The organism is Roseovarius sp. CAU 1744, from assembly GCF_039839345.1.
GTDB lineage: Bacteria > Pseudomonadota > Alphaproteobacteria > Rhodobacterales > Rhodobacteraceae > Roseovarius.
Genome location: NZ_JBDOQV010000001.1, coordinates 617,259 through 807,800, shown reverse-complemented (window position 1 = coordinate 807,800; position 190,542 = coordinate 617,259). Strand labels below are relative to the sequence as shown.

Genomic DNA, 190,542 nt, shown 5'->3' with positions numbered 1-190,542 from the left:
GCCTTGAAATCACCGAAATACTTCGTGATCGCCGCCGTCAGCGTCGTCTTCCCGTGATCCACGTGACCAATGGTCCCGATGTTCACATGCGGTTTCGAACGATCAAACTTTTCCTTTGCCATGATGGCCTCCTTGGTTTTTCCGAGGGCGCCGGACAAACCGGCGCCTGATTTCGCCTAGGCGTATTTCGCCTGAATCTCTTCGCTGATGTTCGACGGCACCGGTTCGTAATGCGAGAACTGCATGGTGAACTGGGCGCGGCCCGAGGACATCGAGCGCAGCGTGTTGATGTAGCCGAACATGTTGGCCAGCGGCACGTTTGCGTCGATCGCGATCGCGTTGCCGCGCGGCTCCTGCCCCGAGACCTGGCCGCGGCGGCTGGTGAGGTCACCGATGATGCCACCGGTGTATTCTTCCGGCGTGATCACCTCGACCTTCATGATCGGCTCCAGCAGTTTCGCACCGGCTTTCTTCAGGCCTTCGCGCATCCCCATGCGGGCGGCGATCTCGAACGCCATGACACTCGAGTCAACGTCGTGGAACTTACCGTCGATCAGGGCGACCTTGAAGTCGATCACCGGGAAGCCGGCCAGCGGGCCGCTGTCCATGACGCTTTCGATGCCTTTTTCGACACCCGGGATGTATTCCTTGGGAACGGCACCGCCAACGATGCGGCTCTCGAAGGAATAGCCTTCGCCCGGCTCGGTCGGCGTGATGATCATCTTCACCTCGGCGAACTGGCCCGACCCACCCGACTGTTTCTTGTGAGTGTAGGTGTGCTCGACCTCGTGGCTGATGGTCTCACGGTAAGCCACCTGCGGCGCGCCGATATTGGCCTCGACCTTGAATTCGCGCTTCAGGCGGTCCACCAGGATGTCCAGGTGCAGTTCGCCCATGCCCTTCATGATGGTCTGACCCGATTCCAGGTCGGTTTCCACGCGGAAGGACGGGTCTTCGGCGGCCAGACGGGCCAGACCCTGGGACATCTTTTCCTGGTCGTTCTTGGTTTTCGGCTCGACCGCGATCTCGATCACCGGATCGGGGAAGGTCATGGTTTCCAGAACCACCGGATCGTTGACCGCGCACAGCGTGTCACCGGTCGTGGTGTCCTTCAGACCCGCCAGCGCGATGATGTCGCCGGCAAACGCCTCGGTGATTTCCTCGCGGTTGTTCGAGTGCATCATCATCATCCGGCCAACGCGCTCTTTCTTGCCCTTGGTCGAATTCAGCAGCGTGTCGCCCTTGTTCAGGACGCCCGAGTAGATGCGGGTAAAGGTCAGCGAGCCGACAAACGGGTCGTTCATGATCTTGAACGCCAGCGCCGAGAAGGCCATGTCATCATCCGCGCGGCGGGCGATGTTCCGCTCCTCGGTCTCGTCACCGGGTTTGAAGCCCATGTAATCGACCACGTCCAGCGGGCTGGGCAGATAGTCGATCACGGCGTTCAGCAGCGGCTGTACACCCTTGTTCTTGAACGCGGACCCACCCAGAACCGGCACGAAATGCAGCGCCAGCGTGCCCTTGCGCAGCAGTTTGCGCAGGGTCGGCACATCGGGTTCGTTGCCTTCGAGGTATTCCATCATGGCGTCGTCGTCTTCTTCGACGGCCGCTTCGATCATCTTGCCGCGCCATTCCTCGGCCATGTCCTTGAGGCTATCGCGGATCGGTGCCTTGACCCAGGACGCGCCCAGATCTTCACCCTGCCACAGCCATTCTTCCATGGTCACCAGGTCGATCAGGCCTTCCAGCTCGGTTTCCGCGCCAATCGGGATACCGACGGGAACGGCACGCGCGCCGGTGCGGCTTTCGATCATGTTGACGCAGTTGAAGAAATCCGCGCCGATCTTGTCCATCTTGTTGACGAAGACCATCCGCGGCACCTTGTAGCGGTCGGCTTGACGCCACACGGTTTCGGTCTGCGGCTCGACACCGGCATTGGCGTCCAGAACGCAGACGGCACCGTCGAGAACGGCCAGCGAACGCTCGACCTCGATGGTGAAATCCACGTGGCCGGGGGTGTCGATGATGTTCAGGCGGTGCTTGGGGGTGTCAGCGGTCTGGCCGTCTTCGGTGCGCTCCCAGAAGGTGGTGGTCGCCGCCGAGGTGATGGTGATGCCGCGTTCCTGCTCCTGCTCCATCCAGTCCATGGTGGCCGCACCATCGTGCACCTCACCGATGTTGTGGGATTTGCCGGTGTAATACAGGATCCGTTCGCTGCAGGTGGTCTTGCCTGCATCGATATGGGCCATGATGCCGAAGTTGCGGTAACGGTCGAGCGGATAGTCGCGTGCCATGGTTTCTTGCCTCTAGGGTTTACCAGCGGTAATGGCTGAAGGCTTTGTTCGCCTCGGCCATCTTGTGGGTATCTTCACGTTTCTTGACGGCGGCACCGCGCGATTGAACCGCGTCCAGCAGTTCGCCGGCCAGGCGTTCTTCCATCGTGTTCTCGTTGCGACCGCGGCTGGCGGTGATCAGCCAGCGGATCGCCAGGGCCTGACGGCGCTCGGGGCGCACTTCGACCGGCACCTGGTAGGTGGCACCACCCACCCGGCGCGAGCGGACCTCGACGCTGGGCTGGATATTGTCGAGCGCCTCGTGGAACACTTCCAGCGGGGCGCGCTTGATCTTGTCTTCGACGCGGTCGAGCGCGTTGTAGACGATTTTCTCTGCGACCGATTTCTTGCCATCGATCATCAGGTTGTTCATGAACTTGGTCAGGACCAGATCGCCGAACTTGGCGTCGGGCAGAACTTCACGTTTTTCAGCGGCGTGACGACGGGACATCTGATATTCCTCTTACTTCGGACGCTTGGCGCCGTATTTCGAGCGGCGTTGTTTACGGTCTTTGACGCCCTGGGTATCCAGAACACCGCGCAGGATGTGGTAGCGCACACCGGGAAGGTCTTTCACGCGGCCGCCACGGATCAGAACCACCGAGTGTTCCTGCAGGTTGTGGCTTTCACCGGGGATGTAGCTGATGACCTCGAAGCCATTGGTCAGGCGCACCTTGGCAACCTTCCGCATGGCCGAGTTCGGCTTCTTCGGTGTGGTGGTGTAAACGCGCGTGCAAACACCACGTTTCTGCGGGCACCCTTGCAGGTGCTGCGATTTTTGCGTTCTTACTTTCGGCTGCCGCGGTTTGCGGATCAGCTGCTGGATCGTTGGCATTCCGGTTTCTTCCCGTCTCTCAACACATGTGTCTGCATGGGTATCCATGCGGTTTCATTCATTCCTGCCCTTCACGCGTCCGCAAAGCGCAAACGCCGCAATCGTTACCATTCCGAGGTGAACGACGCGGTTGGCTATTCAGAGGATCGGGGCACAACAAACGGCCCGGATCTTGACCACTTCAATTTTGAATTCGACTGCCGGGGCGACCCCCTTGGCCGGATGAGGGCGCGTATAGGGGGAGTCGGATAGCTTGTCAACAGCGGCCACGCGGCTGGCGGCGTGGTTGCAGCCCCGCCACAAGGTCTCTCGGTGAAGGCCCCTGCCTCCGGAAACCATCGCACACCTTGCCCGGGTCGAAAACCGCCGTCAGATCACCGGGTCACGGCAAACCGAAGTCGCAAGGGAATCACCGTTCGGTCATGCTAGATCCGTCAGCGGCGGGTTAACGATATTTCCGAATTTGCAGGTTTACCTTGCTTGATCTTACGTAAACGCAAAAGTGACGTAGCGTATCAGTTACGTCAACACTACTTCCTGTTGTATCGAATCCCCAAGATGCTCAGATCATCCCCATCCAGAGTGACCAGACAGGCTATTCGATGACCGACGATTTGATGACGATCCGCAAGATGTGCGACAAGTTCGAGGTGACCCCCCGGACCCTGCGCTTCTACGAGTCCAAGGAACTGCTGTTTCCGATCCGCGAGGGCCAGAAGCGACTGTTTACCAAGCGCGACCGCGCGCGGCTCAAGCTGATCCTGCGCGGCAAGCGCTTTGGCTTCAGCCTCGAGGAAATCCGCCAGCTTCTGGATCTCTACGACGAGGGAGATCAGCAATTCACCCAACTGTCGCGCGCCTATGAGATCGCCAAGGAGCGGTTGGCGGACATGGAACGCCAGCGCGACGAACTGACCGTCGCGATCGAAGACCTGCGAGACCAGATGAAATGGGGCGACCAGATGCTCGCCTCGCTACGCCATTCGAAAAAAGCCGCGGAATAAACCCCGCGCCTCAATACCCTAGGGAGAGACCGATGCCGAGCTACACAGCCCCGATCAAAGACATGCAATTCGTTCTGCACGACCTGCTGAACGTATCCGAAGACGGCACACCCGGCTATGCCGAACTTGACCGCGAATTCACCAACGCCGTTCTCGAAGAATGCGGCAAGCTGAATTCCGAAGTGCTGGCGCCGCTGAACGTGGTGGGCGACACCGAGGGATGCGTGCTGGAAAACGGTGTCGTGCGCACGCCGACCGGGTTCAAGACTGCTTTTGACCAGGTGAAGGAAGGGGGCTGGACCGGGCTCGACATGCCCGAGGAATACGGCGGCCAGAACATGCCCTACCTGCTGGGCATCGCAACGCTGGAAATGTTCGGCGCCTCCAACCAGGCCTTCGCCATGTACCAGGGACTGACCCATGCGGCGGCATCGGCCATTCTGGTCCACGGCTCGGAAGAGCAAAAGACAACCTACCTGCCCAACATGGTGTCGTGCGAATGGACCGGCACGATGAACCTGACTGAACCGCATTGCGGCACAGATCTGGGCCTGATGCGCACCAAGGCCGAGCCGCAGGACGACGGTAGCTTCAAGATCACCGGCCAGAAGATCTTCATCTCGGCCGGCGAACATGACATGGCCGACAACATCATCCATCTCGTGCTGGCCAAGATCCCGGGCGGCCCCGAAGGGATCAAGGGTGTGAGCCTCTTCATCGTGCCCAAGTTCATGGTCAAGGAAGATGGCAGCCTGGGTGAGCGCAACGGCGTCTCCTGCGGCAAGATCGAGGAGAAAATGGGCATTCACGGCAACTCGACCTGCGTGATGAACTATGATGGCGCCACCGGGTTCCTGCTGGGCGAAGAGCACAAGGGGATGCGCGCGATGTTCACGATGATGAACGAAGCCCGCCTCGGCGTCGGCATGCAGGGCCTGGCCCAGGCCGATGTCGCCTACCAGAACGCGCTGGAATACGCCAAGGACCGGCTTCAGGGCCGTGACGTGACCGGCGCGAAAAATCCCGATGGCCCTGCCGATCCGCTGATCGTGCACCCGGATATCCGCCGCTCGCTGATGGATCAGAAAAGCTTTACCGAGGGCGCGCGCGCTTTCCTTCTCTGGGGTGCCAAGCTGATTGACCAGTCGCACCGTGGCGGGGACGAGGCGGCAGAAGGCCTGGTCTCGCTGCTGACCCCGGTTCTGAAAGGTTTCCTGACGGATGAAGGGTACGACATGACCGTCCAGGCGCAGCAGATCTACGGCGGCCACGGCTATATCGAGGAATGGGGCATGTCGCAGTTCACGCGCGACGCGCGGATCGCGATGATCTACGAAGGCGCGAACGGTGTGCAGGCGCTGGACCTTGTGGGCCGCAAGCTGCCGCAGAACGGCGGCAAGCCGATCATGGCATTCTTCGATCTGGTCAAGAACTTCATCAAGGAAAACGAAGACAATCTCGAGCTCAAGGCCGACTTCCTGGAACCGCTCAAGGAAGCCTCCAAGCACCTGCAGGCCTCGGGTATGTTCTTCATGCAAAACGGCATGAAGAATCCAAACGCCGCGCTGTCCGGCTCTTATGATTTCATGCACCTCTTCGGGCATGTCTGCCTGGGCCTGATGTGGGCGCAGATGGCCAAGGCCGCGCATGAGGCGCTCGAGGCCGGCGCCTCCGACACCGCGTTCTACGAGACCAAGCTGGCGACGGGCCGCTATTACATGAAACGCCGCCTGCCGGCGACGGCGATGCACCTGGCACGCATCGAATCGGGCGCGGATCCGGTAATGGCGTTGGAGGCCGACCAGTTTTGAGCGATGGTGGGGGCAACCCCACCACCAGAAAGAGTACCGACATGCCCAAGCGCTTTCGTCTGACCCGCCGTTTCAATGCCGCGATGACCGAGGATGGCTATCGCCGTTTGCGGAAATTCGCCCAGGAGGCGGGGCTGGACGAGGGCGAGGCGCTGTCCTTCCTCTTCGAGAACTTCGACAGCGTGATCAACGAGGACACGTTCTCGCACCGGCTCAGGATTTTCAATTCCGAACTCGACGCGCGCAAGAAATGACGGGAGAACCCCGATGACATCCACATGGATGACCGACGAACACCGGATGCTGTCCGACATGACGGCAAAATTCATCACCGATGAATGGGCACCGCGGTTCGAACGCTGGCGCAAGCAGGGCGAAATGGATCGCGAGACCTGGAACCAGGCGGGTGAGCTGGGCCTCTTATGCCCCTCGATCCCCGTGGAATACGGCGGCGCGGGCGGTGATTTCGGACACGAGGCGGTGATCTGCATAGAGCAATCCCGCGCCAATCTTGCCAGCTGGGGCAACCCGATCCATTCCGGCATCTTGGCGCACTATATCCTTGCCTATGGCAGCGAGGCGCAGAAAAAGCGCTGGTTGCCCCAAATGGTCTCGGGCGAGATGGTGGGCGCGCTGGCGATGACCGAACCGGGCGCGGGCTCCGACCTGCAGGGCATGAAGACCCGTGCCCTGCGCGACGGCAATGCCTACCGCCTGTCGGGCCAGAAGACCTTTATCACCAACGGGCAACACGCCGACCTCATTGTGGTTGCCGCCAAGACCGACCCCAAGGAAGGCGCACGCGGCATCTCTCTGGTCGTGGTCGAGACCGAGCAGGCCGAGGGGTTCTCGCGTGGCCGCAACCTGGAGAAAGTTGGCCTGCACGCAGCGGACACATCCGAGCTATTCTTCGATAATGTCGAAATTCCACCCGAGAACATCCTGGGCGGTGAAGAGGGCCGCGGTTTTTTCCAGATGATGGAGCAGTTGCCACAGGAACGCCTGATCATCGCCTGCGGCGCGCAAGGGGCAATGGAAGGCGCGGTGGAACGCACGATCGCCTACGCGCAGGAGCGCGAAGCCTTTGGCGGGCCGCTGACACGGTTCCAGAACACAAGGTTCAAGCTGGCCGAATGCCTGACCAAGACCAAGGTGGCCCGCGCCTTCCTCGATGAATGCATCGCGGAACACATGCGCGGGGCGCTCACCGTCGAAAAGGCGGCGATGGCCAAATACTGGATGACCGACACCCAGTGCGAGGTGCTGGATGAATGCGTACAGCTGCATGGCGGTTATGGTTTCATGCAGGAATACGCGGTCGCGGAAATGTGGGCTGACGCGCGGGTTCAGCGCATCTACGGTGGCACCAACGAGATCATGAAAGAGCTGATCTCGCGCAGTTTCAGCGAAGGGAAGTCCGCATGACGTCACGCCAGGCTTCACCCGCGGAACGCCTCCGGCGGGAGTATTTAGGGCAAGATGAAAGGGACAGGTCCACCCTGCCCGACGCACGGGCCGACTGGCATCAGGCGCCGAAGCAGGGCTTCACCTTGCGCGGTCATCGGCTCTCCAGCCTGTACCGCGAAACCGATCACATCGCATTAACGTTAATGGACAATGAACGCGTCCCGTCTTCATCTTGCTCAAAATACTCACATCCAACAGCTGTCACAGGCACAGCATCAGGAGGACACGCGTGACCATTAAATTCTATTGCATGGGAGAATCCGGCAATGCCTACAAGGCGGCGCTGGCGCTGGAACTCAGCGGCCTTGACTGGGAACCGGTCTTTGTCGATTTCTTCGGCGGCGAAACCCGGACAGAGGAATTCCGCAAGATCAACGTCATGGGCGAGGTGCCGGTGCTGGTCGACGGAGATACCACGCTGACCCAATCCGGCGTCATGCAGATGTATATCACCGAGAAGACCGGCAAATTCGGCGGCGCCACACCGGAGCATCAGCGAGAGGTGATGCGGTGGATGTTCTGGGACAACCACAAGCTCTCCAGCCAGGCCGGCATGACCCGATTCCTGATGAACTTCCTGCCCGAAGACAAGCGCCCGGCCGAGGTGATCAGCTTCACGCAGGGGCGGCTCAGGGCTGCCTATACAGCGCTCAACGCCCATCTCGAGGGTCGCGACTGGATCGTGGGCGACGGCCTGACCAACGCCGACCTTTCCTGCTGCGGCTATCTTTTCTACCCCGAGCCATTCGGTTTCGACCGCGAGGACTGGCCGAATATCGACCGGTGGCTTTCGAACATCCGGAATACCCCCGGCTGGAAACATCCCTATGACCTGATGCCCGGATCCACCGCGGACCGCGCCTGAAAAGGAGAAACGACATGACCGATGCCTATATCTACGACGCCGTGCGCACCCCGCGCGGCAAGGGCCGCAAGGACGGCTCTTTGCACGAGGTGACCGCCGTCCGCCTCTCGACCCAGGTGCTGAACGCGCTCAAGGAGCGCAACGGTCTGGATGGCCACGCGGTCGAGGACGTGATCTGGGGCAATGTCACCCAGGTGAAGGAACAGGGCGGCTGCCTGGCGCGGACCGTCGTGCTGGCCTCGGATCTGGATGAAACCATTCCCGGCCTGGCGATCAACCGGTTCTGCGCCAGCGGCATGGAAGCGGTCAACCTGGCCGCAAACCAGGTCAAGGGCGGCGCCGGTGAGGCGTATATCGCCGGCGGGGTCGAGATGATGGGCCGCGTTCCGATGGGCAGCGACGGCGCAGCGATTGCCGTGGATCCCTCGATCGCGATGGAAACCTATTTCGTGCCGCAGGGGATTTCCGCGGACATCATCGCTACCGAATACGGCTTTAGCCGTGACCAGGCCGATGCGCTGGCGGTCGAGAGCCAGAAACGCGCCAAGGCGGCCTGGGACGACAAGCGATTCAAGAACTCGATCGTCGAGGTCAAGGACCAGAACGGCCTGACCATCCTTGACCATGACGAATACATGCGCCCCGGGACCGACATGCAAAGCCTGGGCGCGCTCAATGCCAGTTTCCAGCAGATGGGCGAGGTGATGCCGGGCTTCGACGCCGTGGCCAAGCTGAAATACCCGCATCTGGAGAAGATCAACCACATCCACCATGCGGGCAATTCCAGCGGAATCGTCGATGGCTCGGCGGGCGTGTTGATCGGCAACGCGGAATTCGGCAAGAAATACGGGCTGAAGCCGCGCGCGCGCATCCGCCAGACCTGCAAGATCGGCACCGATCCCACGATCATGCTGACCGGCCCGGTTCCCGCGACCGAGAAGATCCTTGCCGACAGCGGCATGAAGATCGGCGATATCGACCTGTTTGAAGTCAACGAGGCCTTTGCTTCGGTTGTCCTGCGCTTCCAGCAGGCTTTCGATGTCGATCCGGCGAAGGTCAATGTCAACGGCGGTTCCATCGCCATGGGTCACCCCCTGGGGGCCACGGGCGCGATCATCATCGGCACATTGCTGGATGAGATGGAACGGGCGGACAAGGAAACCGGGCTTGCCACGCTCTGCATCGCGTCGGGCATGGGGGCTGCCACGATCATCGAGCGGGTCTGACCCATGCCGGTCATTGACCAGTCGAAACTCGAACCGCGCACGGGCTCGATCTATCCCGAGCCCTATGCCAGCGAGATGGCCGGGCGCTCGTCGCTGCGGCTTGGCGATGCGGGCGGGCTGACCCAGTTCGGCGCGAACCTGGTCATACTGGAGCCGGGTGCGAAATCCTCGCTCCGGCACTGGCATCAGAACCAGGACGAGTTCGTGATGGTGACCGAAGGCGTCTGCACGCTGATCGACGACGCGGGCGAAACCCGGATGTATCCGGGCGATTGCGCTGCCTTCCCGGCAGGCGATCCGAACGGGCACCAGCTGGTCAACCAGACAGACACCTCCGCAAGGTTCCTTGTTATCGGCACGCGCAGTGATGAAGAGGTTGGAACCTATTCCGATATCGACCTGATGGTCCGGATCAAAGACGGGCATGCCAGTTTTACCCTCAAAGATGGCAGCCCTTTCAAAGCACCCGAAACGGGAGAGAGTAAATGACAGATTTCACAATGAAAACAGACGCCGACGGCGTGGCCGTCATCACCTGGGACACGGTCGGCAAGTCGATGAACGTGATGAACCAGCAGGGGTTCATCGACCTTGATGCGCTGATCGATGAGGCGCTGGCCGATGACGCGGTCAAGGGCATCATCATCACCTCGGGCAAGGAAGGCAGCTTTGCCGGCGGGATGGACCTGAACATCATCGCCAAGATGAAGGAAAGCGCCGGCGACAACCCGGCCAAGGGGTTAATGGATGGTCTGATGCAGACCCATGCCATCCTGCGCAAGATCGAGCGCGGCGGCATGGACGACAAGAACAAGGGCGGCAAGCCCATCGCCTGCTGCCTGCCCGGCACCGCGCTTGGCATCGGCCTGGAAATTCCGCTGGCCTGCCACCGGATCTTTGCGGCCGACAACCCCAAGGCCAAGATCGGCCTGCCCGAGATCATGGTCGGCATCTTCCCCGGCATGGGCGGCACAACGCGGCTCACGCGCAAGATGGGCGCGATGGCGGCCGCGCCCTTCCTGCTGGAGGGCAAGCTGAGCGATCCGAAAAAGGCCAAGGCCGGCGGATTGATCGACGAGGTCGTGCCCGCAGACGAGTTGATCGCCAAGGCGAAGGAATGGGTGCTTTCCGAGCCGAAATTCGTCAAGCCCTGGGACGAGAAGGGTTACAAGATGCCCGGCGGCGAGCCCTATCATCCCGCCGGTTTCATGACATTCGTCGGCGCCTCGGCCATGGTCAACGGCAAGACGCAGGGCGCGTTCCCGGCGGCCAAGGCGCTGCTGAGCGCGGTCTATGAAGGCGCGCAGGTGCCGTTCGACACCGCGATCAAGATCGAGGCGCGCTGGTTCACCAATGTGCTGCTGAATCCCAGCTCGGCGGCGATGATCCGTTCGCTCTTCATCAACAAGGAGGCGCTGGAAAAAGGCGCCAATCGCCCCGAGGCGCCGGATCAGTCGGTGAAAAAAGTTGGTGTCATGGGTGCGGGCATGATGGGTGCCGGCATTGCGCTGGTGTCGGCCATGGCCGGGATCGAGGTTGTGCTGATCGACCAGAAACAGGAGGCAGCCGATAAGGGCAAGGCCTATACCGCCGACTACATGGACAAGGGCATCAAGCGCGGCAAGGCAAACGAGGAAAAGAAAGAAAAGACGCTTGGGCTGATCACCGCCACCACCGACTACGATGCGCTCAAGGGCTGTGACCTTATCATCGAGGCGGTGTTCGAGGACCCTGCCATCAAGGCCGAGGTCACCAAGGCGGTCGAGGCCGTCGTGGGCGAGGACTGCATCTTTGCCACCAACACCTCGACCCTGCCGATTTCCGATCTGGCCAAGGCCAGCGTGCGGCCCGAAAAATTCATCGGCATCCACTTCTTCTCACCGGTGGAAAAGATGTTGCTGGTCGAGATCATCAAGGGGCGCGAAACCGGCGACGTGGCCGTGGCCAAGGCGCTTGATTACGTGCGCCAGATCCGCAAGACGCCGATCGTGGTCAACGATGCGCGGTTCTTCTATGCCAACCGCTGCATCATCCCCTACATCAACGAAGGCATCCGCATGGTGGCCGAGGGCGTGGCACCATCGCTGATCGACAATGCTGCACGCCAGCTGGGCTTCCCGGTCGGGCCTCTGCAACTGGTCGATGAAACCTCGATCGATCTGGGGGCCAAGATCGCCCGCGCCACCCGCGCGGCGATGGGTGATGATTACCCGGACGGTGCGGTGGACGAGGTGATCTTCTGGATGGAAGAGCAAGGTCGTCTGGGCCGCAAATCCAGTGCCGGGTTCTTCGACTATGATGAAAAAGGCAAGCGGCAGGGGTACTGGGACGGTCTGGCGGCGCAATATCCCCGCGCCGCCGAGCAGCCCGACCTGATCACCGTTCAGCATCGTCTGATGTTCGCACAGGTACTCGAGGCCGTGCGCGCATTGGAAGAAGATGTGCTGGAGGATATCCGAGAAGGCGATGTCGGCGCGATCCTGGCCTGGGGCTTCGCCCCTTGGTCCGGTGGCCCGTTCAGCTGGCTCGACATCATCGGCACGCCCTACGCGGCCGAACGTTGTGACCAACTGACCAAAGAGTTCGGGCCACGGTTCACAACCCCCGACCTGCTGCGCGACATGGCCCAGAAGAACCAGAACTTCTACGGCCGTTTCGCCTCACAAGCCAGCGCCGCCTGAGCACCAGTTCCGCAAGGTGGCATATGACGGACAAACTCAGGGTCGCCGAATGGCGGCCCTGAGCCCGTTTTTAGCGCTGCGCGTCACCGATAGCCGGAACCGTTTTCTTCAAAGAAAACGGGAAGGAAAATTGAAATTTTCCGATACGGAATTTTCGAAAATTCCGTTTCCGTCCATGGAAACTTGGTCCCGCCTGCGCACATTGGGTCCGACCAAAGAAAAACCGCGCGGCCCCCATGCATTGGCCGCGCGGTTTCTTTTTGCCGCCTCTTTCTGCCCGTCAGGCGGCGACCATGCTTTCGCATGGGGACACATCGCAGATCGCGGCTTTCGCGCCCTGTAGTTCTCTGGCCAGAACGCGAGCTTCGCGCAAGGGCCGAACCGTGTAGGACGTTTGTTCCACCGGCTCGAACGCGTGTGCCAGAAGATCCCGGGCCGCGGGGCAGAAAAATAGCGCCCCGCTGTTGCCAAAGACCACCTGGTCAGTTTCGAATTGCAGCGTGAACACTTCGAAATCATCCACGGGTTCGATACGGCGGATGCCGTTCACCCCTTCCAGCGCCACGGCCGGTATCAGGGTGAAGGGATCGCCGTAAACTTCTTCTGCGGCGTCACTTTCGATCATCACGCTCTGGTGCGGCAGCAGCAACATGACGTCGCGATTGCCCAACGCACCGGCCGCGACCTCCAGCGGCCAGAAACGTTGCGGGCACGGGCCCTCACCTTGCCAGAGATTCTGGCGCGTGATCTTGCTTATTGCCTGCATGCCGGCGTCAAAGGTCAAGACCTTGTCGCCCTCCGTCAACGCCTCAACCTTCCTCAATCCCATGGATGAAACGACCTTGGTCGCCACCGAAAGGCCCGTCATCACACCCGTGGCACCGCCATCAAAGGCGCCCGACGCTTCTGACATACGGCGGGTATTCCCGTTCTTCTGTGATGTCCATCCAAGCATTCCCTGCATCCCTACAAGAGTTCCGGAGCGCGCCGGAGTGTGGCGTTAACCAGGTCACATTGCGGGCAGGATTTGCCGGCTACGGGGCTGAAACGCGGCAGAATTAAGGCAATGTCGCCTTATTGTGAACAATCAAACGCCCAGCTTCGCGATTGTTCGCGGTTCTGCCCGCGGAATTCTTGAATTTAGGAACGCTGTTAGGAATTCATTAATCGAATCGGTAATCGAATCGACCGATATCCGGCGCCGCGACGTTTGCGATCAGATCCCGATCCTCGGCGGTGTAGAAATCCTGATAGTCACCGGCCCAAACTGATTGATTGGCCACCGGCAGGGTCAGTTCGAACCCCAGATGTTCCCACAAGGGGGCTGCGTCCGCCTCAAAATGCTCCAGGCGCAGGTAGGCATGGCACCGCTCTTGGCCGTCAGCGGCAGTCACGTAATGCGCATAGGGCTGGGCGTGCAGGGCCGCAATGGTTTCAGGCGCATTGAGAAACCCGCTGAAATCACGCTCCCGTGCCAGGGCCACCGCCGGATGATCAAAGGTCTGGTTCCGTAGCCAGTGGTAATAGCTGACCAGCCGGTCCCAGGGATTGCGCACCAGCGTGAAAACGAAGACACGGCGGAGCTGTTCGGCAGAGATCGCACCGTCGATATCCGCCAGCGTGCTGTGTTTCCAAAGCCGGCCTGCCGTCCGCAGCCCCTTTAACCGGCCCCGTCGCCGGATCGCCTTGGGTGTATCGCCGATCAGGATGTCATCCTTCATCGCCCGCCCCTCCAGCGCCAGGGCCATCGACGTGCCGCCGGTCTTGGGAATATGGACGAAGATATAGTTGCGCCCGCGCGAGATGATCATGGCGGCAGGCTAGAGCCTGGGCGGGTCAATATCAATTGTCTGACATTTAAAAATTGATCGGCGGGACTTTTTCAATATTCTCGATTGGACTGCAAAGCCGAGGCAGAATCAGGGAGGGATTCGATGGGCTGGATGAAAGACGAAACCGGGCTGGACAAGAACGCGGCGAATTTCGTGCCACTGACCCCGCTGTCGCATCTGCGCCGTGCGGCGCATCTCTATCCTGGTTACGATGCGGTCGTGTACGGCAACACGCGCCGAAGCTATGCCGAATATCATGAACGCTGCACGCGCCTGGCCTCGGGGCTGGTCAAGCTGGGCGTCGCACCCGGCAATGTGGTTGCCACGGTCATGCCCAACATCCCTGCCCAGGCCGAGGCGCATTTCGGCGTCCCCGCCTGCAGCGCGGTGCTGAACACGATCAATACCCGGCTTGAGGCCAACACCGTTGGCTATATCTTCGATCACGGCGAGGCCAAGGTTGTGCTGGCGGATACGCAATTTCTGCCCCTGGTGAAGGATGCAATCGACCAGATGGATGGCCCCGCACCGATCGTCATCGAGGTGCCTGACGGACAGGCCGGCCTGCCCGCCAGCGGCGATTACCAGACCTATGAGGAACTGCTCGCCACGGGCGATCCCGATTTTGCCTGGATCATGCCCGAGGATGAATGGGAGAGCATTGCGCTCAACTATACTTCGGGCACGACCGGACGGCCCAAGGGCGTGGTCTGCCACCATCGCGGCGCCTACCTGATGACGATGGGCACGGCGATCAGTTGGGAAATGACGCGGCATCCGCGCTACATGACCATCGTGCCGCTGTTTCATTGCAACGGCTGGAACCACACCTGGATGATGCCCTTGCTGGGCGGCACCGTGTTCTGCCTGCGCGACATCACCGCCAAGGGAATTTACGACCTGATCGCAGATGAGGGTATCACCCATTTCGGCGGTGCGCCTATCGTTCTGAACACGATCGTGAACGCCGACGAGGACGACCGGCGCAAGTTCGACCATACCGTGAAGGTCTTCACCGCCGGTGCCCCGCCCCCCGCCGCGACCCTGCGCAAGATCGAACCGCTGGGTTTTGACGTCACCCAGGTCTACGGCCTGACCGAAACCTACGGCCACGTGACCGAATGCCTGTGGCACAGCGACTGGGACGGCAAGCCCGAGGAGGAGCGCTATGCGATCAAGGCCAGGACCGGGGTGTTGATGCCGATGGCGGAACACATCACCTCGATGGACGCCGGAAACATGTCCCAGATACCGATGGACAGCGAAGCGCAGGGTGAGATCATGATCCGGGGCAATACGGTCATGAAGGGGTATCTGAAGAACCCCGAGGCGACGGCGGAATGTTTCGCGGGCGGGTATTTCCATTCCGGCGATATCGCGCTGCAACATCCCGACGGCTACCTGAAGATCGCCGACCGGGCCAAGGACATCATCATCTCGGGCGGCGAAAACATCTCGTCGGTAGAGGTCGAAGGCGTGCTGATGGCCCACCCGGATGTCAATCTGTGCGCGGTGGTCGCCAAGCCGGACGAAAAATGGGGAGAAGTGCCCTGCGCCTTTGTCGAGTTGAAGAAGGGCGCGGCCGAGGACGAGGCCGGACTGATCGGCTATTGCCGTCAGAACCTTGCCGGTTTCAAGACACCCAAGCGGGTCGTCTTCCAGGAGCTTCCGAAGACCTCGACCGGCAAGATCCAGAAGTTCGAACTGCGCAAGGTGGCGAAAGAGCTCTGAGCCCACTGGAGACACGCCGCTGAACGACCTGTCGCGCGTCTGAAAACGCAACCGGCCGACGCAAGAGTTAAAGGCACTCGTTCCAAACGCTCAGCAGCGCCCGATCGGCGGCGTTTCTCGGGGATGGTTTTTCCCGGATGTCGCGCACGTCGGGCCACAGTCGCTGAAAGCGCTCGGTATAAAGCCCGACCCGGTCCGGCAGGTAAGCATCCAGCTTGTTCTCGATACAGCCGCAGCGGCGCCAGTCGTCCCGCTTGCCAAGGAAATCATCTGCCGCCAGGCAGGCGGTTTTCAGGCGTTCGGCCGTTCCCGGTTCAAAAAGATCCATTGTCACGCGATCGCCCTCGGCAAATGTAAGCGTGGTGTGGGTCTCGGGGTTGAGCTCTGCCAGGTGCAGATACAGCATCTCCTCGAACTGGACATGAAACGCATTGCCGCAATCACCAAGTGCCATGATTTTCTTGATGTCTTCGATCGATTCCTCGATCTCTTGCCGGTCCCGCGCGATATCGCCCGCCAGCCCGCCCAGGCCCCCCGGGCGCATGAGATCAAGCGAAAACTCCAGCGTTTCGCCCGCCGTCGGCCCCGGCGCATTGAAACGCGTTTCCAGATGCGGCATGAACCGCGCCGGTACGATCAGATCCCAGATCACATTTTCGCTTTTGCTGGAATTGCCCCAGCCGTCGACCGAAACGGTGATTTCCTTCAGCTGCCACGCGACAGGCTTTTCGATCAGATGCCGGCATTGCCTGGCGTTCTGGTCCAGATAGTGCATCAGAAGCGTCGAGAAACCGGGATCGCCGACCGCAAGGTAATCGGCATGCGCCTCGAAAATGCGCTGTACGTCGCTTGACGAGAACCGCGCCCAGAACCCATCGTTCAGAAAGATGAGCCCCTGTTCAATCGTGGCCTCGCGCACTGCCCTGCGCTGATACAGCCGCTTTGGTGACGGTCCCTCGGGCAGATATCCATCGCTGGGCACCTCGGCCAGTTCCGCCACTGCCGCAACAGCCACGCCCTCCGGTCCCGGTGCCGAAGGCCCAAATCTGATCTCGATGCGTTCACGATCAATCAGCAGCTCTTCGGGTGCCGCCTCATAGCCGAGATACATGAACGGAATCGGTGTCACGCGCATCCGTTCCCCATCCCAGTAACGCCCGTAATTCATCCGATGGAAAGCGGTCTCGACAACGCCGTCGCCGCTGAGGATCGCCTCACGGTCCTCGGGTGCGTAATAGCCCGAAAGATAGTGCTGGATCTCGTTACCCTGCCAATAGGGTGGCCCGGCCTCGGCCATTGCACGGTCAAGCATGGCGAAATACTCCGCGCCGGGAACGACGGTTATGTTGTTGCGCTCCATCTGCTGCAGGGCGGTGGGAAAGAACGGCTGGCCCGGCGTGTCGGCGAATACCATGACCAGTTCGGCCCGGTCATTTTCGCGCGAGGCGAACGCGGCGTAGAGGCGAAAGGCGTCTTCCGCATAGAGCAGCTCTGATCGCGCCCAACCGCGATAGGCAAGCGGGTGGTCATCGACAACCGGCGCGGCCATGATTTCGGCAAGCCGCGCCGCCCCTGCCGCGGCTTCTGCGGCGGTTTCAGCCTCTGGCCGGCGCAGCGCGTCAAGTTGCCAGAAATCGCTTCCCAGAACCGTAATTTCCGAAACATGCTCGGTCCCGTACAGCCTGAGGTCGAGGACATTCGTCAATCCGCAATCGGCGCGGCGTAGTTCGGCCAGCGCGCGAACGATACGCTGAAGCCCGGCAGGATCGTCATGAAGACCCGGATAGGGATGGCGCAGTTCTCCCTTGGCTGCCCGCCCGCAATCGTGAAAATCTTCCTCGATGGTAAGGCTCGCACCTTCGAACTCGTAACGAAATTCTTCCGCGACCACGGCATTCGCTGTGAATGCCGCAACCAGGAACGCAGCAAAGACCCGACTCATGAAACTTCCCCAACTGGCAACTCGTCTGGCCAAACTTAGGCCAAGCCCCTTGCCGATGGCAACATGCCAGAGGCCGCGGTCTCTCGGGTTTAACGCCTTGCGCCGTCGCATTATGTGCAACCGCAATTGCCCCATTGCCCGGCTGCGTGCTACTCTTGCCCCAACGAGGCAGAGCAGGCCCGCAAGGACATGACGGCACTCCACAAATACCAGCGGCTTGAGGCGTCCGGTCTGTGGCGCCCAACGCCCGATGCCCAACGCACCGAAGTCGTTGTGTCGATTGGCGATGCCACGCTGGTTATCTCCGATATGCGCGACCAGCCCCTTGCCCATTGGTCGATCCCCGCTGTCGAACGGGCCAATCCGGGCCGCAGGCCGGCAATCTACCATCCCGATGGCGATCCCGGAGAAACGCTGGAGTTCTCGGAAAACGAACGGGAAATGGTTGCCGCCATCGAAAAACTGCGCACCGCGGTAGATCGCCGGCGCCCGCATCCCGGCCGGCTGCGCCTGGTTACCTTCCTGGTATCGATGGCGGCGGTCGTCACGCTGCTGCTGTTCTGGCTGCCGGGGGCGATGCGCGCGCATGCGGTCTCAGTTGTGCCCGATGTCAAACGCGCCGAGATCGGCCAGGCCCTGCTGGACATCATGCAGCGGATCACCGGCCCCGCCTGCAATGACACGAACGGCGTGGCGGCGCTGGCGCAACTGGCAGCCCGGCTGCCGGCCTCCGAAGGTCCCGGCCGGATCATGGTTGTGCGTGGCGGCGTTGACGAGGCGACCCATCTGCCGGGGGGCACGATCCTTATCAATCGCGCGCTGGTCGAGGACCACGAAGAACCCGATGTGGCCGCGGGGTATATTGTCGTTGAGCGTTTACGCGCTGCGCGCCGCGATCCATTGGATACGCTGTTGGCGCATAATGGCTTCTGGGCCAGCTTTCAGCTGCTGACAACCGGCGCGCTTGATCCTGACATCCTGCAATCCTATGCCCAGCGCCTGCTGACCGGCGCCAACCAGCCGCTGCCCGATGACGTGGTGCTTGACGGCTTCAGGGCGTGGTCGGTCCGGTCAACACCCTATGCGTTTGCCGTCGATATCTCCGGTGAGACCACCCTGGGCCTGATCGAGGCGGACCCGTTTGCCAACGGCACACCCGAACCGGTGCTGAACGATGCCAACTGGGTGCGCCTGCAGGGTATCTGCGGCGGTTAGGTCACTTACGGGGTTCCGCCCGCAACAGCATTGTCGCTCCTCTCGAACGTGCCTAACCGTTCGAACCCATGTGCCGCAGCGCAAATCAAAAGCCGCCGAAGGCCTGCCGCGGTCTATCTGTCGTTGGCCCGCCGCGTGGTTTTTGCCGATGCTGACCGTGTTGACAGGGTCATCGTCGAACCACCAGCGCGCACCGGGACATATTCGCCGGACTTGCGAGAGGTAGCAACGCGACCGGCATCATACGGGATCAGTTTGCGCGGCACGGTTTCGGTCCAGATCTGATCCATCTGCGCCTTGCCCGCCATCGTCTGGTGCGCACGGCGGGTGTTCAGCCGGTCATCATCCCAGGCCGGTTTGTAGCCCTCGGGGATGCTGATGCCCGGGACGCTGGTAACCTGGTCTTCGTAGACATGTCGCGGCACGACGCGCACCGGTTCTGCCGGCGCCTGCTGGCGGGCGGTCACCGCCGCGCCCCGGTCATCGCTACGGCGGTGCAGATTGGTTGCAAACGTTCCCTGCTGCGGGCCGCAGCGCACATTGTCACCGACCCGTCCGACATAGGGCTGCGATACCGCGTTGCCGCCCCGGCACGCCGCCTGCCGGCCCCGGTTGCCCGGAATGTTCGGCTGCGGCGCAGTTCTGACCGGTTGCGCTTTTGGCTTGGCGGCGCGTTTGGGCACTGGTTTCGCCACCGGGACCGGTTTGGGTGCAGTCACCGTCTCAGGTTCGGGCACCGCTGCCTTGCGTGCAAATGTCGGCTTGAATCCGCAGATGACCTTGCGGCTGCGGGTGACGCGCGGGACCCAGGTGACATTGCCGTCGATACCCGCCCGGATGAACACGCATCCCTGGCTATCGACATATTGCCGGCCCTGATAGGAGGCGGGTGGAAATTCTGCAGGAACCAGACCGTTTTTCTGGGATTGTGCCTGCGCGTTGCCTAGGCCAATGGATGCGGCAATGACAGCTGCCGCGAACACTCTCGATAAGGTCATTTCGCCCCCGGAACAGTTCGGAGCAGAGTGCCTTATTTTTGACGCCTAGTAAACAGTAATTGGCTTATTTAGTGCCAAACATCCGATCACCCGCATCACCTAGTCCCGGCAGGATATATCCCACCTCGTTCAGCTTCTCGTCCAGAGAGGCGGTGACGATGGGCACATCCGGGTGCGCTTCGTGCATCCGCGCAACCCCTTCAGGGGCGGCCAGAAGGCACAGGAAACGGATATCCCGGGCGCCGGATTGCTTGAGCAGATCAACCGCCGCTGCCGAGGAATTTCCCGTGGCCAGCATCGGGTCGACCACGATCACCAGGCGCTCATCCAGGTGGTCGGGCACCTTGAAGTAATACTGCACCGGCTTCAGGGTTTCTTCGTCCCGGTAAAGCCCGACAAAGCCAACCCGCGCCGAGGGGATCAGCTCCAGCATCCCGTCCAGCAGCCCGTTGCCCGCCCGCAGGATCGAGATCAGCGCCAGCTTGCGCCCGTCCAGCGCGGGGGCGTCCATCTCCTGCAGCGGGGTTTCGATGCGGCGCGTCGTCATCGGCAGCTGGTCGGTCACCTCATAGGCCAGCAATTGGCTGATCTCACGCAATAGCTGGCGGAACACCGCGGTCGACGTTTCCTTTTCGCGCATCAATGTCAGCTTGTGCTGGATCAGCGGGTGGTTCACGACGGTCAGATGCTGGGTCATGGGTTTTCCTGTCTGTTGGTACGCGGCGCCACAAGTCTCTACCCAGAAAGCGCCGGCAAGAGCAATGCCCAACAGGCAGATAGCACGCCGCGAAGGCCCACGATAATTCGCGATTGCGTCAAGGCCCCGCAAATTGCAAGCTGGGCTTGCAACGGGCGCAAAGCCTGATTATTCAAGGCGGTTGAAAGTAGTTTAATATTAAACTAAATAGGGAGGGCGTGATATGAACGATGCTCAGAAGGACAATTTACGTCAGGCGGCGCTGCAGTATCACGAGTTCCCCAAGCCCGGAAAGCTCGAGATCAGGGCCACCAAGCCCCTGGCCAATGGTCGCGACCTGTCGCGCGCCTATTCGCCCGGCGTGGCCGAGGCCTGCCTGGAAATCAAGGCCGACCCTGCCGAGGCCAGCCGCTATACCGCCCGCGGCAATCTGGTGGCCGTGGTCAGTAACGGCACCGCGGTCCTGGGGCTGGGCAATATCGGGGCGCTGGCCAGCAAACCGGTGATGGAGGGCAAGGCCGTCCTGTTCAAGAAATTCGCGGATATCGACTGTTTCGACATCGAGGTGGACGAAACCGACCCCGAGAAACTGGCCGATATAGTCTGCGCACTGGGCCCCACTTTCGGCGCGATCAACCTCGAGGATATCAAGGCGCCGGACTGCTTCATCGTCGAAAAGCTCTGCCGCGAGCGCATGAATATCCCGGTTTTCCACGATGACCAGCACGGTACCGCAATCGTCGTCGGGGCGGCCGCCTATAACGCGCTGCACGTGGCGGGCAAGAAATTCGCCGATATCAAGATCGCCTCGACCGGGGGTGGCGCGGCCGGGATCGCCTGCCTGAACATGCTGGTGAAACTGGGCGTAAAGCGCGAAAACATCTTTCTCTGCGACATCCACGGGCTGGTTTACAAAGGCCGGACCGAGGACATGAACCCGCAGAAAGAAGCCTTTGCGCAAGACACCGACATGCGGACGCTTGACGAGGCGATCGTGGGGGCGGACCTGTTCCTGGGGCTTTCGGGCCCCAATGTCCTCAAGCCTGAAATGGTCGCCAGGATGGCCGAACGCCCGATCATCTTTGCCCTGGCAAATCCCACGCCCGAGATCATGCCCGACGAGGCCCGCAAAGTGGCCCCGAATGCAATCATCGCCACGGGACGCAGCGATTTTCCCAACCAGGTCAATAACGTGCTGTGCTTCCCTTTCATCTTTCGCGGTGCGCTGGACGTGGGCGCGACGCAGATCAACGACGCGATGCAGTTGGCCTGTGTCGAGGGGATCGCCGCCCTCGCCCGCGCCACGACCAGCGCCGAGGCCGCCGCCGCCTATCAGGGTGAGCAACTGACATTTGGCCCCGAATACCTGATCCCCAAACCTTTCGATCCGCGCCTATCCGGCATCGTCTCGACCGCCGTGGCCAAGGCGGCCATGGAAACCGGCGTGGCCACCCGCCCGGTTGACGACCTGGAGGCCTACAAGGAAAAGCTGGACGCCTCGGTCTACAAATCCGCCCTCCTGATGCGACCCGTTTTCGAGGCCGCCGCAAATGTTTCGCGGCGCATCGTCTTTGCCGAAGGCGAGGACGAGCGCGTCATGCGCGCAGCCCAAGCCATCCTGGAGGAAACCAGCGAGCTGCCGATCCTGATTGGCCGGCCCAGCGTGATCGAACAGCGCTGCGAACGCCTGGGGCTGGATATCCGGCCCGGGCGCGACATCAACATCGTCAACCCCGAGGACGACCCCCGCTATCGCGATTACTGGGGCAGCTATCACGAGATCATGAAGCGCCGGGGGGTGACGCCCGACCTGGCCCGCGCGGTGATGCGCACGAACTCGACCGCGATTGGCGCGGTGATGGTGCATCGTGGTGAGGCCGACAGCTTGATCTGCGGCACATTTGGCGAATATCGCTGGCATCTGAACTACGTGACACAAGTGCTGGGTGACGCGACGCATCACCCGCAGGGCGCGCTGTCGATGATGATCCTCGAGGACGGGCCATTGTTTATCGCCGATACCCATGTGCGCACGTTCCCCGATCCGGAATACCTGACCGAGGTGGCGGTCGGCGCCGCCCGCCATGTCCGGCGTTTCGGCATCGAGCCGAAGATCGCCTTTTGCTCGCAGTCGCAGTTCGGCAATCAGGGCGAGGATTCGGGCAAGCGGTTGCGCGCAACACTGAGGATTCTTGACAGCCAACCCCGCGACTTCTGCTACGAGGGCGAAATGAACGTCGATGCGGCGCTGGATCCCGATCTGCGCGCGCGGCTGCTGCCGGACAACCGGATGGAAGGCGCGGCGAATGTCCTGATCTTCTCGAATGCTGATGCGGCGTCGGGCGTGCGCAACATCCTCAAGATGAAAGGCGGCGGGTTGGAGGTTGGACCGATCCTGATGGGCATGGGCAACCGGGCGCATATCGTGACGCCTTCGATCACCGCCCGCGGGCTGCTGAACATGGCGGCAATCGCCGGCACACCCGTCGATCATTACGGATAACAAAAACGCCGCCGGAGAATCCTCCGGCGGCGCGAACACGGTACTGAAATTACTTCTTGGTGGTTTTTGCGCCGGGCCGTGCCGGCTTTTGCTTCTTGTCGCCCATGGCAACAATACCTTCTACAAATCGGGCTGGCACCGTGCCGCGCCCTGAGAATATCCTAGCATATACGCGGGTCCGAGCATGGCGGATTTCGACACGGCACGAGTCGTAATTTGCCCGGCGGCAGAACTGAGCGAAACACGTCTTGGGCGGAATCATTTTGTTTGCAGGCGGATATTTGCAATTTTGCAAATCGCCACCACCGCCTAAAGAAACCTGCTGTTTCAAGGGAGATTTGCAAAAATATGCAAGGGAGAGTCCTGAGACACTGCAAATTTCTGTGCCAAACGGTCGCTGCTACCGGTAACTTTCTTGTCGCAAGCGCCAGTGATCCCGTAACAGTAATCACAAGAATCGCCGGAGGAGGAAAGCATGGCTTACAGCGACGTCTACGAGGGGTGGCGGAAAGACCCGGAAGGCTTCTGGATGCAGGCGGCGGATGCCATCGACTGGACCCGGAAACCGTCCAAGGCGCTGTTTGATGAAAACGCACCGCTCTACGAGTGGTACAGCGATGGGCTGGTCAATACCTGCTACAATGCCGTGGACCGTCATGTTGAGGCCGGCCGGGGCGCGCAGACGGCGATCATCTATGACAGCCCGATCACCGGCACGAAAGACAAGATTTCCTACGCCGAACTGCAAACCCGCGTCGCCTCGCTTGCCGGGGCGCTGCGCGACAAGGGGATCGAAAAGGGCGATCGCGTCGTCATCTACATGCCGATGGTCCCGCAGGCGCTTGAGGCGATGCTGGCCTGCGCCCGGCTGGGGGCGATCCATTCGGTGGTTTTCGGCGGGTTTGCCTCGAACGAGCTGGCCGTTCGGATCGACGATGCGCAGCCCAAGGCGATCATAGCCGCCTCTTGCGGGCTGGAGCCGGGCCGCGTGGTCGATTACAAACCGCTGCTGGACGGCGCCATCGAACTGGCCGGGCACAAACCGGATTTCTGCATCATCCTGCAGCGCGAGGAGAAACCCGCCGAACTGACGCCCGGTCGCGATCATGACTGGTACGAGGTGCAAAACGGGGTGGCGCCCGCCGAATGCGTACCGGTTGAAGGCAACCATCCGGTCTATATCCTTTACACGTCCGGTACGACGGGCGCCCCCAAGGGCGTCGTGCGCCCCACCGGCGGGCATCTGGTGGCGCTGAACTGGACGATGAAGAATATCTACAATGTCGATCCGGGTGATGTGTTCTGGGCGGCCTCGGACGTGGGCTGGGTCGTGGGACACAGCTATATCTGCTACGCGCCGCTGGTTCACGGCAACACCACCATCGTGTTCGAGGGCAAGCCCGTGGGCACGCCCGACGCCGGCACTTTTTGGCGCGTCATCAGCGAACATAACGTGCGCTGTTTCTTCACCGCGCCGACGGCCCTGCGCGCGATCAAACGAGACGACCCCAAGGGCGCGTTGATCAAGGATTACGATATCTCGTGCCTGCGGGCGCTCTACCTGGCGGGCGAGCGTGCGGACCCCGACACGATCGAATGGGCGCAGGCCACCATGAAGGTACCGGTCTATGACCATTGGTGGCAGACCGAGACCGGCTATACCATCGTCGGCAACCCGGCGGGCATCGAGGCGCTGCCGGTCAAGATCGGCTCGCCCACCGTACCGATGCCCGGCTACGATGTGCAGATCCTCGATGAAGGCGGCCACCCGATGGGCCCGAACCAGCTGGGGGCGATTGCGGTCAGGCTGCCCCTGCCCCCGGGCACCCTTCCGACGCTCTGGAACGCCGAGGACCGTTTCCGGAAATCCTATCTGACGACCTTCCCCGGTTTCTACGAGACCGGCGATGCGGGCATGATCGACGAGGATGGGTACCTCTACATCATGGCGCGCACCGATGACGTCATCAACGTGGCCGGTCACCGCCTGTCCACCGGCGGGATGGAAGAGGTACTGGCCGGCCATCCGGAGGTTGCCGAATGCGCCGTGATCGGCGTCAGCGATCAGCTGAAAGGCCAGTTGCCTGTCGGGTTCCTGTGCCTCAACAAGGGCTCCGCCAGCAGCAACGAAGATGTCGCGAACGAATGCGTCAAGCTGGTGCGCGAGAAGATCGGCCCGGTCGCGGCCTTCAAGCTGGCGGTCGTCGTCGACCGGCTGCCCAAGACTCGCTCCGGCAAGATCCTGCGCGCGACCATGGTCAGCATTGCCGACGGCCAGGACTACAAGATGCCCGCCACCATCGATGATCCCGCCATCCTGGATGAGATCCGGACAGCCCTGCAAACCATCGGCTACGCGCGGGGCTGAATCAAAAAACCCCCGCGCCATAAGACGCGGGGGTATCTGCCCGATCTACTAGAAAACGCGACTACGGCGTGAAAAGGTCGTGCACCCCATGCAGGATACTCTGAGACAAGCTTGCAGCCGTACGCTGTAGGAACTCGAACACGAAAACATGGCTGCCAGTTGCATCAGACGGGACGACCGAACTGATTACAATCAGCACTGATAAAATCACGGCCTTTACGTTGTTATTCCGGTGCATTTCCCCACCCAGTTTTGTTCTAGATTCGTAGTCATTTATTCAACACGTATCGGACAGCAGCAAATTGCGTGTGAAGCGGCGGGACAGGCAATAACAAGACATTGTTATCGGATAACAGCAATCTACCTGCTTGTTCTTGGGCGCCTTTTACAAGGTCGATCGTTTTTCGTGTTCAGACGAACTGTTCGCGGATCAGACGCTCTTCCAGACCGTGACCCGGGTCGAACAGGATACGGTGGGCGATGCTGGGCTCTGACTTGATCTCAACCCACAGCACGTTCTCGGCCCAACGGCCGTCGGCATCCGCCATGACCGGCCGTTTCTTGGGATTGATGACATCGAAACGCACCGTCGCGGTCTTGGGCAACAACGCCCCCCGCCAACGCCGCGGGCGGAACGCGGCAACCGCGGTCAGCGCCAGGACATCGGCACCAATCGGAAGGATCGGGCCATGCGCGCTGTAGTTATAGGCCGTCGATCCCGCGGGCGTGGCAAGCAGGGCACCGTCGCAGACCAGCTCATCCAGCCGCAGATGCCCGTCAATGGTGATCTTCAGCTTGGCTGCCTGCGGGCCACGGCGCAACAATGACACTTCGTTGATCGCCAGCGCCTGGTGCATCGCGCCATCGACGCTCTTTGCTGTCATGGCAAGCGGGTTGATGACCTCTTCAACCGCATCATGCAGTCGCTGGGGCAAATCATCCTTGTCATAGGTGTTCATCAGAAACCCGACGGTGCCGCGATTCATCCCGTAGACCGGCACGTCCAGCCCCTGGGTACGGTGCAATGTCTGCAACATCAGGCCATCGCCGCCCAACGCCACGATCACATCGGCCTCTTCCTCGGCGACATTGCCATAGCGTTTCGCCAGGACATCATGCGCTTTGCGCGCCGAGGCGACATCGCTTGCGACAAAGGCAATCCTGATGGTCATTGCGGGTGGTCCTGTTTCCAAAGCGCATCCAATGGTTCCGATCGAAGCACAAGTTGCGCCGCTGTGCCAGTGGTGACGGTCCTGCGGGCGGAATTGTCGCTTTACAGGCTTACACCCGGCTGGTGTTTCCGATAGGAAATCCCGCAACGCAACCCATTTCGGAGCATCAACCCATGTCTGATTCTGGTTTCTTCACTGAATCCCTCGCGTCGCGCGATCCCGAGCTCTATGGCTCGATCACGGCCGAACTTGGCCGCCAGCGCGATGAAATCGAGCTGATTGCCAGCGAAAACATCGTCTCGGCCGCCGTGATGGAGGCCCAGGGCAGCGTGATGACCAACAAATACGCCGAAGGTTATCCGGGGCGCCGCTACTATGGCGGGTGCCAATATGTGGACGTTGCCGAAAACCTGGCGATTGACCGCGCCAAGGAACTGTTCGGGTGCGAGTTCGCCAACGTGCAGCCGAATTCGGGATCACAGGCCAACCAGGGCGTCATGCAGGCGCTGATCCAGCCGGGCGATACCATCCTTGGCATGAACCTGGCCTCGGGCGGCCACCTGACCCACGGCGCGGCACCCAACCAGTCGGGCAAATGGTTCAATGCCGTGCAATACGGTGTGCGCAAGCAGGACAACCTGATCGACTATGACCAGGTCGAGGAAATGGCCAAGGAGCACAATCCCAAGATCATCATCGCCGGGGGTTCGGCCATCCCGCGGGTGATCGACTTTGCCCGGATGCGCGAGATTGCGGATATGGTCGGTGCCTACCTGCATGTCGACATGGCCCACTTTGCCGGTCTGGTCGCGGCGGGCGAACACCCCTCGCCCTTCCCGCACGCGCATGTGGCCACCACCACCACCCACAAGACGCTACGCGGCCCGCGCGGCGGCATGATCCTGACCAATGACGAGGAGATCGCGAAAAAGGTCAACTCGGCCATCTTCCCCGGCATTCAGGGCGGCCCGCTGATGCACGTGATCGCCGCCAAGGCCGTGGCGTTCGGCGAGGCGCTGCGCCCCGAGTTCAAGACCTACATCAAACAGGTCCGCGCCAATGCCGATGCGCTGGCCGATCAACTGATCAAGGGCGGGCTGGACATCGTGACCGGCGGCACCGACACCCATGTGATGCTGGTTGACCTGCGCCCAAAGAAGGTGACCGGCAACATCACCGATGCCGCCCTGGGCCGCGCCCATATCACCACCAACAAGAACGGCATCCCGTTCGACCCGGAAAAACCGACCGTCACCTCTGGCATCCGTTTGGGGACACCCGCCGGCACGACCCGCGGGTTCAAAGAGGACGAGTTCCGCCAGATCGCCGACTGGATCGTCGAGGTTGTCGACGGATTGGCCGCCAACGGTCCGGACGATAACGGCGCTGTCGAAGAGAAGGTGAAAGGCGAAGTGGCCGAACTCTGCGCGCGCTTCCCGCTTTACTCCAACCTCTGAGGTAACACGCGATCCGATTTTGCCCCGCGCAGCACCGCTGCGCGGGGTTTTTCGCGCCTGCTTGCCCCCACCCAATGCCAGCCCGGTGCCAACACCGTCAGCCGGTGAAGACCTGCCAATAGAGAAACCCGGTCAAGGCCGCTGCCAGCAATATCAGGTTGAACACCGCGCTGCCCAGGATGCCCAGCACCACGCCCTTGCGACGGTCCGCCGGGTCGATCGTCCGCAGATGCGCGGAAATGTCCCGGAACGCCGCATCAATCGCCTTTTCATCCCGCAGCCGGGCCAGTTTCGGATGCGCGGCCGCAGCCTGGGCATCGGCAATGACGTGCCCTGAACGCCGGACACGCCTTGGCAGGCGGCGGCCCGCGCGCGCCAACTGTTTCTGCAGATCACTGCCACGCACACCCAGTTTTTCCTGCAATTGGCTCTCCAGCGCCTTGACGCGGACCTGGAATTGCTCTGGCTCAATCACCGGCGCCCCCCTTCGGATACAATCTACCTTCTCGGGCTGGCCCTTGGGCGCCACGGCAGGTATCAATCGGCTATGTTGAACATGATCTCACATGGCGAGCCGACGGACCAGCCCGGTCTGCTGATTGCCCACGGCCTTTATGGTTCGGGCCGCAACTGGGGGGTCATCGCCAAGCGCCTTTCGGATACGCGGCAGGTGGTGGCCGTGGACATGCGCAACCACGGTCAGAGCGATTGGACAGGCACCCATGCCTATCCGGACCTTGCCGATGATCTGGCCGAGGTGCTGGCGCATCTGGACCGCCCGTTTGACGTGATGGGCCATTCGATGGGCGGCAAGGCGGCGATGGTGCTGGCACTGAAGCGGCCCGATCTCGTGAACAAGCTGATCGTGGCGGACATATCGCCGGTCAGCTATTCGCACAGTCAGCTGCCCTATATCACGGCGATGAGATCGGTTGATCTGAGCGGGATCGAAAAACGGTCGGACGCCGCCGCGCGCCTGGAACAGCTGGTGGATGATCCCCAATTGGTATCTTTCTTTCTGCAGTCCCTCGATATCAAGAACAGACGCTGGACCCTGAACCTGGATACGCTGGAACGTGAAATGCCCAAGATCATGGCGTTCCCCGAGATGTCGGACAGATATGACGGCCCGGCGCTGTTTCTGTCAGGCGCCTTGTCGGAATATGTGCAGCCCGATCACCGGCCCGAGATCAAACGCCTGTTCCCCCGCGCCCAGTTCGCCAAGATCCCCGGTGCCGAACACTGGCTGCACGCGCAAAAACCCCGCGAGTTCGAGGCCGCGATCCGCGCCTGGCTTGGCTAACACCGTTTTCCGTCAGCCGTTCTATCTGCGCAACATCACCCTTGCCAAAGCCGGCGTGCAATCTGCCAACTGACGGGAAACCCCGCCAGAAACCCCAATGCGGCGACCGACAACAGGGCGACCCAGCTGTCGTGACCGATCACCAGTGCGGCGATTACGCCCATACCGGCCAGGGTGGACCCGATGAAGAGATGCAGTACCAGGGCAAGTCGGAACATGGTGAACCTCATGGGATTATCGCGGACATGAATGTCAGGTTGTTACTGCCCGACACGCCGCCGAATCGCCTTGATGTGGATCAGGTACAGGTTAAATTGTGCCCTTGCCGCCACAATCAGTAGACGGGTCGCGCTGATGTTGCGGAGTTTTTACACTGCGCCGCGACATATAGTTGATCTGCACCCCAACTGCATGTAAGCCTCGGATCACAGGTGCATAGACGCGGTCGCATCAACTGACGGCGGGGTCCGGTTTGCCAGTGGCAGGCGGACCCCGTTTTCGTTGAGTGCTCTCTGGTTACAGGGCGATCCGGGTAACGCTTTGCCGGAATCGGATAAGGCGCCAGGTGCTCAGACGCGGTCTTCGCATTGTGGCCGAAGCCACACCCTGACGCCTACCCGAACAAACCAGCCCCGAAAGGCGGTTGCCCGTGCTGCGATGAACCCGAAGGCCCACCACTGCCTCACCCTGTTCGAAAACAAAGATCGGCGGTGCCTCCCCACGCCCCAAGGCATGGTTCCGCAATGCCGCACCGTGCCCGGAGGCGCGGATTGGCCGCGCTGCGCTTTGCCCGAAGACAGGAACAGCGTGCTAAGACCCAGGCCAACCAGGTGCATCCCCAATCCCCGAAGGGTTCGAAAACCCGCCCGATCGCCCTTGAACCCCGGCAACAGGGCGATAACCCGAAGGCCCGCATCCCGCCGCCAAGGCCCCGAGGGGCCGTCGCGTATCGCGCTGATTTGTGAAAACCGTTGCGATGAACCAAGGTTCACTCCAAGGCGGCTGCCGCGCAAGGAAAATTTGATCCACCGATGAAATTTCTTGGGGATAAGTTATTGGATTAGCTTGGGAAATTCCTGTGGATAAGTGATTTTTCCAAAATGTTTCGGCACTGTTACGTGAGTGGTGGATTTTGGCCGAAACCAGAGGTCGAAAAGCAGGCTTTGCGCGCGCTGTTCACCAGATCAGGGGCCTTTGTGCCGGCCCGAAGCCAACGCAGACCTTGAACCCTGCGTCAAAACACCTGACGATTCGCAGCGTTTTTCAGCCGACGGTCAACTGATAGACGATCCGCTCGCGGCAAGGCGTGATGTTCACGTCTTCAGGGTGTGGCGCCATTTTGGCCAAGGCCAATCCGGGTAAGGCCTGTTGGCGGTGTTTGAGGTTTTCGAGTGCCTCCAGCCGGCGCTTCTGCGCGACTGATACATAATCAACATTCATACTCTTTACGTTTCCCATACCAGTAAGTTTACAGCCAAGGTAGTTTGTGACCAAAATGCGGCAAAATGAACTGATTTTTTAGAAACTGTTTGTTTCCGCCAGGGAAATTCCATCACTCCGCTCGCTTATTAATTCCTCACACTATCAAATACTTAAAACTGATAACGCGCAAAACTCCCGTCAAATTCTTTCCGCGGTGCGGGGCGGTTTCGCGGCAGGTGCCGCGAAATGTGGCACAATTGTGGCCATCAGGGGCGCCGCAAACCAAGGTCGAGGGCTGCCCCCGAAAACACCCTGAACCATGCCAAATCCTGCTTCGGCTGGCGCGTGGAATGTGCTAAGGAAAGGCACCCGGCGCCCCGACAGGCTGAGACGACGGGTCATGACAAGCGCCCGGGACACAGGATCATTCACCGGGTGACGGAAACAAAAGAACGAGGAGAGCTGCCTTGAATACGAAATTCTGGGTCATTCTGGGTTTGATTGCGGGCACCACCGCCCTGACGGGCTGCGCCCCGGTGGTCATCGCCGGTGCGGGCGCCGCAGCGGTCGTTGTCGCCGATGAAGTGGCCGAAAAAGACGGTGACGAAGGCCTGTTCTAAGGCCGTTGCCCCATCCTGATCGGCGGAACGGGTCGGGCCCGGACCCCGCAAAGACAACTGTGTTGAGGAGAGCTGAGATGACACCGAAATACTGGATCGCGCTGGCGCTGCTGACCGGCAGCCTTGCCATCACGGGCTGCGCGCCCGCTGTCGTGGGCGCCGCCGCCGTTGGGGCGGCGGGCGTGGTCATGACCGACAAGGCGATCGAGGAAGAAAAGGGCGGCGACGGGGTATTCTGACCGTCCGCCGCGGGGTATTACAGACCAAGCATTTCCTTGGCCTTGGCCAATGTCTCGACCGAGGCCGCGTGATCGCCGCTTTCGTGCAGGCTTTCACCCTCGGCGCGCAGGGCATTGACCTCGGCCAGGTCGGCCTCGGACAGGGACGTGCCCGCCGCCAGCGCGGCGTCGATCTCGGCCATGTCGGCGGGGCATTGCCCGGCCATCCCCGGACCTGCGGCAAGGCAGAAGGAAAGGGTCAGGAAAAGTCGTTTCATGGATGTATCCTCCCGTTATGTTACGCGCCATGATAGCACAGCGGCGTGATCCGCATAGCGCTACGCGGCCAGCATGGCCGAAGCGGGCGGGTGTTTGCCGAACCCGCGGGATTTCAGCCCGCCCGCCAGACCGTCCGCCGGCGCCGCCCATGCAAAAAGCGACAAAATCTGCTATAGGTTGAGCATTCTTGCCCCCTTTTCAGGAGATTGATTATGCAAATGTCACATCTGCTTTCAACGGGCGTTGCCGCGCTGACACTGACCCTGCTGGCCGGGTGCGAACCGAAAGATACCGCCGAACGGGTCGATCTGGTGCCCGCGCGGGCCGCCGGGTCGCAGGGGCCCGGCGGGTTCTGCATCCGCGACAGCCAGGGGCTTTCGGTGCGGGTGCGCAACCAGTCGAATATCGACGCGCTTCAGGTCACGCAGACGCGGGTCAGGTTCGAGACAGGCGCGGTCGTCACCCTGCCCACCGCCCCGATGCCCGGCGGCAGCTTTGCCGTCACCGGCCCCTTCCCGATCCCCGCTGGCTGCTTCAACCCCGATTGCGGGTTCGAGATCACCGTGAACGTCACCGGCACCCTGCCGAACGAGGTGAGCGGCAACAACACCGAAAGCGGGATTTGCATCGGGTGAGCGCCGGTTCTGGCACAGCCCCGGGCGTGATTTCACGCACCAATGCGGAGGTATCGAGGAATGGTGCGTGCGAGCACGTACCCTACGCTTGTTAATTTTCCATATCTAACGTGTATTCTTTACCATCCCGTACCCGAGACAACAATTCTACACAGGACTTAGAGTACATTTGCGCTCTAGATTTCTTACTTATTCTCACCGTTCCATGGTAGCGATTATCTGTCGCTTTCAAGTCGACGCCAGTTTCCTCTTTCACTTTGGCCAGCAGCGCGTTGGCTTTATGCCATCCATCAAAACCAAGCTTCTTACCAACTTCAGTTAGATTGTATGGGTACTCAGCAGAAAATCGTGTCACAGGTTGTAAGGTGCCTATCCCGAACACTTTGGCAAAATCTTCCTTAGTCTCAACTTTTCCAGAGATCAGCTCGAAATCAACTTCAAATTTTTGCCTTGGTATGTCGGAGCGAACCAGCTGATAAGACCTCGCCAGTAATGAACGCAGAATTTGAGGATTCACGTTGGATAGTGGTGCATTGTGTCCAAAAGCTTTAAATACCCACTCAAAATCGGTCGCTTCGATAGAGTTAACACGCACTCCCTTATCTGATGAAACCTGCAACACTCGCTCCACACCAGGCTGGCCACCGCTTGGGCGCGTTAGGAAGAAAATATTTGGTATCACTCCACCTTTAATGTCGACGGCCTCGTCTAAGTCTTCAAGAATTCTTCGAATGTTTGAATCCTCGACGCTATAGCCAACAAACACAATGGGATGCTCAGCAAAAAACGTCAGAAGTTTTGCGGTTAGGTACTTTCGCTTTGAGCCAAAGTTCGAATAATCTTTGCTCGTTAAAACCAACGAACTCGGTTTTTCGACCGTACCGTGAATTTTGTAAATTTCACCGATGTTCGCAAAAGGAGCGGAAATCAGGCCGGTGCCGAGAATAGGTTGATACCCGGGTAAACTCGCTTCTAGCAGGCCATCATAGTTAGTGGTGACTACCGCGTGAGGCCGTATCGCCGAAAAAGCTTCTGCTTCACCAACATAGTTGTCGGCAACGTCTGTGCCATATCCCTTAATATGCTGAGCAATCGCGTATTTCAGGTAAATCTCGGAGGGAACCTTAGCTTCAAAAAGAATTTGTGGAAATTGGCTTTTCCCTTCACCCCAAGCCCACTTCTGATAGTCTTGAGATATTCTTTGAGCTACCTCAGGGAGGCCGTCTTCCTGTTGCACAAAAAACTGGATAGGTTTGTCTATTTCAGGGCAATTATTCACTGCCCACTCTAGTAGCTCGTACCAACTGGGTGAATTAATCCAGCGTCGGCTTAAACCTGAGCCTGCAAATATGATTGGCTGAAGCGGAAACTTCTCTCTAGTCGAAATTATTCGCGCCGTCTGATCGTCAATATATTTTTGATCATCCATGACTAACCCCTCCATCTTTAACCGCAACCCAAATCAACTTAACCGGGTGCGGCCGCAATTGACTTTGCCAATCGCTTTCCCGCACGCACCCTAAAAATGGCCAGCTTAGCTGTCCATCTTCAGTGCCGAAATGAACGCCTCCTGAGGAATATCCACCTTCCCGAACTGGCGCATCTTCTTCTTGCCGGCCTTCTGCTTTTCCAGCAGTTTCTTCTTCCGCGTGGCGTCGCCGCCGTAGCACTTGGCGGTCACGTCCTTGCGCATGGCCGAGAGCGTCTCGCGGGCGATGACCTTGCCGCCGATGGCCGCCTGGATCGGGATCTTGAACATGTGGCGCGGGATCAGGTCCTTGAGCTTTTCGACCATCGCGCGGCCGCGCATCTCGGCCCGGTCGCGGTGCACCATCATCGACAGCGCATCGACCGGCTCCTCGTTCACCAGCACCGACATCTTGACCAGGTTGTCCTGGCGATAGCCGGTCAATTGATAGTCGAACGACGCGTAGCCCTTGGTGACCGATTTCAGCCGGTCGTAGAAATCGAACACCACCTCGTTGAGCGGCAGGTCATAGACCACCATCGCGCGCGAGCCCGCATAGGTCAGGTCCTCCTGGATGCCGCGCCGGTCCTGGCAGAGTTTCAGGACGTCACCCAGGTAGTCATCGGGCACCAGGATCGTGGCCTTGATCCGCGGCTCCTCCAGGTGGTCGACATGGGTGAGGTCGGGCATGTCGGCGGGGTTGTGCAGCTCGGTCATGGTGCCGTCGCGCATGTAGACGTGGTAGACGACGCTGGGCGCGGTGGTGATGAGCTCGATATCATATTCCCGCTCGATCCGGTCGCGGATCACCTCAAGGTGCAAGAGCCCGAGGAAGCCGCAGCGGAAGCCGAAACCGAGCGCGGCCGAGGTCTCCATTTCATAGGAGAAGCTGGCGTCGTTGAGGGCAAGCTTGTCGATCGCGTCGCGCAGATCCTCGAACTCGGCTGAATCGACCGGGAAGAGGCCGCAGAACACCACCGGCTGCGAGGGTTTGAAGCCCGGCAGCGCCTTGTCCGCGCCGCGTTTCTCATGGGTGATCGTGTCGCCCACGCGGGTATCGCGGACCTGCTTGATGCTGGCGGTCAGGAACCCGATCTCGCCGGGGCCAAGCTCGGCCACGTCGGTGCGGGCCGGTTTGAAGACGCCGATCCGGTCGACGTGATGCACCGAGCCGTTCGACATCATCTTGACCCGGTCGCCCTTTTTCAGCACGCCGTCCATGATCCGCACCAGCACGATCACGCCCAGATAGGCATCGTACCAGCTGTCGACCAGCATTGCCTTGAGCGGCGCGTCACGGTCGCCCTTGGGCGCGGGCAGCTGCCGGACGATGGCCTCGAGCGTTTCGTGGATGCCGATACCCGTCTTGGCGCTGACCTGGATGGCGCCGGTGGCGTCGATGCCGATCACGTCCTCGATCTGTTCGGCCACGCGGTCGCAATCGCTGGCGGGCAGGTCGATCTTGTTCAGGACCGGCACGATCTCGTGGTCGGCGTCGATCGCCTGGTAGACATTGGCCAGCGTCTGCGCCTCGACCCCCTGGGTGCTGTCCACGACCAGCAGCGAGCCCTCGACCGCGCGCATGGAGCGGCTGACCTCGTAGGCGAAATCGACATGGCCCGGCGTGTCGATCAGGTTGAGCACGTATTTCTCGCCATCATCGGCCAGATAGTCGATGCGCACGGTGTTGGCCTTGATGGTGATGCCGCGTTCGCGCTCGATATCCATCGCGTCAAGCAGCTGTTCCTTCATGTCCCGCTCGGCCACCGTGTTGGTGGATTGGATGAGCCGGTCGGCCAGCGTTGATTTCCCGTGGTCGATATGGGCCACGATCGAGAAATTGCGGATATGAGCGAGGTCTGTCATGGATGGGGATATGTCTGGGAAACGGGGGCTGGTCAAGATGGCTTGGACCAGTCGCCACGGTTGGGGTCGGGACATATTTCGCAGCTACGCGGGTTGGTCGCGCGTGTCAGAGGCGCCTGGGTGCGGGCATGCCGCCGGGGCGCGATCGCGCAGGTCGCTGTGGCCGAGGTCCGGGCCCAGGGATTCCGGGATGGGCGGAAATTAATCGTTTTCTGCCGTCATGCGATTCAGTTTTCTCTTGATCGGTGCGGTATTTGACGACCTGCCCTGCTGTTGGTGCACTATCCTGACGCAAACGGTAACCGAGGAAGTCGCATGGATGCGTTTCACCAAAGGCTGACGGAATTGCGCCGGGCATTTCACCGCGACCCTGAGCTGGGCTTCGATGAAATGCGCACCAAGGCGAAAGTGGCCGAGCATCTTCACGGGCTCGGGTTGGAGGTGCATGAGGGCGCGGGCGTGGTGGGGGTGTTGCGCGCCGGCGGCGGCAACCGGGCGATCGGGCTCAGGGCCGACATGGATGCGCTGCCCATCCATGAGACCAGCACGCATGATTACGTGTCTGAAAACCCCGGGGTGATGCACGCCTGTGGCCATGACGGGCATACGACGATGTTACTGGGCGCGGCAGAGTTGCTGAGCAGGGAACCTGGCTTCGACGGTACGGTGGTGTTCCTGTTCCAGCCCAATGAAGAACATGGGCTGGGCGCGCGGGCGATGATCGACGAAGGCGTGCTGGAGCGGTTCCCGATCGACGAGGTCTACGGCATTCACAACCTGCCCGCTGCGCAGGTGGGGCAGGTTTCAACCCGCGTGGGGCAGATTTGCGCCAGCGAGAGCCTTTTCGAGATCGAGATTACCGGCCGGGGCGGCCATGCCTCGATGCCGCAAGTGGGCGTGGATGCGATCACCGTCGGGGCCGAACTGGTGGGCGCCTTGCAAACCATCGTTTCGCGCAAGATGGCGCCGGGCTGCGGCGTGGTTGTTTCGGTCACCGAATTCGTGACCGACGGGGCGCGCAACGTCCTGCCCGGCCGGGCGGTGCTGAGAGGCGACGTGCGCGCTCGCGTGCCCGAAGATCGCGACGCCGTCGCCCGGTTCATGCGCCAGATCGTCGATGGCGTGGCCGCGGCCCACGGCGTGCGCATGAGCCTGACATTCAATACCGAGTTCATCGAGGCGATCAACGCCGACGGCCCCACCGAGGCCGTGATACGTGTTGCCCGTGCCCTGGGCCATGACACGATCCCAGACCGGCCACCGATGAGCTTTTCCGAGGATTTCGCCCATTTCAGCGCCGCGGTCCCGGGCTGTTTCCTGTTGCTGGGCAATGGTACGGATGGTCCCCACGGCCAGCCCCTGCACGCTTCGGACTATGATTTCAACGATGCGCTCCTGCCCATTGGCGCCGCCTTCTGGGCGGCCCTCGTGCGGGACCGCCTTCCCCAAAAGACTGGATAGACCATGACAGATCTTCTGCCCCCTGCCCGCCTGCAGCATGTCGCCGCCAACCGCAAGACCGGCGATGCCGCGCTGCGGGTTCTGAGCGCGGATGACTTCGCCACCGCCCGCGCCGAGATCACCGCGTGGGAGGGTTACGCCCCGACGCCCCTCATTTCGCTTTCCCATCTGGCCGCCCGGATCGGCGTGGCCGAAATTGACTACAAACACGAGGGGCCGCGCTTTGGCCTGGGCAGCTTCAAGGCGCTTGGGGGGTCCTATGCGGCGCAGCGCGTGCTGCAGCGTGAGGTGGCCCGCCGAACCGGTCAACAGGTCAGCCTGGCCGATATCCGCAACCGCACCTATGCGAAGGAGGTGGCGCAGATCACGCTGGTTTCAGCCACCGATGGCAATCACGGCCGGTCGCTGGCCTGGGGCTGTCAGCGTTTCGGCGCGCCCTGCCGGATCTACATCCATGCCGAGGTCAGCGAGGGCCGCGCGGCGGCCATGCAAGAGCTGGGCGCCGAGGTGATCCGGATCGACGGCGATTACGACGATTCCGTCCGGCTGGCCAAGGACGAGGCACAGTCGAACGGCAGGTTCGTGGTCTCCGACACCTCGTGGCCCGGCTATGCGCAGCCACCGCGCGACGTGATGGCGGGGTATGGCGTGATGGTGCAGGAAATATGCGAGGCTCTGCCGCAGGCGCCGACCCATGTATTCCTGCAGGGCGGCGTGGGCGGACTGGCCGCAGGTGTGGCTGCGGCGCTGCGGCAGTTCTGGGGCGATGCCGCGCCCCGGGCGGTGATCGTCGAACCGGAACTGGCGGCCTGCCTGTTCGAAAGCGCCCGGACCGGCAAGGCAACGACAGTCTCCATCGACGCCGAAACCATCATGGCCGGGCTGTCCTGCGGGGAGCCGTCGGAACTGGCCTGGGAAATCCTGGTGGAAGAGGCCGGCGATTTCGTGACCATCCCCGACAGCCTGGTGGGGCCAAGCGTGCGCCTTCTGGCGCGCCCGCTGGATGGCGATCCGGCGGTCGACGCCGGGGAAAGCGCCGTTGCCGGGCTGGCCGCGCTGATTGCCGCGCGCAAGGATGCGGCGCTGTCTGACAAGCTGGGCCTGGATGCAGGGTCGCGCGTGCTGCTGATCGGGTCCGAGGGCGTCACCGACCCGGAGATCTTTGCCCGGATCATGCAGGAGGCGGAAGCGGCCTGAGACGCCGAAAAACGTTGCAAATCGCGGCCCGTGCGATTTTTATCGGATCATGGATGACAAAGACCTTCAGATCCTGCAACTGGTTCAATCAAACGCGCGGCTGACCGCGGACGCCCTGAGCGCCGAGGTCGGCCTGTCGCCGCCCGCCGTGCAGAAACGCCTGAAGAAGCTGCGCGATACGGGCGTGATCGAACGGGAAATTGCCGTTCTGTCGCCGGGCGAGCTGGGCCGTGACATGACCGTGATCGTGCAGGTCGTGCTGGAGCGCGAGAACCGAATGTATCTGGACGCATTCAAGCGCACGATGCGCGATGCACCCGCGGTGCAGCAATGCTACTACACCACCGGCGAGGCGGATTTCATCCTTGTCGTCGTGGTCCGGAACATCGCCGAATACGAGGAATTCACCCAGCAGTATTTCTTCGATCAGTCGAATGTCAGCCGCTTCACCTCCTCGGTGGTCATGGACCGTGTGAAGGTGTCACTGGACATCATCTAGGGCCTCAAAACAGCCGCAGGATCAGCACGACGAAGATGACCGGCACAAGCAGCGCGTGCGTGACATGGTCGAACCAGTTGCTGCTGCCCCAGCCCATGACCCACAGCGCCTGCCCCGACACCGCGAGGAAGGGGATAAACAGGTTTCCGCTGAGCGCGCCATAGGCGCAGAGCGCCAGCACCATCACCGCCACGGGTAGCGGCGCATAGCCATGGCGGTATAGGTCGACCGGCAGCACCCCGATCGAAGCGGCGATGAACCCCATGTAAAGCAGCACAAAGACCAGCAGCTCGGCGGTGCCGAAGGGTGCCACCGCCACCCCGGCCCCGGCGGCTGCGTGACGCAGCGCAAGCAGCGGCAGAACAATCCCGATGGGACCCAGAAGGGCGACAAATCCGCGGATTGCGATCGTGTCGCGGAACACCAGAACACTCAGCAGGCCGGCCACGCCACCGGCAATCAGCGCCACCGGAACGGTCGTGAACAGGCCCGCCAGGGCATAGACCACCCATCCCAGCAGAATTGCCACCGAGGCATACGTGAGCGCGCCGATCATTGTGCCGTGATCCAGGCGTCATTCATGACATGGGCGCGGATGCCGCGCTTGGTGCCGTGCGAATAGGCCAGCAGGATCTCGCCCGACGGAAGCCGCCGCAGCATCGGGTAGCGAGCATCGCCCGCATCGTCCTGCAAACGGTGGATCATCCGCCAGCTGGTGCCGCCATCCTCGGACAGTGACAGGCGCAGTTCGTGCCGGCGTTCGGCATCGTCGTTCATCACCGCCAATATCCGATCCCCGCCCAGGGACAGGGCAGCAACCGGCGCACTGGAATTGGGAATGTCGGTGGCGGTGACCTCGGACCACGTTTTGCCACCGTCGCTGGTGCGGCTGATCCAGAGCTTCCAGCTGGGATCGAAATCGCGCAGGAAGGCAACCGCGCGGGCCTGGTCCAGCGGCACGATCATCGGCTGGATCGCCTTGACGCCTCTTGCCGGCATCCGGCGCTGGTCGACGACGCGGCCCTTGTCATCCAGCCGCGCCAGCACGGCATAGGCGCTGCCCATCTCGAAATAGGCGGGCAGCGCGTGGCTGCCATCGGCATAGGCGACCATCGGCGATTTCACCAGGTGCGAACGATTGAGCAGCGGCGAGAGGTTCAGTTTGCGCGCCGAAACAGGCCCATCCGCGCCCATGCGCACATCCGCGACCGAGGCCATCGCCCACCCCCCGACCGAAACAACGGTGGCATAAAGCGCGTTTTCCGCCGCCTCGTTCTGGATCGTGTTGCCCAGGGTCACGACCAGTTGCCGCGGCTCGAACGCCGCGCCCAATGCGGTGCGCGTTGCATAGGGCGCGGGGGCGGACGCCTGCCATGCACCGTCGGCGCGTGAGAAATGCGCCGCATGGATATCGACATCCGCCTGCGCCTCTTCGGACCCTTCGAACCAGACGATCGAGACCTGTTCGCCGTTCAGAACGATGCCCGGCGCATGTGCCTGCCCGGCGGGGGCGGTGTAGTCGAATATGGTCTCGAAAATCGGGGCGGCGTCGGAGGCCACGGTCTCGGGCACCGCGAAACGCCAGTCCAGCGGCTGATGGCGCGCAATCGCCACGGCGCTGAGGCCGATGCTGACAAGCACAAGGACGAGGATGGCGAATTGCATCTGGTCACGCGACCTTCAGAACGATCTTGCCGATATGGCCGCTGCTTTCCATGCGGGCATGGGCCTGTGCCGCATCGGCCAAAGCAAATTCGCTGTCCATCACCGGGGCAACCCTGCCGGCCTCGAGCAACGGCCAGACATGGGCCCGCAACGCCTCGGCGATCTGTGCCTTGGCCAGGTCGCTCTGCGGGCGCAGGGTGCTGCCGGTGATCGTCAGGCGGCGCATCATCACCTGGGCAAAGTTCAACTCGATCTTCGGCCCCTGCAGAAACGCGATCTGGACCAGCCGCCCCTCGTCGGCCAGGCATTTCACGTTGCGCGGCAGATACTCGCCGCCCACCATGTCAAGGATCAGGTTGGCACCGCCCTCGGCGCGCAGCACCTCGGCGAAATCGCCTTCGCGATAGTTGATTGCCTGTTCGGCGCCAAGATCGCGGCAGACCGCGCATTTTTCCTCGGATCCGGCGGTGGTAAAAACCCGCGCGCCAAAGGCATGGGCCAACTGGATCGCGGTGGTGCCGATGCCGCTCGACCCGCCGTGGACCAGGAACCGCTCACCGGCACGCAACCCGCCGCGCATGAAGACATTGGACCAGACGGTAAAGAAGGTCTCGGGCAGGCAGGCGGCCTTGTCCAGCGACAGTCCCGCGGGCACCGGCAGACAATGCGCGGCGGGGGTCGAGACATATTCAGCATAACCGCCACCGGGCAGAAGCGCGCAGACCTGATCGCCAAGTTTCCAGTCGCCTGCGCCGTCGCCGACCGCCACGATTTCCCCGGCGCCCTCAAGCCCTGGCAAATCGCTGGCGGTGGGGGGCGGCGCGTAGAGGCCTGCTCGTTGCAGGGCATCGGGGCGGTTCACACCGGCATAGGCCAGCTTGATCACTACCTCGCCCACGCCCGGCGTTGGCACCGGGCGGTCGGTCAGCTTCAACACTTCCGGCCCGCCGGGTTGGGTGATTTCCACAGCGTTCATTGTCTGGCTCATGGCCCTGCTCCTTGTTATTGCGGCCCGTTCCAGCGGCCCGGCATTCCTGTGTGTTGTCCGCCCTGCGGTGCCCTGATCCGGCCAAGGAATGCAAGCGGGCCTGCCATCACGCTGTTCATCAGCTTGTTCTCACGCATCTGCGCCTTGAATTTCTCAAACTGCATGACGTCCTCGATACGCCGGTCCAGAAACTCTGTCGTGGCCTGATGGCCGGGGCTGTCATCGCCCAGCCAGTAAAGCACCGTGGCGCTGTAGACACCCGAAAGCGTCATCCGCTTGGTGTACCAGTTGATGTCATTCGAGGTGTCCCCCAGGGCCACCCAGATCCGGTCACAGGTTTTCCAGACCGCATGTGCCCCGTCGGCGGCATAGAGCGGCAGCGCAAACAGTGCCATGCCCCGGCGCACCAGTTCCTTGTCCTCGACCGCGTCCAGCCGTGCGCGTACGGCAAAGGCGATCCGATCGCGGAATTTCATCTCGGTCAGATCGGCGGCCTCGATCGCCGCCAGCATGTCGATGTCACCGGCCTCGTGATAGGCCAGCGCCAGACCGACGCCACCGCGCGGAAACACCGCACGGGCCAGCCCTGGTTCGACGCCCGTATCTTCGATGGCGGCGCGAAACGTCGCCTCACCCCAGCCATCGAAGGGCACGTGATTCTTGGCCGCCTGCAGCAGTTTCGCCTTTATTTCAGGGTCGGACATCATGTTCTCCTGCGGTTTGCGCCACCCTAGACAAAACAAAAGCGCTTTGCTATACGGCCACTTCCTGCAATCTCTTGCAACTTTAACTTAGGAAGGTGGTGACACCACATGCAGGTTAGTGTTCGCGACAACAATGTCGATCAGGCGCTTCGTGCCCTGAAGAAAAAGCTGCAACGCGAAGGCGTTTTCCGCGAAATGAAGCTCAAGCAACATTTCGAGAAACCGTCCGAGAAAAAAGCGCGCGAAAAAGCTGAAGCGATCCGCCGTGCCCGTAAACTGGCACGGAAGAAAGCCCAGCGTGAAGGGTTGCTCTAAGCACCCGGCGCAGCTTGATCAGCACTGAAAATTTGATGACCCCCGAGGCCCGGCCACGGGGGTTTGTCTTTTCCTGGTTCAGTCAGTGTGAAGGAACGGCGGGCGCCCGGCCCGGATTACGACCCGGGCGGCTGCAAACGCCGGTACTCTTCGACCGGCAGTCCACCGATGCCCCAGCTTTCCATCTCGACCTCCTCGATTACCACAAAGGTCGTCGCCGGCGTCTTGTTCAGCACATCGACCAGCAGATCGGTGGCCCCCTTGATCAGGCGGGCCTTCTGGTCGGGCGTGACGCCTTCACGGGTGATCTGGATATTCACATACGGCATTACCGGGCCTCCTTTCGTTCTGTCATCGCGAAAACCTTGGACATGATCCGCCACTGACCGTCCTCGCGGATCAAGGTCAGGAAATCGGTGAAATCATGGGCGTTGATGCGACACCGCACCCGTGCCATGGCGGTGTTGTCCCCGGCCAGGTCGATACTGTCGATCACATCCCGGCGCGCTTCGTTGCGGGACATCGGCGAGATCCGTTTTTCGACAACCGGGAAATATTCCTCCATCGAACGGATCAGCGGTGGCGTTTCATCCGCGGTGGCATAGACCGCCCGTGGATGGAAAACCTGTGCCAGGAGGGTAACGTCGCAAGTGTAAAGCGCGTCGAAATAGGTCTGCAGCACGGGGCGGATTTCAGCAAATCGGTCGGTCATGCGGCCAAACCTTCCTGTTTCAGCGTCTTCTGCACGGCGGGTCGCGCACCGATCCGCGCCATGTAGGCCTCCAGCCGGGGCCAGGATGCCAGCGATATGCCGGTGAAATTGGCCCAGTTGAGGATGACAAAGGCATATGCATCCGCAACGGTGAAACGGTCCCCCAAAACAAACGGTGTTTCCTGGGGCAGCATGGCCCCGAACTGGGCGATCTTGCGTTTTACCTTGTCGGTCGCCGCTTGCTTTTGACCCTCGGACATATCCTTGCCCGAGAAGAACGGACCGAAGGCGTTGTGCAGCTCTGCAGACAAGAAACTGAGCGTTTCCTGAAGGCGCACGCGATCGATCGTACCGGCAGCCGGCACCAGCAAATGTTCACCGAATTGGTCGCCCAGATACTGTAATACCGCCGCGTTTTCGGTAATGACTTCTCCGCCTTCAAGACGCAAGGCAGGGACATAGCCGCGCGGATTCACCTCCGCGTAGGTAAGGCCGGTTTCTGTTACGCCCTTCTCGGTGTCGACTTTTTCAACGGTGTGGGCGACGTCAACCTCGTTCAGGATGATGTGCGCAGCCATCGAACAGGCGCCGGGTTTGTAAAACAGGTGCATTTGGTGTCTCCTTTCAATCAGTGCCTCTTACCTGCGCCTGTGTGTTTCCGTTGACAATATGGTTTCTGTTAGATACTAACTTTTCAGATTTCCCGCTGGAAACAAGGTATCCCGCCATGCCGCTGAAAATGCGCAAGAACCAAAGCCCCAGCCCGCCGGAGCCGTGCATGCTGACGGAATGCATGTCGATCATCGCCGGCGCCTGGGCCCCGAATGTCATCTGGTGTCTCCGCGCGGGGCCGCGCCGCTACAGCGAGCTCAAGGCCGATATTCCGCCGGTCACCTCAAAGGTACTGTCCACCCGGCTGCGCGAACTGGAACAGCGCGGCGTCATCCTGCGGAACGTGATGCCGACAACGCCGCCATCGGTCGAATATCAGTTGACCCCGCTGGGTGCCGAACTGATCCCCGCGCTGGAAGCCGTGGTGGAGGTTGGGCACAAACTGAAAACCCTGCGCGGTTTCTAGCATCCACCCTCTCCGGTCAGGGCAATTTCCAAAGCTGCATCGAAACCCGCCCGGGATCGCCGGGCGGCGTCAGGCGTTTTCGCCGGCCCGCAGATCGTGTGCCGATTGCTGGACGATTTCCGCCACCCGCTGCAAATGATCGGCCAGCGGGCTGGTTCTGCGCCAGATCATGCCGACGGTGCGGGAAGGCTGCGGATCCCGAAAATGGCCGACACAGACAGCCGCCGAACGTGTTTCCACGGGAACCGCCATTTCCGGGATCAGCGTCACGCCGATCCCGGCGCCGACCATCTGCACCAGAGTCGAGAGCGAACTTCCATCCAGCCCGTCCTGCGGCAGGGCGGCGGGAATGTTGCAGTATGAAAGCGCCTGGTCACGGAAACAATGGCCCTCCTCCAACAGCAGCAGGCGCATTTCGCGCAGCGCGTCCTTGTCGGGCACCGGTTTCCCGGCATCTTGGTCTGACCGGACCAGCACCATCTTCTCGGTAAAGAGTGTCACCTCGGTGAAGGCGGGATCGGAAATCGGCAGCGCCACGATGGCGGCGTCCAGCCGCCCCTCGGTCAGTTCCTGCACCAGTCGCGTCGTCAGGGTTTCGCGCACATGCACGTCCAGCCCCTCGTTGCTGCGCGACAGGTTGGCAATGACGCGCGGCAGGAGGTACGGCGCAATCGTCGGGATCACCCCCAGGCGCAACCGCCCGACCATCTTCTCATGCGATGCGCGGGCCATGTCGCCCAGTTCGTCCACGCGCCGCAGGATATCCTGCACCCGCAGGGCAAACTCCTCGCCAAACCCAGTAAGGCGCACCTGCCGCGCGCCCCGCTCGAACAGTTGCGTGCCCAGCGATTGCTCAAGCTCCTTGATCTGCACCGAGAGCGCGGGCTGCGTCACGGCGCAGGCATCCGCCGCATGGCCAAAGTGACCATGCCTGGCCAACGCCTCGAAATATCTGAGCTGCCGGATCGTGAGATTTGTCATTAGAAAAAATTATGGTCTGGATCAGAAAATGCAACTTAAAACTATTCTAAACTATTGGTAAACAGATCGGTGACGGCAGGGAGGCCGACAGGAAAATTCGATATACCGCGCGCACATGCCGCGCCTGTCGATCTGCGCTCCTTCCCCGGATACGCCGTGGTCCGAAACCTTCGGGCCGCCAGTTAGCATAACCAGCATCGGAGAGACATCATGGACGGAAATGATCTAGGCAATGCGGGCAAGTGCCCGGTCATGCACACAAATTTGGGCGTGCGCTCCAACCGCGACTGGTGGCCCAACCAGCTGAACCTCAAAATCCTGCACCAGAACCAGCCCGCCGAAAATCCGTTGGGCAAGGATTTCAACTATGCCGAGGCGTTCAAATCGCTCGACCTGAAGGCGCTGAAGGACGACCTCTATGCGCTGATGACCGATTCGCAGGACTGGTGGCCGGCGGATTACGGCCATTACGGCCCGTTCTTCATCCGCATGGCGTGGCACGCCGCAGGCACCTACCGCACCGCCGACGGGCGCGGCGGCGGCTCGACCGGCAACCAGCGCTTTGCGCCGCTGAACAGCTGGCCGGACAATGGCAACCTCGACAAGGCGCGCCGGCTGCTGTGGCCGATCAAGCAGAAATACGGCAACAAGATCTCCTGGGCGGACCTGTTCATCCTGACCGGCAACTGCGCCATCGAATCCATGGGTGGCAAGACCTTCGGGTTTGCCGGCGGTCGCGAGGACATCTGGGCCCCCGAGGAAGATATCTACTGGGGTGCCGAAGACGAGTGGCTGGCAACCAGCGACAAGCCCAAGAGCCGGTATTCCGGTGATCGCGAGCTGGCAAATCCCCTGGCCGCGGTCCAGATGGGCCTGATCTACGTCAACCCCGAAGGCCCGGATGGCAACCCCGATCCGCTCGCGTCGGGTCGCGACATCCGCGAGACCTTCGCCCGCATGGCGATGAACGACGAGGAAACCGTTGCGCTGACCGCCGGTGGCCACACGTTCGGCAAGGCGCATGGCGCCGGCGACGCCGATCTGGTGGGGGCCGAACCCGAAGCCGAAGGCATTGCCGCACAGGGCTTTGGCTGGCTCAGCAAACACGGCAGCGGCAAGGGCCGGGACACGATCACGTCCGGCATCGAAGGCGCATGGACGCCGACCCCGACCACGTGGGACATGAGCTATTTCGACGTGCTTTTCGGCTACGAGTGGGAACTGACCAAAAGTCCTGCGGGCGCCAACCAATGGCAGCCGGTGAACGTGGCCGAAAAGGACATGGCCCCGGATGCCGAGGACGCGTCGAAAAAGGTCCAGATCATGATGACCACTGCCGACATGGCGATGCGCATGGACCCGGAATACGAAAAAATCTCGCGCCGCTTCCATGCCAACCCGGACGAGTTCGCCGATGCCTTTGCCCGCGCCTGGTTCAAGCTGACCCACCGCGACATGGGGCCGACATCGCTGTACCTGGGACCGGAAGTGCCCAGCGAGGAACTGATCTGGCAGGATCCGATCCCGGCCGTGGATCATGACCTGGTCAGTGACAGCGACATTGCCGACCTCAAGGCGAAAATCCTGTCATCGGGCCTGACGGTTTCCGAACTGGTCTCGACAGCCTGGGCCTCGGCCTCGACCTATCGCGGGTCGGACAAGCGCGGCGGCGCCAATGGCGCGCGCATCCGCCTGGCCCCGCAAAAGGACTGGGAAGCCAACGATCCCAAGCAGTTGTCGAAGGTGCTGGAGGTGCTCGAAGGCATCCAGGCCGAATTCCAGTCGGGCGGCAAGAATGTTTCGCTGGCCGATCTGATCGTGCTGGGCGGTTCGGCGGCTGTCGAGAAGGCGGCGGCGGATGCGGGCCACGACATCGCGGTTCCCTTCAGCCCCGGACGCATGGACGCCTCGGCCGAACAGACCGATGCCGAAAGCTTCGAGCCGCTGGAGCCCAAGGCAGATGGCTTCCGCAACTACCAGCAACAGAAATTCAGCGTTTCGCCTGAGGAATTGCTGGTGGACCGGGCGCAGCTTCTGACCCTGACCGCACCGGAAATGACGGTGCTGGTGGGGGGGCTGCGGGTGCTGGGGGCAAATACCGGTGGGTCGTCGCAAGGCGTCTTTACCGATCGTCCCGGCCAGCTGAGCAACGATTTCTTCGTCAACCTGCTGGACATGGCGACCGAGTGGAAGGCGACCTCGGACGATGAAGACACGTTCGAGGGGCGCGACCGCAAGACCGGCGACGTCAAGTGGACCGGCACGCGTGTTGACCTGGTCTTTGGCTCGAACTCGCAACTGCGCGCCCTGGCCGAGGCCTATGCGCAATCCGATCGCGGCGAGGCGTTCGTGGCCGATTTCGTGGCCGCCTGGACCAAGGTGATGAACGCCGACCGGTTCGACCAGGCCTGATCGGGCACCAAGACTATCGGGGGCGCGGCTGGACTGGCCGCGCCTTTTTCGTTGCGTGCCTGATGTCTAATCCAGCGTGAACGCGTGGGGCAGCAGCTCCGAGATCGTGAGAACCATGTGGTCGCCCCGCTGGTTGGTGCAGATCACCGGCACGTCGCGGTTGAACTCGTAAATCACCTGCCGGCAAATGCCGCAGGGCGTGATCTTGGTTTCCGAGGCATTGGTCACGCACACCGCTTTCAGCCCGCGATGCCCCTGGCTGAGCGCGCTGCTGATCGCAGACCTTTCGGCGCAGATCGTCGCGCCGAAACTTGCGTTCTCAACATTCGCCCCGCGATGGATCGTGCCATCATCCATCAGGATCGCACAGCCCACCGTGAACTTCGAATAGGGCGCATGTGCCTGCGCCATGGCCTGCTGCGCCTCGGCGATCAGGGTGGCGATTTCGCTGTCTGTCAGCTGCATCTTTGACCTTTGTGTTTTCCGCTCCTTAGAGTGTAGTGGATTTTCATGCAACGGCGAGGCGCGGGATGGAACGGCACGAAGCAGAGGCAAGGCTGGAATTTCTGGAGGCGGCGGGCGCGCTGAAAGATGTCATGCGGTCGGGCTTTACCATCGCCGGGCGTCCCGAAGATACCGCCGCGCATACCTGGCGGCTGTGCCTTTGGGTTCTGGTGTTCGAGGATCAGCTTGACGGTGCCGACATCCTGCGCCTGCTGAAGATCTGCCTGCTGCATGACCTGGGCGAGGCGATCTCGGGCGATATCCCCGCACCCCTGCAACAGGGGGACAAATCCGCCGACGAGCGCGCTGACCTGATGCGGTTGCTGGGCCCGCTGCCGCCCGATTTGCGGGCGCGGTTCGCCAGCCTTTGGGAGGAGTATACCGCCGCCGCATCGACCGAGGCGCAGATCGCGAAAGGTCTCGACAAGCTCGAGACGATTCTGCAGCACACCCAGGGCCGAAATCCACCCGGTTTCGACCATGCGTTCAACCTGGATTACGGGCGCGGCCGCACCGACGCGCATCCGCTGCTATCTGCGCTGCGCGAGATCGTCGACCGCAAGACCATGTCGTGTATTGACGCGGCGGGGCGCTGAGCGGAGCGCGCCATTGCGGGTCGCAAACCCGGGACGGGCTGGTTAGTCTGGCCCAACGCAACCAAACTGACGGCGCAATGATTCTCAATTTCGGCTCTATCAACCTTGACCTTGTCTACCGGGTGCCGCACCTGCCCGCCCCCGGTGAGACTCTGGCCAGCGACTCCTTCGCCAAATTCCTGGGCGGCAAGGGCATCAATCAATCCATCGCCGCCGCCCGCGCGGGGGCGCCGGTCAGGCATGTGGGCTGCCTTGGCCCCGACAGTGACTGGCTGCGCGGGCAGATTGCCGGGCTCGGTCTGTCGCTTGACGATATTACCGCCGTCGACACCCCGACGGGCCACGCGGTGATCTATGTCGACGACAATGCGGAAAACCAGATCGTGATCTTCGGTGGCGCCAACCGCGCCTTCACGACGGCACAGATCGACGCCGCCCTGAACAGCGCCTCGGACGGGGACTGGGTGTTGCTGCAGAACGAAACCAACCTGGTCGGATACATTGCGGAACAATCCCGGGCGCGCGGGCTGAACGTCGCCTATTCGGCCGCCCCGTTCGACCCGGATGCCGTGCAGGAAGTGTTGGAAAACATCACCCTGCTGGCGCTGAACGCGGGCGAGGCCGCGGCGCTGTCGCAAAAGACCGGGCAGGCACCGGCCGGTATGGGCGTTGACCATGTGCTTGTCACCAAGGGCGCGGAGGGGGCCGAACTGCATATGAATGGTCAGGTGTTGCAACAAGCCAGCTTTGCCGTCGAGGCCGTGGATACCACTGGCGCAGGTGACACGTTTCTGGGCGCGTTCATGGCCCGGTTCGTGACGGGTGACGCGGCCCATGCGCTGGCTTTTGCCGCGGCAGCGTCCGCGATTCAGGTCACGCGGCAGGGCGCGGCGGCGGCGATACCCCGGGCGGAGGAAATCGACCGATTCCTGCACGCCACCTGACCTGCTGATTAGCACCGGAGGGGTTTTCAAGGCATTGCTTGCGGAAACGCCGGCATCCTGTTGGTGCAGATTGCCCGCAGAACCCCGCGCCGATCTGCAGTCACCGCCTTTGCCCGCGCGGTGTAATTAGCGCTTGAACAGTGTTGGCCAGTGGTTATCCTGATCGCTGACTGCACCGGACGGATGCAACATTTCATTGCCCCGCCAGGTGCCTGTCTGGCGTGGTGATTCGGGAACCCGTAACTGTGGTCACGGAATGTTTTCTGGCGGTTATCGTCACAAATTTGTAAACGGACGCCCGAAAGAGAGGACACCGAAAATGGCAGAATTTGAAGTGCTCGCGGTCAGCCCGAAGGACCCGGATGCGGCGGAACGATTTGCGAAGTCGCTGCGCGAAACGGGGTTTGCCGTGATCAAGGATCATGACATCGACATGTCGGAAATCCAGGCGATGTATGACACCTGGTCTGTATATTTTTCCGGCGAGGGCAAGCACGATGATGCCACGCCCGCGGGCGACCCGGCGGGATATTTCGGGTATAAATCCGAAAACGCCAAGGGCCGCGCGCAAAAAGACCTCAAGGAATTCTACCACGTCTACCAGTCGCGCCATGTGCCCGCCGAATGCGAGGCGGTGACACGCAAATTTCATGCCAGCCTGATTGGGTTGGGGGAAACGCTGCTGGGCTGGCTCGATCAGGTCTCCCCGCCCGAGGTGACCGACAAGCTGTCCATGCCATTCACCGAAATGGTCAACGGCTCGGACGACAACTTGCTGCGCGTGCTGCATTACCCGCCCCTGCCCGAGGACGTGCAGCCCGGCGAGGTACGCGCGGCGGCCCATGGTGACATCAACCTGATCACGCTGCTGGTGACCGGGTCCGAACCGGGCCTTCAGGCACAGGATGTGAACGGCGACTGGCACGATATTCCCTGCGGCACCGGCTATATCAACGTGAATGCGGGCGACATGCTGGAGCAGGCCAGCCGCAAGCACTATCCCTCGACCGTGCACCGGGTCGTCAACCCGCCCAAGCAAAAGAACCAGTCACGCTATTCGCTGCCCCTGTTCATGCACCCGCGCCCCGAGGTTCAACTGGCCCACCAGACGGCGGGTGAATTCTTGCAGGAAAGACTGAAGGAAATCGGCCAGGCGGGCTGATCAATCACAAATGAGGGCCGGATCACGGCCACCTGTTCAACAAGGAGTTCCAAGATGAAGAAGATACTGACCACCGTTCTGGCGGCGTCATTTGCCACCATGTCCGGCATTGCGCTGGCCGCCGATTTCAAACCTGCCGTGATCTACGACATGGGCGGCAAGTTCGACGAATCCTTCAACGAGGGCGTCTATAACGGCATCAAGCGCTTTACCGATGAAACCGGTGTCGAGGTCATGGAATTCGAAGTCACCAACGAGGCACAGCGCCAGCAGGCGATGGAACGGATGGTGCAGCGCGGCGCGACCGTCGTGCTGGGTGTCGGATTTGCCCAGGCCGACGCGATCAACGCCGTGGCCGAGGCGAACCCGGATGTCAATTTCTCGATCATCGACGTGAACTGGCTGGATCAGCCGAACCTGCGCCAATACGCATTCAAGGAACAGGAAGGATCCTATCTGGTCGGCATCGCGGCGGCGATGGCTTCGGAAACCGGCACGGTGGGGTTCGTCGGCGGCATGGATATCCCGCTGATCCGCGCCTTTGCCTGCGGCTATCAGCAAGGCGCGAAATCGGCCAATGCCGATGTCAAGGTGCTTGAGAACATGACCGGCACCACGCCTGCCGCCTGGAATGACCCGGCCAAGGGCGCCGAGCTGACCCAGAGCCAGATCGACCGGGGCGCCGACGTTGTCTATCAGGCGGCGGGCGGCACCGGGGTGGGTGTCATTCAGGCCGCTGCCGACGCGGGCAAGCTGGCCATCGGGGTCGATTCCAATCAGAACCACATGGCGCCGGGCAACGTGCTGACATCGATGCTGAAACGGGTCGATGTGGCCGCCTACGAAACCATGAAGGACGCGATGTCCGGCGAGTTTGACACCGGCGTGCGCAACCTGGGCATCGCCGAGGATGGCGTCGGCTGGGCGCTGGATGAACACAATGCCGACCTGATCACAGATGACATGAAGGCTGCCATCGACGCGGCCGCCGTCAAGATCAGGTCAGGTGAGATCGTGGTGCACGATTATCGCTCGGACAGCAGCTGCCCGGCAGGCTGACCCCACATGGCCAAAGACACAACAGACGGGAGCGGCGGTGCCGCTCCCTATGCGTTGGAGCTGAAAGGCGTCAGCAAATCTTTTGGTTTGATCCGCGCCAACCGCGATATCAGCCTTGGCGTCCGGCGCGGCAGCATCCACGGCATCATCGGTGAGAATGGCGCCGGCAAATCCACGCTGATGAATATCGTCTACGGGATGCACAGCCGCGACGAGGGCGAAATCCTGGTGAATGGCGCGCCGGTGGACATGCGTTCCTCGGCGGATGCGATCGGCCATGGCATCGGCATGGTACACCAGCATTTCATGCTCGTGCCCACCTTTACCGTGCTGGAAAACGTGATGCTGGGGTCCGAGGGCGGCGCGTTGCTGAACGAAGGGCGGCAGGCCGCGCGTGACCGGATCGTCGAACTGTCCGAACGGTACAACCTGCGGATCGACCCGGACGCGACGGTTGCCGACCTGAATGTCGGGCAGCGCCAGCGCGTCGAGATCATCAAGGCCCTCAAGGGCGGCGCGAACATCCTGATCCTTGATGAGCCCACGGGCGTGCTGACCCCACAGGAGGCCGAACAGTTGTTCGAGATCCTCAAGGTGCTGCGCGACCGCGGCGTGTCGGTCCTGCTCATCACTCACAAGCTGGCCGAGATCATGGAGATTACCGACGCCGTGGATATCATGCGCCAGGGGCAGATCGTCGGGCACCGCAAGACCGCCGAGACCTCACCCGCCGAACTGGCCGAGCTCATGGTCGGCCGCAAGGTCCTGCTGGAGGTTGAACGGACCGAGGCCGCCCCGGGCGATGTACAGTTTTCCGCATCCGGTCTTGGCTATACCAGCAGCCAGGGCGTGATCGAGCTGGAAGACATCACGTTCGAGGTCCGCGCGGGTGAGATCCTGGGCGTGGCCGGTGTGTCCGGCAACGGGCAGACCCAGCTGATGGAAGTGCTGGCCGGAATGCGCCACCTGACGGCGGGCACCATCAACGTCCTGGGCACCGAAGTGACCCCCGCGACCGAGACAAACCCGCGCATCATCCGCGATCTGGGCGTGCGCCACATCCCCGAGGACCGCCATGAACACGGGCTGATCCTGGGCTTCGAGGCGCGCGAAAACATGATCCTGGGCATCCAGGACAGTGACCTGGCCGGCAACGGTTTCCTGATCGACCCGGCGGCGGTCGAGGCGAATTGTCGTGAAAAGATGCGCGATTACGATGTCCGCCCCGACGCGCCACGCCATTTCGCCAAGAATTTCTCAGGCGGGAACCAGCAGAAGATCGTGATCGCCCGCGAGTTCTCGGCCAATCCGCGGGTTCTGCTGGTGGGTCAGCCCACGCGCGGCGTCGATGTGGGCGCCATCGAATTTATCCACAAACAGCTGCTGGCGCTTAGGGATGCCGGTTGCGCGATCCTGCTTGTCAGCGTGGAGCTTGACGAGATCATGTCGCTCTCGGACCGGATCATGGTGCTCTGTGACGGGCACAATATCGGCATCGTAAACCGGGCCGAGGCCGACCGGCAGACATTGGGCCTGATGATGGCAGGCGAAAGACGCGAAGGACAAGCCGCATGAGCGGGCCAACACCTCCCCTGCCCCGCTGGGCCGATCTGTTCCTGCTGCCGCTCATCAATCTGATGGCGGCATTGCTGGTCTGCGGGCTGATCGTGCTGGCGATCGGCGAAAACCCAATTCAGGCACTGGGCGTGATGCTGAAAGGTGCCTTCGTCTATTCCGGCGGCCTGGGCTATACGCTTTATTACACGACGAATTTCGTCTTTACCGGCCTGGCCGTCGCGATGGCGTTTCATGCGATGCTGTTCAATATCGGCGGCGAGGGGCAGGCCTATATGGGCGGATTGGGCGCGGCGTTGGCGGCCTTTGCCGTCGGCGCGGCGCCGGGCATCATTGCCCTTCCGGTGGCGGTTGCGGGCGCGGCGCTGGCCGGGGCCTGCTGGGGCGTGATCCCGGGCTATCTGCAGGCCAGACGCGGCAGCCACATCGTCATCACCACGATCATGTTCAATTTCATCGCGGCCTCGATCATGGTCTGGCTGCTGGCCGGGCCGATGCTGGAACCGGGGCAGCAGTCACCGCAATCCGTCCCCCTGCCCGAGGGCAGCTACCTGCCCAAGATGCACGACTTGCTGCGCATGCTGGGGGTCGAGACATCGGCCACGCCGCTCAATGCCTCGTTCCTGCTGGCGCTGATCTCGCTTGCGGTCTTCTGGCTGCTGATCTGGCGCACGCGGCTGGGCTACAACATCCGCGCGGTGGGCCAGAACCCCTCGGCGGCGCATTACGCGGGCATCAACGTACCGCGCACCATCATCATCGCCATGGCCATCGCCGGCGGCTTTGCCGGCCTGCTGGCCACCAACGAGATCCTTGGTATCAGCCACAGGGTCATCCTCAACTACACCGCAGGCTACGGGTTCACCGGCATTGCCGTGGCGCTGATGGGGCGCAATCACCCGATTGGCATTTTCCTGGCGGCGCTGCTCTTCGGGGCGCTATACCAGGGCGGGGCCGAGCTTGATTTCGAGTTCCAGTCGATCACCCGCGAAATGGTGCTGATGATCCAGGGCATGATCATCCTCTTTTCCGGCGCGCTGGCCTATATGTTCAACCCGCCACTGGCACGGCTGATCGCCCGGATTTCGGCCCCCAAGCGGGAGGTGGCGCATGGCTGATTTCCTCTACCAGTTGCTGCTGACATTCGACGCCACCCTCAGGATCGCCGCACCGCTGATCCTGTGCGCGATGGCCGGCATCTTTGCCGAACGCTCTGGCGTCATCGACATCTCTCTCGAAGGCAAGCTGCTGACCGGCGCCTTCGTCGCCGCCGCGGTGGCCGCGCTGACCGGGTCGCCCTGGCTGGGACTGATCTGCGCGATCGTCGCCAGCGTCTTCATGTCGCTTGTCCACGGCTTTGCCTGCATCACCCACAAGGGCAACCAGGTGATCTCAGGCGTGGCGATCAATATCCTGGCATCGGGGCTGACCGTGGTGATCGGCATCGCGCTGTTCCGCCGGGGCGGACAGACACCCACGCTGGGACGCGATGAACGCTTCAAGCCGCTCGACTGGATCGGAACCGAGGCGATGGATGCCGTACCCATTGTCGGAACCATCTACCGGCAACTGATTTCGGGCCATAACATCCTGGTCTACCTGGCACTTCTGGCGGTGCCGCTGACCGCCTTCGTCATCTACCGCACCCGCTTCGGCCTGCGGATGCGCGCCGTGGGCGAGGTTCCCGAGGCGGTTGACAGCGCCGGCGTATCGGTCACCTGGCTGCGCTATCGCGCGCTCCTGATCGGCGGAATGCTGTGCGGCATTGCCGGGGCCTACCTGTCGGTGGCCCAGGGCGGCAATTTCGTTCGTGAGATGTCGGCGGGCAAGGGCTACATCGCACTGGCCGCGGTGATCTTCGGCAACTGGCGGCCGCTCAGGGCCTTCATGGCCTGCCTGATGTTCGGCTTTCTCGAGGCCGCAACATCGCGCCTTCAGGGGGTCGACCTGCCGCTGATCGGCGAGGTGCCGACACAGCTGATGCTGGCGCTTCCCTATGTGCTGACCGTGCTGCTGCTTGCGGGCTTCATCGGCCGCCCCAGCCCGCCCGCGGCGATCGGCCAGCCCTACCTGAAGTGACCGCGCCGACCTAAAGGCGCGGTTATCTGACGGGTGAAAAACAGGCAGCAGGTTTCCACTGCGACAACAGCGCATCGCTCATAAAGATGGGTGGCGGTGCTGTCAGACGAATGCGAACTCGTCTCTGCAAGGGCAGTGTCATTAACTGCGTAACCCGTCGAAAAGATGCGAGAAGAAATTCTTCGGTCGGATTAGGCAACGAAAGGGTTGGCCTCATCCGCAAGCGATTGCCTTGCCGGTCGCAAAAAGGAGACCGAAATGATTACTCGTCAAGTTTTCTTCATCTGAACTGCCGCTACCGCATCAAGCCCATTGGCTGTGCAAGCCGCAGGGAAGTAAGATGCCCAGTCACCCCGCGCACTTACAAAAAAGCACTGCGCCAACCCACTGAGGAAACTACAAGTTTTAGCAGTCAGTCCGCTCAGTATACGGTTCTTAAATATAGACCCATCCGCTGGGTTGAACTACAATTAAATAATGGCATGCGAATCAAACAGTCTTTCACGTTGGCAACAGGATCGCCGTGCATTCATTGAGCACAGAGTCTTTTGGCGTGGACGCGTTGGCCTTGCAGATCTGATGGACGTTATGGGCCTCAGCCGGGCTCAAGCTTCGAAAGATCTCAACAGCTACATCAATGATCATCCCGAACACATCATCTACGATAAAACAGCCAAGACCTACGTTCTGGGCCCAAAGTTCGTAGAACACTACGCCGCGCTTGATCCGTCAGAGTATCTTGATGATCTCCTGTCTATCTCACAGGGCGGTTCGGTCCCCGCTGCAGATTGGATTGTCTACCAACCGGACATTCTGGCAACCACTGTGCCTGGGCGCGGACTAAGCGCGTTCACACTGCGCAACGTCTTGTTAGCCTGTGAACAGCGCAAAGCTCTGCGAATAAGCTATCAGTCGATGTCGTCGCCCGATCCAGAAGATCGCGTTATTATTCCTCATGCGCTCGCACATGACGGATTTCGTTGGCATGCGAGAGCGCTTTGCTCAAAAGACCAGATTTTCAAAGACTTCGTTCTCGGACGCATTCTGAAGAGCGCATTGGGGGAACAATCAGATGTTGACGCCGGTACAGATGAAGACTGGCACCAAACAATTACACTCAAAATCGCGCCGCACCCTGACTTCTCAAAAATCCAGGCCCGCTTCAGCAACCGCATGCCGCTGAACTCGGCCGATATCGCCGAAGTGATCCAGCGCCGCCTCCTCGCCAAGACATCGGAAGGGCAAGTAACGCTTGGCAACCTTCATGACCGCGAAGAAAACAACCTCAAGACCCTGTTCGATTTTGCTGACGGCTCAATGAAGCTCAAAAACTACCGGGATCGCGACCACTTCATCTCAAGCTATCCTTTCCCCCCCTATCAGTATGGCGGTGCTGCGAGACCAATGCGAACCAGTCTCTACTAAAATGGCGGCAAGCGAGAGCACCCGGGGAACTTCGAGTGATTTCTTAACCTTCTGAATTTTTTCGGTTTTGATCGAGCGAAGCGACTTCGAACTGAACGTCTCTCTACTCAGGAATGCCGCGCAACTGGCGCGAAACACCGCTTACTCGATTTGATCAGCCCCTGCCTCGGAAGTTCCGAGAAGGTCGTCTAAGACCTCGAGCAACTGAAGAACGTTCTCGCGAGTTTCGTGAAGTCCCGCCCCGATCTTCAACTCACCGCGCCCGGCCAGCGAGAGCACAGCGGCCGTCACCTCGTTCGAATTCCGCATGAGCTCGATCAGGTGCTCTCCGGCCGGACCGTGGGAGCCTGCAAGCCAGTTCTTGGCCGTTCGCTCCGTGACACCCGTCCAGCGCATCACGATCTTGATCGCCCGATGAGATCCGCCGAGCTCCCGCTTCAGCGCGGCTGCAATTGCCATTTGGTATTTTAGTCGATCGATCTTCCCTTCGTCGTCATCTGGAAAAGTCTTGCCCATCTTAGGAAACATTTTTCCGAACCTCCGCGTCTATGCTTCGGCCCCATGGAATCACAGGCATTCCCACCAATTCGGCGAAGGCAAAAGATGAAGGGCTCGGCACTTGAGCTGGAGGGACGGACATGACCAGAGCGCAACGGCTCCAAAAGGAGCGCCGCCTCAACGCGCCGCCCAATACGTCCGCATGTCGACCGAGCACCAACGCTATTCGACCGAGAACCAGACGGACGCGATCGCGCACTACGCCGAGCAGCGCGGGATCGAGATCGTCCGCACCTATTCTGACGAGGGGAAGAGCGGTCTAAGGATCCAGGGCCGCGATGGGCTCAAGCAGCTCATCGACGATATTCAATCCGGCATAGCCGATTTCGACGCGGTGCTCGTCTACGATATCAGCCGATGGGGCCGGTTTCAGGATGCGGACGAAAGCGCCTATTACGAGTACATCTGCAAACGCGCCGGCATCTCTGTCATCTACTGTGCTGAGCAATTCGAGAATGATGGCAGCCCCGTCTCGACGATCGTAAAGGGCGTCAAGCGCGCAATGGCGGGTGAGTACAGCCGGGAGCTCTCGCAGAAAGTCTTCACGGGCCAATGCCGACTGATCGAACTCGGCTATCGCCAGGGAGGTCCGCCCGGCTTCGGCTTGCGGCGCATGCTGATCGACGAGCATGGGGTCGCGAAAGGCATCCTGGACCGCGGTGAACACAAGAGCATTCAGACGGATCGCGTCACCCTCGTCCCAGGCCCCGCCGAGGAGATCGCCGTCGTCCGAGAAATCTTCCTCGCCTTCGTTGAAGGTCAAAAGTCCGAAACCGAAATTGCCGAGGCTCTAAATGCCCGCGGTATTCTAACGGACCTCGATCGCGCCTGGACCCGCGGAACCGTGCATCAAATCCTGATCAACGAGAAATACATCGGCAACAACGTCTGGAACCGGAGTTCTTTCAAATTGAAGAAGCGGCGTGTGCAGAACGATCCCGAGATCTGGGTTCGCGCCGAGGGCGCTTTTGAAGGGATCGTTGATCCGGATCTGTTTGCGGCCGCCAACGCGATCATCAACGCGCGATCGAGCAAACTCACCGACGACGAAATGCTCGAGGGCCTGAAGGAGGTATTCGAGGCTCAGGGCTTTCTCTCCGGCCTCGTCATAGATGAAGCCGACGCGTTGCCATCGAGCAGCGCGTACCGATCACGGTTTGGCAGCTTGCTGCGCGCATACCGGCTGGTCGGTTTCAAGCCTGATCGGGACTACAGATACATCGAGATCAATCGACGCTTGCGCGAGCTGCATCCCGATATTGTTGCTGAGACGATTGACGGCATCGAAGCCTCGGGCGGCAGCGTCGAACGACATCCCAAAACAGACCTGCTCACCATCAACGGCGAATTCACCGCGTCTCTCGTCATCGTCCGTTGCAGCGAAACCAATGCAGGCACGTTGCGGTGGAATATCCGCTTCGACATGAGCCTCAAGCCCGACATCACGATTGCCGTGCGCATGGACCGACCCAACCAACGGCCGCTCGACTACTACCTCCTCCCAAGCCTCGACATGACTCTCCCCCGCATCCGCCTGGCTGAACACAACGGCTTGTCGCTCGATGCGTATCGCTTCGAAACGCTGGAGCCATTGTTCGATATGGCGGTTCACGTCCCAGTTCCGGAGGTGGCCTGATGGCAGACCCGCAATCCCAAACCGCTGAATTGATCCCGATGGATCGCATCACGGTGGTGAATCCCCGCGTGAGGAACCGAAAGGCTTTCAGAGAGATCGTCGACAACATCGCCGAGCTCGGGTTGAAACGGCCGATCACCGTTGCCGCGCGACAGAGCGAGGATGGCTTGCGATACGATCTGATCTGTGGACAGGGGCGCCTGGAGGCTTTCCAGGAGCTCGGACAAACAGAAATCCCGGCGATCGTCATCGACGCCAGCAGCGAAGATTGTCTGGTGATGAGCCTGGTGGAGAACCTGGCACGCCGTCAGCATCGCGCCCTCGATCTTCTGCGCGATATCAAGGGCTTGAAAGAGCGTGGCTACTCTGGCCCAGAGATCGCGCGCAAAACGCAGCTCTCACTCAAGTATGTCCGCGGCGTCCTTCGGCTTCTCGAGAGCGGTGAGCACAGACTCCTCAGAGCCGTTGAAAGCGGAAAGCTTCCGGTCAGCGTTGCCGTCGATATCGCTGAAGCAAAAGATACAGAAGTTCAGGACGTTCTGCGTCAGGCCTATGAAAACAACCAGCTGCGTGGCGGCCGCCTGATGGCTGCGAAACGTCTGGTCGAGGCACGTCAGCAATACGGGAAAGGACAACCCAGTGCAGACCGGACGAAGAGACGAACACTGTCGGTCGAAAGCTTGATCCGGACCTATCAAAACGACGTCGAGAAGAAACAAGTCCTTCTGCGCAAGGCAACCGCGACACGTGGCGAGCTGATGTTCATTACAGAGGCCCTGCGCAAACTCCTGAATGACGAAAACTTCGTCACCCTTCTCAGGGCCGAAGGATTGGCGACGATTCCGAAGAACCTCTCTGACCGCCTGGCCGCTCGAACGGGGGACCTCTGATGGCACGATCCGGACGCTCCAAATCAATTAACATGGCGTTTGAGAAAGACCTCATTCAGCTGCCGCTAGAGCAGATCTGCCCGCTCTACGCAGTTCGAAAGGAAACCAAGGATACGGTTAAATATCGCCAGGTCGTTGCCTCCATCAAAGAAGTTGGGCTCGTTGAGCCCCTCGTCGTCGTCCGCGACCAATCCGATCCCGAGAAATACATGCTGCTCGACGGCCACGTGCGCCTCGCGATCCTGGCGGATCTCGGCGAGCAGGATGCGCCGTGTCAGGTTTCAACAGACGACGAAGCCTTCACCTACAACAAGCGCATCAGCCGCCTCGCCACCATTCAGGAGCACAAGATGATCCTGAAGGCACTTGAGCGCGGCGTTCCCGAAGAACGCCTGGCCCGGGCGCTCAATGTGAACGTCAAATCCTTGCAGGACAAAAAGCGCTTGCTGGATGGCATCTGCCCAGAGGCAACTGAGCTTCTCAAGGACAAGCAGGTCGCGCTGACCGGGTTCCAGATCCTCATGAAGATGAAGCCAATGCGTCAGATCGAGGCTGCGGAGCTGATGGTGACGATGAACAAATACACCGTCAATTACGCCCGCTCGCTTTTGGCTGCGACGCCAGCCAGCCAGCTAAAGGATCCCGAGAAGCCGAAAGCCGTAAAAGGGATCTCCCGGCAGCAACTGGAGCTGATGGAGCGCGAGTCCGCAAACTTGGAGCGAGAATTGCGCCTGGTCGAGGATACCTACGGAAGCGATCACCTCGATTTGGTTCTCGCGCGTGGCTACGTCTCGAAGCTCATCACCAATGCACGCGTTACGCGGTACCTCGAGATGTATCATCCCGAGTTTCTGCCTGAGTTCGAAAAGATCACGGAGACGGAGGCCTTGGCCTCCTGATCGGAGCAGTTCGGTCAATTTCGGCTGAGCTGCATTTGGGGACCCGGACCCATAGAAGCGCGGGGACCGCAGGAGACGCCGCACGGTGGGGCGGATCAAGCGCGGCGGTGGGGATGGCGGCGATCCCGCACGGGGCCCACCAAGCCGAGATTATTCACTCGGCCAGATTTGCGAGAATTACCTCGCATGGGAGCTGGAGCGCCTGACCCGACGGAAAGACGCTCCGGTTCACCAATCATTCGCACCTCTAATGAATTGTTCCGAATTCAATGGGTTGGAGGAATCATTTGAACCGCTAGACTGCTTGCGAGGTGACCGGAATGGCGCGCGAGCGAGCAGACAGTTTCATATCAAGGTTTTTGTTTCGTGCTTCCAAGGAACGCGAGCAAGAGGCTGTGGACGTCGATGTTGAGCCAACGCCCTCGGCCGAAAGCGCCACCGACCACGAACTGGTCTGGGCGACAAATGGGGAACGATCCGTCCGCGAGCTCGTTGAGCGCACTCTGAATGGATCAAACGCTCTCGTCGTGACCGGATATCAGGACTTTTTGTCCGCGATGTCGATTATACTTCGCGTTCGGCCCAGCATTATATCCGACCCCTCTGAATCGATCCGGATCCTATTCGGGACGAATACCGACAACCAAAGCCGCCTAGACGGAAGCGGACGCGGACTCTCGGAAGAGGCCCGAGACTATTTCCTTGAAACGCGCGGGCTTTCGCTGCGCTCCCTCGACGAATTACGGGCTGTCTTAGCTTACGATGCGATCGCATCGGGGGCGATCTCCCTCCGTATCTTTGATACTGATTTGGCCCGGGAGCGGTACGGTCGTACCCACGCGATGCTTCACGCGAAGCTCTTCCTCAGTGACGCAGGCGCGCTCGCCTGCAGCGCCAACTTCTCGGTTGGCGGCCTTAGACGCAACCTCGAGTACGTCGACGATCTGAAGGTGTTCCCGGACCTTGCCGCAACGCGACTACAGGCCGCTGAAGACTTCTGGGCGCTTGGAGCCGACTGGACCGAGCAGGCTCTTGAGTTCCTGCGTGCACTTCTGAGGCCGGTAAGCGCCGAAGAAGCCCTCGCCCGAACGGTTCACGAAATGACATCCTTTTCGCCCTGGCGTGTCGGCGGTGACGGCACTGCCGGGCGTCCGCCGCTGCCGTTCCAAACCGATCTAGTCTACGAGGCCGCAGGGACAGCCTACGAACACGGGTTTGCATTTGTCGAAGCACCGACAGGTGCAGGCAAGACGGACATCGGCAAGCACTTAGCGACTGTCTTGCCGACGATGCACTCGAGCGTCGTTCTTAGACATGGAAATGAACGTCCGGATCAAACGCGCAATGGCGCGCTCGGCATCATTCCGGCAAGCGTCTTTCGCAATTGGGACAAGAGCAAGCCAGCAAACCTCAATCTCATCAAGCACAGCCTTCTTTCACGCAGCAAAGGCGAAGAGGCAGAAGAACTTGAGGAGATCAACCGAGGCGTCCGATCTTCCGCCTCCATGATCGTGGACGAGAGCCATCGATTGAACTCCCGCTATCTCGCCCCATCAAGACGTTCTCTGGTCTTTGAACAAAGCCCTGCGATCTGGACGTCGTGCTTGTCAGCGACCCTGATGGGCAACCAGGGCCTAGATGGATTGCTCGCCTTCCATGAACGACGTGCGTCGATCTACGTACCCCCCGAAATCACAGCGAGGATCAACGACAATCTCAAGCGGGGACGCGAGAGAGCGTCGGAGTTGAACGCACTCCGCGCTCTTCGGCAAAACTTCGAGGATCGTCAGCGGTCTGGCATGGAAGACATGTTCCTGTCCGAAGCAGATCTCGCGCAACCAATTGAGGAAGCCGAAGAACGTCTTGCCGGCAAGCGGCTCGATCCGCGCGAAATCCAAGCCGACATGTCGGATGCACTGGCGCCCTATGTCGTTCGGCGTCAGCGCCATTGCGTTGGAGAATCCAAGAAACGCGGCCCCGGTATCTACGCGTACCCTGCGATTGAGAGCATCAGGATCGACGCCGATCTCACGCCCAAGCAATCGGCCATCCTGGATGAAATCAGAAAACTGGCTGAGAGCATCTCTACGGGCACCACTCTTGTATCTGCCGACCCAAAACGAGCAGGCCATACAGAAGTCCGCTTTCATGACAAGGCGCGGATCCACATTCGGAACTTTCTGGCGATCTTGAGGTCGTCAATCACCTTCGCGCGGGAAGATTGGGAACGCAGGCGGGCCGCAGATGCAGATGCGCGCGGCCGCACGTCGATTGGTGAGAGCCTTAGGCGCTCAGAACGTGAAAGCCGCGGTGGGAAGACCGCAATAATCACCATCACACCGAAGAGCGGCGAGTTCCCTCTCGACAAACGAACGACGACGCCGATTTGCGACCGCATCGGCGAGTTGCTGCAGAGCCCGGAACTTGATGCAATCGATGAGCAGCGTGCCGAACATATGGCAGAGATGCTCAATCAGCATCGACAGGTGATCTTCCTGTCTGAGCGGATTGGCGTTCTGGAGGTCTATGCGCGCCTTCTGTCTTCCCGGAAGGGCCCAAAACCCGACGTGATCCTTGTGGCTGCGAACCACAAATTGGGCTCTGGTACTGGCATTACGGTCGCCCGAAATGGTGCAGAAGCCCAAGAATTCCTGGCTCTCGACGGCAGGAAGGCCTCCGATGACAAACGTCGAGCCATGTTCATGACCTTTCAAATGGCAGAAGGCATCAACCTCCAGCGGGCACGTGCCTTAGGCATCGTCGGCGTGACCTCCGACATCAAGAGCATGCTTCAGGGCTTGGGGCGGATCGACCGCATCGACAGCCCACATTCCAAGATCACCTACACCACTTTCGATCTTCCCGGGCTTGTGCTGTCGTCCGACAAGAAAGGCCGTGATCGCATCGAGTCTATCGCTCTGCTTTCAGGGGTCGGTGCTTCAGATCTTGCTGATGAGTATTTGGAATTCTCTGCCGGCGATCTGACAGACCTGATCCTGGAGCAGCACAAGAAACCGCGGCCGCTTCGCCGAAACAACCTCTACGACCTGGTTGAAGACATGCGGCGCAAGCTGCCAGAGGATCTCCTGAGGTCCATTGAGCGCATCAAGCCTCAGAGTCTTTGGGGCGCTGAGCTGTGTCTTCTCGCTGGCAAGTCACCGATGACCATCATTGCCCTTGGTGGGCAGTCACCATCGCTGGTCGAGGCATCCTATTTGCCACCCCGGCTGCTGGCCGTCCGCGAGACAGGCGATCGACAAGAAATCATCCGGGATCAGCCAGAGGTGACACGGATGCTGCTCGAGGCCTATGGCGAGACCGTTTTGGCCGGAAAACACCAGGACCGACCGACAGAAGCCGAGCTCAGTTCTGTGATCGAGGGCCTCCAGCCGACTTTGGAAGGTCTGGCACAGTGGGATATTCGTCCCGAGCGCACGGTGTCACTTCTAGAGTCTTTGGACAGGTTTCTCTCGTCCGGCCCTTCCAAGAACCAAGGCTACAATAGGTTCGGGCATCTGACGCTCCCATCGCCTGAGAAGCTTGCGGAGGCTTGGGCCCAGGAGCTCGATCCCTATTGGATTGAAGCCAAGAAGGACGTCAGCCAACGCAGCGAAAAAGAAAGAGAGATCCCGGATTATCTGGGAATTGATGCGATTTATGGTTTCCTTGAGCAACAACCCTCGAAGACGCTCTCAGAGGTTCGCGCCAGAACGGAAGAGTTGCTCGATGCGGCGGAACAAGCTTCACGCAACGCAAATACACAGATCTTGGATAGGATCGCGGTGATTTTCAGGTGACGATATGACAGTAGGATCGCAGTTTGTTTCGGAAGACCACAAAACAGCTACGGACTCGCTTCAGCCGCCTTGATAACAAGAAGTATTTCAAGTCTTTATAGCACGCAGGGACAATGCAAGGTTTAAGCCGAGCATCAGCAAACCATCGATAGGACGTACGTGACGTGCGCACCGAAAAGAAGCTGCTAATCAGCCAAGTGAAGATCATACGGCCATTTGAAGAGGCCGCCGTACCGACGAAAATCCGGTACTCGGGGAAGCAGTATTTTGTGGGCTATGACGCTGAGGCAGCCCGAGACGACTCCAGCGGTTCTTACGAGAATTTCAAAGTGTCACTTGGCCAGCTCACTCGCCAGCAGGCGCAAACTTCGCTTCAAAACGTCTCGAGCCGGCATAGGCGCTCCGTGGTGGGGATGACCAAGGACTTTCTCACCGGTGTACTCGAGAAAACAAGAAACGAAATTGAGGCAGGAGGTGATCAATTTCCAAAGAAGGTCTTGGTCGCCGAACCACTTTCCATTGAGGAAGAAGGAAAGGTTAGTGGCCAGTGGCTCTCGAACTATCGTACAAACATGCGCACTGCGCTTGATGGCTGGTTTGAAGACGTAGATTTTCTCCCCGAGCCTTTCGCCGTGTTCCAGTACTACCGTTACGGACTTCGCCACCCACTTCTCGCAGAGGGCCAAAAGCACGTCGCTCTTGTTCTGGACTTTGGCGGAGGCACACTCGATGTCTCGGTGATCGAGACAACTGCAGAAGGCGATATTAGTCACGGAGGGAAGAATTCACGGCCATTGTCGGCCAAATCGATTCCCGCTGCTGGCTTCTATATCAACCAAAGACTGGCGGAAGATGTCTTGTTTTCCGTATTGAGTTCGAAGGAAGCAAAGACATCGGCTAGGAAAATCATTGCAAAGGTAAACTCGTTTCAAGGTCTTGGAGACGAAGAAAAATCACTGCTAGGGGACAAAGAACTTATCTTCGTCGAAAATTTCGTAGACCTTCTTTCTCAGGTCGAGAAGGCGAAGATTCGAATTTGCAATTCGATATCTGATTGGAGCCTCGGCGCCAACTTGCACGGCGCTTTATCCCACTTGGTGCGCGTGGCCGAGAACCCGTTCGCTCGAGATAGTAGAATGATCGAAGTACCCCTAAGAGCCGAAAGGGTCCGTGAGGTCTTCGAGAACCGTGTCTGGAACGAGAAGCTAAGAGAAGCCATTCGTAGCGCTATAACTCGATCTCAGAAGGAATTGAATGGAAAGCCTATTTCCGTCGTATTGCTATCTGGTGGGTCGACAAATATCAGGTGGCTGAAGGGACTGATTGAGAGAGACCTTCGAATTCAGCTAAGAGATGCGGAGATTCTTGAAATTTCCGAAAACTACCAAGAGGTGGTCGCAAAGGGACTTGCTATAGAATGCGCTCGCCAATTCTACACTGAGGGCGACGGCGACTTTGGTGCGGTCACTTACAACCGACTTAATCTTGCTCTCCGTCCAGACAGAAAAGATATCGAATGGCGGAAATTCCGGCCACTGATCCAGTCTATGCCTGAATGCGAAGACGAGGGCACTTTGCTGCCATCTTCTACGTCTTTGCGAGCCTTCTTGGACAAGCCAATGAGATGGAAGGCAAGACTGTCCAGCGCTCCGCGAACTGAGCTTGAGTACCATTATCTCAAATCCTCGTTCGACCCAAATGACCTTAACAGCTTGCATAACATCGTCGACAATTCAGTAAGGACACCATCCGGCACGACTTTTGGCTCTTCGATTGAAGTCGAACTGACTGTACGGAACGATGGTACGGCTACCCCTGCCTTCATATATGGGAAAGGCAAACAGGAGACGCGCGTAGAAGGTCGTTCGTTCTTCTTAGACATGACATTTGCTGACAAAGAGGGCGCGCGCAGCGCTTACCTTGGTTTGGATTTCGGCACAGCTACATCGGCGCTATCAGTTGTCAGCCAAGATCAAATTACAGCTTATGTTCAGAGATCCCGCGACAAAACTTGGTTGGATCTCGGCGAACTGGTTCAAGAGTTGCCCTACCCGGTTGCACACCCTCTAGGAATGTACATCACCCAAACCGATCCCCTTCAGCTTGAGAAATACGGTCTGGCTACATTAGAGGCAGCACTGACCTTTATTGGTTATTGCTCTCTTTGCGATTTGATCAGCACTAATGAAGGTGTTGATTTTCATAGCTTCTTCGGTAACTTTCGCCGCTCCGCTGGTCCTCTAAAGCATCTTCTGGTGCAACTAGAAAAATTGGCCAACGCCAGCTCTGAAGTTTCAAAAGAGCTTCTGTCGATAGTTGAAGATGAGGTCTTTCCAACGATTGACAGTGCAGTAACAAATGCAGCCAAGACAAAGCACTTCAAGAGAGCTGACATTGACTATAACCACATACTCAGTGTGCTTGGGAACCACATTAAAAGAGCCATGAACGGACGAGTGGTTGGAGTATTCGAAGGAATAGAAAAGAAAGGTTTTGGAGGCGGATATAGCGGGATATTTCGTTGCATTGATGGCCCAAACTCACCATTTGTAAAACTATATCACTATGAAGGATCTACCGACTTTTCCTCGGCCGAGGTTTTTCTAGCCGATGTAAAAAGCGGCGTGGTGGTGCCTCTAGCACCATTCTACATTTGGGGCCTTGGAGCCCGGTTGGGCCATCGCAATGGTTACGACCTATATTTTGCAGACATCCTTGGGCCATCAGCCAGTCGCTACGTCTTTGCATCCACACAACTAGGTGACGAAATAGATCTTTCAGAGCATTCGGAACTAAATGACATTGAAAGCTATCTTGCTGAATTGTTTGAGAATAATGTGTCTCTAAGCAATCATTCCGGAATGACGTTTGTCCGCCGTGTAGCCTAGCCCAAACCCACGCCCAATTGCTCGGTGTGCATGCTGCATCGCAGGGTTATCGCGCGGCTGCATAGCGTGCAGGCGAACCATGTGCTGTCTTGGCGGATGATGGCGCATCAAGGCCAGGGGTCACATGCACCGCGTCAACAGGCCGGACAAATGACCGCAACCTGCATCGCGGCACGGCGATTGATGCTCATCGTCGTCATGATGCTGTTCGTGATCATCGTGGGGATGACCATGATGATCGGGACGATGGTCAGCGGAAAAGGGCTTCGAGGTCTTCGCCCTGTGCGGCATGCTTTTCCGGATTCTCCGCTTTGAGCTTGTTCAGGTTGATCAGCTTCCACCTAACGGCGGGAAGATCAGCGGCACGGGCGCGATCAATCACCCCGAAATCCGGTTCCCCATCATGCAGTGTCCGGAGAAAGATCTTCGTGTTGTCGTCAAAGCGCGCACGGATGTCTCCGACCAGCCGCGTGCGGGTTTCCAAGAGTTCCTCAAGCGTGACCCGTGCCTTTGTCATGCCCTCGAATTCTCGTGCGTAGGGCTGGTCTAGATCGATCAGGTTCGGGTTCAAAAGCTCATGCGCGGGGCGCGAAGAGCTTGCGACATATATCAGGAAGGTGCGGAAGAGATCGTCCGTCAGGCCTTCGTTTTCGTAGAGCAGTTTGACGTCATAGAGATCGCGCGGATGCTGCCGGTCGACAGCCGCGTGCACCTTGCCGCCGAACAAGTCTTCGAACGAGACAATTTGCATCTCCGCGTACCCGAATTCTTCTTCGACAGCGTCTGAAACCGAACGGGTTTCAGGGTCATGGACGACTCCGCGTGTGACCGGTGAGGTCTCGATCTTGATCTCGACGCCATCCAGCCGTGCCGCCAGTCGGGTGGCACCGCCACCACCACCTTTGATGCGTTGTGTCTTCGCGCCTCGAATTCCGCGCTCGATGGCGGCGGCGATACGGTCCATCGCTTCGTTGATCTCGGCGAGGCTTTCGTCACGGTCCTTGATCGGAAGATAGGTAAGATCGATATCGACCGAGAGGCGCGGCAAATCACGGTAGAAGAGGTTGATGGCCGTTCCGCCCTTGAGCGCAAATACTTTCTCCTCTGCGACATACGGGAGTATGCGCACGAGCAGGGCGACCTGTGCTTCGTAGGCTTCACGCGCCATCGCTGGTCTCCACCTTCACAAACTCTTCCGGCACCATGATGCGGTAGCGCGGATGGATTTTGCCGCCCTTGACCAAAGCGCGATCACCGCTCCCCAAGCTGAATTCTTGCGGGTCGAGGTGCTTGCGCCAGGGATGATCATGGCGGTCGGCAAAGACGAAGAACAGGCGCTTCACCTTTATCTTCTTGCAACTGTGGAGCAGTGCTGAGAGGACCTTCGGTCTGAGCGTCGTCAGGCTCTCGAACACCATGTCGAGATTGTGGAAGCTCTCGTGGTCGGGCAATTCGTCCATGACTTCCATCACAGCCCGTTCCGGCACTGACATCCGAAGTTTCCAGTCCCATGGCAGTGCGCCTTCGGCGTCGGCATCATCTTTCGTGAGGCCGAGTGACGGGTCGGAAAACAGCGCTGTGTTGTGTGTCTGCAGCCGCGCGTTCAGCGGTAGCTTCGAGAGCCAGTTCGGTACGTCGGCACCATAGACCCAGACCGGCGCGTTGCTGCCCAAGCGGAGATAGTGGTCGTAGCCTTGCTGGGCGAGCGCGGTCGTACCGCCGACATGGACGTCGTAGTGCATGAGGCGCTGCATCGAGAGGAGGCAGGTTTTCCAGTCAACCGTGCTTGTCGCTGAAGTGTTTGGCGCAGGGCGGCGGAAGACACCGCGATTGAGCCGCTCCAACCAGCCGCGTTGTACGTAGGCGTATGACGAGCGTCGGCCTATCCCGTGGCGCTCAAGCCATGGAGAGTCTATGAGGAAGCCTGCGGGTACAGCCTCAAGAAGGTTCTTTATTTTTTCGTGTTCTTGTCCACTCATAAGGGACATATTGCCATATTTTTAAAGAGAACGCCACTTGTTTCTGTGAAAGCATGTGGAGAGGTCCATCAAAAATGGACAAAATACATAATTCTCAAAGAGGATGGGTGTTATGAGCTCCGAAGCTCACCAGCAAAGCAGGGCGGGGCTGCGTGCCCAGCCTCGTCCTCGCCGCCGCCACCCCCGCTCGGGGTGAGGGGTGACGGACGGCTCCGGCGAAGCAGGGCAAAGAATAATCGTAAACTGTACAGCAACTTACTGTATTCATGAGAAAAATCTTTCATTCAATCCAGTGATGTGGCACTACTTGAAGCGTTCGAATAAGAAGAACCGGGACGCAGGCGTCACTATTGTCCGCAAGTGCGCGAAACCCGGAGGGAGCAGTTCAAAAGTGAAAGAGAAAGAAATTTCAGTAATCAGCATTTCATCACGCGAAGCGGTGCTCAAACGCAAACTACGTCGACACTTGCGCAGCATCGGTTTTTCTAAGTCGAGAAACGGCGAACTCAAGATTGAGGGCGAAGGAAAAGAAATTGTGCGTGCGCTTCATCGCGTTCAGCGCGAGGATCGCATCAAGGACAACAAGGATTTTTTGGCGACAAGAGCGCCCAGACTGCTTCACCACTTCGCAAACGGCGACGATATCGAGCCATCGAAGATTTCTCCAGTCATCGAACGTATCTCGTCAGGTACACAGCATGGCGACCTTTTCCGGTTTGCCTCCCTAACGTGGTCCGTCCCCGTGTCGAACGGCTTTGGAAGGCGACTGCGGTATCTTGTATGGGACGAGAACAACGGGAAGCTGATGGGCTTGATCGCAATAGGTGATCCCGTCTTCAATCTCGCCGTACGCGACCGTTTGATTGGTTGGACGTCAAAGGATCGCAGCGCGCGTCTCGTCAACATCATGGACGCCTATGTGCTCGGTGCCATACCTCCATACAATCAATTGCTCGGCGGTAAACTGGTCGCGTGTCTCCTGCGAAGCCGTGAACTATATGACGATTTCGCATCTGCGTATGGCGATACGACCGGCATCATATCTGGAAAAGGTAAGAAAGCACGTCTGCTGGCAGTCACGACATCATCCTCAATGGGGCGCTCATCAGTTTACAACCGCCTGAAACTGGACGGTGTCCAATATATGGAACCGATTGGCTTCACTGGAGGGTGGGGGCATTTTCACATCCCGGACCGTCTCTTTGTTGAATTGAGAGATTACCTAAGAGACATAGATCACAGCTATGCTGACCAGCACCGGTTTGGCCAAGGCCCGAATTGGCGTCTGCGGACAACTAGAGCAGCTCTTGCCGCACTGGGATTCAAAGAAGATATGCTTCGGCACGGTATTAAGCGCGAAGTTTTCATCAGTCGACTTGCGGCAAATGCAGACTCGATCCTGAAGTCCGGAAAAGGAAAACCTCAAATCGAATCCCTTTTGTCGACCAAAGAGATCGCAGGTCTTGCGACCGAACGATGGATGCAGCCGCGTGCAGAAAGGCGACCTGACTATCGCGACTGGACCGTTGAAGACTTGATAGGGCTTTTCGGAAGCCAAAGCCGCCAGATGCAATCCCGCCTTGCGCAGCAAGGTTCGCACGAGAATTCCTCCGCGGCGATGTGATCTGATATGAGCGTTCCTCTTGATACATGGCAGGAACGAATGGAGGTCCATTTTGCGGACCTAAAGGCGCGTCGTGATCGGTCCGGACTTCCGATCTTCGCAATGGAACATGGTCTCGCGGAAGAGAGCGTCGAAGAGATCGCGGCCCAGTTGCGTCAGCGTCTAATACGTGGAGAAAGGCTCGAGACGCATTGGCTACTTTGGACAATCTACGCCGCAGAACGGGGCTATACGTATGAAGGCGGAGAATACTGGCAATCCTTTGAGGAATCGACGCCAGGTTGGGATTCCCGTGATCGCTACAGAATCTCCAAATGGTTTCGCAAGTTCCAGGAGTCGTACAATGGCGTTGTGCCGTCCGGACCTTGGGCGGGGCACTTCAGCATCATTGCGTGGCCAATAACACATGCCGTTCTGCCGCGCTTTCTCCAATGGCAGTTTGCTCGCACACTCTATGATTTGCGCTACCGGCTGGCACGACTGGACGACGTAGACCCCGCCACAATCGGCCGCCTTATCGCGTCCAATGCCTATTATGCCTCAACACGGTTGGAGCAATTCCTCCAACAGGAAGAACTGGTCGGTCGCCTCGTCCTTGCGCTTCTGCATCAAGATCAGATTGAAGGCGAAGAACCCCTTCTCCCTGCAACGCTAGACCGCATCGTCAGCGACCTGGAACAGGTTCGTGACGCAAGAGCTTGGATCAAAGAGGCCAGCCGTGTCGTCTCGGACCGCTTTAAAGGCCTCGGCCGCGATACGGGCTCTGGGCAGCCCGCTGCGGCACGTGGAACTAAGGGTCTTTCCTCATTTGAAGGGCGTCCCGATATTCGCCCCGATCTGCGGCTACATTATAAGGGCGAAGGAAACTGGGATATTCAGGTCGATATTCCAAGTTTCAAGGATGTCGGGGCGCTCAACCCGGAGGTGCGCCAGTTTCTCAAACAGACGCGTTGCGCCGTTAACGGGAGCACAGGGAAGAAGCCGCCTGCATGGCTTCTTTCCGGTCGTCGCCAGGCCGTTCTTCGCAACTGGCCTGACCCGGATCAGCCGATGGTCGCCTTCGAGGCTAAGAACGGCACTGTCGATCATCTTCTAAGCAGCGAATGCCGTATGAGCCCGGGACCGGTCTGGCTCTTTCGGATTGGCAAAGATGGCCTAGCCCGGGAGATCGCCGGTCGCACCGTGCGGCCCGGCCAGACTTACGTTATCGTTTCCAAAGAGCCACTCAACGATCCGATCAATCTTCATCAGCCTTGCACGGTCAACTGCGCCGACATCCATGCCATTCACTTGAACATTCCGGAGGCGATTCCGGAGTTGCTGGCTCAGCAACTCAAGGCATGGAAACTTGAGATTGCGCGAACCATACGCGTTTGGCCTGCTGGCCTTCCCGGTCGAAGCTGGGATGGAGAAGGTCGTGGTGAGTGGCTAACGACGGAGAGGCCGTGTCTCGGTATCTCTCCTGATCATAAAGTCAAAGCGTTCCAGGTCAGCATCGACGGAAGTGAGGCGCAAGCAGTGCCTGCCGGAGAGCCAGGTGAGCCGACATTCATTCAACTTCCGGAACTGACCGCTGGCAGACACCTGCTAAGGATAAGCGCCAAGACTCAGAATAAGGAGGGAGCAGGTCTCGCTTCACACGAGGGGTATCTCGAACTTCGAGTCCGTGAACCTGAGCCCTGGATTTCCGGCACCTCTCTTCACGCTGGCCTGATCGTTACGCGCAACCCACACGACGCAACGCTGGACACGTTTTGGCAGAACGAATTTGATCTCTCGGTTGCCGGTCCGGACGGCCGTCAAGTGACGCCTTCTGTAGCACTCCACAACGCTGCTGAAGACGAGATATTCACGCGAAAGGTGTGCAGCTCTCTAAATTTGCCCGTTTCGCCGGAAGTCTGGAAGAAACGCTTCAATGACTTCCTCCAGCGCGAAAAATGTGAATGGCGCTATTTGGAAGCGGCATCCGGGCTTCTCACGCTCGATGGCGGTGAGCTTGGCCGCTACGAGCTACGTTTTGAACATGAGGTAAAGCCCGTTCGTTGGGTTCTACGTCATCAGAGCGACGGGATCTACATCCGGCTCGTTGATGAAACGAGTCAGGAAGGGACGGGGCCTGTTTGCCGGTTCTATGGCATGGAGCGTCCGCGGGATATGCAGTCAATCGATCCCGAAAAAGTACTACAAGGCTATAGAATCGAGCCGCCCGGCGGGTTGTTCACAGCGAAGATCGGAAGATCACGCGATTATATTGCCGTCAGTACCGGCTTATCGGATTCACACTTGGCGGGCCTCGGCGTCCGCCCCAACCATGGGTATATCTCGGGCGATCCGAAGGCCATCATCAACTTGTTACTAATCCTAAGATACTGGAACAGCGCTCGTGTTGCAGGCGATCTCGGGAGCTTTCACCGGTGGCAAGTGATCAATACATTGATGCACGGGATCGTCGGAATAATGGCTGGTTGGGATTGGGCGCGCGCCGAGTCCCAGTACATCGGGGCCGGCGATCCTGGCAATGCACTTTCGCGACTTCAATCTCTGGTCAATCACAAGAGCGGCTTTGCTAGCGTCATCGTGCGCGACGCCGGCACCATTGCGGGCGGGCGGAAACAACTGATCGCTTGGTTTAGCGATCTCGCAAAGCGCTATCGCATCGCGTCCGATGATGACCTCTGTCAGTTCGTGCTGGAGTTAGCTAGTCGGCCTTATGCACTGCCAACACTTTATCTGGAGGGGCTTGAAAACCGCATCCGGCGTGCCAAGGCTAGCCAAACTCTCGTTCGGGCGGCTAGGCTCGCGATCCTTTGCACGCTCGGTGCGAGTGGAAAAGCGGCGAGACTTCTTCCGGAGGCGGATTCATGATCTCAGTCCTCGCCCCCGAAGATGTTGTGCAATACTGCCGATCGATCCTGAACTTGCAGGGAGAGGGTCATGGTATCGACGATACTTTCCTGTCTTCCATGCTCAGGCGAACTGCCGGGGCGCTTTGCCCGTGTTCGCGCGCCGTTTTACGCGCAGCACTTGTTGAGAGCTTGAGCCATTTGGATCAAGAGCCAGCCTCCTTGCCTGCACGCCTTGAAAGCCTGATGGATGATCTGCTCGTCGTGGGCGACCTGCTGGAACTGTCCGACGTGACGACCGGAGATACAGAAGCGAAGGGAACTTGGGTCTTTGCGGCGCCACCTTCGTTTGTGGTGCGCAAAAGCGGCAGCATTTTCTTGACCGGGATCGTTCCCGACCAAGATGGTTGGCTGCCTGAAAATATCCGCAGCCGTATCGTCTCCTCCAATAGCACGCGATCCATCAAACCGCATGACGGAGAAGACCTAGCTGCACAGCTTGTTGGCGAAGGTCTCAGCAAATTACCCGAAACAACGTGGCTCAAGGCGCCCAAGACTGTCGCGCCAAGTGAAGCCCTTTCCAAAGCGGCTCAGTTTCTCGCCGATGAACAGCCGTGCGCACCAGTGCAAGGACTTGAGATCATCGATCCTGACACCAAGCCGACCTACTACAAAGGGCGCTGGACTTCTCCGAAGGATCACTCCGGACTTTTCATCGCACGGCGTCCGCAGGAATTTGGGGCAGCTTTGTGGTGTTTGGCAGAAATTCATTCTGGGTCGATCAAGCGTATTATTGACCTGCCATTCCGGGGTTATCGCTGGCGAGGGTGCGATGCGGCATGGCACCTGCAAATGGCAATGGACCATGAGCGCAAAGCACCGCAACGATACAGCCTCGATACCGCCGAAGATGGCATGTGCCGATTAAGTTTCTATTCTCCGATTCCGTTGTGGGCGGAACGCCGGCTCATGATTCTTGGCAGAAAGCGTCAAGGAATGAAGAGTCTTTTTACTTATGAAATTCCGAGCGATGAGGTCGCACAAGAAGAGGACTTCTTGCAGGAGAACCTCTGGCTTTCGCCTATTGAAATCAAATCTGAGACGAGGAGTGCGTAATGCAAACAATAAAACAGACCATCGAGAACCTGCACGCCTCGCTCAAGGATTACATCGAGGCAACGTATCATATCAGCGCGCCCTCGCTTATCGCGCAGCGGCAGACTCTTCTCGACAAGGACGGCGTAATCCACCGCGACCCGTTTCTTGAGTCGACCCCTAAATATCAATCGGGAGAAACCTTCGGCTCGATGTCGGGCCTGCCAAGTGCTGCACTGGAAGTGCTTAGCCGTATGAGCACGCGGGAGGGAGACCTACCGCGGCTTGTTTATGACCCGCCTTACATGCACCAGGGCGAGTCCCTAAGAAACTGCCTGATCGACGGCAAGAACCTCGTCATCATGACTGGAACGGGTTCCGGTAAGACGGAGTCATTTCTTCTGCCAATCCTCGGCAAGTTTGCAAAAGAAGCCCAAGCGCACCCTCAGGCATTCGCGGAGCAGCCGGCTATGCGAGCCCTAATAATGTATCCAATGAACGCTCTCGTGAACGACCAACTCGGTCGCTTGCGGGCGATGCTGAGCGATCCCAGGCTAGCTCAAAATTTCAAGGAATGGTGCGGCAGACCGCCACGCTTTGCGCGGTATACAAGTCGGACGCCTTATGCAGGTGTTCGTACGGCGAAAAAGGATGGTCAAAGGCTCAAGTCGTTCGGCGACTTCTATGTCGATGTACTGCAAAACGCTGCCAGTTCTGACCCCGAGAAGAGCAAAGAGGCGGGCGCACTTCTCTCAGCCCTCAGAGAAAGAGGAAAATGGCCTGCAAAGCCCGACCTTGAGACTTGGTTTGGCCCAAAGGGTAGCAGATGGGAAAGCAAGGGTGAGTTTGTCAGGGCCGTCACACTGCCGGACGACTCCGAACTTCTGACGCGTCACGAAGTGCAGGCCGCCCCGCCTGACTTGCTGGTCACAAACTACTCGATGCTGGAATATATGCTGATGCGGCCGATAGAGCGGCCGATCTTCGATAAGACAAGGGAGTGGCTACATAGCAACCCCGAGGAGACGTTCCTCGTTGTGCTCGATGAAGCGCACCTTTATCGCGGCGCCGCGGGCGCAGAAGTAGGACTCTTGCTGCGAAGGTTGCGAGACCGGCTCGGAATATCAGAGGACCGGCTCCAGGTTATTTGCGCGACAGCAAGCTTTGACGACCCGACCTACGCCCTCGACTTTGGTGCTCAACTCTCTGGCGTTCCCGCAAGCACCTTTGTCGCTGTTAAAGGCGCGCTCGATCTAAAGTCGGTTCAGAACGCCGGAACATCCGCCGATGCCGCAGTTCTATCGGCCATAGACCTCAGGGCTTTTTACGAAGCCGAGAGTGATAAGGCGCGCCTCAAAACAGTTGCACCGTTTCTGACCTATCGCGAGACCGAAGCTAGCGGACCGACAGAAGTGGCCCTCTACCAAGCTCTTCATGACTTCGGTCCAATGGGACGACTCATCAATGCAACCATGAAAGAGGCCATACCGATCGCCGAACTCGGCGCGCTAGTCTTTCCAGAAGGCGTTTCAGCAGACGTGGCCGATCAGGCCGTCACCGCACTCATGGCGCTTGGCAGTGTCGCAAGGCCGTCGCCAGGTCTTCCTGGGCTATTGCCATGCAGGGTTCATAATTTCTTCCGTGGACTGCCGGGTCTCTGGGTCTGCATGGACCCTGAATGCAGCGAACTGGCAGAGGAAGAGCGCGGGGGAATATGCGGGAAGATGTACTCGCAGCCCATGGATGCGTGCGGCTGTGGAGCGCGCGTACTCGAACTATTCACATGCCGGAATTGTGGTACAGCCTACGGGCGGGCCTACACCGACGATATCGACGAGCCACACGATCTCTGGGCAGAGCCGGGCGAGCAACTTCGCATGGCAAGCGGAGAAAGCGCGCCACTTGAGCCCATCGACCTACTTCTTGAGGAGCCCGCCCACGACGACGTCGCGGAGCCAACTGACTACGATCTTGAGACAGGACAGCTTAACCCGAACACGGTAGGGCCGCGCACTAGAACAGTCTATATTCGGCAGGCGCGGCTAGCCGACACAACCGATGATGATGACGAAGGTGGAAGCACCCCGGAAGCACGGGGAAAGTTTGTACCGTGCGCCGTGTGTGGGAAGACGGCCCGCTTCGGGCGCAGCTACGTTCAGGATCACCAGACTAAGGGCGATCAGCCATTTCAGGCGCTACTTACGCGTCAAATTCAGATTCAGCCGCCCGGTCCGCAAGAGCCAACCCGTTTCGCGCCGTTGCGAGGACGCAAGGTGCTCGCATTTAGCGACTCCCGACAAGTTGCGGCCCGACTAGCGCCAAACATTCAAATGTACTCAGAGCGGGACTCGCTCAGGCCATTGATCATCAGCGGGTTCAAATGGCTTCAGGAACAGGACGCATTGCGACCGCACCTTGGTCTTGACGACCTGTATCTCGGAGTGTTGCTCGCGTCGCAAAGGCTCAATGTTCGCCTTCGTCCAGAGTTGCACGCCCATGAAAGCTTTGAGGCCGAAGACATCATCGAGACGGCGCTGAAGGATGGTGACCTTGATGATCCGACAGCGCTTTTAGCGCTTCTTCTAGACTTGCGGGCCCATCGTCCACCCGAAGCGCTGCTCGGCAGTATGCTAACAACGCTTTCAGATCGTTTCTATGGGATGGAAGCACTCGCGCTAGCGACGCTTTGCGAGAAGGATCGCCATCGCAAGAAAGTCATTGGTCTGCCGGCTATTCCCGGACTCACGGAAACGGACGAGGCTAAGCTTGCTCTGGCGCGGTTTTGGCTTCGTAGCTGGAACGGTTTCTGGCTCGCACAAATGCCGGGAATCTGGGTCGACCGGCCTGCATCAGACGGCTATCGCGTCAGATCGCGTAAGGCACAGACTAAAATTGACGCTATCAATGCCGTGATCACCGACAAGGCCGCACGGAAGCTGTTCTGGGATGAATGGCATCCCATACTGGTTTCAACCTTCACGAAATCCAAGGAAGGCGGGAACAGGTATCTCAACGGAAGCGAGCTATCGCTGCAGTTTGAGGGCAACTGGGTACATTGCACAAGTTGCAAGTCAGTCCATAGACCAATTCCCGGACATGATCGCTGCCTTGACTGTGGCAGTCTTTCCGTCAGCGCGCTCGACCCAGATAGCGATCCCGTTTTCCTCGCCCGGAAAGGGTTTTACCGCAAACCCGTCACTGATGTTCTGCAACATCCAGACGACCCGGAACGACGCCCTATGGCCCTAATTGCGGCGGAGCATACAGCGCAACTTAATGCTCCGCAAAACGAGGATGTTTTCTCCAAAGCCGAGGAGCATGAACTGCTGTTCCAAGATATCGCCCTTGTCGGCAGCAACCTCAGGTCTCGCGCTACAGCGATCGACATCCTTTCCAGTACCACGACTATGGAGGTCGGCATCGACCTTGGTGCTCTGACAGGTGTCGCGCTAAGGAATATGCCCCCCGGTCGCGCAAATTATCAGCAGCGCGCAGGTCGGGCCGGTCGTCGCGGCAACGCTGTTGCCACTGTCTTGGCTTTCGGAAGCGCGGACAGTCATGACGAGCACTATTTCTCACGGCCGGATGAAATGATCCGCGGCAAGGTCATCGACCCGAAGCTCACGCTGGATAACCCTGAGATCGCACGGCGGCATATCCGCGCCTATCTGCTTCAAGGCTATCATCAGGACCGGCTGCCTACGATTGATGCTAGTCAGCCGCACGACCTTTTCTCGGTTCTCGGTAGCGTCTCAGCTTTCCGCAAGCCGGAGTCTGTACTGAACCGGGATGATTTCGCTTCGTGGCTCAATGAGAAGGAAGAGGCGCTCCGTATGCGGATTGCCTCCTGGCTCCCGATTGAACTCACGGATGCGGACCGTAGCGAACTTCTCGGAGGCTTCGTGATGGACTGCCTCAAAGCCGTTGATGATGCAATATCCTCGGATGCCACTAGTGATGACCAGGAAGAAGGCGAGGATGATAGCGGGGATGAGGAAGCACCGGAGGAGGGAGAGGAACGTCCGCAGCAGGCTTCTCAGCCCAATAAGCTCCTCGACCGCCTGCTTTATTGCGGGAAACTGCCCCGATATGCGTTCCCAACGGACGTAGCGACCTTCCATGTTTTTGACCGTGACCGGTCCACACCGTTCCGACACATCATGAAGTTTGCTCCTTCGCAGGGTCTGCCGATTGCGCTTTCGCAGTACGCGCCAGGAAAGCAGGTTTGGATTGCGGGGAAGTGCTACACCTCTGGCGCAATTTACTCGGTAATGAGGGATGATCTCTTTGAGGCCTGGCAAGCACGCAAACTGTACATGCAATGCACTGAATGCGGGTACGCCAAGACATACGAGCAGGGAGAAGTAGTTCGCAGTGATACGACAGACTGCGAAGCCTGCGGTGAGCCCGGCAGCTTTGGACCAGCACGGTATTGGCTTCGCCCACCCGGTTTCGCACATCCCGTCTTTGAGGAGGAGGTCACGTCTCCGGACGAGATACCGGAAACAAGCTACGCTACGCGCGCCAAACTCACTATGGGTACACCAGGCGACACTGCCGGTTGGGTTCATGCCAATGACCGCGTCCGCGGCCTTAGTACGCGAGAACACTTGTTGGTATCGAATACCGGCCCGCAAGATGAAGGCTACACTTACTGCGTCAAGTGCGGGCGGATCGAAGCAAGCTCGACACCGCACCCGAGCCTTGCCGGCCCGCACCGCAAACCCTTCCCGGAGAAAGACGACAATCTCATGTGCGACGGGATCGGTCCGACGCGACACTTGGTTCTGGGCACAGATTTCATCACCGACATCGGCCTTTTCTCCATGCGTGTGGAGAAACCCATTAAACTCCGGCCTGCCCATTACTCCACACTCGTCGCACTCAGGACAGTCAGTGAGGCTTTAGCCAAGGCCGCCTGTCAATTGCTTGAAGTCGAGTCGGGCGAGTTGATGGCAGAGTTTCGTCCTGCCCTGACGCCGGGCGGGAAGTCGGGAAAAGAAGTTGAGATTTTCCTATACGACACGTTGCCAGGGGGCGCAGGTTTTGCCAGCCAGATTGCTGTTCGTGGCCTCGAACTTTTCCAGCGGGCGCTTTCCACTCTCAAGAACTGTCCTGAAGACTGCGACGGCTCTTGCTACCGTTGCCTCAGGAGTTTCAAGAACAAGCTCGAACATAGACTTCTCGACCGTCATGTCGGGGTCGAGCTTCTTGAATATCTACTGTCCGGCCAGCACTCAGGGTTTAACGAACAGCGTTTGAAAGATTCCACTGCGCTCTTGTTGAACGACCTAAAGAGGCGCTGCGATGACAGTATATCTTTTGAGGCGGATGCCAGCATCACTTATGGCGCAGCAATGACCATAAAGGTTCCGATCCTTGCACAATTCGGCGGAAAGACATTCGTCATAGCTTTGTCAGGACCATTGACCAGCGGCCACCCGGCAGACCCTAGAGTCGCAGACCTTCGCGAAAACAGTACCAGTCACCGTGTTATCGTCGAAAACGAGCTAGAAGTGCGTGGAAATCTTCCTTCGGTAAGCCGCAAAGTTCTTCAACAGATTAGAGCGTGAGGGTGAAGTGATCGCAATTTCGTCCTCGTTCGTCCTTTCTATGGGATGCTTGTCAAAGCATCGTGGCCTTGGTGTGTGCGCATGATTGAGATTGTTGGTGCGAATGAAGGCCAAGAATTCGAGGCGGCAGTTCATCTCCGTAAACTCATTCTCGCCGTTTGGCCCGACCTCAGCCAGCATCCGGATGACCATGTTAAGTTATTCGTGAGTCTAAAGCTCTATGGTCAGAAGTACGAGGACATCGATGTTTTTGTGGTTGGCCACTTCGCTGAACCACGAGAATTCGACGTCGAACTGAAATTCTATCCACGAGATAGCGAACCTATCCTCCCAAAACGAGCCTATATCCGTAGCTTCGCCTTGGCTGTCGAGGTCAAGTCGCATGACGCAACTGGCGTTCGCTTCGATGACAAACTCGTCTCAGTAAAATACCCGCGTGGTTGGGAGTGTGTGACCGAAAAGGCCTTCAAGCAGGTATTCGAACTGAAAAGTTATCTAGTGCGGGCGGGGCTCCCGAACCCTTATGTGCAAGACCTTATCTTCATGTCCGGTTTGCGCGAAACCGATCTCCCTGTGCGCCCACACAACTGCTTCGGGATAGATGCCAGTTTCGAGAAAATTCTCAATATCGTCGGTCAAGTATCCCAGCCGGCTGTGAAGAACCGATTCGTTACGATTAGTTTCGGCAGTGACGAGAACTTTCGTGCAATATTATCGCCACAGGCAACGGTTCTAAAGACTTTGGAGCCAACGGCGCTTGATCGCAAGCGGATGGATCGGATTGTGAAATCCGCTCTGCCAGACGAGTGGCTTGACGACCTTAACAAGAAGCAAATCGTCATACGCGGACGCGGCGGCGTGGGAAAGACCGTTATCCTGCTCCAGATGGCGTACCGCGCTTTCGACAATGCCGGAATGCGATCACTAGTGCTCACCTACAACAAGGCACTTGTCGCTGACATGCGGCGCACCATGGCGCTTCTTGGTGTCCCTCGCCATCTCTCGAAAGGCGGTATCGGAATTGAGACTGTCCACGCATTCCTAGGGCGCCTCATGCGGGAACTCGGGATTATCGGGAGCGAGGACGACTTCCTCGCCAACTACGAGAAGCATAAGCAGGGGTTGCTCGATTATCTCCGTAGCGGCGCGGTATCGAAGGTCGATCTCAAGAACCTCATCGAAGAGAACGCCGACGAGTTCGCATGGGACGTTATCTTTGTTGATGAGGGCCAGGACTGGCCTTCAAACGAAATCGAGATACTGCGCACTGTTTTCCGACCCGAGCAGATCGTTGTCGCGGATGGTGTAGACCAATATGTTCGCGACTCTGTCGCCGATTGGGACGCTGGTCTTTCGCGTGACCTTCTTCGGCCGCGCCGGCTAAGACGATGCCTGCGGATGAAGGCCAACTTGGCGCACTTCGTTGCCGATTGCGCTGGCGCGTTGGGGCTTGAGAACTGGGACTTGGAGCCAAATCCCGATGCCAATGGCGGTCGCGTAATAATTGTTGAGGGAGAGATGGCGGGCAACACCGTGATCTACGAACGCCTCAAGGAAGAGGCCGCCGAACTCGGCAACTATCCAGTCGATCTTCTTGCCTGTGTTCCGCCAACGCTCGTTGTTCATGAGGAAGATCAAACCTATGCGATCCCAGGGCGAGCGATCCAGAAGGCTGGGGGACTTGTGTGGGACGCCTCTTCAACAGATGTCAGAGAGAACTACCCGACAGAGCGAGATGCTTTGCGCATCGTTCAGTATGATTCTTGCCGTGGCCTAGAGGGCTGGACTGTCATCAACTATGCATTTGACGATTTTTACGACTACAAGCTGAAACAGTGGCTGTCATCGCCGCCGGACCTTGGCGGTTTGTTTGACACCAAAGAAGACCTGGCCGCCGAATTTGCTGCGCAATGGGTCATGATACCCATCACACGCGCTATGGATACGCTTGTCATCAACTTATCCAAGCGGTCATCTCGCTTGAAGGATGCCCTTCGGCAAGTTCACGAGCGCCGTAGTGACTTCGTCGAATGGTTAGAGCTTTGAGACGATCTTGTGGAGGCTGTGATTGTTGCCACTATGCTTCCTGTAGTTCTCGACAGCAAATATAGTCCAGTTCGAGCCCCCGATTTGAACCTACCGCCCAGACCTATTCGCCTGGGAACACAAAGTGAACACTTCAGATTCTGTATAAGCCATTCATAAGTTTGGAATTTTTTCCTTGCGTTTGATCGATCACAACCCCATCTCTTTTTTCACCCGCTGTTCAGAGCCAGATTTGGCATCTAAACGACGGGTCGAACGGCAGCGACAGCACCGTTCGCAGATCAGGTCACCCTGATCCTACGTGAGCGACCCAGAGGGTCCTGCTTACGCATCAACGGAGAAACCGCGGTGTCTAGCACCGCACGAAAGTTTCGAAGGAGCCTTCCGGCTGTCCGGCGGGCGTGGTGCATGAGGAGGACCTATTGTGCCGAATGCGAAGACCGGGGCCCAGAGCCCGACCTTGCCGGACGCGCTCCGGCTGAAGATCACCTACCGCAAGGTGGCGGATCTCAAACCCTATGCCGGGAATGCCCGGACCCATTCCGACAAACAGATCGACCAGATCGCGACTTCGATCCGGCAGTTCAACTTCGTGAACCCGGTTCTGATCGATGGCGCCGGCGGCATCGTCGCCGGCCACGGCCGCGTCGCCGCGGCCCGCAAGCTCGGATACGACGAAGTGCCCGTCATCGAACTGGCACATCTGAGCGACGCTGAACGGCGGGCCTACATCATCGCCGACAATCGCCTGGCCGAGCTGGCGGGCTGGGATCGCGAGATCCTCGCAATCGAGCTGCAGGCGCTATCCGAGATGGACCTCGACTTCGATCTGGAGATCACCGGCTTCGAGACGGCCGAGATCGACCTGCTGCTGGATGACGACGATGCTGGCGATCGCGACCCCGCGGACGTCGTCCCGGAGGTCGTCGCGGGTCCTGCAATCACCCGGCCCGGGGATATCTGGCAGCTTGGGCGCCACAAGCTGATCTGCGGCGATGCGCTGGATCCAGACACCTATCGGCGCCTCATGGGCGACGATCGCGCCCGCGCGGTCTTCACCGATCCGCCCTACAACGTGAAGATCGACGGCCATGTCTGCGGCTCCGGCAAGGTGAAGCATCGCGAGTTTGCCATGGCCACGGGCGAGATGGGCAAGCCCGGCTTCACCAGCTTCCTGCGCGACGCGCTTGCCGCCATGGCCGAGGTCAGCTGCGATGGCGCGATCCACTTCGTCTGCATGGACTGGCGCCACATGGATGAACTCAGCGCGGCGGGGTCCGAAGTCTATTCCGAGCTCAAGAACCTGGTCGTCTGGGCCAAGACCAATGGCGGCATGGGCACCTTCTACCGCTCCCGCCACGAACTGGTCTTCGTCTACAAGGTCGGCACCGCAAAGCACCTGAACACCTTCGGCCTCGGCGAGACCGGCCGCTATCGGACGAATGTCTGGGACTATCCCGGCGTCAACAGCTTCGGCGGCAACCAGGAGGACCTGGCGCTGCATCCGACCGTGAAGCCTGTCGCGCTGGTGGCGGATGCCATCCGCGACGTGACCCGGCGCAGCGACATCGTGCTCGACGGCTTCGGCGGATCAGGCACCACGCTGATCGCGGCCGACCGCACGGGCCGTGTGGCCCGCCTCATTGAACTCGACCCCCTCTACTGCGATGTGATCTGCCGGCGCTACGAGGCTCAGACGGGGCAGCCGGCACGGCTTGCGGACACGGACCAGACCTTCGCCGATGTGGCCCTCGGCCGCGCAGCCGAGGCTGACACCACGATTGTGGAGGCCGCCGAATGACAAACGACGAACCCCCCGGTGTCGGCTACATGAACCCGCCCCAGCATACCCGGTTCACGAAGGGCAAGTCCGGCAATCCTCGTGGCCGCCCGCGCAAACAGGAAGACCTGAACACTTTTCTGCATCGGGTCCTCAACCGCAAGGTCCGGACCAAGGACGACGACCAGACGATGCCGATCCGCGATGCGCTGATGTGGAAGCTCCGCGATCTGGCGCTGCAAGGCGACAAACAAGCCATCGCTCTGCAGCAGCGCATCATCGATGAAGCCGGTATCGCCGATCCCGATGCCTATTCGCCGGAAGATAAGACACGGCAGATTCTCCGCAACATCAGGCGGATGGAGAAAAAAGCGGCTCGGAAGGACCCTCCCCATGAGTGAAGACGACAAGATCGGCTACGCCAATCCACCAAGATCGACACGCTGGCAGAAAGGTCAGTCCGGCAATCCCAAGGGGCGACCCAGGTCCCAGTCCGAGATCGTTAGGGATGCCGCAAAGATCCTCATCCAGCCTGTGGAAGCCCGCGGGCCGGATGGACGTACGATCCGGCTGGAGGCCATCGAAGCCGCCTATCTCGCGCTCTGTCGGAAAGGTCTCAAGGGGCACAAACCGTCACTGCTGGAAGCGATCCGCATCATGATGGATGTCGGCCCGGCTGTGGCGGCAATAGAAGACGAGCAGAAGAACAAACGGCGTGAAATCGTCGAAAGGCTGGAGCGCATGGGCGTGCCAATTTCAAAAGACCCGGAGTTGCGCAAATAGCGCCCTTCTGGACTGGACTTCGCGCGCGATCGGAGCGTCACTGTTCCCAAGCCCGGTCGGACCCCGGGCGCATCTCGGTACCAGGGCCAGCAACCCGCCGGCCCGGAGAACCGAGGAACAACCATGTCCAAATCCACATTGACACCCCCGCGCGAGACCAAGACCGCGATCCTGCGCAAACTGTTGAGCCGCAAGGCCGGCGCCGATCTCGCCGCCCTGCAATCCGCCACCGGCTGGCAGCCCCATTCCGTCCGGGCGGCGCTCAGCGGCCTCCGGAAGGCCGGATACAGGATCGACCGCGTGGACCCTGCCAAGCCCGACAGCGGCGCGGTCTACCGCATCACCAGCGGCCCGGAGAGCGCGACATGAAGCTCTCCCTTACCGAGATCGAAACCATGGACCGGGCGGCGCTGAGCGCCGCCTGGGACGCGGTCTTCGGCAGCCCCGTCCCGAAGCGCCTCAGCAGCCCCTTCCTGCGCCGGTACCTGTCCTTCGAGATACAGGCCCGGGAACTTGGCGGACTGCCGAGGGGCTTTGTCGGCAAGATGCAGAGGGCGGTCCGCGACAACCCTGGCACCAGTAGCCCTGCGCTTAAGCCCGGCGGCCGCCTGATCCGCGAGTGGAACGGCGTGACCCATGTGGTCGATGTGGTCGAGGGTGGCTTCGTCTGGAAGGGTCAGCGTTATGCGTCGCTTTCGCCGATCGCCCGGGCCATTACCGGGGCGAGGTGGTCCGGGCCGCGCTTCTTCGGCCTGAAGGGCGCGCATTGACCATGATCAAACCCCGTATCCAATGCGCCATCTACACCCGCAAATCCTCTGACGAGGGGCTCGACCAGGACTTCAACTCGCTCGACGCGCAAGCCGAGGCCTGTGCCGCCTACATCGCCAGCCAGCGGCACCAGGGCTGGGTTGCTAGCAAGACCCGTTACGATGACGGCGGCATATCCGGCGGGACGCTCGAGAGGCCTGGCTTGCAGCGTCTTCTCGCCGACATCGACGCAGGTCTCGTGCAGATGGTCGTGGTCTACAAGATCGACCGCCTGACCCGCTCTTTGGCCGACTTCGCCAAGCTGGTCGAGCGATTCGATGCCTCCGGCTGTTCCTTCGTCTCGGTCACCCAGGCCTTCAACACGGCCTCGTCCATGGGACGGCTGACCCTCAATGTGCTCCTGTCCTTCGCCCAGTTCGAGCGCGAGGTTACGGCCGAACGGATCCGGGACAAGATCGCGGCCTCCAAGAAGAAGGGGTTCTGGATGGGCGGCGTGCCGCCCTTGGGCTACGATCCGCATCCGGACCCGAAGACCCGCGGTCTCGTCGTCAACGCCGACGAAGCGGAAACAGTGCGGACGATCTTTGCCCTCTACGACGACCTCGGCTGCCTGAACGCCGTGATGCGCCGGGCCAACGCTCTGGGCCTGCGCTCCAAGCTGCACCGCTTCCGCTCCGGGCGCGTTCAGGGCGGCAATCCGTTCTCGCGCGGCCAGATCTACGCACTGCTGCGCAACCCCATCTACATCGGCAAGATCCGCCACAAGACCCGGGTCTGGGATGGGCAGCACGCGTCAATCGTGGTCGAGGCCCTGTGGGACCAGGTCCAGTCCAAGCTCCAGGCCGCCAGCGCGCGCCCGCGTGGCCGTAAGGGTCCTGCGGACCGTCCCAGCGCGACCCGCGTCGCTCCGCTGAAGGGAAAGCTGCGCGATGACACCGGCGACCGGCTGACCCCGACCTACACCCGGCGGCACGGACGGCAGATTCGGTACTACATCTCGAACCGGCTCATCTCCGGCGGCACGGATCCCGGCGGATGGCGGCTGCCGGCTCCGGCGCTGGAGCAGACCGTGGCGGACGTCATCAGTCGGCACCTCGTCGCGCTCGCCCGCGACCACCGGATCTGCGTGGAGGCGGATCTGCAGCAGGGCGACGCCGTCAAGGACAGAGTGCGCCGCATCGCCGATCGGCTCACAGACGGCACGCCCCATCTGCTCGCCGGTCTTCTGTTTGAGGGGTGCATTGGCAAGCACCGCATCGTCCTCTCGCTCCAGGCCAAAACGCTCGCCGAAATACTCGATCTCTATCCGGACGCGATCGATCCGTCAGCCCTCTCGATCGAGGCCCCCTTCGCCCTGCGCCGTCGGGGCGTGGAAGGCAAGATCATCGTCGGCGACCGCGCGCCGCATCCCGATCGCACGCTGCTGCGCGCCCTCTCCCAGGCCCATGCCTGGGTGGCCGATCTGCGCGGAGGCAAACCCCTCGGCGAGATCGCCGCCGCAACACGGCATTCGGAATCCTACATCCGCACCCGGGCGCAACTGGCCTACCTCGCGCCCGCGATCCAGTCCGCCTTCCTCGAGGGGCGACAGCCGGCCGACCTGACCCTCGAACGGATCATCCGCAAACCGGTGCCGCTGGACTGGGACGCGCAGGCCAGGTTGTACGGTTTCGAGCCCAACGCAGGGTATCCCTGATCTGCGCGCGGCGTTCCCTGTTCCCGCGTTAAACTTCCCTGATACTCGCGAAAAGATCCCTGTTATTTCGCGTAGGGAATTTGCCTGTAAGTCACTGATAATGTTCGCGGATTCAGGGTCTGAATCGGGGTTAAACGCCGAATTCCGGAGAAATTCCCTGCAAATTCCCTGTTAGCAGGGAAATCCGGGCCCAACCGAAGCGCGTGATGGTGCCTTCGGAGACGACGCCGGGAAATCGGACTGATACAGGGATGGGTGGTCGTCTCTCTCGCGGATGGCCCCCGCCAACCCCACGGAAAAACGGGAGGAAACAGGGAAGAAACGACTGCGCTGACAGAGACAGGGGTGGGTGGCGGAGACGATGGGATTCGAACCCACGAGACCCTTTCGGGCCTACTCCCTTAGCAGGGGAGCGCCTTCGACCACTCGGCCACGTCTCCGCCGACCCGTTTAATTGGACGGGCGGGCGTGAACAAGACCTCATTTCAGATTTTTTCCGACCGGTCCGGCCGGGCTGCGGGGCGCCGTCCCCGCGCGCCCTGACGAGGGCGGGCCTGCCCGTCCGAGGCAGGGCGCACCCCTTGATCAGGTGTTGAACAGGAAATGCAGCACGTCGCCGTCCCTGACGATATATGCCTTTCCCTCGGCACGCATCTTGCCGGCTTCCTTCGCCGCCTGCTCGCCGCCAAGATCCACGAAATCGTCATAGGCAATCGTCTCGGCCCGGATGAACCCCTTTTCAAAATCGCCGTGGATCACCCCGGCGGCTTTGGGTGCCGATGTTCCCACGCGGATCGTCCAGGCCCGGGCCTCCTTCGGGCCCACGGTGAAATAGGTTTCCAAGTGCAACAGCTCATAGCCCGCGCGGATCAACCGGTCGAGCCCGGCCTCGCTCAGGCCCATCTCTTCCAGGAACATCGCGGCCTCGTCCGGCTCAAGCTGGCTGATCTCTTCCTCGATCTGGGCCGAAATCACAACGCTGGCCGCGACCTGCTGGGCGGCCATCGCGGCCACGCGGCCGGAGAATTCATTGCCCTCCGCGGCACTCGCCTCATCCACGTTGCAGACATAGAGAATGGGTTTCGTCGTCAGCAGTTGCAGCCCCTTCCAGGCTTTCGCGTCCTCGGCATCTACGTCGACGCTGCGCGCGGGCTTCCCGGCCTCTAGCGCGGCCATCGCGGCCTTGAGCAGGCGCTCCTGCTGCACCGCTTCCTTGTCGCCGCCGCGAACCTTGCGGACGATGTTCTGCAGACGCTTTTCGATACTCTCCATGTCGGCCAGCATCAGCTCGGTCTCGATCGTCTCGGCATCCGCCACCGGATCGACGCGACCCTCGACATGGGTCACGTCACCATCCTCGAAACAGCGCAGCACGTGGGCGATGGCGTCGACCTCGCGGATATTGGCCAGGAACTGGTTGCCCAGCCCCTCGCCCTTGCTTGCCCCTTTGACCAGGCCGGCAATATCGACGAAGGTCATGCGCGCCGGAATGACCTGTTTCGACCTGGCGATCGACGCCAGCCTGTCCAGCCGCGCATCGGGCACGGCGACGTCACCCACATTGGGCTCGATCGTACAGAACGGAAAATTCGCCGCCTGTGCCGCCGCGGTCCGGGTCAGCGCGTTGAACAACGTCGATTTGCCGACATTCGGCAGGCCCACGATTCCCATTTTGAAGCCCATCACCGGCCCTCCTGCAAAGAATTGCGCGCATCTACGGTGCTGGACCCAGCAAGGTCAAGCAGGCCATTGATTTCCGCCCGCGTTTCCGCCAAACCCAGGGCGTTAATCCAAGGATACCCGCATGACCCGCATCGACGCCAAATTCGCAGAACTGAAAGCCGCCGGAAAGAAGGCTTTTGTCTCCTATGTCATGGCCGGTGACCCGGATTACGACACCGCGCTTGAGATCGTCAAAGGCCTGCCCGGCGCCGGTGTGGACGTGATCGAACTGGGCCTGCCCTTCACCGATCCGATGGCCGATGGTCCAACGATCCAGCTGGCAGGGCAACGCGCGCTCGAAGCGGGGATGACGCTGGAACGGACGCTGGAGATGGCGCGCGAATTCCGCAAGGAGGACGACACGACGCCGATCGTGCTGATGGGCTATTACAACCCGATCTACAATCGCGGGGTCGACAGTTTCCTGGCCGATGCCACGGCGGCGGGCATCGACGGGCTGATCGTCGTCGACCTGCCCCCCGAGGAAGATGACGAGCTGTGCATTCCCGCCAACAAGGCCGGGTTGAACTTCGTCCGGCTGGCGACCCCCACCACCGATGACAAGCGCCTGCCCAAGGTACTGCAGAACACCAGCGGCTTCGTCTATTATGTCTCGATCACCGGGATCACCGGCGCCGCCGAGGCCGAGGCAGGCGACGTGGGCCCCGAGGTGGCCCGGATCAAGGCGGCTACCGACCTGCCGGTGATCGTGGGGTTCGGCATCAACACGCCGGAAAAATCCCGCGCCATCGCCAGCGTCGCCGACGGCGCCGTGGTCGGCAGCGCCATCGTCAGCCAGATCGCGGATGGCAAATCAGCAAGCGATGTGCTGGCCTTCGTGAAATCCCTGGCGGACGGCGCGCATTCTGCCTAGCGCCGTTATCGCCGCCGCAGAATATGAGTTATGAGATAGCTCATCACCACCGTGTCATCCTGATTGAGAACCTCGTATCCGATGACCGCCCTGCCCCGGTCGGGGCGCGACCCGGACGGCGTAACCGATTGTACCTTACCGCGCGCCCTCAGCGTGTCGCCGGGGCGAACAGGCGCGCGCCAGCGCAATTCGTCCATGCCCGGGGACCCCATGGACGCCTCGTTCCAGATGTCAGCCTCAAGCGTCAGGACGAAGGCGGTCAGCATGGTGTGGAACCCGCTGGCAATGAGCCCGCCATAGGGCGACGCCCTTGCAGCTTCGTCATCCAGGTGAAATGGTTGTGGATCCCAGTTGCGGGCAAAGCCGATGATGGCGTCCCGGTCCAAGGTTCGCGATCCCGTCTCGAATTCATAACCGACCGTTAAATCGTCCAGAAACATGCGGCTTCCTCTTGCGACAGTTTGCATCACTTTAGCTGCCGGATTTTTGATTGCACAGCTTCGATAGAATTGGTAAACAAATATAACCAATTTAAGCAATAGGCACGCTATGCCCGTCATCACCTGCATCGACGACCTGAAACGCATCTACGCGCGCCGCACGCCGCGGATGTTCTATGACTATTGCGAATCCGGCAGTTGGACCGAGCAGACCTTTCGCGAGAATACCAGCGATTTCAGCGAGATCCTGCTACGCCAGCGCGTCGCCATCGACATGTCGAACCGCAGCACCGCCACACAGATGATCGGGCAGGATGTGGCGATGCCCGTGGCGCTGGCCCCGGTCGGGCTGACGGGGATGCAATGCGCCGATGGCGAAATCAAGGCGGCGCGGGCAGCGGAAAAATTCGGCGTGCCCTACACGCTTTCGACCATGTCGATCTGTTCGATCGAGGATGTGGCCGCGCACACCACCAAACCCTTCTGGATGCAGGTCTATACGCTCAAGGATGACGATTTCATGCAGCGGCTGTTTGACCGGGCCAAGGCAGCCAACTGCTCGGCGGCGGTGATCACCGTGGATCTGCAGGTGCTGGGGCAGCGGCACAAGGATCTGAAGAACGGCCTTTCCGCCCCGCCCAAGCTGACCGCGAAATCCGTCGCCAACATGATGACCAAGGTACATTGGGGCCTTGGGATGCTGGGCACCAAGCGGCGGTTTTTCGGCAATATCGTGGGTCATGCCAAGGGGGTCAGCGACCCTTCGTCGCTCAGCACCTGGACGGCCGAGGCCTTTGACGAGGCGCTGGATTGGGACCGTATCCGCGAATTCCGCAGGATGTGGGACGGGCCGCTTATCATCAAGGGCATTATTGATCCGCGCGACGCGCGCGAGGCGCTGAACGTCGGCGCCGACGCGATCATCGTGTCGAACCACGGCGGGCGGCAGCTCGACGGTGCGCTGTCGGCGATCCGCGCCCTGCCCCAGATCATGGACGCGGTGGGAGACAAGATCGAAGTGCATCTTGATAGCGGCATACGCTCGGGGCAGGATGTGCTCAAGGCCGTGGCGATGGGCGCCAAGGGCACGTATATCGGCCGCGCCTTCGTCTATGGCCTGGGGGCGATGGGCGAGGCCGGTGTGACCAAGGCGCTGGAAATCATCCACAGGGAATTGGATGTCTCGATGGCCTTTTGCGGGCACCGCGACATCGCCAAAGTGGATCGCGATATCCTGATGGTCCCGAATGATTTTTCGAGCAGGTGGATGTGATCCCGCCAAGCTTGCTGCAACCGCGTTGACACGGCCAACGCGACGCCCCTATTTTCAACCTCAGGCACGGCCCGCGCCTCCCCCCTCCTGATGGGAAAGCAACCGACATGCGGGGCTTAGCAAGTTTTGGACCCACTGACAGGGCTTCCGCATAAGGAGGGATTGCGACACCGCCCCATTGGAGGTTCCAAGAATGCGTTTTTCCGCACCCATCTACCGCTTGAAACGCCAGGCCAAAGCCATTTCCCGCAAGAAAAATGTACCGCTCAACGTCGCGCTGGACAGTATCGCACGCAGCGAAGGATACAGGAGTTGGAGTCAGCTTGCCGCACAGGAGAAGTTGCGCAGCCCAGCCGAAGAAGTTCTGTCGGCCCTGGCGCCGGGCGAGATGCTGCTTCTGGCCGCGCGCCCCGGCCACGGCAAGACAGCGCTAGCCATCGAGATCGCGGCCGCCGCCGCTGAACAAAGAAACGCATATATCTATTCGCTCGATTACAACCGCTCAGACATCGACCAGCAGATCAAATCCTTTGCCAGACCTGGAGAACCAAACCGGGATCGCCTGGTAATTGATACATCCGACGGAATCTGCGCTGACTATATCATCGAAGACCTCAAGGATGCGCCAGCGGGCTCGATTGTTGTGATCGACTACCTGCAGATTCTCGACCAGCAGCGCAATCACCCGACGCTCCAGGAACAATTGAGTACCCTCGCGGGCTTCGCCAGTGGCAACAAACTCATCGTCATCCTGATCTCGCAGATCGACCGCCAGTTCGACCTGTCAGGACGGAACCTGCCGGAACTCGCGGATGTAAGATTGCCGAACCCGGTCAGGTTGTCGCTTTTCGACAAGTACTGCTTCTTGCACGAAGGACAAATGCAACTGCATCAGGCCGCCGCCCCATAAGATATCGAAAGGGCAAGAATCCTCTTTCCAAAGCTACTGATCCGGTCTATAGCGCAGCCTTCACGCGGGGGCTACAGCCTTGGAGGAGCCCCGCCCTAACTTATGGAGAATTATCATGGCTGGAGAAATTCCTGATCTTCACGCCCAGGAACGCACGGGGACGGGCAAGGGCGCCGCTCGTGCTGCACGCCGCGAAGGCATGGTTCCGGGAATCGTTTTTGGCGGTGACGTTGATCCGCTGCCGATCAATGTACCCTTCAACAAGCTGCTCAAATCGCTCAAGGCCGGGCGGTTCAAGTCGACGCTCTTCAACCTCAAGGTTGACGGTCATGACGACGTGCGCGTGATCTGCCGCGACGTGCAGCGCGACGTGGTCAAGGATCTGCCGACGCACCTGGACCTGATGCGCCTGCGCCGCACCACCAAGATCAACCTCTTTATCCCGGTTGAATTCATCAACGAAGAAGACTGCCCTGCCCTGCGCAAAGGCGGTGTTCTGACGGTGATCCGCAACGAGGTCGAGCTGATCGTGACCGCCGGCGACATCCCCGAGAAGCTGACGGTTGACCTGACCAAGCTCGGAGATATCGGCGACACCATCACCATCTCGGATGTCGAGATCCCCGAAGGCGCCAAGCTGACGATTACCGACCGCGACTTCGTGATCTGTAACGCGGCGGCGCCGTCGGCTCTGAAATCCGACGCGGATGACGAAGAAGAGACCGATGCAGATGAAGTGCCAACCGTTGGTGACGAGGACGCCGAAGGCGCCGAAGCCGAGGGCGCGGCCGAGGGCGGCGAAGAGTAACCTGCTCGCCTCACTGCCTGAGATGACAGAACGCGGCCCTCACCGGGGTCGCGTTTTTCGTGGCAACGGCCCCCATGGACATTGATCTCGGAACACGGCCCGCGTAGACCACGACAAGAAACAAACAGGGCAAACCCGATGCAACTGATTGTCGGCCTGGGCAATCCCGGCGCAAAGTATCTGAAAAACCGCCACAATATCGGCTTCATGGCGGTGGACAGGATTGCCGAAGATCATGGTTTCGGCCCCTGGAAATCCAAGTTCCAGGGCCAGATCGCCGAAGGGATGCTGGGCCGTGAAAAAGTGCTGCTGCTCAAGCCCGAGACCTTCATGAACCTCAGCGGGCAATCGGTGGGTGCGGCGATGCGGTTCTACAAACTGACACCCGGGGATGTCACCGTCATCCATGACGAAATTGATCTTGCGCCGGGCAAGCTCCGCGTCAAGCAGGGCGGGGGACATGCGGGCCATAACGGGCTGCGCTCGCTTCATCAGCATATTGGCGACGGTTATCAGCGCGTCCGGCTGGGTGTCGGCCATCCCGGCCGCAAGGAACTGGTGCCGCACTATGTGCTTCAGGATTTCGCCAAGGCCGATGCGGATTGGCTGGACGATCTGCTGCGCGGCATCAGCGACGGCGCGGCCCACCGGGCCGAAGGGGCAAATGACAGTTTTCAGAAGGGGGGGGCGCACCGCGTTGCGCCGGCACGGTCGTCAACGACACAAGCCAGTCCGCAAGCGGCCGATACGGCACCTGCGAAATCCGCCGCCGGGCCCAGGCCGGAACCCGAAGACACCCGCAGCCCGATGCAGCGCCTGATCGACAAGTTCCGCTAGGGCCGCGCCGGGATGGCGACGGCCGTTCGGTTTGGCCCGCGCCCGGATCGTTGGGCTTGCGGCGCCGCCTGAGCAATGGTCTTGTGAGCCCTGTAGCAGAGGGCAGTGTTCATGCGACATGTATGGAAACGGCTGGGACGGGTGGGCCTGGCGCTTGTGCTGGCGGTCATCGCCGTAGGACTGTGGAAGCGCGAGGAGATCACCCGGTTGCTCGCGGTACGGTCGCTCTTTGCCGAAGAGCGGATCATCGGAAATTTCTCGAACATGGACCGCGCCTTTCTGACCCGTGCGATTTCGCGTGGCGACGGACCGGTATCCCCCCTGCCAACCGGCGATCCCGTCACGCTGCCCGAAACCACGGATCGCTGGATGAGGGAACGTGCCGTTACCTCGCTGCTGGTGCTCGATGGCGGCGCAATCGTACATGAAAGCTATCACCTGGGCACCAGCCGCAATGATCGCCGCATCGGCTGGTCCATTGCCAAGAGTTTCCTGTCGGCGCTGTTCGGGATCGTGATGGCCGATGGGGCAATCGCCTCGCTCGATGATCCCGTCACGAAATATGCACCGGAACTGACAGGCAGCGCCTATGACGGGGCCACGATCCGCAACGTGCTGCAGATGGCCAGCGGGGTGACCTTCGACGAGGATTATCTGGATTACAACTCCGACATCAACAAGATGGGCCGGATTCTGGCGCTTGGCGGGTCCATGGACGGGTTCGCCGCCGGGCTGCGCGATCGATCTGCCCCACCGGGTGAGACTTGGAAATACGTCTCGATCGACACCCATGTGATTGCCATGGTGATCCGCGGTGCGACCGGGCGCGACCTGCCCGATTTGCTGGCCGAGAAGATCATCGCGCCCCTCGGGCTGGAATCGCAGTCCTTTTACCTGACCGACGGGCGCGGCGTTGCCTTTGCCCTGGGCGGGATCAACATGACCACACGAGATTATGGGCGTTTCGGCCAGATGATCGCGCAGGGTGGCCATTGGCAGGGTCGGCAGATCGTCCCCGGTGACTGGATCGCCGCATCGACCATTGCCAGCGCCCCCACAGAACCGGGGCAGCTGGGCTATGGCTACCAGTGGTGGATCCCCAAGGGCGCCGGCGATGGCGTGTTCATGGCCCGCGGGATTTACGGGCAATACATCTATATCGACCAGCCGCGCGATGTGGTGATCGTGGTCACCGCCGCCGATCGGCAGTTTCGCGAACCGGGCGTGAATGATCAGAATGTCGCGATGTTCCATGCAATTGCCCAGGCGGTGCAGGCGGACTAGACTGACGTTCAGGGAGGCGCGCCATGATCACCAAGGATCCTGCAATCAATGTTCTGGGCCACGTGCTTGAACCCTGCTCGGATAATCCGGTCACCGGCTTCTTTCGTGACGGACATTGCAACACGTGCGCCGAGGACCGCGGCAGTCACACGGTCTGCGCCCTGATGACGGCCGAGTTCCTGGCCTATTCCAAATATGTCGGAAACGATCTCAGCACCCCGCATCCAGAATTCGGCTTTCCGGGATTGAAGCCCGGTGACCAATGGTGCCTGTGCGCCGCCCGCTTTCTTCAGGCGCATGACGAAGGCTGTGCGCCGCAGGTCCGGCTGGAGGCGACCCATGAACGCGCGCTTGAGATCGTTCCGCTGCACATCCTGCAACTGCACGCCCCTGCGTGATGCCGCCCCGACCCCTGGCGGTTGATTCTTCGACAGCATGAAACGCTGCCGAAGCGCGCTTTTTTCCGACCGGAATGGCTGCAGAATCCCGGCGGAACACCGCGAAGAAGGCGAAGAACAGATATTTTCCAGAACGAGAACGATCGCACATAATGCCCGCATGACCGGGCAGTTATCCCAAATTCAGGACATTTTCAGGCAGGGTCGGAAACACGGCAGGGGTTTTTCAGTGCGTTTCGCACCACTTTCCCGGGATTGTTGCAAAACCATAGACACTCCGGAAGTCCGGTTTTAAGCCGCTTCGCGACTCATCCCGAAAAAGGGACTGGTAATGTTTAAATTTAGTCGCAATGTTGGGTTATCGAAGTAAAGCGACAGAAAGCAAATGCGAAAAGTTGTTTCCGGAAGGGTAACGAGTGAGCGTGAAAGTATCGGTATGAAAGTTTTGTTCACGCATTTGTTTTCTGTTCGCGACTTCTGCGAAACGGTCCTGGGCTTTTGTTTCAGCCCTGTGCCTTGTGTGGTTGCCGAAAGGCAATGTGTAGGTGGTGAACCCTGGTTGGAGTATGGAACCAGGAAAATCTAAGCGCAGTCCGTAACGGTAAGCGGTTCGGGACATCGTTCGTTAGGAGATGGTGGGAAATCCTGACAGGAGTTTTGTTTGATGAGTGAAGGTATTGTTGGACCGCGATTGGCTGCGGCGTCGCCGTTCGGGTGGCGTGAAATCGAAGGCCGGCCCCGGCCCGGAATCGAAGAGACTGTGGATCAGGAGATCTACAAAGTAATGGTCGCGCAACGCCGTGAGACCAACCGGCGGAATCTGCCCGACCTGGAAGAGTAACGAGTGACCTTGTTAATATGCAGCGAATGCCCGGCCCGGAAGCATCCCCCGGGCCGGGCGTTCATATTTTGCCTTGGGCCGTGTCGTGCTGCTGCGCACGGGCCCCGGGCGACATCCCTTTCGGAATAATCGCCCGGAACCTCAGTCGCGCAGCCGCACGATGTCGGTCATCAGGCCCTCGGTCCCGTTGTGGACCGTCAGCCGCTCGACCTTGCCGGCGATGCTTTCCAGCGCCTCCAGCTCTTTCAGCCGCAGCATGACGGGATTTTCCGCCATGACCTTTGCCGTGTTCAGAAGCGAACGGGTTGCGTTCGTCTCTTCGCGCCGGCGGATGACATTGGCCTCGGCCTCTTTCTCGGCCGCGACCACCGAGGTCAGGATCTCCCGCATCTCGCCGGGCAGGATCACGTCTTTCAGCGCGATCTCACCCACTTCGATGCCGATCCCGGCCATCTCGGCCCGGACCGCCGCTGCCGCCTCGGCGTCAACGCTGGTTTTCTCCGCCAGCAGGCGGTCCAGCGTCAGCGCGCCCAGGGTTTTCCGGAACGCCAGTTGCAGCGCCCGGTGCAGCGCCTCGTCAAAGTCGCGCACCGAGGTGACGGCCTTGACCGGATCGGTCACGCGGTAACCCGCGCTCAGGTTGACCCGGATGGTCACCCGGTCCTTGGTCAGGATCTCCTGACCGGTGACCTCATGGGTGCGCAGCCGCAGGTCGACCTGCTTGACCGCCACGTGACGCCCCAGTTTCCAGAACCCGTGGGTTCCGGGCGTCAGGGTTTCACGCAGAACGCCGTCGATGCTGAGCAGGCCCACATGCCCCTCAGCCACCTCGGCAACCGAAAAGCCTGTGGTCAGACCCGCCCGCACCAGCCGGTTGGCCAGTTCGGGCGCGACGGCCAGGGTCTCGCCAATCGCGTGGCGTTCGACCTCCCAGGGGCCCGCGTCGGTCCAGAGGACAACACGCGCCTCGGGCAGAACCACCTCGGCAGGCACCCCGTCGCGCAGGGCAATCAGCACCTCATCGGCACCGGCCCGCAGCTCGGTCAGATGCGCCGCGGCCAAATCGGGCCGTTCCCGGAACAGCGCCCGGTCATAGGGCGAGGTGAAACGGAGACGTCCCAGATCGTGCGCCTCGCGCAGGAGGTTGCGGCTCTTCAGCCGGTGCTCCCCCGCGCCAAGGATGGCCTCGAACCGGCCATTGCGCAGCACCAGAACGCGCTCGCGTTCCGTCACGGTGATCCGCTCATAGCCCATCAGCCGCTCGATCAATGTGATCAGTATCATGTCTCGTCTCCTTTTCATCTCGTCCTATCGTCGTCGCAATGCGATCTCCTTGAGGTTTTTCAGTTGGTTGGGCCGGAATGGCCGCAGGTGTGACGCCCGCACGATGCGGGGCTTTGGAAAGGCGCCGGGGCCGCCCCGCGCCATGATCCCGCGCGGGAGTTGGGCGAGAGGGCCGCCGGGGCCGCCGCGCGCCTTGCAGGGTCGAAACCCCGCGCGGCGGGCAATGGCACGGGCAAACCGTCATCCCCGCTCCGGCACGAAACCAGAGCAGCGGCGGGCTTTTGTCCCTTGGCCGCAAGCAGCCGCGAAACGCCAGGCCGCCCCTGCTGGGGCAACCCCGGAACCCGTTTTGGTACCGCAATCCGCGGCGCGAGGGGAGTCGAACCCCAGATGCTTGCACATCTTTACCGTTCTCAAATGGCAGGGATCGAACCTGCTACACGTCGATTAAGTGTCGATTGCTCTATCCAATTGAGCTACATTTGCATTGGCGTGGAAGGCCAAGCCCTGTCCGTCATGTCACGGCCCTGGCATACGGGGCTGGCAGCGCCGCCCGCACCGGGAGAGTGATCACCTCTGCCCGCTAGGGTCCGATCCGTCCGGTCGGGAGGTGAGTGATAGCGGTAACAAAATGAGTCGCTCAACGACGCGAATGCCTGTCAAAAACACTCGTGATCTATGCGCAACAAAATTGCCCGTTTGCGCAACAAATGAAAAAAGCGCGCCCCTCCGGACGCGCTCTTCAGGCAAATCTGCCCGACTTTCAGCAACAAATTTCCCCGGCTTTGCGCCCACGGGGCTGGCGCGCCGGGGTGGGCGGGCGGGCGGCGTGCCAGCCCCGTGGCCCTGCCCGCCGCTCAGTCGGCCTCTTCCATCTCGAAGCCCAGGTGTTTTGCAACGGTGAAAATGTCCTTGTCACCGCGCCCGCACATGTTCATGCAGATCAGGTGGTCGGCGGGCAGCTTGGGCGCGATCTTCATCACATGGGCCAGCGCGTGGCTCGGCTCCAGCGCCGGGATGATCCCCTCCTGCAGACAGCACAGCTGGAATGCTTCCAGCGCCTCCTTGTCGGTGATCGAGACATATTTGGCGCGGCCGATTTCATGCAGCCAGGAATGTTCCGGGCCGATGCCCGGATAATCCAGCCCGGCAGAGATCGAATACCCTTCGAGGATCTGCCCGTCGTCATCCTGCAGCAGATAGGTCCGGTTGCCGTGCAGCACCCCGGGCCGTCCACCGGTCAAGGACGCGCAATGCTCCATCTTGGCATTCACCCCCTTGCCGCCGGCCTCGACGCCGATGATCTCGACCTCCTTGTCGTCCAGGAAAGGAAAGAACAGCCCCATGGCGTTTGATCCGCCGCCGATGGCAGCGATAATCGTGTCGGGCAGACGGCCCTCGGCGGCCATCATCTGCTCCTTGGCCTCCTTGCCGATGATCGCCTGGAAATCGCGCACCATCGCCGGGTAGGGATGCGGGCCGGCCACGGTGCCGATGCAGTAGAACGTGTCGCGCACATTGGTCACCCAGTCGCGCAGCGCGTCGTTCATCGCGTCCTTGAGCGTCCCGCGGCCCGATGTGACCGGGATCACCTCGGCCCCCAGAAGGCGCATCCGGAACACGTTGGGTTTCTGCCGCTCGACATCATGCGCGCCCATATAGACCACGCATTTCAACCCGAACTTGGCGCAGACCGTCGCCGTCGCCACCCCGTGCTGACCCGCGCCAGTTTCCGCGATGATCCGGGTCTTGCCCATCCGCCGCGCCAAGATGATCTGGCCCAGCACGTTGTTGATCTTGTGCGCGCCGGTATGGTTCAGCTCGTCGCGCTTCAGGTAAATCTTGGCACCGCCCAGATGGTCGGTCAGCCGGTCGGCGAAATAGAGCGGTGACGGACGCCCCACATAATGGGTCCACAGATACTGCATCTCGGCCCAGAAACTGTCATCGGTCTTGGCGTTCTCATATTGCGCTTCCAGTTCCAGGATAAGCGGCATCAGCGTTTCCGACACGAACCGCCCGCCGAAATCGCCGAAACGGCCCTTTTCGTCGGGGCCGGTCATGAAACTGTTGAATAGGTCGTTCATCGCGTGCGCCTTTCGGATGATATTTCCGGGATTGCCCCGTCAATATGGCGCGCGGGCGGGATTTTCCAGTGAAAAGGGAGGCGAGGCCGGATTTCGGCACCCGTCAGGCCAGGTCTGAACCCAAGACATGTGGGCAGCCAGAGGCCGGTCAGCGCATCCGCACCACATAGGCCCGCGTCCACAGGTCCGGCTCGCCCAGCAGGAAGGGCAGGAAAGGCTCGGTCCGCTGCACGATCTCCCACGCGCCCGAGGATTCCAGCCCCGCCATCACCGGTGGAAAGCCCTGGTCAGCGAAGGTCGCCTCGATCAGGTTGAACACACCATAACCGCCGGACCGGGTGACGTGTGCCAGGTGCACCAGGCTGATCGGCGGCGCATGGCCGGGTCCGAAGGAACCGACGCAAATGAATCCCGCGAAATGGTCCGCAGCAAATGGCAGCGGCTTGCCAAGGTCGGCCTCGTGCAACTCGGCATAAGCGCCGGTTCTTTGCGCCGCGCTCAGCATGTCGGGCGACAGGTCACAGCCGATCAGGCGCTCATACCCCAGGATCTTCAGCGCCTCGCCCGCCAGCCCGGTGCCGCAGCCCGCGTCCAGCACCGGACCATCGGCCGGGCCCAGATGGCGCGCCAGCAGCCCCGCCCCGACCGGCGGCAAGCGAAATCCGCGCGATAGATTGTCGGCATCGTAACTTTCGGACCACCGGTTATAGATCCGGCGGGTTTCATCAGGCGATTTCGCGCCGTAGACGTCATCCAGTTCCTCGGTCTTTGTCGCCATCTCTGCCCTCTCTTCCGCGGGCTCAGCATCCGCGGCGAGACCCGCGCTGTCAATCAGCCCAGTTCAAGCTTGAACCCGGTATGACTGGCGACAAAGCCGAGGCGTTCATAGAAACGAAGCGTATCCGTGCGGCTGGCATTCATCGTCAGCTGCATCAGGGAACACCCCGCGGCGCGGGCGCGGGCCTGAGCGTCGGCAAACATCGCCTCGCCCACCCCCTGCCCGCGCAGATGGCTGGCCACCCGCACGCTTTCGATCTGGGCGCGGCGCGCGGCGCGCAGCGATAACCCGCTGATCAAGGTGATCTGGTAGGTGGCCACAATGGCGCCATCGCCATCCTCACCGACGATCAGGCGATTGCCGCCTTCCTTCTGCATCCCGTCGAAGGCCGTCAGGTAGATTGACATATCGTCGGCCTCGCGCGACCGGCCCAGCATGTCATCGCGCAGCAGTGCAACCACCTGGGTAACATCGGCGCGGTCGGCCTCGCGAAACCGGATCATGATCGCGCCGCGCGGATGAAATCTGCGATCAACCGCGCATCCTTTTGCCCCGGTGCGCTTTCCACGCCCGAAGCGACATCCACCTGTTTTGCCCCCGTCAGCGCAATCGCCTCGGCCACGTTCGCGGGTGTCAATCCGCCCGCCAGCATCCAGGGCACGGGCCATCGGCGCCCGGCGATCAGGTTCCAGTCAAAGGCAATCGCGTTGCCACCGGGACGGTCCGCACCGGGCGGCGGCTTGGCATCCACCAGCAGCTGATCGGCCACCCGGCCGTGAAGATCAAGCTGCGGCAGATCCTCGGCCGTGGCCACACCGACGACTTTCATTACCGGCAATCCATAGCGCGACTTGACGGCAAGCACACGTTCAGGCGGCTCGTTCCCGTGAAGCTGCAGCATATCCAGCGGAACCGAACGGACCAGCGCGTCCAGCAGATCGTCATCGGCATCGACGACCAGGGCCACCTTGGCCACGCCGTCGGGCACCTCGACAGCCAGAACCGCGGCATCCGGAATGTCGATATAGCGCGGGGATTTCGGGAAGAAGTTGAAGCCCAGATAGGCCGCGCCCGCGTCCACCGCAGCCGCAACATCCGCGGGCCGTGTCAGCCCGCATATCTTGACGCGCACATCCTCTGGCATGGTTCGCCTCAGCCGGCTTCTTCCAGCAGCGCCAGAACCTCATCCTTGCCCTGGTGTTTCTCACCCTTGAGGCGTCGGATTTCGGCCCGCATCTGCTGCATCTCGCGCGCCTGGCGCGCCGCTTCCATCCGCTCCTTGGCTTCGCGGATCCACTCCCAGATGAAGCCCACGATCAGCCCGGCAAGTATCCCGCCGAACATGACGATGAACAGCGGCATGTCATAGCTTGGGTTTACCGCCGCCAGCGCCGCCAGTTCGTTGGGCAGCACCTTGACCGTCACCGTGCCGCGATTGGCCAATGCGATCAGGATAAGCGCCACCGCGAAGATGGCAATCGAGGCATAGCGGATATAGCGCATGGGCTTACTTCCCGTTCAGACGATCCCGAAGCAGTTTTCCCGTCTTGAAGAACGGCACATGTTTCTCTTCGACCTGAACCGACTCGCCGGTTCTCGGGTTGCGGCCGATACGCGCATCCCGCTTCTTCACGGAAAACGCGCCAAAGCCCCGAAGTTCGACCCGGTTCCCCCGGGCCATCGCATCTGTAATTTCATTGAAAATGGTGTTGACGATACGTTCCACGTCACGCTGATAGAGATGCGGATTCTCATCGGCAATTTTCTGAATCAACTCCGACCGGATCATTAGCACCCTCCCCCGAGCGTTTATTGTTTTTTGATCGAATGGCAACGCGGTAACTATAGATAACATCGCGAAAAACAGAAACACAAAGCGGCGTAAGAACGGCGCGAATTTGCCCAAAAATTCGCTTTTGGGTCAAAAAACTTCGGCCAGATGCCAGGCGATCCGCCCGCATCCTCGCCGTTCAGAGTTTTTCTGCGGCGCGGAATAGCCATTGATTCGCAACAAGAAAACAGCCTCCGGAGGGCGGAACACCGCGCAGCCAAGGCGTGCACGCCCGCAGGCGGAGAACATCGCGGGTTGCCCGCGTCTTGCCGGGCTGACGACCCAGCAGGCGGCGCGCAAGACGCCTTCGGCGAAAGAGCCGTCAGGCGTCCATGCGTGACCTTCCTGGCCGGACTCCAGGGGCTGAACCGACCCCGGCGGACCAGACATCAGACCCGGATTTTTCACAGGCTCCGAAACTTTTCCCGCAGTCGGATCGTGTCTTCCAGAGCCGCGAGCTGTTCTTGCGGCGCAACTGACTGGGAGGATATGAACAAATGCCAACTTTAAGAACACTATCCCTGACGACCGCACTCTGTACCGGCCTGGGCACCATCGCCCCGGCCGCAACCATCGACTACCGCGCGATACTGAGTGATCTCAACGGCTTTGGCGCAAGCGGCAAGGTCAACCTCAGGCTTGACGACGTGGCCAACACGCTGTCCGTCCGGGTGCGCGCGTCGGGGCTCGATCCCGATGTCCCGCATGTACAGCATATTCACGGCGTCAAGAATGCCGATGGTTCCAACGGAAATTCCGTGACACCGACGGCGGCGCAGGATAGCGATGGCGACGGTTTTATTGAATTGCTGGAAGGCGCTGCAACCTATGGGCCGATCATCCTGTCGCTGACGGATGACACGGTACCCGGACTTGGGGGCTTTCCGACAGCGCCAAATGGCAGGATCGACTCTTCGTATACCTATGATCTGCTGACGACGCCTGCCTATAGCGGGTCGTTCGACATCAACGATCTGCTGGATCTGGCAGACCGTGAAATCGTGATTCATGGCGCCTTCACCAATTTCCAACTTGAAGACAATATCGGAAACGGCCTTGGCGGCGGTATCGTCGATGACGGCAACGGCAATCCCATCGCGGCCCCCCGCAACTATAATGCCGGGCTTCCGGTGCTTGCGGGCGAGATCAGCGTCGTGCCCCTGCCCGCGGCGGGCTGGCTGCTGATTGCCGGTCTGGGCGGATTGGGCGCGCTGCGGCGGTTCCGCAAAGCCTGAACCCTCCGCTTTCACGAAGACAAAAAAATGGCCCCGCCGGACAGGCGGGGCCAAACGGTTTTCCTACCGGGCTGCGGGTTTAGTCGTCGCCCTTCAGCGCGGCGCCCAGGATATCGCCCAGCGATGCACCGGAATCCGAACTGCCGTATTGTTCCACGGCTTCCTTCTCCTCGGCGATCTCGCGCGCCTTGATCGACAGGCCCAGACGGCGGGTCTTGCTGTCGACATTGGTCACACGCACGTCGACCTTGTCGCCGACGCTGAACCGGTCAGGGCGCTGTTCCGCACGATCGCGGCTCAGGTCCGAACGGCGGATGAAGCTCTTCATGCCTTCGTATTCGACCTCGATGCCGCCATCCTCGATCGAGGTGACCTCGACCGTGATGACCGAACCGCGCTTCACGCCGCCAACGGCCTCGGCGAACTTGTCACCGCCCAGGGCCTTGATGCTGAGCGAGATGCGCTCTTTTTCCGTGTCGACCTCGGACACGACCGCCTGAACCACATCGCCCTTGCGGTAGTTCTGGATCGCATCCTCGCCACGCTCGTCCCACGAGATGTCGGAGAGGTGGACCATGCCGTCGATTTCGCCTTCCAGGCCGATGAACAGACCGAATTCGGTGATGTTCTTGACCTCGCCTTCCACTTCGGTGCCCTCGGGGAATTGCTCGGCAAAGACTTCCCAGGGGTTGCGCATGGTCTGCTTCAGGCCCAGGGAAACGCGGCGCTTGGCACCGTCGATTTCCAGAACCATGACTTCGACCTCTTGCGAGGTGGATACGATCTTGCCGGGATGCACGTTCTTCTTGGTCCACGACATTTCGCTGACATGCACAAGACCTTCGACACCCGGCTCCAGCTCAACAAAGGCACCGTAGTCGGTGATGTTGGTGACACGTCCGGTGTGCACCGATTCCAGTGGATACTTGGCGGCCACCAGATCCCACGGATCTTCCTGCAGCTGCTTCATGCCCAGCGAAATGCGGTGGGTTTCCTTGTTGATCTTGATGACCTGCACCTGGACGGTTTCACCGATCGACAGAATTTCCGACGGGTGATTCACGCGGCGCCAGGCCATGTCGGTGACGTGCAGCAGCCCGTCAACACCGCCCAGGTCGACAAACGCACCGTATTCGGTGATGTTCTTGACCACGCCCTCGACATTCTGACCCTCGGTCAGGTTGCCGATGACCTCGGCACGCTGCTCGGCGCGGCTTTCTTCCAGGATCGCGCGGCGCGAGACAACGATGTTGCCGCGGCGGCGGTCCATTTTCAGAACCTGGAACGGCTGCTTGAGGCCCATCAGCGGGCCGGCGTCGCGCACCGGGCGCACATCAACCTGCGAACCGGGCAGGAAGGCCACGGCACCGCCCAGATCGACGGTGAAACCACCCTTGACCCGGCCAAAGATCGCGCCTTCGACACGTTCATCATCGGCATAGGCTTTTTCCAGACGATCCCAGGCTTCCTCGCGGCGCGCCATCTCGCGCGAGATGACAGCCTCGCCGCGGGCGTTTTCCGCCGCGCGCAGGAACACCTCGACCTCGTCGCCGACGGCGATTTCGGGGGCTTCACCGGGGTTTGCGAATTCCTTGAGCTCGACGCGGCCTTCCATCTTGTAGCCTACGTCGATGATGGCTTGGCCTGCTTCAATCGCGATGACCTTGCCTTTGACAACCGACCCCTCTTCGGGCGTGTCCATTTCGAAGCTTTCGTTCAGGAGGGCTTCGAATTCCTCCATCGATGCGTTTTGAGCCATGTGGCGTTTCAATCCTAACGTTTCGTGTTTCGGGCCGCGCGGTTGTCTCCGCCGGTCTTGGGGTTTCGTTGGTCAGGCAGAGCCCGTCTGGTTCCGCAAAACAAAGAGGGCCGGATTGGTCCCGACCCTGCTCATCTCAATGTTCCGCGGCGGTTTCCGCCTTATCGACAGGCGCGCGTATAAGCCAGTTACGGGGCGGGATCAAGCCCCGACACTGCTGGCGGGCCTGAACATATGCGGTCTTGCGCCGTTCGCGGCGGCCCCAAGGGCCGCGCGGGATGGCAGGCGCGAGGATATCCGGCAGGCCGCGGTGCTGAAGATTATCGCAGAATAACACCGTTCATTCATGGTTTCGAACGATCTGCGTGTTTTCGTGAATTTTCCGGCATTCAAGTTTCACCACGGCGACATAATTTCCGTTCTGTCGCGTCAGCAAAGACCGACCCGGAAACCTGAAAGGACAAAAAATGAAGAACCTGTTGATCACCACCATTGTCGCCACCCTGCCGCTGATCGCGGCGCCTGCCTTTGCAGCGGATGAAATCAATGTCAGCAATGGCATTTCCGCCGCTGGCGCCCCGCTGGCCGTGCATGGCGCCGATCCGGTCGCCCTGTTGAACGACAGCAAGGTCGTCGACGGCTCGGCCCAGCATGCGCTGACCCATGATGGGGCTTCGTACTATTTCGCCAGCGCCGAGAACCTGGAAGCGTTCAAGGCCAACCCGGCGAAATACACCCCTCAGCATGGCGGTTTCTGCTCCTACGGCGTATCGGTCGGCAAGAAATTCGACGGCGACCCGGACAAGTTCGTCGTGCATGAAGGCAAACTGTTCCTGTTCCTGAACGAAAAGACCCGTGAGCTTTTCCTCGAAGATGTCGCTGGCGTCAAAGCCACCGCCGACGAAAACTGGACCCAGATCGAACATAAATCGGTCGAAGAACTGGCAAACGGCTAACGCCGTCCCGGGCAGGGCCAAGCCTCCCCCCACCCTCGTGGCCCTGCCCGTTTTACCGCACTGCTCACCAAGACGTTTAGTGCATGTGATCCCCCAAACACGCATCTTCCGGTCAGACCCGTCACCGGAGGATGCACCTTGCCCCTGACCCGCCGCCATTTCATCGTCAGCGCCGCCGCATCTGGCGCATTGCCTGCGCCGCTTGCGGCACAGGAAAACCAGGCCGAGTTTGACCTTTTGCGCCAGACGATCGCGGGGTCGCCCGACCGCGCCATCGACGCGCTGAATGCCATCCGCAACCGGAACCGGCCTGATCTTGCGGCCGGGCTGATCATGGCGATGCGGTTCTCGCAACTTCCGCCGACCTACTTTTCCGAAACCCTGACCGCCATCACCGGCGCCAAGGCGGGCGACAGTTGGTTCGACTGGATGCTCTGGCAAGAGGCCAACCCCCAGATCGTGCCGCATCAACCCTCGCTCATCGCGCTCAAACGCGAGATCTATCTGCAGATCGATCCGAATTTCGACGTCTTCCTCAAGCCGCGCCACCTGCAGCGCGACCGGATGAAGATCCGCCTGGAAGAGATCACCTGGGGCGGGGTGCGCAAGGATGGTATCCCGTCGCTGGACAATCCCCGCCTGATTACCGCCGCCCAGGCCAGCTATATGCGCGACAGCGATCTGGTATTCGGCGTGGCGATCAATGGCGACATCCGCGCCTATCCGCTCAGGATCATGGGCTGGCACGAGATGTTCAACGAGGTGATCGGCGGTGTACCGGTCGCCCTGGCCTATTGCACGCTTTGCGGCTCGGGTATCCTGTTCGAGACCAAGGTGCGGGGACGGTCAAGGCCGTTGATCTTCGGATCGTCCGGATTCCTTTACCGGTCCAACAAGCTGATGTTCGACCGCGCCACCCATTCGCTGTGGAACCAGTTCACCGGCAAACCGGTCTCGGGGCGGCTGGTCAATAGCGGCATCGAGCTGCAACAGCGCCCGGTCGTCATCACCACCTGGGCCGAATGGCGGCGCGACAATCCGGACACGCGCATCCTGTCGCTGCAGACCGGCCATCGCCGCGACTACGGCTCGGGTGTGGTCTATCGTGAATATTTCGCCTCCGACAACCTGATGTTTCCGACAAATGTCGATCAGCGCCAGCACCGGCAAAAGGATTACGTCTTTGGGATCCGGGAGTTCGGCGGGGCCAAGGCGTGGCCGCTGAAGGCGTTTCGCAAACGCCGGGTCATCAATGATGCAATGCAGGGCAAGCCGCTGGTGCTGATCGGCGACGCCAGGAGCCGCTCGGTCCGCGCCTATGAACGCGGCGGCCTGACCTTCGAGAAGACCAAGGATGGGCTGCAATCGTCGGATGGGGTCCACTGGCAGATCGACGAAGAGGTGTTGCGGGCCTCCGATGGGCGCACCCTGCCCCGCGTCGCCGGCCATATCGCCTATTGGTTTGCCTGGAACGGGTATCTGGGCAGCGAAAGCGAACTCTACAAAGGCTGAGGCGTTCTGAACCTGCTCAGCCGTCACCCGGCGCCAGCCGCCGCTCGATAATCCCGATCGCGGCCTGGGTCGCTGCCTCGATGGACATTTCCGAGGTATCGAGCATGACGGCATCCTCAGCCGGCTTCAGGGGGGCGGTGGCGCGGGCGCTGTCGCGGGCGTCGCGGGCACGCAGATCCTCCAGGACATCCTCGACCGTCAGCACCATACCCTTGCCGGTCAGTTCGGCATGGCGACGGCGGGCGCGGACATCATCATTGGCGGTCACGAACAGCTTTACCTGCGCGTCCGGACAGATCACCGTGCCGATGTCACGCCCGTCCAGAACCGCACCGCCGTTGCGGGTCGCGAACGCGCGCTGAAAATCCAGCAACGTCTGACGCACCTCGGGGATCGCGGCCACGCGGCTGGCGGCCTGCGCCACCTCGGGTGTGCGAAGGTCATCGGCGTCAAGATCGGCGGGTGTCAGCGCCCGCGCGGCCGCGACCGGATCGGTGCCGTTCAGGGTGCGCCGCCCCGTCGCGCGATAAAGCAGCCCGGTATCCAGATGGGCAAACCCGAACCGCGCGGCGACGGCACGCGAAATCGTGCCCTTGCCCGCCGCCGCAGGCCCGTCAATTGCCACGGTAAAGCTCATCAAACGCTCCAGATCCTGTGCACATCTCAGGCTTATCCAAAGCCCGTGCGGAAAGGAACCCCATGCGGGTTCCCCGGCTTTCTCGCATAGCGCCATCCGCAGCCGCGATACGCCGGGCATCCGGGGCCGGCCCTTCGCACGGCTTGCGGATCAGCGGTTATCGCGACTAATCCGGGCGCCCAGCCCCGCCATCAGCGGCTCGAAGATCGGGAAAGACGTGGCAATCGGGCTGCCGTCATCGACACTGACCGGGTTTTGCGTGGCCATGCCCATCACCATGAAAGACATGGCGATGCGGTGATCCAGGTGGCTGGCGCAGGTGGCCCCGCCCGACACATTGCCGTGGCCCATGCCAGTGACGGTCCACCAGTCGGGGCCATCCTCGACCGTTACGCCGTTTGCCCGCAGCCCGGTGGCCATCGCGTCGATCCGGTCGCTTTCCTTGACCCGCAATTCCTTGACCCCGCGCATGACGGTGTCGCCTTCGGCAAAGGCGGCCACCACCGACAATACGGGGTATTCGTCGATCATGCTGGCGGCGCGCTCGGGCGGTACTTCGATACCCTTCAAGTCGGGCGAGAAGCGCGCACGCAGGTCGGCGACCGGTTCGCCGCCCTCGCTGCGCTCGTTTTCATAGCTCAGATCGGCCCCCATCTCGCGCAGCGTCGTGAACAGCCCGGCGCGGGTGGGGTTAAGGCCGATGCCCGGCACCAACACGTCCGAGCCCGGCGTGATGATTGCCGCACAGACCGGAAACGCGGCCGAACTGGGATCGCGCGGCACGGCGATGGTCTGGGGCGTCAGCTCGGGCCGGCCGGTCAGGGTGATGACGCGGCCCTCTTCGGTTTCCTCCACGGTGATGTCGGCCCCAAACCCGGCCAGCATCCGTTCGGTATGGTCGCGCGTCGCTTCCTTCTCGATCACCACGGTCTGGCCGGGCGCGTTCAGCCCCGCCAGCAGAACCGCAGATTTCACCTGCGCCGAGGGTACTGGCACAGTATAGCGCACGGGCACAGGGTCGGCAGCGCCGGTGATCGTCATCGGCAGGCGGCCGCCGCCGCGGCCCACGGATTGCGCGCCGAACAATGCCAGCGGATCGGTCACGCGCGCCATCGGGCGGCTGTTGAGCGACGCGTCACCGGTAAAGGTAACGGTAATCGGCGAGGTCGCCATCGCCCCCATGATCAGCCGCACCCCGGTGCCCGAATTGCCGCAATCGACCACCTGGTCAGGCTCGGCGAAACCGCCGGTGCCGACGCCGTGGACCGAGTATTCGCCGCCGCCGTGGTCCGTGACCTCGGCGCCAAAGGCACGCATGGCCTTGGCGGTGTCCAGCACATCCTCACCCTCAAGCAGGCCTGTGATACGGGTTTCGCCCACCGCCATCGCCCCCAGGATCAGCGAGCGGTGCGAAATGGATTTATCCCCCGGCACATCTGCCGTGCCGGTCAATGGGCCGCATTTGGCAGAAGTCATCGGGATCGGAGTGCCGTGGCCGGACATGAACGCGCCTTTCTGAGTGGGTTACTGCCCGCCTGATAGCGCAACCAACCGGCAGCGTCCATCCGTCGTGGCGGGCAATTCCTGACCGGATTTCCAGGCCAATCGCGGATCAGCGCCCACGGTCATGAACGCGCGGTTGCGCGGCAGCGATGACCAGGATCTCGACCCTGAGTTCAGGCAGCGCAAGCTTGGCCTCTCCGCAGGCACGGGCCGGCGCATGGCCCTCGGGCACCCAGGCATCCCAGACTTCATTCATCTCGGCAAAATCGGCCATGTCGGCCAGCCAGATGGTGGTCTGCAAAATGCGGTACTTGTTGGAATTTGCCTTGGCCAGCAGCTTCTCAACCCGCTCAAGACAGGTGCGCGTCTGGTCTGCGACGCTGTCTCCGGCATTGCCAACCTGCCCGGCCAGATAAACGACGTCGCCATGGTGCACGACCTGGCTCATGCGCTGATTGGTTTCGTAACGGGTGATATCGGTCATGGGGCGCCCCTGGTTGCGTACGTTGGAAGGTCAACCTCAGTCCTGCACCAAAAGAACGTCAAGGCCAAGCCCCGCGAAACACCGGCCCGGGGCTTTCGCGCCGTGGTCCGGCAGCGCGGCTTCCCTGCCCTGCCGCCTGTACGACCGACAAACGCGCTGGCAAAGAAGGGCGCCACGGGCACCGGGCGCATGGCGGGTGCCTTCAGAGCTCGACCAACCGTTCGGGTATGGGCGTCGATTGCACGATCGAAGAATTGGTGGCGCCGAACGGCACGAGCCGGTCAATGACGGCCTCCATATCCGCCACGTCGCGGACATGTGCCCGCGCCACAAAGCAATCATCGCCCGAGACCCTGTCGCAGGTCACGATCTGGGGCGTGCCCCGGATGGCTTCGATCATGTTCTTCATCTCGCCGGGCAGAGGGCGCGCGCGGATCAGCACCGTCAGACCATAACCCAGACGCGCTGGGTCGATCCGCGCGCCGTAGCCGGTGATCACGCCGGCATCTTCCAGGCGCCTGACGCGATCCGCAACACTGGGCGCTGACAGGCCGACGCGACGGGCGAGCTCTGCCCGGGGAAGGCGCGAATCGCAAGTCAGCTCGCGAATGATCGCGGCATCTATGTTGTCCAGAGCCGCTTTTCCAGATCGAAGGAAATTTGAGGAACTCTCCTTCGTATTGGCTGGATTTTTCATATCTTGCATGATTGTTGACCATATTTTCCAGGTTCTTTGCCTTCTATTATCACATGATGACGAAACAAGCCAAATCCGCCCCGCCGGCGCCGCCACCCGGTGCCCTGTCTCATCTGTCCGCGCGTGTGCCGCCGCACGCCTGGTTCGGGCTGTCGGCAATTTTCCACTATCTCGGTCCGGCCTTTGCCGTCCTGCTCTTTCCGGTGATCGGCGTGCTGGGCGTGGCCTGGTTTCGGATCGCCGCCGCCGCGCTGGTTTTCGCACCGATCACGAAACCCTGGCGCACCTTCCGCAATGCCGCACCGCACGAGCGTTTGCTGCTGTTGGCCCTTGGCGGGTGTCTGGCGGTGATGAACAGCGCCTTTTATCTTGCGCTTGACCGGCTGCCGATCGCGCTTGTGGCCGCCATCGAGTTCACCGGCACAATCATGGTCGCGCTGTGGGGGTTGCGCACCGGCCGCAATTACCTCGCCCTTGCCCTGACCGTGATTGGCGTGACGTTGCTGATCGACACCCCTTCATTGCTTTCGGCGGGCGGTGCCAAGCTGACATCTGACCTGCTGGGGCTGTTCTGGGCGGTGCTGAACGGCGGCCTCTTCGTCCTTTATCCTTTACATCATCCTCGGGCACAGGATTTCCGAAACTGGTGCATCGGGTGGGGTGGAGCGTCTGGGCGCGGCAATGTCGGTGGCCTTCCTGTTCGTCATGCCAATCGGCTTCCTTCAGGCGCTTGACGCATTCGGCGCGCCGGTTCTGATCCTGGCAGGCGCCGGTGCGGGCATCTGTTCTTCGGTCATACCCTACATCTGCGACCAACTCGCCATGTCACGGCTGCCACGCGCCAGCTTCGCCTTTCTTCTGGCGCTCTTGCCCGCCACGGCAACGATCATCGGCGTAATCGTTCTGCGCCAGATCCCGAACGCCGTGGAGGTCATCGGGGTGCTGTTCGTCATGGTCGGGGTTGCCGTTCACAAGCCGCCACGACCTTGAAGTGCCCGCGCCCGCCCCGGCAATGGACAGGAACGGATTCCGAGGGGTTTACTGCGCCACAACCCAAGCGGGGTGGTCCGGCTATCAGGTAGTTTCTTCTTCCAGGTGCAGTTTCATGTCGATCAGGACCTGCTGCAGCATCGTGGTTTCCTTCAGAAGCCGCTTGGCCTCGTTCACGGTGATAACCCCGTCGTCGATGGATTGCTGGTACTCGGCCATCAGCATCGCGAAGCGCTGGCTCAGCGCGATGACGTCGGAATTCACGCCGCCCTTGTCAGCGGTGTTCTTGCGCCGTTCGTCATAGGACAGGCTGATGCCCTTCAACTCGGCCAGCGCGCTGGTGACATGCGGATAAGACGCCGCTTCCTCCAGCGCGGCCACGGCATCAATCGGCATGAAACGGTCAGCGTGTTCGTCATGGTCGGAATAGTACCGCCCCAGCGTCGCCTTGGACTTGCCCGTCAGCTCGCAGGCGGGCTCGATCCCCACATCCTTGACCAGCGCCTCGGTATGTTTCTTCAGATAGCTTCCGACTTTTGACATTACTCATCCCCAAGGTGGTGCGGTCGTCACGACAAGGGAAAGCCCCTGATGTTTTCCCATTAAAGGCTTTATCCCGAAATGTCATTTGTAAGCAATCCCAAGGTTTTCCGGGACGAAAGGGTGCTCGTCGTCCCCAAGTGCGGGCACGAGGGTGAGGCCGGGGGTTTCGGGGATGTCCTTTCTTCGTGATCCCGTTTGCGGGCATATTGGCGCCATCGCATTCCATCCCAGGAAGTTCGCTTCCAAAGAGGGTGGTGTCAGCCTGTCAAAGACGGCCTCACCCGTTGCCCGCAAAACAGCGGGTCAACCCGCGCGCTCGACCAATACCGATCCCACTGAATAGCCCGCCCCGAAGGAACAGATAAGACCGGTGTCACCCGGCGCCATGTCATCGGAATATTTCGAGAAGGCGATGATCGAACCGGCCGAGGAAGTATTGGCGTAATCCTGCAAGATGTTGGGTTGCTCGTGGGCCTCGGGCACCCGGCCCATCACCTTGCGCCCGATGAAATCGTTCATTGCCTTGTTGGCCTGATGCAGCCAGAGCCGTTTCAGCTCTGCCGCCTCGATACCCTCGTCGGCCATATGCTCGGCAATGTGCCTTGATACCAGCGGCAAAACCTCCTTGAACACCTTGCGGCCCTCCTGCACGAACAGCATATCGCGCCGGTCCGCCATGTGGCCCTCGCGGGTGCGGCGCAAAAAGCCGTTATTGTTGCGGATATTGTTCGAAAACTGCGTGGCACAGCGGGTCGAGCGGATTACGAAATGCGCGCCCTTCGCCTCGTCTGCGCGTTCCAGCACCGCGGCGGTGCAGACATCGCCGAAGATGAAATGGCAGTCGCGGTCGCGCCATTCCAGGTGGCCGGAACAGATTTCGGGATTCACGACCAGCGCACGGCGGACCGACCCGGTGCGGATCATGTCCGCTGCCGCCTGCATCCCGAACGTGGCCGACGAACAGGCGACATTCATGTCAAAGGCAAACCCGCCCGCGCCCAGCAATTGCTGGATCTCGACAGCAATCGCCGGATAGGGGCGCTCGTGATTGCTGGCGGCACAGATTACCAGGTCCACTTCCTCTGCCCGCCGCCCGGCCCGCTCCAGCGCCTTGGCGCAGGCGTCCAGCGCCATTTCCGCCATCAAAGACGGCTCATCATTGCCGCGCTCTGGCAGGTGCGGGTGCATCACTTCGGGATCCAGAACGCCGGTCTTGTCCAGCACGTACCGCTGATGGATACCCGATGCGCTGACGATGAATTCCGTCGACGAAGGCTGCTTGGCCTCGATCTCGCCAGCGGCAATCGCATCGGCGTGCCGGGCATTGAACTTCTCGGCATGGGCGTTGAAGGCCGCAACCAACTCGTCATTGGTTACGATCTGGTCAGGCGTGTAGACGCCGGTGCCCGTGATGGCGGGTGTGTACATGGTTCTTGCCCCCGAAGCAGATCACCCAAGATCGTCCACAGGGTCGGCAACGTCAAGCGGGCAATGCACGGAGCAACGGGCCCTGGTCGCCCCCCGTGCCGGGCGACGGGTGGGCGGGTGGGTCGCGCGGCACGGGGGGCGCTTGCCGCCTGGCACCTCAGTTCACCAGGTTGGGGGGTGTCTCGTCATTCAGATAGGCCCGCAGGTTTTCGACCGCCATCAGCCCCATCGCCTCGCGCACCTCCAGCGCCGCCGTGCCCAGATGCGGCAACAGCACCACGTTCTCCAGCGCGGTCAGCTCTGCCGGCACCTCGGGCTCATGTTCATAGGCATCAAGCCCCGCGCCGCCGATCGCACCGGCCTGCAGGGCCGCGATCAATGCCGTCTCATCGACGACATCGCCGCGCGAAACATTGATCAGATGGGCATGCGGGGCCATCCAAGTCAGTTGCTCGGCATCTATCATGTGATAGGTTTCCGGCGAGGCCGGAACACATAGCACGACAAAATCCGAGCGCGCCAGCAATTCCTCCTGCCTTACCCGCTCGGTCGGAAAGCCAAGGTCAACATCCCCGCTGCGCCGGGTATAGACCACCTTCATGCCGAACCCGTGGTGACAGCGCCGCGCCACCGCCTGCCCGATCCGGCCCATGCCGATGATGCCCACGATCTTGCCGGTTATGTGCAGTCCCAGCATCTGTGTCGGGTTCCATCCCGTCCACGCGCCTGCGCGCACCAGCCTTTCGCCCTCGCCGGCGCGCCGCGCCGACATCAGCATCAGCGTCAGCGCGATATCGGCGGTGGCATCCGTGACCGCGCCGGGCGTGTTGGTCACCGACACGCCGACCGCACGCGCCGCGTCAGTGTCGATATGGTTATATCCCACGCCGAAATTCGCCAGGATCTTGCAGCGCGGGTTCTGAAACCCGTCAAACACCTCGGCACCGAACATGTCGCCCAGGGTCGGCATCACCCCATCGTAAAGCGCCAGCGCCGCGCGCATCTGGCCCACTTTCAGCGGTGCGGCATCGTCGCGGATTTCAACGTCAAAATGTGCGCGCGCGGCCGCGACCACGCGCTCCGGCATCGACCGGGTCAGCAATATTCGTTTCAATGCATTCGCTCTCCGACGGGCACGTCCTTGTCGGGGCCTAGCAGAACGATATCCCCCTGGCTATCCGATAAGCCAAGTACCAGAATTTCCGACATGAATCTGCCGATCTGGCGGGGCGGGAAATTGACGACCGCAACCACCTGCCGCCCGATCAGCGTCTCGGGCGTGTAATGGGCGGTGACCTGGGCCGAGGTCTTTTTCTCGCCCAGTTCAGGGCCGAAATCGACCCACATCTTAATCGCCGGCTTGCGCGCCTCGGGATAAGGTTCGGCGCGGGTCACGCGGCCCACACGGATATCGACCTTCAGGAAGTCGTCAAATGTAATCTCGTCAGCCATCGGCCAGCTCCTTCGACCGGTCGGTGGCGGCCTTGACCGTGGCCGCGATCAGCGGCGGCAGGCCGGACGCCTCGTCCATCAGCACCTCAAGCCCCGCCTGCGTGGTGCCGTTGGGACTGGTCACATTGACGCGCAGCTGTGCTGGTGTTTCCTCTGCCGCCTCGGCCAGCGCCCCGGCCCCGGCAACCGTCGCCTGCGCCAGTTTCATCGCCAGGTCGGGGGCCAGACCCTGCGCCTCGCCCGCGGCGGCCAAGCACTCGATCATGTGGAACACATAGGCCGGACCCGAGCCGGAAACACCGGTGACCGCATCCATCTGCGCTTCGGCCTGCAGCCGCACGACCTGTCCGACAGCGCCCAGCAGGGCCTCGGCCAGGTCCATCTGCGCTTCGCTGGCATGGGCGTTGCCGATGATGGCGGTGATGCCCCGGCCCACGGCGGCGGGCGTGTTCGGCATGGCGCGGATGATCGGGCTGCTGCGCCCAAGCGCCTCCTCGAACGCGGCGATCGGCGTGCCTGCGGCCACCGATACGAACAGGGTCGTCCCATTGCCCATCGCCGCGATCTTTGGCAGCGCATCGCCCATCATCTGCGGTTTCACCGCGATCAGCACGATGGCGGGGCTTGCGGGCAGGTCGGCGTTGATGGTCACACCGGTCGATTTCAGCCAGTCCGACGGCTTCGGATCGATCACCCAAACCGAGGCGGCGGGCAGCCCATCCGTCAGCCAGCCCTGCAGCATGGCCGAACCCATCTTGCCGCATCCCAGCAAAACCAGGCCCTTTTCGGCCACAAGTGACATATCCATGATCTACCCCGCGTTGATGTCTTGCGTCGCGGGGTCAGGTTTACGCCCGGCCGTAAGCCTCTGCAATGGCGACTTGCAGCGCGTCCTGCGGATCGCGATCACCCCAGACAACCAGCTGGAAGGCCGGATAATAGCGCTCGGCACTCATCACCGCTGCGGTGATCAGCGTGTCGATCTGCTCCGGGCTTGGCCCGAGACCGCCCGCCATGACCAGACCATAGCGATAGACCATCAGCTTGGTCTCTTTCCAATAGGTGAAAGCCCCCGCCCAGCACTGATCGTTCACGTCATTCAACATGTGATAGAGGGCCGGCATTTTTTCTTCCGGCGGATCCATCTCGAAACTGCAGACCAGCCGCAGGGTTTCATCATAGCCCGACCAGGCAAGGGTAATCGAATAGGTGCGCCACTGTCCTTCGACGGCCATCGCGATCTGGTCATCGGCGATACGGTCAAAATCCCAATCGTGATGCTCTGCGATATGCTCGACAATATCTATCGGATGAAGGTCTTCTTGCAAAAACTGCTCGGACAAGGCCATTGCGCCACCTCTTTTGTTGTAGCGTTCGGGGCCTGGCAGCGCCCCAAGCGCTAGGTGCCTGCTCTACGAACGGGGGCTATTCCCCACGTTCATACCAGATATGGTGCGGCTTATCGGGCGACCTGTAAAGCTATTTATTGTGGATAACCGCAATAAGTTGTGGATGAGCACATCAATATACCCATTTATAGCGATGGTGCCGCAACCACGCCGCAGCATCATCCCGTTCAGCCCGTTCCTGGCGCTCCGCGCGGGCGGTTCCGGGACGAGGTGATGCAAGCGCGCGGGTCTTGAGGGCTTCCTAGCGGGTGCGCAGGCTGGTCAGCGCCTTTTGCAGCGCCACGAACATCGCGTCGCGGCGGGCGGCCATGTCATCGACGCTGGCGCCCTTCGTCGCCTCGTCCAGCCCCGCCGCCAGCATGGTGGCGGTCTGATCGTTCAGCCGGGGTGTGCCCAGGTCATCCCACCAGCCGTTGAAGGTATCGGCAAAATGGTCGCAGAACGCCGCCAGCCCGCCAGGCCCGGCCCCCAGGCCAAACAGCGTCGTCGGCCCCATCGCGGCCCATCGCAGACCCGGTCCGGCGGACATCGCCTTGTCCACATCGCCCACGCTGGCCACGCCGGACTGCACCAGGTGGATGGCCTCACGCCAGACCGCGGCCTGCAGGCGATTGGCGACATGGCCGGGCACCTCCTTCTGTACCCGGATCGTGACCTTGCCGATATCGGCGTAAAACGCCTCGGCCCGTTCGACGACATCGGGCGCGGTCCGCTCGTTGCCCATGACCTCGACCAGCGGGATCAGATGCGGCGGGTTGAACGGGTGGCCCAGCACGAACCGCGCGGGATCGGCCCAACCTTCCTGCATCTGGCCCAGCGTGAGGCCCGAGGCCGAACTGGCAACGATGGCATCCGGCGCAAGCGCCGGCTCGATCCGGGCAAAGGTTGCGTGTTTGATCGGCAACCGTTCGGGCACATTTTCCTGCACGAAGCCCGCGCCATCCACAGCTTCGGCGGCGGAGGTGTGGAAACTGATCCTGTCGGGTGTGCCGCGCCCGGTCAGGCCCAGTTCGGTCATCGCCGGCCAGGCCCTGTCGATATAGGCGCGCACGTTTTCCGCGGCATCCTCAGCCGGGTCAAAAACGGCGACCGACCGGCCCGACGCCAGAAACAGCGCGGCCCAGCTGGCGCCGATGACGCCCGCACCCAGAATGGCGGTATGAGAGGTATCCGGCATCAGAACAGCCCTGTGTTGATTGGCGACGCGGCGGTCATTCCGCCATCTACGGTGAACATCTGCCCGGTGGCGAAACCGGCCTCGTCCGAGGCCAGCCAGACGGCAATGGCGGCAATATCAGCAGGCTTGCCAAAGCGCCGCATCGCATGACGCCTGAGCGCATCCTGCCGCGCCGCTCCGGGATCGTCGGACATATCAAACCCGGCCTCCAGCATCCCGGTCTCGATCCAGCCCGGGCAGATCGCGTTACAGCGGACCTGCGGCCCGTGATCGACCGCGATCGACCGCGTGAGCCCGTGCACAAAGGCCTTGGACGCATTGTAAAGCGCCATCGACGGATCGGCCACGCGGCCCGAGATCGACCCGATATTGATGATCGACGCGCCCTGCGTCATCTGCGGGATCAGCGCGCGGCACGTGTTGAAAACACCGCGGCAATTCGCGCCGATCACCAGGTCCCAATCGGCATCGGTGCTGTCGGTCACCGTCTTTTCGACCTGCACACCGGCATTGTTGACCAGAATGTCAATCCGCCCGGCGGCCCGCGCCAGTTCGGTTACCTGCGCGGGGTCCGAGACATCCGCGCTGCACCAGCCACAGGCCTCGGGCAGGCCGTCGGGGCGCGCGCCCCGGCCACAGGTCAGCACCTCGGCACCTTCCGCCAGGAACGCCTCGACGATGCCGCGTCCGATCCCCTGCCGTCCACCGGTCACCAGCGCCTTTTTCCCCGCCAGCCGCATCAGTGCGCCACCATCACATGCCGGATCGCGCTATAGGCATCCAGGGAATAGACGCTCATGTCACAGCCGGTGCCCGAACCCTTCATCGCCGCCCAGGGCATTTCCGGCGTCGGCACGCCATGGGTGTTCACCCACGTCATGCCATAGCGCAGTTCGGTGCTCATTCGCATCGCGGTCGACAGATCACGCGTCCAGACCGACGATGCCAGGCCATAGCGGCCGGCATTGGCGATCCTGAGCGCGTCATCGGCATCCCGGAACCGCGAAATCGTGACGACCGGGCCGAACACCTCGGTGGTGGCAATTTCGGCATCGTTATCGACATTCGCAACCACTGTCGGCTGATAGAAAAACCCGCTGCCTTCGCCCGCGACACCGCCTACCGCGATCTCGGCGCTGGCCCGCGCGCGGTCGACAAACCCGGCGACGCGCTCGCGCTGGATCTCGGACACGATGGGGCCCATTTCGGTGCCCTCGGCCTTGGGGGTGCCGATCCTGATCTGCGCCACCTGGTCGGCAACGGCGGCCACGAGCCTGTCATAGACACCGTCCGGCGCCAGCACCCGGCAGGGCTGGGCGCAATCCTGACCGGCATTGAAGTACGAGCCGAAGCGGATGGTCTCGGCCAGCGCGTCCACATCCGCATCGTCAAAGGCGATGACCGGCGCCTTGCCACCCAGTTCCAGATGCACGTGGCGGATCTGGTGCGAGGCCGCGCGCATCGCCGCCATGCCGGTGGCGGGCGAGCCGGTAATCGAAATCCCCTCCATTCGCGGGTCGTTGATAAGCCTGTCCCCTACCGAGGATCCGCGCCCGTGGATCACGTTAAGCACGCCCCTGGGCAATACATCCGCCAGAAGTTCGGCCAGCCGCAACGTGGCAAGCGGCGTGATTTCCGAGGGTTTCAGAACCATCGTGCACCCCGCGGCCAGCGGCGCGGCAATCTTCCACGCGGCCATCATCAGCGGGTAATTCCAGGGCGCAATCGACGCCACCGGGCCGATCGGATCGCGCCGGATCATGCTGGTATGGCCAGCCACGTATTCACCGGTGGCCGAGCCGGACATGGTGCGCGCCGCCCCCGCCATGAAGCGGAACGTGTCGATGGTCAGCGGCATTTCCTCGTTCTGCGCCATCGGCCAGGGCTTGCCCACATCAAGGGTCTCCAGCTCGGAAAGTTCCTCGATATTTTTCTCAATGACATCCGCGATGGCGTGCAGATGCGCCGCGCGTTCGGACGGGGTGGACAGGCGGTAACTCTCGAACGCCTCATGCGCGGCCACGGCGGCGGCCTCGACCTGTTCGGGCGTGGCCTCGGAGATCTGCGCGACGCGCTTGCCGGTGGCCGGGTCCAGCACCTCCAGGGCCTCGCCGCCGCCATCGGTCATCTCGCCGTTGATCAACATCTTGGTCTGCATCTCTTCCCCCTCTAGAACGCGACCTTGTCACCACCCTTGAGCCCCAGGCGCTTGCGCGCCTCTTCGGGCGTGGCGACGGTCAGCCCCAGGTTTTCGATGATGGACCGGATTTTCGTCACCTGTTCGGCGTTGGTTTTCGCTTTCTGACCCGGGCCGATGTAAAGGCTGTCCTCCAGCCCCACGCGCACGTTCCCGCCCAGCATCGCGGCCTGTGTCGTGAACGTCATCTGGTGGCGGCCCGCGGCCAGAACCGACCATTCATAGCTGTCGCCAAAGAGTTTTTCGGCGATCGTGTGCATGTGCATCAGGTTGTCCAGATCGGCCCCCACCCCCCCCAGGATGCCAAACACCATCTGGATGAAGAACGGCGGCTTGACCCAACCCTGGTCCACCACCCAGGCAAGGTTGTAGAGATGACCAAGATCATAGCACTCAAACTCGAATTTCGTGCCGTGGGCATCGCCCAGCTCGCGCATGGCGTATTCGATATCCGCGAAGGTGTTGCGGAAAATGAAATCGCGGGTCATGTCCAGGAATTCGGGCTCCCAGTCATGTTTCCAGTCGGAATATTTCTGCATCATCGGGAAGATGCCGAAATTCATCGACCCCATGTTCATGCTGGCCATTTCCGGACTGGCCCGCAGGGCGGCGCGCAGGCGCTCTTCGCGGGTCATGCCCAGGCCGCCCCCGGTCGAGACATTCATCACCGCGCCAGTCGCCTGCTTGATACGGGGCAAGAACTGCATGAAGAGGTCCGGATCGGGGTCGGGCCTGCCGTTTTCCGGGTTTCGCGCATGCAGATGGATGATCGACGCCCCGGCCTCGGCCGCGCCGATGCTGGCCTCGGCGATCTCGTTTGGCGTGATCGGCAGGTGTTCGGACATGGTCGGCGTATGGATGCCGCCGGTGGGCGCGCAGGTGATGATGACCGGTTTGCTCATATCTTCATCTGCTGAACTTGCGCGCTCAGCCCTCCATCCAGCACCCAAAGCTGCCCCGAGGCATAGCGCGCCTCGTCGCTGGCCAGCCAGTTGACCAGGTTGGCGATATCCTCGGGTGTGCCATAGGTGCGTAACGGGTGCACGTCGCGCACCGCCTGTTGCAACTGGTCGATGGTCTTGCCCCCCGCGCCGGAACCTTCGCCGGTGAAAAAGCTTTGCAGCATCGGCGTGTCGATATAGCCGGGGCAGATCGCGTTGACGCGGATGCCCTCGGGGCCGTGATCGCAGGCCATCGCGCGGGTCAGCGCATGAACCGCGCCCTTGGTGGCGCAATAGGCGGCCAATCCCGGATCGGCGATGAACCCGTCATAGGAGCCGAAATTGATGATGCTTGCGCCGCTGCCGGCCTTTGCCGCCACGCGCAACAGGGGCAGCGCGTATTTCGAGGTCAGGAACGTGCCGGTTGCGTTCACGGCAAAGGACCGGTTCCATTCCTCCAGCGATGTGTCCTCGATGGTCTTCTCGATCTCGATCCCGGCGGCATTCACCAGGATATCCAGCCTGCCCGCCGCCTCGCCGACTTCCTGCATCGCGGCAATCGCGTCGGCCTCTTGCGTCACGTCCAGCCTGACGAACCGGCTGCCATCTTCGTCATGGGAGTCGAGCGACCCCTCTGGCGTCAGGTCGGCGGCATAGACCTGCGCCCCTTCGCGCAGAAACCGGGCAACGATGGCACGGCCTATTCCGCCGCGCCCGCCTGTGACCAGCGCGGTCTTGCCTTCGAGCATCATGTTTCCGTCTCCTTCAGCGGCGGGAACCGGTAGCGCCCGGCGGCCACGGTCCAATCCATGTGGTTGCGCACGTATTCCTGGCTGGCATCGCGCGGCGGGTTGTAATCCCAAGGCTCGCCGGCGCCCGCCTCCATCGCCGCGTGCAGCGCGCGGCGGGATTTCTGCGTGGCGATGATATCGGCACGCAGCTTTTCACTGTCCCATCGCTCGTCCACCTCTGCCGCGAAGGCCGCCGCGCGCTCCTTGTATTTGGGATCCGCCGCCACGTTCCGCGTTTCCATCGGGTCAAGCGCCAGGTCATAAAGCTGCGGCGGGTCGGCATCGCAATGGATGTATTTCAGATCGCCCCGCCGGATCATGAAAACCGGGAAGGGCGTCATCTCGGCGCAATATTCGCCGATCGCCTCGTCCACGGTGTCGGGTTCTCCCCGTGCCAGCGGCATCAGCGAACGGCCGTCGACCGGCTCACCGAACATGGTATCGTCCCCGCCCGCGATCTCGACGAAGGTGGGCAGGAGATCGACCAGCGAACAGGCATTGGCGGCGGTTCCCCGCACCACGCCCGGCCCGGCCATGATCAGCGGCACGCGGGCGGAATGCTCGAAGAAGTTCATCTTGTACCACAGGCCCCGCTCGCCCAGCATGTCGCCGTGATCCGCGGTAACGATGACAACCGTGTTGTCGATCTCGCCGGTTTCCTCCAACGTGCGCACGATCTCTCCGACCTTGCTGTCGAAATAGCTGACATTGGCCAGGTAGGCACGGCGTGCGCGGCGGGTTTCGGCGTCGGTCAGCGGTACGATGCTGGCCTCGATCCCGTCCATAACCCGGCGCGAGAACGGATCCTGATCCTTGGCCGCCAGCACATGCGCGGGCATGTCGATCTGGTCGTCCGAATACAGGTTCCACCATTCGGGCCGCGCCACGTAAGGATCATGCGGGTGGATGAAACTGGCCACCATGAGGAAGGGCGCCGCATCACCGGCGGCACGGTCGCGTGCCCGGTCGAACAGCCACCGGCGCGCGGAAAATCCCACCTCGTCGTCATAGTCGATCTGGAACGTGGCCTGCGCGACGCCGCTTTCCTTGACCGTCTGCATGTTGTGGTACCACTTGTCGATCCGCTCGTCCGGTGCCTCCCAATCGGGGGTCCAAGCGAAATCGGCCGGGTAGATATCGGTGGTGACGCGGTCCTCGAAGCCATGTTTCTGGTCGGGGCCGACGAAATGCATCTTGCCGCTGAGGCAGGTGCGATAACCCAACGCCTTGAGGTAATGCGCAAATGTCGGGACCGAGGCGCGGAATTCGCTGGCATTGTCATAGGCGGCGATTCGGCTGATGAACTGGCCGGACATGAAGGCAAAGCGCGACGGCGCGCAAAGAGGAGAGTTGCAATAGGCCGCGTCAAACCGCATTCCCCGCGCCGACAGCGCATCCATGTGCGGTGTCCGCGCCACCTTGTGCCCATAGGCGCCCGTCCAGTGGGGCGCCAGCTGATCAGCCATGACCAAGACGATATTCGGGCGCATCACGCATGCCTCCTGCCGGGCCGGGGCAGGCCCGTCACGGCGCGAACCGCCGGTAGGCATCCAGCACCAGCCCGTGGAAATGATGCACTGCGTGTTCGGACTTTCCCGACCCGGAAGGGTCATTCACGATCCGGCCCTGCTGAAACGCCGGCGTGCTCATGCCGCGCTGCACGCTTTCCACCAGGTTGATATCCTCGACCTGCAGCACCTCGTCCAGATAGCGGATCGCATCCAGCTCCATCGGGTCGGGTTCGGGCGTTTCCAGGAAGAAATCATAGGTTTCCAGCGTCCTGTCGGGCCCCACCGGGATGACATTCAGCACGATCATCGAGGACCGCCCGGGATAACGCATCAGGCAGGTCGTGGGCCAGAGCCACCAGACCGCATGGGTGCGCACCGTGGCGTTCGACACGTCATAGGCTGTATTCGCGCCCTTGCCCGCCTCGGCCATGTGGCTGGAATAGGTGTCATAGGTCGTGACCTTGTAGGTGTCCATGTCCACCAGGTCGCAGAAATCCTTGTGCGCCGTCGGGCAGTGATAGCATTCCAGGAAATTGTCGACGACATTCTTCCAGTTGGACTTGATGTCATAGGTCAGCCGGTGGCCAAAGGTCAGCTGCTCGATATCCGGCGCCCAGTGGCGGATCTCGGTCTCGAGGTTGCCGGACTGCTCCCGCAGCGGCACGGCCTGCGGGTCCAGGTTGACATAGACAAAACCCGCGAATTCCTCGACGGCCACCTGATCCAGGCAGATCTCGCGCGGGTTGAAATTGTCCAGGTGTTCGGTTTCCGGCGCGCGCACCAGCTGCCCGTCCAGCTTGTAGACCCAGGCGTGGTAGGGACACATGATCCGCGTCGTGTTGCCCTCGCCGCTCAGCAGGTGATGCGCACGGTGTTTGCAGACATTGTAGAACGCCCTGAGCCCGCCCTCGCGGTCCCGCACCACGGCCACCGGATGCCCGGCGATGTCCACGGTGACAAAAGATCCCGGCGCGCGCAGCTTTTCGACATGGCAGACCCATTGCCAGGACTTCGCCAGAATGGCCTGACGGTCGGCGGCAAACCATTCGGCCTGGGTGTAGGCATCGGCGCTCAGCGACAGAGAATTCCCCTCATCCGCCGAATAGCCATGCGAAATGGCTGCAAATTGTGCTTTGGATGGCAGTTCCGTCACGATGGCCTCCCCCGCTGTCTGACGTCTGATCCCGATAATCTGCGATCATTGCGCCTGCGTATGTGCGCCATATGCCGGTTTTTTTACATTAATCGCCGGATTGCCTCACATCACTTCGGCGATACATCGGCCAGGCCCGGAATTCGAACGGGACGCGCCCGTCGATCCGGTCACGGCTGGGCGGCATCCCGAAACGCGCCTTGTAGGCCCGGCTGAAATGCACCTGGCTGGCAAAACCCGCGGCCAGCGCGACCTGCGCCATCGGCAATTCCGTCTGGGTTACCAGCCCCCGCGCCCGGTCAAGCCGGATATCGCGGTAATAAAGCTGCGGGCTGGTCTTCACGTAATCGCGAAACAGCCGGATCAGTTGCCGTTGCGAAATTTCCGCCAGTTCGCAGATTTCCGGGATGGTGATGGGGTTTTCCAGATGCGCCTCCATGATCTCGATGGCGCGGCGCACCTTGGGCGGCGCGGTATTGCCCAGCGGCTCCAGATGCGTGTCTGTCTGATGGGTGCCGGGGCCACGCACCGCGGTGTGAAAGAGGTATTTGGCGCAATCATTGGTCAGCGCATCGCCGACCAGTTCGCGGATCAGAAACAGCGCATAATCCGAGGCAGCGCTGCCGCCGCAGCAGGTGCCGATCGCGGCGTCATGGACAAACAGATCCTCGGTCACCTCGGTTTCCGGGAATTTCTCGCCCAGCGCGTCGATATGTTCGTAATGCACCGTTGCCTTGCGCCCCCGCAACAGCCCGGTCTCGGCCAGGATGAAAGCCGCGGTATCGATCCCCCCCAGATAGCTGCCCGCCCGCGACAGCCGCCGGATCGCCGACAGCAAACCCGGGCTGGCATAGGCTTCGGGTGTCCAGCTGCTGGAGACAATCACCAGGTCAGGCCGCAGGTTTCGGGATAACTCGAGCGGTTCGACCTCGATCGCCAGACCGTTGCTGGCCCGGCACATCCCGCCAGTCTCGGACATCACGCGCCAGGTGAAATGGGTGCGCCCGTCAAGGTAGTTCGCCGCCCGGAACGGATCCAGAAAGGCCATCGTCCCCGCCATGTTGAAATGCGGGGTCACAAGGATCAGGATTTCGGTCGGATCGGTGGGCAAACGGCGCATATGGCCAATCTGGCACAATTTTCGTCCAATGAGGAGAGTCAGCCCACCACCAACGCCCTTTGATCCTCCTGTCCCATCGCCAGCAGCAGCGGAGCGGTCCCCTGGGCGGTCTTGAATTCGGATTTTCCCGCCATCCCGCGCCACTTGCTCAGAAGCAGGCTCTGCGCCACCGCACCGCCCAGCGTGCCGCCCGGCCCCAGTATGATGAACACATCCGGCATGAATTCGCGCGCGGCCACACGGATGGCGGCGGTAAAATCATAGGGGGCGGTTACCTGGTGGCCCAGCGTGTAGGCGCGCAGCGCGCGCGTGTCGGTGGCATGGGGATGCCAGATCGCGCCGCGCCCGTCGATCAGCGGCAGGACGGGGCCGCCGAACAGGTCCGCGCCCAGCCTCTCTTGCCCTTCGGCCGCGACCGGTGCCTGCATGGCGCTGTGGAATCCCGCGTGGCCCGGCAGACGCATCGGAAAGCGCTCCTGAACAGCGGGCATCTCAGCCTCGAACGCCGCCAGCCCTTCCCTATTGCCGGCCAGCACCAGCATGCCGCCCAGGTCAATCGACAGGTTAAGGACGTGATCGGCGCGCGCGTCGATCTCGGCCATCTTTGACTCGATCCGTGCACGTTCGCCCGGAATGACCTGCCAGTTCTCATCCACGAAAGGATAGATCACCTGCCCGCCGATCATGTGCCGGTGCATCAGGGTTCCCATCGTGTTGACCAGCCTGAACCCGTCGCGCGCGCCCAGCGCCCCGGCGCAGGTCAGGGCGATGTACCAGCCCATCGAATTGCCGGTGACCGCCAGGATATCGAACCGGTCACGATCGATCGCCAGGAAATCGGCGTAGGCGCAGGCGTGGATCAGACCGCTGGCATTGTCACCCCGCGTATGGCGCGCGCCCGAGAACCTGTCGGCGTTGTCGAGGGCCGAAATCGGCTCCTGCCCCTCGGCCGCGCGGCAAGCATCGAATTCAGCCATCAGTTCGGCCCGGTCCGCGTGGTGACGCGCGAAATAGCCCAGTTCGGCCCGGTTATAGGTGCCCCGTCCGGGGGCCAAGACGATGGCGGTCTGTTTCATTCGCTGCTCCAGAGCCTGCGGGCTGCCTCGGCGATCGAGCGGCGGGACGGCATGGTGGCGGCATACGCGGGGCCGGTGGCGATGAAGCTGTCGAAGGCGGCAATCCGGGCATGGGGAAGACGGGTGTTTTCCTGCAGGAAGGCCATCAGCGCCTCGGACTGGCTGCCGGTGGTGCGGCATTCATCGACAATCAGCACCTTTTCAGCACCGTCGAGCGCGCTCACGATGCCCTCTGCCGGCAGGGGCGCCAGCCAGCGCAGATCGATGATGCGGGTATCAATCCCGTCGGCCCTCAGATCCGCCGCGGCCTGGGTCGAAAGATAACGGCCGTTGCCATAGGTCAGGATCGCCAGCGGACCGTCGCCGTCGACACCGACCTCGCCCAGCGCGATACGCCTGTCCGGCGACGGGTAGGTCGCCATCCAGCCGCCATCCTTGTCCTCGATCAGGTCCCGCATCGGGTAAAGCGCGATCGGTTCGACCATCACGACTATTCGCTGCTCTTCCCGCGCCAGCCGCACGCATTCCCGCAGCATCATCGCGGCCTCGTCCCCGCGCGACGGGCAGGCGATGATCAGCCCGGGAATGTCGCGCAGCACCGCCAGCGAATTGTCGTTGTGGAAATGCCCGCCGAACCCTTTCTGATAGCCCAGACCGGCGATCCGAATGACCATCGGATTGGTGAACTGCCCATTCGAAAAGAACGGCAGGGTCGCCGCCTCGCCGCGCAATTGGTCCTCGGCATTGTGCAGGTAGGCCAGGAACTGGATCTCGGGCATCGGGATGAACCCGTTATGCGCCATGCCGATCGCCAGGCCCAGAATGGATTGTTCGTCCAGCAACGTGTCGATCATCCGGTCGGGACCGAAACGGTCGATCAGTTTCTGGGTGACACCGTAGACACCCCCCTTGCGGCCCACATCCTCGCCCATCATCGCGATCTCGGGATGTTCCAGCATCAGGTCGGTCAGCGCCCAATTGAGCAGGCGCGACATCGGCTGCGGTGCATCGAACTGCCTGAAATCCGCGCCGAACGCGGCCTGCCGCGTCACTTCCGACGGGCCGTTGGTGGCGGCGCAATCGCGTTTCGGCGGGATGATCGAGGCCATGACCTGCTCGGCGTTTTCCAGGCGGGGCCGTTTCACCGCCTCGGCGGCGACGCGGGCGCATTGATCCTCGGCCTGCTGATAGACTTGCAGGATCTCGTCGCCGGTCAGAATGCCCCTGTCCATCAACAACCGCGCGGAATGCAGCAGCGGATCGTCGGCTTCCCACCCCTCGAACACCTCCTTTTTCAGATAGGCCTGTTGCAGATCCGACCCCGCATGACCGTAAAGCCGCACCAGCGACAGATGCAGGAAGGCCGGCTTGCGGCGGTGGCGGACATAGGCAGCGGCCTCCTGCGCGGCGCGGTAGGTGTCATAGAGGTTCAGACCGTCTGCATGGAAATACTTCAGCCCCGGTTTCGCCTCGAAATTCGCCTTGACCCAACCGCCGGGCGTACGCACCGAGATGCCGATGCCGTTATCCTCGCACACGAAGAGCAGCGGCAGCGGGACGGATTGATACGACGTCCAGCAGGCGGTGTTGATCGCACCCTGCGCGGTGGAGTGGTTCGAGGACGCATCGCCGAAGGAACACATCACCAGGCTGTCGGCAGCCAGCGTGGCATGTTCGGGCCGGTTGCGCCGGGCCAGCCCGACCGAGTAGGCCGCGCCCACCGCCTTGGGCAGATGGCTGGCGATGGTCGAGGTCTGGGGCGGGATGTTCAGCGCCTTTGATCCCAGCACCTTGTGCCGCCCGCCGCTGATCGGATCATCCATCGCGGTCGCAAAGCTCAGCAGCATGTCCCAGGCCGGTGTGGTGCCCGGCACCTGGGATGACCGCATGGTCTGAAACGCGCCGTCGCGATAATGCAGAAAGGCCATGTCAGTGGGGCGCAGCGCGGCGGCAACGGCGGCCATGCCCTCGTGGCCCGACGAGCCGATGGTGTAATAGCCCTGCCCCTCGGCCTGCATCCGGCGCGACCGGCGGTCCAGATTGCGGCTGAGGCATTGTGCCCGAAAGATCGCGACCGCCTCGGTATCGCTGAGCGGGCCGCGGGCCGCGGCGCCCTTGGGCAGGTTGCGCGACGTTACCGCCTCTCGAAACGCCTTGTCGACGATATCCGCCCGATCCATCACTGTCCCCTTCAGGCAAACCCTGCGCGGACCATCAGCAATCGGCCCGTTCGCCAAGGCATAACCGCAGCCTCATGGGAACGGAAGTGGTATCGGGAAATGTGCTTGCGAACGCGCGGCGCGTCAGTCTTTGGACTTCGCCTCAAGCGCGTCGATCCGCGCTTTCAACGCTTCGTTTTCCTCGCGCGCATTCTGCGCCATGGCGCGCACGGCGTCGAATTCCTCGCGGGTGACGAAATCGCGGTCCGCCAGCCAGCGGTCGATCATCGACTTCATGGCGGTTTCGGCCTCGTCCTTGGCGCCCTGCGCCACGCCCATCGCGTTGGTCATCAGCTTCGAGATGTCATCAAGCACTTTGTTGCGGGTCTGCATCGGTCGTCTCCGGCAAGTTCATCTGGGCCTTATATGGGGTGGAACGCCGCAATTCACAAGCGCGCCGTCACTGCGGACTTCGCCGTTGACTTCCCCTTCGCGGCGACACACACATCCCCCATGCAGGCACTGATCCCCTTTCCCGACATCGCGCCCGAGATCTTCAGCATCTCGCTTTTTGGCATGGAATTTGCGCTGCGCTGGTACGCGCTGTCTTATATCGTGGGCATCCTGATCGGCTGGCGGATGGTTGTGGCCACCGTGAAACGACCCAAGCTGTGGCCGAACAACACGACGCCGATGAGCGTGCAGGATGTCGAGGATCTGCTGACCTGGGTCATTCTGGGGGTCATTCTGGGCGGGCGACTGGGCTTCGTGCTGTTCTACCAGCCGGGATATTATCTGCAAAACCCGGCCGAGATCCTGCAGGTCTGGCAAGGCGGCATGTCTTTCCACGGCGGTCTGATCGGGGTTATCATTGCCTGTTTCGGCTTCGCCTGGCGGCGCGGCATCCCCGGGTTTTCCGTGGCCGATATCCTGTGCATGGCAACGCCTGTCGGCCTTCTTCTGGGCCGGGTCGCCAATTTCATCAATGCCGAGCTCTGGGGCCGCCCGACCACGCTGCCCTGGGGCGTGGCCTTTCCCGGCCCGGCGGCGCAGGATTGCCCCGGCATCGAAGGCATCTGCGCGCGGCACCCCTCGCAACTTTACGAGGCCCTGCTGGAGGGGTTGGTACTGGGGCTGGTGCTGCTCTTTCTGGTCTACCGGCGCGGGGCGCTGAAACGGGTGGGGCTGGTCACCGGCGTGTTCTTTCTGGGCTACGGGCTGTCGCGGTTCGTGGTGGAATTCGCACGCCAGGCTGATGCGCAATTCATCACGCCGGACAATCCGCTGGGCTATGTCGTGCAATTCGGTCCGGCCGGGGTCAGCATGGGGCAATTGCTGTCGCTGCCGATGATCGCGTTTGGCCTGCTGATGATCGCCCTTGCCCGGCGGCGGCCCGTGAAATGAACGATCTGCACACGCATCTGGTCCGGCGGATCTCGGCGGGCGGACCGATGACGGTGGCGGATTACATGTCGGAATGCCTCACCCATCCACGGCTGGGCTACTATGCCACGCGCGATCCGCTGGGGGCGGCGGGCGATTTCATCACCGCACCGGAAATCAGCCAGATGTTCGGAGAGCTTATCGGCCTGAGCCTGGCGCAGAGCTGGCTGGATCAAGGTGCCCCCGCGCCGTTTGCGCTGGCCGAGGCCGGGCCGGGGCGTGGCACGCTGATGGCCGATATCCTGCGCGCCACCCGGGACGTCCCCGGCTTTCACGCGGCCTTGCAGCTGCATCTGATCGAAATCTCCGAACCGCTGAAAGACCTCCAGCGCAAGACCCTGGACCGTGTTGACATCACCTGGCACGCGGGTGCCGCCACGCTGCCCGACCTGCCGCTTTTCCTGGTGGCGAACGAGTTCTTCGACGCGCTGCCGATCCGGCAATTCCAGCGTGAGGCCGCAGGCTGGCGCGAACGGCAGGTGGGCGTGCAGGACGGCAGGCTGCGCTTTGGCCTGTCGGGACCGGTTGCCCCCAAGGCGCTGGATCACTGTTTGAGCGACACAAGGCCCGGCGACCTGGTCGAGCTTTGCCCCGCGGGGCAGCAGGTGGCCGAAATCATCGGCGCCCGGATCGCCCGGCATGGCGGTGCGGCGCTGATCGTGGATTACGGCGACTGGCGGTCCCAGGGGGATACGTTTCAGGCTTTGAGGCGGCATGAAGCCGTTGATCCGCTGCACGCACCGGGCGCGGCCGATCTGACCGCACATGTCGATTTCGAGGCGCTGGCCACCGCCACCCCGTCCCGCTACAGCCGGCTGACCCCGCAGGGCGTGTTCCTGGAACGCCTGGGCATCACCGCCCGCGCGCAGGCGCTGGCCAGGAACCTTTCGGGCGCCGCGCTGGAAACCCATATCGCCGCACATCGGCGCTTGACCCATGGCGCTGAAATGGGGACGCTGTTCAAGGTACTTGCCTTTTATCCCGACGGGGCCGCGCCCCCACCCGGATTGGAACCATGACACTTGAAATCCTGACCGCCGATGCACTGGCGCCGCTGCGCCACGGTTTCTTTACCCGCAAAGGTGGCGCATCCTCGGGCGTGTTCGCGGGGCTGAACTGCGGCCTTGGATCCTCGGACCAGGCCGAGGTTGTCAAGATCAACCGCGACCGCGTGGCCGCGGCAATGCAGGTGACGCCCGATCACCTTGTCACCGTGCATCAGGTGCATTCGCCTGATGTGTGTCCCGTCACCGGCCCGCTAACCACCGCGCCAAAGGCTGATGCGATGGTCACCGCCACGCCTGGCCTGGCCTTGGCGATATTGACCGCCGATTGCCAGCCCGTGCTATTTGCAGATGCCGACGCAGGCGTGATCGGTGCCGCCCACGCGGGCTGGCGCGGCGCGCTGGATGGCGTGCTGGAGGCCACGGTGGACGCGATGGAGGAACTGGGTGCCAGGCGTGCCAATATCAGCGCGGTGATCGGCCCCTCGATCAGCCAGGCGGCCTATGAGGTAGGCCCAGAGTTCATCGAGGAATTCCTGGATCAGGATGCAGCCAACAGCCGCTTTTTCGTGAATGGAAAAGGCGACCGGTATCAGTTTGACCTCACGGGCTACGGAGTGCACCGGTTGCGCGCCGCCGGAATCGGCCATGCGGAATGGACGCGCCATTGCACCTATTCCGATCCGACCCGGTTTTTCAGCTACCGCAGAGCAACCCACGCCAAGGAGGCCGATTACGGGCGGCTGATCTCGACCATACGTTTATAAATTGGGCAAGAAACCGGCACCTTGACGGTATTGACCGCCTGATTTGACGGCGAAACATTGGCAAATTCTCAAAAAATTGCGATTTTCTGTGATATTTTACAGATGTTTACCCTGTTCAAGCCGTGCCTTCTTATTCCACGAGCTGCCGGCCGGAATTTTTTTCGATTTTGGATCAAATCGTCAAATCAACGCCGCAAAGTAGGGCGATAGTCAGAACCAGAAAAACAAATGCGGTCAAGAACGGCCCGGTGAGAGCAGAGGAAAAGAAGAGATGAAAAAGCGTTGGATGAACTCGGTTATCAAAAGCTCCAAGACCCAGGTGACGGCATTGCCGTTTCACCGTTCGGTACGTCTGGCGCGGAAAGAGACCAGGCCCGTCACGCTTCTACGGAAATTAAAGACCGCCTGAAGGGGGCGGCCTTTAACGAAGGGTTCATCAGTGCTTTTCGTGCCAGTATTCCAAGGTGGATCGTCTCGGTAACGGGACGATCCATTTGCATCCGCCCGGCGCTGAAGGTGGCGATTGGGGCAATCGACGCAGCTGGATGGAAACAAATCGCCAGTCACCAGTCGGATTGGCCCAGAATCAGATACAAAATCGTCAAAAGCTTGACTGAATTTAGGCAATTTTGTCATGATTGATATGTACGAGTAACACCCCAGACAGTCCTTCTGTCGTTGTCGGTGGGGGCCGACGCGGTTGTGACACCCAGTAATAGGTAAACAACATGACCATCCCCCCCGTTCCCCGTTCCCTTTTCCCGTCGCCCGTGGATAGCACCCGCCCTGTTGCCAGGCCGCTACATGATGCCGAGGGGAATGCGCGCCGGGCGCTGGTGATGCGCAAGTTCCAGATTGCCAGCCTGACCCGAAGCGGTGCGATCTACACCACCGATCAGATCGGCCCGGCGACCCCGCTTTTCGAGGATGCGTTTTCCGCCTTTGCCCATGGCACGTTGATAAAAACCGCCGAGGGGCAGATTGCGGTTGAAGACCTTCAACCCGGGGTCGAGATCATCACCGCGGAAGGCGGTGCCATGCCATTGCTGTGGATCGGCGCGATGACCTTGCTGCCCGACGGCGATGACGCGAACCGGAACAGCCCGAGACTGACCCGCTTCATGGCCGACAGCCTTGGCCCCGCGCGGCCGGCCCATGATCTGATGTTCGGTCCCGGCGCGCGTTTGCTGACGCGACGCACCGAAACCCATGACATTGTCGGCACCGATCACGTCCTGATGCCGGCGCGCGACCTGGTCGATGGTGTGAACATCATCGATATCGCCCCGCCGCGCCCGGTCACGGTCTATCACATCGGCCTGCACCGCCACGCCACGATCACCGCTGCGGGGCTCGAGGCCGAAAGCTTCCATCCCGGACCCGGCTTCGAACGCGGGATGGGCCCGAACATGCTGTCGCTCTTCTTGTCGTTTTTCCCCCATATCCACGCGCCGTCGGATTTCGGCCGACTGGCGCATCCGCGCGTCTCGATCAGCGGTACAAGCGAGGTGGAAACGGATTAGGCCGACTGGCTCAGCCGTGCCTCAAGCACATCAAACGGCACCCCGGGTTCGTCCTTGGCGCCACGGATGACCAGCGATGTCTTGACGCTGCCCACGTTGTCCGCCGCGGTCAACTCCTCGGTCAGGAACCGCTGGAAGGTCGACAGATCGGGCGCCACGCATTTCAGGATGAAATCAACCTCGCCGTTGAGCATGTGGCATTCGCGCACCAGCGGCCAGTTGTTGCAGCGTTTCTCAAAGGCGCTAAGATCCGCCTCGGCCTGGCTTTGCAGACCGACCATGGCATAAACCTGTACCTCGAATCCCAGTTCCCGCGCGTCGACATCGGCATGATACCCGCGAATATATCCCTGCTCTTCCAGGGTGCGCACCCGGCGCAGGCAGGGCGGTGCGGAAATGCCAACCCGGCTGGCAAGTTCGACATTGGTCATGCGTCCGTCGGCCTGCAATTCGGCGAGGATCCTACGATCAATCTCATCAAGACGGCTGTTTGCCATATCCTGCCTTTCCGCTGTGAATTTCGCGAAAATTATACCAGCCCGCAGGTGGTGCGCAATAATATTTCACGTTCCGGCAATAAAATTTTGTCTTGAACCCCACTGTTTCGCAGGGCGAAATTTTCCGTTTTTTTGAGTGAATTAGCTAATTTAAGGTAAATTTTTGATAGATTTGCGGCGGAATTGTGTTAACCTCGACGCGCATGAACGCGGATGCGGCAGGAATTCACCTGTCTTATCTTGGTTTTTTATGTGTGAGTTGTCTGGTGTAGGAACTTTGAATTGCTTCTTTTTTTCCTGTTACACCAGTGATTTTTGAAACGTATTACGCACTGGAGGGTAATATGAAGACTACTAAACTAAGGGTGGCCCTTGTGGCCGCACTGGGATTGGCCTTTGGATCGACCAGCGCCAATGCCGCAATCATCGACCTCGGATTTTCGCTGGATACTTCGGGCTCGATCGGGACAACCAACTTCAATCTGACGCGCGATGCTCTGGCGACGGCTCTGGATCAAATTCCGACATCCGGGGCAAACCAGTACCGTGTGGCGATCACGAAGTTTTCAAACGCGTCCAACACCATTGTCGCTCCGACGATCGTGACTGCGGCAAATATCGCAGGGATCAAAGCGACGCTTCAGGCAACAACACACCTGGGCGGCGGCACCTGCACAAGCTGTGCAATCACGGGACTGTATAATCTGTTCAACAATGACGGCGGCCTGGGTGCAACAACCCTTCTGAACATCACGACCGATGGTTTCCCGAACAGCCAGACGAACGCTGAAGCTGCTGCAACGACTGCCGTCGCAAACGGAGTTGACGGGATCAGCTTCGAGGCTGTCGGCTCGGGCATCACCAGCGCATCTGCGCTGGCGAACATGGCGAAAATAGCCAAGCCGGACGTTGGTGTTGTCGTCAACGACATCAACAACATTCCGAATGCAACCACGACTGGCTTCGTAATCAAGGTTGTCGACTTCAATGACTACGAAGCTGCGATCAAGGCAAAGATTGGCCGTGTGGTTGATGATACCGGCGGGGGCGACCCCAACGGCGTCATTCCGCTTCCGGCTGGTCTGCCGCTGCTGCTGACAGGCTTCGGCGCGTTCGGTGTAATGCGCCTGCGCAAGCGCAAAGCAGCCTGATAAGGTCAAGCAACACGCAAAAAACAAACCCCGCCGGAACCGGCGGGGTTTTTCACTTTTTTGGTAAGAGAAAACTTAGTCTTTCACCTTCTCGATCGAAATGAAGTTCTTTTGCTCGGCCACCCAAACACCTGAGGCAGAGGTGACTTCATCTTGGGTCAGTCCATCATGGTTATCCGGCGCTTCTTCCGGGGCATCTGCCGCATCGCGCCAGATCCAAGCACCGCAAGGCAGCGCCTCGCCACAGGCCGCGCGGCCGGCCGCGATGAATTCCTCCTGACCATAGGCCGGATCGTCACAAACCACGGCGCGGATAAACTCGCTGGCATCGGTGACGCTGCACGCGGCGGGCATCTCGGGGATTTCCGCATCCGTTGACTGGGCCAGCGCAAATGGCGCGGGGACACCGCAAAAACTCAACGCAATCAATGCGGTCGGTAAAATACGTTTCATGGCAATGACTACTCCTTTCAGTCCCGCGCCACCCGCGCGGGATAACAATACACAACCCAGTATAAAGGCCAGCCATTCCGAAACAAACCGAATTTGCAGCAGAGGGTTTTGTCTTGCTCATCGCCTGACTATATGGGGCTGACAAATGTTCCCCGAGGAGAATCCGCTCATGTCCGCGACGCGTCATACCAAAGCCCTCATCATCGGCTCAGGCCCCGCAGGCTATACTGCGGCCGTATATGCCGCGCGTGCCATGCTGGAGCCCATTCTGGTTCAGGGCATCGAGCCGGGCGGTCAGCTGACCACCACGACCGAGGTCGAGAACTGGCCCGGCGACACCGAGGTTCAGGGCCCCGACCTGATGGTGCGGATGGAGGCACATGCGAAGGCGATGGGATGCGAGGTCATCGGCGACATCATCACCGATCTGGATGTCTCGAAACGCCCCTTCACCGCCAAGGGCGACAGCGGCACGGTCTACACCGCAGACGCGGTCATTCTGGCCACCGGGGCACGCGCCAAATGGCTGGGGCTGGATAGCGAAGAGGCGTTCAAGGGGTTCGGCGTCAGCGCCTGTGCCACCTGCGACGGCTTTTTCTACCGCGGCGAGGAGATCGTGGTAGTCGGCGGCGGCAACACGGCGGTCGAAGAGGCGCTGTTCCTGACCAATTTCGCCTCCAAGGTCACGCTGATCCACCGCCGGGACGAGCTGCGCGCCGAAAAGATCCTGCAGGACCGGCTGCTGAAACACCCCAAGATCGAACCGCTGTGGTTCCACGAACTGGAAGAGGTCATCGGCGACGATAATCCCAAGGGCGTGACCGGTGTGCGGGTGATCAACAACCAGAATGGCGAGGTCACGACCATTCCCTGCAAGGGCGTCTTCATCGCCATCGGCCACGCCCCGGCGACCGAGCTGGTGAAGGACACGCTGGAGCTGCACAATGGCGGTTACGTCAAGGTCCAGGCGGGCAGCACCCGCACGTCCGTGCCCGGCGTCTTTGCCGCCGGAGACCTGACCGACCACATCTACCGCCAGGCGGTGACCAGCGCCGGCATGGGCTGCATGGCCGCGCTGGACGCCGAGAAGTTCCTGGCCGAGCAGGACGGATAAACCTACGGATCCCGCGCTACGACCGCTGTGAGCCCATGTTACCGAATGCTGCGCTGTGAGAGAATGGCCAGTATTTGAGATCAGTCGCAAGCTAGCGGGCTAGCCCGTGTGGCGGTTAGTTGGTCGGCCATAGCAGCGCGACCTAAGCCGCGCTGCCTTTCATGCGATTGAGCTCTAGTTTTGCCGAACAGCTTCTGCATCGATGACAATGTCAATCACCGGACCAAGCCCAAAGTCCACCAAGCTGTTCATACCAAAATCTGTGCCGTCGATTTGCGCTGTGGCCGAAAAGCCGGTTTTCACGGTCGAGGGATCCCAAGGCAGAGGGAATTCTGCGTTCCAGGTCACATCAAGCGCGACCTCGCGGGTCACGCCGATAAGTGTCATGTCGCCATAGACGATGCCTGTGCGTTCGCCAGTTTGCTCGATACGGGTGCTCTCAAATGTGATTTCCGGGAATTCGACGGAGTTCAGGAAATCCGGCCCAGCCATGTCACGGTCACGTTGCTCCGAATTGGTATCCAGGCTGCTGGCATCAAGGACAACAGAAACAGAGCTGTTGGTAACGTCCTCCTGATCAAAGAAAATTTCACCGGACACACCGCGAAACAATCCGCGCGCGTTGGCCCAGCCAGCATGGCTAAGCGAAAACGTTACCCAGGTGTGGGCTTCATCAATTTGATATCGCTCAGCTGCGTTTGCCGTGGTGCTTGCAAGGATCATCGCCGCGGCGAGCGCCATTTTAGGGTGGAAGGTCATCGTAGTCTCCTGATGTTTTGAAGGGTTAAAAGTACAAATAGGACGTGAGGATTGCGCCGCCCGCTGGCATGGCGGCGAGCGCCACCACCACAATCGGTTGCAAGTGCGACGGCTGAGCGATCGGAAGGCGGACGACAATTAGGGGTGAGAGGAGCGTCAATAGCAGCAGGCCAAACGCCAGTGGGTGCAGGTTGGTCGCGAAGCTCGCCAAACTGACTGCAAGAACGCCAATAGCGGTCAGGCCCACCCACGCAGTCGACGCCGCAAACACCTGCGCGCTTTTGGGGAATGCCAACAGAAGGGATGCATATGGGAGCAACAAAACGCCGCCCAGGTAAGCGGCAAAACCGCCGGAAAGCTGGCCCAGGCCAAGATATCCGCTGAGCAAGCCCACGGGGCTGGCCGTAAGCAGTGCCGCGAATACGGCGCTCGGCCAAAGGAACGTGCCTGTTTTCGAACGCTCGGCCTGAACGACGCCAACCAGCCAGACGACAAGCACCGATAGGGAAGGCAAGAGCGGCTCGATCGGCATATCCGCTGAAAGCCTGCGCCAGCTCAGCCACAGGAAAGCACCGCAGATGATCAGACCGGCGGTCACAAGCCGAATGAGCTTGCCGCGACTGGATACGACCGGCGCCGCAACGCAAATCACGGCCAGTAAATAGATAATCTTGTGCTTGGAGGAGATCGGCGGAAAGGGCGGCAGGCCCGATATGATAACCCCAACAAGCAAGAAACCTGCCGCGATCGCCGAGCTATGAAGCCATGCGTGCTGCGACATACACAGCACGGCAGACAAGGAAACGCCTAGGGCAAGTGGTAGAACTATCATGCTCAGCATCATCGCTACACGCCTCCGGGTGCTTTCAGTCAGCGGCTACCCCTCTCGATTACTATCGCGCTGAAATGTTGAAAATGACGCTTTTGTTGAATGATAATCTACAGTATGTAGTTTATTATGGATCGCATTGACTTGATGAGAGCTTATGTTGCGGTGGCGGAGGCAGGATCGTTTACGGGTGCTGCGCAACGGCTTGGCATGGCCCCGCAGCTGGTCAGCAAATACGTCCGCGTACTGGAAGATCAGCTTGACGCCCAGTTGTTCAACCGTTCGACCCGTAGCGTGCGCCTGACAGAAACAGGGGCCGGTTATCTTCGCAAATGCACGCAGCTTCTTGACGATTTCGATGAACTGGCAGCCGCCGTCCGCCAAGATCACCGCGCACCGCAAGGCAAGCTCATTATTGCGGCCCCGTCGACCTACGGTGAGCTCTTCCTGGCAGATGCAATCGCGGATTTTGCCCTCAAATACCCCAAGGTGCAGATCGATCTGCAGCTGTCCGACCGCTACGTCAATTTGCTTGATGAGGGCGTCGATGTCGCCATCCGCATTGGCCATCTTGATGATTCCAGCTTTATCGCCAGGAAGTTAACCGATGCGCGGCTGATCTATTGCGCAAGCCCGCAATACCTCGCGCATAATGGCATCCCGCAAAGACCCGAGGATCTTTCAGATCATGCCTGTATCCTCGATGCCAATTTCAGGATGGGCAACAGTTGGCCTTTCGTGGATCAGAACGGCGCGCGAAAGATCGAGGTTTCAGGACATTTGAAGGCCAACAGCGCCGGTGCCGCACGTAGATTTGCGCTGAAGGATGGCGGTGTTCTCCTCTGTCCTGAATATGTCGTCGAAAATGACCTTAGGGACGGCGCGCTTGCACCTGTTCTGGAGCGATACTGGCCCGAGCGGCTTGGTGTCTTTGCTGTCTATCTCGAAAATCGGCACCTCTCTGCAAAGGTGCGCGTGTTCATCGATTTCATGCGTGCTGCCCTAGCTTAATAATTAACAACATATTGTTGATAGTTAAGCGTCAGTGCAGCCAATTAAATAAATTCGTCAAAGCATCTAATGTGGCAGAACCCCTGCGAGAGGAGTGATCAGATGCTGGTGGACGGAACTTGGGATGCAGATTGGCAGCCGATACAAAGCGCAGATGATGACGGGCGATTTATACGTCAGGAATCAACCTTCCGCGATTGGATCACCCCAGATGGTGAACCCGGACCTGAAGGCCAGCCGGCCCGCCCCGCCGAGGCAGGCCGCTACCACCTGATCGTCGCCTATATCTGCCCGTGGGCCTCTCGTACGCTGATGGCCCGGGCCTTGAAAGGCCTCGAAAACGTCATTTCAATCTCGGTCGTTGACCCGCGCCTCTCGGATCAGGGTTGGAAATTCGGCGATTTTCCGGGCTCTGATGCGCAGGACGACCTGATAGGCGCGACCTATATGCACGAATTCTATACGCATAGTGACCCGCATGTGTCGGGCCGCGCCACCGTGCCGGTCTTGTGGGACAAAAAAGAAGCAACAATCGTCAACAACGAAAGTGCAGATATCCTGCGCATATTGAATGCGGGCTTCGGTGACCTTGCCGATCCGAGCGTTGACCTGCACCCATGGGCGCTAAGTGGGCAAATCGAGGCGCTGAATGCTCAGATGTATGACAGCCTGAATAATGGGGTCTACAAAGCCGGATTTGCCACAACGCAATTCGCCTATGAAGAGGCCGTGGACGGAATTTTTGCGATGTTACAGGACCTGGAGGAGCGGCTGTCTGACGGGCGCAAATTCCTTTTAGGGAGCGTGATAACTGAAACCGACCTGAGGGCCTTTGTCACCCTGATCCGCTTCGACGCGGCCTATGTCGGCCTGTTCAAGACCAATCGGCGGCGCATCGCGGATTACCCGAATATTCAGCGATTCCTGGCGACCGTACTGGACGCACCCGGCATCCGCAATACGGTACGGATCGACCATATCAAGGCAGGATACTATTCAATCAAGTCTCTGAATCCAAACGGAATAGTCCCGACCGGACCCGACCTGTCCGAGCTGGGGTTGTAGGCGATGCAGCCCGCTTTGTTCGTACCTCACGGCGCACCCGATCTCGCATTGAGCGACATACCTGCCGCGCTGTTCCTTAGGTCCTTCTTCGATGCGCGCGCCAAGCCTCGGGGTGTCGTCGTCATCTCGGCGCATTGGCAATCACGGGGGCTGCGGCTAACCACGGCCTCGACGCTGGACACAATCCACGACTTCGGCGGTTTTGGCAGCGCACTGCATACGCTGCGATATCCCGCCACGAACACGCCATCGCTGGTCGCTGCTGTGCGCGAGGCGCTCGAGGCGAGTGACTTGATCGTAAGAGATGATCCGCGGCGCGGGCTCGATCATGGCGCCTGGATTCCGCTGAGGTTAATGCTGCCAGAGGCAGAGGTGCCAATCACTCAGCTGTCTCTTCCTGTCGCGGCAAGCCCCCAGGATCTGTTTCGCATTGGTCAGGCCCTGGCTTCACTTGCTTCGCAGGATATTCTGGTTATTGGCTCAGGCGCCACCGTGCACAACCTGCGTCAGATCGCTCCCGAAGGCACGCCGCCCCCTCAATGGGCAACCGGTTTTGACGATTGGGTGGAGCAGATTCTTGCCCAAAGAGATTGGTCAAGCCTTGTCGCGTTCCAAGCCACTGACCTGGGCCACATTTCGCATCCAACGCCCGAGCATTTTCAGCCGCTGATCATCATCGCGGGTATCTGCTCTGCCCATCCAGCTGGGGTAATGCGCAATCTGCATCGTTCATACAGTTACGGTTCGATCGGCATGGCCGCATGGGAGGTTCAAGATGCGCTTTGAAATTGCGAAGGAGCTTGGTGAAGCTGCACTGACAATCGCCGCTCAGCAGGGTGTTCCACCATTGTCGATCGTCATTCTGGATGCCGGGGCAAACATCAAATTCGCGATGACTCAAGATGGGGCCGGGCCCCTTCGCTACACCATTGCGCTTGCCAAAGCGAATGCAGCCATTGGCATGGGAATGAGCACGCGTCAGTTGTTCTCGCTCTTTGAGGCGGGCGAGTTGCCAGACAGATTTGGCACTGCGATCTCGGCGGCGAGCGCCCAGGGCTTCGCGCCACAGCCAGGCGGGGAACTTGTCACTAGCAACGGAATCACGTTCGGGGCGATCGGGATTTCTGGAGCCTCGTCTGATCAAGACGAAGCCACTGCGCGTGCTGCTCTAAGCGCCATTGCCAACAGGCTGGTGTGACTCTCCGGAATAGGCTGATTAGAGATCATTATGGAATGTGCCTGTCTTGCATGAGGGTTCGCTGTCGCGTCTGAATTGATGTGTGCGCTCTTATCTCCGCCAGTGCACATCAGGCACGCAATGAACAGCATGCCGCCAAGACCCGGCTTTCAAGACGAAAGGGTTGTCCCGCGAACCCGCCATCCAACTCATGGCGCCGCGAGCTCATTCTGGATTATGTACGTAACCTCCCCCATTCTGTACGTTCGGTTTGTTGAGGCGCGGCGATGCTCGTCCCGTGATATGGCGCAAAGCCATACGTAAGCCGTATATAAGCCAGCCATGAAATTCCATGATAGATCAGCTGGTTAACCCGATTCCACGCCATCAAGGCGTGGCTCACCCGCCACACTCATGAAACAGACTGTTGACGACCCGATTTGGGGTTTCGCTTTTGGGCCGGTTATGACATGTGTTCACGTGTGAACACACTTTTGAGTCGCGTTAATGAATTCGATCGACGTCAAACCAAGCCTGCCGGAGGACGATCACCTCTTCCGTCTCCTGCGTCAGCTGGATCTGGCGCCGGACGCCTCGCAGCGGGCGACGGCGGCGGCGCTTGGCGTATCGCTGGGCGGCCTGAACGCGCAGCTACGCGCGGCGGTCGAGGCGGGGCTTATCAGCGTCACAGAGCGCAAGGGCGATGACCGCCGACAGCGTTTCGCCTATGCGCTGACGCCGCGCGGCGCCACGGCCAAGCTGCGTCTCACCGATCAATTCCTTGCGCGGAAACTTGCAGAATACGACGCGCTCCATGCCGAACTTACCGGCGCCGCCAGCAACCTCGTTCCCCTCAAACACAGGACCAGTCTCGTGCAGAATAACCTGACCCCCATCCCCGAACTCTATGTCTCTTACGAGAGCGCCCAGAAACTGAAGGTCGAAGCCGCCGACCTGGTCAGCTGGGATCTGACCCCGCGCCAGATCTGCGATCTGGAGCTGTTGATGAATGGCGGTTTCAGCCCGCTCAAGGGTTTTCTGAGCGAAGAGGACTATAACGGCGTCGTTGAGAACATGCGCCTGGCCGATGGGACGCTCTGGCCGATGCCGATCACGCTGGACGTGTCCGGGAAATTCGCCGAAGGGCTCGAGATCGGGCAGGACATCGCCCTGCGTGATCAGGAAGGTGTGATCCTGGCGACGATGACCGTGACCGACAACTGGTCACCTGACAAGAAGCGCGAAGCCGAGAAGGTATTCGGCGCTGATGATGATGCCCACCCGGCCGTCAATTACCTGCATAACACTGCGGGCAATGCCTATCTGGGCGGCCCGATCACGGGTATCCAGCAGCCCGTTCACTACGATTTCCGCGGCCGCCGCGACACTCCGAACGAGTTGCGCGCCTATTTCCGCAAGCTGGGCTGGCGCAAGGTCGTGGCCTTCCAGACCCGCAACCCGCTGCACCGCGCGCATCAGGAACTGACCTTCCGCGCCGCGAAAGAGGCCGAGGCGAACCTGTTGATCCATCCCGTCGTGGGCATGACCAAGCCGGGTGACGTGGATCACTTCACCCGCGTGCGCTGCTACGAGGCGGTGCTGGACAAATATCCCGGCTCGACCACCACGATGAGCCTGCTGAACCTGGCGATGCGCATGGCCGGCCCCCGCGAGGCGGTCTGGCACGGGCTCATTCGCAAGAACCACGGTTGCACCCATTTCATCGTCGGGCGCGATCACGCAGGCCCCGGCAAGAACAGCGCGGGCGAGGATTTCTATGGCCCTTATGATGCGCAGGACCTGTTCCGCGAACATGAGGCCGAGATCGGCATCGAAATGGTCGATTTCAAACACATGGTCTATGTGCAGGAACGCGCGCAATACGAGCCGATGGACGAGATCGCCGACAAGGACAATGTCACGATCCTGAACATCTCGGGCACCGAGCTGCGCCGCCGCCTGGCCGAGGGGCTGGAAATTCCGGAATGGTTCAGCTTTCCCGAGGTGGTCAAGGAACTGCGCCGCACCCGGCCACCGCGGTCCAAGCAGGGCTTTACCGTCTTCTTCACGGGCTTTTCCGGCTCGGGCAAATCGACCATCGCCAACGCGCTGATGGTCAAACTGATGGAGATGGGCGGCAGGCCGGTGACGCTTCTGGACGGGGATATCGTGCGGAAGAACCTCAGCTCTGAGCTGGGCTTTTCCAAGGAACACCGCGACCTGAACATCCGCCGCATCGGCTATGTCGCCAGCGAGATCACCAAGAACGGCGGCATCGCCATCTGTGCGCCGATCGCCCCCTACGCCACGACCCGCCGCGCCGTGCGCGAGGATATCGAGGCCTTTGGCGCCTTTGTCGAAGTCCATGTCGCCACCTCGATCGAGGAATGCGAACGCCGCGACCGCAAAGGGCTCTACAAGCTTGCGCGCGAGGGCAAGATCAAGGAATTCACCGGTATTTCAGACCCTTATGACGTGCCCGAAAACCCTGAACTGAGCGTCGAGACCGAGAATGTCGATGTCGACAACTGCGCGCATCAGGTCATTCTGAAGCTCGAGCAGATGGGACTGATCGCGGGATAACCCGACGGCACCGACCTTTGATCGCGGGCTGCCCTTTGCCGGGCGGCCCGTTTCTGTTTTAACGCGGGCGATGTACGCGATCTCGCTCACCTCGATCCCGCCAAGATTTTCCCGGCTGCGCCCGGTCCTTCAAAGCTTGCTGGCCCAGGACCCTGCCCCGGCACATATCTACCTGTACCTGCCACAGCGCTATCACCGTTTCCCCGGCCCATTCACCCTGCCTGAACTGCCTTTGGGCATCACCCTTCTGCGGCCGGAAACCGACCTGGGGCCCGCGACCAAAGCCCTGCCTGCGGCCCGCGCGCTGGCCGGGTCCGGCACGAAGCTGATCTATTGTGACGATGACTGGCTGATGCCGCCATACTGGGCCGCCCGGTTGCTGACAGCACAACACGACCACGAGGCCGTGACCGGCTCTGGTTACGCTGTCGACCGGCTGGCGCGGATCTCGCGTACCGGCGCGGGCATGGCCGATATCGCCCAGGGCTTCTCGGGCGTGCTGGTCGATCCGCACTGGCTGACGGGCAGTGATTTGACACCGCCAGCGGACGCATGGCCCGTGGACGATATCTGGCTTTCGGGGCAACTTGCGCGCCAGGGCATCGCGATCAGGCTGGCGACCGGCGCACGCGACGGGATGCGCCTGGCCTACGAGGACACACATGGTCTTCAGGATGTCAACATCGGCGGATGCTCGCGGGATGCGGCCAATCGTGCCTGCGTCGAACTCTTGCACTCGAAATACGGCATCTGGCCGCCTGCGACCTAACTGATGTCAGCCCTTTTGCCGCTCGCTCAGCTGCTGCGCCCCGCGATCGGCAAGCGGGCCGGTACCATCCTTCCATCTGCGGTGGATCCAGAACCACTGATCCATGCGTTCGCGCACCTGCGCTTCCAGCCGGTCGTTGACCTCCTGGGTCATGGTTACCGCATCGGTGGGCTCTACCGGTTCCTCGACCAGGATGTCGAAATCCAGGCCATCTTTGGCACGTATGCCCCAGACCGGCACCAGCGGCGCGTCGAATTTCAGCGCCAGTTCCGCGGTGGCCAGCGGCGACATGGCCGGCTTGCCGAAGAATTTCAGCGGCACACCGTCATGCGCGTTGAGGTCGGTCAGAATGGCCAGCACGCCGCCGCTCCGCAGATGTTTGACCATCTGCATCATGCCGCGTCGGCCCTGTTCGAACATGGGCTGCGACAGTGCGCCCATCGCCGCCGTATAGCGCAGGTTGAACCAGTTGTTGTGCATCGCGCGGTAGAACACGCCCATCTCGAACCCCTGCTCGATCATCGCTACGCGGGCGGCGTTGAAGCTGCCGAAATGACCGGTGACAAAGATGATCGGCCTGCCATCGGCCTGCGCCTGCCTGATTGTCTCCATCCCGGGGCCGAACACGTTGGAATGGCGGGTGCGTTCGGAAAATTCGCGGTGCGAGAAAAGCTCGATCATGTTGCGCCCGGCATTATCGGGGACGGCACGCATCAGGCGGCGCACTTCGGCCTCGGGCAGATCGGGCAGCACATGGGCCAGGTTTTCGCGCACCCGCTTGTCATAGCCCGCAATCGGCGCCACCAGCCGCGAGGTCAGCCATCCAACCAGCGGGACGCGCCACCGGTAGGGAAACAACCGCGCCAGCGCGATGGGCGCGTACATCGCGATCCCGATCAGCGTATCGCTCATACGGCTGACAAAGGGGGAGGAGTTATCGCTCATCGACGGGCCACCATGGGGTTTCTGGCCGCAGACATACGCTTGTGACAGTGCAATCACAAGCTTTAACCGGTCATCGTCGCGGCGAGGCAGAACCCTTGAAAACGCTGACCAGGGCGCGTCCCTGCCGCCCTCTGATCAGGGGCCGGGCGGCAGGTTTTCCGGGGTGTAGCCATCGTCGGCGGCGCGGCGGGTGGCAACGCTTGGATGTATCTCTGCCCCGGGGTCGACCGGGCGCGGTTCGGAGCGCGGCAGGTAGACCCCCAGGAATGACCGCCGGCCGGACCATTCCTTGTGGACGATGCGCTTGGGCAGGTATTCGAGGATCCGCCACGCCCCCGTCATGGAATCGTGCAGCGGCGCTGTCGGGTCCGGGGCCACGTAGTCAAAACTGCTGTTTTCGGGGTTTTCACCCATCACCAGAAGCTTGGGCAGCCGCTCGCGAAACTGCAGCCCCTGTTCAGCGGCCTCGTCCATCATCCATTTGAGCACGATTTTCGCCGCGCCGCTCTCGGCCTCGGGATAACCGCCGCCGATGTCGGAATGCACGCCCGAGAACCAGACCTGCCGGATGTCCTGATCCGGTGCGTCCGCATCCCTGACAAAGGGGTTCGATTTGAATTTCTGCGGCTCTTTCCAGGGCTTCAGGCGAAACATCCGCCGCCGTTCATCGATCGCCATGGCATGGCGGAAACACTGTACGCTGGGATTCGACAGCGTGTATGGCAGGGTTTCGAGCGAGGGAATATAGAACCGGTCCCGCCGCGGGATGATGACCGAACCGACCGTATCCCAGCAGCCCATGAAACGGATCGGCACATAAGTCGTCTGCAATACACGGTGAAAACGCCAGGCGATCTTGAAATCATCCTTGTCGCTGGCGCTCTTGTAGGCGGTCAGCGCATACCCGCACAGGTTTTCCTGCTCTTTCGGCAACAGGCCAACCAGGTTCATGAACCCCGCCAGAACGCGCACCGTATAGGCGCCCCGGCTGAAACCCAGCAGGTAGATCCTGTCGCCGTCTTCGTAGGATCGCATGATGAACCGGTAAGCTTCGAGCACGTTTTCGTCCAACCCGTACCCGGTCAGCAGGCCAAACACCCCCTTCGCGCGTGACTTGAATGCCGACCACGCGCCGCTGTCGCTGATCGTGCCGACACCGGGATCGTAATAGACGATCTGGCTGTCGTCCTTTTTCAGAATGCGAAAGAACTTGAGGACGTTGGACTGGTGTTCCTTGATCTCGTTACCGGTCCCGTCGCAGCAGATCACAATTGATTTTGGCAATGGCTTTGATCCTTCCAGACCCGAATGCCCACCATGCTAACGGCAGAGTTAACGCAACACAAACGGGGCGGTTTCCCGCCCCGGATCAGTCCTTGGTCTTCAGGGATTTGGCCTAGTGAACCGCGACCGGCTCCATGTCATTCTGCCGGGCGAGAACAAAGGCAAGCGAACGGTCATGGACCAGCGCAAGCCTCTCCCCCTCGGCCGAATGAACCGCATAGAGCGTGTCATGGCCCATTGCCTGCTCACGCACTTCACGCGGAAGGTCGGCAACATTCACCGCGCGCACATAGACGATCGGGTGGGCCGCTTCGTCGCCGAAATCATATCTTGCATCCATATCGCTTACCCCTTCTTGATCTTGATCGTTTGCACCACGGTTTCCGGCTGCGCACGCGTCAGATCGACATGCAACAGGCCGTTTTCGATCACCGCCTCACCAACCTCGACGCCATCGGCCAGCACAAAGGAACGCTGGAATTGCCGTGCGGCGATGCCGCGATGCAGAAACACGCGGTTTTCGCTGTCATCGCTCTGCCGTCCCCGGATCACCAGTTGCCGGTCCTCGACGGTAATCGACAGGTCATCCTCGCCAAAGCCGGCCACGGCCAGCGTGATGCGATAGGAGCTTTGCGAAGTCTGCTCGATATTGAAGGGCGGGTAGCCTTCGTTGCCGGATTTGGCGCTGCGTTCAAGCAGCCGCTCAAGCTGTTCAAACCCCAGCATGTATGGGTGCGACCCCAGAGTAAGCTTTGTCATCGACACGTCCTTGGTTTTAAGCGACAGTCCGTCAGCACAGCCCCGTTTCGGCGACCGGCTGATTGAAATATGGGCATTAAGCGTGATCCGTGCAAGGGCTTTGCGAAACCGTGCTTTGGCAGTATGTTAGACGTCGAGGGTCCCAAGGAATCGTCCCCAGATGAACGCTTACCGCGATTTGTCCATGAAATCCGAAGAGGTTCTTCGCGTCGAGCTCGAAGAATTCCGCCGCCAGCACCGCGACCTGGACGAGGCGATCTGTGCGCTGGAGGAAAAAGGCGCGCGCGATCCTCTGACGATCAAGCGGCTGAAACAGCAGAAGCTGCGCCTCAAGGATATCATCGCCGCGATCGAGGACCGTCTTATCCCGGATATCATCGCCTAGACGCGGCGATCCGGCGCACGTTCTTGCTGCACCGGGCCGGATGATCCACGCCGGAACCACCAGGGCAAATGGCGGCAATCTTAACGGTAGAACTCCGTGCAGGGATCGCTATAGTGCGCGCTCCATTGCTAAAGGGCGTGACATGGCAGAGTTACAGGTTGGCATCATCATGGGCAGTCAGTCGGACTGGTCCACGATGCGCGAGGCGGCGGAAATCCTCGATCAGCTGGGCGTGGCCTACGAGACGAAAATCGTCTCGGCACACCGCACGCCGGACCGGCTGTGGGACTATGGCAAGACCGCCGCTGGACGGGGTCTCAAGGTGATCATTGCCGGGGCCGGCGGGGCCGCCCACCTGCCGGGCATGATGGCCTCGAAAACCCGGGTGCCGGTGATCGGTGTTCCGGTCCAGACCAAGGCGCTTTCAGGTGTCGACAGCCTGTATTCCATCGTCCAGATGCCCAAGGGCTTTCCCGTGGCCACGATGGCGATCGGACCTGCCGGCGCGGCAAATGCCGGGTTGATGGCGGCGGCCATCCTGGCCACAGCCGACGACGCCCTTGCCGAACGGCTGGAGGACTGGCGCACGGCGCTCTCCGCCTCGATCCCGGATGCGCCGCAAGATGGCTGATCCGCTCCGACCCGGCGCCACGATCGGCATTCTCGGCGGCGGCCAGCTGGGCCGCATGTTGTCGGTCGCCGCATCGCGGCTGGGGTTCAAGACCTGTATTTTCGATCCGGGGGGCGATTGTCCTGCCAGTCACGTGGCCAACCATCACGTTCAGGCCGGATACGAGGATGAGGGCGCGCTGCGCGACTTCGCCGCCAGCGTCGATGTCATCACTTACGAGTTCGAGAACATTCCCACTTCCGCACTGGACCTCCTTGAACCCCTGAAACCCGTGCGGCCCGACCGGATGGCGCTGCGCGTGAGCCAGGACCGGCTGGTCGAGAAAGCCTTCCTGAACGACCTGGGCCTGCAGACAGCCCCGTTTGCTGCGGTGGATGATGCGGTTGACCTGGCCGAGGCGATGGCCCAGATCGGCCTGCCTGCCATTCTGAAGACCCGCCGCTTCGGCTATGACGGCAAGGGCCAGGCGCGGATCATGACCGCAGATGATGCCGAACGGGCGCTGGCGGATATGGCCGGTGCGCCGGCAATCCTCGAAGGTTTCGTCGATTTCACGCACGAGGTGTCGGTGATTGGCGCCCGCAACCCGGCCGGCGATGTCGCCTGCTTCGATCCGGGCGAAAACGTGCACAAAGGGGGTATCCTGCGCACCACCACCGTTCCCGCGCGGCTCAGCCCGGCGCAGCGCACCGATGCGGTGCTGCTGACCGCGAAGATCCTGAACAAACTGGACTATATCGGTGTCATGGGGGTCGAGCTTTTCGTCACACCGCGCGGCCTGATGGTCAACGAGGTCGCGCCGCGGGTGCATAATTCGGGTCATTGGACACAGCAGGGCTGCTCCGTCGACCAGTTCGAGCAGCACATCCGCGCCGTCGCGGGCTGGGCCCTGGGTGATGGCAGCCGCCACAGCGACGTGGTGATGGAAAACCTGATCGGCGATGACATGAATACCGTTTCCGAGATCGCCAGGGACGCGTCCGCCTCATTGCACCTCTACGGCAAGGCCGAGGTCAAACCGGGCCGCAAGATGGGCCATGTGAACCGCATCACCGGCTGAACCGCACCACCACGCCGATCTGACACGTCACGCTGCCACCGGGTCCGAGGACGACGCCGGAGGCGGAGGACGAGACAAACCGGCGCGCGCGTCAGCGCGCTCAACAGGGTCACGCGATGAACCGCGCCGCGACCTCGCCGGACATATAGCTTACCCGCCCCCCTGCGATCGTCGCCGCAACCTGCCTTGTGGCCGCGTTCAGCACCACCAGATCGGCGCGCCTGCCGGCCACGATCTCGCCGCGATCCCTCAACCCCAGCACCCGGGCCGGTCCGCTAGAGATCAGCGCCCATGCCCCGGCCAGGTCGGTCACGCCGCTGTCGGCCAGGAAAAGCGCCGCCCGCCGCAGCGACGGGTAGTGGTAATCCGACGCCAAGGCATCCACCAGCCCCATCATCACCATTTCGACCGCGCTGACATTGCCGTTATGCGAACCACCCCGCACCACGTTGGGGGCGCCCATGATGATCGCATCACCACCGGCGCGCGCCTCTTCCGCCGCTGCCATCGTCTCCGGAAATTCGGCGACGCCCGCGCCACGCGCCCGCCATTCCCGGCGCTGCGCGGCGCTGCGGTCATCATGACTGCCCATCAGCACGCCCCTGGCCGCCAGGGCCGAGCTCAGCTTCTCAACCGCCGGGCCGACCTCGGAGCGGCGCGCATGCATCGCCTGCATCATCTCAAGATGCTTTTCCGGGTTGCGTCCGATCCGCAGGGCCTGCCCGGTCAGGCGCGGCGGCCGCTTGCCCTGTTCCAGCGCCTCATGCGGCAGGTGATCGTTGAAGACCACGTAAGGGATGCCGTGGTCGGCGATCATCTGTTCAACCGCCTCATACGAGTCCAGCATGGGTGTTTCAAAGCGCAGTTGCACGCGCAGGTCTGTCTCTACCTGCGGCCGGATCTGGGCCAGCCCGTCAAGCACCCGGCTGGCAAATTCGGGGCCGCGCATGCCGCCTTCCCAGCTGTAGAACTGCGCCAGCGTGGCGGTGGTGATACCATTGGCCGCCAGTTCCGCCTCGGCGGCGATCAATCCCTGATCCAGATCCTTCATCGCGCCGCGCCGCGGGGCCAGATGCCGCTCGAACCCGTCGCCATGTATGTCGACGATGCCCGGCAGGAGCAAGAAACCATCAAGGTTCACCTCGCGCTGCTGGTCGCCGGAAACGATCACACCTTCGGCCAGCGAAACCGGCCGATCCTTAAGCCCCTCGGGCGACAGCACCCGCGCCCCGGCCAGCCGCAGATCAAGCGTTCTCATTCCCCGCCGCCCCAGAACAGTTCGCCTATCCCCATGTCGTGATCAAAGGCACCGTTGCGCAAAAAGGCCGCGGTCTGCGCAATCACGATCGGGTTGTTCATCATGAACGTATGCGTGACCGGTAGTTCGATATGATCTGCCATGCCCGCCACACGGGTCGACGCGACCGACACTTTGCCGTCATCCGGGCCTTCGATCAGCGTGGAAAAATACGGGTTGAGCGACCGCGTTCCGGCAATCACGCCCAGCTCGAAATCCACCGGCGGCAGGCTCTCGGTAAACCCGTCCGGCCCGGTCTCCAATTGTGAAAACGCAGGCCCGTTCAGCCATTCGACCAGTTCCAGCGCGCCCAGTTCATCCACCACCTCGGACCCGTGATTGGGCGGCGCCAGCATCACCACCCGGCCCAGGTTCCGTGGCCGGTCATGCCCCAGCCACGCCCTGAGCAGGATCCCGCCCATCGAATGGGTCACGAAATGCACCGTTGCGCCGCCGCAGCTTTCAACCGCCGAGGGCAAGGTTTCATCGGCCAGAATTGAAATCCGCTTTTCGGTCGACGGATAGCTGGGGGCGACCGTATCGAACCCTTCCGCCTCAAGCACTTCCTGCAGCAGCAGGAACGATGTCTCGGTCCGCGCAAGACCATGCAGCAGCACAACGCAATCGGCGCGCGCAGACATCGGCAGCAGGCACAACAAGGCAAGAGCGAAACGCATCATGTCCTTGAGATACGCGCGATTTCCCCGTTACAAAAGGGGGTATCACGTAAACGGGACGCCTGGATCATGCCCATCCGCCTTGCCACGCGCGCGATCATCATTCAGGACGGCCGCCTGCTTCTGGTCAATGCCTACCCGGATGGCGTCAGCGATCTGTGGTGCGCCCCCGGCGGCGGCGTGGAAACGGGCACATCCCTGCCCGACAACCTGATCCGCGAAGTGCACGAGGAAACCGGCCTGACGATCGCGGTCGGGCCACCCTGCCTGATCAACGAGTTTCATGAACCGGTCAGCGGTTTCCACCAGGTCGATATCTTCTTTCGCTGCACCGTCACGGACGGCCGGATTGACCGCACATGGCGCGACCCCGAGAAGGTCGTGACCGAGCGGCGCCTGGTCACGCGCGCCGAGATGAAGCAATTGCGCTTCAAGCCCGACAGCCTTGCCGAAATCGCCTTTTCCGATGGCCTGCGCTATGATCCGCTGGAACGGCTGATCCGGTAGGAGGCGTCATGAACAAGGCATTCACCAAGGAAGACGACGGCGACACGCCCCAGCGCTTGCCGGATCTGCCGATCTCGAACCATCCCAACCTCGTGACTGCACGGGGTTTGAACCAGTTGAAGGACCGGCAATCCGGGCTTGAGGCCGAGGTGGCGCGCCTGCGGGACGGCCGCGACCATCTCGATGATCTATACCCGCTGGCCGTGGCCGAACGCGACCTGCGCTATGTCGAGGCACGCCTGGCCAGCACCATCCTCGTGACCCCGCCCGAGACCGCCACCCATGTTGGGTTCGGCGCGACCGTCACCGTCGAAGACGAAGACGGCAAGACCGCGCGCTATACCATTGTCGGCGAAGACGAGGCCGCGCCCGAAGACGGTCTGATTGCCGCCTACTCACCGCTCGCCCGTGCGCTGATGGAGGCAAAGGCCGGCGATATTGTCGAATGGCCAAAGCCCAGCGGGATTGTCGAGCTTGAGGTCATCGCGATCGCCTATTGATCTGCCCGGCGCGCAGCGCTCACCTTGCCGGCGGCTTCAGCACCGATATCGCCACACCGCCCAGCACCAGGACCGACGCCAGCGCGAATTGCAGTGTCAGGACCTCGCCCAGGAAGAACATCCCGCCCGCCATCGCGATCACCGGCACTGACAGCTGGGCCACTGCCGCGACCGAAGCGGCCAGCGACGGCAGAACGCTGTACCACAGCGCATAGCCCATCCCCGATGTGACCGCGCCGCTGATGATCGCCAGCACGATGCCCTGCGTGGTTAGGACGGTCGGCTCGACCGTGGGCAGCAGATAGCCTGCCGCAACGCCAAGCGGGGCCGCCAGGATGAAATTGGCCGCCGTGCCCTGCAACGCATCGCGGCTCAGCCGCCCAGCCAGGGAATAGACGCCCCAACCGACGCCCGCGATCGCCATCAGCACCCCGTGCCACAGGCTGACCGGAATGCCGCCGCCGGGCCACAGCAGCCAGAGCAAACCGGAAAAGGCCACGCCCGCCCCCAGCCATCGGCGCATCGGCATCGCCTCGGATTTGACGAGGCCGCCCGCGAACATGGTGATCTGCACAACGCCGAACAGAATCAAGGCACCAAGCCCGGCATCCAGCCCGCGATACGCCGTTGAAAACCCGTAGAAATACAGCAGCAACGACGCCACTCCGGCAGCCCTGCCTGCCCCGCCCAGCCGTATGCCACCGCGCAACACGACGCAGAGCAGCGCCAGAATGGCGGCCCCCGACAGCAGCCGGATCACACCGAAGCTGACCGCATCGATACTGCCCGCCGCCAACGCCATCCGGTTCAACACGGAATTGGCGGCAAAGGCGATCATGGTAAGGGTGGTCAGAAGAAACAGCCGCATCATAAACCGTCGAATGCCTTGGGATAGATCAGCGTTTCCTTGGGTGCATCATCCGCCGGTCCCGCCAGCATCGTATGGCTCAGCGGATAGGGTGAGGTCAGCGCCGAAGCCCGCGCGACGCTGAAGCCGCATTTTTCGTAGAATGCCGGCTGTCCCAGTACAACGGCATAGGTGCCGGTGATCCACGCCCATTCGGTCAACATCCCGATCATGCGCCGCCCGTTGCGCTGCCGCTGCAGATCCGGATGGATGGCAACCGGTGCAAGGCAGAGCCAACCTTTCGGTTGCACGAAACGGGACAGCGCATAATAGCCTGCGATGCCCGTCCGGGACCAGGGCAAGACCATTTCGCCCGCGATCTCGCGGCCCTGGCGCAACGCATGTACCAGCCGCACCTCATCTTCGCCGTCAAAGGCCAGGCGCAACAATGCGTCCACCGCCTCCTCTTCGCCGCGGCGCATCTCGCGGCAGAAATCCGGGCCGCTAACCATTTCGCCACCTGTCGCCCATCAGGTGAAACTGCCATAGGGGATGAATGTCACCGGATCGCCCGGGCGGATTTCCTGCCCGGCATCGCCCAGCTCGATCAGCCCCTCGGCCCAGCTGAGCCCGCTGATCCGGCCCGACCCTTCGGATTTGAACAGCTCGGCGCGCCCGCCCCGTATCCGCGCCCTCAGATATTCGCGGCGACCGGGCTTCTTGTTCTTTTCGAAACCGGCAGGCACCTCAAATCCCTGCGGTTCGCACCACCCCGCCCCCGACAGCACCCCCATCGCCGGGCGCGCAAAGATCAGCGTGCAGACCAGCGCCGCCACCGGGTTGCCGGGCAGGCCAAAGACCGGCTTGCCCCGCCACATGCCCAGGGCCAGTGGGCGGCCGGGCTTGAGCGCGATGCGCCATTCGGCCATCGCACCGGCCTCGTTGAGCAGGGCCGAGACATGATCTTCGTCGCCCGAGGACGCGCCGCCGGAGGTCAGGATCACATCCGATCTTTCAGACGCGGCGTCAAAGGCCTGGCGCAACGCCTGCCGGTCATCCCGAACGATGCCCAGATCCACCGGATCATAACCGAAGGTTTCGACAAGCCCGGTCAGCATCGGGCGATTGGCGTCAAAAACCTGGCCTGCTGCCGCCTTTGTCCCCGGCTCAACCAGTTCATCCCCGGTCGAAATCACCGCCACCCGCAGCCGGTGATGGACCGAAATCCGCGATACGCCGACAGCGGCCATCAGCGCCAGATCGGCAGGGGTCACCACCCGCCCGGCGGGCAGTGCCACGTCGCCCGCGCCGATATCCTCGCCGGCCTTGCGGGTATTGGCACCGGGCCTGATGCCGGCACGAAAGGCAATCTGGCTGTCCGCGGCGGTCACGTCCTCTTGCAGGACAACCGTATCGACCCCCTTGGGCAGCGCCGCCCCGGTCAGGATACGGATGGCATGGCCCGCAGGCACCTCCGCCTCATAGGCCAGGCCCGCCGCCGCGCGCCCTTTGACCAGCGGCAGGACAGGATCGCCCGCGCCAAGGCTGCCATGGGCAAAGCCGTAGCCATCGACCGCCGTATTGGCCTGTGGCGGGTTCGGCCGCTCTGCCACCACCGGCGCGGCGACAATCCGCCCCAGTGCCTGATCCAGATTACAGGTTTCCTGCCCCACCACCGGATGCAACCTGTCTCGCAGCATCGCCAGCGCCTGATCCACCGGGGTCCAGTCCACGCCGGCGGGCAAGGCGAAACAATCATCGCGCAGGGGCGGCGGCCTGAGGGTCATAGGCCCACCTCCGCCAGAATGAAATCGGCCACGGCAGTGGTGTCATCAAGGTCGAAGACCGGGCAGTCAAGCTCCAGCGCGGTGTCGCTGGCCACCGCGCGAATGCTGTTATCCGTGGTTGCAATCAGCGGGTTGCCGGTCGCCGCGCGATAGGCTTCGATCTTGGCGTGGCCGTCGCGTTTGTAACCTTCGACCAGCACCAGATCGACCGGGGAAAGCTTGGCCAGCAGGTCGGCCAGAGAGGGCTCGTCCTCGTCCGTCAATTCGTGCATCAGCGCCCAGCGATTGCGCGACGCCAGCAACACCTCGCGCGCGCCCGCCGCGCGGTGGCGATAGCTGTCCTTGCCCGGATGATCCACGTCAAAGCTGTGATGAGCGTGCTTGATCGTCGAAACCGTGAAGCCCCGGCGCGTGATCTCGGCCACTAGCCGCTCCATCAGCCCAGTTTTTCCTGCGTTCTTCCATCCCACGACGCCATAGATTTTCATACGCGGCCCTCGAATATTTTCCGGGCTTTTTCAAGGTCTTCCGGCGTATTGACGTTGAAAAAGGGATCGTCCGCGCCGTCAAACAGCGCCTCGCGGCCGTCATGCGCGTCGGTCCATTGCACCACCTTGCGCAGCCCAGCGTTAAGCGACGCGCGCAGATCGTCCCTGAGCGTCACGGGCCAAAGGCCGAATGTCGGGTGCCGCCCGTCCGGCGTGGCGGCCAGCACCAGCGGCACCTTTTGCCCGGCGGCGGCGGCAGTCAGCCGTTGTACCAGGTCGCGCGGGAAAAACGGTGTGTCGGCGGCGACGGTCACGACCGCCTCTGCACCCTCCTCCGCTGCCCAGTCCAGCCCCGCCAGCACCCCGGCCAAGGGTCCGAGGAACCCCTCCAGGCTATCGGCCAGCACCGGCAGGCCGAAGCGCGCAAGCCGATCGGGATCGCCATTGGCATTCAGCGCCAGGCCCGTGACCTGCGGCTCCAGCCGGTCAATCACCTGATCCAGCAGCGTGCCATCGCCAAGTTCCAGCAGCGCCTTGTCCCCGCCGCCCATGCGCGTGGCCTGACCACCGGCGAGTATGACGCCCAGCGGCGGCCTCATTCCTGCGCTCCCTTCCGCCCCGATTTGCGTGGTTCATCCGTGATCTGGTCCGGGTCGGCATCGCGCAGCAGGCGTTCCTCGCCGCTGAGGCAGATGAAGCGTTTGCCGCGCATCCGGCCGATCAGGGTCAGGCCGACCTGCTGCGCGATCTCGACCCCCCAGGCGGTGAAGCCCGAGCGCGAGGCCAGAACCGGGATGCCCATCAGTGCGGTCTTGATCACCATCTCCGAAGTCAGCCGCCCGGTGGTATAGAGCGTCTTGTCGGCCGCGCTCACCCCCTCGGACAGCATCCAGCCGGCGATCTTGTCCACGGCATTATGGCGGCCCACATCCTCCATGTAGACAAGCGGCCGCGCGCCCTGGCACAGCACGGTGCCGTGGATCGCGCCGGCTTCCAGATAGAGCGACGGTGTGCGGTTTATCCTGGCGGCAAGGGTATAGAGGTCCGAGGTCCGGACCTGCAGGTCCGGCAGGCGAACGCCCTCCAGCCCTTCCATCATGTCGCCAAAGACGGTGCCCACGGCGCAGCCGCTGGTCCGGGTCTTTTTCTTCAGCTTCTCTTCGTAGGTCGTCTGCCCGTCGGTCCGCACGACCACGGTTTCCAGGTCCTCGTCATAATCCACCCGCTCGACGGTTTCGCCATCGCGCAGCATGCCCTGATTGCGCAGGAAACCAAGCGCCAGGTATTCGGGGTAATCGCCGATCGTCATGGCGGTCACGATCTCCTGCCCGTTGAGGAAGATCGTCAGCGGGCGCTCTTCGACCACGGAAATACTGGTTGAAATACCCTGATGATCCACCCCGCCCACCGCGCGGGTCAGGCGGCGCGCACCGGGATCGGGGGCGATCAGATAATCCTGCAGGTCGTCGATCTTGGCCACGTGTCGGTCCTTGATGGGGCATTTACCCGCAATCTAGGACCAAGTGCGGGGGACGGAAACCGTCAATCGCATGGCCGGGGCGATCAGTTTGCCGAAATGCCCGCCCGCGCGACCGCGTCAGGGCGCCATTCGCGCAGCACCTTGCTGTTGTCATCGCTGTCGTATTCATAAAGTTCCTGTTCGCGCACCCCGGGGATCCGGCCAAACTGATCCGCCAGCTTGACCGGGTACCAAGTGGTCTGGATGTTCTCAAAACCCGGCAGGCTGGCCAGGATTGACGAGGTGCTGCGTGCGCACATCGCCGACGGCACGGCGCCGTGGGACATCACCGCGCGCAAGGCGGCCTCGGCCAGGGCGGGTGAAATGTCCAGTTCCTGCACTTTGACATGGTAGGTCTTGCGCGCGTGGTAGCGCGTATAGACATCGGCCACCTGCGGGGTGATCCCATAGACCACGTCATGCCTTTCCGGCAGGGTTTCATGTTTGAACGAGCCCGCGGGATCGAAAATCACCCGCTGCGAGCCGTTGATCATCAGCGAGGTATGCGCACCGGCGCCGGTGCGGTTGTTGATCATGGTAAAGAGTGTCAGGCGCGGCGGACCGTCGTGACGATAGGCGGCCCTGGTGACTGCCTCATCAGGTGCCCAGACCCGTTCTGCCGCACACCCGCCAAGCGCCAGAACCGCGCAGAAGGCCAGGATCAGTTTATGCATTGGTTTTTCCAGCAGCGCTCAGGGGCGCGCCTGTTTCAGCCGTTCACCAACGCCAGAAACACCAGGAATACGCAAATAAGCACACAGGACCATCCGACCGTCTTAACGAAACCCTCAAAGGTTTTCTCCTGAACCTGGATGTCCATTTCACCATGTTTGTGATCGGCCATGTGTACTGTCCTTCATAAGGTAGAGTCGTTGTTTGCCCGTTGGATACTTGATTTGCCCTTGGGTGTCACCACCCCAAACGGTCACACCTCATCCGTCTTTTCCAGTTCCGCTGCCAGACGGAACCCGATGCGGTTGGGGGCGGCCTCTTCCACCTTTTTCGGCAGGGCGCGCAACATCACGTTCAACTGGCTGACATGTTGCACCAGCTGGGTTTTGCCACCCACCGGATCGCTGCCATAGAAGGTCACGATATCCGGATCGAAATAGCCCATCCCCTCGATCCTGAGGATACCGGCATCGCCGCCCGTAAACCCCATCGCGACCTCGTGTTCATTATCCAGCGTTTTCTCGAAATTCTGGATGTAGAGGATCAACCGCTCATAGGCCCATTGCGCCGGGCTTTTCTGCACGACGGGTTTCAGCTTGACGCCTGCGGTTACGTCCTTGCCGCCCTTGCAGCGTTCCGGGTCCGAATGCACTTCATGGCAACGCGGGATCGCTTCATCCTCAAGCGCCTCGGCGGAGGTTTCGATCTTGTCGTCCATGTTGCTTCATCCCTTCATCTGCCACAGCCAGGCACCGTCTGCGCGACAGGTGCGGCTGACTTCGCCAGCCTGATGCAGATGATTGAGATGCGCAACCGCTTCGACAAGGGCCAAACCATAGGTGCCGGCATCAATTTTTCGCTTGAAGAGCGGCGCAAAGCACTCTCCGGCGGTGCGCGGCGTGGCCAGATGCGCGCGCAGACGGTCCAGCGCGCCGTGATGGTTCTGGGACAATTGGCGCATCCGTACCGGCAACCCGGTAAACGGCATCTTGTGCCCGCACAGCACCAGATGATCGTCCCGTGCGATGCTGGCGAACCGGTCACAGGAGGCCAGCCAGTCGCTCAACGGGTCGGCCTCGGGCTCGGTCGGGTAGACGCCGATATTCGGGCTTATCGAGGGCAGGATCTGATCCCCCGCCAGCACCAGGTTGTCGTCGCGGCTCCATAGCGTCATGTGTTCCGGCGCATGACCATTGCCGATACGCACATCCCAGTCCCGGCCGCCCGCGCGCAGCACATCGCCCTCTTTCACGCGGGTATAACCGACCGGTAACGGATAGCAGGTATCGGCAAAGTTGAACGGCCGGCTGTCCTTGCGCGCATTGTATATCGCCGGGTCCATCCCCGCCGCGCGCCACAGTTTCAGCGCCTGCTCGCTCGGCTGTTCTTCCTCGTCGAGGATCAGCATGCGCGCCATCAGCCAGCTGGTGCGCGTGGCTGTCAGCCCGGCATCGCACCGGTCCATCAGCCACCCCGCCATACCCACGTGGTCGGGGTGGTGATGCGTCAGGATCACCCGTCCGACGGGTTTCCCCGCAAGGGGACCGGCCAGCAGTTCCTGCCAAAGGGAAACCGAGCGACGTGAATGAAGGCCGGTATCGACGATGCTCCAGCAGTCGCCATCATCGAGCGCGTAGATGTTCACATGATCCAGCGCCATCGGCAATGGCAGGCGCAGCCACAGAATGCCCTCTGCCACCTGAATGGCCTGCCCCTGTTCCGGCGGGCCTTCCCAGGGATAGCGCAAGGCGCTGCCGGCCCCGTCCATCACACGCTCAGGTCTTCGATGTCGAGCGCATAGAGACCCCCGGCCCCGGCTGTCGCATGGGCCAGGAGCGCTGCATGTTCCGGCAAAAGCCGGGTAATGTAGAACCGCGCCAGCCGGGTCCGCGGGCCATCACCCTGTTCCGCAAGCGCCGCGCTCAGATGGAAATGACCACCGAGCACCCGCGCGAACGCCCTGAGGAACGGCACAGAGCCGGCAAACCTCTGGTTCATATCCTCCTGGGACAGCATCCACTCTACCGCCTCGCGCAGCGTCTCCGAGGCCTGCCAGACCGGCTCGGCCAGGTCGGGATGCGTTGCGCGCGCGGTTTCCGCCTGGGATTCGATCTCGTCAAGCAGCGCGTTTGCCGCGTCGCCGCCATCCATCAGCTTGCGCGCCACCAGGTCCATCGACTGGATGCCATTGGTGCCTTCGTAAATCGCGGTCACCCGCACATCCCGGTTATATTGCGCGGCGCCGGTTTCCTCGACATAGCCCATGCCGCCATGGACCTGGATGCCCATATTGCTGACATCAATCCCAGTATCCGTCCCGAAGGCCTTGGTTATCGGCGTCAGGAACGCGGCGCGGGCCGCCCATTCCGCCTCGCCGGTGGCAGTCTGCATGTCGATGGCCACCGCACAGGCCAGCGCGATCGACCGCGCGGCATAGACATCGGCCTTCATCGTGGCCAGCATCCGGCGCACATCCGCGTGATCGGCGATCGTGCCGGTGCCGTCCTTGACCGGGCTGCGGCCCTGCTTGCGTTCCAGCGCATAGGCCAGCGCGTGCTGATAGGCGCCCTCGGCGGCGCCGATCCCCTGCCCGCCCACGCCAAGGCGGGCATTGTTCATCATCGTGAACATCGCGCGCATCCCGTCATGTTCCTGGCCGATCAGCCAGCCGGTGGCGCCATCAAACTGAATCACCGCCGTCGGGCTGCCATGCAGGCCAAGCTTGTGCTCAAGGCTGACAACGCTCAGGCTGTTGGCCCTGCCCGGCTTGCCATTTTCATCGGGAATATATTTCGGCACCAGGAACAGGCTGATGCCCTTCGTGCCGGGCACGCCATCCGGCAACCGCGCCAAGACCAGATGGCAAACGTTCTCGGTGAAATCATTGTCACCCCAGCTGATAAAGATCTTCTGTCCGCTGACCGCATAGGTGCCGTCGCCATTGGGTTCCGCCTTGCTGCGCAGCGCGCCCACGTCGCTGCCCGCCTGCGCCTCGGTCAGGTTCATGGTGCCGGACCATTCACCACTGACCAGCTTGGGCAGGTACAAATCCTTGATCGCGTCGGTGGCGTGGTGCTCCAGCGCCTCGATCTGGCCCTGGGTCATCAGCGGGTTCAGCTGCAGGCTCAGACAGGCCGCGGCCATCATCTCGTTGACCGCGGTCGTCACCGTCATCGGCAGGCCCATGCCGCCATATTCCGGGTTGGCACTGATCGACACCCAGCCCCCTTCTGCGATGGCCTTGTACCCGTCGGCATAGCCGGGGCTGGTCCGCACAACGCCGTTTTCCAGCTTTGCGGGATGCAGGTCGCCATTGCGTTGCAGCGGCGACAGCACCTCTTCGCACATGCGCCCCGCCTCGGACAGAATCGCTCCGGTCACGTCTGGCGTTGCTTCGGCAAAACGTTCGGTGTCCATGACCTGTTCAAAGCCCACGACGTGCTTGAACAGAAACGTGTAATCCTCAACCGGCGCGCGATACGGCATGAGCGACTCCTGATCTGTTACTGTCGGACGGCTTGGCATCATCTGCCGCGCCCTATATTCACTCCATCCGCGACCTAGCGTATATGAACGCGCAAGACCATCAACCAAAACGCCGCGTCAGAAAATGGGGCTGCCCGTGCACACAAAGATTCTCTCGGCCGATGCCCCGGGCTTTGCTGCTGCAGCCGCGATTCTGCGCGATGGCGATCTGGTCGCTTTCCCGACCGAGACGGTTTACGGGCTGGGAGGCGACGCGCGCAACGATATGGCCGTTGCCCGGATTTTCGAAGCCAAGGGGAGGCCGCACTTCAACCCATTGATAGTGCACGTGAATTCCGTTGATATGGCGCGGAATTTCGTGGAATGGACGGATGAGGCGGATATATTGGCGCAGGCCTTCTGGCCCGGACCGCTGACGCTGGTGCTGCCGCTGAAGGCCAATTCGGAACTGTCGCCGCTGGTAACTGCCGAGTTGCCGACGCTTGCCATTCGCGTCCCCGCGCATCCCGTGGCGCAGGCGCTGCTGGCGGCGTTTGATGGACCTGTCGCGGCGCCTTCTGCCAATCCATCGGGCCGCATCAGCCCAACAACGGCAGAGCATGTACGTTCCGGCCTGTCCGGCAGGATTGCCGCGATTCTGGATGGCGGGCGCTGTGCGGTGGGCCTCGAATCCACCATTCTGGGCCTTGCCGACGGGCCAAAGCTGCTGCGCCCCGGCGGCCTGCCTGCCGAAGCGATCGAGGCTGCGCTGCATGGGCCCGTCCCGGTACGCGGGTCGGATGACCCGCTGTCGTCGCCGGGCCAATTGGCGTCACATTACGCGCCCGATGCCCAGGTCAGGCTGAACGCCCGGAACAAGAGAGAGGGCGAGGTTCTGCTTGGTTTCGGACCTGTCGAGGCCGATCTGAACCTGTCGCCCGCCGGTGATCTGACCGAGGCCGCGGCAAATCTCTTTCGATATCTTCATCAACTGGACAGCGAAGGGCGCGGCACCATTGCCGTCTCGCCTGTTCCCGATCACGGCATAGGCCGCGCGATCAATGACCGCCTGCGCCGCGCGGCGGCCCCGCGCGACTAGGGCGCTCGATTCGGAACAGGCCGGCTTTCGCGGCAAATCGTGTGAAGGCCCGTTTTGCGGGACTCACATATTTTCTTTGGTCGGACCTCGGTATAATAATACGGGTCTTAGATGACCTATTGCAGTATCCCCACCTTTCCGCCGCCGCCGGGCCGGGCGCATGAGGCCTGCGGGCCGGGCGCAATGGTTTTTGCGTTTGCGGTGGCCGCACGTGTTGCAGGGCAGGTTTTCTGGGTGCGCGAGGGGTGGCGGCCTGAACGGATGAATCCGGCGGGCATTTCTGAGTTTTTCGATCCTGCAAAGCTGCTCGTAGCCGATGCCACGAATCAAACCGAGGTGCTGGCGGTGTCCGAGGAGGCCCTGCGCGCCGGGACGGCCCCTCTGGTCGTGATGGAACTGAACATGCCCTTGGGCCTGACCGAAGGACGGCGGCTGCATCTGGCGGCCCGGGCCGGAAAGGCTACGGCTCTTGCCATTATCCCGGAAGGAATGGGAAGTAACGCCGCGGAGACCCGTTGGCATTGTGCGCCGGTATTCGATCCGCGCGACTCGACACTGCAAAGGTGGGAGCTTATAAAGAACAAATCAGGAACATTAGGTGCTTGGCATGTTCGATGGGATACCTCGTCGCGTCGTTTCATTGTGGTTTCCCCGGCTGGCCAGCAACCGGGCCCTGAGAATGCGCCCGGTTGATGGCGCCTTTGCCCTGACGCTCAAGCAGAACAACGCCAACCGCCTCTATTGCGTGAATCTCGCCGCCGAACGGCAAGGGCTGCACCGGGGCATGTCCTATGCCGATGCCCGGGCCTTTTGCCCCGACCTTCAAAGCCGCCCCGCCGACCTGCACGGCGATCAGAGATTTCTGCACATCCTGCGCCGTTGGACCACGCGATACTGCCCCTGGGTGGGGCTGGAGGGCAAAGACGGGCTGGTTCTGGATATCACCGGGTCGGCGCATCTCTTTGGCGGGGAAGAGGCGATGCTGGCCGATATGCGTGGACGGCTGATGCGGGCCGGGCTGTCGGTGCAGATCGGGCTGGCCGATACCCGCGGGGCAGCCTGGGCGCTGGCGCATCATGGTGAGGGCGTGGCCGCGCCGGGCGACATGCTGGGCGCACTGGAACCACTGCCGGTGGCGGCGCTGCGGCTGGAGGAGGAAACCTCGGTTGCTCTGCAACGGCTTGGGCTGCGCAGAATTGGCGATCTTGCGGCAGCGGCGCGCGCACCGCTGAGCCGCCGCTTTGGCCCCGGCCTTCTGTTGCGGCTGGATCAGGCCCTGGGCACGCAGCCCGAGCAGCTCACACCGATAGCTGATCCGCCTCATTATGGTGTGCGGATGACATTGCCCGAGCCGATCGGCCTTCTGGCGGATGTGATGTCCGCCGCCGACCGATTGCTTGCACAGCTCTGCGTCAGGCTGAAAGCACAGGAGATGGGGGCACGAAAGCTCTGCATGACGTTGCGCCGGGTGGATCAGGAATGCCAGCAGGTTGAGCTGCGCCTGGCCCGCCCGCTGCGCGAGGCACCTCGTATCCTTGCGCTGTTCGAACGCGGACTGTCCAGGGTCGAGGCAGGCTTTGGCATTGACCAATTGCGGCTGGAGGCCACGCAGGTCGAGCCATTGCCAGTGCGCCAGGTCAGCCATGTTTCCAGCGGCGACAAGGACCGGCTTGATGATTTGGTCACCCGGATCGGTACCCGGATCGGGTTGGAGAACATCCACCGCTTTCTGCCCGCGGACAGCCATATCCCCGAGCGTGGTTTCACCATTGCCCCGGCAGCCTATTCCGAGCCGGCAAGCGGCTGGCGCAGGCCACGGCCACGCCCTTTGCGCCTGTTTCCCCCGGAGCCCATCGCCGGCATCGGCCCGCGCCCGCCAGCGCGGTTCCGCTGGCGGCGGATGGCGCTGACAACAGGACGTGCGACAGGGCCAGAGCGCATCGCCCCCGAATGGTGGCTGGAGGATGAGAACTGGCATTCGGGCGTCCGTGATTACTGGCGGGTTGAAACGCGGCAGGGGCGGCGGTTATGGCTGTTTTATACCCCGCAGAACCCGGGCTGGTTCGTACAGGGTGAATTCGCATGATCGAGGCGAACCCCACCCATCAGCCGGCCAGGAAAGACCGCCGGAACATGCCGGACACCCATGCGGGCGGCGCGGGCTATGCCGAGCTGTGCGTGACCACCAATTTCACCTTTCTGACCGGGGCCTCACATCCCGAAGAACTGGTCACGCGCGCCGCTGAACTGGGGCTCAGGGCCGTTGCCATCACCGACCGGAACTCTCTGGCCGGTGTGGTGCGGGCCTGGACCGCGCTGAAAGAGTTGAAGCGCGAGGCGGAAGAGGTTGTGCGCATCCGTTCCCATCACCGGGTCGATCCCTGTTCCCGGCAGGAGGTCGGCCATCCGCAACCGATGACCAAGCCCGATCCGGCCCATGTGCCCCGGCTGATCACCGGCTGCCGCCTGGTTCTGCACGACAGTTCGGTGGATTGGCTGGCGCTGCCGAGTGACCGCGCGGCCTATGCGCGGCTGACCCGCCTGCTGACATTGGGCAAGCGACGGGCGGAAAAGGGGGAATGCCGTTTGGGCCTCGGCGACATGCTCGGGGCGTGCCGGGGCATGATCCTGATCGCATTGCCGCAGGCGGGGCTGAAGCAGGCAATTCCCGATATTCAAAAGCTGCGGCGGCAATTCCCCAACCATGTCTTTCTGGGCGCTGCGCCACGTTATGATGGCAGTGATCAGGCGTATCTGGCGGCCTGTGCGCAGGCGGCCCAAAAGACCTCTGCGCCAATGGTTGCGGTAGGCGACGTGCTGATGCACCACGCACGCCGCCGCCAAGTGGCCGATGTGCTGACCTGTATGCGCGAGCATATCACCATTGACGAGATCGGCACCCGGGCGCTTCTCAATGCCGAGCGGCGGCTGAAAGGGGCCGCGGATATGGCACGGCTCTTTCGCGATCATCCCGGCGCCCTGCGCCGCACATTGGAAATCGCCGACCGGTGCAGCTTTGACCTGGGCGAGCTATCCTATGAATACCCCGATGAAATCGCCAGCCATGAGACCCCGCAAGCCCGGCTGGAACGGTTGACCCGCGAAGGGCTGGAACGGCGTTACCCTGACGGCCCGCCGGCGAAAGCGATCAAGCTCATGGAAAAGGAACTGGCGCTGGTCAAGGACCTGGGTTTCCCGGCCTATTTCCTGACCGTGCATGACATCGTGCAATTCGCCCGGTCGAAAGGGATACTCTGCCAGGGGCGCGGTTCGGCCGCCAATTCCATCTTATGCTATCTTCTGGGCATTACCGATGTCAGCCCGGACCAGATCACGATGGTCTTTGAAAGATTCGTCTCGAAATACCGGGGCGAACCGCCCGATATCGACGTGGATTTCGAGCACGAGCGGCGCGAGGAAGTGATCCAGTGGATTTATGAGAAATACGGCCGGCATCGTGCGGGCCTTTGTGCCACGGTCATTCATTTCCGCGCCCGCGCCGCGATCCGTGAGGTCGGAAAGGTAATGGGCCTGTCCCAGGATGTGACCGCCGGGCTGTCAGGCCAGATCTGGGGCATGTCGAATGGCGGTGTCGACCCTGAACGAATACGCGAATTGGGCCTTGATCCCGCGGATCGCCGCCTGATGCAAACCATCCGCCTTGTTGGTGAAATCATCGGCTTCCCGCGCCATCTGTCCCAGCATGTGGGCGGGTTCGTGATCACCAAGGGGCGGCTTGATGAGCTGTGCCCGATCGAGAACGCCGCGATGGAGGACCGAACGGTCATCGAATGGGACAAGGATGACATTGACGCGCTTGGCATCCTCAAGGTCGATGTGCTGGGATTGGGAATGCTGAGCTGCATCCGCAAGGCGTTTGACCTGATGCGGATACACAAGGATGAGACCCTGACCATTGCATCCGTCCCGCAGGAAGACAAAGCGACCTATGACATGCTCTGCGCCGCCGATGCGGTGGGCGTGTTTCAGGTGGAAAGCCGGGCGCAGATGAACTTCCTGCCCCGGATGCGGCCCCGCACCTTCTATGATCTGGTGATCGAGGTCGCCATCGTCCGCCCGGGCCCAATTCAAGGCGGCATGGTGCAACCCTATATCAAACGGCGGCAAGGGCTCGAAGACATCAGCTATCCCTCGGAGGAACTGCGGGAGGTCATGGAAAAGACCCTCGGTGTGCCGCTCTTTCAGGAGCAGGCGATGCAGATCGCGGTGGTGGCGGCAGGTTTCACACCCGAGGAAGCCGATCACCTGCGGCGGTCACTGGCCTCTTTTCGCCGGATGGGCACCATCGGCGCCTTCCGCGACAAGTTCATCACCGGAATGCTGGGGAACGGCTATGCCCCCGATTTCGCCGAACGCTGTTTTTCCCAGATCGAAGGCTTTGCCGATTACGGGTTCCCGGAAAGCCATGCGGCGGCTTTCGCGATGCTGGCCTATGTCTCGGCCTGGCTCAAGCGCCATCATCCGGCGGTCTTTGCCTGCGCGCTTCTGAACTCTCAGCCGATGGGGTTCTATGCCCCCGCCCAGATCGTGCGTGACGCGCGCGAGCATCAGGTCGAACTGCGTCCCATATGCGTCAACAACAGCGCCTGGGACAATACGCTGGAGCGCCGCCCCGACGGGACATTGGCGCTCAGGCTCGGGTTTCGCCAGATCAAGGGGTTCAAGGAAGGTGACGCGAACCGGATCGTTGACCACCGGGGGAATGGCTATCGCGATCTCGAAGGCCTCTGGTTGCGTGCCGAGCTGATCCCCGCCGTGCTGGAACGGCTGGCAGAGGCGGATGCGTTCGCGGATATGGGGATGACCCGCCGCGAAGCATTATGGCAGGTCAAGGCCATTCGCGGTCAGACCCCCCTGCCGCTTTTCAACGATCCGATTGACGGCGAAAACATCCGCGAGCCGAAAGTGGAACTGCCGGTCATGCACCTGGGCGAGGAAGTGGTCGAAGATTACGTGGCCACCCGCCTGACATTGCGCGCCCATCCGATGGAGTTGCTGCGTCCCTCCATCCCCGGCATCGTTACCCATGCCTCGCTGCACAAGGTTCCGCCGGGGCGCCATTCGGTTTGCGGCCTCGTCATTACGCGGCAACGTCCCGGCACCGCTTCGGGGGTGATCTTCCTGACGCTCGAAGATGAAACCGGGGTCAGCAATGTGGTGGTCTGGCCCAAGGTTTATGCGCGTTTCCGCCGTATCGTCATGGGTGGGCGGCTTTTGCGTGTGACCGGTCATCTGCAACGCGAAGGAATTGTCGTGCACCTAATCGCACAGGAAATCACGGATATGTCGCACAAGCTCTCGGAGCTCGGCCATCCGCTTGATGAGGCTATTGGCGTCACCCAGCCCAACGCCGATGACGTCCCGCGGGCGGACCGCCCCCAGCCCCGCGCCCGGCACCCGCGCGAACAGGCCAAACGGCTGTTCCCGAGCCGGGACTTTCATTAACCCTCCTCCGGGGCGAAACGCAGCAATTGCCCGCAGGGCCACGCCACAACCCATATTCCAAAGAAAAAACCCCGCCGTTTCCGGCGGGGTTTTGATTTCTCAGGGTTCGGCGCCTTATTCTTCGCGGCTTTCCGGTGTCTCGACCAGATTATCGAACTCGTCCGCTCCCACCAGGTCGTCCTCTGACGGTGCGGCCAGGGCGGCGGCGGCTTCGGCCTCCTCGCGGCGCGCTTCGATGACGACATTGTCGCGGGCTTGTGCGATCTGACGCATCTTCTGCGTGGCGCCCCCGGTCCCGGCCGGGATCAGGCGGCCGACGATGACGTTCTCCTTCAGACCCACCAGCTTGTCGCGCTTGCCCTGCACGCTGGCTTCGGTCAGCACGCGGGTGGTTTCCTGGAACGAGGCCGCCGAGATGAAGCTGCGGGTCTGCAGCGACGCCTTGGTGATGCCCAGCAGGATCGGTTCGCCCTGTGCCGGGCGGCCGTTCTTTTTCAGCGCCTTTTCGTTGGCGGCATCGAATTCCTGCTTGTCGACATGCTCACCCTTCAGAAGCGTGGTATCGCCACTGTCCAGGATCTCCCACTTCTGCAGCATCTGGCGCACGATAACCTCGATGTGCTTGTCGTTGATCTTCACGCCCTGCAGACGATAGACCTCCTGCACCTCGTCGATCATGTAATCCGCCAGCGCCTCGACACCCATGATGGAAAGGATGTCATGTGGCGCGGGATTGCCGTCCATGATGTAATCACCCTTCTGGACGTAGTCACCTTCCTGAACCGGAATGTGCTTGCCCTTGGGCACCATGTATTCGACAGCCTCCAGCGACTCGTCAGCGGGTTCGATGCTGATCCGGCGCTTGTTCTTGTAGTCGCGGCCGTACCGGACATACCCGTCGATCTCGGCGATGATGGCGTGATCCTTGGGACGACGCGCCTCGAAAAGTTCGGCCACACGCGGCAGACCACCGGTGATGTCCTTGGTTTTCGCACCTTCGCGCGGGATCCGCGCCACCACGTCACCGGCCTCGATTTCCTGACCGTCCTCGACCGACAGGATGGCATCCACCGACATCGGGTAGGTCACCGGGTTGCCGGCCTCGTTGCGCACCGGCTCGCCATCGGAACCAACCACCAGAATCTCCGGCTTCAGCTCGTTGCCCTTGGGGGCCGCGCGCCAGTCGGTCACGATCTTCTGGGTCATGCCGGTGGCATCGTCGGTCACGTCGCGCACGGCAACGCCGCTGACCAGGTCGACGAACTTGGCGGTACCGGATTTCTCGGCCAGGATCGGCAGGGTGTAGGGATCCCACTCGAACAGCTTGTCGCCGCGCGAGACCTTGTCGCCTTCCTTGACGAAGAGGCGCGTACCGTAACCGACCTTGTGGCTGGCCAGTTCGACACCCTTCTCACCCATGATCCGCAACTTCATGTTGCGACCCATGACAAGCGTGGCGCCGCTGGAGCTTTCCAGAATCTGCGCATTCTCGAACTCGATCTTGCCTTCCTGGCTGGCCTCGAGGAACGATTGCTGGCCACCCTGGGCAACGCCGCCGATGTGGAAGGTCCGCATCGTCAGCTGGGTGCCGGGTTCTCCGATCGACTGCGCCGCGATGATCCCCACCGCTTCGCCGTTATTGACCATCGTGCCGCGGGCCAGGTCACGGCCATAGCACATGGCGCAAACACCATCCTCGGCCTCGCAGGTCAGCGGTGAACGGATACGCGCCGTCTGAACCGACGCCTCTTCCACCGCGTCCGCCATGCGTTCGTCGATCAGCGCACCGGCGGCAACGACAACCTCGTCCGTCGCCGGGTTCAGGATATCCTCTGCCGCGACACGGCCCAGGATACGCTCGCCCAGCGTTGCCACGACCTCACCGTCATTGACGGCGGCCTCGGCGGTGATCGCACGGTCGGTACCGCAGTCATGCTCACGAATGATGCAATCTTGCGCCACGTCCACCAGACGCCGGGTCAGGTAGCCCGAGTTCGCGGTTTTCAGCGCCGTATCCGACAGACCTTTCCGCGCACCGTGGGTCGAATTGAAGTATTCAAGAACGGTCAGACCTTCCTTGAAGTTCGAGATGATCGGCGTTTCGATGATGTCGCCGTTGGGCTTGGCCATCAGGCCGCGCATCCCGCCCAGCTGTTTCATCTGCGTGACCGAGCCCCGGGCGCCGGAATGCGCCATCATGTAGACCGAGTTCGGCTCCATCTCGGCGCCGTTCTCGTCCCTGCGGGAGGCCGAGATCGTGCCCATCATCGCCTCGGTGACCTGATCGTTGCATTTCGACCAGGCGTCGACCACCTTGTTGTACTTCTCGCCTTGGGTGATCAGGCCGTCCATATATTGCTGTTCGAACCCTTTCACCTGGTCGCGGGTCTCTTCGACGATGCCCCACTTGCTGTCCGGGATCACCATGTCATCTTTACCGAACGAAATGCCCGCCTTGAACGCTTCGCGGAAGCCCATGCTCATGATCTGGTCGCAGAAAATGACCGATTCCTTCTGCCCGCAATAGCGGTAGACGGTGTCGATGACCTGCTGCACCTCTTTCTTGCGCAAGAGCTTGTTGACAAGGGCAAAGGGCGCCTTGGCGTTCTTCGGCAGAAGCGCACCCAGACGTACCCGCCCCGGGGTGGTTTCCACGCGGGTCATCACCTCGTTGCCTTCCTCGTCGATCTGGGGGATGCGCGCGGTGATCTTGGCGTGCAGATGCACTTCGCCGGCATCCAGCGCGTGCTGGACCTCTTCGATGGACGAAAACGCCATGCCCTCGCCCTTCATGCCTTCGCGTTCCAGCGAAACATAATAGAGGCCAAGGACCATGTCTTGCGAGGGCACGATGATCGGCGCACCGTTGGCAGGCGACAGAACGTTGTTCGTCGACATCATCAGAACGCGCGCTTCCAGCTGCGCCTCAAGGCTCAGCGGCACGTGCACGGCCATCTGGTCACCGTCAAAGTCGGCGTTGAAGGCCGAACAGACCAGCGGGTGAAGCTGAATGGCCTTGCCTTCAATCAGCACCGGTTCGAACGCCTGGATGCCCAGACGGTGCAGCGTCGGGGCCCGGTTCAGCATCACGGGGTGTTCGCGGATGACCTCATCCAGAATATCCCAGACCTCGGGACGCTCTTTTTCGACCAGTTTCTTGGCCTGCTTGACCGTTGAGGACATGCCCTTGGCTTCAAGCCGCGAGTAGATGAAGGGCTTGAACAGCTCCAGCGCCATTTTCTTGGGCAGGCCGCATTGATGCAGTTTCAGCTCCGGGCCGGTCACGATGACCGAGCGGCCCGAGAAATCGACGCGCTTACCCAGAAGGTTCTGGCGGAACCGACCCTGTTTGCCTTTCAGCATGTCGGAAAGCGATTTCAGCGGACGCTTGTTGGCACCGGTGATCACCCTGCCACGACGGCCGTTGTCAAAGAGGGCGTCAACGGATTCCTGCAGCATCCGCTTTTCGTTACGCACGATGATATCGGGCGCGCGCAGCTCGATGAGGCGTTTCAGGCGGTTGTTCCGATTGATCACCCGGCGGTAAAGATCGTTGAGGTCCGACGTGGCAAAACGGCCCCCGTCCAGCGGCACCAGCGGACGCAGTTCCGGCGGGATGACCGGAATGACGGTCATGACCATCCATTCCGGGCGGTTGCCGGATTCAAGGAAGCTCTCAACCACTTTCAGGCGCTTGATGATCTTCTTGGGCTTCAACTCGCCGGTGGCTTCGGCCAGATCGGCGCGCAGCTGTTCGGCCTCGGCTTCGAGGTCGATATTCTGCAGCATCTCGCGGATCGCCTCGGCCCCGATATTGGCGGTGAAGGCGTCCATGCCATAGGCGTCCTGCGCATCCATAAACTCTTCTTCGCTCAGCATCTGGCCATAGGTCAGATCGGTCAGGCCGGGTTCGATCACCACGTAGTTCTCGAAATAAAGCACCCGCTCCAGATCGCGCAGGGTCATGTCCAGCATCAGGCCGATGCGGCTCGGCAGCGATTTCAGAAACCAGATATGGGCGCAGGGCGCGGCCAGTTCGATATGGCCCATGCGTTCACGGCGGACCTTCTGCAGGGTGACTTCCACACCGCATTTCTCGCAGACAACGCCGCGATACTTCATCCGCTTGTATTTACCGCACAGGCATTCGTAATCCTTGATCGGGCCAAAGATCCGCGCACAGAAGAGGCCATCACGTTCGGGCTTGAACGTCCGGTAGTTGATGGTCTCGGGCTTTTTGATCTCCCCGTACGACCACGACAGGATGCGCTCCGGCGAGGCCAGCGACACCTTGATCTCGTCGAACACCTTGACCGGTGCGACGGGGTTGAACGGGTTGTTTGTCAGTTCCTGGTTCATTTTCAAATCCTTGAATTCGGGCGTTGGAAGGGTTGGCGGGGAAAGCCCCCGCCGTTATTCCGCTTCCTCCGCGTCCAGGAGTTCCATGTTCAGGCCGAGGCCACGGACCTCTTTGACCAGAACGTTGAACGATTCAGGCACACCGGCTTCGAAGTTGTCTTCACCCTTGACGATGCTTTCATAGACTTTCGTCCGTCCGGCAACGTCGTCCGACTTGACCGTCAGCATCTCCTGCAGGGTGTAGGCAGCGCCGTAAGCTTCCAGAGCCCAGACCTCCATCTCCCCGAAACGCTGACCACCGAACTGTGCCTTACCACCCAGCGGTTGCTGCGTAACGAGGCTGTAGGGGCCGGTCGAGCGGGCGTGAATCTTGTCATCCACCAGGTGGTGCAGTTTCAGCAGGTATTTGACACCCACGGTCACCGGACGGGCGAATTGCTCGCCGGTGCGACCGTCAAACAGGATCGACTGGCCGCTTTCGTCAAAGCCCGCGCGTTTCAGCGCATCGTTCACGTCGGCCTCTTTCGCCCCGTCGAAGACCGGCGTTGCAATCGGCACACCGCCCGTGACGTTACCGGCGGCTTCGATCAGCGTTTCTTCGTCCATACCGGCGATGCCTTCTTCATAGACATCGTCGCCATAGGCGATTTTCATCGCTTCACGCACCGGGGTCATGTCGCCCGAACGGCGGTATTCCTGCAGCGCCTCGTCTATCTTGACGCCAAGACCGCGCGCGGCCCAGCCCATATGGGTTTCGAGGATCTGACCGACATTCATCCGGCTGGGCACGCCCAGCGGGTTGAGGCAGAAGTCAACCGGCGTGCCATCGGCGAGGAATGGCATGTCCTCCATCGGCACCACCTTCGAGATCACACCCTTGTTGCCGTGACGTCCGGCCATCTTGTCACCCGGCTGCAGCTTGCGCTTCACCGCGATGAACACCTTGACCATCTTCATCACGCCCGGCGGCAGATCATCGCCGCGGCGGACCTTCTCGACCTTGTCCTCGAAACGGGCATCCAGGGTGCGCTTCTGCGCCTCGTACTGCTCGTTCAGGGCCTCGACGATCTGGGCATCCTTCTCATCCTTCAGCGCCAGTTGCCACCACTGGCCCTTGGTCAGCGTTTCCAGCAACTCTTCGGTGATCTCCGAGTTTGCCTTGACGCCTTTCGGACCTTTTACAGCCACCTTGCCCAGGATCAGCGAATGCAGACGGGCGTAGATGTTGCGATCCAGGATCGCCAGCTCGTCATCGCGGTCGCGCGCCAGGCGTTCGACCTCTTCACGTTCGATCTGAAGCGCACGCTCGTCTTTTTCAACGCCGTGACGGTTGAAGACACGGACCTCGACAACGGTACCGAAATCGCCCGGTTTGACGCGCAGCGAAGTATCGCGCACGTCCGAGGCCTTCTCACCGAAGATGGCGCGCAGCAGTTTTTCTTCCGGCGTCATCGGGCTTTCGCCCTTCGGGGTGATCTTGCCCACCAGGATATCGCCCGGTTCCACATCGGCACCGATATAGACGATGCCCGCCTCGTCGAGGTTGCGCAGCGCTTCCTCGCCGACATTGGGGATGTCGCGGGTGATCTCTTCCGGTCCCAGCTTGGTGTCGCGGGCGGCCACCTCGAATTCCTCGATGTGAACGCTGGTGAACACGTCATCGCGCGCCACACGTTCGGAAATCAGGATCGAGTCCTCGAAGTTATAGCCATTCCACGGCATGAAGGCCGTGACCACGTTCTTGCCCAGAGCCAGTTCGCCCAGATCGGTCGAGGGGCCATCGGCAATCACCTCGCCCTTCATCACCGTGTCACCCACCTTGACCAGCGGCTGCTGGTTGATGCAGGTGTTCTGGTTCGAGCGCTGGAACTTGCGCATGCGGTAGATGTCCACGCCCGCATCGCCCAGTTCCAGATCTTCGGTCGCGCGCACAACGATCCGGGTCGCGTCGACCTGGTCGATGATCCCGGCTCGTTTCGCCAGGATCGCCGCACCTGAATCGCGCGCCACGACGCCTTCGATCCCGGTGCCCACCAGGGGCGCCTCGGAACGCAGGGTCGGCACCGCCTGCCTTTGCATGTTCGAACCCATCAGGGCGCGGTTGGCGTCGTCGTTTTCCAGGAACGGAATGAGCGAGGCCGCGACCGACACCAGCTGTTTCGGGCTCACGTCGATCAGGTCCACATTCTCGCTTGGTGCAAGCATGTATTCGCCCGACTGGCGGGTATTGACCATCTCGTTGACGAAATTGCCCTTGTCATCCAGCGTCGCATTGGCCTGTGCCACGGTATGGCGCATTTCCTCGGTGGCCGACATGTACTGCACTTCGTCGGTCACATGGCCCTTTTCGACCTTGCGGTAGGGCGTTTCGATGAAGCCGTACTTGTTCACGCGGGCGAATGTGGCCAGCGAGTTGATAAGACCAATGTTCGGCCCTTCCGGCGTTTCGATCGGGCACATCCGGCCATAGTGGGTCGGGTGCACGTCGCGTACCTCGAACCCGGCACGCTCGCGGGTCAGACCGCCCGGCCCAAGCGCCGACAGGCGGCGTTTGTGGGTGACTTCGCTAAGCGGGTTGGTCTGGTCCATGAACTGGCTGAGCTGCGACGAGCCGAAGAACTCGCGCACGGCGGCAGCCGCCGGTTTCGCATTGATCAGGTCCTGCGGCATGACGGTGTCGATCTCGACCGACGACATGCGTTCCTTGATCGCACGCTCCATCCGCAGCAGTCCGACGCGGTACTGGTTTTCCATCAGCTCACCGACCGAGCGAACCCGGCGGTTACCCAGATGGTCGATGTCGTCGACATCGCCCTTGCCATCCCGAAGCTCAACCAGCGCCTTGACACAGGCCACGATATCCTCGCGGTCCAGCGTGCGCTGCGTGTCGGGTTTGTCGAGGTCCAGACGCATGTTCATCTTGACCCGGCCAACGGCCGACAGGTCATACCGCTCGCTGTCGAAGAACAGCGTGTCGAAAAGCGCCGATGCGGCTTCCTCGGTGGGCGGCTCGCCCGGGCGCATGACGCGGTAGATGTCCATGAGCGCGGTTTCGCGGTTCATGTTCTTGTCCGCGGCCATCGTGTTGCGCATGTAGGGGCCGACATTGACGTTGTCGATGTCCAGAACCGGAATATCGGTGATGCCCGCGTCCAGCAGATCCTGCAGCGTACCGCCGCTGATTTCGCCCTCTTTGTCGTATTCCAGCGTCAACTCGTCCCCGGCCTCGACATAGATCGCGCCGGTTTCCTCGTTGATGATGTCCTTGGCCACGAACTTGCCCACGATCTGCTCGAACGGGACCAGCAGTTCGGTCACCTTGCCCTCGTCGATCAGCTTCTTGACCGCGCGTGGTGTCACCTTCTTGCCGGCCTCGGCAATCACTTCGCCGGATTTGGCATCGACCAGATCATAGGTCGGACGGGTGCCGCGCACACGCTCGGGGAAGAACTTGGTGACCCAACCCTTTTTCTTCTTCAGCTTGTAATCGACCGTGTCGTAATAGGCATCCATGATGCCTTCCTGATCCAGGCCAAGCGCATAGAGCAGCGTTGTCACCGGCAGTTTGCGGCGGCGGTCGATACGCGCAAAGACGATATCCTTGGCGTCGAACTCGAAATCCAGCCAGGAGCCGCGATAGGGAATGATGCGGCAGGCAAACAGCAGCTTGCCCGAGCTGTGGGTCTTGCCCTTGTCATGGTCGAAGAACACGCCCGGGCTACGGTGCATCTGGGAAACGATCACCCGCTCGGTGCCGTTCACGACAAAGGTGCCGTTCGGGGTCATCAGGGGCATGTCACCCATGAACACGTCCTGTTCCTTGATGTCCTTCACCGATTTCGCACCGGTATCGTCATCGACATCGAACACGATCAGCCGCAGCGTCACCTTCAGCGGGGCGCTGTAGGTCATGTCGCGCTGCATGCACTCTTCGACATCGTATTTCGGTTTTTCCAGATCGTAGCTGACGAATTCCAGCACGCTGGTTTCATTGAAATCCTTGATCGGGAAAACCGACTGAAAGACACCTTTCAGGCCTTCACCATCCTGCGGTTCGGGCTGGTCGCCGGAATCCAGGAAAAGATCGTAAGAGGATTTCTGGACCTCGATGAGGTTCGGCATCTCCAGCACTTCACGGATTTTGCCGAAATATCTGCGTAGACGTTTTTGGCCAAGGTAGGTCTGAGCCATGGTTGGTGTAACCTTTCTTTTCTCACCGGTCGCGCCTGCAGTCGGGCCCCTGCAGCACGTCCTTCCGAGACGATGGGTTGCGATCAATTCCCGGCCCGTGTCCCACCACGGGCCTCCCGATCGCCAAACCGCATCCTAGAAAGGGCTCTGGGCGTTGCTGCCGGCAAAGCCCTTTCTAAGACAGGTTCGGCTGGGCCCGGAATTTGCCGGACCCAGCCAGAAATTGTACCCGGGTTGCCCCGGCCTGAATTACTTCAGTTCGACTTCGGCGCCAGCTGCTTCCAGCTTGCCCTTGATGTCTTCGGCTTCGGCCTTGTCGACGCCTTCCTTGACGGCTTTGCCGCCGGCTTCGACCAGGTCCTTGGCTTCTTTCAGGCCCAGGCCGGTGATCGAGCGGACCTCTTTGATGACGTTGATCTTCGACGCGCCGGCCGATTTCAGGATAACGTCAAATTCGGTTTGCTCTTCGCCGCCGCCGGCACCGCCAGCGTCGCCTGCCGGGCCCGCCATCATGACCGCGCCGCCAGCGGCGGGCTCGATGCCGTACTCGTCTTTCAGGATGGTTTTCAGTTCTTGTGCTTCGAGAAGCGTCAGACCAACGATCTCTTCTGCCAGTTTTTTCAGATCAGCCATTTGTGACTCTTTCCGTTTAGATGTGTTCCAACGTCGGGAAATCAACCCTACGCGAATGTTACAAGTTGCTTACGCGGCTTCGGCCTTTTCTTCGACCGTAGAAATGATGCTCGCGATGTTCGAAGCAGGTGCGCCAATGGCCCCCGCGATGTTCGAAGCAGGTGCCCCGATCATGCCGGCGATGGTCGCGATCAGTTCATCGCGCGACGGCAGTTTCGAGGTGGCTTCGACACCGGCACGGTCCAGAGCCGTCTCACCCATCGCCCCGCCAAGGATCTCGAATTTCTTGTTATCCTTGGCAAAGCCCTCGGCCACCTTGGCTGCTGCCACGGGGTCCTCGGAATAGGTCAGAACGGTCATGCCCGAAAGATAGTCGGCGATGCTTGCGCATGGCTTTCCGTCAAGGGCGATTTTGGCGAGCCTGTTCTTAGCGACGCGAACGGATGCCTCGGCCTCGCGGGCGCGGGCACGAAGATCCTGCATCTCGGCAACTGTAAGACCCGTGTAGTGGGCAACCACCACAACGCCAGAGCTTTCGAAGATCTGGCCGAGTTCCTCGACCACTTTCTCTTTCTGGGCTCTATCCACAGTTTCACTCCAGTATTGGAAGGCTTGCGCCCCCCGGCTCAGTTAAACCGGAACCGAGGTTCCGGCGTTACAAGTCCGATATACGGGGGCAACACCAAATCGCCCGAGGTCACCCATGGGCCAATTCATGTCTTTTCCCGTCTCAGGCAGGAGATTAAGCACCGGGATCAGGCCCGGCGCACCCGCCGTCTTGGACGAATCAACAGATCGCCACGCGAACGCAGCGACCTGTCGGGGGTGCCAATAGGCCTAATTCGCCCGAATGTGAAGGGGCAAATCGCGAAATTGACGAATTTTCCGGTATAATCCCGCCCTCAGCGCCGGATTGAAGCCTTGCACGCGGCCTGACCTGGCGGCCTTTACGCCATCCAGATCGATCACAGGACCATCGGCTTTACGCCCAGATCCACGAGATGGCCATCAACCAGGGCCGTTTCCTCCGGCGTAAGCAGGCAATGCCGCGGATAGCGCGGGGCGGCCCTGTCATCAAGGATCGGTGCGTCCCATCCATCGGTGGTGGCAAAAAATCGCGCCGCGCCTTCGGGACCGAACTCCGCCAGATAACCCTGCACCACCACGTCGATATAGCTCAAGAGCAACGCGTGGGTGTTCGTCGGCGCCTCATGCTCGCCATCGGGGATCGCGTAGACGGCGATGCGGGGCCGGTGGAGCAGGCTGTGCGTCACCTGATGGGCGGCGTCCACGCGGGCATAGGCACGTTCGCGATAATCCAGCGCACCCCAGTCCTCGTCGGGGACCGGCGCGATCAGCCCGTCGATCCGGCTGTCGGGGTCGGGCACCACCGTCAGATAGGCCACCTCGCGCCGCGTGGTATAGCGCCAGATCCGCCGCCACCCGTCCAGAACGGCCGGCTGAGCCCCGGCGAAGGCATGTGTCCTGCGGTTCACCAGGCTGCCATAGCCAAAGAAATATGAATGCGGCGTGTGCGTTATCTGTCTGTCTCTTGATCTTGATCAAGGGTTGCCCGCCTTTTTGCAGGCACGATGGGCCAAGATCAAGCACGGGGATGTATCGGGCCTGACATGCGGATAACCAAACGAACCAACATCGCGATGCGGGTGCTGATGTTCTGCGGCGTCAATCAGGACCGGCTGGTGACCAAGACCGAGATCGCCCGCCGCTGCAACACGTCCGAGAGCCATCTGGCCCAGGTCATCAACCAGCTGGCGCAGCTGGGCTACCTGGATACGCAGCGGGGCCGCAATGGCGGCATCAGACTGGGCCGCGACATGTCGCAGATCGTGATCGGCGACGTGTTCCGCGCGCTGGAAGCCGACATGCCCCTGGCCGAGTGTTTCGCGGATGTCGACAACACCTGCCCGCTGATCGACGCCTGCAGGTTGCGCCACGCGATCGCCGACGCGGCCGAGGCATTCTATGCGCGGCTGGACCGCGTATCCCTGGACGCGCTGATCTGCGATAACGCACCGCTGGCGCAACTTCTGGTGCCTGAAGGGTGTCGCCATCACCGCTAAGCGCCGGCCTGCGCGCCCCGCGTCAGGCCAACTCTCTCACGCGCTTCTTGTCGGATTCCGTGACCAGTCCGATTTCGGCATGTTCGCTGACCCGTGCCGCCATCTCCTTGGCGGCTTGTGCCATTTCCTTATCGGGGCTTACCGACAGCCGCTGAAGCGCGGTCAACAGGCGAGATGAAACTTCGATCGTCGCGGCCCCGTCACGGGCAATGCTGGCAAAGGCGCCTTGAACCAGAATTTCAGCCGAAAACGGCTTCATGAAGATGTTGGGGTAAGGCGGCGCGTCGTCATTCCGCGCTTCGTGCGCCCATTCCCAAAGCAGCTTTTGCTGACGGGCGATTACATCAATCGCCGTGCCGGGATCATTGATGCCGGGCGACAGGGCGCGCGAGGCGATCTCCGAAAACACCAACATGCCGAACCCTGCATCCTGCTCGAACGTACGCAGGTCGCCGATGACCACGTGACCGCGCAGGGCGTCGATCTCGTCATCGGTCACGCCGACACCATGCGCAATCGCCTGACCCTCCAGCACAAAGTCACCCGGTAAAATCGAGAAATAAAGCTGGCCGTTTTCTTGCGCCATGCCCTCGCCAAGGGCCGCCATGTCGATGAACTGCACATAGCCCGACCGCGCGGCAGTGATCGGCCGGGCATCCGTTGGCATGATCGTCTCTTTCGACAGCGGGCTGCCACCCAGCGCCGGAGAGCGCCGGGCGGACAGGATGCAGGGGCGAACCTCGGCTTCGGTCACCCTGAGTGAGGTGTCCAGGCTGCCCAGATCGCTGAGGTGGTCGATCCATCGCAGAATTGCGATGACGACGATCAACGTGATCGCAACGATGGTCACAAGCACGACAAAGGGTGTCCCCGGACCATGCAGCCCGGACTTGAACAGGATGATCGTGCTCAGCGAATATACGAAGGTCCCGATAAAGGCTGCCAGCACCCGCTGCGTCGTGGTGTCCTGCAGCAGAATGCGTCGTACACGCGGCGTCGCCTGCGACGCCGCCGCGTTGTGGGCCGTGACCATGACGTTGAGTGAAAACGTGCTGACGGCCAACATGCTTGAGGCGAGTATGGTCAGGATCGGCACGACGGAGTCGGGGGTAAATCGCGCGCTCAGCCCGACCGGGATAAAGTCGTCAAGCCGGACCGATAACGCCATTGTGAGAACTGCAAGGACCGCGAATAACGTTACCGATACCCAAAGCTGTCGGGTTATGCGCCGGATAAGCTTCAGACTGGTTTTAAAGTTCATGACAAGCACCTTCGGTCCGCGTTTTGGTGAAGTATATAGCGCCGCAGCCGGATTTCCGCCAATTTATTGAGAAAGTTGCGAAATCAGGCTGATATTTCCCAAGCAAGCGGAAAAGGGGGCAGCGCCGGCCATGCTGTGTCGCCCCAACCTTTCGGCGGTGCTTCGTGCAGCATTCGCCAACGCGCTTCACGATATTCGCAGCGCTTCCGCATGGGTCTGTATGGTCTTGCGACACAAGTTTTTTCTTGCCCCGACTCGCCTTGTATACTAAAGCACACCGCAATCTGATCGGGAGAACCGGCGCTTGCCGGTGCCGAAGGAGCAACCGCCCCGGAAACTCTCAGGCTCTCAGGACCGACCAGATTGATAAACTCTGGAGAGTGGTGCAAGCTTGCACTCGCCGAAGGGATAGCGATCTCAGGCGAAAGGACAGAGGGGGCATCGTAGCGGACCGCAAGGTCGGCCTGACTGATGCCGGACAGATCGACAGATTTTCTCGGCTGGTTTTTGGGAGGAAAGCAATGAGCGATCTGAAGACGACTCCGTTGCGTGATCTGCATGTCGAGCTGGGGGGCAAGATGGTCCCTTTTGCCGGGTATGAAATGCCGGTGCAGTTCCCGCTGGGCGTGATGAAGGAACACCTGCACACCCGCACCAGGGCGGGCCTGTTCGATGTCAGCCACATGGGGCAGGTGATCGTGTTTCACAACGATGGGTATCGTTCGGCCGCGTTGGCGATGGAATCGCTGGTGCCGGTCAATCTTGTCGTCCTGGGCGAGAACCGGCAACGCTACGGTTTTTTCACCAATGAACAGGGCGGTATCGAGGATGACCTGATGATCGCGAACCGTGGCGACCACATGTTCGTGGTGGTCAACGCGGCCTGCAAGGAGGCGGATGTCGCCCTGATGCGCGACGGGCTGGAGGGATGTTCGGTCGACGAGATCGACGACCGTGCGCTGCTGGCGCTGCAGGGGCCGTCGGCGGAATCGGTCCTGTCCGGTCTGGTGCCCGATGTCGCGGCGATGAAATTCATGGATGTCGGCATGTTCAGTTCGGATTTCGGAGAGCTGTGGATCTCGCGCTCGGGCTATACCGGCGAAGACGGCTATGAAATCTCGGTCGAGAATGAACAGGCGGTGGCGCTTGCCCGGGCGCTTCTGGCGCATGACGATGTCGAACCGATCGGCCTGGGCGCGCGCGACAGCCTGCGGCTGGAAGGCGGGCTGTGCCTTTATGGCAATGACATCGACAGCAAGACCAGCCCGGTCGAGGCCGCGCTGACCTGGGCGATCCAGAAGGCGCGGCGCAAGGGGGGCGAACGCGAAGGCGGATTCCCGGGCGCGGACCGCATCCTTGACGAGTTGGAAAACGGCGCCGCCCGCACCCGTGTCGGGTTGCGTCCGGAAGGCCGGGCGCCGATGCGCGACGGCACCGCGCTATACGCCGAGGCCGAGGGCGGCGGGTCGGTCGGGCATGTGACCTCGGGCGCCTACGGCCCAACCATCGAGGCGCCGATGTCGATGGGCTACGTGACCAGCGACCTCGCCGCCGTGGGCACGCAACTGTTCGGAGAGGTGCGCGGCAAGCGACAGCCGGTCACGGTGGCCGCCATGCCCTTTACCCCCGCCAATTTCAAACGCTGATCAACCAAGGGAGAAACCCAGATGAAATACACCGAAGAACACGAATGGCTGCGCGTCGAGGATGATGTCGTGGTGGTGGGCATCACCAGCCACGCCAGCGAGCAGCTGGGTGACGTTGTCTTTGTCGAGCTGCCGGATGTCGGCACCGAAGTCACAAAGGATGACGATGTCGTCGTGATCGAAAGTGTGAAGGCCGCCAGCGACATTCTGGCCCCGATCGACGGTGAAATCGTCGAGGTGAACGAGGCGCTGGCCGACGAGCCGGGCAAGGTGAACGAAGATCCCGAAGGTGACGCGTGGTTCTTCAAGATTAAGGCCAGCGATCCGGGCCAGATGGACGACTACATGGACGAAGCGGCCTACAAGAAGTTCATCGGCTGAACACCGGTGCGCACCCGGTAATTGAAAACGCGGCGGAATACCGTGGGCGCGCCTGGTGGGCGGGCTCACCTCTGATATGATGGAGTGAAAAATGGCATTTGAGCCGACGAACTACCTTCCCTACGACTTCGCCAACCGGCGCCATATCGGCCCGTCTCCGGAAGAGATGAACGAGATGCTGGAGGCGCTTGGCGTCGACAGCCTGGACGAGCTGATCGACCAGACCGTGCCGGCCAACATCCGTCAGGAAGAGCCGCTGGATTTCGGGCGCCCCATGTCCGAGCGTGAGCTTCTGCACCACATGCGGCTGACCGCGGGCAAGAACAAGGTTCTGTGTTCGCTGATCGGCCAGGGCTATCACGGAACGGTCACGCCGCCGGCGATTCAGCGCAACATTCTGGAGAACCCGGCCTGGTACACGGCCTACACGCCCTATCAGCCTGAAATCTCGCAAGGCCGCCTCGAGGCGCTGCTGAACTATCAGACCATGGTCAGCGACCTGACCGGGCTTGAGATCGCCAACGCCTCGCTGCTGGACGAATCCACCGCCTGTGCCGAGGCGATGACCATGGCGCAGCGGGTGTCGAAATCGAAGGAGATGGCGTTCTTTGTCGACCGCGACTGCCACCCGCAGAATATCGCGGTGATCAAGACCCGCGCGCAGCCCCTGGGCATCAAGGTGATCGTCGGCAACCCCGACAAGTTGGACGCCAGCAAGGTCTTCGGCGCGATTTTCCAGTATCCCGGCACATATGGCCATGTCCGCGACTTCACCGATCACATCGCGCAGCTGCACGACCACAAGGCGATCGGCATCATCGCCGCCGACCCGCTGGCGCTGACCCTGCTCAAGGAGCCGGGCGAGATGGGCGCCGATATCGCCGTCGGCAGCACGCAGCGTTTCGGCGTGCCATTGGGGTATGGCGGTCCGCACGCCGCCTACATGGCCTGCAAGGACGCCTATAAACGCTCGATGCCGGGCCGGATCATCGGCGTCAGCATCGACGCCAACGGCAACCGTGCCTATCGCCTGTCCCTGCAAACCCGCGAACAGCACATCCGCCGCGAAAAGGCGATGTCGAATGTCTGCACGGCACAGGCGCTGCTGGCGGTCATGGCCTCGATGTACGCCATTTTCCACGGGCCCAAGGGGCTCAAGGCGATCGCGCAGCGCATTCACCGCAAGACGGTCCGCCTGGCCGAAGGGCTGGAAGCGGCGGGGTTCAAGGTCGACCCCAAGGTCTTCTTCGACACGATCACCGTCGATGTCGGCCCGCTGCAGGCGGCGGTGATGAAATCTGCGGTGGATGAAAAGATCAACCTGCGCAAGGTCGGCGAACGCCGCGTCGGCATCACGCTTGACGAATGTACCCGGCCCGAAAATATCGAATCCGTCTGGCGCGCTTTCGGCATCCTGCAAAAGGATGACGACTTCACGCATAAATACCGCGTGCCGGAAAACATGCACCGCAAGACCGAGTACCTGACTCATCCGATCTTTCACATGAACCGGGCCGAGACCGAGATGATGCGCTACATGCGCCGGCTTGCGGATCGCGACCTGGCGCTGGACCGGGCGATGATTCCGCTGGGCAGCTGCACGATGAAGCTGAACTCGGCCGCCGAGATGATGCCGGTAAGCTGGCGCGAATTCTCGCGGATGCACCCGTTTGTGCCCGCCGATCAGGCGCAAGGCTACAGAGAGCTGATCGACGACCTCAGCACCAAACTGTGCACGATTACCGGCTATGACGGGCTGTCGATGCAGCCCAACTCGGGCGCGCAGGGTGAATATGCGGGGCTGCTGACCATCGCCGCCTGGCACCGCGCAAACGGCGAAGGGCACCGCAATATCTGCCTGATCCCGATGTCGGCGCATGGCACCAACCCTGCCAGCGCGCAGATGGTGGGCTGGAAGGTGGTGCCGATCCAGTCCAAGGAGAACGGCGACATCGATGTCGAGGATTTCCGCGCCAAGGTCGAGGAGCATTCCGAGAACCTTGCAGGCTGCATGATCACCTATCCCAGCACGCATGGCGTGTTCGAGGAGACCGTGAAGGATGTCTGCAAACTGGTCCATGACCACGGCGGGCAGGTCTATATCGACGGGGCGAACATGAACGCCATGGTCGGCCTGTCGCGCCCGGGTGATCTGGGCGGCGATGTCAGCCACCTGAACCTGCACAAGACCTTCTGCATCCCGCATGGCGGCGGCGGCCCGGGCATGGGGCCGATCGGCGTCAAGGAGCATCTCATCCCGCACCTGCCGGGCCACCCGGCAACGGGCGGAGAGGAAGGCCCGGTTTCCGCCGCACCGTTTGGGTCGCCCTCGATCCTGCCAATCAGCTGGGCCTATATCCTGATGATGGGCGGCGACGGCCTGACCCAGGCCACGCGCGTGGCGATCCTGAACGCCAATTACATCGCCAAGCGGCTGGAAGGGGCCTACAAGGTACTTTATCGCGGCGGGAATGGCCGTGTCGCGCATGAATGTATCCTTGATACACGTCCCTTTGCCGAATCGGCCCATGTCACCGTCGACGACATCGCGAAGCGGCTGGTCGATAGCGGTTTCCACGCGCCGACGATGAGCTGGCCCGTGGCCGGCACGCTGATGGTGGAGCCGACCGAAAGCGAAACCAAGGCCGAACTGGACCGTTTCTGCGACGCCATGCTGGCCATCCGCGAGGAGATCCGCGCGATCGAGGACGGCAAGATCGACCCCGAGAACAACCCGCTGAAGAACGCGCCCCATACCGTCAACGACCTGGTTGGCGAATGGGACCGGCCCTATAGCCGCGAACAGGGGTGTTTTCCGCCGGGCTCGTTCCGCGTCGACAAATACTGGCCGCCGGTCAACCGGGTGGACAACGTCTATGGCGACCGCCACCTTGTCTGCACCTGCCCGCCGATGGACGACTATGCCGAAGCGGCCGAATAGGCGCGGTCACATGTAACGCAAGAAGGGCGGCCTTTTTCGGGCCGCCCTTTTCACTGGTGATGAAAATAGCTTGCTGAAATTCAGGAACAGAGCGCGGGGATGTTAGGGGAATCGCTCTGCGCGGAACGATGGCGGAAGAGTGTTGCAGGCTCATGACAATCGCCTTCGGGGTCCACCGGGCCCGCTGGCGACGCCGGGGCGCGCCCGCCCGGGCCATGGCCGCCACCTACCCGGCTCAGGCGCAATGCGATACCAAAGAGACCAATCGCGATGTAACTGGTCTGGATCATGAAAGACGGCAGGTTGTAGGCGCTGCTCAGACTGACAAGCACACAACATGCGGCGCAGACCTGAAGTATCGGGAAGGCAATGCCGTTGCCACACAGAAATCCGCTTTGAACCGAAAAGAAACCGCCGACATAGAGCATGAAACCAATGACACCGATGAACTCGGCAAAATCGGGATACTCCCGAATGAACTCGATAACCGTTTGCATCTGGGTACCTTTCAAAATCACTCCCGCCCCTGCCGGTAACAATCCAGCGAGCGTACGACGACGGGGATGTACAGAACTCTCAAGAGCCTACGGGCAAACCCGGGATCGCGTTAGTCAGGTTTCCCATACCCGCAGATTGAAGATCCGGTTCGGCAGCCCCGCCACGAGGGGGGGTGCGATGCGGCATCAGAATATTTGACCGGTCAGTTTGGCATAGATCGCACCCAGCCAAACAATGGCTGGCACCAGCGTGGCCAACAGTACCGCCAGCGATCCCAGATCCTTTGCCATCCGCGACATCTCGTGACGTTCCTCTCCGATTCGATCCACCACCGCCTCGATCGCGCTGTTCAGAACCTCGACGATCAGCACAAGCAACACCGAGACGATCAGCAATGCCACCGAGAATATGCTGCTGCCCAACCAGAACGCCGCCGGAATTGAGATGCAAAATGCAATGAACTCAAGGCGAAACGCCTCTTCTCCGCGCCAGACGTCGGCAAAACCCCTCATCGAGTTGCTAAACGCCGCAACCAGTCGCGCAATGCCTTTTAATGACTGGTTCCTCAATCGCTTCCCCGTACCCGAACTGATGATTGCGCGGGTACTCTAGGGGGCGCCCCGACAAGTGTCGATAGCCGGGCGTCGCGCCCCTCGCAGGCTGGACAGGCGCCCAATCTTCGGCCCGGCTCTGCGCTTGGGGGCAAATCGCCTCATTGCATTGCTGCGTTGCAGCATTGGCAGGTGACAACCCCGTTCAACCGCCCTATAAGGCCCCCAAACTCTGGATTGCCACAGGAAATTCACCATGACCACGCTCGTTTTCGGCCACAAATCACCCGACACCGATTCCACCGGCTCACCGATCCTCTGGGCCTGGTACCTCAACGAGGTCAAGGGCGGCAATGCCGAGTCCGTCCTGCTGGGAGAGCCCAATACCGAGGCTGCGTTCATGCTGGATCGCTGGGAGCTGCCCAAGCCGCGGATCATCACGGAAGTCGGGGCCGATCAGCCCTGCGTGATCGTCGACACCAACAACCCTGCCGAACTGCCGGACAACATCAACGATGCCGACATCCAGGCGATCATCGACCACCACAAGCTGGTTGGTGGGCTGGAAACCAAAGGCCCGATCGACATCACCATCCGCCCGCTGGCCTGCACCGCGACGATCATGGTTGACCTGATGGGCGAGGATGCCGCCAAGATGCCAGACTGGGCCAAGGGCGCGGCGCTGACCTGCATCCTCAGCGACACGCTTGAATTCCGCAGCCCGACCACCACCGATCACGACCGCGCCGTGGCCGAGAAGCTGGCAGCGGACCTGGGGATCGACAGCAGCAGCTACGCGGCAGAAATGTTCGCTGCCAAGTCCGATGTCAGCGCCTTTTCGGATGCCGAACTGCTGCGCATGGACAGCAAGGAATACGGCGTCGGCGACACCAAGTTCCGGGTCAGCGTCCTGGAGACCACCGCGCCGTCGATGGTGCTTGACCGCAAGGCCAGCCTGATGGACAGCATGACCACCGTGGCGTCCGAGGACGGGGTCGATCAGGTGTTGCTGTTCGTCGTCGACATCCTGAACGAGGAAGCCACCCTGCTGGTGCCGAACGACCTGGTCAAGACCGTTGCCGAGAAGAGCTTTGGCGCATCGGTTTCCGGCGACACGGTGGTCCTGCCCGGCATCATGAGCCGCAAGAAACAGATCATTCCGAACCTGGCGGTCTGATTTCAGGCGCCGGACGAACGAGGGCCCGCGCCGCGCTGCGCGGGCCTTTTTGCGTCGCGGTCAGTCCAGCCCGTGAATGAACCTTACCAGGTGATCCGCCACCAGGTCACCGGCCTCCAAGAGCAGCGAGTGCTTAAGATCGGGCAGGATGACAAGCCGGGAATTCGGCAGCGCCGCATCGATCTGCCGGTTGAGGCGCGGGTTGCAGCCGCCGTCATTTTCGCCCGTCAGCACCAGCGACGGCGCGGTGACCTCGTGCAGCCAGGGTGCCATTTCTGTCCCGGCATAGATGCGAAACACGTTCAGGAATACATCCGCATCGGTGTCGACCACCTGTTTCAGCCGCCGTTCGACCACGTCGCCATGGGCGGCGATGAACCCGTCGGTGAACCAGCGGTCGGTCAGCGTGCCCAGCACCTGCGGGATGCCCTTTTCCTCCATCGCGCGCACCACGCCCCAGACATTGGCACTGTCATCTTCAGTGCGGAAGGCAGCGGTTGACAGCAGGCCCAGTGACAGCACCCGTTCGGGATATTTCAGCGCGTAGGCAGGGCCGATCATGCCGCCCAGCGAATGGCCGGCGAAATGGGCCGCCTCGAACCCGGTGCGTTCGCGCACCCGTTCCAGATCCGTCACCAGTTCTTCAAGGCCGAAACGACCCGCGGGCATGGGCGAGGCGCCGTGGCCGCGCAGATCATAGGTGATCACCGTGAAATGTGAGGTCAGCACCGGCAGCGCCTTGGCCCATGTATTGCGCGCCGCGCCGATGCCGTGGATCAGGATCAGGGGCGGGCCGTCACCCTGCACCGTGAATTCGCAGTCGATTACATCCGCCATGGTCGGGCCTCAGTCCGGGAACTTGTCAGCGGCCAATTGCCCGCCGGTGCCCCAATCGGATTTGTTGACATCGGTGATCACCACCTGCACGCTCTGCGCCGTGCCTCCGGCGGCGCCGACAAAAGCATCGGTCAGATCGCGTACCAGGGCGCGTTTCTGTTCGGTGCTGCGGCCGGAGAACATCTCGACTC

At 61.2% G+C, this 190,542-nt stretch carries 178 protein-coding genes, 2 tRNA genes, 1 pseudogene and 1 riboswitch (1 of these 182 cut by a window edge); of the genes and pseudogenes, 88 read left to right on the top strand and 93 right to left on the bottom strand.

What is annotated here, in order from left to right; all coding sequences use genetic code 11:
• The 4 genes from AAFO92_RS03930 to rpsL all read right to left on the bottom strand — a co-directional run.
• On the bottom strand, nt 1-122 hold a 122-nt coding region (locus AAFO92_RS03930; RefSeq protein ID WP_347533359.1), incomplete at its 3' end, for a GTP-binding protein.
• Nucleotides 123-176: 54 nt separating this feature from the next.
• On the bottom strand, nt 177-2,294 hold the full coding sequence (fusA, locus tag AAFO92_RS03925) for an elongation factor G (protein WP_347533339.1): 2,118 nt from the start codon (nt 2,292-2,294) through the stop codon (nt 177-179).
• A 19-nt stretch (nt 2,295-2,313) separates the two neighbouring features.
• Entirely contained in the window at nt 2,314-2,784 is a 471-nt protein-coding gene (gene rpsG / locus AAFO92_RS03920; protein ID WP_347533338.1) for a 30S ribosomal protein S7, read from the bottom strand.
• Nucleotides 2,785-2,796: 12 nt separating this feature from the next.
• Entirely contained in the window at nt 2,797-3,168 is a 372-nt protein-coding gene (gene rpsL, locus AAFO92_RS03915) for a 30S ribosomal protein S12 (protein ID WP_085800764.1), read from the bottom strand.
• A gap of 602 nt (nt 3,169-3,770) precedes the next feature.
• On the opposite strand from rpsL, the gene AAFO92_RS03910 reads away from it, so the two are divergent.
• The 9 genes from AAFO92_RS03910 (at nt 3,771) to AAFO92_RS03870 (ending at nt 12,565) form a co-directional block, all read left to right on the top strand.
• On the top strand, nt 3,771-4,172 hold the full coding sequence (locus AAFO92_RS03910; protein WP_347533337.1) for a MerR family DNA-binding transcriptional regulator: 402 nt from the start codon (nt 3,771-3,773) through the stop codon (nt 4,170-4,172).
• Nucleotides 4,173-4,204: 32 nt separating this feature from the next.
• Nucleotides 4,205-5,983 carry an acyl-CoA dehydrogenase C-terminal domain-containing protein gene (locus AAFO92_RS03905; RefSeq protein WP_347533336.1) on the top strand — a complete coding sequence of 593 codons (1,779 nt, stop codon included), beginning with the start codon at nt 4,205-4,207 and terminating at the stop codon, nt 5,981-5,983.
• A 41-nt stretch (nt 5,984-6,024) separates the two neighbouring features.
• The gene (locus AAFO92_RS03900) at nt 6,025-6,237 is read left to right on the top strand and encodes a hypothetical protein (protein WP_347533335.1); all 213 of its coding nucleotides are present in this window, start codon (nt 6,025-6,027) and stop codon (nt 6,235-6,237) included.
• 13 nt (nt 6,238-6,250) lie between these two features.
• Nucleotides 6,251-7,408: an acyl-CoA dehydrogenase family protein gene (locus AAFO92_RS03895; RefSeq protein WP_347533334.1), complete on the top strand. Its 1,158-nt coding sequence runs from the start codon at nt 6,251-6,253 to the stop codon at nt 7,406-7,408.
• 271 nt (nt 7,409-7,679) lie between these two features.
• Nucleotides 7,680-8,315, top strand: coding sequence for a glutathione S-transferase (locus AAFO92_RS03890; protein ID WP_347533333.1), 636 nt, complete (start codon nt 7,680-7,682; stop codon nt 8,313-8,315).
• Nucleotides 8,316-8,329: 14 nt separating this feature from the next.
• Nucleotides 8,330-9,541 (top strand): acetyl-CoA C-acetyltransferase, encoded by a 1,212-nt coding sequence (locus tag AAFO92_RS03885; protein ID WP_347533332.1) that lies wholly within the window; start codon nt 8,330-8,332, stop codon nt 9,539-9,541.
• A 3-nt stretch (nt 9,542-9,544) separates the two neighbouring features.
• The gene (locus AAFO92_RS03880) at nt 9,545-10,030 is read left to right on the top strand and encodes a cupin domain-containing protein (RefSeq protein ID WP_347533331.1); all 486 of its coding nucleotides are present in this window, start codon (nt 9,545-9,547) and stop codon (nt 10,028-10,030) included.
• Nucleotides 10,027-12,222 (top strand): 3-hydroxyacyl-CoA dehydrogenase NAD-binding domain-containing protein, encoded by a 2,196-nt coding sequence (locus tag AAFO92_RS03875; RefSeq protein ID WP_347533330.1) that lies wholly within the window; start codon nt 10,027-10,029, stop codon nt 12,220-12,222. The genes AAFO92_RS03880 and AAFO92_RS03875 overlap by 4 nt, the downstream gene beginning before the upstream one ends.
• A 49-nt stretch (nt 12,223-12,271) precedes the next feature.
• The gene (locus AAFO92_RS03870) at nt 12,272-12,565 is read left to right on the top strand and encodes a hypothetical protein (RefSeq protein ID WP_347533329.1); all 294 of its coding nucleotides are present in this window, start codon (nt 12,272-12,274) and stop codon (nt 12,563-12,565) included.
• On the opposite strand, the gene AAFO92_RS03865 is transcribed toward AAFO92_RS03870, so the two are convergent.
• Together AAFO92_RS03865 and AAFO92_RS03860 are read right to left on the bottom strand one after the other, a co-directional pair.
• Nucleotides 12,503-13,075 carry a Hint domain-containing protein gene (locus AAFO92_RS03865; protein WP_347533328.1) on the bottom strand — a complete coding sequence of 191 codons (573 nt, stop codon included), beginning with the start codon at nt 13,073-13,075 and terminating at the stop codon, nt 12,503-12,505. The two genes, AAFO92_RS03870 and AAFO92_RS03865, sit on opposite strands and share 63 nt — an antisense overlap.
• A gap of 310 nt (nt 13,076-13,385) precedes the next feature.
• Entirely contained in the window at nt 13,386-14,033 is a 648-nt protein-coding gene (locus tag AAFO92_RS03860) for a sulfotransferase family 2 domain-containing protein (protein WP_347533327.1), read from the bottom strand.
• Nucleotides 14,034-14,156: 123 nt separating this feature from the next.
• Here AAFO92_RS03860 and AAFO92_RS03855 point away from each other — a divergent pair, with 123 nt between their 5' ends.
• Nucleotides 14,157-15,785, top strand: a complete 1,629-nt coding sequence (locus AAFO92_RS03855) for an AMP-binding protein (protein WP_347533326.1) — start codon at nt 14,157-14,159, stop codon at nt 15,783-15,785.
• A 67-nt stretch (nt 15,786-15,852) separates the two neighbouring features.
• Here AAFO92_RS03855 and AAFO92_RS03850 read toward each other — a convergent pair whose 3' ends face one another.
• Nucleotides 15,853-17,727: a hypothetical protein gene (locus tag AAFO92_RS03850; RefSeq protein ID WP_347533325.1), complete on the bottom strand. Its 1,875-nt coding sequence runs from the start codon at nt 17,725-17,727 to the stop codon at nt 15,853-15,855.
• 189 nt (nt 17,728-17,916) lie between these two features.
• Here AAFO92_RS03850 and AAFO92_RS03845 point away from each other — a divergent pair, with 189 nt between their 5' ends.
• The gene (locus AAFO92_RS03845) at nt 17,917-18,942 is read left to right on the top strand and encodes a hypothetical protein (protein ID WP_347533324.1); all 1,026 of its coding nucleotides are present in this window, start codon (nt 17,917-17,919) and stop codon (nt 18,940-18,942) included.
• Nucleotides 18,943-19,055: 113 nt separating this feature from the next.
• On the opposite strand, the gene AAFO92_RS03840 is transcribed toward AAFO92_RS03845, so the two are convergent.
• Both AAFO92_RS03840 and upp read right to left on the bottom strand, forming a co-directional pair.
• Nucleotides 19,056-19,940, bottom strand: a complete 885-nt coding sequence (locus AAFO92_RS03840) for a hypothetical protein (RefSeq protein ID WP_347533323.1) — start codon at nt 19,938-19,940, stop codon at nt 19,056-19,058.
• Between the two features lie 64 nt (nt 19,941-20,004).
• Nucleotides 20,005-20,637 (bottom strand): uracil phosphoribosyltransferase, encoded by a 633-nt coding sequence (upp, locus tag AAFO92_RS03835; protein ID WP_347533322.1) that lies wholly within the window; start codon nt 20,635-20,637, stop codon nt 20,005-20,007.
• 223 nt (nt 20,638-20,860) lie between these two features.
• On the opposite strand from upp, the gene AAFO92_RS03830 reads away from it, so the two are divergent.
• Both AAFO92_RS03830 and prpE read left to right on the top strand, forming a co-directional pair.
• Nucleotides 20,861-23,140 carry an NADP-dependent malic enzyme gene (locus AAFO92_RS03830; protein WP_347533321.1) on the top strand — a complete coding sequence of 760 codons (2,280 nt, stop codon included), beginning with the start codon at nt 20,861-20,863 and terminating at the stop codon, nt 23,138-23,140.
• A 475-nt stretch (nt 23,141-23,615) separates the two neighbouring features.
• Nucleotides 23,616-25,508 (top strand): propionate-CoA ligase PrpE, encoded by a 1,893-nt coding sequence (prpE, locus tag AAFO92_RS03825; RefSeq protein WP_347533320.1) that lies wholly within the window; start codon nt 23,616-23,618, stop codon nt 25,506-25,508.
• A 410-nt stretch (nt 25,509-25,918) separates the two neighbouring features.
• On the opposite strand, the gene AAFO92_RS03820 is transcribed toward prpE, so the two are convergent.
• Entirely contained in the window at nt 25,919-26,680 is a 762-nt protein-coding gene (locus AAFO92_RS03820; protein ID WP_347533319.1) for an NAD kinase, read from the bottom strand.
• Between the two features lie 173 nt (nt 26,681-26,853).
• Between AAFO92_RS03820 and glyA the strand changes: the two genes are divergently transcribed.
• A complete protein-coding gene (gene glyA, locus AAFO92_RS03815; protein ID WP_347533318.1) occupies nt 26,854-28,137 on the top strand; it encodes a serine hydroxymethyltransferase in 1,284 nt (427 codons plus the stop codon).
• A gap of 97 nt (nt 28,138-28,234) precedes the next feature.
• On the opposite strand, the gene AAFO92_RS03810 is transcribed toward glyA, so the two are convergent.
• On the bottom strand, nt 28,235-28,612 hold the full coding sequence (locus tag AAFO92_RS03810; RefSeq protein ID WP_347533317.1) for a hypothetical protein: 378 nt from the start codon (nt 28,610-28,612) through the stop codon (nt 28,235-28,237).
• Between the two features lie 72 nt (nt 28,613-28,684).
• Here AAFO92_RS03810 and AAFO92_RS03805 point away from each other — a divergent pair, with 72 nt between their 5' ends.
• Nucleotides 28,685-29,440 carry an alpha/beta fold hydrolase gene (locus AAFO92_RS03805; RefSeq protein ID WP_347533316.1) on the top strand — a complete coding sequence of 252 codons (756 nt, stop codon included), beginning with the start codon at nt 28,685-28,687 and terminating at the stop codon, nt 29,438-29,440.
• Between the two features lie 35 nt (nt 29,441-29,475).
• Here the strand turns inward: AAFO92_RS03805 and AAFO92_RS03800 are convergent, their stop codons facing one another.
• Both AAFO92_RS03800 and AAFO92_RS03795 read right to left on the bottom strand, forming a co-directional pair.
• Nucleotides 29,476-29,658: a CTP synthetase gene (locus AAFO92_RS03800; protein WP_347533315.1), complete on the bottom strand. Its 183-nt coding sequence runs from the start codon at nt 29,656-29,658 to the stop codon at nt 29,476-29,478.
• Between the two features lie 1,045 nt (nt 29,659-30,703).
• On the bottom strand, nt 30,704-30,880 hold the full coding sequence (locus AAFO92_RS03795; protein ID WP_347533314.1) for a hypothetical protein: 177 nt from the start codon (nt 30,878-30,880) through the stop codon (nt 30,704-30,706).
• Nucleotides 30,881-31,329: 449 nt separating this feature from the next.
• On the opposite strand from AAFO92_RS03795, the gene AAFO92_RS03790 reads away from it, so the two are divergent.
• Complete coding sequence (locus AAFO92_RS03790; protein ID WP_347533313.1) at nt 31,330-31,482, top strand: hypothetical protein; 153 nt, start codon at nt 31,330-31,332, stop codon at nt 31,480-31,482.
• A gap of 77 nt (nt 31,483-31,559) precedes the next feature.
• Entirely contained in the window at nt 31,560-31,721 is a 162-nt protein-coding gene (locus tag AAFO92_RS03785; RefSeq protein ID WP_347533312.1) for a hypothetical protein, read from the top strand.
• A gap of 17 nt (nt 31,722-31,738) precedes the next feature.
• Here AAFO92_RS03785 and AAFO92_RS03780 read toward each other — a convergent pair whose 3' ends face one another.
• The gene (locus tag AAFO92_RS03780) at nt 31,739-31,978 is read right to left on the bottom strand and encodes a hypothetical protein (protein ID WP_347533311.1); all 240 of its coding nucleotides are present in this window, start codon (nt 31,976-31,978) and stop codon (nt 31,739-31,741) included.
• Nucleotides 31,979-32,197: 219 nt separating this feature from the next.
• On the opposite strand from AAFO92_RS03780, the gene AAFO92_RS03775 reads away from it, so the two are divergent.
• On the top strand, nt 32,198-32,614 hold the full coding sequence (locus tag AAFO92_RS03775; RefSeq protein WP_347533310.1) for a hypothetical protein: 417 nt from the start codon (nt 32,198-32,200) through the stop codon (nt 32,612-32,614).
• 91 nt (nt 32,615-32,705) lie between these two features.
• On the opposite strand, the gene AAFO92_RS03770 is transcribed toward AAFO92_RS03775, so the two are convergent.
• Together AAFO92_RS03770 and lepA are read right to left on the bottom strand one after the other, a co-directional pair.
• Nucleotides 32,706-34,043, bottom strand: coding sequence for an SIR2 family protein (locus AAFO92_RS03770; RefSeq protein ID WP_347533309.1), 1,338 nt, complete (start codon nt 34,041-34,043; stop codon nt 32,706-32,708).
• Between the two features lie 105 nt (nt 34,044-34,148).
• On the bottom strand, nt 34,149-35,948 hold the full coding sequence (gene lepA, locus AAFO92_RS03765; protein ID WP_347533308.1) for a translation elongation factor 4: 1,800 nt from the start codon (nt 35,946-35,948) through the stop codon (nt 34,149-34,151).
• Between the two features lie 315 nt (nt 35,949-36,263).
• Here lepA and AAFO92_RS03760 point away from each other — a divergent pair, with 315 nt between their 5' ends.
• The 3 genes from AAFO92_RS03760 to AAFO92_RS03750 are packed head-to-tail and all read left to right on the top strand — an operon-like array spanning nt 36,264 to nt 39,105.
• Entirely contained in the window at nt 36,264-37,409 is a 1,146-nt protein-coding gene (locus tag AAFO92_RS03760; RefSeq protein WP_347533307.1) for an amidohydrolase, read from the top strand.
• Nucleotides 37,410-37,412: 3 nt separating this feature from the next.
• Nucleotides 37,413-38,606, top strand: a complete 1,194-nt coding sequence (locus AAFO92_RS03755; protein ID WP_347533306.1) for a diaminopropionate ammonia-lyase — start codon at nt 37,413-37,415, stop codon at nt 38,604-38,606.
• Nucleotides 38,607-38,655: 49 nt separating this feature from the next.
• Nucleotides 38,656-39,105: an Lrp/AsnC family transcriptional regulator gene (locus tag AAFO92_RS03750; RefSeq protein ID WP_347533305.1), complete on the top strand. Its 450-nt coding sequence runs from the start codon at nt 38,656-38,658 to the stop codon at nt 39,103-39,105.
• Nucleotides 39,106-39,109: 4 nt separating this feature from the next.
• On the opposite strand, the gene AAFO92_RS03745 is transcribed toward AAFO92_RS03750, so the two are convergent.
• The 4 genes from AAFO92_RS03745 to AAFO92_RS03730 are packed head-to-tail and all read right to left on the bottom strand — an operon-like array spanning nt 39,110 to nt 42,462.
• Complete coding sequence (locus tag AAFO92_RS03745) at nt 39,110-39,661, bottom strand: hypothetical protein (protein WP_347533304.1); 552 nt, start codon at nt 39,659-39,661, stop codon at nt 39,110-39,112.
• Nucleotides 39,658-40,770: an exo-alpha-sialidase gene (locus AAFO92_RS03740; RefSeq protein ID WP_347533303.1), complete on the bottom strand. Its 1,113-nt coding sequence runs from the start codon at nt 40,768-40,770 to the stop codon at nt 39,658-39,660. Before AAFO92_RS03740 ends, AAFO92_RS03745 begins: the two co-directional genes overlap by 4 nt.
• Nucleotides 40,771-40,774: 4 nt before the next feature.
• Nucleotides 40,775-41,758, bottom strand: coding sequence for an NAD(P)H-quinone oxidoreductase (locus AAFO92_RS03735; RefSeq protein ID WP_347533302.1), 984 nt, complete (start codon nt 41,756-41,758; stop codon nt 40,775-40,777).
• Between the two features lie 14 nt (nt 41,759-41,772).
• Nucleotides 41,773-42,462 (bottom strand): COQ9 family protein, encoded by a 690-nt coding sequence (locus AAFO92_RS03730; protein WP_347533301.1) that lies wholly within the window; start codon nt 42,460-42,462, stop codon nt 41,773-41,775.
• Between the two features lie 108 nt (nt 42,463-42,570).
• Between AAFO92_RS03730 and rpsU the strand changes: the two genes are divergently transcribed.
• Nucleotides 42,571-42,777, top strand: a complete 207-nt coding sequence (rpsU, locus tag AAFO92_RS03725) for a 30S ribosomal protein S21 (RefSeq protein WP_005614280.1) — start codon at nt 42,571-42,573, stop codon at nt 42,775-42,777.
• Nucleotides 42,778-42,893: 116 nt separating this feature from the next.
• Here the strand turns inward: rpsU and AAFO92_RS03720 are convergent, their stop codons facing one another.
• Genes AAFO92_RS03720 through AAFO92_RS03710 form a run of 3 tightly spaced genes read right to left on the bottom strand, consistent with a single transcriptional unit; the run spans nt 42,894 to nt 44,100 of the window.
• Nucleotides 42,894-43,106: a 4-oxalocrotonate tautomerase family protein gene (locus AAFO92_RS03720; protein ID WP_347533300.1), complete on the bottom strand. Its 213-nt coding sequence runs from the start codon at nt 43,104-43,106 to the stop codon at nt 42,894-42,896.
• Complete coding sequence (locus tag AAFO92_RS03715) at nt 43,106-43,489, bottom strand: nuclear transport factor 2 family protein (RefSeq protein ID WP_347533299.1); 384 nt, start codon at nt 43,487-43,489, stop codon at nt 43,106-43,108. The genes AAFO92_RS03720 and AAFO92_RS03715 overlap by 1 nt, the downstream gene beginning before the upstream one ends.
• On the bottom strand, nt 43,486-44,100 hold the full coding sequence (locus AAFO92_RS03710) for a glutathione binding-like protein (RefSeq protein WP_347533298.1): 615 nt from the start codon (nt 44,098-44,100) through the stop codon (nt 43,486-43,488). Before AAFO92_RS03710 ends, AAFO92_RS03715 begins: the two co-directional genes overlap by 4 nt.
• Before the next feature lie 116 nt (nt 44,101-44,216).
• Here AAFO92_RS03710 and AAFO92_RS03705 point away from each other — a divergent pair, with 116 nt between their 5' ends.
• Nucleotides 44,217-44,567, top strand: a complete 351-nt coding sequence (locus AAFO92_RS03705; RefSeq protein WP_347533297.1) for a helix-turn-helix domain-containing protein — start codon at nt 44,217-44,219, stop codon at nt 44,565-44,567.
• A gap of 69 nt (nt 44,568-44,636) precedes the next feature.
• Here AAFO92_RS03705 and AAFO92_RS03700 read toward each other — a convergent pair whose 3' ends face one another.
• Nucleotides 44,637-45,548 carry a LysR substrate-binding domain-containing protein gene (locus AAFO92_RS03700; protein ID WP_347533296.1) on the bottom strand — a complete coding sequence of 304 codons (912 nt, stop codon included), beginning with the start codon at nt 45,546-45,548 and terminating at the stop codon, nt 44,637-44,639.
• Between the two features lie 210 nt (nt 45,549-45,758).
• Between AAFO92_RS03700 and katG the strand changes: the two genes are divergently transcribed.
• Nucleotides 45,759-47,960, top strand: a complete 2,202-nt coding sequence (gene katG / locus AAFO92_RS03695; protein WP_347533295.1) for a catalase/peroxidase HPI — start codon at nt 45,759-45,761, stop codon at nt 47,958-47,960.
• 66 nt (nt 47,961-48,026) lie between these two features.
• On the opposite strand, the gene cdd is transcribed toward katG, so the two are convergent.
• Nucleotides 48,027-48,425 (bottom strand): cytidine deaminase, encoded by a 399-nt coding sequence (gene cdd, locus AAFO92_RS03690; RefSeq protein ID WP_347533294.1) that lies wholly within the window; start codon nt 48,423-48,425, stop codon nt 48,027-48,029.
• A gap of 65 nt (nt 48,426-48,490) precedes the next feature.
• On the opposite strand from cdd, the gene AAFO92_RS03685 reads away from it, so the two are divergent.
• The 8 genes from AAFO92_RS03685 (at nt 48,491) to AAFO92_RS03650 (ending at nt 57,304) form a co-directional block, all read left to right on the top strand.
• Complete coding sequence (locus tag AAFO92_RS03685; RefSeq protein WP_347533293.1) at nt 48,491-49,060, top strand: HD domain-containing protein; 570 nt, start codon at nt 48,491-48,493, stop codon at nt 49,058-49,060.
• A 77-nt stretch (nt 49,061-49,137) separates the two neighbouring features.
• On the top strand, nt 49,138-50,004 hold the full coding sequence (locus tag AAFO92_RS03680) for a ribokinase (RefSeq protein ID WP_347533292.1): 867 nt from the start codon (nt 49,138-49,140) through the stop codon (nt 50,002-50,004).
• Between the two features lie 319 nt (nt 50,005-50,323).
• The gene (locus AAFO92_RS03675) at nt 50,324-51,166 is read left to right on the top strand and encodes a 2OG-Fe(II) oxygenase family protein (protein ID WP_347533291.1); all 843 of its coding nucleotides are present in this window, start codon (nt 50,324-50,326) and stop codon (nt 51,164-51,166) included.
• Nucleotides 51,167-51,220: 54 nt separating this feature from the next.
• Nucleotides 51,221-52,225 (top strand): BMP family ABC transporter substrate-binding protein, encoded by a 1,005-nt coding sequence (locus AAFO92_RS03670; protein ID WP_347533290.1) that lies wholly within the window; start codon nt 51,221-51,223, stop codon nt 52,223-52,225.
• Between the two features lie 6 nt (nt 52,226-52,231).
• On the top strand, nt 52,232-53,800 hold the full coding sequence (locus tag AAFO92_RS03665; RefSeq protein WP_347533289.1) for an ABC transporter ATP-binding protein: 1,569 nt from the start codon (nt 52,232-52,234) through the stop codon (nt 53,798-53,800).
• A complete protein-coding gene (locus AAFO92_RS03660; protein ID WP_347533288.1) occupies nt 53,797-54,918 on the top strand; it encodes an ABC transporter permease in 1,122 nt (373 codons plus the stop codon). The genes AAFO92_RS03665 and AAFO92_RS03660 overlap by 4 nt, the downstream gene beginning before the upstream one ends.
• On the top strand, nt 54,911-55,879 hold the full coding sequence (locus tag AAFO92_RS03655; RefSeq protein ID WP_347533287.1) for an ABC transporter permease: 969 nt from the start codon (nt 54,911-54,913) through the stop codon (nt 55,877-55,879). Before AAFO92_RS03660 ends, AAFO92_RS03655 begins: the two co-directional genes overlap by 8 nt.
• A 579-nt stretch (nt 55,880-56,458) precedes the next feature.
• On the top strand, nt 56,459-57,304 hold the full coding sequence (locus tag AAFO92_RS03650) for a WYL domain-containing protein (RefSeq protein ID WP_347533286.1): 846 nt from the start codon (nt 56,459-56,461) through the stop codon (nt 57,302-57,304).
• Between the two features lie 141 nt (nt 57,305-57,445).
• Here AAFO92_RS03650 and AAFO92_RS03645 read toward each other — a convergent pair whose 3' ends face one another.
• Entirely contained in the window at nt 57,446-57,820 is a 375-nt protein-coding gene (locus AAFO92_RS03645) for an XRE family transcriptional regulator (RefSeq protein WP_347533285.1), read from the bottom strand.
• 103 nt (nt 57,821-57,923) lie between these two features.
• Between AAFO92_RS03645 and AAFO92_RS03640 the strand changes: the two genes are divergently transcribed.
• The 5 genes from AAFO92_RS03640 to AAFO92_RS03620 all read left to right on the top strand — a co-directional run bounded on the left by AAFO92_RS03640 (nt 57,924) and on the right by AAFO92_RS03620 (nt 67,972).
• Nucleotides 57,924-59,498, top strand: a complete 1,575-nt coding sequence (locus AAFO92_RS03640; protein ID WP_347533284.1) for a recombinase family protein — start codon at nt 57,924-57,926, stop codon at nt 59,496-59,498.
• Nucleotides 59,498-60,388 (top strand): plasmid partitioning protein RepB C-terminal domain-containing protein, encoded by an 891-nt coding sequence (locus AAFO92_RS03635; RefSeq protein ID WP_347533283.1) that lies wholly within the window; start codon nt 59,498-59,500, stop codon nt 60,386-60,388. The genes AAFO92_RS03640 and AAFO92_RS03635 overlap by 1 nt, the downstream gene beginning before the upstream one ends.
• The gene (locus AAFO92_RS03630; protein WP_347533282.1) at nt 60,388-61,287 is read left to right on the top strand and encodes a plasmid partitioning protein RepB C-terminal domain-containing protein; all 900 of its coding nucleotides are present in this window, start codon (nt 60,388-60,390) and stop codon (nt 61,285-61,287) included. The genes AAFO92_RS03635 and AAFO92_RS03630 overlap by 1 nt, the downstream gene beginning before the upstream one ends.
• A 320-nt stretch (nt 61,288-61,607) precedes the next feature.
• Entirely contained in the window at nt 61,608-65,084 is a 3,477-nt protein-coding gene (locus tag AAFO92_RS03625; protein ID WP_347533281.1) for a phospholipase D family protein, read from the top strand.
• A 164-nt stretch (nt 65,085-65,248) separates the two neighbouring features.
• Nucleotides 65,249-67,972 (top strand): hypothetical protein, encoded by a 2,724-nt coding sequence (locus AAFO92_RS03620; protein WP_347533280.1) that lies wholly within the window; start codon nt 65,249-65,251, stop codon nt 67,970-67,972.
• Between the two features lie 250 nt (nt 67,973-68,222).
• Here the strand turns inward: AAFO92_RS03620 and AAFO92_RS03615 are convergent, their stop codons facing one another.
• Complete coding sequence (locus tag AAFO92_RS03615; protein ID WP_347533279.1) at nt 68,223-69,140, bottom strand: nucleotidyl transferase AbiEii/AbiGii toxin family protein; 918 nt, start codon at nt 69,138-69,140, stop codon at nt 68,223-68,225.
• Nucleotides 69,130-69,951: a type IV toxin-antitoxin system AbiEi family antitoxin domain-containing protein gene (locus AAFO92_RS03610; RefSeq protein ID WP_347533278.1), complete on the bottom strand. Its 822-nt coding sequence runs from the start codon at nt 69,949-69,951 to the stop codon at nt 69,130-69,132. Before AAFO92_RS03610 ends, AAFO92_RS03615 begins: the two co-directional genes overlap by 11 nt.
• Before the next feature lie 391 nt (nt 69,952-70,342).
• On the opposite strand from AAFO92_RS03610, the gene AAFO92_RS03605 reads away from it, so the two are divergent.
• The 11 genes from AAFO92_RS03605 (at nt 70,343) to AAFO92_RS03555 (ending at nt 88,162) form a co-directional block, all read left to right on the top strand.
• Nucleotides 70,343-71,575: a Druantia anti-phage system protein DruA gene (locus tag AAFO92_RS03605; protein WP_347533277.1), complete on the top strand. Its 1,233-nt coding sequence runs from the start codon at nt 70,343-70,345 to the stop codon at nt 71,573-71,575.
• Between the two features lie 6 nt (nt 71,576-71,581).
• Nucleotides 71,582-74,440 (top strand): hypothetical protein, encoded by a 2,859-nt coding sequence (locus AAFO92_RS03600; protein ID WP_347533276.1) that lies wholly within the window; start codon nt 71,582-71,584, stop codon nt 74,438-74,440.
• Entirely contained in the window at nt 74,437-75,534 is a 1,098-nt protein-coding gene (locus AAFO92_RS03595; protein WP_347533275.1) for a hypothetical protein, read from the top strand. Before AAFO92_RS03600 ends, AAFO92_RS03595 begins: the two co-directional genes overlap by 4 nt.
• Nucleotides 75,534-81,086, top strand: coding sequence for a DEAD/DEAH box helicase (locus AAFO92_RS03590; protein WP_347533274.1), 5,553 nt, complete (start codon nt 75,534-75,536; stop codon nt 81,084-81,086). The genes AAFO92_RS03595 and AAFO92_RS03590 overlap by 1 nt, the downstream gene beginning before the upstream one ends.
• An 81-nt stretch (nt 81,087-81,167) precedes the next feature.
• A complete protein-coding gene (locus AAFO92_RS03585; RefSeq protein ID WP_347533273.1) occupies nt 81,168-83,132 on the top strand; it encodes a DNA/RNA helicase domain-containing protein in 1,965 nt (654 codons plus the stop codon).
• A gap of 424 nt (nt 83,133-83,556) precedes the next feature.
• Nucleotides 83,557-84,933 (top strand): site-specific DNA-methyltransferase, encoded by a 1,377-nt coding sequence (locus AAFO92_RS03580; protein ID WP_347533272.1) that lies wholly within the window; start codon nt 83,557-83,559, stop codon nt 84,931-84,933.
• Nucleotides 84,930-85,313, top strand: a complete 384-nt coding sequence (locus tag AAFO92_RS03575; RefSeq protein WP_347533271.1) for a DUF5681 domain-containing protein — start codon at nt 84,930-84,932, stop codon at nt 85,311-85,313. Before AAFO92_RS03580 ends, AAFO92_RS03575 begins: the two co-directional genes overlap by 4 nt.
• On the top strand, nt 85,306-85,695 hold the full coding sequence (locus AAFO92_RS03570; RefSeq protein WP_347533270.1) for a DUF5681 domain-containing protein: 390 nt from the start codon (nt 85,306-85,308) through the stop codon (nt 85,693-85,695). The genes AAFO92_RS03575 and AAFO92_RS03570 overlap by 8 nt, the downstream gene beginning before the upstream one ends.
• Before the next feature lie 123 nt (nt 85,696-85,818).
• Nucleotides 85,819-86,064: a DUF3489 domain-containing protein gene (locus AAFO92_RS03565; protein WP_347533269.1), complete on the top strand. Its 246-nt coding sequence runs from the start codon at nt 85,819-85,821 to the stop codon at nt 86,062-86,064.
• On the top strand, nt 86,061-86,465 hold the full coding sequence (locus AAFO92_RS03560) for a DUF2924 domain-containing protein (RefSeq protein ID WP_347533268.1): 405 nt from the start codon (nt 86,061-86,063) through the stop codon (nt 86,463-86,465). The genes AAFO92_RS03565 and AAFO92_RS03560 overlap by 4 nt, the downstream gene beginning before the upstream one ends.
• A gap of 2 nt (nt 86,466-86,467) precedes the next feature.
• Entirely contained in the window at nt 86,468-88,162 is a 1,695-nt protein-coding gene (locus AAFO92_RS03555) for a recombinase family protein (RefSeq protein ID WP_347533358.1), read from the top strand.
• Nucleotides 88,163-88,512: 350 nt separating this feature from the next.
• Here the strand turns inward: AAFO92_RS03555 and AAFO92_RS03550 are convergent.
• Together AAFO92_RS03550 and ychF are read right to left on the bottom strand one after the other, a co-directional pair.
• A tRNA-Ser gene (locus AAFO92_RS03550) sits at nt 88,513-88,602 on the bottom strand.
• Between the two features lie 145 nt (nt 88,603-88,747).
• The gene (gene ychF, locus AAFO92_RS03545) at nt 88,748-89,845 is read right to left on the bottom strand and encodes a redox-regulated ATPase YchF (protein ID WP_347533267.1); all 1,098 of its coding nucleotides are present in this window, start codon (nt 89,843-89,845) and stop codon (nt 88,748-88,750) included.
• Between the two features lie 121 nt (nt 89,846-89,966).
• Between ychF and trpA the strand changes: the two genes are divergently transcribed.
• The gene (gene trpA, locus AAFO92_RS03540) at nt 89,967-90,758 is read left to right on the top strand and encodes a tryptophan synthase subunit alpha (protein ID WP_347533266.1); all 792 of its coding nucleotides are present in this window, start codon (nt 89,967-89,969) and stop codon (nt 90,756-90,758) included.
• Between the two features lie 5 nt (nt 90,759-90,763).
• On the opposite strand, the gene AAFO92_RS03535 is transcribed toward trpA, so the two are convergent.
• The gene (locus AAFO92_RS03535) at nt 90,764-91,198 is read right to left on the bottom strand and encodes a MaoC family dehydratase (RefSeq protein WP_347533265.1); all 435 of its coding nucleotides are present in this window, start codon (nt 91,196-91,198) and stop codon (nt 90,764-90,766) included.
• A gap of 109 nt (nt 91,199-91,307) precedes the next feature.
• On the opposite strand from AAFO92_RS03535, the gene AAFO92_RS03530 reads away from it, so the two are divergent.
• The 7 genes from AAFO92_RS03530 to AAFO92_RS03500 all read left to right on the top strand — a co-directional run bounded on the left by AAFO92_RS03530 (nt 91,308) and on the right by AAFO92_RS03500 (nt 97,549).
• Nucleotides 91,308-92,471, top strand: a complete 1,164-nt coding sequence (locus AAFO92_RS03530) for an alpha-hydroxy acid oxidase (RefSeq protein WP_347533264.1) — start codon at nt 91,308-91,310, stop codon at nt 92,469-92,471.
• Between the two features lie 193 nt (nt 92,472-92,664).
• Nucleotides 92,665-93,381: a DNA helicase gene (locus AAFO92_RS03525; protein WP_347533263.1), complete on the top strand. Its 717-nt coding sequence runs from the start codon at nt 92,665-92,667 to the stop codon at nt 93,379-93,381.
• A gap of 115 nt (nt 93,382-93,496) precedes the next feature.
• Nucleotides 93,497-94,189, top strand: a complete 693-nt coding sequence (locus tag AAFO92_RS03520; protein WP_347533262.1) for a 50S ribosomal protein L25/general stress protein Ctc — start codon at nt 93,497-93,499, stop codon at nt 94,187-94,189.
• Between the two features lie 138 nt (nt 94,190-94,327).
• A complete protein-coding gene (gene pth, locus AAFO92_RS03515) occupies nt 94,328-95,026 on the top strand; it encodes an aminoacyl-tRNA hydrolase (protein ID WP_347533261.1) in 699 nt (232 codons plus the stop codon).
• A 111-nt stretch (nt 95,027-95,137) separates the two neighbouring features.
• A complete protein-coding gene (locus AAFO92_RS03510) occupies nt 95,138-96,310 on the top strand; it encodes a serine hydrolase (RefSeq protein ID WP_347533260.1) in 1,173 nt (390 codons plus the stop codon).
• A 23-nt stretch (nt 96,311-96,333) separates the two neighbouring features.
• Nucleotides 96,334-96,708, top strand: a complete 375-nt coding sequence (locus tag AAFO92_RS03505; protein ID WP_347533259.1) for a DUF2237 domain-containing protein — start codon at nt 96,334-96,336, stop codon at nt 96,706-96,708.
• 664 nt (nt 96,709-97,372) lie between these two features.
• Nucleotides 97,373-97,549, top strand: coding sequence for a hypothetical protein (locus AAFO92_RS03500; protein WP_347533258.1), 177 nt, complete (start codon nt 97,373-97,375; stop codon nt 97,547-97,549).
• A gap of 141 nt (nt 97,550-97,690) precedes the next feature.
• Here the strand turns inward: AAFO92_RS03500 and AAFO92_RS03495 are convergent, their stop codons facing one another.
• The 8 genes from AAFO92_RS03495 to ihfB form a co-directional block, all read right to left on the bottom strand.
• A complete protein-coding gene (locus AAFO92_RS03495; protein ID WP_347533257.1) occupies nt 97,691-98,833 on the bottom strand; it encodes a slipin family protein in 1,143 nt (380 codons plus the stop codon).
• A 412-nt stretch (nt 98,834-99,245) separates the two neighbouring features.
• A tRNA-Lys gene (locus AAFO92_RS03490) sits at nt 99,246-99,318 on the bottom strand.
• 372 nt (nt 99,319-99,690) lie between these two features.
• Complete coding sequence (trpB, locus tag AAFO92_RS03485; RefSeq protein WP_347533256.1) at nt 99,691-100,920, bottom strand: tryptophan synthase subunit beta; 1,230 nt, start codon at nt 100,918-100,920, stop codon at nt 99,691-99,693.
• A 148-nt stretch (nt 100,921-101,068) separates the two neighbouring features.
• Entirely contained in the window at nt 101,069-101,698 is a 630-nt protein-coding gene (locus AAFO92_RS03480) for a class I SAM-dependent methyltransferase (RefSeq protein ID WP_347533255.1), read from the bottom strand.
• A gap of 53 nt (nt 101,699-101,751) precedes the next feature.
• Nucleotides 101,752-102,201, bottom strand: coding sequence for a GNAT family N-acetyltransferase (locus AAFO92_RS03475; protein WP_347533254.1), 450 nt, complete (start codon nt 102,199-102,201; stop codon nt 101,752-101,754).
• A complete protein-coding gene (locus tag AAFO92_RS03470; protein WP_347533253.1) occupies nt 102,198-102,842 on the bottom strand; it encodes a phosphoribosylanthranilate isomerase in 645 nt (214 codons plus the stop codon). Before AAFO92_RS03470 ends, AAFO92_RS03475 begins: the two co-directional genes overlap by 4 nt.
• An 8-nt stretch (nt 102,843-102,850) precedes the next feature.
• A complete protein-coding gene (locus AAFO92_RS03465; RefSeq protein ID WP_347533252.1) occupies nt 102,851-103,201 on the bottom strand; it encodes a LapA family protein in 351 nt (116 codons plus the stop codon).
• A 4-nt stretch (nt 103,202-103,205) separates the two neighbouring features.
• Complete coding sequence (ihfB, locus tag AAFO92_RS03460) at nt 103,206-103,487, bottom strand: integration host factor subunit beta (RefSeq protein ID WP_347533251.1); 282 nt, start codon at nt 103,485-103,487, stop codon at nt 103,206-103,208.
• Between the two features lie 539 nt (nt 103,488-104,026).
• Here ihfB and AAFO92_RS03455 point away from each other — a divergent pair.
• Nucleotides 104,027-104,764: a CHRD domain-containing protein gene (locus tag AAFO92_RS03455; RefSeq protein WP_347533250.1), complete on the top strand. Its 738-nt coding sequence runs from the start codon at nt 104,027-104,029 to the stop codon at nt 104,762-104,764.
• Nucleotides 104,765-104,843: 79 nt separating this feature from the next.
• Here the strand turns inward: AAFO92_RS03455 and rpsA are convergent, their stop codons facing one another.
• Complete coding sequence (rpsA, locus tag AAFO92_RS03450; protein WP_347533249.1) at nt 104,844-106,523, bottom strand: 30S ribosomal protein S1; 1,680 nt, start codon at nt 106,521-106,523, stop codon at nt 104,844-104,846.
• A 467-nt stretch (nt 106,524-106,990) separates the two neighbouring features.
• Between rpsA and AAFO92_RS03445 the strand changes: the two genes are divergently transcribed.
• Both AAFO92_RS03445 and AAFO92_RS03440 read left to right on the top strand, forming a co-directional pair.
• Entirely contained in the window at nt 106,991-107,479 is a 489-nt protein-coding gene (locus tag AAFO92_RS03445; protein ID WP_347533248.1) for a YHS domain-containing (seleno)protein, read from the top strand.
• Nucleotides 107,480-107,617: 138 nt separating this feature from the next.
• On the top strand, nt 107,618-108,991 hold the full coding sequence (locus tag AAFO92_RS03440; protein WP_347533247.1) for a DUF3179 domain-containing protein: 1,374 nt from the start codon (nt 107,618-107,620) through the stop codon (nt 108,989-108,991).
• Between the two features lie 16 nt (nt 108,992-109,007).
• On the opposite strand, the gene AAFO92_RS03435 is transcribed toward AAFO92_RS03440, so the two are convergent.
• The 5 genes and pseudogenes from AAFO92_RS03435 to AAFO92_RS03415 form a co-directional block, all read right to left on the bottom strand.
• Nucleotides 109,008-109,628, bottom strand: coding sequence for a d(CMP) kinase (locus tag AAFO92_RS03435; RefSeq protein WP_347533246.1), 621 nt, complete (start codon nt 109,626-109,628; stop codon nt 109,008-109,010).
• Nucleotides 109,629-109,778: 150 nt separating this feature from the next.
• Nucleotides 109,779-111,131 (bottom strand): 3-phosphoshikimate 1-carboxyvinyltransferase, encoded by a 1,353-nt coding sequence (gene aroA, locus AAFO92_RS03430; protein ID WP_347533245.1) that lies wholly within the window; start codon nt 111,129-111,131, stop codon nt 109,779-109,781.
• A 109-nt stretch (nt 111,132-111,240) separates the two neighbouring features.
• The gene (locus AAFO92_RS03425) at nt 111,241-111,615 is read right to left on the bottom strand and encodes a RidA family protein (RefSeq protein WP_347533244.1); all 375 of its coding nucleotides are present in this window, start codon (nt 111,613-111,615) and stop codon (nt 111,241-111,243) included.
• 202 nt (nt 111,616-111,817) lie between these two features.
• Entirely contained in the window at nt 111,818-112,114 is a 297-nt protein-coding gene (locus tag AAFO92_RS03420) for an Lrp/AsnC family transcriptional regulator (protein WP_347533357.1), read from the bottom strand.
• Nucleotides 112,115-112,117: 3 nt separating this feature from the next.
• Nucleotides 112,118-112,312 (bottom strand): annotated as a pseudogene (locus tag AAFO92_RS03415) (AsnC family transcriptional regulator); the annotation flags it as partial.
• 14 nt (nt 112,313-112,326) lie between these two features.
• Here AAFO92_RS03415 and AAFO92_RS03410 point away from each other — a divergent pair.
• Together AAFO92_RS03410 and AAFO92_RS03405 are read left to right on the top strand one after the other, a co-directional pair.
• Nucleotides 112,327-113,046: a hypothetical protein gene (locus AAFO92_RS03410; protein WP_347533243.1), complete on the top strand. Its 720-nt coding sequence runs from the start codon at nt 112,327-112,329 to the stop codon at nt 113,044-113,046.
• The gene (locus AAFO92_RS03405; RefSeq protein ID WP_347533242.1) at nt 112,994-113,302 is read left to right on the top strand and encodes an EamA family transporter; all 309 of its coding nucleotides are present in this window, start codon (nt 112,994-112,996) and stop codon (nt 113,300-113,302) included. The genes AAFO92_RS03410 and AAFO92_RS03405 overlap by 53 nt, the downstream gene beginning before the upstream one ends.
• Nucleotides 113,303-113,386: 84 nt before the next feature.
• On the opposite strand, the gene AAFO92_RS03400 is transcribed toward AAFO92_RS03405, so the two are convergent.
• From AAFO92_RS03400 to AAFO92_RS03320, 17 genes are all read right to left on the bottom strand, one after another.
• Nucleotides 113,387-113,845: a hypothetical protein gene (locus AAFO92_RS03400; RefSeq protein WP_347533241.1), complete on the bottom strand. Its 459-nt coding sequence runs from the start codon at nt 113,843-113,845 to the stop codon at nt 113,387-113,389.
• A 303-nt stretch (nt 113,846-114,148) separates the two neighbouring features.
• A complete protein-coding gene (locus tag AAFO92_RS03395; RefSeq protein ID WP_347533240.1) occupies nt 114,149-115,273 on the bottom strand; it encodes a beta-ketoacyl-ACP synthase III in 1,125 nt (374 codons plus the stop codon).
• Between the two features lie 157 nt (nt 115,274-115,430).
• A complete protein-coding gene (locus tag AAFO92_RS03390) occupies nt 115,431-116,387 on the bottom strand; it encodes a D-glycerate dehydrogenase (protein WP_347533239.1) in 957 nt (318 codons plus the stop codon).
• On the bottom strand, nt 116,384-116,725 hold the full coding sequence (locus AAFO92_RS03385; protein WP_347533238.1) for a tRNA-binding protein: 342 nt from the start codon (nt 116,723-116,725) through the stop codon (nt 116,384-116,386). The genes AAFO92_RS03390 and AAFO92_RS03385 overlap by 4 nt, the downstream gene beginning before the upstream one ends.
• Complete coding sequence (proC, locus tag AAFO92_RS03380) at nt 116,718-117,533, bottom strand: pyrroline-5-carboxylate reductase (RefSeq protein ID WP_347533237.1); 816 nt, start codon at nt 117,531-117,533, stop codon at nt 116,718-116,720. The genes AAFO92_RS03385 and proC overlap by 8 nt, the downstream gene beginning before the upstream one ends.
• Nucleotides 117,534-117,573: 40 nt before the next feature.
• Entirely contained in the window at nt 117,574-118,074 is a 501-nt protein-coding gene (locus AAFO92_RS03375) for a YbjN domain-containing protein (RefSeq protein ID WP_347533236.1), read from the bottom strand.
• A gap of 301 nt (nt 118,075-118,375) precedes the next feature.
• A complete protein-coding gene (locus AAFO92_RS03370; RefSeq protein ID WP_347533235.1) occupies nt 118,376-119,311 on the bottom strand; it encodes a 3-hydroxyacyl-CoA dehydrogenase NAD-binding domain-containing protein in 936 nt (311 codons plus the stop codon).
• Nucleotides 119,311-120,051 (bottom strand): SDR family oxidoreductase, encoded by a 741-nt coding sequence (locus AAFO92_RS03365; protein ID WP_347533234.1) that lies wholly within the window; start codon nt 120,049-120,051, stop codon nt 119,311-119,313. Before AAFO92_RS03365 ends, AAFO92_RS03370 begins: the two co-directional genes overlap by 1 nt.
• The gene (locus AAFO92_RS03360; protein WP_347533233.1) at nt 120,051-121,469 is read right to left on the bottom strand and encodes a gamma-aminobutyraldehyde dehydrogenase; all 1,419 of its coding nucleotides are present in this window, start codon (nt 121,467-121,469) and stop codon (nt 120,051-120,053) included. Before AAFO92_RS03360 ends, AAFO92_RS03365 begins: the two co-directional genes overlap by 1 nt.
• Nucleotides 121,470-121,480: 11 nt before the next feature.
• Nucleotides 121,481-122,410, bottom strand: coding sequence for a 3-keto-5-aminohexanoate cleavage protein (locus AAFO92_RS03355; protein WP_347533232.1), 930 nt, complete (start codon nt 122,408-122,410; stop codon nt 121,481-121,483).
• The gene (locus tag AAFO92_RS03350; protein WP_347533231.1) at nt 122,407-123,201 is read right to left on the bottom strand and encodes an SDR family oxidoreductase; all 795 of its coding nucleotides are present in this window, start codon (nt 123,199-123,201) and stop codon (nt 122,407-122,409) included. The genes AAFO92_RS03355 and AAFO92_RS03350 overlap by 4 nt, the downstream gene beginning before the upstream one ends.
• Nucleotides 123,198-124,730 carry a choline-sulfatase gene (betC, locus tag AAFO92_RS03345; RefSeq protein WP_347533230.1) on the bottom strand — a complete coding sequence of 511 codons (1,533 nt, stop codon included), beginning with the start codon at nt 124,728-124,730 and terminating at the stop codon, nt 123,198-123,200. The genes AAFO92_RS03350 and betC overlap by 4 nt, the downstream gene beginning before the upstream one ends.
• A gap of 34 nt (nt 124,731-124,764) precedes the next feature.
• Entirely contained in the window at nt 124,765-125,904 is a 1,140-nt protein-coding gene (locus AAFO92_RS03340) for a ring-hydroxylating oxygenase subunit alpha (protein ID WP_347533229.1), read from the bottom strand.
• An 88-nt stretch (nt 125,905-125,992) separates the two neighbouring features.
• Entirely contained in the window at nt 125,993-127,024 is a 1,032-nt protein-coding gene (locus tag AAFO92_RS03335; RefSeq protein ID WP_347533228.1) for a GlxA family transcriptional regulator, read from the bottom strand.
• 38 nt (nt 127,025-127,062) lie between these two features.
• Nucleotides 127,063-128,100, bottom strand: coding sequence for an ACP S-malonyltransferase (locus tag AAFO92_RS03330; protein ID WP_347533227.1), 1,038 nt, complete (start codon nt 128,098-128,100; stop codon nt 127,063-127,065).
• A complete protein-coding gene (locus tag AAFO92_RS03325; RefSeq protein ID WP_347533226.1) occupies nt 128,097-130,280 on the bottom strand; it encodes a thiamine pyrophosphate-dependent enzyme in 2,184 nt (727 codons plus the stop codon). The genes AAFO92_RS03330 and AAFO92_RS03325 overlap by 4 nt, the downstream gene beginning before the upstream one ends.
• Before the next feature lie 123 nt (nt 130,281-130,403).
• Nucleotides 130,404-130,652, bottom strand: a complete 249-nt coding sequence (locus AAFO92_RS03320; RefSeq protein WP_347533225.1) for an accessory factor UbiK family protein — start codon at nt 130,650-130,652, stop codon at nt 130,404-130,406.
• A 120-nt stretch (nt 130,653-130,772) separates the two neighbouring features.
• Between AAFO92_RS03320 and lgt the strand changes: the two genes are divergently transcribed.
• The 5 genes from lgt (at nt 130,773) to AAFO92_RS03295 (ending at nt 134,996) form a co-directional block, all read left to right on the top strand.
• Nucleotides 130,773-131,663 carry a prolipoprotein diacylglyceryl transferase gene (gene lgt, locus AAFO92_RS03315; protein ID WP_347533224.1) on the top strand — a complete coding sequence of 297 codons (891 nt, stop codon included), beginning with the start codon at nt 130,773-130,775 and terminating at the stop codon, nt 131,661-131,663.
• Entirely contained in the window at nt 131,660-132,721 is a 1,062-nt protein-coding gene (locus tag AAFO92_RS03310; RefSeq protein ID WP_347533223.1) for an SAM-dependent methyltransferase, read from the top strand. The genes lgt and AAFO92_RS03310 overlap by 4 nt, the downstream gene beginning before the upstream one ends.
• Complete coding sequence (pgeF, locus tag AAFO92_RS03305) at nt 132,718-133,473, top strand: peptidoglycan editing factor PgeF (protein WP_347533222.1); 756 nt, start codon at nt 132,718-132,720, stop codon at nt 133,471-133,473. The genes AAFO92_RS03310 and pgeF overlap by 4 nt, the downstream gene beginning before the upstream one ends.
• Before the next feature lie 282 nt (nt 133,474-133,755).
• Nucleotides 133,756-134,115 carry a hypothetical protein gene (locus tag AAFO92_RS03300; RefSeq protein ID WP_347533221.1) on the top strand — a complete coding sequence of 120 codons (360 nt, stop codon included), beginning with the start codon at nt 133,756-133,758 and terminating at the stop codon, nt 134,113-134,115.
• Nucleotides 134,116-134,201: 86 nt separating this feature from the next.
• On the top strand, nt 134,202-134,996 hold the full coding sequence (locus AAFO92_RS03295) for a Hint domain-containing protein (protein ID WP_347533220.1): 795 nt from the start codon (nt 134,202-134,204) through the stop codon (nt 134,994-134,996).
• On the opposite strand, the gene AAFO92_RS03290 is transcribed toward AAFO92_RS03295, so the two are convergent.
• Nucleotides 134,993-135,493 carry an Lrp/AsnC family transcriptional regulator gene (locus AAFO92_RS03290; protein ID WP_347533219.1) on the bottom strand — a complete coding sequence of 167 codons (501 nt, stop codon included), beginning with the start codon at nt 135,491-135,493 and terminating at the stop codon, nt 134,993-134,995. The two genes, AAFO92_RS03295 and AAFO92_RS03290, sit on opposite strands and share 4 nt — an antisense overlap.
• A gap of 344 nt (nt 135,494-135,837) precedes the next feature.
• Here AAFO92_RS03290 and AAFO92_RS03285 point away from each other — a divergent pair, with 344 nt between their 5' ends.
• Entirely contained in the window at nt 135,838-136,644 is an 807-nt protein-coding gene (locus tag AAFO92_RS03285; RefSeq protein WP_347533218.1) for a vWA domain-containing protein, read from the top strand.
• Between the two features lie 75 nt (nt 136,645-136,719).
• Here the strand turns inward: AAFO92_RS03285 and AAFO92_RS03280 are convergent, their stop codons facing one another.
• Entirely contained in the window at nt 136,720-137,145 is a 426-nt protein-coding gene (locus AAFO92_RS03280; protein WP_347533217.1) for a hypothetical protein, read from the bottom strand.
• Between the two features lie 121 nt (nt 137,146-137,266).
• Between AAFO92_RS03280 and trxB the strand changes: the two genes are divergently transcribed.
• Nucleotides 137,267-138,211 (top strand): thioredoxin-disulfide reductase, encoded by a 945-nt coding sequence (gene trxB / locus AAFO92_RS03275; RefSeq protein WP_347533216.1) that lies wholly within the window; start codon nt 137,267-137,269, stop codon nt 138,209-138,211.
• 174 nt (nt 138,212-138,385) lie between these two features.
• On the opposite strand, the gene AAFO92_RS03270 is transcribed toward trxB, so the two are convergent.
• Together AAFO92_RS03270 and AAFO92_RS03265 are read right to left on the bottom strand one after the other, a co-directional pair.
• Nucleotides 138,386-138,970, bottom strand: a complete 585-nt coding sequence (locus AAFO92_RS03270; protein ID WP_347533215.1) for a YceI family protein — start codon at nt 138,968-138,970, stop codon at nt 138,386-138,388.
• Nucleotides 138,971-138,995: 25 nt separating this feature from the next.
• Nucleotides 138,996-139,814, bottom strand: coding sequence for a hypothetical protein (locus AAFO92_RS03265; protein ID WP_347533214.1), 819 nt, complete (start codon nt 139,812-139,814; stop codon nt 138,996-138,998).
• Between the two features lie 132 nt (nt 139,815-139,946).
• Between AAFO92_RS03265 and AAFO92_RS03260 the strand changes: the two genes are divergently transcribed.
• From AAFO92_RS03260 to AAFO92_RS03235, 6 genes are all read left to right on the top strand, one after another.
• Entirely contained in the window at nt 139,947-140,810 is an 864-nt protein-coding gene (locus AAFO92_RS03260) for a LysR family transcriptional regulator (RefSeq protein WP_347533213.1), read from the top strand.
• 102 nt (nt 140,811-140,912) lie between these two features.
• Nucleotides 140,913-141,875 (top strand): glutathione S-transferase C-terminal domain-containing protein, encoded by a 963-nt coding sequence (locus AAFO92_RS03255; RefSeq protein WP_347533212.1) that lies wholly within the window; start codon nt 140,913-140,915, stop codon nt 141,873-141,875.
• Between the two features lie 3 nt (nt 141,876-141,878).
• On the top strand, nt 141,879-142,661 hold the full coding sequence (locus AAFO92_RS03250; RefSeq protein WP_347533211.1) for a class III extradiol ring-cleavage dioxygenase: 783 nt from the start codon (nt 141,879-141,881) through the stop codon (nt 142,659-142,661).
• Nucleotides 142,651-143,073, top strand: coding sequence for a heme-binding protein (locus tag AAFO92_RS03245; protein ID WP_347533210.1), 423 nt, complete (start codon nt 142,651-142,653; stop codon nt 143,071-143,073). Before AAFO92_RS03250 ends, AAFO92_RS03245 begins: the two co-directional genes overlap by 11 nt.
• A 486-nt stretch (nt 143,074-143,559) precedes the next feature.
• Nucleotides 143,560-145,635: a bifunctional sulfate adenylyltransferase/adenylylsulfate kinase gene (locus tag AAFO92_RS03240; RefSeq protein WP_347533209.1), complete on the top strand. Its 2,076-nt coding sequence runs from the start codon at nt 143,560-143,562 to the stop codon at nt 145,633-145,635.
• Between the two features lie 70 nt (nt 145,636-145,705).
• Nucleotides 145,706-146,404: a hypothetical protein gene (locus AAFO92_RS03235; RefSeq protein WP_347533208.1), complete on the top strand. Its 699-nt coding sequence runs from the start codon at nt 145,706-145,708 to the stop codon at nt 146,402-146,404.
• A gap of 6 nt (nt 146,405-146,410) precedes the next feature.
• Here the strand turns inward: AAFO92_RS03235 and AAFO92_RS03230 are convergent, their stop codons facing one another.
• From AAFO92_RS03230 to AAFO92_RS03215, 4 genes are all read right to left on the bottom strand, one after another.
• Nucleotides 146,411-147,349 carry a lysophospholipid acyltransferase family protein gene (locus tag AAFO92_RS03230; protein ID WP_347533207.1) on the bottom strand — a complete coding sequence of 313 codons (939 nt, stop codon included), beginning with the start codon at nt 147,347-147,349 and terminating at the stop codon, nt 146,411-146,413.
• Between the two features lie 135 nt (nt 147,350-147,484).
• Nucleotides 147,485-148,633, bottom strand: a complete 1,149-nt coding sequence (locus AAFO92_RS03225; protein WP_347533206.1) for a DUF2235 domain-containing protein — start codon at nt 148,631-148,633, stop codon at nt 147,485-147,487.
• Nucleotides 148,634-148,745: 112 nt separating this feature from the next.
• The gene (locus AAFO92_RS03220) at nt 148,746-148,973 is read right to left on the bottom strand and encodes a DUF1150 family protein (RefSeq protein WP_347533205.1); all 228 of its coding nucleotides are present in this window, start codon (nt 148,971-148,973) and stop codon (nt 148,746-148,748) included.
• Nucleotides 148,974-148,978: 5 nt separating this feature from the next.
• Nucleotides 148,979-149,392, bottom strand: a complete 414-nt coding sequence (locus AAFO92_RS03215) for an Hsp20 family protein (protein WP_347533204.1) — start codon at nt 149,390-149,392, stop codon at nt 148,979-148,981.
• 160 nt (nt 149,393-149,552) lie between these two features.
• Here AAFO92_RS03215 and AAFO92_RS03210 point away from each other — a divergent pair, with 160 nt between their 5' ends.
• From AAFO92_RS03210 to AAFO92_RS03200, 3 genes are all read left to right on the top strand, one after another.
• On the top strand, nt 149,553-149,777 hold the full coding sequence (locus tag AAFO92_RS03210) for a DUF465 domain-containing protein (protein ID WP_306116830.1): 225 nt from the start codon (nt 149,553-149,555) through the stop codon (nt 149,775-149,777).
• 142 nt (nt 149,778-149,919) lie between these two features.
• Nucleotides 149,920-150,408 carry a 5-(carboxyamino)imidazole ribonucleotide mutase gene (purE, locus tag AAFO92_RS03205; RefSeq protein WP_347533203.1) on the top strand — a complete coding sequence of 163 codons (489 nt, stop codon included), beginning with the start codon at nt 149,920-149,922 and terminating at the stop codon, nt 150,406-150,408.
• The gene (locus AAFO92_RS03200; RefSeq protein ID WP_347533202.1) at nt 150,401-151,468 is read left to right on the top strand and encodes a 5-(carboxyamino)imidazole ribonucleotide synthase; all 1,068 of its coding nucleotides are present in this window, start codon (nt 150,401-150,403) and stop codon (nt 151,466-151,468) included. Before purE ends, AAFO92_RS03200 begins: the two co-directional genes overlap by 8 nt.
• 109 nt (nt 151,469-151,577) lie before the next feature.
• On the opposite strand, the gene AAFO92_RS03195 is transcribed toward AAFO92_RS03200, so the two are convergent.
• Both AAFO92_RS03195 and AAFO92_RS03190 read right to left on the bottom strand, forming a co-directional pair.
• Nucleotides 151,578-152,726, bottom strand: a complete 1,149-nt coding sequence (locus AAFO92_RS03195; RefSeq protein WP_347533201.1) for an alpha-D-ribose 1-methylphosphonate 5-triphosphate diphosphatase — start codon at nt 152,724-152,726, stop codon at nt 151,578-151,580.
• Nucleotides 152,723-153,442, bottom strand: a complete 720-nt coding sequence (locus tag AAFO92_RS03190) for an alpha/beta fold hydrolase (protein ID WP_347533356.1) — start codon at nt 153,440-153,442, stop codon at nt 152,723-152,725. The genes AAFO92_RS03195 and AAFO92_RS03190 overlap by 4 nt, the downstream gene beginning before the upstream one ends.
• A gap of 69 nt (nt 153,443-153,511) precedes the next feature.
• Here AAFO92_RS03190 and AAFO92_RS03185 point away from each other — a divergent pair, with 69 nt between their 5' ends.
• Complete coding sequence (locus AAFO92_RS03185) at nt 153,512-153,949, top strand: NUDIX domain-containing protein (RefSeq protein ID WP_347533200.1); 438 nt, start codon at nt 153,512-153,514, stop codon at nt 153,947-153,949.
• An 8-nt stretch (nt 153,950-153,957) separates the two neighbouring features.
• On the top strand, nt 153,958-154,449 hold the full coding sequence (locus tag AAFO92_RS03180) for a GreA/GreB family elongation factor (RefSeq protein WP_347533199.1): 492 nt from the start codon (nt 153,958-153,960) through the stop codon (nt 154,447-154,449).
• 19 nt (nt 154,450-154,468) lie between these two features.
• Here the strand turns inward: AAFO92_RS03180 and AAFO92_RS03175 are convergent, their stop codons facing one another.
• The 11 genes from AAFO92_RS03175 to AAFO92_RS03125 form a co-directional block, all read right to left on the bottom strand.
• Nucleotides 154,469-155,317, bottom strand: a complete 849-nt coding sequence (locus AAFO92_RS03175) for a DMT family transporter (protein WP_347533355.1) — start codon at nt 155,315-155,317, stop codon at nt 154,469-154,471.
• Entirely contained in the window at nt 155,317-155,808 is a 492-nt protein-coding gene (locus AAFO92_RS03170; RefSeq protein ID WP_347533198.1) for an N-acetyltransferase, read from the bottom strand. The genes AAFO92_RS03175 and AAFO92_RS03170 overlap by 1 nt, the downstream gene beginning before the upstream one ends.
• Nucleotides 155,809-155,826: 18 nt before the next feature.
• Nucleotides 155,827-157,083, bottom strand: coding sequence for a gephyrin-like molybdotransferase Glp (glp, locus tag AAFO92_RS03165; protein WP_347533197.1), 1,257 nt, complete (start codon nt 157,081-157,083; stop codon nt 155,827-155,829).
• Complete coding sequence (mobB, locus tag AAFO92_RS03160; RefSeq protein ID WP_347533196.1) at nt 157,080-157,571, bottom strand: molybdopterin-guanine dinucleotide biosynthesis protein B; 492 nt, start codon at nt 157,569-157,571, stop codon at nt 157,080-157,082. Before mobB ends, glp begins: the two co-directional genes overlap by 4 nt.
• Nucleotides 157,568-158,170, bottom strand: a complete 603-nt coding sequence (mobA, locus tag AAFO92_RS03155) for a molybdenum cofactor guanylyltransferase MobA (RefSeq protein WP_347533195.1) — start codon at nt 158,168-158,170, stop codon at nt 157,568-157,570. Before mobA ends, mobB begins: the two co-directional genes overlap by 4 nt.
• On the bottom strand, nt 158,167-159,051 hold the full coding sequence (gene fdhD, locus AAFO92_RS03150; protein WP_347533194.1) for a formate dehydrogenase accessory sulfurtransferase FdhD: 885 nt from the start codon (nt 159,049-159,051) through the stop codon (nt 158,167-158,169). The genes mobA and fdhD overlap by 4 nt, the downstream gene beginning before the upstream one ends.
• A gap of 83 nt (nt 159,052-159,134) precedes the next feature.
• On the bottom strand, nt 159,135-159,764 hold the full coding sequence (locus AAFO92_RS03145; RefSeq protein WP_347533193.1) for a hypothetical protein: 630 nt from the start codon (nt 159,762-159,764) through the stop codon (nt 159,135-159,137).
• Nucleotides 159,765-159,799: 35 nt separating this feature from the next.
• Nucleotides 159,800-159,934 carry an aa3-type cytochrome c oxidase subunit IV gene (locus tag AAFO92_RS03140; RefSeq protein WP_347533192.1) on the bottom strand — a complete coding sequence of 45 codons (135 nt, stop codon included), beginning with the start codon at nt 159,932-159,934 and terminating at the stop codon, nt 159,800-159,802.
• An 81-nt stretch (nt 159,935-160,015) separates the two neighbouring features.
• Entirely contained in the window at nt 160,016-160,480 is a 465-nt protein-coding gene (locus tag AAFO92_RS03135; RefSeq protein WP_347533191.1) for a DUF6173 family protein, read from the bottom strand.
• Nucleotides 160,481-160,486: 6 nt separating this feature from the next.
• Nucleotides 160,487-161,530, bottom strand: a complete 1,044-nt coding sequence (locus tag AAFO92_RS03130) for an MBL fold metallo-hydrolase (RefSeq protein ID WP_347533190.1) — start codon at nt 161,528-161,530, stop codon at nt 160,487-160,489.
• Complete coding sequence (locus tag AAFO92_RS03125) at nt 161,530-163,248, bottom strand: acyl-CoA dehydrogenase (RefSeq protein ID WP_347533189.1); 1,719 nt, start codon at nt 163,246-163,248, stop codon at nt 161,530-161,532. Before AAFO92_RS03125 ends, AAFO92_RS03130 begins: the two co-directional genes overlap by 1 nt.
• A gap of 124 nt (nt 163,249-163,372) precedes the next feature.
• Between AAFO92_RS03125 and AAFO92_RS03120 the strand changes: the two genes are divergently transcribed.
• The 4 genes from AAFO92_RS03120 (at nt 163,373) to AAFO92_RS03105 (ending at nt 169,792) form a co-directional block, all read left to right on the top strand.
• Complete coding sequence (locus AAFO92_RS03120; protein WP_347533188.1) at nt 163,373-164,326, top strand: L-threonylcarbamoyladenylate synthase; 954 nt, start codon at nt 163,373-163,375, stop codon at nt 164,324-164,326.
• A gap of 111 nt (nt 164,327-164,437) precedes the next feature.
• Nucleotides 164,438-165,019 (top strand): hypothetical protein, encoded by a 582-nt coding sequence (locus AAFO92_RS03115; RefSeq protein ID WP_347533187.1) that lies wholly within the window; start codon nt 164,438-164,440, stop codon nt 165,017-165,019.
• Complete coding sequence (locus AAFO92_RS03110) at nt 164,934-166,412, top strand: DNA polymerase Y family protein (RefSeq protein WP_347533186.1); 1,479 nt, start codon at nt 164,934-164,936, stop codon at nt 166,410-166,412. Before AAFO92_RS03115 ends, AAFO92_RS03110 begins: the two co-directional genes overlap by 86 nt.
• 47 nt (nt 166,413-166,459) lie before the next feature.
• The gene (locus AAFO92_RS03105; RefSeq protein ID WP_347533354.1) at nt 166,460-169,792 is read left to right on the top strand and encodes an error-prone DNA polymerase; all 3,333 of its coding nucleotides are present in this window, start codon (nt 166,460-166,462) and stop codon (nt 169,790-169,792) included.
• A gap of 114 nt (nt 169,793-169,906) precedes the next feature.
• Here the strand turns inward: AAFO92_RS03105 and rpoC are convergent, their stop codons facing one another.
• The 5 genes from rpoC to AAFO92_RS03080 all read right to left on the bottom strand — a co-directional run bounded on the left by rpoC (nt 169,907) and on the right by AAFO92_RS03080 (nt 180,471).
• Nucleotides 169,907-174,151, bottom strand: coding sequence for a DNA-directed RNA polymerase subunit beta' (gene rpoC, locus AAFO92_RS03100; protein ID WP_347533185.1), 4,245 nt, complete (start codon nt 174,149-174,151; stop codon nt 169,907-169,909).
• Nucleotides 174,152-174,205: 54 nt separating this feature from the next.
• Nucleotides 174,206-178,342 (bottom strand): DNA-directed RNA polymerase subunit beta, encoded by a 4,137-nt coding sequence (gene rpoB / locus AAFO92_RS03095; protein WP_347533184.1) that lies wholly within the window; start codon nt 178,340-178,342, stop codon nt 174,206-174,208.
• Nucleotides 178,343-178,591: 249 nt separating this feature from the next.
• Entirely contained in the window at nt 178,592-178,975 is a 384-nt protein-coding gene (gene rplL, locus AAFO92_RS03090) for a 50S ribosomal protein L7/L12 (RefSeq protein WP_347533183.1), read from the bottom strand.
• A 69-nt stretch (nt 178,976-179,044) separates the two neighbouring features.
• Nucleotides 179,045-179,563, bottom strand: a complete 519-nt coding sequence (gene rplJ / locus AAFO92_RS03085) for a 50S ribosomal protein L10 (RefSeq protein WP_347533182.1) — start codon at nt 179,561-179,563, stop codon at nt 179,045-179,047.
• Nucleotides 179,564-179,940: 377 nt separating this feature from the next.
• Nucleotides 179,941-180,471: a gamma-glutamylcyclotransferase gene (locus tag AAFO92_RS03080; RefSeq protein ID WP_347533181.1), complete on the bottom strand. Its 531-nt coding sequence runs from the start codon at nt 180,469-180,471 to the stop codon at nt 179,941-179,943.
• A gap of 135 nt (nt 180,472-180,606) precedes the next feature.
• Between AAFO92_RS03080 and AAFO92_RS03075 the strand changes: the two genes are divergently transcribed.
• Entirely contained in the window at nt 180,607-181,059 is a 453-nt protein-coding gene (locus AAFO92_RS03075) for an Rrf2 family transcriptional regulator (RefSeq protein ID WP_347533180.1), read from the top strand.
• A 22-nt stretch (nt 181,060-181,081) separates the two neighbouring features.
• Here AAFO92_RS03075 and AAFO92_RS03070 read toward each other — a convergent pair whose 3' ends face one another.
• Nucleotides 181,082-182,320, bottom strand: coding sequence for a DUF2254 domain-containing protein (locus tag AAFO92_RS03070; protein WP_347533179.1), 1,239 nt, complete (start codon nt 182,318-182,320; stop codon nt 181,082-181,084).
• Between the two features lie 279 nt (nt 182,321-182,599).
• A riboswitch (glycine riboswitch) is annotated at nt 182,600-182,687 on the top strand.
• A 154-nt stretch (nt 182,688-182,841) separates the two neighbouring features.
• Between AAFO92_RS03070 and gcvT the strand changes: the two genes are divergently transcribed.
• The 3 genes from gcvT (at nt 182,842) to gcvP (ending at nt 187,288) form a co-directional block, all read left to right on the top strand.
• A complete protein-coding gene (gene gcvT / locus AAFO92_RS03065) occupies nt 182,842-183,966 on the top strand; it encodes a glycine cleavage system aminomethyltransferase GcvT (protein ID WP_347533178.1) in 1,125 nt (374 codons plus the stop codon).
• A gap of 21 nt (nt 183,967-183,987) precedes the next feature.
• Entirely contained in the window at nt 183,988-184,347 is a 360-nt protein-coding gene (gene gcvH, locus AAFO92_RS03060; protein WP_347533177.1) for a glycine cleavage system protein GcvH, read from the top strand.
• 91 nt (nt 184,348-184,438) lie between these two features.
• Entirely contained in the window at nt 184,439-187,288 is a 2,850-nt protein-coding gene (gcvP, locus tag AAFO92_RS03055; protein WP_347533176.1) for an aminomethyl-transferring glycine dehydrogenase, read from the top strand.
• 80 nt (nt 187,289-187,368) lie between these two features.
• Here the strand turns inward: gcvP and AAFO92_RS03050 are convergent, their stop codons facing one another.
• Nucleotides 187,369-187,785, bottom strand: coding sequence for a hypothetical protein (locus AAFO92_RS03050; protein ID WP_347533175.1), 417 nt, complete (start codon nt 187,783-187,785; stop codon nt 187,369-187,371).
• A gap of 186 nt (nt 187,786-187,971) precedes the next feature.
• On the bottom strand, nt 187,972-188,298 hold the full coding sequence (locus AAFO92_RS03045; protein WP_347533174.1) for a diacylglycerol kinase: 327 nt from the start codon (nt 188,296-188,298) through the stop codon (nt 187,972-187,974).
• 295 nt (nt 188,299-188,593) lie between these two features.
• On the opposite strand from AAFO92_RS03045, the gene AAFO92_RS03040 reads away from it, so the two are divergent.
• Complete coding sequence (locus tag AAFO92_RS03040) at nt 188,594-189,514, top strand: manganese-dependent inorganic pyrophosphatase (protein ID WP_347533173.1); 921 nt, start codon at nt 188,594-188,596, stop codon at nt 189,512-189,514.
• 60 nt (nt 189,515-189,574) lie between these two features.
• Here AAFO92_RS03040 and AAFO92_RS03035 read toward each other — a convergent pair whose 3' ends face one another.
• Both AAFO92_RS03035 and AAFO92_RS03030 read right to left on the bottom strand, forming a co-directional pair.
• Entirely contained in the window at nt 189,575-190,351 is a 777-nt protein-coding gene (locus AAFO92_RS03035) for an alpha/beta hydrolase (RefSeq protein WP_347533172.1), read from the bottom strand.
• Between the two features lie 9 nt (nt 190,352-190,360).
• Nucleotides 190,361-190,542, bottom strand: partial view of a 2-hydroxymuconate tautomerase gene (locus AAFO92_RS03030; protein WP_347533171.1) — the 3' portion only. The gene runs 13 nt beyond the window's last position; the window shows 182 of its 195 coding nt (coding positions 14-195); the start codon falls outside the window, past its right edge — the gene reads right to left on this strand; the stop codon is at nt 190,361-190,363.

Excerpts from the sequence above, each read along its gene's own strand:
- ihfB (WP_347533251.1), bottom strand. The coding sequence starts at position 103,487 with ATGATCCGGTCGGAGTTGATTCAGAAAATTGCCGATGAGAATCCGCAT.
- AAFO92_RS03860 (WP_347533327.1), bottom strand. The coding sequence starts at position 14,033 with ATGATCATCTCGCGCGGGCGCAACTATATCTTCGTCCATATTCCCAAG.
- rpsU (WP_005614280.1), top strand. The coding sequence starts at position 42,571 with ATGCAGGTTAGTGTTCGCGACAACAATGTCGATCAGGCGCTTCGTGCC.
- rplL (WP_347533183.1), bottom strand. The coding sequence starts at position 178,975 with ATGGCTGATCTGAAAAAACTGGCAGAAGAGATCGTTGGTCTGACGCTT.
- AAFO92_RS03400 (WP_347533241.1), bottom strand. The coding sequence starts at position 113,845 with ATGTCAAAAGTCGGAAGCTATCTGAAGAAACATACCGAGGCGCTGGTC.
- AAFO92_RS03465 (WP_347533252.1), bottom strand. The coding sequence starts at position 103,201 with ATGCGCTATATCCGCTATGCCTCGATTGCCATCTTCGCGGTGGCGCTT.
- AAFO92_RS03115 (WP_347533187.1), top strand. The coding sequence starts at position 164,438 with ATGACCTATTGCAGTATCCCCACCTTTCCGCCGCCGCCGGGCCGGGCG.
- AAFO92_RS03385 (WP_347533238.1), bottom strand. The coding sequence starts at position 116,725 with ATGGCTGACGAGATTACATTTGACGACTTCCTGAAGGTCGATATCCGT.
- AAFO92_RS03535 (WP_347533265.1), bottom strand. The coding sequence starts at position 91,198 with ATGTTTCTGGACGATTTAACGGTCGGTTATGAATTCGAGACGGGATCG.
- AAFO92_RS03255 (WP_347533212.1), top strand. The coding sequence starts at position 140,913 with ATGCTGGTGGACGGAACTTGGGATGCAGATTGGCAGCCGATACAAAGC.
- AAFO92_RS03680 (WP_347533292.1), top strand. The coding sequence starts at position 49,138 with ATGATTCTCAATTTCGGCTCTATCAACCTTGACCTTGTCTACCGGGTG.
- AAFO92_RS03395 (WP_347533240.1), bottom strand. The coding sequence starts at position 115,273 with ATGTACACACCCGCCATCACGGGCACCGGCGTCTACACGCCTGACCAG.
- AAFO92_RS03885 (WP_347533332.1), top strand. The coding sequence starts at position 8,330 with ATGACCGATGCCTATATCTACGACGCCGTGCGCACCCCGCGCGGCAAG.
- AAFO92_RS03105 (WP_347533354.1), top strand. The coding sequence starts at position 166,460 with ATGCCGGACACCCATGCGGGCGGCGCGGGCTATGCCGAGCTGTGCGTG.
- AAFO92_RS03070 (WP_347533179.1), bottom strand. The coding sequence starts at position 182,320 with ATGAACTTTAAAACCAGTCTGAAGCTTATCCGGCGCATAACCCGACAG.
- AAFO92_RS03525 (WP_347533263.1), top strand. The coding sequence starts at position 92,665 with ATGCGTTTTTCCGCACCCATCTACCGCTTGAAACGCCAGGCCAAAGCC.
- AAFO92_RS03295 (WP_347533220.1), top strand. The coding sequence starts at position 134,202 with ATGACCATCCCCCCCGTTCCCCGTTCCCTTTTCCCGTCGCCCGTGGAT.
- AAFO92_RS03570 (WP_347533270.1), top strand. The coding sequence starts at position 85,306 with ATGAGTGAAGACGACAAGATCGGCTACGCCAATCCACCAAGATCGACA.
- AAFO92_RS03180 (WP_347533199.1), top strand. The coding sequence starts at position 153,958 with ATGAACAAGGCATTCACCAAGGAAGACGACGGCGACACGCCCCAGCGC.
- AAFO92_RS03285 (WP_347533218.1), top strand. The coding sequence starts at position 135,838 with ATGAAGACTACTAAACTAAGGGTGGCCCTTGTGGCCGCACTGGGATTG.
- AAFO92_RS03575 (WP_347533271.1), top strand. The coding sequence starts at position 84,930 with ATGACAAACGACGAACCCCCCGGTGTCGGCTACATGAACCCGCCCCAG.
- rpoB (WP_347533184.1), bottom strand. The coding sequence starts at position 178,342 with ATGGCTCAGACCTACCTTGGCCAAAAACGTCTACGCAGATATTTCGGC.
- AAFO92_RS03845 (WP_347533324.1), top strand. The coding sequence starts at position 17,917 with ATGACGGCACTCCACAAATACCAGCGGCTTGAGGCGTCCGGTCTGTGG.
- AAFO92_RS03770 (WP_347533309.1), bottom strand. The coding sequence starts at position 34,043 with ATGGATGATCAAAAATATATTGACGATCAGACGGCGCGAATAATTTCG.
- AAFO92_RS03040 (WP_347533173.1), top strand. The coding sequence starts at position 188,594 with ATGACCACGCTCGTTTTCGGCCACAAATCACCCGACACCGATTCCACC.
- AAFO92_RS03785 (WP_347533312.1), top strand. The coding sequence starts at position 31,560 with ATGACACCGAAATACTGGATCGCGCTGGCGCTGCTGACCGGCAGCCTT.
- rpoC (WP_347533185.1), bottom strand. The coding sequence starts at position 174,151 with ATGAACCAGGAACTGACAAACAACCCGTTCAACCCCGTCGCACCGGTC.
- AAFO92_RS03215 (WP_347533204.1), bottom strand. The coding sequence starts at position 149,392 with ATGACAAAGCTTACTCTGGGGTCGCACCCATACATGCTGGGGTTTGAA.
- AAFO92_RS03270 (WP_347533215.1), bottom strand. The coding sequence starts at position 138,970 with ATGACCTTCCACCCTAAAATGGCGCTCGCCGCGGCGATGATCCTTGCA.
- AAFO92_RS03520 (WP_347533262.1), top strand. The coding sequence starts at position 93,497 with ATGGCTGGAGAAATTCCTGATCTTCACGCCCAGGAACGCACGGGGACG.
- pgeF (WP_347533222.1), top strand. The coding sequence starts at position 132,718 with ATGACACTTGAAATCCTGACCGCCGATGCACTGGCGCCGCTGCGCCAC.
- AAFO92_RS03310 (WP_347533223.1), top strand. The coding sequence starts at position 131,660 with ATGAACGATCTGCACACGCATCTGGTCCGGCGGATCTCGGCGGGCGGA.
- AAFO92_RS03645 (WP_347533285.1), bottom strand. The coding sequence starts at position 57,820 with ATGGGCAAGACTTTTCCAGATGACGACGAAGGGAAGATCGATCGACTA.
- AAFO92_RS03250 (WP_347533211.1), top strand. The coding sequence starts at position 141,879 with ATGCAGCCCGCTTTGTTCGTACCTCACGGCGCACCCGATCTCGCATTG.
- AAFO92_RS03220 (WP_347533205.1), bottom strand. The coding sequence starts at position 148,973 with ATGGATGCAAGATATGATTTCGGCGACGAAGCGGCCCACCCGATCGTC.
- AAFO92_RS03190 (WP_347533356.1), bottom strand. The coding sequence starts at position 153,442 with ATGCGTTTCGCTCTTGCCTTGTTGTGCCTGCTGCCGATGTCTGCGCGC.
- AAFO92_RS03140 (WP_347533192.1), bottom strand. The coding sequence starts at position 159,934 with ATGGCCGATCACAAACATGGTGAAATGGACATCCAGGTTCAGGAGAAA.
- purE (WP_347533203.1), top strand. The coding sequence starts at position 149,920 with ATGGCAGAGTTACAGGTTGGCATCATCATGGGCAGTCAGTCGGACTGG.
- AAFO92_RS03045 (WP_347533174.1), bottom strand. The coding sequence starts at position 188,298 with ATGAGGGGTTTTGCCGACGTCTGGCGCGGAGAAGAGGCGTTTCGCCTT.
- AAFO92_RS03705 (WP_347533297.1), top strand. The coding sequence starts at position 44,217 with ATGCCGCTGAAAATGCGCAAGAACCAAAGCCCCAGCCCGCCGGAGCCG.
- AAFO92_RS03900 (WP_347533335.1), top strand. The coding sequence starts at position 6,025 with ATGCCCAAGCGCTTTCGTCTGACCCGCCGTTTCAATGCCGCGATGACC.
- AAFO92_RS03685 (WP_347533293.1), top strand. The coding sequence starts at position 48,491 with ATGGAACGGCACGAAGCAGAGGCAAGGCTGGAATTTCTGGAGGCGGCG.
- AAFO92_RS03290 (WP_347533219.1), bottom strand. The coding sequence starts at position 135,493 with ATGGCAAACAGCCGTCTTGATGAGATTGATCGTAGGATCCTCGCCGAA.
- AAFO92_RS03650 (WP_347533286.1), top strand. The coding sequence starts at position 56,459 with ATGGACGTTATGGGCCTCAGCCGGGCTCAAGCTTCGAAAGATCTCAAC.
- betC (WP_347533230.1), bottom strand. The coding sequence starts at position 124,730 with ATGCGCCCGAATATCGTCTTGGTCATGGCTGATCAGCTGGCGCCCCAC.
- AAFO92_RS03700 (WP_347533296.1), bottom strand. The coding sequence starts at position 45,548 with ATGACAAATCTCACGATCCGGCAGCTCAGATATTTCGAGGCGTTGGCC.
- proC (WP_347533237.1), bottom strand. The coding sequence starts at position 117,533 with ATGGATATGTCACTTGTGGCCGAAAAGGGCCTGGTTTTGCTGGGATGC.
- AAFO92_RS03265 (WP_347533214.1), bottom strand. The coding sequence starts at position 139,814 with ATGATGCTGAGCATGATAGTTCTACCACTTGCCCTAGGCGTTTCCTTG.
- glp (WP_347533197.1), bottom strand. The coding sequence starts at position 157,083 with ATGACCCTCAGGCCGCCGCCCCTGCGCGATGATTGTTTCGCCTTGCCC.
- AAFO92_RS03635 (WP_347533283.1), top strand. The coding sequence starts at position 59,498 with ATGGCAGACCCGCAATCCCAAACCGCTGAATTGATCCCGATGGATCGC.
- prpE (WP_347533320.1), top strand. The coding sequence starts at position 23,616 with ATGGCTTACAGCGACGTCTACGAGGGGTGGCGGAAAGACCCGGAAGGC.
- AAFO92_RS03245 (WP_347533210.1), top strand. The coding sequence starts at position 142,651 with ATGCGCTTTGAAATTGCGAAGGAGCTTGGTGAAGCTGCACTGACAATC.
- AAFO92_RS03870 (WP_347533329.1), top strand. The coding sequence starts at position 12,272 with ATGGCGGCCCTGAGCCCGTTTTTAGCGCTGCGCGTCACCGATAGCCGG.
- AAFO92_RS03880 (WP_347533331.1), top strand. The coding sequence starts at position 9,545 with ATGCCGGTCATTGACCAGTCGAAACTCGAACCGCGCACGGGCTCGATC.
- AAFO92_RS03210 (WP_306116830.1), top strand. The coding sequence starts at position 149,553 with ATGAACGCTTACCGCGATTTGTCCATGAAATCCGAAGAGGTTCTTCGC.
- AAFO92_RS03660 (WP_347533288.1), top strand. The coding sequence starts at position 53,797 with ATGAGCGGGCCAACACCTCCCCTGCCCCGCTGGGCCGATCTGTTCCTG.
- AAFO92_RS03760 (WP_347533307.1), top strand. The coding sequence starts at position 36,264 with ATGGATGCGTTTCACCAAAGGCTGACGGAATTGCGCCGGGCATTTCAC.
- mobA (WP_347533195.1), bottom strand. The coding sequence starts at position 158,170 with ATGAGGCCGCCGCTGGGCGTCATACTCGCCGGTGGTCAGGCCACGCGC.
- AAFO92_RS03260 (WP_347533213.1), top strand. The coding sequence starts at position 139,947 with ATGAGAGCTTATGTTGCGGTGGCGGAGGCAGGATCGTTTACGGGTGCT.
- AAFO92_RS03625 (WP_347533281.1), top strand. The coding sequence starts at position 61,608 with ATGGCGCGCGAGCGAGCAGACAGTTTCATATCAAGGTTTTTGTTTCGT.
- AAFO92_RS03365 (WP_347533234.1), bottom strand. The coding sequence starts at position 120,051 with ATGCGGCTGGCGGGGAAAAAGGCGCTGGTGACCGGTGGACGGCAGGGG.
- AAFO92_RS03355 (WP_347533232.1), bottom strand. The coding sequence starts at position 122,410 with ATGAGCAAACCGGTCATCATCACCTGCGCGCCCACCGGCGGCATCCAT.
- AAFO92_RS03035 (WP_347533172.1), bottom strand. The coding sequence starts at position 190,351 with ATGGCGGATGTAATCGACTGCGAATTCACGGTGCAGGGTGACGGCCCG.
- AAFO92_RS03050 (WP_347533175.1), bottom strand. The coding sequence starts at position 187,785 with ATGCAAACGGTTATCGAGTTCATTCGGGAGTATCCCGATTTTGCCGAG.
- AAFO92_RS03320 (WP_347533225.1), bottom strand. The coding sequence starts at position 130,652 with ATGCAGACCCGCAACAAAGTGCTTGATGACATCTCGAAGCTGATGACC.
- AAFO92_RS03455 (WP_347533250.1), top strand. The coding sequence starts at position 104,027 with ATGCCAACTTTAAGAACACTATCCCTGACGACCGCACTCTGTACCGGC.
- lgt (WP_347533224.1), top strand. The coding sequence starts at position 130,773 with ATGCAGGCACTGATCCCCTTTCCCGACATCGCGCCCGAGATCTTCAGC.
- AAFO92_RS03470 (WP_347533253.1), bottom strand. The coding sequence starts at position 102,842 with ATGCCAGAGGATGTGCGCGTCAAGATATGCGGGCTGACACGGCCCGCG.
- AAFO92_RS03710 (WP_347533298.1), bottom strand. The coding sequence starts at position 44,100 with ATGCACCTGTTTTACAAACCCGGCGCCTGTTCGATGGCTGCGCACATC.
- AAFO92_RS03530 (WP_347533264.1), top strand. The coding sequence starts at position 91,308 with ATGCCCGTCATCACCTGCATCGACGACCTGAAACGCATCTACGCGCGC.
- AAFO92_RS03240 (WP_347533209.1), top strand. The coding sequence starts at position 143,560 with ATGAATTCGATCGACGTCAAACCAAGCCTGCCGGAGGACGATCACCTC.
- gcvT (WP_347533178.1), top strand. The coding sequence starts at position 182,842 with ATGAGCGATCTGAAGACGACTCCGTTGCGTGATCTGCATGTCGAGCTG.
- AAFO92_RS03125 (WP_347533189.1), bottom strand. The coding sequence starts at position 163,248 with ATGCCGTATCGCGCGCCGGTTGAGGATTACACGTTTCTGTTCAAGCAC.
- AAFO92_RS03200 (WP_347533202.1), top strand. The coding sequence starts at position 150,401 with ATGGCTGATCCGCTCCGACCCGGCGCCACGATCGGCATTCTCGGCGGC.
- AAFO92_RS03370 (WP_347533235.1), bottom strand. The coding sequence starts at position 119,311 with ATGCCGGATACCTCTCATACCGCCATTCTGGGTGCGGGCGTCATCGGC.
- AAFO92_RS03130 (WP_347533190.1), bottom strand. The coding sequence starts at position 161,530 with ATGGACGGGGCCGGCAGCGCCTTGCGCTATCCCTGGGAAGGCCCGCCG.
- katG (WP_347533295.1), top strand. The coding sequence starts at position 45,759 with ATGGACGGAAATGATCTAGGCAATGCGGGCAAGTGCCCGGTCATGCAC.
- gcvH (WP_347533177.1), top strand. The coding sequence starts at position 183,988 with ATGAAATACACCGAAGAACACGAATGGCTGCGCGTCGAGGATGATGTC.
- AAFO92_RS03775 (WP_347533310.1), top strand. The coding sequence starts at position 32,198 with ATGTCACATCTGCTTTCAACGGGCGTTGCCGCGCTGACACTGACCCTG.
- AAFO92_RS03600 (WP_347533276.1), top strand. The coding sequence starts at position 71,582 with ATGAGCGTTCCTCTTGATACATGGCAGGAACGAATGGAGGTCCATTTT.
- mobB (WP_347533196.1), bottom strand. The coding sequence starts at position 157,571 with ATGAAAATCTATGGCGTCGTGGGATGGAAGAACGCAGGAAAAACTGGG.
- AAFO92_RS03910 (WP_347533337.1), top strand. The coding sequence starts at position 3,771 with ATGACCGACGATTTGATGACGATCCGCAAGATGTGCGACAAGTTCGAG.
- AAFO92_RS03510 (WP_347533260.1), top strand. The coding sequence starts at position 95,138 with ATGCGACATGTATGGAAACGGCTGGGACGGGTGGGCCTGGCGCTTGTG.
- lepA (WP_347533308.1), bottom strand. The coding sequence starts at position 35,948 with ATGACAGACCTCGCTCATATCCGCAATTTCTCGATCGTGGCCCATATC.
- AAFO92_RS03855 (WP_347533326.1), top strand. The coding sequence starts at position 14,157 with ATGGGCTGGATGAAAGACGAAACCGGGCTGGACAAGAACGCGGCGAAT.
- AAFO92_RS03665 (WP_347533289.1), top strand. The coding sequence starts at position 52,232 with ATGGCCAAAGACACAACAGACGGGAGCGGCGGTGCCGCTCCCTATGCG.
- AAFO92_RS03875 (WP_347533330.1), top strand. The coding sequence starts at position 10,027 with ATGACAGATTTCACAATGAAAACAGACGCCGACGGCGTGGCCGTCATC.
- AAFO92_RS03670 (WP_347533290.1), top strand. The coding sequence starts at position 51,221 with ATGAAGAAGATACTGACCACCGTTCTGGCGGCGTCATTTGCCACCATG.
- AAFO92_RS03135 (WP_347533191.1), bottom strand. The coding sequence starts at position 160,480 with ATGGACGACAAGATCGAAACCTCCGCCGAGGCGCTTGAGGATGAAGCG.
- AAFO92_RS03175 (WP_347533355.1), bottom strand. The coding sequence starts at position 155,317 with ATGCGGCTGTTTCTTCTGACCACCCTTACCATGATCGCCTTTGCCGCC.
- AAFO92_RS03330 (WP_347533227.1), bottom strand. The coding sequence starts at position 128,100 with ATGAAACAGACCGCCATCGTCTTGGCCCCCGGACGGGGCACCTATAAC.
- AAFO92_RS03615 (WP_347533279.1), bottom strand. The coding sequence starts at position 69,140 with ATGGCGCGTGAAGCCTACGAAGCACAGGTCGCCCTGCTCGTGCGCATA.
- AAFO92_RS03590 (WP_347533274.1), top strand. The coding sequence starts at position 75,534 with ATGCAAACAATAAAACAGACCATCGAGAACCTGCACGCCTCGCTCAAG.
- rpsA (WP_347533249.1), bottom strand. The coding sequence starts at position 106,523 with ATGGCTCAAAACGCATCGATGGAGGAATTCGAAGCCCTCCTGAACGAA.
- AAFO92_RS03585 (WP_347533273.1), top strand. The coding sequence starts at position 81,168 with ATGATTGAGATTGTTGGTGCGAATGAAGGCCAAGAATTCGAGGCGGCA.
- AAFO92_RS03235 (WP_347533208.1), top strand. The coding sequence starts at position 145,706 with ATGTACGCGATCTCGCTCACCTCGATCCCGCCAAGATTTTCCCGGCTG.
- AAFO92_RS03750 (WP_347533305.1), top strand. The coding sequence starts at position 38,656 with ATGGATGACAAAGACCTTCAGATCCTGCAACTGGTTCAATCAAACGCG.
- AAFO92_RS03745 (WP_347533304.1), bottom strand. The coding sequence starts at position 39,661 with ATGATCGGCGCGCTCACGTATGCCTCGGTGGCAATTCTGCTGGGATGG.
- glyA (WP_347533318.1), top strand. The coding sequence starts at position 26,854 with ATGTCTGATTCTGGTTTCTTCACTGAATCCCTCGCGTCGCGCGATCCC.
- AAFO92_RS03110 (WP_347533186.1), top strand. The coding sequence starts at position 164,934 with ATGTTCGATGGGATACCTCGTCGCGTCGTTTCATTGTGGTTTCCCCGG.
- AAFO92_RS03755 (WP_347533306.1), top strand. The coding sequence starts at position 37,413 with ATGACAGATCTTCTGCCCCCTGCCCGCCTGCAGCATGTCGCCGCCAAC.
- trpA (WP_347533266.1), top strand. The coding sequence starts at position 89,967 with ATGACCCGCATCGACGCCAAATTCGCAGAACTGAAAGCCGCCGGAAAG.
- AAFO92_RS03350 (WP_347533231.1), bottom strand. The coding sequence starts at position 123,201 with ATGATGCTCGAAGGCAAGACCGCGCTGGTCACAGGCGGGCGCGGCGGA.
- AAFO92_RS03840 (WP_347533323.1), bottom strand. The coding sequence starts at position 19,940 with ATGACCTTATCGAGAGTGTTCGCGGCAGCTGTCATTGCCGCATCCATT.
- AAFO92_RS03360 (WP_347533233.1), bottom strand. The coding sequence starts at position 121,469 with ATGCAGACCAAGATGTTGATCAACGGCGAGATGACCGATGGCGGCGGC.
- AAFO92_RS03335 (WP_347533228.1), bottom strand. The coding sequence starts at position 127,024 with ATGCGCCGTTTGCCCACCGATCCGACCGAAATCCTGATCCTTGTGACC.
- AAFO92_RS03325 (WP_347533226.1), bottom strand. The coding sequence starts at position 130,280 with ATGGATCGGGCGGATATCGTCGACAAGGCGTTTCGAGAGGCGGTAACG.
- AAFO92_RS03715 (WP_347533299.1), bottom strand. The coding sequence starts at position 43,489 with ATGACCGACCGATTTGCTGAAATCCGCCCCGTGCTGCAGACCTATTTC.
- upp (WP_347533322.1), bottom strand. The coding sequence starts at position 20,637 with ATGACCCAGCATCTGACCGTCGTGAACCACCCGCTGATCCAGCACAAG.
- rpsL (WP_085800764.1), bottom strand. The coding sequence starts at position 3,168 with ATGCCAACGATCCAGCAGCTGATCCGCAAACCGCGGCAGCCGAAAGTA.
- AAFO92_RS03905 (WP_347533336.1), top strand. The coding sequence starts at position 4,205 with ATGCCGAGCTACACAGCCCCGATCAAAGACATGCAATTCGTTCTGCAC.
- rpsG (WP_347533338.1), bottom strand. The coding sequence starts at position 2,784 with ATGTCCCGTCGTCACGCCGCTGAAAAACGTGAAGTTCTGCCCGACGCC.
- AAFO92_RS03820 (WP_347533319.1), bottom strand. The coding sequence starts at position 26,680 with ATGACCATCAGGATTGCCTTTGTCGCAAGCGATGTCGCCTCGGCGCGC.
- AAFO92_RS03075 (WP_347533180.1), top strand. The coding sequence starts at position 180,607 with ATGCGGATAACCAAACGAACCAACATCGCGATGCGGGTGCTGATGTTC.
- trxB (WP_347533216.1), top strand. The coding sequence starts at position 137,267 with ATGTCCGCGACGCGTCATACCAAAGCCCTCATCATCGGCTCAGGCCCC.
- AAFO92_RS03595 (WP_347533275.1), top strand. The coding sequence starts at position 74,437 with ATGATCTCAGTCCTCGCCCCCGAAGATGTTGTGCAATACTGCCGATCG.
- AAFO92_RS03230 (WP_347533207.1), bottom strand. The coding sequence starts at position 147,349 with ATGAGCGATAACTCCTCCCCCTTTGTCAGCCGTATGAGCGATACGCTG.
- AAFO92_RS03795 (WP_347533314.1), bottom strand. The coding sequence starts at position 30,880 with ATGAATGTTGATTATGTATCAGTCGCGCAGAAGCGCCGGCTGGAGGCA.
- AAFO92_RS03830 (WP_347533321.1), top strand. The coding sequence starts at position 20,861 with ATGAACGATGCTCAGAAGGACAATTTACGTCAGGCGGCGCTGCAGTAT.
- gcvP (WP_347533176.1), top strand. The coding sequence starts at position 184,439 with ATGGCATTTGAGCCGACGAACTACCTTCCCTACGACTTCGCCAACCGG.
- AAFO92_RS03405 (WP_347533242.1), top strand. The coding sequence starts at position 112,994 with ATGTCGGTGGCCTTCCTGTTCGTCATGCCAATCGGCTTCCTTCAGGCG.
- AAFO92_RS03500 (WP_347533258.1), top strand. The coding sequence starts at position 97,373 with ATGAGTGAAGGTATTGTTGGACCGCGATTGGCTGCGGCGTCGCCGTTC.
- AAFO92_RS03610 (WP_347533278.1), bottom strand. The coding sequence starts at position 69,951 with ATGAGTGGACAAGAACACGAAAAAATAAAGAACCTTCTTGAGGCTGTA.
- AAFO92_RS03675 (WP_347533291.1), top strand. The coding sequence starts at position 50,324 with ATGGCAGAATTTGAAGTGCTCGCGGTCAGCCCGAAGGACCCGGATGCG.
- AAFO92_RS03375 (WP_347533236.1), bottom strand. The coding sequence starts at position 118,074 with ATGGCCTTGTCCGAGCAGTTTTTGCAAGAAGACCTTCATCCGATAGAT.
- AAFO92_RS03565 (WP_347533269.1), top strand. The coding sequence starts at position 85,819 with ATGTCCAAATCCACATTGACACCCCCGCGCGAGACCAAGACCGCGATC.
- AAFO92_RS03800 (WP_347533315.1), bottom strand. The coding sequence starts at position 29,658 with ATGTTCCGACTTGCCCTGGTACTGCATCTCTTCATCGGGTCCACCCTG.
- AAFO92_RS03780 (WP_347533311.1), bottom strand. The coding sequence starts at position 31,978 with ATGAAACGACTTTTCCTGACCCTTTCCTTCTGCCTTGCCGCAGGTCCG.
- AAFO92_RS03480 (WP_347533255.1), bottom strand. The coding sequence starts at position 101,698 with ATGGCGACAAAGACCGAGGAACTGGATGACGTCTACGGCGCGAAATCG.
- AAFO92_RS03435 (WP_347533246.1), bottom strand. The coding sequence starts at position 109,628 with ATGAGCTTTACCGTGGCAATTGACGGGCCTGCGGCGGCGGGCAAGGGC.
- AAFO92_RS03720 (WP_347533300.1), bottom strand. The coding sequence starts at position 43,106 with ATGCCGTATGTGAATATCCAGATCACCCGTGAAGGCGTCACGCCCGAC.
- trpB (WP_347533256.1), bottom strand. The coding sequence starts at position 100,920 with ATGAACGACCTATTCAACAGTTTCATGACCGGCCCCGACGAAAAGGGC.
- AAFO92_RS03170 (WP_347533198.1), bottom strand. The coding sequence starts at position 155,808 with ATGGTTAGCGGCCCGGATTTCTGCCGCGAGATGCGCCGCGGCGAAGAG.
- AAFO92_RS03735 (WP_347533302.1), bottom strand. The coding sequence starts at position 41,758 with ATGAGCCAGACAATGAACGCTGTGGAAATCACCCAACCCGGCGGGCCG.
- AAFO92_RS03730 (WP_347533301.1), bottom strand. The coding sequence starts at position 42,462 with ATGTCCGACCCTGAAATAAAGGCGAAACTGCTGCAGGCGGCCAAGAAT.
- AAFO92_RS03185 (WP_347533200.1), top strand. The coding sequence starts at position 153,512 with ATGCCCATCCGCCTTGCCACGCGCGCGATCATCATTCAGGACGGCCGC.
- AAFO92_RS03655 (WP_347533287.1), top strand. The coding sequence starts at position 54,911 with ATGGCTGATTTCCTCTACCAGTTGCTGCTGACATTCGACGCCACCCTC.
- pth (WP_347533261.1), top strand. The coding sequence starts at position 94,328 with ATGCAACTGATTGTCGGCCTGGGCAATCCCGGCGCAAAGTATCTGAAA.
- AAFO92_RS03555 (WP_347533358.1), top strand. The coding sequence starts at position 86,468 with ATGATCAAACCCCGTATCCAATGCGCCATCTACACCCGCAAATCCTCT.
- AAFO92_RS03120 (WP_347533188.1), top strand. The coding sequence starts at position 163,373 with ATGGGGCTGCCCGTGCACACAAAGATTCTCTCGGCCGATGCCCCGGGC.
- AAFO92_RS03805 (WP_347533316.1), top strand. The coding sequence starts at position 28,685 with ATGTTGAACATGATCTCACATGGCGAGCCGACGGACCAGCCCGGTCTG.
- AAFO92_RS03425 (WP_347533244.1), bottom strand. The coding sequence starts at position 111,615 with ATGACCGATATCACCCGTTACGAAACCAATCAGCGCATGAGCCAGGTC.
- AAFO92_RS03475 (WP_347533254.1), bottom strand. The coding sequence starts at position 102,201 with ATGATCCGGTTTCGCGAGGCCGACCGCGCCGATGTTACCCAGGTGGTT.
- AAFO92_RS03495 (WP_347533257.1), bottom strand. The coding sequence starts at position 98,833 with ATGATACTGATCACATTGATCGAGCGGCTGATGGGCTATGAGCGGATC.
- AAFO92_RS03895 (WP_347533334.1), top strand. The coding sequence starts at position 6,251 with ATGACATCCACATGGATGACCGACGAACACCGGATGCTGTCCGACATG.
- AAFO92_RS03560 (WP_347533268.1), top strand. The coding sequence starts at position 86,061 with ATGAAGCTCTCCCTTACCGAGATCGAAACCATGGACCGGGCGGCGCTG.
- AAFO92_RS03145 (WP_347533193.1), bottom strand. The coding sequence starts at position 159,764 with ATGCATAAACTGATCCTGGCCTTCTGCGCGGTTCTGGCGCTTGGCGGG.
- AAFO92_RS03505 (WP_347533259.1), top strand. The coding sequence starts at position 96,334 with ATGATCACCAAGGATCCTGCAATCAATGTTCTGGGCCACGTGCTTGAA.
- AAFO92_RS03445 (WP_347533248.1), top strand. The coding sequence starts at position 106,991 with ATGAAGAACCTGTTGATCACCACCATTGTCGCCACCCTGCCGCTGATC.
- ychF (WP_347533267.1), bottom strand. The coding sequence starts at position 89,845 with ATGGGCTTCAAAATGGGAATCGTGGGCCTGCCGAATGTCGGCAAATCG.
- AAFO92_RS03195 (WP_347533201.1), bottom strand. The coding sequence starts at position 152,726 with ATGAGAACGCTTGATCTGCGGCTGGCCGGGGCGCGGGTGCTGTCGCCC.
- AAFO92_RS03740 (WP_347533303.1), bottom strand. The coding sequence starts at position 40,770 with ATGCAATTCGCCATCCTCGTCCTTGTGCTTGTCAGCATCGGCCTCAGC.
- AAFO92_RS03850 (WP_347533325.1), bottom strand. The coding sequence starts at position 17,727 with ATGAGTCGGGTCTTTGCTGCGTTCCTGGTTGCGGCATTCACAGCGAAT.
- fusA (WP_347533339.1), bottom strand. The coding sequence starts at position 2,294 with ATGGCACGCGACTATCCGCTCGACCGTTACCGCAACTTCGGCATCATG.
- aroA (WP_347533245.1), bottom strand. The coding sequence starts at position 111,131 with ATGTCCGGCCACGGCACTCCGATCCCGATGACTTCTGCCAAATGCGGC.
- cdd (WP_347533294.1), bottom strand. The coding sequence starts at position 48,425 with ATGCAGCTGACAGACAGCGAAATCGCCACCCTGATCGCCGAGGCGCAG.
- AAFO92_RS03630 (WP_347533282.1), top strand. The coding sequence starts at position 60,388 with ATGGCACGATCCGGACGCTCCAAATCAATTAACATGGCGTTTGAGAAA.